Source organism: Anaeromicrobium sediminis, from assembly GCF_002270055.1.
Taxonomy (GTDB): Bacteria; Bacillota; Clostridia; order Peptostreptococcales; family Thermotaleaceae; genus Anaeromicrobium; species Anaeromicrobium sediminis.
This window is the reverse complement of sequence record NZ_NIBG01000007.1, coordinates 1-204558: the sequence shown is the minus strand read 5'-3', so window position 1 is coordinate 204558 and position 204558 is coordinate 1. Positions and strand designations below refer to the sequence as shown.

The 204558-nt window shown below is 31.0% G+C and carries 181 protein-coding genes, 2 tRNA genes, 1 other RNA gene, 2 pseudogenes, 3 riboswitches and 6 other annotated features; of the genes and pseudogenes, 145 read left to right on the top strand and 41 right to left on the bottom strand.

Annotation, left to right across the window (positions count from 1 at the left end; genetic code table 11):
• On the bottom strand, window positions 1-1095 hold a 1095-nt coding region (locus CCE28_RS10275), incomplete at its 3' end, for an ABC transporter substrate-binding protein (protein WP_278277548.1).
• A gap of 254 nt (window positions 1096-1349) precedes the next feature.
• Here CCE28_RS10275 and CCE28_RS10270 point away from each other — a divergent pair.
• From CCE28_RS10270 to CCE28_RS10220, 11 genes are all read left to right on the top strand, one after another.
• The gene (locus tag CCE28_RS10270) at window positions 1350-2648 is read left to right on the top strand and encodes a hypothetical protein (protein WP_095133597.1); all 1299 of its coding nucleotides are present in this window, start codon (window positions 1350-1352) and stop codon (window positions 2646-2648) included.
• 373 nt (window positions 2649-3021) lie between these two features.
• Window positions 3022-4221 (top strand): M20 metallopeptidase family protein, encoded by a 1200-nt coding sequence (locus CCE28_RS10265; RefSeq protein ID WP_176461764.1) that lies wholly within the window; start codon window positions 3022-3024, stop codon window positions 4219-4221.
• The gene (locus tag CCE28_RS10260; RefSeq protein ID WP_095133594.1) at window positions 4211-5515 is read left to right on the top strand and encodes an amidohydrolase; all 1305 of its coding nucleotides are present in this window, start codon (window positions 4211-4213) and stop codon (window positions 5513-5515) included. Before CCE28_RS10265 ends, CCE28_RS10260 begins: the two co-directional genes overlap by 11 nt.
• A 51-nt stretch (window positions 5516-5566) precedes the next feature.
• Complete coding sequence (locus tag CCE28_RS10255) at window positions 5567-6832, top strand: M20 family metallo-hydrolase (RefSeq protein WP_095133592.1); 1266 nt, start codon at window positions 5567-5569, stop codon at window positions 6830-6832.
• Window positions 6833-6933: 101 nt separating this feature from the next.
• Window positions 6934-8523, top strand: a complete 1590-nt coding sequence (locus CCE28_RS10250; protein WP_242972956.1) for an AbgT family transporter — start codon at window positions 6934-6936, stop codon at window positions 8521-8523.
• A gap of 283 nt (window positions 8524-8806) precedes the next feature.
• On the top strand, window positions 8807-11557 hold the full coding sequence (locus CCE28_RS10245; protein WP_141228347.1) for an EAL domain-containing protein: 2751 nt from the start codon (window positions 8807-8809) through the stop codon (window positions 11555-11557).
• 275 nt (window positions 11558-11832) lie between these two features.
• Window positions 11833-12651 (top strand): flavodoxin family protein, encoded by an 819-nt coding sequence (locus CCE28_RS10240; RefSeq protein WP_095133590.1) that lies wholly within the window; start codon window positions 11833-11835, stop codon window positions 12649-12651.
• Window positions 12652-13212: 561 nt separating this feature from the next.
• Window positions 13213-14073: a MetQ/NlpA family ABC transporter substrate-binding protein gene (locus tag CCE28_RS10235; RefSeq protein ID WP_095133588.1), complete on the top strand. Its 861-nt coding sequence runs from the start codon at window positions 13213-13215 to the stop codon at window positions 14071-14073.
• Window positions 14074-14165: 92 nt separating this feature from the next.
• Window positions 14166-15176, top strand: coding sequence for a methionine ABC transporter ATP-binding protein (locus CCE28_RS10230; RefSeq protein ID WP_095133587.1), 1011 nt, complete (start codon window positions 14166-14168; stop codon window positions 15174-15176).
• Window positions 15169-15840 (top strand): methionine ABC transporter permease, encoded by a 672-nt coding sequence (locus CCE28_RS10225; RefSeq protein ID WP_095133585.1) that lies wholly within the window; start codon window positions 15169-15171, stop codon window positions 15838-15840. Before CCE28_RS10230 ends, CCE28_RS10225 begins: the two co-directional genes overlap by 8 nt.
• A 30-nt stretch (window positions 15841-15870) precedes the next feature.
• Window positions 15871-16650 carry a DUF169 domain-containing protein gene (locus CCE28_RS10220; RefSeq protein WP_095133583.1) on the top strand — a complete coding sequence of 260 codons (780 nt, stop codon included), beginning with the start codon at window positions 15871-15873 and terminating at the stop codon, window positions 16648-16650.
• Window positions 16651-16778: 128 nt separating this feature from the next.
• On the opposite strand, the gene CCE28_RS10215 is transcribed toward CCE28_RS10220, so the two are convergent.
• From CCE28_RS10215 to CCE28_RS10200, 4 genes are all read right to left on the bottom strand, one after another.
• Complete coding sequence (locus CCE28_RS10215) at window positions 16779-18242, bottom strand: hypothetical protein (protein ID WP_095133581.1); 1464 nt, start codon at window positions 18240-18242, stop codon at window positions 16779-16781.
• A 46-nt stretch (window positions 18243-18288) separates the two neighbouring features.
• The gene (locus CCE28_RS10210) at window positions 18289-20118 is read right to left on the bottom strand and encodes a glycosyltransferase family protein (protein WP_242972955.1); all 1830 of its coding nucleotides are present in this window, start codon (window positions 20116-20118) and stop codon (window positions 18289-18291) included.
• A 280-nt stretch (window positions 20119-20398) separates the two neighbouring features.
• Window positions 20399-21097: an acyltransferase gene (locus CCE28_RS10205; protein ID WP_176461763.1), complete on the bottom strand. Its 699-nt coding sequence runs from the start codon at window positions 21095-21097 to the stop codon at window positions 20399-20401.
• Between the two features lie 42 nt (window positions 21098-21139).
• Window positions 21140-21937: a polysaccharide deacetylase WbmS family protein gene (locus CCE28_RS10200; RefSeq protein ID WP_095133577.1), complete on the bottom strand. Its 798-nt coding sequence runs from the start codon at window positions 21935-21937 to the stop codon at window positions 21140-21142.
• Between the two features lie 324 nt (window positions 21938-22261).
• Here CCE28_RS10200 and CCE28_RS10195 point away from each other — a divergent pair, with 324 nt between their 5' ends.
• A complete protein-coding gene (locus CCE28_RS10195; protein ID WP_095133575.1) occupies window positions 22262-23518 on the top strand; it encodes a nucleotide sugar dehydrogenase in 1257 nt (418 codons plus the stop codon).
• Window positions 23519-23559: 41 nt separating this feature from the next.
• Window positions 23560-25227: a glycosyltransferase family protein gene (locus CCE28_RS10190; RefSeq protein WP_095133573.1), complete on the top strand. Its 1668-nt coding sequence runs from the start codon at window positions 23560-23562 to the stop codon at window positions 25225-25227.
• Between the two features lie 89 nt (window positions 25228-25316).
• Here the strand turns inward: CCE28_RS10190 and cuyB (CCE28_RS10185) are convergent, their stop codons facing one another.
• The 7 genes from cuyB (CCE28_RS10185) to CCE28_RS10155 all read right to left on the bottom strand — a co-directional run bounded on the left by cuyB (CCE28_RS10185) (window position 25317) and on the right by CCE28_RS10155 (window position 31730).
• The gene (gene cuyB, locus CCE28_RS10185; RefSeq protein WP_095133572.1) at window positions 25317-26045 is read right to left on the bottom strand and encodes a cysteate racemase; all 729 of its coding nucleotides are present in this window, start codon (window positions 26043-26045) and stop codon (window positions 25317-25319) included.
• Window positions 26046-26055: 10 nt separating this feature from the next.
• On the bottom strand, window positions 26056-27288 hold the full coding sequence (locus CCE28_RS10180) for a dicarboxylate/amino acid:cation symporter (RefSeq protein ID WP_095133570.1): 1233 nt from the start codon (window positions 27286-27288) through the stop codon (window positions 26056-26058).
• A gap of 129 nt (window positions 27289-27417) precedes the next feature.
• The gene (locus tag CCE28_RS10175; protein WP_207652882.1) at window positions 27418-28284 is read right to left on the bottom strand and encodes a response regulator; all 867 of its coding nucleotides are present in this window, start codon (window positions 28282-28284) and stop codon (window positions 27418-27420) included.
• Complete coding sequence (locus tag CCE28_RS10170; protein ID WP_176461762.1) at window positions 28256-29563, bottom strand: ATP-binding protein; 1308 nt, start codon at window positions 29561-29563, stop codon at window positions 28256-28258. The genes CCE28_RS10175 and CCE28_RS10170 overlap by 29 nt, the downstream gene beginning before the upstream one ends.
• Window positions 29564-29777: 214 nt before the next feature.
• Complete coding sequence (locus CCE28_RS10165) at window positions 29778-30344, bottom strand: CBO0543 family protein (RefSeq protein WP_095133566.1); 567 nt, start codon at window positions 30342-30344, stop codon at window positions 29778-29780.
• A 47-nt stretch (window positions 30345-30391) separates the two neighbouring features.
• Window positions 30392-30868, bottom strand: coding sequence for a CBO0543 family protein (locus CCE28_RS23020; protein ID WP_408607027.1), 477 nt, complete (start codon window positions 30866-30868; stop codon window positions 30392-30394).
• A 241-nt stretch (window positions 30869-31109) separates the two neighbouring features.
• Window positions 31110-31730: a hypothetical protein gene (locus CCE28_RS10155; protein ID WP_095133562.1), complete on the bottom strand. Its 621-nt coding sequence runs from the start codon at window positions 31728-31730 to the stop codon at window positions 31110-31112.
• A 198-nt stretch (window positions 31731-31928) separates the two neighbouring features.
• Here CCE28_RS10155 and CCE28_RS10150 point away from each other — a divergent pair, with 198 nt between their 5' ends.
• From CCE28_RS10150 to CCE28_RS10135, 4 genes are all read left to right on the top strand, one after another.
• Complete coding sequence (locus tag CCE28_RS10150; protein WP_095133560.1) at window positions 31929-32432, top strand: GNAT family N-acetyltransferase; 504 nt, start codon at window positions 31929-31931, stop codon at window positions 32430-32432.
• Window positions 32433-32458: 26 nt separating this feature from the next.
• Window positions 32459-33016, top strand: coding sequence for a hypothetical protein (locus tag CCE28_RS10145; protein WP_141228346.1), 558 nt, complete (start codon window positions 32459-32461; stop codon window positions 33014-33016).
• Window positions 33017-33096: 80 nt separating this feature from the next.
• Complete coding sequence (locus tag CCE28_RS10140; protein WP_095133556.1) at window positions 33097-34293, top strand: class I SAM-dependent rRNA methyltransferase; 1197 nt, start codon at window positions 33097-33099, stop codon at window positions 34291-34293.
• A gap of 124 nt (window positions 34294-34417) precedes the next feature.
• A complete protein-coding gene (locus CCE28_RS10135) occupies window positions 34418-35161 on the top strand; it encodes a gamma-glutamyl-gamma-aminobutyrate hydrolase family protein (RefSeq protein WP_095133554.1) in 744 nt (247 codons plus the stop codon).
• A gap of 87 nt (window positions 35162-35248) precedes the next feature.
• On the opposite strand, the gene CCE28_RS10130 is transcribed toward CCE28_RS10135, so the two are convergent.
• Window positions 35249-36862 (bottom strand): putative manganese-dependent inorganic diphosphatase, encoded by a 1614-nt coding sequence (locus tag CCE28_RS10130; RefSeq protein WP_095133552.1) that lies wholly within the window; start codon window positions 36860-36862, stop codon window positions 35249-35251.
• Window positions 36863-36995: 133 nt separating this feature from the next.
• On the opposite strand from CCE28_RS10130, the gene ltaE reads away from it, so the two are divergent.
• The 19 genes from ltaE to CCE28_RS10035 all read left to right on the top strand — a co-directional run bounded on the left by ltaE (window position 36996) and on the right by CCE28_RS10035 (window position 59736).
• Window positions 36996-38027, top strand: a complete 1032-nt coding sequence (ltaE, locus tag CCE28_RS10125) for a low-specificity L-threonine aldolase (protein WP_095133550.1) — start codon at window positions 36996-36998, stop codon at window positions 38025-38027.
• Window positions 38028-38054: 27 nt separating this feature from the next.
• Window positions 38055-40058 carry an ATP-binding protein gene (locus CCE28_RS10120; RefSeq protein ID WP_095133548.1) on the top strand — a complete coding sequence of 668 codons (2004 nt, stop codon included), beginning with the start codon at window positions 38055-38057 and terminating at the stop codon, window positions 40056-40058.
• Window positions 40051-41364, top strand: a complete 1314-nt coding sequence (locus CCE28_RS10115) for a sigma-54-dependent transcriptional regulator (protein ID WP_242972954.1) — start codon at window positions 40051-40053, stop codon at window positions 41362-41364. Before CCE28_RS10120 ends, CCE28_RS10115 begins: the two co-directional genes overlap by 8 nt.
• Before the next feature lie 157 nt (window positions 41365-41521).
• Entirely contained in the window at window positions 41522-42940 is a 1419-nt protein-coding gene (locus CCE28_RS10110; RefSeq protein ID WP_095133546.1) for a Na+/H+ antiporter NhaC family protein, read from the top strand.
• 22 nt (window positions 42941-42962) lie between these two features.
• Window positions 42963-44012 carry a DmpA family aminopeptidase gene (locus tag CCE28_RS10105; RefSeq protein WP_095133544.1) on the top strand — a complete coding sequence of 350 codons (1050 nt, stop codon included), beginning with the start codon at window positions 42963-42965 and terminating at the stop codon, window positions 44010-44012.
• A gap of 12 nt (window positions 44013-44024) precedes the next feature.
• Window positions 44025-44729 (top strand): cysteate racemase, encoded by a 705-nt coding sequence (gene cuyB / locus CCE28_RS10100; protein WP_095133542.1) that lies wholly within the window; start codon window positions 44025-44027, stop codon window positions 44727-44729.
• 348 nt (window positions 44730-45077) lie between these two features.
• Window positions 45078-45998 (top strand): cation diffusion facilitator family transporter, encoded by a 921-nt coding sequence (locus CCE28_RS10095; protein ID WP_095133540.1) that lies wholly within the window; start codon window positions 45078-45080, stop codon window positions 45996-45998.
• A 164-nt stretch (window positions 45999-46162) separates the two neighbouring features.
• Window positions 46163-48022 carry a glycerophosphodiester phosphodiesterase gene (locus CCE28_RS10090; RefSeq protein WP_176461761.1) on the top strand — a complete coding sequence of 620 codons (1860 nt, stop codon included), beginning with the start codon at window positions 46163-46165 and terminating at the stop codon, window positions 48020-48022.
• Between the two features lie 260 nt (window positions 48023-48282).
• The gene (locus tag CCE28_RS10085; protein ID WP_095133536.1) at window positions 48283-50286 is read left to right on the top strand and encodes a methyl-accepting chemotaxis protein; all 2004 of its coding nucleotides are present in this window, start codon (window positions 48283-48285) and stop codon (window positions 50284-50286) included.
• A gap of 411 nt (window positions 50287-50697) precedes the next feature.
• A complete protein-coding gene (locus tag CCE28_RS10080; protein WP_095133534.1) occupies window positions 50698-51516 on the top strand; it encodes a transporter substrate-binding domain-containing protein in 819 nt (272 codons plus the stop codon).
• 68 nt (window positions 51517-51584) lie between these two features.
• Window positions 51585-52262, top strand: coding sequence for an amino acid ABC transporter permease (locus tag CCE28_RS10075; RefSeq protein ID WP_095133532.1), 678 nt, complete (start codon window positions 51585-51587; stop codon window positions 52260-52262).
• On the top strand, window positions 52246-52968 hold the full coding sequence (locus CCE28_RS10070) for an amino acid ABC transporter ATP-binding protein (protein WP_095133530.1): 723 nt from the start codon (window positions 52246-52248) through the stop codon (window positions 52966-52968). The genes CCE28_RS10075 and CCE28_RS10070 overlap by 17 nt, the downstream gene beginning before the upstream one ends.
• A 68-nt stretch (window positions 52969-53036) precedes the next feature.
• Window positions 53037-54167, top strand: a complete 1131-nt coding sequence (locus CCE28_RS10065; protein WP_095133528.1) for an aminotransferase class I/II-fold pyridoxal phosphate-dependent enzyme — start codon at window positions 53037-53039, stop codon at window positions 54165-54167.
• A gap of 383 nt (window positions 54168-54550) precedes the next feature.
• Window positions 54551-55738, top strand: coding sequence for an FprA family A-type flavoprotein (locus tag CCE28_RS10060; protein WP_095133526.1), 1188 nt, complete (start codon window positions 54551-54553; stop codon window positions 55736-55738).
• Between the two features lie 144 nt (window positions 55739-55882).
• The gene (gene sleB / locus CCE28_RS10055) at window positions 55883-56779 is read left to right on the top strand and encodes a spore cortex-lytic enzyme (protein ID WP_095133524.1); all 897 of its coding nucleotides are present in this window, start codon (window positions 55883-55885) and stop codon (window positions 56777-56779) included.
• A gap of 14 nt (window positions 56780-56793) precedes the next feature.
• Window positions 56794-58131, top strand: a complete 1338-nt coding sequence (gene ypeB, locus CCE28_RS10050; RefSeq protein WP_095133522.1) for a germination protein YpeB — start codon at window positions 56794-56796, stop codon at window positions 58129-58131.
• 113 nt (window positions 58132-58244) lie between these two features.
• A complete protein-coding gene (locus CCE28_RS10045) occupies window positions 58245-58661 on the top strand; it encodes a hypothetical protein (RefSeq protein WP_095133520.1) in 417 nt (138 codons plus the stop codon).
• A gap of 16 nt (window positions 58662-58677) precedes the next feature.
• A complete protein-coding gene (locus CCE28_RS10040) occupies window positions 58678-58956 on the top strand; it encodes a hypothetical protein (RefSeq protein WP_095133518.1) in 279 nt (92 codons plus the stop codon).
• Between the two features lie 144 nt (window positions 58957-59100).
• A complete protein-coding gene (locus tag CCE28_RS10035) occupies window positions 59101-59736 on the top strand; it encodes an MBL fold metallo-hydrolase (protein ID WP_095133517.1) in 636 nt (211 codons plus the stop codon).
• Window positions 59737-59818: 82 nt separating this feature from the next.
• Here CCE28_RS10035 and CCE28_RS10030 read toward each other — a convergent pair whose 3' ends face one another.
• Window positions 59819-59971 carry a polynucleotide phosphorylase gene (locus CCE28_RS10030; RefSeq protein WP_095133515.1) on the bottom strand — a complete coding sequence of 51 codons (153 nt, stop codon included), beginning with the start codon at window positions 59969-59971 and terminating at the stop codon, window positions 59819-59821.
• Window positions 59972-60155: 184 nt separating this feature from the next.
• Between CCE28_RS10030 and pepT the strand changes: the two genes are divergently transcribed.
• From pepT to CCE28_RS10010, 4 genes are all read left to right on the top strand, one after another.
• Window positions 60156-61388, top strand: coding sequence for a peptidase T (gene pepT, locus CCE28_RS10025; protein ID WP_095133513.1), 1233 nt, complete (start codon window positions 60156-60158; stop codon window positions 61386-61388).
• Between the two features lie 249 nt (window positions 61389-61637).
• A complete protein-coding gene (locus CCE28_RS10020; RefSeq protein WP_095133511.1) occupies window positions 61638-61841 on the top strand; it encodes a hypothetical protein in 204 nt (67 codons plus the stop codon).
• A 95-nt stretch (window positions 61842-61936) separates the two neighbouring features.
• Entirely contained in the window at window positions 61937-62932 is a 996-nt protein-coding gene (locus CCE28_RS10015; RefSeq protein ID WP_242972953.1) for a CapA family protein, read from the top strand.
• 101 nt (window positions 62933-63033) lie between these two features.
• Complete coding sequence (locus CCE28_RS10010) at window positions 63034-63912, top strand: YitT family protein (protein WP_095133507.1); 879 nt, start codon at window positions 63034-63036, stop codon at window positions 63910-63912.
• Window positions 63913-64126: 214 nt separating this feature from the next.
• Here the strand turns inward: CCE28_RS10010 and CCE28_RS10005 are convergent, their stop codons facing one another.
• Both CCE28_RS10005 and CCE28_RS10000 read right to left on the bottom strand, forming a co-directional pair.
• Entirely contained in the window at window positions 64127-65131 is a 1005-nt protein-coding gene (locus CCE28_RS10005; protein WP_330396842.1) for a PTS transporter subunit IIC, read from the bottom strand.
• 70 nt (window positions 65132-65201) lie between these two features.
• Window positions 65202-65714, bottom strand: a complete 513-nt coding sequence (locus CCE28_RS10000; RefSeq protein ID WP_095133505.1) for a transcription repressor NadR — start codon at window positions 65712-65714, stop codon at window positions 65202-65204.
• A 292-nt stretch (window positions 65715-66006) separates the two neighbouring features.
• Here CCE28_RS10000 and CCE28_RS09995 point away from each other — a divergent pair, with 292 nt between their 5' ends.
• Window positions 66007-67689: an NHL repeat-containing protein gene (locus CCE28_RS09995; RefSeq protein ID WP_207652881.1), complete on the top strand. Its 1683-nt coding sequence runs from the start codon at window positions 66007-66009 to the stop codon at window positions 67687-67689.
• Window positions 67690-67734: 45 nt separating this feature from the next.
• Here the strand turns inward: CCE28_RS09995 and CCE28_RS09990 are convergent.
• Window positions 67735-68493 (bottom strand): annotated as a pseudogene (locus tag CCE28_RS09990) (ABC transporter substrate-binding protein); the annotation flags it as partial.
• Between the two features lie 108 nt (window positions 68494-68601).
• Here CCE28_RS09990 and CCE28_RS22220 point away from each other — a divergent pair.
• Entirely contained in the window at window positions 68602-68778 is a 177-nt protein-coding gene (locus tag CCE28_RS22220; RefSeq protein ID WP_176461760.1) for a hypothetical protein, read from the top strand.
• Between the two features lie 24 nt (window positions 68779-68802).
• On the opposite strand, the gene CCE28_RS09985 is transcribed toward CCE28_RS22220, so the two are convergent.
• Complete coding sequence (locus CCE28_RS09985) at window positions 68803-70287, bottom strand: recombinase family protein (RefSeq protein WP_176461759.1); 1485 nt, start codon at window positions 70285-70287, stop codon at window positions 68803-68805.
• A gap of 218 nt (window positions 70288-70505) precedes the next feature.
• On the opposite strand from CCE28_RS09985, the gene CCE28_RS09980 reads away from it, so the two are divergent.
• From CCE28_RS09980 to CCE28_RS09960, 5 genes are all read left to right on the top strand, one after another.
• Window positions 70506-71936 (top strand): SpoIIE family protein phosphatase, encoded by a 1431-nt coding sequence (locus tag CCE28_RS09980; protein WP_095133497.1) that lies wholly within the window; start codon window positions 70506-70508, stop codon window positions 71934-71936.
• 18 nt (window positions 71937-71954) lie between these two features.
• On the top strand, window positions 71955-72338 hold the full coding sequence (locus tag CCE28_RS09975) for an ATP-binding protein (RefSeq protein ID WP_095133495.1): 384 nt from the start codon (window positions 71955-71957) through the stop codon (window positions 72336-72338).
• A gap of 19 nt (window positions 72339-72357) precedes the next feature.
• Complete coding sequence (locus tag CCE28_RS09970) at window positions 72358-74361, top strand: methyl-accepting chemotaxis protein (RefSeq protein WP_095133493.1); 2004 nt, start codon at window positions 72358-72360, stop codon at window positions 74359-74361.
• Between the two features lie 2 nt (window positions 74362-74363).
• Window positions 74364-74642, top strand: coding sequence for an STAS domain-containing protein (locus CCE28_RS09965; RefSeq protein ID WP_095133491.1), 279 nt, complete (start codon window positions 74364-74366; stop codon window positions 74640-74642).
• A 596-nt stretch (window positions 74643-75238) separates the two neighbouring features.
• Window positions 75239-75868 (top strand): GNAT family N-acetyltransferase, encoded by a 630-nt coding sequence (locus tag CCE28_RS09960; RefSeq protein WP_095133489.1) that lies wholly within the window; start codon window positions 75239-75241, stop codon window positions 75866-75868.
• Between the two features lie 157 nt (window positions 75869-76025).
• Here CCE28_RS09960 and CCE28_RS09955 read toward each other — a convergent pair whose 3' ends face one another.
• Entirely contained in the window at window positions 76026-76277 is a 252-nt protein-coding gene (locus tag CCE28_RS09955) for an ABC transporter substrate-binding protein (protein ID WP_095133487.1), read from the bottom strand.
• A 153-nt stretch (window positions 76278-76430) separates the two neighbouring features.
• Between CCE28_RS09955 and CCE28_RS09950 the strand changes: the two genes are divergently transcribed.
• From CCE28_RS09950 to ssrS, 5 genes are all read left to right on the top strand, one after another.
• Window positions 76431-77234 carry a M55 family metallopeptidase gene (locus CCE28_RS09950; RefSeq protein ID WP_095133485.1) on the top strand — a complete coding sequence of 268 codons (804 nt, stop codon included), beginning with the start codon at window positions 76431-76433 and terminating at the stop codon, window positions 77232-77234.
• Window positions 77235-77533: 299 nt separating this feature from the next.
• The gene (locus CCE28_RS09945) at window positions 77534-78361 is read left to right on the top strand and encodes a CPBP family intramembrane glutamic endopeptidase (RefSeq protein ID WP_095133483.1); all 828 of its coding nucleotides are present in this window, start codon (window positions 77534-77536) and stop codon (window positions 78359-78361) included.
• 277 nt (window positions 78362-78638) lie between these two features.
• The gene (locus CCE28_RS09940; RefSeq protein ID WP_095133481.1) at window positions 78639-79751 is read left to right on the top strand and encodes a metallophosphoesterase; all 1113 of its coding nucleotides are present in this window, start codon (window positions 78639-78641) and stop codon (window positions 79749-79751) included.
• Window positions 79752-79763: 12 nt separating this feature from the next.
• Window positions 79764-80183 carry a VanZ family protein gene (locus tag CCE28_RS09935; protein WP_095133479.1) on the top strand — a complete coding sequence of 140 codons (420 nt, stop codon included), beginning with the start codon at window positions 79764-79766 and terminating at the stop codon, window positions 80181-80183.
• Window positions 80184-80321: 138 nt separating this feature from the next.
• A non-coding RNA gene (gene ssrS / locus CCE28_RS09930) (6S RNA) lies at window positions 80322-80504 on the top strand.
• A gap of 51 nt (window positions 80505-80555) precedes the next feature.
• Here ssrS and cobT read toward each other — a convergent pair.
• Window positions 80556-81611: a nicotinate-nucleotide--dimethylbenzimidazole phosphoribosyltransferase gene (gene cobT / locus CCE28_RS09925; protein WP_095133477.1), complete on the bottom strand. Its 1056-nt coding sequence runs from the start codon at window positions 81609-81611 to the stop codon at window positions 80556-80558.
• Window positions 81612-81703: 92 nt separating this feature from the next.
• A riboswitch (cobalamin riboswitch) is annotated at window positions 81704-81879 on the bottom strand.
• 113 nt (window positions 81880-81992) lie between these two features.
• Between cobT and CCE28_RS09920 the strand changes: the two genes are divergently transcribed.
• The gene (locus CCE28_RS09920) at window positions 81993-83114 is read left to right on the top strand and encodes an AI-2E family transporter (RefSeq protein ID WP_095133475.1); all 1122 of its coding nucleotides are present in this window, start codon (window positions 81993-81995) and stop codon (window positions 83112-83114) included.
• A gap of 54 nt (window positions 83115-83168) precedes the next feature.
• On the opposite strand, the gene CCE28_RS09915 is transcribed toward CCE28_RS09920, so the two are convergent.
• On the bottom strand, window positions 83169-84125 hold the full coding sequence (locus CCE28_RS09915) for an ROK family protein (RefSeq protein ID WP_095133473.1): 957 nt from the start codon (window positions 84123-84125) through the stop codon (window positions 83169-83171).
• A 335-nt stretch (window positions 84126-84460) separates the two neighbouring features.
• Between CCE28_RS09915 and xylF the strand changes: the two genes are divergently transcribed.
• The 13 genes from xylF (at window position 84461) to CCE28_RS09850 (ending at window position 97761) form a co-directional block, all read left to right on the top strand.
• Complete coding sequence (gene xylF / locus CCE28_RS09910) at window positions 84461-85531, top strand: D-xylose ABC transporter substrate-binding protein (RefSeq protein WP_242972952.1); 1071 nt, start codon at window positions 84461-84463, stop codon at window positions 85529-85531.
• 177 nt (window positions 85532-85708) lie between these two features.
• The gene (locus tag CCE28_RS09905) at window positions 85709-87250 is read left to right on the top strand and encodes a xylose ABC transporter ATP-binding protein (RefSeq protein ID WP_095133469.1); all 1542 of its coding nucleotides are present in this window, start codon (window positions 85709-85711) and stop codon (window positions 87248-87250) included.
• Window positions 87231-88376, top strand: coding sequence for a sugar ABC transporter permease (locus CCE28_RS09900; protein ID WP_095133467.1), 1146 nt, complete (start codon window positions 87231-87233; stop codon window positions 88374-88376). The genes CCE28_RS09905 and CCE28_RS09900 overlap by 20 nt, the downstream gene beginning before the upstream one ends.
• Window positions 88377-88620: 244 nt before the next feature.
• Complete coding sequence (locus CCE28_RS09895) at window positions 88621-89559, top strand: sugar ABC transporter substrate-binding protein (RefSeq protein WP_095133465.1); 939 nt, start codon at window positions 88621-88623, stop codon at window positions 89557-89559.
• Window positions 89549-90931 carry a sensor histidine kinase gene (locus CCE28_RS09890; protein ID WP_176461758.1) on the top strand — a complete coding sequence of 461 codons (1383 nt, stop codon included), beginning with the start codon at window positions 89549-89551 and terminating at the stop codon, window positions 90929-90931. The genes CCE28_RS09895 and CCE28_RS09890 overlap by 11 nt, the downstream gene beginning before the upstream one ends.
• A 3-nt stretch (window positions 90932-90934) precedes the next feature.
• Window positions 90935-92392, top strand: coding sequence for a response regulator transcription factor (locus tag CCE28_RS09885; RefSeq protein ID WP_095133461.1), 1458 nt, complete (start codon window positions 90935-90937; stop codon window positions 92390-92392).
• A 306-nt stretch (window positions 92393-92698) separates the two neighbouring features.
• Window positions 92699-92797: riboswitch (TPP riboswitch) on the top strand.
• Between the two features lie 40 nt (window positions 92798-92837).
• A riboswitch (TPP riboswitch) is annotated at window positions 92838-92947 on the top strand.
• A 152-nt stretch (window positions 92948-93099) separates the two neighbouring features.
• The gene (gene thiS, locus CCE28_RS09880; protein WP_095133459.1) at window positions 93100-93291 is read left to right on the top strand and encodes a sulfur carrier protein ThiS; all 192 of its coding nucleotides are present in this window, start codon (window positions 93100-93102) and stop codon (window positions 93289-93291) included.
• The gene (gene thiF / locus CCE28_RS09875; protein WP_334293518.1) at window positions 93284-94099 is read left to right on the top strand and encodes a sulfur carrier protein ThiS adenylyltransferase ThiF; all 816 of its coding nucleotides are present in this window, start codon (window positions 93284-93286) and stop codon (window positions 94097-94099) included. The genes thiS and thiF overlap by 8 nt, the downstream gene beginning before the upstream one ends.
• Window positions 94100-94111: 12 nt before the next feature.
• Window positions 94112-94888 carry a thiazole synthase gene (locus tag CCE28_RS09870; protein WP_095133455.1) on the top strand — a complete coding sequence of 259 codons (777 nt, stop codon included), beginning with the start codon at window positions 94112-94114 and terminating at the stop codon, window positions 94886-94888.
• Window positions 94888-95991 carry a 2-iminoacetate synthase ThiH gene (gene thiH / locus CCE28_RS09865; protein ID WP_095133453.1) on the top strand — a complete coding sequence of 368 codons (1104 nt, stop codon included), beginning with the start codon at window positions 94888-94890 and terminating at the stop codon, window positions 95989-95991. The genes CCE28_RS09870 and thiH overlap by 1 nt, the downstream gene beginning before the upstream one ends.
• Window positions 95976-96611 carry a thiamine phosphate synthase gene (locus tag CCE28_RS09860; RefSeq protein WP_141228344.1) on the top strand — a complete coding sequence of 212 codons (636 nt, stop codon included), beginning with the start codon at window positions 95976-95978 and terminating at the stop codon, window positions 96609-96611. Before thiH ends, CCE28_RS09860 begins: the two co-directional genes overlap by 16 nt.
• 124 nt (window positions 96612-96735) lie before the next feature.
• The gene (locus CCE28_RS09855) at window positions 96736-96927 is read left to right on the top strand and encodes a prepilin-type N-terminal cleavage/methylation domain-containing protein (protein WP_176461757.1); all 192 of its coding nucleotides are present in this window, start codon (window positions 96736-96738) and stop codon (window positions 96925-96927) included.
• A gap of 42 nt (window positions 96928-96969) precedes the next feature.
• Entirely contained in the window at window positions 96970-97761 is a 792-nt protein-coding gene (locus CCE28_RS09850; RefSeq protein WP_095133447.1) for a prepilin peptidase, read from the top strand.
• Between the two features lie 57 nt (window positions 97762-97818).
• Here the strand turns inward: CCE28_RS09850 and CCE28_RS09845 are convergent, their stop codons facing one another.
• Entirely contained in the window at window positions 97819-98739 is a 921-nt protein-coding gene (locus tag CCE28_RS09845) for a DUF6612 family protein (protein ID WP_095133445.1), read from the bottom strand.
• 387 nt (window positions 98740-99126) lie between these two features.
• Here CCE28_RS09845 and CCE28_RS09840 point away from each other — a divergent pair, with 387 nt between their 5' ends.
• The 5 genes from CCE28_RS09840 to CCE28_RS09820 all read left to right on the top strand — a co-directional run bounded on the left by CCE28_RS09840 (window position 99127) and on the right by CCE28_RS09820 (window position 104817).
• Window positions 99127-100377, top strand: a complete 1251-nt coding sequence (locus CCE28_RS09840) for a DUF1576 domain-containing protein (protein WP_242972951.1) — start codon at window positions 99127-99129, stop codon at window positions 100375-100377.
• On the top strand, window positions 100377-100718 hold the full coding sequence (locus tag CCE28_RS09835) for a hypothetical protein (protein WP_095133443.1): 342 nt from the start codon (window positions 100377-100379) through the stop codon (window positions 100716-100718). The genes CCE28_RS09840 and CCE28_RS09835 overlap by 1 nt, the downstream gene beginning before the upstream one ends.
• A gap of 160 nt (window positions 100719-100878) precedes the next feature.
• Complete coding sequence (locus CCE28_RS09830) at window positions 100879-102567, top strand: sensor histidine kinase (protein ID WP_095133442.1); 1689 nt, start codon at window positions 100879-100881, stop codon at window positions 102565-102567.
• Window positions 102568-103278 (top strand): LytR/AlgR family response regulator transcription factor, encoded by a 711-nt coding sequence (locus tag CCE28_RS09825; RefSeq protein ID WP_095133440.1) that lies wholly within the window; start codon window positions 102568-102570, stop codon window positions 103276-103278. It abuts the gene before it with no gap.
• A 132-nt stretch (window positions 103279-103410) separates the two neighbouring features.
• A complete protein-coding gene (locus CCE28_RS09820) occupies window positions 103411-104817 on the top strand; it encodes a carbon starvation CstA family protein (RefSeq protein ID WP_095133438.1) in 1407 nt (468 codons plus the stop codon).
• Window positions 104818-104970: 153 nt separating this feature from the next.
• Here the strand turns inward: CCE28_RS09820 and CCE28_RS09815 are convergent, their stop codons facing one another.
• Window positions 104971-106077, bottom strand: a complete 1107-nt coding sequence (locus tag CCE28_RS09815) for a right-handed parallel beta-helix repeat-containing protein (RefSeq protein WP_095133436.1) — start codon at window positions 106075-106077, stop codon at window positions 104971-104973.
• Window positions 106078-106306: 229 nt separating this feature from the next.
• Window positions 106307-106569 (top strand) — a binding site (T-box leader).
• Window positions 106570-106730: 161 nt separating this feature from the next.
• Here CCE28_RS09815 and trpE point away from each other — a divergent pair.
• The 8 genes from trpE to trpA are packed head-to-tail and all read left to right on the top strand — an operon-like array spanning window position 106731 to window position 113161.
• Window positions 106731-108203 carry an anthranilate synthase component I gene (trpE, locus tag CCE28_RS09810; protein ID WP_095133434.1) on the top strand — a complete coding sequence of 491 codons (1473 nt, stop codon included), beginning with the start codon at window positions 106731-106733 and terminating at the stop codon, window positions 108201-108203.
• Between the two features lie 2 nt (window positions 108204-108205).
• Entirely contained in the window at window positions 108206-108763 is a 558-nt protein-coding gene (locus CCE28_RS09805; protein WP_330396843.1) for an aminodeoxychorismate/anthranilate synthase component II, read from the top strand.
• An 18-nt stretch (window positions 108764-108781) separates the two neighbouring features.
• On the top strand, window positions 108782-109801 hold the full coding sequence (trpD, locus tag CCE28_RS09800) for an anthranilate phosphoribosyltransferase (protein ID WP_095133429.1): 1020 nt from the start codon (window positions 108782-108784) through the stop codon (window positions 109799-109801).
• Complete coding sequence (gene trpC, locus CCE28_RS09795; protein ID WP_095133427.1) at window positions 109798-110574, top strand: indole-3-glycerol phosphate synthase TrpC; 777 nt, start codon at window positions 109798-109800, stop codon at window positions 110572-110574. The genes trpD and trpC overlap by 4 nt, the downstream gene beginning before the upstream one ends.
• 2 nt (window positions 110575-110576) lie before the next feature.
• Complete coding sequence (locus CCE28_RS09790; protein WP_095133425.1) at window positions 110577-111179, top strand: phosphoribosylanthranilate isomerase; 603 nt, start codon at window positions 110577-110579, stop codon at window positions 111177-111179.
• Between the two features lies 1 nt (window position 111180).
• Window positions 111181-112062: a tryptophan synthase subunit beta gene (trpB, locus tag CCE28_RS09785; protein ID WP_330396840.1), complete on the top strand. Its 882-nt coding sequence runs from the start codon at window positions 111181-111183 to the stop codon at window positions 112060-112062.
• 6 nt (window positions 112063-112068) lie between these two features.
• A complete protein-coding gene (locus tag CCE28_RS23105) occupies window positions 112069-112380 on the top strand; it encodes a hypothetical protein (protein WP_330396839.1) in 312 nt (103 codons plus the stop codon).
• Entirely contained in the window at window positions 112370-113161 is a 792-nt protein-coding gene (trpA, locus tag CCE28_RS09780; RefSeq protein WP_095133423.1) for a tryptophan synthase subunit alpha, read from the top strand. Before CCE28_RS23105 ends, trpA begins: the two co-directional genes overlap by 11 nt.
• 426 nt (window positions 113162-113587) lie before the next feature.
• Here the strand turns inward: trpA and rarD are convergent, their stop codons facing one another.
• Window positions 113588-114514 carry an EamA family transporter RarD gene (gene rarD / locus CCE28_RS09775; protein ID WP_176461756.1) on the bottom strand — a complete coding sequence of 309 codons (927 nt, stop codon included), beginning with the start codon at window positions 114512-114514 and terminating at the stop codon, window positions 113588-113590.
• Between the two features lie 222 nt (window positions 114515-114736).
• On the opposite strand from rarD, the gene CCE28_RS09770 reads away from it, so the two are divergent.
• Together CCE28_RS09770 and CCE28_RS09765 are read left to right on the top strand one after the other, a co-directional pair.
• Entirely contained in the window at window positions 114737-115000 is a 264-nt protein-coding gene (locus CCE28_RS09770) for a hypothetical protein (protein ID WP_095133419.1), read from the top strand.
• 228 nt (window positions 115001-115228) lie between these two features.
• A complete protein-coding gene (locus CCE28_RS09765; RefSeq protein ID WP_095133417.1) occupies window positions 115229-115945 on the top strand; it encodes a CBS domain-containing protein in 717 nt (238 codons plus the stop codon).
• Between the two features lie 130 nt (window positions 115946-116075).
• On the opposite strand, the gene CCE28_RS09760 is transcribed toward CCE28_RS09765, so the two are convergent.
• Window positions 116076-117350 carry an FAD-binding oxidoreductase gene (locus CCE28_RS09760; protein ID WP_242972949.1) on the bottom strand — a complete coding sequence of 425 codons (1275 nt, stop codon included), beginning with the start codon at window positions 117348-117350 and terminating at the stop codon, window positions 116076-116078.
• Window positions 117351-117754: 404 nt separating this feature from the next.
• On the opposite strand from CCE28_RS09760, the gene CCE28_RS09755 reads away from it, so the two are divergent.
• The 6 genes and pseudogenes from CCE28_RS09755 to CCE28_RS09725 all read left to right on the top strand — a co-directional run bounded on the left by CCE28_RS09755 (window position 117755) and on the right by CCE28_RS09725 (window position 127106).
• A complete protein-coding gene (locus CCE28_RS09755) occupies window positions 117755-118516 on the top strand; it encodes a DUF429 domain-containing protein (RefSeq protein WP_095133413.1) in 762 nt (253 codons plus the stop codon).
• Window positions 118517-118821: 305 nt separating this feature from the next.
• Complete coding sequence (locus tag CCE28_RS09750; RefSeq protein WP_095133411.1) at window positions 118822-121083, top strand: EAL domain-containing protein; 2262 nt, start codon at window positions 118822-118824, stop codon at window positions 121081-121083.
• A 34-nt stretch (window positions 121084-121117) separates the two neighbouring features.
• Window positions 121118-122743 (top strand): thiamine pyrophosphate-binding protein, encoded by a 1626-nt coding sequence (locus tag CCE28_RS09745; RefSeq protein ID WP_095133409.1) that lies wholly within the window; start codon window positions 121118-121120, stop codon window positions 122741-122743.
• 4 nt (window positions 122744-122747) lie between these two features.
• Window positions 122748-123119 (top strand): carboxymuconolactone decarboxylase family protein, encoded by a 372-nt coding sequence (locus CCE28_RS09740; protein WP_095133408.1) that lies wholly within the window; start codon window positions 122748-122750, stop codon window positions 123117-123119.
• Window positions 123120-123303: 184 nt separating this feature from the next.
• Window positions 123304-125844: pseudogene (locus tag CCE28_RS09730) on the top strand (DUF2339 domain-containing protein).
• Window positions 125841-127106 (top strand): hypothetical protein, encoded by a 1266-nt coding sequence (locus tag CCE28_RS09725; protein ID WP_095133402.1) that lies wholly within the window; start codon window positions 125841-125843, stop codon window positions 127104-127106. The pseudogene CCE28_RS09730 and the gene CCE28_RS09725 overlap by 4 nt, the downstream one beginning before the upstream one ends.
• Window positions 127107-127348: 242 nt before the next feature.
• Here the strand turns inward: CCE28_RS09725 and CCE28_RS09720 are convergent, their stop codons facing one another.
• Window positions 127349-127765: a hypothetical protein gene (locus tag CCE28_RS09720; RefSeq protein WP_095133400.1), complete on the bottom strand. Its 417-nt coding sequence runs from the start codon at window positions 127763-127765 to the stop codon at window positions 127349-127351.
• Between the two features lie 130 nt (window positions 127766-127895).
• Window positions 127896-128123, top strand: a binding site (T-box leader).
• Between the two features lie 34 nt (window positions 128124-128157).
• Here CCE28_RS09720 and CCE28_RS09715 point away from each other — a divergent pair.
• The 9 genes from CCE28_RS09715 to CCE28_RS09675 all read left to right on the top strand — a co-directional run bounded on the left by CCE28_RS09715 (window position 128158) and on the right by CCE28_RS09675 (window position 138534).
• Complete coding sequence (locus tag CCE28_RS09715) at window positions 128158-128352, top strand: hypothetical protein (RefSeq protein ID WP_095133398.1); 195 nt, start codon at window positions 128158-128160, stop codon at window positions 128350-128352.
• Between the two features lie 22 nt (window positions 128353-128374).
• The gene (locus CCE28_RS09710; RefSeq protein ID WP_095133397.1) at window positions 128375-131026 is read left to right on the top strand and encodes a valine--tRNA ligase; all 2652 of its coding nucleotides are present in this window, start codon (window positions 128375-128377) and stop codon (window positions 131024-131026) included.
• A 125-nt stretch (window positions 131027-131151) separates the two neighbouring features.
• A complete protein-coding gene (locus CCE28_RS09705) occupies window positions 131152-131973 on the top strand; it encodes a helix-turn-helix domain-containing protein (RefSeq protein WP_095133396.1) in 822 nt (273 codons plus the stop codon).
• Between the two features lie 84 nt (window positions 131974-132057).
• A complete protein-coding gene (locus tag CCE28_RS09700; protein ID WP_095133395.1) occupies window positions 132058-132372 on the top strand; it encodes an antibiotic biosynthesis monooxygenase family protein in 315 nt (104 codons plus the stop codon).
• 382 nt (window positions 132373-132754) lie between these two features.
• The gene (locus CCE28_RS09695) at window positions 132755-134032 is read left to right on the top strand and encodes a bifunctional folylpolyglutamate synthase/dihydrofolate synthase (RefSeq protein WP_095133394.1); all 1278 of its coding nucleotides are present in this window, start codon (window positions 132755-132757) and stop codon (window positions 134030-134032) included.
• 13 nt (window positions 134033-134045) lie between these two features.
• Window positions 134046-135887 carry a sigma-54 interaction domain-containing protein gene (locus CCE28_RS09690; RefSeq protein ID WP_207652880.1) on the top strand — a complete coding sequence of 614 codons (1842 nt, stop codon included), beginning with the start codon at window positions 134046-134048 and terminating at the stop codon, window positions 135885-135887.
• 189 nt (window positions 135888-136076) lie between these two features.
• Complete coding sequence (gene lysA / locus CCE28_RS09685; RefSeq protein WP_330396838.1) at window positions 136077-137354, top strand: diaminopimelate decarboxylase; 1278 nt, start codon at window positions 136077-136079, stop codon at window positions 137352-137354.
• Between the two features lie 77 nt (window positions 137355-137431).
• A complete protein-coding gene (gene dapF / locus CCE28_RS09680; protein ID WP_095133392.1) occupies window positions 137432-138262 on the top strand; it encodes a diaminopimelate epimerase in 831 nt (276 codons plus the stop codon).
• A 56-nt stretch (window positions 138263-138318) separates the two neighbouring features.
• Entirely contained in the window at window positions 138319-138534 is a 216-nt protein-coding gene (locus CCE28_RS09675) for a hypothetical protein (RefSeq protein WP_095133391.1), read from the top strand.
• 27 nt (window positions 138535-138561) lie between these two features.
• Here CCE28_RS09675 and CCE28_RS09670 read toward each other — a convergent pair whose 3' ends face one another.
• Window positions 138562-138813 (bottom strand): TIGR03905 family TSCPD domain-containing protein, encoded by a 252-nt coding sequence (locus tag CCE28_RS09670; protein ID WP_095133389.1) that lies wholly within the window; start codon window positions 138811-138813, stop codon window positions 138562-138564.
• Between the two features lie 151 nt (window positions 138814-138964).
• Here CCE28_RS09670 and CCE28_RS09665 point away from each other — a divergent pair, with 151 nt between their 5' ends.
• Complete coding sequence (locus CCE28_RS09665) at window positions 138965-139915, top strand: YncE family protein (protein WP_095133386.1); 951 nt, start codon at window positions 138965-138967, stop codon at window positions 139913-139915.
• A 37-nt stretch (window positions 139916-139952) separates the two neighbouring features.
• On the opposite strand, the gene CCE28_RS09660 is transcribed toward CCE28_RS09665, so the two are convergent.
• Together CCE28_RS09660 and CCE28_RS09655 are read right to left on the bottom strand one after the other, a co-directional pair.
• On the bottom strand, window positions 139953-140477 hold the full coding sequence (locus CCE28_RS09660; protein ID WP_095133384.1) for a DUF4364 family protein: 525 nt from the start codon (window positions 140475-140477) through the stop codon (window positions 139953-139955).
• Between the two features lie 235 nt (window positions 140478-140712).
• The gene (locus CCE28_RS09655; RefSeq protein WP_095133382.1) at window positions 140713-140919 is read right to left on the bottom strand and encodes an alpha/beta-type small acid-soluble spore protein; all 207 of its coding nucleotides are present in this window, start codon (window positions 140917-140919) and stop codon (window positions 140713-140715) included.
• 174 nt (window positions 140920-141093) lie between these two features.
• Between CCE28_RS09655 and CCE28_RS09650 the strand changes: the two genes are divergently transcribed.
• Window positions 141094-142206 carry a polysaccharide deacetylase family protein gene (locus CCE28_RS09650; protein WP_095133380.1) on the top strand — a complete coding sequence of 371 codons (1113 nt, stop codon included), beginning with the start codon at window positions 141094-141096 and terminating at the stop codon, window positions 142204-142206.
• Between the two features lie 25 nt (window positions 142207-142231).
• Here the strand turns inward: CCE28_RS09650 and CCE28_RS09645 are convergent, their stop codons facing one another.
• On the bottom strand, window positions 142232-143158 hold the full coding sequence (locus CCE28_RS09645; protein ID WP_095133377.1) for a Na/Pi cotransporter family protein: 927 nt from the start codon (window positions 143156-143158) through the stop codon (window positions 142232-142234).
• 136 nt (window positions 143159-143294) lie between these two features.
• Between CCE28_RS09645 and CCE28_RS09640 the strand changes: the two genes are divergently transcribed.
• The 9 genes from CCE28_RS09640 to hpt all read left to right on the top strand — a co-directional run bounded on the left by CCE28_RS09640 (window position 143295) and on the right by hpt (window position 153138).
• The gene (locus CCE28_RS09640; protein WP_095133375.1) at window positions 143295-144059 is read left to right on the top strand and encodes a polysaccharide deacetylase family protein; all 765 of its coding nucleotides are present in this window, start codon (window positions 143295-143297) and stop codon (window positions 144057-144059) included.
• A gap of 58 nt (window positions 144060-144117) precedes the next feature.
• Window positions 144118-144327, top strand: a binding site (T-box leader).
• Between the two features lie 419 nt (window positions 144328-144746).
• A complete protein-coding gene (locus CCE28_RS09635) occupies window positions 144747-146240 on the top strand; it encodes a sodium-dependent transporter (protein WP_095133373.1) in 1494 nt (497 codons plus the stop codon).
• A gap of 220 nt (window positions 146241-146460) precedes the next feature.
• Window positions 146461-147081 (top strand): UDP-N-acetylmuramoyl-tripeptide--D-alanyl-D-alanine ligase, encoded by a 621-nt coding sequence (locus CCE28_RS09630; protein ID WP_095133371.1) that lies wholly within the window; start codon window positions 146461-146463, stop codon window positions 147079-147081.
• Between the two features lie 215 nt (window positions 147082-147296).
• Complete coding sequence (locus tag CCE28_RS09625; RefSeq protein ID WP_095133369.1) at window positions 147297-147941, top strand: single-stranded DNA-binding protein; 645 nt, start codon at window positions 147297-147299, stop codon at window positions 147939-147941.
• Window positions 147942-148060: 119 nt separating this feature from the next.
• Entirely contained in the window at window positions 148061-148192 is a 132-nt protein-coding gene (locus CCE28_RS22755) for a hypothetical protein (RefSeq protein WP_278277539.1), read from the top strand.
• Between the two features lie 93 nt (window positions 148193-148285).
• Window positions 148286-149221 carry a 1-phosphofructokinase family hexose kinase gene (locus tag CCE28_RS09620; protein ID WP_095133367.1) on the top strand — a complete coding sequence of 312 codons (936 nt, stop codon included), beginning with the start codon at window positions 148286-148288 and terminating at the stop codon, window positions 149219-149221.
• 42 nt (window positions 149222-149263) lie between these two features.
• Window positions 149264-151039: a sigma-54-dependent Fis family transcriptional regulator gene (locus CCE28_RS09615; protein WP_095133365.1), complete on the top strand. Its 1776-nt coding sequence runs from the start codon at window positions 149264-149266 to the stop codon at window positions 151037-151039.
• Between the two features lie 151 nt (window positions 151040-151190).
• Window positions 151191-152483, top strand: coding sequence for an L-cysteine desulfidase family protein (locus CCE28_RS09610; protein ID WP_095133363.1), 1293 nt, complete (start codon window positions 151191-151193; stop codon window positions 152481-152483).
• A gap of 118 nt (window positions 152484-152601) precedes the next feature.
• Entirely contained in the window at window positions 152602-153138 is a 537-nt protein-coding gene (gene hpt, locus CCE28_RS09605) for a hypoxanthine phosphoribosyltransferase (RefSeq protein ID WP_095133361.1), read from the top strand.
• A 91-nt stretch (window positions 153139-153229) separates the two neighbouring features.
• Here hpt and dapD read toward each other — a convergent pair whose 3' ends face one another.
• From dapD to CCE28_RS09580, 5 genes are read right to left on the bottom strand one after another with little or no spacing between them, the layout of a single operon-like run.
• A complete protein-coding gene (dapD, locus tag CCE28_RS09600) occupies window positions 153230-153952 on the bottom strand; it encodes a 2,3,4,5-tetrahydropyridine-2,6-dicarboxylate N-acetyltransferase (RefSeq protein WP_095133359.1) in 723 nt (240 codons plus the stop codon).
• A 29-nt stretch (window positions 153953-153981) separates the two neighbouring features.
• Window positions 153982-154734 carry a 4-hydroxy-tetrahydrodipicolinate reductase gene (dapB, locus tag CCE28_RS09595; protein WP_095133357.1) on the bottom strand — a complete coding sequence of 251 codons (753 nt, stop codon included), beginning with the start codon at window positions 154732-154734 and terminating at the stop codon, window positions 153982-153984.
• A gap of 11 nt (window positions 154735-154745) precedes the next feature.
• Window positions 154746-155624, bottom strand: a complete 879-nt coding sequence (gene dapA / locus CCE28_RS09590; RefSeq protein WP_095133355.1) for a 4-hydroxy-tetrahydrodipicolinate synthase — start codon at window positions 155622-155624, stop codon at window positions 154746-154748.
• Window positions 155625-155644: 20 nt separating this feature from the next.
• Complete coding sequence (locus CCE28_RS09585) at window positions 155645-156643, bottom strand: aspartate-semialdehyde dehydrogenase (protein WP_095133353.1); 999 nt, start codon at window positions 156641-156643, stop codon at window positions 155645-155647.
• Window positions 156644-156671: 28 nt separating this feature from the next.
• Window positions 156672-157436, bottom strand: coding sequence for a DeoR/GlpR family DNA-binding transcription regulator (locus CCE28_RS09580; protein WP_176461753.1), 765 nt, complete (start codon window positions 157434-157436; stop codon window positions 156672-156674).
• 243 nt (window positions 157437-157679) lie between these two features.
• Between CCE28_RS09580 and CCE28_RS09575 the strand changes: the two genes are divergently transcribed.
• The 3 genes from CCE28_RS09575 (at window position 157680) to CCE28_RS09565 (ending at window position 160062) form a co-directional block, all read left to right on the top strand.
• On the top strand, window positions 157680-158852 hold the full coding sequence (locus CCE28_RS09575) for a M20 metallopeptidase family protein (RefSeq protein WP_095133350.1): 1173 nt from the start codon (window positions 157680-157682) through the stop codon (window positions 158850-158852).
• 2 nt (window positions 158853-158854) lie between these two features.
• Window positions 158855-159766 carry a type II CAAX endopeptidase family protein gene (locus tag CCE28_RS09570; protein WP_095133349.1) on the top strand — a complete coding sequence of 304 codons (912 nt, stop codon included), beginning with the start codon at window positions 158855-158857 and terminating at the stop codon, window positions 159764-159766.
• A gap of 71 nt (window positions 159767-159837) precedes the next feature.
• Window positions 159838-160062 carry a small, acid-soluble spore protein, alpha/beta type gene (locus CCE28_RS09565; protein WP_095133346.1) on the top strand — a complete coding sequence of 75 codons (225 nt, stop codon included), beginning with the start codon at window positions 159838-159840 and terminating at the stop codon, window positions 160060-160062.
• A 136-nt stretch (window positions 160063-160198) separates the two neighbouring features.
• Here CCE28_RS09565 and CCE28_RS09560 read toward each other — a convergent pair whose 3' ends face one another.
• The 3 genes from CCE28_RS09560 to CCE28_RS09550 form a co-directional block, all read right to left on the bottom strand.
• Window positions 160199-160627 carry a CBS domain-containing protein gene (locus tag CCE28_RS09560; RefSeq protein ID WP_095133345.1) on the bottom strand — a complete coding sequence of 143 codons (429 nt, stop codon included), beginning with the start codon at window positions 160625-160627 and terminating at the stop codon, window positions 160199-160201.
• A gap of 270 nt (window positions 160628-160897) precedes the next feature.
• On the bottom strand, window positions 160898-161107 hold the full coding sequence (locus tag CCE28_RS09555) for a DM9 repeat-containing protein (protein WP_095133343.1): 210 nt from the start codon (window positions 161105-161107) through the stop codon (window positions 160898-160900).
• Between the two features lie 98 nt (window positions 161108-161205).
• Window positions 161206-161559, bottom strand: coding sequence for a DM9 repeat-containing protein (locus CCE28_RS09550; protein ID WP_176461752.1), 354 nt, complete (start codon window positions 161557-161559; stop codon window positions 161206-161208).
• A 217-nt stretch (window positions 161560-161776) separates the two neighbouring features.
• On the opposite strand from CCE28_RS09550, the gene CCE28_RS09545 reads away from it, so the two are divergent.
• The 16 genes from CCE28_RS09545 (at window position 161777) to thrS (ending at window position 177556) form a co-directional block, all read left to right on the top strand.
• Window positions 161777-162508, top strand: coding sequence for an SIR2 family NAD-dependent protein deacylase (locus tag CCE28_RS09545; protein WP_095133340.1), 732 nt, complete (start codon window positions 161777-161779; stop codon window positions 162506-162508).
• A 12-nt stretch (window positions 162509-162520) separates the two neighbouring features.
• The gene (locus CCE28_RS09540) at window positions 162521-163258 is read left to right on the top strand and encodes a class I SAM-dependent DNA methyltransferase (RefSeq protein WP_095133339.1); all 738 of its coding nucleotides are present in this window, start codon (window positions 162521-162523) and stop codon (window positions 163256-163258) included.
• A gap of 37 nt (window positions 163259-163295) precedes the next feature.
• Complete coding sequence (gene hslO / locus CCE28_RS09535) at window positions 163296-164180, top strand: Hsp33 family molecular chaperone HslO (protein WP_095133336.1); 885 nt, start codon at window positions 163296-163298, stop codon at window positions 164178-164180.
• 116 nt (window positions 164181-164296) lie between these two features.
• A tRNA-Phe gene (locus CCE28_RS09530) sits at window positions 164297-164372 on the top strand.
• An 11-nt stretch (window positions 164373-164383) separates the two neighbouring features.
• A tRNA-Cys gene (locus tag CCE28_RS09525) sits at window positions 164384-164458 on the top strand.
• Window positions 164459-164681: 223 nt separating this feature from the next.
• Window positions 164682-166409, top strand: coding sequence for a sigma-54-dependent Fis family transcriptional regulator (locus CCE28_RS09520; protein WP_176461751.1), 1728 nt, complete (start codon window positions 164682-164684; stop codon window positions 166407-166409).
• Between the two features lie 338 nt (window positions 166410-166747).
• Window positions 166748-168244 carry a 4-hydroxyphenylacetate 3-hydroxylase family protein gene (locus CCE28_RS09515; protein ID WP_095133331.1) on the top strand — a complete coding sequence of 499 codons (1497 nt, stop codon included), beginning with the start codon at window positions 166748-166750 and terminating at the stop codon, window positions 168242-168244.
• Between the two features lie 67 nt (window positions 168245-168311).
• Complete coding sequence (locus tag CCE28_RS09510; RefSeq protein ID WP_095133330.1) at window positions 168312-169688, top strand: hypothetical protein; 1377 nt, start codon at window positions 168312-168314, stop codon at window positions 169686-169688.
• 39 nt (window positions 169689-169727) lie between these two features.
• Window positions 169728-171026, top strand: coding sequence for an acetyl-CoA hydrolase/transferase family protein (locus tag CCE28_RS09505; RefSeq protein WP_330396837.1), 1299 nt, complete (start codon window positions 169728-169730; stop codon window positions 171024-171026).
• A 105-nt stretch (window positions 171027-171131) separates the two neighbouring features.
• A complete protein-coding gene (locus CCE28_RS09500) occupies window positions 171132-171410 on the top strand; it encodes a NifU family protein (RefSeq protein ID WP_095133327.1) in 279 nt (92 codons plus the stop codon).
• Window positions 171411-171412: 2 nt separating this feature from the next.
• Entirely contained in the window at window positions 171413-171670 is a 258-nt protein-coding gene (locus tag CCE28_RS09495) for a hypothetical protein (RefSeq protein ID WP_095133325.1), read from the top strand.
• Between the two features lie 340 nt (window positions 171671-172010).
• A complete protein-coding gene (locus tag CCE28_RS09490) occupies window positions 172011-172547 on the top strand; it encodes a helix-turn-helix domain-containing protein (protein WP_095133323.1) in 537 nt (178 codons plus the stop codon).
• A gap of 61 nt (window positions 172548-172608) precedes the next feature.
• Complete coding sequence (locus CCE28_RS09485; protein ID WP_242972948.1) at window positions 172609-173316, top strand: DUF6873 family GME fold protein; 708 nt, start codon at window positions 172609-172611, stop codon at window positions 173314-173316.
• 64 nt (window positions 173317-173380) lie between these two features.
• The gene (ytxC, locus tag CCE28_RS09480; protein ID WP_095133320.1) at window positions 173381-174277 is read left to right on the top strand and encodes a putative sporulation protein YtxC; all 897 of its coding nucleotides are present in this window, start codon (window positions 173381-173383) and stop codon (window positions 174275-174277) included.
• Window positions 174278-174509: 232 nt separating this feature from the next.
• Window positions 174510-175115: a DUF445 domain-containing protein gene (locus tag CCE28_RS09475; protein ID WP_278277538.1), complete on the top strand. Its 606-nt coding sequence runs from the start codon at window positions 174510-174512 to the stop codon at window positions 175113-175115.
• 69 nt (window positions 175116-175184) lie between these two features.
• Window positions 175185-175401: a binding site (T-box leader), on the top strand.
• A gap of 241 nt (window positions 175402-175642) precedes the next feature.
• Complete coding sequence (gene thrS, locus CCE28_RS09470) at window positions 175643-177556, top strand: threonine--tRNA ligase (RefSeq protein ID WP_095133317.1); 1914 nt, start codon at window positions 175643-175645, stop codon at window positions 177554-177556.
• 232 nt (window positions 177557-177788) lie between these two features.
• Here the strand turns inward: thrS and ftsH are convergent, their stop codons facing one another.
• Window positions 177789-179342, bottom strand: a complete 1554-nt coding sequence (ftsH, locus tag CCE28_RS09465) for an ATP-dependent zinc metalloprotease FtsH (protein ID WP_095133315.1) — start codon at window positions 179340-179342, stop codon at window positions 177789-177791.
• 350 nt (window positions 179343-179692) lie between these two features.
• Here ftsH and infC point away from each other — a divergent pair, with 350 nt between their 5' ends.
• The 16 genes from infC (at window position 179693) to CCE28_RS09380 (ending at window position 199337) form a co-directional block, all read left to right on the top strand.
• Window positions 179693-180238 carry a translation initiation factor IF-3 gene (gene infC / locus CCE28_RS09460; RefSeq protein WP_095133313.1) on the top strand — a complete coding sequence of 182 codons (546 nt, stop codon included), beginning with the start codon at window positions 179693-179695 and terminating at the stop codon, window positions 180236-180238.
• A 23-nt stretch (window positions 180239-180261) separates the two neighbouring features.
• Window positions 180262-180459 (top strand): 50S ribosomal protein L35, encoded by a 198-nt coding sequence (gene rpmI / locus CCE28_RS09455; protein ID WP_095133312.1) that lies wholly within the window; start codon window positions 180262-180264, stop codon window positions 180457-180459.
• Window positions 180460-180489: 30 nt separating this feature from the next.
• Window positions 180490-180849 (top strand): 50S ribosomal protein L20, encoded by a 360-nt coding sequence (gene rplT / locus CCE28_RS09450; RefSeq protein ID WP_095133311.1) that lies wholly within the window; start codon window positions 180490-180492, stop codon window positions 180847-180849.
• A gap of 175 nt (window positions 180850-181024) precedes the next feature.
• Window positions 181025-182389 (top strand): TrkH family potassium uptake protein, encoded by a 1365-nt coding sequence (locus CCE28_RS09445; protein ID WP_330396836.1) that lies wholly within the window; start codon window positions 181025-181027, stop codon window positions 182387-182389.
• Window positions 182390-182411: 22 nt separating this feature from the next.
• Complete coding sequence (locus tag CCE28_RS09440) at window positions 182412-183059, top strand: potassium channel family protein (protein WP_095133310.1); 648 nt, start codon at window positions 182412-182414, stop codon at window positions 183057-183059.
• A gap of 21 nt (window positions 183060-183080) precedes the next feature.
• Window positions 183081-183890: a TrmH family RNA methyltransferase gene (locus tag CCE28_RS09435; protein WP_176461750.1), complete on the top strand. Its 810-nt coding sequence runs from the start codon at window positions 183081-183083 to the stop codon at window positions 183888-183890.
• A gap of 43 nt (window positions 183891-183933) precedes the next feature.
• Window positions 183934-184144 (top strand) — a binding site (T-box leader).
• A 237-nt stretch (window positions 184145-184381) separates the two neighbouring features.
• Window positions 184382-185401, top strand: a complete 1020-nt coding sequence (gene pheS, locus CCE28_RS09425; protein WP_095133307.1) for a phenylalanine--tRNA ligase subunit alpha — start codon at window positions 184382-184384, stop codon at window positions 185399-185401.
• 13 nt (window positions 185402-185414) lie between these two features.
• The gene (gene pheT / locus CCE28_RS09420; protein ID WP_095133306.1) at window positions 185415-187805 is read left to right on the top strand and encodes a phenylalanine--tRNA ligase subunit beta; all 2391 of its coding nucleotides are present in this window, start codon (window positions 185415-185417) and stop codon (window positions 187803-187805) included.
• A 180-nt stretch (window positions 187806-187985) separates the two neighbouring features.
• A complete protein-coding gene (locus CCE28_RS09415; protein ID WP_176461749.1) occupies window positions 187986-189482 on the top strand; it encodes a DUF4489 domain-containing protein in 1497 nt (498 codons plus the stop codon).
• Window positions 189483-189812: 330 nt separating this feature from the next.
• Entirely contained in the window at window positions 189813-190379 is a 567-nt protein-coding gene (zapA, locus tag CCE28_RS09410; protein ID WP_095133302.1) for a cell division protein ZapA, read from the top strand.
• A 91-nt stretch (window positions 190380-190470) separates the two neighbouring features.
• Entirely contained in the window at window positions 190471-192897 is a 2427-nt protein-coding gene (locus tag CCE28_RS09405; protein WP_095133300.1) for a U32 family peptidase, read from the top strand.
• 11 nt (window positions 192898-192908) lie between these two features.
• Window positions 192909-195278 carry an endonuclease MutS2 gene (locus CCE28_RS09400; RefSeq protein WP_095133298.1) on the top strand — a complete coding sequence of 790 codons (2370 nt, stop codon included), beginning with the start codon at window positions 192909-192911 and terminating at the stop codon, window positions 195276-195278.
• Window positions 195279-195288: 10 nt separating this feature from the next.
• Window positions 195289-195798 carry a DUF523 domain-containing protein gene (locus tag CCE28_RS09395; protein ID WP_095133296.1) on the top strand — a complete coding sequence of 170 codons (510 nt, stop codon included), beginning with the start codon at window positions 195289-195291 and terminating at the stop codon, window positions 195796-195798.
• On the top strand, window positions 195749-196318 hold the full coding sequence (locus CCE28_RS09390) for a GerMN domain-containing protein (RefSeq protein ID WP_176461748.1): 570 nt from the start codon (window positions 195749-195751) through the stop codon (window positions 196316-196318). Before CCE28_RS09395 ends, CCE28_RS09390 begins: the two co-directional genes overlap by 50 nt.
• Before the next feature lie 124 nt (window positions 196319-196442).
• Window positions 196443-196652: a binding site (T-box leader), on the top strand.
• Between the two features lie 85 nt (window positions 196653-196737).
• Window positions 196738-198435, top strand: coding sequence for an arginine--tRNA ligase (argS, locus tag CCE28_RS09385; protein WP_095133292.1), 1698 nt, complete (start codon window positions 196738-196740; stop codon window positions 198433-198435).
• 29 nt (window positions 198436-198464) lie between these two features.
• A complete protein-coding gene (locus CCE28_RS09380; RefSeq protein ID WP_095133290.1) occupies window positions 198465-199337 on the top strand; it encodes a radical SAM protein in 873 nt (290 codons plus the stop codon).
• A 45-nt stretch (window positions 199338-199382) separates the two neighbouring features.
• On the opposite strand, the gene CCE28_RS09375 is transcribed toward CCE28_RS09380, so the two are convergent.
• Window positions 199383-199589, bottom strand: coding sequence for a hypothetical protein (locus tag CCE28_RS09375; RefSeq protein WP_242972947.1), 207 nt, complete (start codon window positions 199587-199589; stop codon window positions 199383-199385).
• A gap of 133 nt (window positions 199590-199722) precedes the next feature.
• Window positions 199723-200211: a hypothetical protein gene (locus tag CCE28_RS09370; RefSeq protein ID WP_095133286.1), complete on the bottom strand. Its 489-nt coding sequence runs from the start codon at window positions 200209-200211 to the stop codon at window positions 199723-199725.
• Window positions 200212-200405: 194 nt separating this feature from the next.
• Here CCE28_RS09370 and CCE28_RS09365 point away from each other — a divergent pair, with 194 nt between their 5' ends.
• Genes CCE28_RS09365 through CCE28_RS09355 form a run of 3 tightly spaced genes read left to right on the top strand, consistent with a single transcriptional unit; the run spans window position 200406 to window position 204054 of the window.
• Window positions 200406-202160 (top strand): B12-binding domain-containing radical SAM protein, encoded by a 1755-nt coding sequence (locus CCE28_RS09365; protein WP_095133284.1) that lies wholly within the window; start codon window positions 200406-200408, stop codon window positions 202158-202160.
• Between the two features lie 20 nt (window positions 202161-202180).
• Complete coding sequence (locus CCE28_RS09360) at window positions 202181-202918, top strand: hypothetical protein (RefSeq protein ID WP_095133282.1); 738 nt, start codon at window positions 202181-202183, stop codon at window positions 202916-202918.
• Window positions 202919-202935: 17 nt separating this feature from the next.
• Window positions 202936-204054: a tetratricopeptide repeat protein gene (locus CCE28_RS09355; RefSeq protein WP_095133280.1), complete on the top strand. Its 1119-nt coding sequence runs from the start codon at window positions 202936-202938 to the stop codon at window positions 204052-204054.
• Window positions 204055-204558: the final 504 nt, after the last annotated feature.

Sequence of the window (204558 nt, the reverse complement as noted above, 5' to 3'; positions counted from 1 at the left end):
TTTATAGAGAATAAAATTAAAAAATATAAGAACAGCAACTATTAACATAATAACCAAGTACATTAAACTCTTTTTTATTTTTAAAAAAGGAGAGGGGTTATTTATAAATATACTATCTTTTGGTAAGTCCGATAGTTTTATAGGATATTTGCCTATTAAAGCATAATCAAAAACGTATTTGTTTATACTCTTTTGAATAAAGGGTAGTTCTTTTATACTCTGTCCTTCTAATATTTTTAAAGCCATTTTGGCAGCTGTTTCTCCTTGGGAATAACCACTAACTACCTTTCCACCTATAACACCATGGCCTAAATTCATTTCCCAACAGCTATATAAGGGTACATTCACTGTCTTTGAGATCATTTTAGTTCCTTCTTCTATGGATATGGGCTCTCCCACCTTGTCTTTATAAAGTCCAGACTTAAAGATCATACTATCCCTAGGGATTTTTTTGATATTTTCTAGAATATCTTCTATGGAATCAGTTTGAATAAAATGAAACTTTAGTCTATCTTTATAAAGAGGAGCAATCTCCCTTGCAGTTTCTATACTCATATTACCAAATAAAGATTCATCGGCAATAATAACAACATTATTAATATTTGGATGTAATTTATAGGCTATATCTATGGTGTCTTTAATATCTACTGTTTCTGCAACTCCTGTAAACATATTGTTTCCATTTGTTATGAAATCATCAAAAACATTGAGTCCGCAAGTTATTACAGGTGTATCTTTAAATAAGGTCTTATGATATTTTTTCAAAAAATTATAAGCATCGTTATCACTAGCTATAATAACATCGAATTTATGATCACTAAATTTATATTTATACAATTCATATAAATTATTTAGATGTATCTCATCTGTTATTATCTTTGTATCCATATATTCTATACGAATCACATTATTTTCATCCTCTAAAACACTTTCTATCCCTTGTACAACATGATCTGTCCATGCATATCCCTGATGATAGGAATTAAGAACAAGTATATGATTTTTTTCAGTTTCTTGAGAAAATGAAACGATTCCATTTAACAATAATACATTTACAATAATTAATAATAAAACAATTAGCTTTCTTATGCTCATCATGTATACTCCTCTTTTGTCATAATTGCCAAACTTATAAATAATTCTACATTTTTATACAAATCCCTCTTTTTGGGGATTATTTCAATAGGAGAAAGTACTTTTAACTCTCTTAAAATTCCACAAATCCATTATATGTAAAATAAATAGTAGACACACACTAAATGAAAATATAAAATAAATTTAGAACAAAGGTGGAGAAACCAGAAGAGCTTGAAACTAATGTTAAAAAGTAATGGTAAGGTGGTATAGCTATGAAGATAAAATTGGGGATAATTGGACCAGAGGATTCAGTTGAAAAAATATGCAATGTAGCTAGGGAATTTACAGATAAAATAGAAATTTTTAGATTTGTATATGAACGCAAAAATGAGACTGTTCATATAATTACCAGATGTCAAAAGGAAGTTGATGTTGTACTATTTTCTGGACATATACCATATTATATTGCCAAGTATGCAAATGTTATAAAAAAGCCAACTTTTTATATACCTAAAGTTGGAACCAGTATACTTAAAGTTTTTTTTGAAATGCATAGACTGGGTATAGATTATACTAAGTTAAGTATTGATTCAATTAATGAAGAAGCTTTAGAAGAAGTTATAGATGAAATGGATATTAAGCTCAAAAAATATTATGTTATTCCCTATGAAGAAAACATTGAGTATGAAAAATTAGCAGATAAACACTATAAGCTTTGGAAAGAAGGGAAAGTTAATCTTGCAGTAACGGGCTTATCTAAGACTTGTGAAGCCCTTAAAGAGAAAGGGGTTCCCGTATTTAAATTAGGGTCTACCACGTTCCTAATTAGAGAATATATTTCCAAAGCAATATATGAAGCTGATGTGAAAAAAATAAAAGATACTCAAGTTGCTATTCAAATAGTTAAGATAAAAAATAAGAATAAACATATGTCTTCTGAATATAAATTTTTAAAATTGAAAAATAACTTTGAAAAGGCATTAATTGAGTATACAAAAAGTGTACTGGGGTCTATATTTCCTTTCGGTAGAGATGAGTATATGCTTTTTTCAACTAGAGGTGTTATGGAAGCCAGCTGTAAGAGTTTAGATTTTCATCGGTATGTTAAAGTAGATTCTAATGAGGGAATATCGTATGCTTCTGGAATTGGGTATGGAAATACAGTATATAATGCAGAATGTAATGCGAGAATTGCTCTTGATTATGCTATTAAGAAAGACGAATCATGCATATACATAGTTGAAGAAGATGGCGGGATAAGTGGACCTATATATGATAAAAATCAATGTGCACTTGAATATAAATTAGTTGTTGATGATAAAGAAATTCAAGAAATAGCTCAAAAGGTAAAAGTCAGTTCAGCATATATTTCAAAGATTATTTCAATTAAAGATAAGACTAATAAAGATACTTTTGATGCTAGAGAAATTGCTAACCATTTAGAGATAAGTACTAGAAGTGCTAGAAGGATATTAACTAATTTTTTAAATGCGGGATTTGCTGCAATAGTTGCAAAGGAAAGCAATGCAAAAACAGGTAGACCAAGACAAATATATAAAATAATGATTTAAAATTGTACTGTATAAATAACTGAGATATAAAATCTTAGTTATTTTTTTTACTTAAAAGGAAATCATAAATTTTCCAATCTGTGGATAAGTAAAAAATAAGGGGTTGTAGGGGAAGAATTCCCCTGCCTCTTTAAAGGAAGGTGCTCAGGTTGTGATAGCAATCGTCGAAGGAAACCATAGGCTTTCCTAGCGAAGCATACGAAGTAAGCCTTTTTTATTTATAAAAACAGAAATATAAGAAAATTAAAAATATTATTAGACAAAATAGTAATATAAAAATAAATATAGAATATATTAACACTATAAAGGACGTGTCTGATATATGTCCGAAACATAGATGCCTTTGTTAGATACATATAAGGGGGTATTAATGATGGTACAAAAAATTAATGAGATGGTAGATAGTATAGAAGACTGGATTATAGAGCAAAGAAGATATTTACATATGCATCCGGAAGGAAGTAAATATGAATATGAAACTTCAAATAAAATAGTGAAAGAGCTAACTAAATTAGGAATAGAAGTAAGAACTGGATATTACAATACAGGCGTGGTTGGAATTATTAGAGGGGAAAAAGAAGGTCCTATAGTGGGACTTAGGTTTGACATGGATGCATTAGAAATGGAAGAACTTACAGATGTTCCATATAAGTCGGTGAACAAAGGATTTATGCATTCTTGTGGACACGACGGACATACTGCAATGGGATTAGGAGTTGCAAAGGCATTAACGAAAATGAAAGAAGAAATACATGGGACGATTAAGTTGATATTTCAACCAGCAGAAGAGGATGCGCCAAATGGTGGTGGCGCTCAACATATGATAAAAGATGGAGTCCTAGAAAATCCAAAAGTTCATTGTATGGTTGGAATGCATATATGGCCACAAGTAGAGCTAGGAGTATTAGGAAGTAGACCTGGCGTTATGATGGCAGCATCAGATCCATTTGTCATAAAAATTACAGGAAAAGGGGTTCATGCATCTTTACCAAATTTAGGAGTAGATCCTATAGTAATTGGATCACAAATAGTGAATAATATTCAAACTATTGTAAGTAGAAATATAGATCCATTCGAACAGGCAGTTATCTCAATTGGAGTTTTTAAGGGAGGTACTAGATATAATGTAATACCTGAATCTGTAAGGTTAGAAGGGACAGTTAGGTCATTTGATGACAAAGTCAGAGAAGAAGTGTATAAGAGATTAAAGAAGATTGTAGAAGATACTGCATCAGCTTTAGGAGGGAAAGGGGAGTTAGATTATAAATTTACATATCCCCCTCTTATAAATGATGAAAAGATAGTTAAAATTGCAAAGGAATCAATTATAGATATGTTTGGAAAGGAAAAGTATTTGGATGTTCCTAGACCTGCACCAGGAGGTGAAGACTTTGCTTACTTTGCAAAATCTGTTCCCTCCGTATTTATGTTCTTAGGATCAGGGGAGGAAGGAAAAGAAAATCATCCACCACATAGTCCATATTTTAATTTTAATGAGAAAGTATTAGCTATTGGAACAAAGGCATTTATTAAGACAGCAATTAATTTAGGGAGGTCCTTTTATGCAGAATAAAATTCAACTTATGGTTGATACCATAGAAGAAAAAATAATAAATGCTAGACGTGATTTTCATAAATATGCAGAAAGTGGTTGGACGGAATTTAGAACAGCATCAATAGTTGCCAGAAAGTTAAAAGACTTAGGCTATGATTTGTTAATAGGAAGAGAAGTAATACGGGCAGAAGATCGTATGGGTGTTCCAAGTGAAGAGGTTCTTCATATGTCATATGAAAGGGCTAAGATACAAGGGGCTGAGTTAGAATTTCTAGAACAAATGAAAGGCGGATATACTGGTGTTGTTGGTGTTTTAGATAATGGTGATGGACCAGTAATAGGAATTCGGTTTGATATGGATGCAGTTGAGGTAGAGGAGAGTATTGATGAAAATCACTATCCATATTTGAATGGATTTAGTTCCGTAAATGAGGGGAGTATGCATGCATGTGGGCACGATGGGCATACTGCCATTGGCCTTGGCGTAGCAGAAGTTCTTATGAATATAAAGGATTCTATAAAGGGAAAGGTGAAGCTTGTTTTCCAACCGGCAGAAGAAGGTGTTAGAGGTGCAAAGTCTATTGCTAACTCTGGAGTTTTAGATGATGTAGATTACATGTTTGGTGGACATATTGGAATAGCCCAAAACAGTAGTGGCAAATTGTTCTGTGGCATGGGTAATTTTTTAGCTACTACAAAGCTTAATGCGTATTTTAAGGGAGTGGCTGCCCATGCAGGAATAAGTCCTGAAGGTGGAAAGAATACTCTTTTAGCAGCAGCAACTGGGACTTTAAACTTGCAAGGGATTCCTAGACATGGTGATGGTATTACTAGGATAAATGTTGGAAAATTAGTATCTGGTAGTGGAAGAAATGTAATACCATCTGAAGCATATATGGAAATAGAAACTAGAGGTAGTTCATCTAAGTTAAATAAATACATGGAAGAAAAAACTATTAAAATACTGAAATCCTGTGCTCATATGTATGATGTTGAACTGACCATTAAAGAGATGGGAAGTGCAGAAAATGAATATAGTGATGAAGAAGCAATAGAAAGAGTAAAATTTGCAGCACAAAAAATAAAATCTTTAAGAGAAATTATTGATAGACCTGTTGGATTTGGAGGAAGTGAAGATTTTTCATATATGATGAAAAAGGTCCATAAAAATGGTGGTAAAGCCACATATATATTATTTGGAAGTGACATAAAAGGGCCACATCATAATGGAAAATTTGATTTTGACGAAAAAGATATGATAAATGCTGTTAAAGTATTTTCAGTATTAGCTTATGACATATTAAAAAAGTAAATGGAATTATAAAAAAACAACATTGAAAATACAATTATATGGGGGTGTGTTATGAATAGAGAGTCTTTTATGAGTTCGTTTAATGAAATATTTAATCATGTAAACAGCATTGGCAAGGATGACAATGGAGGAATTACACGCTTAGCATATTCAGAAGAAGAAGCACAGGCAAAAGAATATCTTAAGAATTATGCACTTGAATTAGGACTTCATGCAAGTATTGATGGAGTAGGAAATCTCTGGATTAGAAAAGAAGGAACGAAACCAAATCTTCCAAGTATTCTTGTGGGATCTCATCTGGACACAGTCCCCAATGGTGGAAGGTTCGATGGGTCGTTGGGAGTCATTTTAGGAATTGAAATTTTAAAGGATTTTGCTGAGGGAGGTTTCATAAACACACATCCCATTGAAATTATCGCTTTCGCTGCTGAAGAGTCCAGCCGATTCAACGTGTCAACCATAGGTAGTAAAATACTGAGTAATAAGTTGTATATGGATGATCTAAAAAAAATCAAGGACATAAATAATGTAAGTATCTATGACGCAATTATTGAAAATGGTTATACACCAGAAAATTGTAAGTTGATTGACCCTAATGAATATAAAGCTTTTTTAGAAGTTCATATTGAGCAAAACAATATATTAGAAGAAGAAGGCCAAAAGATTGGCATTGTTGAAGCTATTGCTGCTCCTTCAAGATTTAAAATCTCTTTAATTGGTGAGTCAGCTCATTCAGGAGCTTGTCCTATGGGTGCACGAAAAGATGCTTTGGCTGCAGCAGCAGAAATTATTTTAGCTATAGAGCATATTGGAATTAAGGAATCTATTCACAAAACCGTAACCACCGTTGGAGCATGTAAAGCATTTCCTGGTTCAATGAATGTTGTTCCTGGGAAAACTGAATTTTTGTTAGACATACGTGGTATTGAAAAGGAAAGTATAAAACGAACCATTGATCAAGTCTTGACAACTGTAAAAACTATTTCTATTAAAAGAGATATACAGTTTCTATTTGAATTTTTAGGTAATGAAATACCTTCCCATATGAATTCGGACATAAACTATCTAATTGAAACTGTATGTGTAGATGAAAAAATTCCATACAGAAGAATGATTAGCGGAGCAGGCCACGACTCTATGAATATGGCAACCATAATCCCAACGAGTTTAATCTTTATTCCTTGTTTTAAGGGCATAAGTCATAATAAGGAAGAATTTGCATCAGATGAAGATATTTATACGAGTGCAAAAGTTTTGTCATCGTGCTTAAAAAAATTATCAGGAGAGCCTAATAATACTGCTGAAATAAATGCTTAATAGATGATCTGAAAGGTCAGTGAATTCTTAATAATTAAGCTGGGAGGAGGTTATGACAAGGTAAGTATGGCGACTCCTGTGTATAAAAAAGGGGGATTGAAATGAGAGCATCAATGAAGGATGTAAAAAGTGAAGGGAATAGTAATTCAAGATTTTCAAATTTTATTAGGAGAATTGAGATTATTGGCAATAGACTACCTCATCCGTTTACTCTGTTTGTGGGGTTAACAGTAATTGTACTTTTACTTTCTTACTTGTTAAATAAAGCTGGCATGTCAGTTACATACTTAGCTGCTTCAAGAAATGCTGGTGAGGCGCCGAAGGAAATAACTGTAGAAGTTATGAACCTTTTAAGTTATGCTGGGATGAGACCGTTTATAGAAAAATTTGTTAAAACCTATGTTGGATTTGCCCCACTTGGTCTAATAATGACTATGATGATTGGCATCGGAATGGTTGAGCAAACAGGACTTATTAATGCCTTTATGAGAAAGACAATATTAGGTGCTCCATCTTACATGGTTACAGGCGTATTAGCAATTGTAGGAATTAATGCAAATCTAGCATCTGATGCAGGTATGATTTTTACTGCTGCTATCGGTGGTGCAATTTTTAAAGCCTTGGGACGTAATCCTAAAGTAGGTATTGTTACTGGATTTGCTGCAGCATCTGGAGGGTTTACAGCTAACTTTATGATTGCAGGTACAGATGCACTTTTATCAGGAATCACTGAATCAGCTGCTGGTGGTATGGGAATTCAGGCCCCTACACATCCGCTTATAAACTGGTACTTCATGATTGCAGCAACATTTGTTGTTACTTTCTTGACCGTGTTAGTAACTGAGAAATTCACAGTAAAGTTTTTAGGTGATACGAATAATAATGTAGATAAGTCATCCCTTGAAGAACACAAAGTAACGGAAAAAGAGAATAAAGGCTTAAGAAATGCTGGACTTACTGCATTAATATATATTGGATTAATTTTAATATTAACAGTACCAGAGGGATCTTTCTTTAGAAATGCAGATGGTGGTATTTTACCTAAATCTACTTTGACTAAGGGCATTGTTCCAATACTTTTCTTCTTCTTTGCTTCCGTAGGTATTGTATATGGTAAAACAATTGGAGTTATTAAATCTGAAAAAGACATTCCTAAGATTATGCAAGATGGTTTAAGTGGTTCCCTAAGCTTTTTAATTGTGGCACTGCCTGCATCCATGTTTATATATTTCTTTAAATTAAGTAATTTAACTACTATACTAGCAGTTAATGGTGCAGAATTTTTAAAAGCTTTGAATATAGGTGGTATACCTCTTATAATCATGTTTATTTTACTTTCAACAGTCATCAACCTATTTGTTACAAGTGGTTCAGCTAAATGGTTAATCTTAGCCCCTGTATTTGTACCAATGTTTTCAATGATGGGATTATCTCCAGCTTTAACCCAGGTAGCATATAGAATTGGTGATTCGTCAACAAACATTATATCTCCTCTATCTTATTACATTCCAGTTATTATAGGTATAATGAATCAATATAAAACAGATGAAAGTGAAACTAATGGAATAGGTACTGTAATATCTCTAATGCTGCCTTATTCAATTGCGTACTTAATTGGATTCACATTATTATTGATTGCTTGGTATTTCTTAAACATATCATTAGGACCTGGAGTATCGATTTTTATGTAGTATGTTAGTGAATATATTTTTCAGTTTCATAATAAGAGAAATTTTTAAAATAGTAGTTGTGCAAGCTTCGCATAAACTCCTTAATAAAAATAATAATCTCATTCCTTTGGGGAGTGAGATTATTATTTTTATTAAGGTATTTTATATCCATTAAGAAAAAGAATAACGGAAACATATATGCGAAAGAAGAAATTTGTAGAAAAAAGGAGAAAAATGGTATAAAATATTAGTGTAATTATGTAATTTTAGTGAAACTCAATCAATGAGATAGGAGATAATTATTATGAAGAATAAAAAAATTCCATTCTTATTAATCTTCCTTAGTTTGATAATTGCACAGTTCAGTTTATTCTATTCCTATGGGAATACTAAAAAAACAAATGCAGATTTATCAATAAATGGAACAGGTGAAAATCAATTTAAAGAGACAATTATTATTGGAGATGATATAAATTATCCCCCCTATAGTTTTGTGGATAAAAATGGTGATCCTACTGGTTTTAATATTGAACTAACAAAAGCTGCATTAGAGGAAATGGGATTAAATGTGGAATTTAGATTAGATAATTGGAATACAGTAAAAAAGCGTTTAGAAGAAGGGGAAATCCATGTGATTTCAGGAATGATGTACTCGTTAGATAGGAAAGAAATTTATGATTTTTCAACAAGACTTACAGTGGCGAGTGGAGATATTTTCACTAGAAAGCGAAGTAAAATCAATGATATAAGAGAATTAGAAGGATTAACTGTAGTAGTACAGGAAAATGACATGGTTTATGAATATTTGGCTAAGCAAAATCTTAATATAGAATTCATTAGAGTACCAACAGTAGAGGAAGCTTTGAGACTAGTTTCTAGGGGCAAATATGAATATGCTGCTGTACTAAAAGTCCCAGGCCATTTTATAGCGGATAAACTTAAACTTTCAAATTTGCAGGCAAATGGAATAGATATTGCTAAAAGTGATTATGCTATGGCTGTACAAAAGGATAATGAAGATTTGCTGTTTACATTAAATGCTGGACTAAAGATTTTAAAGGCTACAGGGGAATATGAAAAAATATATGATAAATGGTTAGGAGTATATGAAGAGAAAAGGTTATGGGATGAAGTTAAAGAATATACTTGGTTAATAGGGTTAATAATGGTGGTCTTGATTTTATTGGTTTTTGGTATATTTACTTTGCGAAGGATTGTGGCATTACGAACAAAAGAGCTTGTATCAGCCAATAAATTCCTCAGAGAGAATCAAGAAAAATTAAATGCATCTAACGAAGAAATAGCAGCAGCCTATCAACAATTAACAGCTTCGGAAGAAGAGCTAAGAGCCCAATATGATGAGATACAAAGCTATACTGAAAAGCTAGAAAATCTAAAGCAAAAATACCAGATTGCTATTCAGGGCACAGATAGTGTAGTGTGGGAGTACAATCTAGAGGATAGAAGCATTTACTTATCAGAAGAATTTAAAGACGCCTATGGAATAAGCCTAAAGGAAAAAGAAAATATTCATGAAGTTTTAAATAGACTTTTAAGAAAAGAGGAAAAAGAAAAATTAATAGGGGAGTTTATAGCTTATATACAAGGGGAGAAAGAAGAAATATATAGCCAAGTAAGAATTAAAGGTAAAAATAATAATTTACAATGGATATTAATTCGTGGCAAGGGAGTTTTTAACGAAAATAAGAATTTAAAGGTTATCAATGGTATCATCCTTGACATAACAAAACTAAAGGAGAAAGAAAAATACATTGAGCATCTTGCTTATCATGACACTTTAACTGATTTACCCAATAGATTAAAGTTTATGGAAAAACTTGAAAGGGAGATAAATGAAAATAAGGTAGGAGCTATAATGCTACTGGATATTGATAATTTTAAAGAAATTAACGATACATTAGGTCATGTATATGGAGACAAAGTACTGAAAAAAGTTGCAGAAGAACTTTTAGATATGAAAGATGAAAAACTATTTATATCAAGATTTGGTGGAGATGAATTTCTTTTTTTGATAGAAGGAGAAAAGGATGTTATTGAAATTGAAAATTATGCTAAAAGAATACTTGATATATTAAAAAAGAACATAATAATTGGAGAAAATCAAATACATATAAGCTGTAGTATAGGAATTACCTTGTATCCATTTGATAGCAATGATGTTAATCAAATAATTATGAATGCTGATGTTGCCATGTATATGGTAAAGGATTTTGGAAAAAGTAGCTATATGTTTTTTAACCGACATATGGTAGATAGGGTAAAGAGAAAAATAGAGATAGAGAAGATGCTAAGAGAAGCCATCAAAGAAGATGGATTCAAGGTCTTATATCAACCTCAGGTTTCTGTCTTTACAGGGGAAATTGTAGGTTTTGAAGCTCTTTTACGGATGAAAAAAAATCCTATATCACCAGCTGTCTTTATACCTATAGCTGAAGAAACTAGTATGATTATGGATATTGGAAGATGGGTAGCAAAAGAAGTAATTAAACAAATAGGTATATGGAAAAAGAAGGGTTTAAACATAAAACCCATAGCAATTAACTTTTCTGCAAAACAATTAAACGACTTAAGTTATATTGATTTTTTACAGGATATATTAAGAAAAGAAGATGTAGAAACTAAATATATAGACATAGAAATCACTGAAAGCATATTTTTAGAGAAAAAAGATGAGACCATAGAATTTCTAGATCAATTAAAGTCATTAGGAATAGGAATTGCTTTAGACGATTTTGGCACAGGTTATTCTTCTCTTAGTTATTTAACCTTTTTACCAGTGGATAAAATAAAGTTAGACAAATCTTTAAACGATAAGTTCTTGGAATTAAAAAGCATTTCCGTTATGGACAGTATTATTTCTCTTGCCCATAGTTTAAATCTAAAAGTAGTAGCAGAGGGGATTGAAGATATGGAGCAGTATAAACGACTTAAAGTAGGAAAGTGTAACTATATTCAAGGATATCTATTTAGTAAACCGTTAGAAGTAGAAGAAGTAGAAGAAATACATAATTATAATTTCTTACAGAATAAATAAAGAAGTACAAATTTAATAGATATATTTTATGTTTCCTCAGACAAGTTTCTGGGGAATTTTTTTGTATGCATAGATATTATAACTGAGATGTGGCCATATAGTTACATGACTGTGTAGAGAAATTAACAAAAGGGCATAAAACCCCATAAGGATTTATTGTGAGGTTAGACATTATAGAATAATAGTTTTAAGAGTAGTATAATAAAAGTTGGTAACTAACGTAACAAGGGTATTTAGATCAGCAATATAATAAACGTATCACAGGGGGGATTATTGTGAATAAAAAAATTAATACAATGTATTTTAGTGCAACAGATACAACTAAAAAAGTAGTATGGTCAGTAGGGAAGAAAATTTCAGAGAATATGAATGGGGAAATAACTATAAATAATATTGATTTTACATTACCATTAGTTAGAAAAGAACCAGTGTCTTTTACAGAAGAAGATGTTGTAGTTGTAGGAGTTCCAGTCTATGCAGGAAGAGTTCCTAATGTATTATTAAAATATCTAAATGCTATTATTGGTAATGGTGCATTAGCAATTCCTGTAGTTGTTTATGGAAACAGAAATTATGACGATGCTTTAATAGAATTAAAAGATATTCTTGAATTAAACGGTTTTAAAGTTATTGCAGGGGGTGCATTTGTAGGAGAACATTCATTTTCTAAAACTCTTGCCAAAAATAGGCCTGATGAAAAAGATATGGTTATAGCAAGTGATTTTGCCAATGAAATATATAGAAAAATAACAACTGAAGATGAAATTCAACCTATAGTTGTAAAGGGAAATAAACCTTATAGGAAATATTATATGCCTAAAAACGAAAATGGTAGATCTGTTGACATTAGGAAGGTTACTCCAAAAACAAATGACAATTGTATTGATTGCAAACTTTGTGCAAATGTATGTCCTATGGGTTCCATTGATTCCAATGATGTATCTAAATTAAATGGAATTTGTATTAAATGTGGTGCCTGTATTAAAAAATGTCCTACCTATGGAAAGTATTATGATGATCAAGATTATTTAAGACATAAATATGAATTAGAGATTGGTTGTACTTATCGAAGAGAACCAGAATTATTTATATAAAAAATATGATTTTATGGGACCGTTAATCATGGACCATTAATAGAAAAATTGCAAATTATATAAAATATCCTCATAAATAAAATATTATGAGAATATTTTATGCCAAGACTTGCAGGAGTGAAATATGAATTTTAAAGCTTGAGACCGTATATAAAAAAATCCAATACATATGATATATCAAGTGAAAATTTCTTGGGAAATGTAATTAACTTATGTTATCCAATACAAAAAAGAATATGTACCAAAATTAAGTAACTGTAAAAAAATTAAACTAGAGTTAAAGACATGGAAAAACTACTCCTAACCCAGTGAAGGAGTAGTTTTTCTATGTCCAAATGTAATAGAAGGCAATTTGAAATCCCAAAATATGATTAATATAGAAAAAGTCTATATTTATTAAATAAACTATAGGAAAAATTAATTGGTCTTATTATGAAAGGTCCCCTATAATAATAAGTGGCACGTCATTAGAAAAAAATGGAATATATGTATTATTAAACCTTATTGCTGTGCTGTAGTATTGCGAGAAAAATAATTTATAGAAATGGAGAGAATAGTAGAATGAAATCTGTAAACTTTAAAGTTTTATGCTTGTTATTAGTCTTAGTTATGTGTCTTTCTGCTGTAGGTTGTGCAAAACAAGAGGAAACAGTACCGTCAGAAAACACAGCCCAAGCTTCTTCTGAAGCCACTGAAAAAAAAGAAACTATTAAATTAGGGGCCTTATCCACCATCGAACCCTTCACTTCTTTAGTGAAAGATGCACTTGTTGAAAAAGGTTACGATGCTGAAGTAGTATTGTTTGATGCAAACAATATGCCTGCAACTGCTACAAAAGATGGGGATATAAATGGCTTTATTCACAACCACCTACCATGGATTCAAACATTCAACAAAGAAAATAATAGTAATCTTCAAATGGTAGAGCCTTACCTTTGTTATTACCGCACGGCTCTATATTCTTCTAAGCACAAGAGTATTGAGGAAATTCCAAACAACGGAACTATTGCAGTTCCCGGAGATCCTTCAAATATAGAAAAAAGTTTAGAAATGTTACAAGAAGTTGGCCTTTTAACATTAGGGGAAAAGACAGAAAACTTCTACACAATTCTTGATATTAAAGATAATCCTAAAAATATTAAGCTATTAGAGACAGAGATTAGTACAACTGCAAGAAGCATTAATGATGCTGATGCGGTTATCTGCCCATCCACAAGAATTAAAGCTGCCGGTATTGATCCAAATTCCTTCCTTGCCGAAGATATGAGTACAGTAAATTTCCCTGTTGGACTTACTGTTAGACCTGACTCAGTAGAGGAAGAATGGGTGAAAGATGCTATGGAGATTCTTAAATCAGACGAGATGAGAGCAAAATTCAACGAAATTTTTGAGGGTACATTGGTTCTCTACGAAAAGAAATAGTTTTTATCTTAATTGTTACATTAAGTGTAAAAAGTGGCAGCATAGCTTGCCACTTTTTACATATTTTCTTTAGGATTAATGAGGTGTGAGTTATGATTGAAATTAAAAACTTAAAAAAATCCTTTGGTGAAGTACAAGTATTAAAGGATATAAATCTTACTATTGATATAGGCAAGATTTATGGCTTGGTAGGGCGCAGTGGTGCTGGTAAATCCACATTGCTTAGGTGTATCAATGGGTTGGAAAGCTACGATGAGGGCACTATTATTGTAGACGGTATAGAGGTTAAAAGCCTAAACAATCAAGCTGCAAGAGAGTTTAAAAAAGAAATTGGTATGATTTTTCAGCAATTCTCTCTTTTAAATCGAATGACAGTATATGAAAATATTGCTTTGCCTATGAAATGCTGGAAATATAGCAAAATACAGATTGACAAAAAGGTAAAGGAATTAGTGGAATTAGTTGGTATTCCAGACAAACTTTATTCTAAACCGAGTGAGCTATCAGGAGGTCAAAAGCAACGTGTTGCTATTGCTAGGGCACTTTCGATGGATCCGAAGATTCTCTTGTGTGATGAGGCTACCTCGGCACTTGATCCTCAAACCGCAAAGGCTATAATCTCACTTATAAATAAAATTAACAATGAACTTGGAATTACAATTGTTATTGTTACCCATCAAATGTCCGTTTTGCGAAGCTCATGTGAAAATATTTCTATCCTTGAAAACGGAAGAATAGAAGAGAGTGGATTTGTTGAAGATATCTTTTTAAAACAACCTCAGTCCCTTCGAAACCTTATTGGTGATAAGGATATTATTTTACCACAAAGTGGGATTAATCTGCATATACTCTTATCTAAAGAAATATCAGATCAGCCTGTTATCACACAAATGGCAAGAGAACTTCAAACTGACTTTATGATTTTGGGTGGAGAGATGGAAAACTACCGGAATAGTGTTTTAGGATCGGTAATTATAAATATATCCCATGAAAATCTTCCGGTTATAACAAAATACCTTAATGAAAACAATGTTATTTGGAAGTTTATGAACTCATCTGAAATTATTAGGGATAATGTACAAGGAGGGGGATACAATGTTTAACGAAGCAATTTTGAATATGTGGTGGAAATATTTCAAAGGAATTATTTTTCCGTCTATATCCGGTACCTTAAGAATGTTAGTTTTTACAATGGTATTTGCATTTGTTTTAGGATTTGCTTTAGCAATCGCCCTAATTATTACCCGTCCTGACGGATTAAAACCAAACAACAAGGTTTATAAGGTTTTAGATTTTATAGTTAATACTATTCGTTCTTTTCCAATTATTATATTGATTGTTGCAATTTCTCCAATTACAAGAATGGTTGTTGGAACTACAATAGGTGAAAAAGCGGCAATATTGCCCCTAACCCTTACGGCAACACCATTTTTGGCTAGAATTTTAGAAAATGCATTGGCTCAAGTGGATAAACAGTTGATTGAGGCTGCACGATCATTTGGTGCTTCAAATATGCAAATTATCTTTAAAGTAATGTTAAAAGAGGCTATTCCATCTATTGTTTCTGGGACAACACTTGCTACCATTACCTATCTTTCCTGTACAACTATGGCAGGTGCAGTAGGTGCGGGTGGGTTAGGAGCAGTAGCCTTAAACTATGGGTATCAAAGTTTTAATAATACAGTGCTCTACACTTCTGTGTTCCTACTTTTCGTTATGGTGCAACTAATTCAATATATAGGGAACAGCTTGTATAGAAAATTATAAAATATAGTAAAGTAATGTGAGGTGAAATCCTTGAATAGAGAAAAAATAGTACAAGCAGTAGCAAAAATGAACTGTGCATTACAATTAGAAAGAAAAATTGTTGGCGTAAAATTTTTGTTTAATAAAGAAGATTTTCAAGCTGCTGATGCAAAACATATCACTAATAAAATGAATTATTGTGTTATGGTTAAAGTGGCAATGAATGGAACAGGCCTTAAAGCTTGTGGAGACGATCTTGTGTGCATTGCAGGAGGACGTACTCTTGGACTTATTGAAATAGATGACTTTCACCGTTCGGGACAAAATGGTAAGAACCTTGGAATCTATCGTCATATGACCACCGCAAAAAATATCCGAGATCGTATGTGCTATTGTACCCATAAAGCCTATGGAGTTATGGTAAAGCCTCTTGAAGATTACGCCCATGAGCCTGATGTTGTGCTCATGGTAACAAATCCTTATAACATAATGAGAATTTTGCAGGGATATTCGTATTTTTACGGCATGCATTCCACCTATCAAATGGTAGGCAACCAAGGAATATGTTCTGAATCCACTGCGCTACCATATATGAGTAATAATATTAATGTTTCAATGCTATGTATTGGAACAAGACATAAAGCTGGTTGGAAGGACAACGAGCTTGCTATAGGCATTCCATTTAACCGCTTTCAAACCTTAAGCCAAGGAGTAATGGACACTATTAATATAATGGACAACAATGAAAAAAAAGCAGTAATCGAAAAAAAGCTTAAAGAAAATAATATTGATGAGTTGGAAATTAAATATAATTGCAATTATTATTACTAAACAAAGATATTAAAATAAGTCTAGGTCTTTCCAAATAGCAGCACTGAACTTTAATATATTTTAAATTGTATAAAATATCCTTCTAATAAAATATTAGGAGGATATTTTTATACCAAGACTTGCAAGAACTATCGAGGTAGTTTTTTTTCATGATTCACATTAAAAATTTTAGGCACATGACAATTTAAATTATAATCAATTGTAACCTTAATGCCTTCTAATAGAAAATATTCTGGGAGTTTCTCAATTTCTGGACAATGGGTAGTAATAATTTTTCGAATTTCTTTAGAAAAAGGAAGTGATAATTTTTTAAATGCTGGTTCAATAAAACTGTCATAAACAGGAAATTTCTTATTACCATATCGGTTCTTAAGAATCATAAAATTACGATAACCCTTTTGAGAAGTTCTCTTTTTAACATCTTCAGGGTTAATTGATGCCATCATATGATAGAAGGTTTCAAAGTAACCTATAGAAGGATGAAATGGATAGTTGCCATTTTCCGTAGGTTGTAGATTTTTTGTACTTTCTAATACATCTTTTATATATGAACTTTTTGAAAAGAAGTAGTCAATGTCAATGTCATGTTGTTCATGACCAGTATATAGACTATAAAAGACATATTTAGCACATTTAAAACAATTTTTACACCACTTTATATTTGGATTTTCAATAGTTTCACACATCATAATATGTTTAAGTATGTGAGGGTATCTTTGTGCTAAAATTTTGAATGATGCTAAATCTGAAAGAGAATAACTTATATTTTTAATTGAAACATCAGTTTTAAAAAATGAATTAATACGTGCTGACAAGTAATTATCATACTCTGGACGAGACAGTCTAAAATTAAATCTAGTAATATTAGAATTATAAATTCCAGTTGAATAGTTAACAAACTCATTACTGTGAGTTAAAAGAGAAATATTATACTTAATAATCACTGGTAAAACTGTACCTGTGAATAGAGCTGTATGAGGACTATAAAAAGCAGATTGATCTTTCAAAGTTGATTGAAAATCAGAAACTATCTTTTGTATCTTAACATTTAAATCTTTTTTTAGAGGATTTAGAATCATATTTTCTCTTCTTTTGTCAATTTTATTTGTAGCATATTTATCATAACCAAATACATAGGAAATAAGCAATATATTTTCAATTCCATGTACTTCCGAAAGAATAGAGAAAGTACAACTGGAATCTTTTCCTCCTCCAAAGAGAACACCTACTTTAGAATTAACATTTGTAGAGTTGTCATGATTTGTACTCAATTCTATAGAGGATTTATCTGATAAAGGGGATATTGTAATGTTACTAGCGCTATGAAAATTTATCCAAGTTTCAGCCATAAAAGATGGGATACTATGAGGAAAAATAAATAAAACATCTTCTTTACAAATATTAAACACTGGAATCATCAGAGCAAGAAAAGCATTCCAGTAAACTTCAATAGGCATTTTTTCAATATTTAACCCTTCATATTTAAAATAGAAATTATTTTTTCTAAATAAGGGGACAGTTTTATTTGTATGCCAGAAAAATCTTACAGTATCTTTTTTTATTTCGGGCCATTGTACTCTAACAGTTATCATTTCTTATACCTCCTATTGTGCTAATAATATCTTTTACAAAGTATGTCTATATAGTAATAATTTCTTTATAATTATCTGTATGGGCAATGATTTTACATTTTTTTAATAATTCATCATCACTTATTTTCCAACTATGTTTTTCTAGAGAAGATTTTCTACAAAATACATGATTAAACCTATCGATTGTATATATATTAAAACCATTAGCTGTACAGTCTTTTAAAAACTGTGTATCTTCACTTTTGGATTTATTAATAAATTTCACTTTATTAAATACTTCTTTCTTGAAAGTTAATGTTGAACCAGTTACAAATTCCATATATCTATTTTCTGTATTAGGATGCATTAAGGCTAAAATTTTTTTGTTTTCAAAGTATACATAAGCTGAATATTTGCCAACTACTGATGCATTGGTATAAGTAAAAGCATTAATTATATCAATTAAATAGTTAGGGGCATAGTAGTCATCATCATCAAACTTTGAGATGATTTCAAATTTTGATTGTTCTACTCCGTAGTTTAAGCATTTTCCTAGAGACGTTTTTTCATCTAATTGAAATACTCGTACATTTTTATGTTCTTTAGCCTTTTCTTTATATTTACCAATATCAATAGTATTACTGTTTATAATAATAATAAATTCTTTCTTATTATAGTTTTGTATCTGATAATTTTGGAATATATTATCAATATTATTAGGACGATTAGTACATGTAATTATTGATACCCCTGGGTGATCTTCTTTTTTATAATTTATGTTAATCTTATCAGCTATTGTTTCGAGCCTATGCTTATAAGTGTGATTGCCGAGTATTTCTCGTTGCCCTAATATTGATAATTTATCTCTTAAAACCTTATTTTCTAATAGGATTTTCAAATATTTTTCTGTATCTTGTTGTGTTTCACATATTTTAACCATATCTGAAAATAAATTTTTTACTCCTATTGAATAACCGCTAAGAATATTAGTTCCGCATGCTAATAATTCAAAGACTCTTCTTGAAAACATGGTTGGACTATTACGTGAGGAATTAACATTTAGAAAAATATCATACTTTTTATAAGTATTAATCATCTGTTCATAGGGAAGATACCCCTTAATATAAGGTCGGTATATATATGGAAATTTATAATCATTGGATTTTGTGTAATTATAGAATCTATCATAAATATGTAGTCCATATTTAAATGAGGGTTTTAATAAATTTTCTAAGTCCTTTTGTCTCTGAGCTAACTTTTTAGCATACCAACTACCAGCATAAGCTACTTTTCCTAATTTATCTTTGTCTTTGTTGATTGGATTATGGATTTTAGGTTGAGCTGCAAATGGTAAGGGATAGATATTATCATGACTAATTACTTTTTTGTATTTAGATATACAATTAGAGTCAGTAGTGAAAATATAATCAAAAAGTTTAGCTGCTGCTATGAACTCTTCAAAGTGCCCAGGGTCTTCTTTATTCCAGAAGACTGTAGGTATGTTATTTTTATTACACCAATTAACCAAATCTTTCAATTTGTTATTTTGATTATTTTTCAAGTTTATTATTTTACCCCTCCATTGTCCTTTGAAACCCGTCCAAGCTGATTCAACTAATAGGAAATGTGGTTTTTCTTTAATTAAGGTTTGCTTCCAGTTATAAGTACCTAAAGGGATTAGATTGCATTCATACTTAAAACATTCATAACTAAATTCATCTAAAATGCAGGCTACCTTCAATTGGTTAACAGTATCTTTTTTTAGTGTATTTTTTGTATAAGCATCTTTCCTTTTTTCTCTAGACATATATGTTGGTATCAATTTTGCGTAAGAGTTATTAACTGGTTCAGAATATGCTTTTGTAGTAGTAGTAAGTATTTTCACATATTTAGTCATTTCTTCACCTCATTATTAATTGATATTAAGGACTATTTTCAAAATTACTAGTAATTTAGCTAAACCAAAGATATTTCCATATTTTATTTCTATGATTATATATGCACTTTGTTGCAGAAAAACTATATACTTTCTTCAATTCACCAGTTGTTCAATTAATGCCAAAATCATAAATTGAGTATGCATACCTTAAAAGATATACATACCCGAAATTAAAATCTATAGACTAGGAATAGTTATATGTTTGAGAGTTAGAAAGTAAAGTAGTCAATGTGCCTTTTTATTCTAAGGAATTAGATTTCTTAATTCTTGCAGGTATTCCCATTGCTACAGTTCCACTGGGTATATCTTTTGTTACAACAGACCCAGCTCCAATTACTGAATTCTCTCCAACTATCACTCCAGGTAAAAAAATAGAATTTCCTCCTATTCTACATCCCTTCTTAATACAAGGTCCTGATGTTTTGTCTAATTGCTTTCCACTCAAACGCATTTCATTATCATTAGTAAAAATTACACCTGCACTAATAAACACATCATCCTCCACAATTAAGTAAGATCCTAAACATGCATTATCGATAATTTTTGTTCTTTTTCCAATAGTAACACTATGATTTACTGCTACATGTCTTCCTAATGTGGTATAGTCATCTATTTTACATTCTTCACGTATACTACAATAGTCACATAGTAAAACATTATTACCTATCACAGTCCCCACATATACTACAGCTCCTACACCTATGGAACAATTTTTTCCTATTACTAGATTTGAATAATCATCTTTTAATTTATGAACCAAGTTACCAGCAGATCTAGGTGGTCTTCCAAGTACGGCATTATCAAATATTTCTGTATTGTCACCTATTATAGTATTATCATATATAGTAACATTGTTATGAATAACAACATTTTCACCTATAATACAGTTTTTTCCTATATTGAAATTATTTCCTACTTTTGCAGTTTTACTTATCATTTTCCCACCTCTTATATTACCCTTAAGTAACATTAAATTTAGTTACTCTAGATAATTATGAATCTTAATAATTTCGTATAATTCCTTCAAAGTGTAAATTTTATAATTATTCTTATTAACAAATTTAAATAAATTGATTAAAAAATCTCTAATACCTAATCCTGCATATTTCAATTTTTTAAAATCTTCATAAGTTAATGAATTCCATTCTTTAGAAGATAAAAGATTTTTTACTTTTTGAGCGTATGAAAAATTGGGAGAATTTAAGACCATATGCATTGGGTGAATATTTATCACCATTAACCCGGCAGAACTAAATAATTTTTTTTCAACGGAATTAAAGTTTAAACTTTTCTCATGTAGTAAATATGCTCCATCTTCAAAATAGACTGGAAATCTTATTAGTCCCGACCTGTGTATAAAGGGATTAACTTTTTGAAAACGTGTACATAGATTAGAATCATAACGAAGTCCAAGTCCATAAAAAGCGTCAGTTATGTCATTAACATCATAATATCGATGTGATCTGAAACACTCTGCATTTGGTAACAGATGCATACAGTAATTAATTACTTCAGTATATGAATTACCATGGCTACTGCCGCTAATAAAGTTAGGATGAATACCTGCATTAATACTACCGCCTTCTAGTAGACTATATAAAAACTTACTTGGATGTGTTAAGAAATAAGTAGGTCTTATTTTATGTTGTTCCAATATACTGTGACAATACTTTATGGCATCCTCTGAAGCCCAGTCTACGTCAACAGTAAAAGAAAATATTGGTTCACTTCCCCATATATCACATATATTATTATTTGATTTTTTATCTACAGCCACAATTACTCCACCTACTTTGTAATTAATTTACTTATACTAAGTAGTAACACTATATATTATGAAATTATGCATTTAGTGGTTACTTTTATAGACATATCCCACCCAATATGATAAAAGTAGTATCTTTTCACCAATATATCAGCAAATATCATAGTACATAGTACAATATTTAGTCATAAATCATATATATATATAATACTGTTAGGCTTAGAAAAATGTATCACCATAAGTATTATAAGGATCCTAATCTTTCTTAAAAAAGCAAGAAATTCTAAAAAATTGAGTATTTTAAAAAGACCATTAATTTATGGAGGAAGATATAGAATGAATAAAATATGCGTAATAGGTCTTGGTTATATTGGATTACCTACTTGTGCAGTTCTTGCATTAAGTGGATACCAAGTCGTTGGTGTAGATATAAATAAAGAAGTTATTAAAACAATAAATAGAGGAGAAATTCATATTGGAGAACCAAACTTAAATCAAATTATAAAAGATATGGTAAGTAAAAAACGCATAATTGCAAAAATGAATCCGGAAAAAGCTGATGCCTTTATGATAGATGTACCAACTCCCCTAAGAGAAGATAAAACTTGTGACCTAAGTTATGTCATATCAGCAGTAAATTCGATTATCCCATATTTAAACAAAGGTAATTTAGTAATTATTGAATCTACAATTCCTCCAAATACAACAGAGGAAGTTATTCGACCAATTATAGAAAAAGCTGGTTTTAATGTGGGAATAGATGTTTACTTAGCCCATTGTCCAGAAAGAGTATTGCCTACGAAAATTATGGAAGAAATAATTTTTAATAATAGAATAATTGGTGGATATACTTCAACTTGTGCCGAAAAAGCAGAAGAAATTTATATCAATTTTGTAAAAGGTAAAATACTAAAAACAGATATAAAGACTGCTGAAATGTCAAAGGTAGTTGAAAATGTATTTAGAGATGTAAATATAGCTTTATCCAATGAGTTAGCAAAAATATGTGATAGACTTAATGTTGATGTCCATAAAGTAATAGAATTGGCAAATAACCATCCTCGAGTTAACGTACATCATCCTGGTCCCGGAGTAGGGGGACATTGTATAGCTGTAGACCCACATTTTATCATTAAGAAATGTCCTGATTTAGCAAAGATAATTTCTTTAGCAAGAGATATAAATAATAGTATGCCTAGTTATGTAGTATCAAAAGTAAATCAATTACTTGATGGAATAAAGAGTCCTAAAATAGCAGTTTGGGGAATTACTTATAAAGGAAACATTGACGATGTAAGAGAAAGTCCTGCACTAGATATTATTAATCTTCTTAAAGAAAATCATTATATAGTAACTATTTATGACCCCTATGTGAACAATAAAAATATTGAAATTCTATCAATTAATGATTCTGTAAAAGATGCTGATATGATTTTAATATTAACCGATCATGATATCTTTAGAGAATTAAATTATTATAAATTTATAAAAAATATGAGAACTCCCATAGTATTTGATACAAAAAATATTATAAATACAGATGATTATGATTCCCAATATATTAAAGTAGTTAACTTTGGCAATTTACATTAGGCCCATAGTTATTTCTAGAAAGAAAGTGAGGGAATGATTCGTTGAATAACATAAATAAATTAAAAGTAGTCTCAATTTTAGATGAATTTAGTTATGAATGCTTAAAATATGAATGTAATCTTATTCAATTAGATATAGAAAAATGGAAATATCAATTGATTAATGAAGATCCAGATTTCCTCTTTGTTGAATCTGCATGGTTAGGAAAAGAAGGTAGATGGAGACATACAGTTACTGGAGAAAACAATAGAATGGAAGATCTGATAAATGCATGCAATGACATGAATATTCCTACTGTTTTTTGGAATAAGGAAGATCCTATATTTTTTGAAAATTTCATTAAAACGGCAAAACATTTTGATTATGTATTTACAACGGATGAAGGATGTATAGAAAGATATAAAAAAATATTAGGACATAATAATGTATATGTATTGCTCTTTGCTGCACAGCCCAAATTGCATAATCCAATAGATAAAGGTAAAAATCCACTTGGAAAAGTTGCTTTTGCAGGAACTTGGCATAAAAAACATTCTCAAAGAGAAAAGAATATGGAAATGTTATTAAAACCAGCCTTGCAGTATGGGTTGCATATCTATGACCGAATGTATTATAGTAGGTTTAAATATCGTTATGGATTCCCAGATTTGTATCAGCCATATATTAAGAAACCTATTCCTTATTTGAAAATAGCTTCAATATATAAAAAATATTATATATTTTTAAATGTTAATTTTATCAAAAGTAGCATTACTATGTTTTCAAGGAGAGTATTTGAATTACTAGCATGTGGAACGAATGTTATTAGTAGTTATTCAATAGGAATAGAAAAAATGTTTTCAAATATTGTTACGCTATGTAAGACAGAGGAAGATGTAAAAAAATATTTAAAATTTTTACTTTATCATAAAGAATTAAGAGATCGATTATCAATACGAGGGCAAAGAGAAGTATTTAAAAAACATACTTATAGACATAGAATGGAAACTATTTTGGAAAAAATGGGTTTAGGCTATAAAAAGAGAGAAATACCAGGTGTATCTATTATTGCTTGTATCAATAGTCCAAACAAAATAGAAAATGTATTTTCAAATTTTGAAAGACAAAATTATAAAAAGAAAGAATTAATTATTATTTTAAACAATAATTCTATGAAGGTGGAAGAATGGAAGAAACCCTATGATCATGTAAAAGTATTCATAATGAATGAACGAAAATCATTAGGTGAATGTTTTAATTTTGCCATAAACAAGGCAAGGTATCCTTATATATCTAAGTTTGAAGATGATGACTACTATGCTCCAGAATTTTTAGGTGACTTAATGGATGCTTTTGAGTATACAGATGCACATATTGTTGGTAAACAAACATACTACTCTTATGTGGAAGGAAGTAAGACCTTAGCAATTAGATTTCCTAATTTGGAAAATCAATACGTCAATTCACTATGTGAGTCAGCTTTTATTATGAAGAAAGAAATATGGAAACAAATAAAATTTACGGATATGACTGTTAGGACTGTTAAAATATTTTTTGAAGATTGTATTAAAAGTGGGAAAAAACTATACTCAGTAGATAGATTTAACTATGTATATATGAAATCTCCCCTAATAAATGAATATATTTCTAAAATAGAAGATGAAGAATTTTTAAGGAAATGTAAAATTATTAGAAATATAGATAACTATATAAAACATATAACAGTATAAAATTAAAAATCCATAATATTTTAAAGGTATTAGATCATAGATAAAGCCCATGATTAATTTCATGGGCTTCTAATTGATTTTTATTTCTTTTATATAGTCTCTAATGCCACTGTATTAGCTTTTTCAATAGCTGCCTTAGCTAGTATTTCAGTAGGGTCTATAGTATCTTCAACTAAATTAAACTTTTGAAAGATAAGAGGTAATTCTGTACAACCAAGAATTATCTTCTTTGCCCCTCTAGATAAAGCATCATTTTTAAAATCATACAAATCATCACGAGTATAGTCAAATGTTCCATTTTTATAATCGTAAATCATATCCATAACCTTTTGCTTAAGAGTAACTGTAGGCTCTATAAGTTCAATATTACGAGCTTTGAAAGCTTCTTTGTAGATCATGGATTTATAAGTACCTTTAGTAGCTAAAAGATAGACCTTTCCATTCTCTTCCATATTATTAGAAACATGGTTTGCCGTTTCTTCTATCATATGGATAAAGATAACATCCTTATCCATAATTAAATCCTCAATAGTTTCATAAACATCATCATAAAAATAATGGGCTGTATTACACGGCATTATAATAATATTTGCCCCAATTGATATTAAATTTCTAGCAGACGATGAAATTTCACTGGTTGGATTTTCACCACCACTTAAAATATAAGTGGATCGATCTGGTATGGATGTATTATTATCTATAACTATATGAAGGTGACTTTGATCTGAATCGGCAGGGGTATTATGAACAATTTTTTTGAATAAATCAATGGTGGCCATTGGCCCCATACCACCTACAATGCCTACTGTCTTTTTCATAGGATCACCATTACTTACTAGATATTTCAGAACTAGTAGGTTCTAAGTTGTTTTCTGTAGATGCAACAACTACTGCACATGATGCGTCACCTATTACATTAACAGATGTTCTTGCCATATCTAGTATTCTATCAATACCTGCAATTAGAACAAGACCTTCAAGAGGTAATCCTACTGACTGTAATACAAGAGTTAACATTATGAATCCACCACCAGGTACGCCAGCTGTTCCGATAGAACCTAATGTGGCAGTTAATATGATAGTTGCCATTTGAGCAAGGGTTAATTCTACTCCATATACTTGTGCTATAAATAGTGCACATACACCTTGATATAACGCTGTACCATCCATATTTATAGTGGCGCCTAAAGGAAGAACGAAACTTGTGATTTTTTCTGAAACTCCTAAATTTTCACGAGTTGATTTAATTGTTACAGGTAGTGTTCCTGATGAACTTGTTGTACTAAAGGCTGTAATTGCAGCTGGGGCAATTCCCTTAAAGAATTTTATTGGGCTTATATTGGCAAAGATTTTTACAGCTGTTGAATATACTAAAACTGCATGTAATACACAACCAATATAAACTGCTAAAATTACCATACTAAGTGGTTTTAATACATCTATTCCATATTGAGATACTACAGGAACAATTAATGCAAAGATTCCATAAGGAGCAAGTTCCATAATAAAGGCTGTAATCTTATACATGATTTCTGCAAGACTATCAAAGAAGTTAACAAAAGGTTTAGATTTATCCTCCGAAACGGCAGTACATCCCACACCTAAGAATAAAGCAAAAGTAATAACTTGAAGTATATTTCCATCAACTAATCCCTTTAGAGGATTTTTAGGAATAATATTAAGTAATGTAGAAACAACGGAAGGAGCTTCTTTAGCAGCCTGTTCTGCGCCTACAGGAATAGTGAGTCCAGCACCTGGGTTCATTACTTTACCTAAAAATAATCCAATAGAAACGGCAACAGCTGTTGTTACTAAATAATAAATAACCGTTTTTCCACCAATTCTACCAAGAGATTTTACGTCTCCAATACTTGCAGCACCTACAATTAGTGATGAAAATACTAATGGTACAATAATCATTTTAATCATGTTAATGAATAACGTACCAAATGGCTTTATGTATGTCTGAGCCACATCTGGTGTACCTTGCATTAATAAACCAACAAGAATACCAATAATAAGTCCAAGAAAGATTTTCGTAGTTAATTTCATTTTTTTCATATCTTCATTCCCTTCTAAATATTTTTTGTCTATTATATTTTGTTAATATAAAAATACATTCTTTCAGACGGAAAAAGACAGAAAAAGACTACTACAGACTTATTATTTTCTGACTATTTTAAATTTTGTTTATTCACACACATTATTTAAGATTACAATACTGCTTTCAATGAATTTTCTTATATTAATTTTTCCTTGTTCCTGGGATCGACCTTTTAAATAATTCATCTGTTTACGTAATTCATTAAAATCAAATATTTGAGCACTGTAATTTTCAAAGACGGGATTTAGATAATCTTCCACACCAAGGGAAGCCATAGTGTTAAATGCCTTTGTAATAGTACGCCGTATCCGTTGCTCAATTGCATATAACTGACTTTTATCCTCAGGATTTTCCACAAGGGATTTGTACATATCTGAAAGCCTATATTTATTACCATTTAACTCAAGAACCCACATAAGAGCATTAATAAGATCTTCACAACCACTTTCTCCTATAATACCTAACTTACTATAAAGCCTTTTGATTTTTTCATGCCTACTAATAGGTCTTTTTCTAGATTCAAAGGTTGATAAATAATTAAGGTTTGTAAATGCTTCCCTAAAGTAATCTATAGTATTTTCCATCATTAAATATTTTTTAGCCTTGTTTATTACGGCCATGACTTCTATAACATTTATAGGCTTATTAATAAAAAATTCAATATGATTATTATATGCCTTTGCAATCATATTTTTATCAGAAACCTCTGAAATCATAATAATTACAGGTAAATATACACTTTGAATTTCTCTAATGACTTCAAGACCATCCTTATCGGGAAGTAGGTAATCAAGCAAAACAATATCTGGTTTAAGTTTAATTATTTCTTCTATTGCTTTATTACCTGTAGTGGCCATGCCAGTAAAGGAGCCTGGGTAATGTTCATCTATTAAGTTATTTAAAACATTTACTATACTTATATCATCATCTACAACGTAAATTGAATGTATCATTTGATAGACCTCCACCAACTTTTACATAAGGTATTTCCACAATAAATTCTGTAAAATTACCTAACTCAGACCTTACACTAATATGACCTTCAAAATGTTTTTTTACAATTTGTTCCACATGTGTTAAACCAATACCACTAGACATTTCTCCTGTGACTTTATCATATTTAGTTGAGTATCCAGCTCCAAATATGGCATCTAATTTATCTTCTCTTATACCTACTCCATTATCTTTAACCCTAAATCTAATTAAATCATCTGTGTAAAGACAATCAATATAAACATGTCCATAGTTATGAATTGCATCTATGCTATTAATGGTTAAATTATTTAAGATAGATATAATTGGATAATATTCCTTTAAGGTAAATAAAGTATTATAGTCAACTGTTACAATTATTTTCTTATGTTGCTTTTGTGCAATTTTAACCATGTTATCTTTAATGATAAAGAGTATATCCCTATTACTCATATAGTTAATTGGACTTTTCATAGTAAAAGCCGATTCCATACCAGCTATAACTCGAAGATAATCCTTTTTTACCTCATGTATATCCTTTGCAATTTTAAGAAGTGGTCCCTTTAAATCTGGGTCATTGACCTTCTGATAATATTCATGGAGGAAGGATACTGTGCTTTCTATTTCGCTTCTTGATTTCTTTAAGAAAAAAAGTTCTGTTTTTAATCGTGATGTAAATAGGACTAGTTCTTTATAATACTTTTCTTTTTGATCTATTTTAAATCGACTCACATAGTAATTACTCAACCAATAAACCATATAAGTCACAATGGTTCTTAACCCTCCCATTATGATGATGGCCATAACAATCTTATCAAAGGGGCCTGATGTCCAAACCTTACGAAAGCAGGCTTCAATTAAGTTTGAAAAGGAATCACAAACCCATAGACTCAGCATGAAATTAAGGGGTCTATTAGACATGGCTCGTACTTCTAATAGACGAAAGAGTAATCCAAAGGGGATATAGAAGGCAATTACAGGTATATATATCATGGCCACATCGCTTAAAGTTAAGTTGCCGCTACTTAGATATGTAATCATACCCCTAAAGGCAAACATTAAAAATCCTACCAATGTGCAAATAAGAAGTTCGTTATAATCCTTAAAATATAATAGAAATAAAGACAATACAACAACAGCTAAAGATAACCTAAAACCGTAAGTATAAGGGCTTATATAGATTTGCCCCATGAAAACTGTTAAAATGCACATGGCAAATATATTTTCAATTTTCCGTCGATTTGCTTTAATAACATCCAAAGTATCACTCCTCAATTCAGTTTTATTATTATCTTTTTTCATTATTATACTATAATAGTACCAAAACACTTCAATAAATTTCTAGTTACACAAAATAAAAACATATTTGTGTAAAACTTCTTGGGAAAACCAACTAGACCTAAGACAAAAAATACGTTAGAAATGGAATCTGATTCCTAATTTCTAACGTATTTTTCTTGGAATGTTTAAATATTTATTTCTTAATTTGTTCAATTCTCTGTCTTGATATGATTCTTTCAATTATGTATTTAAAGAATAGTGCAATTATTATATAAATAGGAAAAGAATATATAGATTTCCAATTATTATTCTCATATATATTTAACCATGCCAAAACAGGTTCTCCAATAAAAGAAAAGATAAAAGACATGCCTGTAGCAGCAATTAAAAATTTTATCCATTTGGGGAAATATTGATATAATAACATATAACCTACAGGGAAAACTGACAAATTAGCAGGAACCATAGGCGGTACTCCTGGCTCTAACATAGTAGGATATCCCCAAAGAACAAAAGTAGCACCAAGTACATCTAAGACTGTTGTTAATATTGATATAAAAGATCCATATAACAATATTTCTGTTAGTCGTGATTTATTCACAAGCTTCCACCATATTATCCAAGGAGCTATAGTTAAAAACACAATTATCCACCAGCCGAATGAAAACAAATCATGATGAAACCAATATGATAAATTGGCATCTCTTAACTTTATGCGAAGTTCTACTATATGCTCCCAAGAAGGATATTGACTGTTCATTATTAACCTCCATACAATTATTTATTATATCCTGTTGTCTAAAAGCTCTACTTTAAGATTTTTAAAGGTATATCAAATAATAATAAAGTACCAAGAGCTAATACAATGGATATAGGCCAAACCAAAAGGGGTTTTTTATAGTGAAGAATCAATAGGGGGAAAGCAATACAATAAAGTATAGCTGACCACCAAATACTCCATCCATTGTGATAAGAAAAGTAACCTAGAGAATAGGAAATATACTCTAATATTGAACAAATAAACACACAGATTCCTATATAAATTATTTGATTCATAAATCCATCCGGATAATGTGGTAAAAAAACTAAAACAAAAGAAGGAAAAGCTATAGATAGTACTAGTAAATCACTAAATGTGTGTGTAAAAATTGGAGACTCATATATCCAAAGGGGATTATTACATGTTAAAAAGTTATAGGCCAAATCACCAATAGCAAAATATAAGATTGTAGGATAATATAATTTCCAATTTTTCAAATCTCCCCACTTGAAAGCAACTATCATAAATAAAAGAGAAACGATTATATGCATTATTATACCGCCCTTGTTTGTTCTAAAATGTCATTTTTATTTTACCAATTTTGTTACTTATATATACTTTATAAATGTATGACAAAGGTCAGTTAAATCATTAGGTTTTTTATCCAATAAAAAAATCTTTTATCTAATAGATAAAAGATTATGATTACTTTACTTTTCAATGGGCCTATCCTCATTTTATTAATGTAGAATAGTATTTTTTATATTATATTCCAAAGTTTATAGCATAAGAAAAATAAACTATAATAAATAATCCTATAAGTGATAATATTAATTCTGATGGATTAATATTATTATCTTCAGGTGATAGTTCATTTTCTAAGTCATATTTTAAATTATCCCAAAAGCTATGGAAATCTAATATTTCCTTATATCCATTTAGTCGAAGAACTAAACCATCTCCAACAAGCATACTATCATCTAATTTAAAATTAATATTAGTGTCATCTACTTTATAGGATGAATAAGTATCATTATCCCTAACTAAATTTAATTTATGCTTTTTAAAATTTTCATTTAATATATCTATGACTATATCTTTAGGTATATTATATATGCGAAGTGTTTTTACCCTAAGGCGATTAGATATAGTGACTAATGCCATAATAACTACAAATCCTAGTAAAAATCTGTAGTCTACAGAACTGAAATCACTAGGGTCAGTAATGAGCTTCTCGAATTGAAACAATGTTACAATTAGTGCAAATAAAGCTGTAACAAGGGGAGAATCCTCTATTAAGTAGTATCCCATATATCGTTGTAAACTTCTAGAAAGACCTTGTATTGAATAAATAATTACAGATATAAATAATGGAATTAAGCCCAAGTTAAATACCTCCTATAAAATCACTTTATCCAAATTATACCGAAAAACCTGGTGTGTGTAAAAAATCCTAATTTATTATATACTAAAATTTCAATGGAACATTTTCCAAAAAATCTTTATAATAAAGACTTTTTTATAATATAATTTATTTGGGGTTAAATATGAAAGATTATTAAGGGGAAAGTAGGTGGCCTATTGATGGAATTGAATTCACATAGATTAAGATTAGTACCACTAACTTTAAAGGAATTAGAGAATAGTCTTGTAGATAAGGAATTGGTAGAAAGAAAAGCTGGACTGAAATCTAATGGACAACTAAGCAATCTCATGAGAATTGTATATAAAATAAAAATAAATAATATAAAAAAAGATCCTAAAAACTATCTGTTCTACACCTACTGGCAAATAATATTGAAAGAAGAAAATCGTGTCGTAGGAAGGGTAGGATTTAAGCATATACCAGATAAGGATGGTAAGATAGAAGTTGGGTATGGCATGGAAGAAGAATATAGAGGGAAATCCTATATGACAGAGGCACTAAATACTATTATTAAATGGGCATTTGAACAGGAAGAGACAAAATCCGTATTTGCAGTTACACAAAAACATAATGTGCCTTCTCAAAGGGTACTTTTAAAGGTAGGAATGGACTTGTATGAGGAAGATGAAAAGTTTTATAAATGGATATTAGAAAAAAATTAATATGGTCATATGGGAGTGAATGTTATTTGAAAGGAACAGTGAAAAAAATAGTTTTATTATTTTGTATGGTAGTATTATTTACATCTTGTGGAGTCAGTTCTGAAAATACTTTTAAAGATAATAGGGATATTGAAACACAGATATATGATTATTTAGATGAAAATAAAATGACTAGTATAAGTGAAGTAGAATTAGTACATAGTAGAATTACTCTTTTTAAAAGAAAAAAAGAACGAGGAGTAGCAAGATTCATATTAAATAAGGAAAATAAAGAAATTAAATATATAAACGTGGACACGGTTGTACCAGAAGATAAAGAAGATAAATTAATATATTTTCAATTCAAGGATATGGACCGTACCCATTTTGTTGTATTCATATTAGATGAAGAATTATTAAAAAGAGCTACAGATGTGAGGATTGATTTTCATGAAAAGGGAGAAAATGATCCCATAGGAATTCAAATATCCCTTAATGGAGAAGGGGTTTTAATAGATAATATATCTAGGAGAGGAACTAATAGAATTATTAAAAAAATTAGTTTGTTAGAAGATGGAAAAGAAATTTATTCTGAAGAAAATTAAATTATAAAATAACATATAGGCAATTTGGGATAAAATAGATATAATAGTAGGTATTGAAAAAGAATAGATAGGATGGAATTATGAGCAGAGAAATTATATTAAAAGTTAAATCAAAATTTGCAGACAAATTTAAAAATGGATATCCATTAATTTTTAAGGAAGCATTAATAAATGGAAATGATTTGAAAAATGAAGGTGAAATAATAAAGCTTGTGACAGAAAAAAACAAGTTTATAGGAAGAGGATATTACGGAAAACAAAACAAAGGGCTAGGTTGGGTTTTAACTACTAAGGAAAATGAAAAGATAGATATTAAATTCTTTGAAAAGAAACTAGTATCAGCTTTAAATAAAAGGGTATCCTTTTATAGTAGTAAAAATACTACGGCATTTAGGGTATTCAATGGAGAAGGAGATGGAATTGGAGGCTTTACTGTTGAATATTTTGATGGGTACTATCTTATAAATTGGTATAGTAAAGGAATATATAAGTTTAGAGATGAAGTAATAAATTCTTTAAAGAAATTAGTTGAATTTAAAGGAATATATGAAAAGAAGAGATTTGATACATCAGGTAAATACATAGAAGATAATGATTTTGTAATGGGTGAAAAGGCAGAAAATCCTATTATAGTTAAGGAAAATGGTGTAAATTTTGCTATATACCTTAATGAGGGAGCCATGGTAGGAGTGTTTTTAGACCAAAGGGATGTGAGAAGGACTATTAGGGATAAATATGCAAAGGGAAAGACTGTTCTTAATACTTTTTCTTATACGGGGGCATTTTCCATATTTGCAGCCCTAGGGGGAGCTAAAAAAACTACTAGTGTGGATTTGGCTAATAGGAGTTTAAGTAAGACCATAGAGCATTTTTCCATAAATAATATAGATTATGAAGCTGAAGACATAGTAGTAGAAGATGTATTTAACTATTTTAAATATGCTGTTAAAAAGGAATTGAAATTTGATATGGTAATCCTAGATCCACCAAGCTTTGCAAAATCTAAAAAGTTTAAATTTAGTGCGTCAAAGGATTACAAGGATTTATTAAAGGAAGCCATAGCCATAACAGAGAATAATGGAGTAATAGTGGCATCTACCAATTGTAGTACCTTTGATATGAAAAAGTTTAAAGGATTTATAGAAACTGCATTTAAAGAAATGAAGGGAAAATATAAAATATTAGAACAATTCTCCCTACCTTCAGATTTCAGAGTAAATAAAAACTTTAAAGAGGGTAATTATTTAAAGGTAGCTTTTATTAAAAAGTTAAAATAAGCTAAAAACATGGATTAATTTGTCCATGTTTTTTTGTTTTATTAGGGAATCATAAATAAAAAGGGCATATTATTTTTGATAGTCTAATATAGCATAATAAAAGGATAAAGAGGTGGGATTGTATATGAAGCCTACTATAGGATTGACTACATATCATGTTAATGCTCATGAACATTTAAATGGAAGGGTAAGGGGAATGGTTGATCAAAATATGCTAATGAGTACTATGGATTATTCAGAATGTGTTAAGAGGGCTGGAGGAATTCCTGTAGCTATTCCACTTATTATGGATGATGATTACATAGAAGCCATAGTAGATAAGATGGATGGATTTTTATTTACAGGAGGATCTGATATACATCCAAAACATTATGATGAAGAACTCCATAAAAATATAGATCATATCAATACCAAAAGGGATATGTTTGAACTGAAATTATTAAAAGCCGTATTAAAAAGAGATAAACCTATATTAGGAATTTGTAGAGGTTGTCAATTGATTAATGTACACTTTGGAGGAAATCTATATCAAGACATATATAGTCAATTGGATACAGATTTGAAACATATGTCTAACATATTACCTAGATATGAAGTAAGTCACAAGATAAAAATAGTAGAAGATAGCAGTTTATATGAGGCATTTGGTCAAAAAGAAATATGGGTTAACAGTGTTCATCATCAATCATTAAAGAAGTTAGGAAAAGGCATAAAAAAGATTGCTTGGGCCAGTGACAATATAATAGAAGCAATAGAGCATAAGGGTTATAAGTTTGTGCTAGGAGTACAATGGCATCCTGAAATGATGTCAAAGGTTCATAGGAAGCAATTAGAAGTATTTAAATTATTAATAAATAAATCAATCTAATAACTTTTATTGTTAAATCATATTATTATTAAATTATTTTTTGTCCATAAAGAAAGTCCCTATAAACTAGGGACTTTCTTTATGGTTTTATTTTAATGTATTTATTGCATCTGTAATTCTAGGAATTACTTGTTTCTTTCTAGAAACTACTCCTGAAGAGAATACTCCCTGTATATTATCCACATTAAAGGCTATAGGAATAATTTGCTTATTGTTAGATTCAAACAATAAATAAGATCCTTCATTAATAATATCCGTAGCTAGCAATAGGGTAAGGTGATAATCCTTAGCATGGTGTATGGAGTTTATAAATTCTAAAAATTCTTCTTTTTTATTTAATATGTCTTCAACGGCTAGAGTAAATACTTGTCCTACTCCCACTTTAAATCCTTCAATATCAAATTCTTTAAAGTCTTTAAAGAATATTTCCTCAATAGTTTGGCCCTCTAAAGAAGTACCTGCCTTAAACATGTTAGTGGAGAATTCCTCTAAATTTAAATTTAATATTTTATTTAATGCGTCTACTGCTTCTTTATCAAAGAAGGTAGTAGTAGGAGATTTAAAGAAAAGAGTATCAGATATGATACCTGATAACAATACGCCTGCAATAGTCTTAGGAATTTCTATATTGTTTTCCTTAAATAAACTATATACAACAGTACATGTACTACCTACCGGAATATTTCTAAAGTTAATTGGAGTAGTTGTAGCTATATCTCCTAATTTGTGATGGTCTACTATTTCAAGAATATTAGCTTCCTTTAAACCTTCAGCACTTTGTCCATATTCGTTATGATCTACAAGGATCACATTTTTACCTACAGGGCTTAATAAGTGTTTTCTACTTATGAAACCTTTGAATATATGGTTTTCATCTACTACAGGATAATTACTAAAATTAGTATTAACCATCTCATCTTTTATTTCTTCTGTATAATCTGTAAGCTTAAATTTTACAAGGTCTTTTCTTTTCATAATTGATGATACAAAATTACACTGATTTATTATTTTTGATGTAATATATGTATCCGTAGGCACTGAAATTATAGGAATATTTCTTTTCTTTCCATCTTCTATGTATTCTGCTGGAATCTCTTGATTGCCAGTAATGATTAACAGTTGTACATTAGATTCTAATGAATATTCTATAATGTCATATCTATCTCCAACTATAACTATAGTATTTGAAGATAATCTTCCCTTTAAACTTTCATAGTAGAAGGCCGCAACTAATATGTTTCCATCTAAAATTCTCTCATCTCCCGTAATAATAGTTCCATCTAATCCCTTTGCCACATTAGACAAGGTTGTATTTAAATGATAAAAGTTTCCCTTTATGGAAGATACGGCTATATCATACATGGTAGTTATACCTAGTAACTTTCCATCTTCATTTATAATAGGTAGAGTTTTTAATTTATTATCTTGCATACTCTTATAAGCTGTTAAGATTGATGCCTCTGGATAAAGGCCTGTCACTTTTTTTAAATTTAAATCTTCTAATTGGGTTTTTACATTGTCTATATAAATTGGTTCATCCACATTAAAATAGTCTAATACATATTTTGATTCCTTATTAATAGACCCTAATACACAAGGGATAGAGTTAAGACCTAATTGATTTTTTAAATGGGAAAAGGCAATGGCCGAAGTTATTGAATCTGTATCAGGGTTTTTGTGACCAAACACTAATGCTGACATTTGAATCCCTCCTTTTAGTGATTAAATTATTATACCAAAAGTGTAAACACTATTTAAAGGATAAAATTTAAATTTATAGAATAATTCTATGAAGAAGAATTTATTTTAAGATCTAACTTAGGAGGAGATAAGCATGAAGATAATAGATTTGAGAAGTGATACGGTAACAAAACCAACTAGCAAAATGAGAGAAGCCATGTTTAAGGCCATAGTTGGGGATGATGTATATGAAGATGATCCTACGGTGAAAGAGCTAGAAAAATATGCAGCAAAATTAGTGGGCAAAGAGGCAGCTTTGTTTGTACCAAGTGGAACCTTTGGAAATCAATTATCTTTATTTACCCATTGTAAAAGGGGAGATGAGGTAATATTAGGAGATGATTGTCATATAGTTGCCCATGAAGTAGGAGCTGCATCTGTAATAGCAGGGGTTCAATTGAGAACTGTAGATACGGATGGTGGTATAATGGATCCTCTTAGAATTGAAAGAAAGATAAGAAAAGAGGATGATATACATTTCCCTCATACAGGATTAATATGTATGGAAAATGCCCATTCCGTAGGAAAGGTTGTACCAATAGATAATATGAAAGAAATCTATGAAATTGCTAAGAAATATGAGATACCTGTACACTTAGATGGAGCTAGAGTTTTTAATGCGGCAGCTAGTTTAGGAGTAGAGGTAATAGACATTACAAAATATTGTGATTCTGTAATGTTTTGTCTATCAAAGGGATTATGTGCTCCTGTAGGATCCATATTAGCTGGAAGTAAAGACTTTATATTAAAGGCAAGGAAAAATAGGAAATTAATGGGTGGAGGATTAAGGCAAGTAGGCTTTTTAGCATCTGCAGGCCTTGTGGCATTAAAGGAAATGGTTAAAAGAATTGATGAAGACCATGAAAATGCCAAATATTTAGGAAAAAAACTAAAGGAGATAACAGGTATAGAAGTTAATTTAGAGGAGATACATATAAACATGGTATTTTGTAATATGGAGAAAATTCACCATGATGTGGACGAATTTGTACAATATATGAGAGATAAAAATATATTAATAAATCCACCAGAAGATGGAATGTATAGATTTGTTACTAATTATTGGGTGAATAGGGAAGAACTAGATCATGTAATAGAGTCCATAAAAACATTTTTTCCTCAATAGAAGATAGTGTGATTCTAGGTGATAATTATGAAAAGAAAAATAATATACTCTTTTTTCTTAGGAGTTATAATCATATTATTAGGAATAAATATATATCTACAGAAAGAATTGGGTAGCAGCATATGGAAGGAAATATTTTCTTTAAATGAATTTACCCTAGAGGAAAAGAATTGGCTAAAGGAAAATAAGGTTATTATTTATGGGGGAGATAAGAATGCTCCCCCTCTTAGATTCTTAGATGAAGAAGACAATCAATATAAAGGAATTGTTATAGATTATATGAGAGCTTTATCTATAGAAATTGAAAAGGATATTAAGATAAAACCCTACGTATGGGATAAGGCCCTAGTAGCATTAAAAAATAAAGAAACTCAAATATGTGATATGTTTGAATCTAAAGAGAGAAGTAAACACTACTTATTTTCAGATCCCATATACAATATGAGGGGAGTAATATTAACTAGGGGAAATGAGAGAAACATTAAATCCTATTTAAATTTACCTAATAAAAGGGTGGCTGTTCCTCGGGGTGATTATGCCATAGAGTTCTTGAAAAAAAATACTAGGGGTATAACCTTTATATATACTAAGGATATAAATGAAGCTATTGAGCTTATACTTAATAATAAAGCAGATGCTGTTGTTGGGGATGAGCCTGTAATAAGCTATTTCGTGGAAAAATCCAGTAGAAAGAACATGTTAAAAATATTAGACAATCATATGTATGAAAATGAAACTGTATTAGCAGTAAATAAGAAAGATAAAATTCTACTCAATATAATAAATAAATCCATATATGCTTTAAGAAAAAAGGGTGTAATGGTAAAAATTCAGCAAAAATGGTTTGGTATATCAACTCCCATAGTTAAGGATGGTGTATTTAATAAAATAAAGTTGTTTTTATTCATATTTTCCATAATATTTTTAATGGCCATATATATATTGTGTATATGGAATAAAAATTTAAAGAGGGAAGTAAGGAAGCAAACTATAGAAATTTATAATAGTAAAAAGAATTTACAAACAATTTTTGATGGACTAACTAATTTTATGATAGTTATAGATGAGGAATTAATAATAAGGGACGTAAACAAGAGTTTATGCCAATTTGTCCATAAGGATAAGGACGAAATAATAAATAATGAGCTCATTTTATTTAAAGACAAATTATTTCCATATGATGAAGAATATTTAAAGGAAATTATAAATAAAAATGAAAATGTGGTTATGGAATATGAGTGGAAAAATAGAATATATGAGTTAAATACCTTTTTCCTAGAGGACAATGAAATTAGAATACTCATAATGATAAAGGATATAACAAAGGGGAAATTAAGTGAAAAAAAGATGCTACAGTCTAATAAGATGATGGCAGTAGGCCAGTTAGCTGCAGGGGTGGCCCATGAAATAAGAAACCCCTTAGGAGTCATTGTGAACTATCTTTATATATTAAAGAAGAATATAAAATATGAAGAAAAGATAGAAAGGGCCATAAACGTCATAGATGAGTCTGTTAATAGAGCAAGTAATATAATAGATAATTTACTCAATTTTTCTAGGATGACAAATATGGAAATAAGAAAGATAGAAATTAAAAAAATTATAGAGAATATAATCCAATTAGAAGAACTTATAATGAAAAAAAATAATATAAAAGGAAAGATAATAGGAAAGAGAAGTTATATATACATAAACGAAGAATCTATTAAGCACATATTGATAAATTTAATATCTAATAGTATTTATGCTATGAAAGATGGAGGAACCATAATTATAGATATTAAAACAACAAATGAAGATTTAATAATTAAATGTATAGACACGGGAAGTGGAATAAAGAAAGAGGATTTGGAGAACATATTTAATCCATTTTTTACAACAAAAGGACCCAATGAGGGTACTGGATTGGGACTTTATATAGTATATAATGAAGTGAAAAAAAATGGAGGAGACATACGCGTTAAAAGCAAAGTTGGAGAAGGAACTACTTTTAAAGTAAGGCTACCTTTAAGAGGTGATTGTAATGGATAAAGGTATGAACATATTAGTTGTAGATGATGAAAAAAATTATAGGGAAACTTTAAAAATAATACTAGAAGACGAGGGTTACAATGTTCATGAAGCTAAAGATGGGGAAGAGGCCCTATTTAAGGTTAAAAATAATGAGTATCATATAGTATTTAGTGATTTGAAAATGCCTAAGATGGATGGTATGGAACTACTAAGAGGAATAAAGTCAGTAAATGAAAGTACTAAGGTCATAATTATAACAGGATATGGAACTATAGAAAATGCCGTTTGTGCCATGAAAAGAGGGGCGGAAACCTATTTCATAAAGGGATGTAGTCCAAAAAAAATAATAGAAGAAATTAAATCAATAGAAAAGAACTTGAGAAATGAGAATATAGATAATAATCATATCCTTAAAAGTAAAAATAAGACATTTAATGATGTTCTAAGGATTTGTAAGAAAACTGCCGATAGGAATGTGAATATTTTACTACTAGGAGAATCAGGGGTAGGTAAGGATGTATTAGTAAATTATATTCACAATAATAGTAATAGAAAAGAAGGAAAACTTAGGGCTGTAAACTGCAATTCTTTTTCTGAAAATTTAATCGAATCTGAATTGTTTGGGTACCATAAGGGGGCCTTCACAGGTGCATTAAAGGATAGAATAGGGAAATTTGAGGCAGCTCATGGAAGCACTTTGTTTTTAGATGAAATAGGAGACCTGGGATTAAATACCCAAGTTAAAATTTTAAGAACTTTGGAAAATAAAGAAATAGAGAGAATTGGCAGTAATGAAACTATAAAAGTAGATTTTAGGTTAATATGTGCTACAAATAGAAATATTTACAGACTTATAGAAGAAAATAAATTTAGAAAGGACTTATTTTATAGGATAAGTACCATTGTTGTAGACATACCATCCTTAAGGGATAGAAGGGAAGATATAGAAGATTTTATTGAATTTTTCATTGGAAAAAGTGAGAAAAATATGGATAAAACCATACATAAGGTTGAAGATAGTCTCATGGAATTTTTATTAAATTATAATTACCCAGGAAATATAAGGGAACTTAAGAATATTATAGAGAGATTAGTAGTTTTGTCAGAAGATGGAATAATGAGAAAAAGAGATATATCCATAAGGGAAAGGTCAATAGAAGAATACAAAAGCTTAAAGGAATATAGAAAAAATTTAGAACAAGAATATATAACAGGAGTATTAAAGGCCCATGATTATAATGTGGCATATGCTGCAGAAAAATTGAACATAAGCAAAAGACAACTATTTAATAAAATAAAAGAATATAATATTGTGAGAAAGTGAAATCTATTTCATTAGGAGTGAAATAAATTTCAAATTTTCGGAATTTACAAAATGATGACACGACTTAACTTCTGTAAAATCATATGGTGCAGTAGGTCATACATATGGCATGATAATTGCTTTTTAGAATAATTAAAATGAAAAAGGAGGATATGTAATGAGTAAAGAAAAGCAATTATCATTTTATGGAGGTCCCTGGACTTCTTTCTTACCATTTTTCATCTTTTTATTTGTGGCCATCTATATTTCTGTATTAAAAGCACCTGATGTAAAGGGAATGTGGGTTGGTTCCATGGCTGGAATAATGATTACATTCTTTTTAGCTAAGGATAAGATTAAGTATTCAGAAACTGTCATAGAAGGTATGGCTGATAAGATTGCCATCATACCAATAGCCTGTTGGATCTTTGCTGGAGTATTTGCATCCGTATTAAGATCATCAGGACTAGTACAAGGTGTAATTTGGGGAGCTTATCATGTGGGAGCTAAAGGCATGGTATTTGTAATTATTACATTTTTATCTTCTGCACTATTTGCTACTGCTGCAGGAACTGGTTTTGGAACAATAGTGGCAGGTATGTCCGTATTATATCCAGCTGGAGTATTATTAGGAGCAAATCCAGTTATACTTGCAGGGGCTATTGTAGGAGGAGGAGCATTTGGGGATAATCTAGCTCCTGTATCGGATACAACCATATGTTCTGCAGCTAGCCAAGGAGCTGATGTGGGTGGCGTTGTAAAGTCCAGATTAAGATATTCCATTACGGCATCCATAATGACTTTAATAATAATAGTTATGTTTGGTGGTGGAGGAAGTGTATCTAATGTACCATATGAGACATTAGCTAGGTACATGAATCCAAAAGGACTCATAATGTTAATTCCAGCAGCTATTACCATTTATATTGCCATTAAAAAGGGAGATATTATATATGCTACAACTATAGGTACTATAGTATCTATTTGTATAGCCATACCTTTTGGGTTAAATAGTTTTTCAAATCTGTTCTATATAAAGGATGGAGCTGTAGGTGGAGTTTTAGTAAATGGCGTGGCTGGAATGATAGAAATATGTATATTGGCTTTACTCATATTATCCTGTGTACACATTATGAAAGCTGGTGGAGGAGATAAGAAATTATTAGAATTGGCAGAAAAGTTCGTAAAAACTGTAGCTGCAGTGGAAGCATCAATAGCATTACTAGTAAGTATAATGTCAGCTATTATGGGACTTAATGCACCTCCGATTTTAGCCATAGGAACATCCTATGCTAAGCCCTTAGGTGAAAAATACAAAATTCATCCCTATAGAAGGGCTAATCTATTAGATGCAACGGCTTGTACCCTAGCCTATTCCTTACCTTGGACTCCAGCTTTATTATTGGCCCAGTCCTTGGCAAAGGAGGCTAGTGGACAATTTGGAGATTTAGTACCAGCTTTAACTCCTACACAAATGGCACCATGGATTATATATTGTTGGGCTTTACTAGTAGTAATTGGTTTTTCCATAGTAACAGGATGGGGACGTACATTTGTTGGTGAAAACAATGAACCTGTAAAGGCATTATCTAAATAAAAAGACAGAAAAGAGGGGGAGCATGACAGTTAACAAAAGAATTAGAGATTATGAAATTAATATTGGCAGATTAAAGCCAGGTAAGAATAATTTAATAACAGATGTTTTAGGAGTAAAAGTAGGGAATTATACATTAAATGATGATCACATTCAAACAGGGGTCACGGCCATAGTTCCCCATGAAGGAAATCTTTTTAAAGAAAAATTAGTGGCAGCCACATATGTTATAAATGGATTTGGAAAAAGTACAGGACTTATGCAAATAAATGAACTAGGAACTTTAGAAACACCCATAATACTAACCAATACCCTTAGTGTGGGAATTGGATTTGACTCCTTAGTAAAATACATGTTAAGGGAGAATGAAGATATAGGAGTTTCAACAGGAACTATAAATCCTATTGTATGTGAATGTAATGATGGATATTTAAATGATATAAGAGGTGGATATATAACTGAAAAACATGTAATAGGTGCTTTAGAAAAGGCAGATGAATTATTTGAAGAAGGATCAGTAGGAGCTGGTAGAGGCATGTCTGCCTATAAGCTAAAGGGAGGAATAGGTTCATCTTCTAGAGTGTTTATGTTAGGACATATGGAATATACAATAGGAGCTTTGGTTTTATCCAATATGGGTGAAAAAAGGGATTTAACAATAGAGGGTTATAATGTTGGAGAAAAAATATATGAACTGGAAAAATCTCAGGAGGATGGAGATAAGGGATCTATAATTATGATAATTGCCACAGATGTGCCCCTATCTTCTAGGCAATTAAGGAGAATCTGTAAAAGGGCAGGCGTTGGACTTAGTAAAACAGGATCTCTATTTGGAAATGGTAGTGGAGATATAGTAATAGGTTTTAGTACAGCCAATAAAATACATCATTATGAAAAAGATCATATAGTGGATATTAAAGTAATAAATGAAGATAAAATAGACATATTATTTAGAGCCTGTGCTGAAAGTGTAGAAGAAGCTATCATAAACTCCATGATATGTGCTGAAACTGTAAAAGGAAGAGATGGGAATTACAGAGAAGGCCTTAGAAACTATATGGATTTCATGAAATAGGGGGATAAGAGAATGAGAAAAAATATTGGTATACTAGGTGGAATGGGACCTATGGCTACGGCAAGTTTATTTAAAAAAATAATAAGTTTTACAGATGCAGATTGTGATCAAGATCATGTTAGAATATTTATAGATAATAATACTTATATTCCAGATAGGACTGATTATATAACGGGACATGGAGAAGATCCACGACCATATTTAATAGAATCGGCTGAAAAATTAGAACAGATGGGGGCAGATTGTATAATAATGCCTTGTAATACGGCCCACTATTTTTATTCGGACATAGTAAAGGCCATAGATATTGAGTTTATACACATGATAGAAGAGACTATTAAAAATATAGTAGAAACTTATCCTGGAGAAAAGAACATAGGGTTACTTTCTACTGAGGGCACGTCTAAATCGGGCATATATGATGAAATAGCCATAGCTTACGAACTTAATTTAGTTAAACCCCATGGTATATATCAGGAATATGTTACAGACTTGATTTATGGAATTAAAGCTGGAGAAGAGGATTACCATGTTAAAAAAATTTATGAAACTATAAATCATATGAAAACTGAAGGTGTTAATGTATTTATACTAGGATGCACAGAATTGTCCATTGCACAGGAAATGTATAATTTAGAAGGTGTTTATGTGGATCCTATGGACGTATTAGCTAAAAGTGCCATAAAGTTTGCTTTTTCAGAAATGGAATTAGCTTAAGTTTAAGACAGTCTTCCTAAAATGGGAAGACTGTCTTTTATTTTGAAATGTGTTTTTAAATATATTATTAATTGATAGGGAAATGATTCCAGAGTTAAATTGGGGAAATTTCCTATAATATGATACGGAATAAATGGAATTATAATATTAGATATTATTTTGAATTATGGGTATTAATGAATGGAATGTAAAATACCTTTAATAGGGAGAAAGGTTTTAATCTTCAAATTGTTATCAATTGAGAATGGAAGTTAATAGATCAAATGGAAAAAAATAGTATACAAAAGACTTGTAAGAGTATATAATATAATAATGTTATGTCATTTGAGAATGGGAGAGAATTAAAAAATGTTAAATGATGGGGAAAGAATAAAATTAGGAAATAAGGTACTTGCCATTACAATTGCCTTAAACGTATTGTTGACAATTATAAAAGTTATAGGAGGACTTTGGGGAAATAGTAGCGCTATGGTAGCCGATGGTTTACACTCATTGAGTGATGTAATAACTTCTATGGGTATTATAATTAGTTTATTTATTTCGTCTAAACCTAGGGATGAAGAACATCCATATGGCCATGAAAAGGCAGAATCCATAGCATCTTTTTTATTGGCTTTAGTATTAGCTACAACAGGAGCACAAATAGGTTATCACAGTATTAATACCATAATACATAAAACTTATGCTCAGCCTGAGTTCTATACTATAATAGTTGCAATAATATCCGTATTAATAAAGGAATATCAATATAGAATTACTATAAGTGCTGCTAAAAAGATAAATAGTAATGCCATGATGTCAGATGCTTGGCATCATAGGTCCGATGCCTTCTCATCCATAGCCGCCTTAATTGGTATAATAGGATCAAGATTAGGGTATAGTTATTTAGATCCTTTGGCCGGAATAATAGTATCTGTAATAGTTGTAAAGGTAGGAATTGAACTTTTATTACAGGCAGTACATGAACTAATGGACGGAAGTATAGGTGAAGAAGAAATAGAACAAATAAAAGATAAGGTTAAGGAAATTAAAGGTGTAAGAGATATAAATCAGCTTAGGGGAAGAAAGCATGGGTCTAAGGCTAATCTAGACATAAATATATGTGTTGATCCGAATATTACCGTGTATGAAGGCCATAGGATAGGAGATATTGCCCAGAAAGATATAAAGGATAATTTTGCTAATATAAATGAAATAATAGTTCATATTGATCCATGTATCCATAAGGGATCCTATGAATGTAAACAATGCAAAAGAAGAAAGGTTTAAGAAGGCATATGGTATTATAAAAATATAACAGAAAAAGAGATGCTTTTATGGCATCTCTTTTTCTGTTATATTATAGAATGAAGAATAACATTAATATTATAGATAAGACAATACTAAAAAAATTACATAATACATAAACAATGGAGATTAGGAGTAATGGGTATATGAAAGATAAGATTGTATTTTCAAAAGATACATTTAAAGACTTTAAAGATAACTATAAAGTATATATAACTTATGAAGCTATTAATAAAGCCATAATAGCTGGGGTACTGATTCCTCTTATGACAATAATGATGAATTATTTTATGAACAAAGGGGGAATAAGTGTACTAGTAAATAGTGAAATAATTAAATTCATATATAGTCCTTATGGAGTTATATGTGTATTATTAATGTTTTTAATATCTAGCATAGGATTATTATCTGAAATTGGAGGCTTAATAGTCATATCTAAGAAACAGTATTTTAAAAAACATATTAACCCCATTGGAGCCAGTGTAAATGCATTAAAGAGGTTTCCAAAGATATTTAGTTTAGGAGGTGTATGTTTACTAATTTATTTTCTCTTGCTAACGCCCTTTTTAGGTATAGGAATTAGTACAAGTTTTATAAATGATTTGAGTATTCCATCCTTTATAGAGGACTATCTATTAGACAGTACCCTATTAACTATATGTCTTACAATACTAGTCGTGGTTGGGCTTATTATAAGTATTAAATCTATGTTTGTTCTTCATATAACCATTATTGAAAATATGAAAGTTTGGGATAGTATAAAGATCAGTTTCAAATTAGTGAAAAAGAACTTTAGGAATATAGTAAGCACAGTTATAGTATTTGAGATATTTGTAGGTATGGTTATAGGTTCAATAATTGCTTCATACGCTTTAATTTATTTTCTAATAATATATCTATTTGGAATAAAGTCCATATTTGGAGCCATAATAATAGGTTTATACACCTTTTGGGGAGCCTTTTTATTATTTTTATCCACATTTGTATTTACACCTATTCATGTATGTATGTTAACAAGGCTTTATTTTGATTTAGCATATATTAATGAAAATAATATTCCTGTAGAGGTTGATAGTTTCAACTATAATATATTATCTAAGTTTTTCAAGTTTAATAAACCAAAGCTTATTATATTTACTACATTTCTTATATTTAGTCTAGTTATTGTATATGGAGTAGTATCTATTTTAATGGAAAATATGAATAATTTGTTTAGTGTACATGTAACAGCCCATAGGGGGAGTTCTAAAATTGCTCCAGAAAATACCTTGTCAGCAATAAGGGCAGCTATAGATGAAGGCGCTAGCTTTGCGGAAATAGATGTACAAGAAACTAAGGATGGAGAAATAATACTTAGTCATGACACTAACTTAAGTAGAACAGTAGGAATAAATAAAAATATATGGGATTTATCCTATGAAGAGATGAAAAATTATGATGTGGGAAGTTGGTTTTCTAAAGAATATGAGAATGAGAGAATTCCACTTCTAAGAGATGTAATAAGGGCTAGTAAAGACAAAATAAAATTAAATATAGAAGTAAAGAGAAATGGTCATGAAAAAAAATTAATAAAATCACTTGTAAAGTTAATTGAAGAAGAAGAGTTTGTAAATGAATGTGTTATAACCTCCTTTGACTATGAAATGTTACAAGGAGTAAAAAAAAATAATCCTAATATAAAGACCGGATATGTAATGTATTTTGTTTTAGGGAATTTGGAAAAATTAAATGTGGATTTGTATAGCATGGAGGCTTCTGTAGTAACAAAAAAGGTAGTTAAAAGAATTCACATGGCTGGAAAAGAAATTCATGTGTGGACAGTGAATGATGAGACAGTGGCAGAGGAGTTAATTAATATGGGAGTGGATAATATTATTACAGATATGCCTAAGGTAATAAAAAAGGTAGTAGATAGAAAAAAAGAAGATAATTTATCTTTAAAAAGAATTATAGAAAGTATAACTCAGGGATTAATTTTAGTTCCTGAGTTTTTTTACTTACTATGAAATTATAAATTTTCAAAACTATGGATAGGTAAAAAATTAAGGGGGTGGGGGAACATCCCCTGCTCGCTTTAAAGGAAGGTGTTCAGACTGCAGTAGCATACGCCTGTGGGAACCATAGGTCGTATACCTTTTCGTTTATAGGGAATTATAGGATATAATGTTGTATAATTACATATGAAGAATTATAATGAATATATAATGTCTATAGGCCTTATGGCCCATAGAAATATTTGAAGTTTTAAGAGGAGGGGACATTTATAATGAGTAAGCTATCAAAGAATACTTCAATCAAATTTAAAATGCTTACAATTCCATTGATACTACTATTTATAGTAATGCTATCAATATCCATTGTAACTATTCAAATTACAAAAAATAAACTAATGGATCAAATGAAGTCTGATGGAATTGATTTAGCAAAACAAATATCTTATGAAATGGAAAGAAGCAGTGTTACTGTGGATATGATTAACGAAAATGTAGAAAATAGAATAAGAAATATGGGGAATTTTCTATCCAATGAAGCTAGTGAAATTAATAATGAATATTTAGTAGAAATGGCAAAATCTTTTCAAGTAGATGAAATCAATGTTACAGATGCAGATGGAAATATTATATATGCCAATCTTTCAACAAGTGTAGGAGCTGTTTTTGGCCCTGATCATATATCTTATGTTGTTTTGAGTGGTAAACAGAATGAATTAATGGAAAAAATAAGGAAAAGTAGAGAAACAAATGATTACTATAAATATGGATATGTGGAAAAGAAAAATGGGGGAATGATTCAAGTCGGAATTCTTGCAAATAATATTAATGAATTAAGAGAAAAGGCCAGTCCCCAAACATTAGTGGAGGATTTATCAAAAAAAGAAGGAATCGCCTACGCAGGACTTATTGATAAAAATTTAAAAATTATAGCCCATAGCCAAGAAGATAAAGTGAATACAACAATAGAAGATGAAGGAAGTAAAGCAGCTAACACAGGAGAAAATATTTATGTAAAGGAACTAGGAAATAACTATGATATTTCCGTACCTGTATATAAGAATAATGTACATATAGGGGCTTTAAATATTGGATTATCCATGGAAGATTTACATAAAACCATTCAAAAGATGATGATAAATATATTTATGATTGCATTGATTGCTTTTCTTATTATGGCTTTCATATTCTATAGAATTTCAAATAGTATAGTAAAAAGGGTCATGACCCTTGTAGATCAAGCGAAAATGATAGGACAGGGGCAATTAGATATAGAAATTCCTATAGAATCTAATGATGAGCTGGGAATACTTGCTTCTACCTTTAATCATATGGTAGGGAATTTAAAAAATACAATAGGTAGTATGAAAGAACAAGCATATAAAACAGAGGAAATATCATCTCAATTAACCTCTAATGCAGAAGAAATAACAGCATCATCTGAGAATATTGCAAGTTCAATTCAAGGGATCACCCAAGGAACAACTTCACAGGAAGAGAGCTTAACAGAGATTAATAACACATTATATGTATTCAGTAAAGAATTAAATGATATTATACAAGCTATAAAAGATGTGGATGGTAATTCAAAAGAGATCAATACCATGGCTGTAAAAAATAATGGGCACATGGAAAGAATGATAGACTCTGTAAGTGAAATGAGGAACTCTTTCAATGATTTTGCTCAAAAGATTTCAAAACTAGGAGAAAATATTTATCAAATAAATGAAATCACAAATATTATTAATGATATTGCAGAACAGACAAACCTATTGGCACTCAATGCTGCTATTGAAGCAGCAAGGGCTGGAGAAGAAGGAAAAGGATTTGCTGTTGTTGCTGAAGAAATTAGAAAACTAGCAGAACAAACCAAAAATTCATCTCAAAATATTAATGTATTGGTTGAAAATATTTCAAATGATACTCATGTGATTGTAGAGACTACTAATATTATGAATGGTGAGTTAGAAAATCAAGGAACTGTAATGGATGTTGTTATTGGATCCTTTAAAAACATTATAGGTGCTATAAATGAAATTATTCCTAAAATAGAAGGTGTAAATATTTCTACTAGTAATATAGAGGATGAAAAAAATACTATACTAGAAAAGGTCAAAGAATCTACTTCTATTGCAGAAGAAATTTCTGCAGCATCAGAAGAAATTGCAGCTTCTTCACAACAAATGAATGCTTCTATGGAAGAAGTATCAGCAACAGCACAAACCTTAAGTGACATGACCCTTGAAATGAAGGAACAAGTAAATGAATTTAAATTATAAAAAACTAGCTTTTAAAAGCTAGTTTTTTTACTTACTCTACAATTCTAAATTTTCACAACTGTGGGTAAGTAAAAAAACAAGGGGGTGTGGGGGAAGTATTCCCCTGCCTATTTGAAGGAAGGTGTTCAGATTGCGATAGCAATCGTCGAAGGGAACCATAGGGTTCCATAACGAAGCATACGACGTATGCATTTTTTATGCATAAAATCCTGTATAAAATGAATAAATATGCACGATATACATGAGTTTGTGCATAAAAAGTGAGTATTATACATAAAAAAAGAATTTTTATAAAAAAATAGGAAAAATTTTAAAAAAGGTATTGCATAATTATTAAATATTACGTATAATAATCCACATCAGAGAAAATAATATTTACTTTAATCATAAATAAATGGGGAGGAATAAAAAATGAAAAAGTATATAAAAATTTTAATGGCTTCATTATTAGTATTCACAATGATCTTTAGTTTAGCAGGATGCGGACAAAATAAGGAAGCGAGTAAGGAAGTAAGTAAGGTAGATCTAATAAAGGAAAAAGGAAAAATAGTACTTGGGACTAGTGCTGATTATCCACCTTATGAATTCCATAAAGAAATAAATGGAGAAGACACTATTGTAGGATTTGACATTGAAATTGCAAAGGCAATGGCAGAAGAATTAGGTGTAGAACTTGAGATTAAAGACATGAAATTTGATGGATTATTAGCAGGTCTAAAGGCTGGAAAAATAGATTTCATAGTAGCAGGTATGTCTCCAACAGAAGAGAGAAAGAAAAGTGTAGATTTTACACAAATTTACTATAAGGGTGTAAACAAGGTATTAGTAAGAGTAGAAGATAAAGATAAGTATAATACGGTAGACGATTTTAAAGGAACAAAGGTAGGAGCACAAAAGTCTTCTATCCAAGAAGACTTAGCTAAAAATGAATTGAAAGATATTGAGCTTAAATCTTTAGGAAAATTAACTAATTTAGTATTAGAACTTGAAAATAAAAAAATAGATTCCATAGTAGTATCAGAATTTGTGGCAGAAGCATATGCCAAGCAAAATCCTAAATTAGCTTTAGCTGGTATGGAATTTGGAAATGGTGAAGATGGATCAGCTATTGCCATAGATAAGGGGAATGAAGAATTAGTAAAAATAATGGATAAAGCAATTGATAAATTAAAGGAAAGTGGAAAGCTAAAAGAATTTATTATAGAAGCTATTGAATTATCAGGAGAATAGGCAATAAGGCATTTTGGCAGGATATAGCCTGACAAAATGCTTCAATTTTTCATTTGGAGGTGACCGTTTTGGAACTAGAATTTTTAGCAAAATATTATAAGTTTTATCTTTCAGGAACTAGTATAACATTATTTTTATCTTTCTTTGGAGTTATATTAGGTACTATATTAGGAGTTATATTAGCTTTACTGAAATTATCTAAATTCAAAATTTTTAACATAGAAATACTTAGTAAAATAGCATCAATTTATATTGAGGTAGTAAGGGGTACACCTTTATTTGTGCAATTATTAATGGTTTATTATGGATTACCTATAGTATTAGGAGTAGAATTGCCAGATGTATTTGCTGGTATTGTGGCAGTATCTTTAAACAGTGCAGCCTATGTGGCTGAAATAATTAGAGCTGGTATATTGTCTATAGATAAGGGTCAAATGGAAGCAGCTAGATCATTAGGAATGTCCCATTCTACGGCTATGAAATATATTATAATTCCTCAGGCGTTTAAAAATATATTACCAGCCTTAGGTAATGAGTTTGTAGTTTTAATTAAAGAATCAGCAATCGTATCTGTTGTTGGAATTCATGACTTAATGTATAATACAGAGACTATAAGAGGTATATCTTATCAGCCTTTTGCTCCACTTATTCCAGCGGCAATCATATATTTTATAATTACATTTAGCATATCTAAATTATTAGGAAAAATTGAAAGGGGGTTAAGAGCCGGTGATTCACATATCTAACCTTCACAAAAAATTTGGCAAATTACATGTATTAAAGGGAATTAATGAACATATTAAAAAGGGAGAAGTTGTGGTTGTTATAGGTCCATCAGGATCTGGAAAAAGTACTTTTTTAAGATGTTTGAACTTATTAGAACAGCCTACAGATGGAACTATCATATTTGAAGGGGATTCTATTACAGATAGTAAAAATGATATAAATAAGACTAGACAAAAAATGGGAATGGTATTTCAGCAATTTAATTTATTTCCACATATGACCGTATTAAAAAATATTACCTTAGCTCCTATGCAGCTAAAGGGAATAGATGAAAAGGAAGCTACAAAAATTGCCATGGATTTATTAGAGAGAGTTGGTCTTTCTGATAAAGCAAATGCATATCCAAATCAATTGTCTGGAGGCCAAAAGCAACGTATAGCCATAGCAAGAGCCTTAGCTATGCAACCGGATGTAATGTTATTTGATGAACCTACTTCAGCATTAGACCCAGAAATGGTAGGGGAAGTTTTAGATGTAATGAAGGAGTTGGCATCAGAGGGAATGACCATGGTAGTAGTTACTCATGAAATGGGATTTGCAAAGGAAGTTGGAGATAGGGTAATATTTATGGATGAAGGAAATATAATAGAAGAGGGAACTCCTGTAGAGTTATTTAATGATCCCAAACATGGAAGAACACAAGATTTTTTAAGAAAAGTATTGTAGATATTAAGTGCTAGTTTGGCTATAGACTAGTACTTTTTTTCAAATCCATTATTATAAGGAGGAGTATTATGTTTTTGTCTAAAAGATATTTAAATAAAAAAGGAGTAGTAATAGCTGAAATAGATGGACTGAATGAAACCTATGATGATTTAATAGATTTGAGTGTAGGAGAGCATGATATTATAACGGATGAACATGTGATGGATAGGGCCTTTTTAGATGGCAGAATAGGTCATACTAAATACACGGATCCTTTAGGCGACAAGGCCCTTATTAAGGAAGTCGTAAAATTGTATGAAAACACAAAGGAAGAAAATGTAATGGTTACGGCAGGGGCTAGCCATGGACTTTATTTAGCTCTAGAAGCTATTATAGATAAGGGAGATGAAGTAATTATATTTGAACCTGCCTTTACTGCATACAAGGATCAAATAGAATTAGTAGGTGGTAAATGTGTTTCGGTTTCCACTTATGAGGAAAATAATTTTAATATAGATACAAATGAATTATTAGAAAATATTACCCAAAAGACGAAGGCCATATTATTAAATAGTCCTAATAATCCTACAGGTGCCATATATGACAGGCACATATTAGAAAGCATTTTACAAGTTGCTAGACTACACAACATATTAGTAATATCAGATGAAGTTTATTCTGCCTTTGACTATAATAATACTTTCTCTTCATTACTAGATATAAAGGGTTATGAGGACATGAGTATGGTAGTAAATAGCTTCTCTAAAAATTACGCCATGACTGGATGGAGAGTAGGGTATGCCATAGGACCTGAATATATAATTAATTGTATGAAAAATATAAATGAAGGAGTTTGTTATACTCCGTCAAGTATATCGCAAAGGGCTGGTATATACGCCCTCAGGAATAAAGCCAGAATAGAGAATAATATAAAAGAACTATATGAAGATAGAATTGATTATGTTATAAAGAGAATAGGAGATATTAAAAATATCCACGGAGAAAAACCAGAAGGAAGTTTTTATATATTTTTAAATATTAAAAAAACAGGTTTCACATCATTTGAATTTTGTAGAAAAATTTTAAAGGAATGTCATATTAGAATGATACCAGGGAACGTATTTGGAAACTGTGGAGAAGGTTTTGTAAGGATGTGTGTAAGCAATAATCTAGATACTTTAAAGGAGTGTTTTGATAGAATAGAGAAAAAATTCTTCTAGGAAGAAAAAATGGCGAAAAAGTCATTAATTTGTAATACGATTTTCGTTGATTGTTATGGATAATATATGGTATATATACTATAGAGAGAAAAAACCATGTGCGATGGTGAATAAAATTAATCAATAAAGCTAAAAATATAAGTGTTATTATCAATATTATTCGAAAGGAAAAAAGCATTATGATTATGAGCGATGTAAAAAAATTAATTGTAGGATCAATTTTCTTTGTCCTATTATCAGGAGTAACTGTAGGGATAACAAATTTAACAAATTTATTATTCAGGTAAATAGTGGCTGTATGGCCATTATTTTTTTGTCTAGGGGCAGGGTGTTAGAAAATGTGTTAAAATTGTTTTAATATGTGTAACGGAAGGAGTTTTAATATGTCAATAAAGGAAATAAAAAAAGGTATATATTGGGTTGGTGCAGTAGATTGGAATATTAGAAATTTCCATGGACCATCCTTTCATACCCATAAGGGGACAAGCTATAACTCTTACTTAATAATGGATGAAAAAATTACGTTAGTAGACATAGTTGACAATCACTTTTCAGATAGGTTAATAGAAAATATAAAGAAAATAGTAGATCCCTCCAAAATTGATTATGTGGTAATAAATCATGTGGAGCCGGATCATTCTGGAAGTTTCCCAGAAATAATGGAGTACATACCTAATGCAAAGGTATTTTGTTCAGCAAAGGGAAAAGATGCTATGATGCATCATTATTTTGGAGAATATGAGTATGAAATAGTTAAAACTGGAGATGTAATTTCACTAGGAGAAAAGAGTATAAAATTTATTGAGGCACCACTACTTCATTGGCCTGATAGTATGTTCTCTTACATAGAAGAAGAAAAATTACTTTTACCAAATGATGCTTTTGGCCAACATATAGCCAGCACTAAACTATTTGATGATGAGCATGATTTGCCAGAATTAATGGCTGAGGCAAAGAAATATTATGCTAATATATTAATGCCTATGGGTCAAAATGTGGTAAGAAAGATAAAAGAAATAATGGATATGGGATTAGAAATAGATATGATAGCCCCAAGTCATGGGATCATATGGAGAACTAATCCAGAGAAGATAGTAGAAGAATACTTAAAATGGGGTAATTTCCAGTCAGAGAAAAAAGCTGTTATAGTATATGAAACTATGTGGAACAGTACAGAAAAAATGGCCAAGGCCTTACTAGATGGTTTAGTAAGTGAAGGTGTAGAAGTAAAACTTTATAAGGCATCCATTAGCGATGCAAATGACATAATGACAGATATATTAGATGCTAGTGCCCTATTAATAGGTTCATCTACTATAAATAATACTATGATTCCAGATATGGCCTATGTGTTAGAGGAATTAGTAGGGCTTAGACCAAAGAAAAAAGTAGGACTAGCCTTTGGTTCTTATGGTTGGGGAAAAGGTGCAGTTAGAAACATAGAAGAAAAAATGACTAAAATACAAGTAGAGTTAATAAGGGAAGGTATTGAAGTTAAATACGTACCTACAGATGAAGATTTAAAAATGTGCTATGATGCAGGGGTAGAACTAGGAAAGGAATTAGTATAAAACAGTACCATAATTAAAAGAATTATTAAAAAGAGAAATTAGGAGAAAATCCTAGTTTCTCTTTTTTTTCGAAAAATTTTCCGCCTTTGAGAATAAAGGGAAAAAGCTTAAGAGAAAATATAATTATGTTAGGAGGTAAGAATTATGAAAAATAGAAGGCTTTTTTTATTAGTTGCCCTACTGGTTTTAATTAGCTTTGTAGGATTGGATTCCCATGCTAGAACCCTTTATTGGGGAAATTCAGGAGATGATGTAAAAAGGGTACAAGAAAGACTCATAGAGTGGGGGTATTTAAGGGGAAAAGCTGATGGTGTATTTGGAAATGCTACGTATAATGCAGTAGTATATTTTCAAAAGAAAAATGGACTAAAGGCTGATGGTGTAGTAGGTACATATACCTTAAAGCAATTAGGCCTTTATAATGAATTAAGTAGGGACACGGGAATTAGTAATAAAGGTGTAAATACTATTGTTAAAAAGGCACAAGAAATATTAAAAACTAAGGGATATTACGCAGGAACTGCTGATGGTATTTATGGAGATGGTACTTATGAAGCTGTAACAAAGTTTCAAAGGGACAATGGATTGGTTGTAGATGGGTATATAGGCCCTGCCACTAGGAAAGCGTTAGGTATGGATTCCGTTCCAGCAGATAAAAACTATAAAGCATCTAATGGGGGGATTACCAATGATAATGATGTGAAACTTTTAGCTATGGTTATAAATGGAGAAGCAAGGGGAGAAATATATACGGGTAAGGTTGCTGTAGGAGCAGTAGTATTAAACAGAGTAAAACATCCATCCTTTCCAAATTCCATAGCTGGAGTAGTATATGAACCAGGAGCTTTTACTGCAGTAGATGATGGACAAATATATTTAGATCCTCAAAATGATTCTTATAAGGCTGCTAAGGATGCACTAAATGGATGGGACCCTACAGGAGGATGCATATATTATTGGAATCCTAAAACAGCTCAGAATAAGTGGATGTTATCAAAAACTCCTCTAATTACAATTGGGAATCATTCGTTTGCAAAATAGAAAGGAGGTACATAATGAAAAATAAAAATGTTGTTCCGTATGTAGTACTAAGTGGATTGTTAATAATATCTTTTTTATGGGGATATGGTCAATATAATAAAAATAGGCAATATAATATATACTTAGAAAATCAATATCAAAGAATGTTTGCAGACATGGTGGTGAATTTAGAAGATATACAGTCTAACTTGGCTAAAACTATTGTATCATCCACTTCAAATGAAAAGGTCATGTTACTGTCAGATATAAGTAATTTATCCTATGATGCTCAGGAAAAATTATGTCAATTACCAGTGGCCGGATCTCAACTATTGAAAACTCAGAAATTTTTAAGTCAAATAGGAGATTTAAGTAAAGCATTAGCTCAAAAAAATTTAAATGGAAGAATACTAAGTACGGAAGAATTAAATGTATTAGAGGAATTGCATAATTACTCTAATGAAATAACTAAAGAATTAATTGTAGCTCAAAGGTATATGGAAGATAATGGTGTAAGCTTATATGGTATGAATAGAGAGATTAATAAAGAATTAGGAGCTACTAAGGTTAATACAGATAATTTCGCTTATATGGATGAAAGAATTCAACAATATCCTACCTTAATATATGATGGACCCTTCTCAGAACATATTGGAGATAGAAACTTTCAAGTTACAGGAAAAGAAATATCTAAGGATATGGCCATAGAGAAAGCTAAATCTTTCTTTAACTACAGGAAAGCTAAAGTAGAAAGGGTAGAGGATATTAAATATATGAATGAAAAAAGTTATTTAGTAGTACTAAATAATAATGGAAATAGAATATCATCTGCTATAACAAAAAAGGGTGGACACGTAATCTGGATGCTATCTAATGAAGAAGGCTTAAAGAAAAAATTCAGCAGAGAGGAAGCTATAAAAAAAGCTAAAGATTTTTTAGATACAAAGGGAATAAAGAATATGGCCACAACTTATTATATGGAATATGATAATCAAGTCGTAGTAAACTTTGCATATGAGCAAGATAAGGTCATAATATATCCAGATTTAATAAAAGTAAAGATTTCTTTAGAAAATGGAAATGTACTAGGATATGAGAGTCAAGGATATTTGTTTAATCACAAGAATAGAGATTTAAATAAAGAAGGTTTAATAGGTGAAAAGCAGGCCATAAGTAGATTGAGTTCTAGAGGTGTGGTAGAAAGTTCTAGATTAACTGTAATTCCAACTGATGCCTATGGAGAAAAATTATGTTATGAACTTAAAGTAACTTATAAAAAAGATACCTTCTTAATATATATAAATGCATTAACAGGTATGGAAGAAAAAATATTACAAGTTATAGTAAAGGATGATGGTGTATTAGTATTATAGGATCACACTAAAAGCTCCCAGTAGGGAGCTTTTTTTAGTGCTATAAGACAACCTTGTCACCTATAAAAAGGTAAGTACATAGTATGTATTAGCAGAGTATAAGGAAGTGAGGGATGAATGTGGAAGATATGAATTTTATGGAAATGCTAGGGGAACAGATAAAGGATGACCCTCAGTTAAAAGGATTGAATAGTTTTTTGAGTTACTATGTATATGAAAGTGATGAGAATATAGAAGAAGAATTAGATTATATGATTAAAGGAATGGATAGGGTAGCTCTTAATATGTATGATAGAGATTTGACTTTAGTAAGAAGAATGAGAAATGAATATGTAACAGATGAAGTTAAAATTAGGGCTGCATATTTACAACGGAGCATAAGATCTCACATGAGAGGTTCCTTTAGAGGAAGAAGAAGAAGACCTTATAGAAATGAAGAAGAGTTAAATGAAGAAATAGATACAAGTATGTTCTCAAAATTGGCTTTTTTCTATATGTTCAGAAGTAAAACTTATTTTTTACCTCAATAAGTAAAGGAGGATATTTATGAAAGATTTAAGAAAAATGAAAAAGAAATTAGAAAAGGTGGCAAAACAATACAACGCATCTAGTAGTGATATGGCAAGCTTTAATGAAATAGCAGATAAATATAAAGATAAAAGTGAAGATGAAATAGAAAGAGAAATGATGAAAATGATAAATAAATTTTCTGCTTCAGAAAAAAACGCATTAATTAAAAAAATGAAGTTATTAAAAAGAATGGGATTATTAGACAGAGAGCAAGAAAAAAAATTAGATCATTTCATAAGGCTTATGAAAAGATAAAAGTCAATTTTAAAATTGGCTTTTATTTAAATAGTAGACAAAAGAAGGACTAAAAAATAGTTAGGATATTTTTCCTGACTATTTTTTTAGATTATTATTAAACTATGGTAAGATATAGATGTATATTAGGATAGGAGGGGTATTATGAAATTAAAGAGGTTTGTTGTAGGTAGTTTAGACACTAATGCTTATGTAATATATGATGAGGATAGTCTTAAAGGATGTATAATCGATCCAGGGGATAATGGAAAAGTAATAAGTAATTTTATAGATCAAAAAAATATTCTTTTGGAGAGTATAATATTAACCCATTGTCATTATGATCACATAGGAGCAGTAGAGTATTTACGAAATAAATATAAATCAAAAGTATATATCCATGAACTAGATGAAGATGGATTAATTTCTAGTGAAATAAATAGGTCTAAATATCATAATAAGGGAATTGAATTTAAAGGTCATATTAGGTTGAAAGAAAAAGACATTATAAACGTTGGATCTATAAATATGGAAGTAATCCATACACCAGGTCATACACCAGGGAGCATATGCCTATATATTAAAAAAGAAAAAATAATATTTACAGGAGATACCATATTTGATACGGATATAGGTAGAATGGACTTACCAGGGGGGAGTGTAAGAGACATGGCCTATTCTTTAGATAAACTGGATAAAAGATTAAATAATGATGTTACTATTTACCCAGGTCATGACATTTCAGCCACTATGGAATATGTGAGAAAGCATAATAGAGAGTTTCTAGAGTACAAAAAATAATAAAGAGGCGGTTATTTTTAGAACATTCCTTAGTGGAACTATGTAGAAGTAACCGCCCTTAATTAAATAGTACATGGATTTTTTATTGCTGCATAATCATAAAAAATGTAGCGTTGTTTTCGGTTTTAAATTTTGAGTTAAATTCTTTTTCGAAATTTTGGATTACAGATAATTGTTCCTCAGTTAAATCTGCATAGTTTAATACAGAAAGTGAATTTAAATATTCTTTATTCATGAAAAATTCCTCCTTATATATTATTTAGTGTTTCCAAGTGAGTTTAAAAATAATATATAGACTGATGGGTAAATAATAAATAAATATTAAAACTTTTCTTTTAATTATAAAAAGTAGCAAAGCAGGTAAAAATATTAAAATAGTTTAATTATAAAAGCTATGAGAAAAAAGGACGTGTTTAGTAATGGAAAATATTATAGACAGATTTTTAAAATATGTGGAATATGAAACTACATCAGATGAAAATTCAGACACTTGCCCAAGTACTAAAAGTCAGTTTGGGTTTGGTAAACTATTAAAGGGTGAATTAGAATACATAGGTCTTACAGATGTATATATGGATGAATTTGGTTATGTATATGGAACTATAGAGGCAAATACTCAAAGGGAAGTTCCTACCATTGGATTTATTGCCCATATGGATACGAGCCCTGATATGAGTGGAAAAGATGTAAAACCTCAAATTGTTAAGGATTATGATGGTGGACAAATCATATTAAATGAACAAAAAAATATTGTATTATGTCCAAAAGAATTTCCAGAACTTAAAAATTATGTGGGACAAGATATTATAACTACAGATGGAACTACTCTTTTAGGTGCAGATGATAAGGCTGGAATAGCTGAGATAGTCACTGCTATGGAATACATAATAAATACTCCTAATATAAAACATGGAAAAATAAAAGTTGCTTTTACTCCTGACGAAGAAATTGGAAGAGGAGCAGATAAATTCAATGTGGAAAAGTTTAATGCCAAATATGCATATACAATAGATGGCGGGGAAATTGGTGAATTAGAACATGAGAATTTCAACGCTGCATCTGCAAAGATTAAGATAAATGGAGTAAATGTTCATCCTGGCACTGCAAAAAATAAAATGAAGAACGCCATCCTCATAGGTATGGAATTAAATTCCATGATACCTTTAAATGAAATACCTGCTACCACAGAAAAGTATGAAGGTTTTTATCATTTAAATGATATAAAGGGAAGCGTTGAAAATGCGGAAATGTATTATATTATAAGAGATCATAGTATGGAAAAATTCAAAGAAAGAAAGAATAGAATTGAGAAAATTGTAAACTATATTAATGACAAGTATGGTGAAAATACAATTAGTTTAGAAATGAAAGATCAATATTATAACATGAGGGAAAAAATTGAACCAGTAATGGAAGTAGTGGAGATGGCTAAAATTGCTATGGACAATGTTGGTATAAAGCCTAATATAAAACCAATAAGAGGTGGCACAGACGGAGCAAGATTATCATTTATGGGATTACCTTGCCCTAATATATTCACTGGAGGTCACAATTTTCATGGAAAGTTTGAATATATTCCCGTACAGTCCATGTTAAAAGCAGTTGAGACAATAGTAAAAATTGTCCAGCTATATGAAGAGAATGTTAGATAAATAACATAAATTGTTAATTATCTATGTGATGTCTAACTTTATATTGTCTTTCTCTTTCCATACGATTTAAAGCCGAAAGGTACCTAACAGTAAGAACAATTAATATTAAGCCAATTAAACGTACTAACATTAAACATCACCTCATAGAATAAAATTTTTGTTAAAAAAATAACTAAAACTATATGTATATAATACCATACATTGGCAATTAATACAAAGGATTTTATATATTTTCTAGGAGGTATAAGCATGGATAGAGACTATGTAATTTATGCACAGAATGACATATCTAGTCCCATGAGTAGAGAAGAGGCTATAGCAAAGGTAAAGGAATATGCACATAAAGGAGTAGATGCATATATAATGTCTCGGGAAGAGGGAGAAAGAGTAAAATTTTCAAATGAATTCAACACACCTGAGTGGACTAACGAAGGTGGTTATAAAAAAGATTAGCCAATGGCTAATCTTTTTTTGACTAAAATAAATTATAATATTTAATAAAAACCTTTCATATATATATGAGTGATTATATTTTGGGAGGTTTATTTGTGTTTAAACGAATACTTGGCATAATTCTATTAATAATATTCATTACCCCTAACTTTTCATATGGAGAAGAAAAATTTGTTATTAATTTTATGGGAGATTGTACCTTAGGTTATGATACAAATTTTTCATACTATAACTCTTTTCCCCACATGTTAGATAGGGTAAATAATGATTATGGTTATTTTTTCAAGAATGTAGAGGACATATTAGATAAGGACAACTTATCTATAGTAAACCTAGAAGGAACCTTTACAGAGAGTAAAAAGAGAGCACAAAAGAAGTTTTGTTTTAAAGGAAAGGATGAATATGTGGACATATTAAAACGGGCAAGTATTGAGGTTGTTAATTTATCGAATAATCATACCTATGATTTTGGAAGGGTAGGATTTGAAGATACGGTAAAAGTATTAAATGATAATGGAATAACTTATTATGGGAATGATTATATAGCTAGTTGTTACAAAGATGAAGTAAGTATAGGAATTTTAGGATATAAGGGTTGGTCTTTAAATATAAAAAATCAGATGATAGAAGATGTAAAATCTTTAAAGAGGGAAAATGACATTGTAATAGTGACTTTTCACTGGGGAAATGAGGGGACTAATTACCCAAATAAAATACAAAAAGAACTGGGAAGGTTAGCAATAGATAATGGAGCTGACATTGTGGTGGGACATCACCCCCATGTTATTCAAGGTATAGAAAGGTACAAGGATCGATATATTGTATATAGCCTAGGAAACTTTGTATTTGGAGGAAATAGAAATCCAAGGGATAAGGATACTTTTATATTTCAAAGTATTTTTACCATAAAAGATAAGAAATTATATTGTGATGGAAAGATAATTCCTTGTAGAATATCATCTACAGATGAATATAATGATTATTGTCCAGTGATAGCTAAAGGACATGAAAAGGATAGGATATTAAATAGGATATTTAAATATAGTGAATCTCTAGAGTATGGTATAAAGAGGGATTTCATTGGAAATTAAAAAATATGTTAAGGGAATATTAAAAAATTAAAAAAGTATTTTACTAGTATAAAAAATATGATATAGTTTACGAGAATATTCTTTTAAAAGGGGTGATAGATATGGAAAAAACAGTAAGAGAGAGAGTACTTGATTATGTTTTTATTTTCATTGGATGTGCCTTAATGGCTTTTGCCATAACGTCCATATTAAAACCTAACAATTTAGTTACAGGTGGTATTACGGGAATATCAATTATAGCAGATCGAATAATTCACGTTAAGTATACCTATATTTATTATGTGCTATCCCTAGGAGTATTAGTCAGTGCATTTATATTTTTGGGAAAGAAAGATGGCAAGAGAATAATTGTTTTATCTTTGTTATATCCAATAATATTAATGGTATTTGAAGAATTTAATGTTATGTTTATAGAAAATGATTTAATACTAGCATCAATATACTATGGTGTCATATCTGGAGTAGGATGTGGGCTCGTTTTAAAGAGAGGATTCTCATTAGGAGGAACAGATACTATAGCTAAAATCTTCCATAGGAGAATACTACCCTTTGTTAGTATGAGTCAAATACTATTAGTAATAGATACTATGGTTATAGCCATATCAGCCATAGTGTATGATATGAATATTGCCCTTTATGCCATAGTAACTCAGTTCATATTTGTAAAGGCAATGGATGCTGTATTATTTGGTTTAAAGTCGAAAAAAATTAAGCTTGAAATAGTAAGTAAAGAATATGAGGAAATAATAGAATATATTTTAAATACAATGCGAAGGGGCGTAAGCACATATGATATAAAGGGTGCTTATACGGACGAAAGTAGAGTAAAGATAATATGTATATGTAGCCCACGTGATGTAATATTGATAAAGAATTTTATAGCTAAAGTTGACCCACACGCCTTTTTATACGGGGTTTCAGTAAATTCTGTATGGGGCGAAGGTGCGGATTTTGAGTCTTTAGTAGAAGAAAATATATAAAAAAGGCATACGACCTATGCTTCGCTAGGAAACCCTATGGTTTCCTTCGACGATTGCTACCGCAATCTGAGCACCTTCTTTTAAAGCGGGCAGGGGAACTCTTCCCCTACAACCCCTTATTTTTTTACCTATCCACAGTTTCTAAAAATTTATAATTTCCTAGTAAGTAAAAAAAGGGATGGCTATTAAATAATAGCCGTCCCTTTTCTCTATTCTATAGTTTCATATCTCCAAATTTTATTAAACCTGTTTTTCTCATATACTCAGATATAAAAAAGCATATTAGGGCAGGTAATATAAAATGAAGGATTCCGATTCCATATAAACTACCTTCTCCCATTGTGTCTAGTGTGGCAAACTGGCCAACTAATCCACTTGTTCCCATACCAGCTCCTATCTTATTGTTAGTCATTTTAAATACCATGGTAGATAAGGGTCCTAAAATAGCTGATGCAATTATTTGAGGAAGCCATATCCAAGGATTTTTAATTATATTAGGAACTTGTAACATGGAAGTGCCTAGTCCTTGGGAGATTAAACCTCCAACCTTATTTTCTCTGTAACTAGAAATGGCGAAACCTACCATTTGACATGCACAACCAACGGTGGCTGCTCCAGCTGCTAGGCCACTTAAACCAAGTGAAATAGACAAAGCAGCACTACTTATAGGTAAGGTGAGTATTATGCCCATAAAAACTGCTACTAATAGGCCCATTGGTAATGGATGAAGCTCTGTTAAGGTGTTTATAAAATATCCTAGATATGTCATGGATCTAGAAATAACAGGAGCTATTGTGGTAGCTATAATAGTGCCCGATATAATGGTAGTAAGTGGAATAACAATTATATCTAGCTTAGTTTTCCCACTTACTAATTTAGAAATCTCAGCACTTACTAAAGATGCTATTAAAGCACCTACTGGTTCACCTATGTGTAAAACAGGTACCGAATCAGTAAAGGTAACTGTATTAGCTCCTATGGCCCCAGTTATTATACAAGAAAAAATGCCTAAGGGGGACGCATTTAAACTATAGGCTACTCCTGCTCCTATGGCAGGTCCCATCATATACTGGCTAATTTTACCGCCTAAAACTAAAGGATATAAATTTGTAAAGGTACCTATTTGTTTTAATATAAGGCCAATTATGAGGGAGGAGAATAAACCTAAAGCCATTCCGTTTAAAACTTTTGTTATGTAATCTCTTAATTTCATTTTCATTTCTATACCTCCAAAGTATATACATGTGTCTTGTCACATGGGATTAAAAAATATTATGAATATGTACAAATTATTTACTTATTAAGTAATGTTTATTCTTTAAAGAATCCACTATTTTATTATATATGTTTATATTAGGTATTTCTATAGTATGGAAATGAATTCCATCCGTTAAAGTAAACAATGGCTGAGCTTTTTTTTCTTCTACCGATTTAATGAATTCATTTAATTCAAATTTAGAACCTATACAAAGGGGTGTTTTAATTTCACCATAAATAGGATGGTTAACGATTACATCTAATATCTTACCACCTAATTCTATGATTGTATTAAGTTCATCTTCCAGCTCATGAATACCGTTGTGTTTACATTTTATAACCTTTAGGATTTTATTATCACTTAATATAACATAGCCATTTGAGGTTGCAAGGATATCTATTCCACGAGCTCGTAAAAGGGCTATGTCTTGTACAATAACTTGTCTACTTACTTTGAATTCTTTGGCAAGTTCAGATCCTGTAACGGGTGCCTTAGATTGTATAAGCAAGTTTAGTAATGATTCTCTTCTTTCTTGGGATTTCATGCGTAATACTCCCTTCTAATGACTAAGATTATTTTACCCATTAAAATACCACATTTTTATTAAGTATTATTACGTCCTATAAGTATACCATATGGAATTTTTTATCGCAATATTGAGAAAATTGGACATGGTAATTAGAAAGGTGTTACATAAATGGATATAATTACCTTTTTATTGCAATTCATAAAAGTTACATTTTGTTAAAAACTTGAGTTTTTTGTTAAAAAAACCTTTTTAAATTTGGAAAAATGATATAATTTCATTAAAGGGGAAGGGGATAAATATGAGGAGAATGTTGCTGATAATTAGTTTCATTTTGTGCGTAACTACAACTGTTCATAGCCAGGATAGGTTTGTTCAAATATTTCCACAAAAGATAAGGGAATCTATGAAATTAGAGCATATGAATAAAATAGTGGCAGATGGTAAAGGTAATATTTATGTGGCTACAACGGAGGATACTATATATAAGATATATGAAGATAGAAGAATAGAAGTCCTAGGGAAAAGGGGTACAAAAATTGGTGAATTTATTGATATAGGAGATATGGCAATTGATAAAAATAATAATTTGTACATAGCAGATTCCAAAAACTATAGGATACAGGTAATGAACCAATACGGAAATTTTAAAGTGCATAAGAAGTTTGATACGGAGAAGGAAGGATATATATTTGCAAAGGGAATGACTATAGATGATGAAGGAAATATCTATATGGCAGATACTCAAAATCATAGGATTAGAAAAATAGATATGGATAAAAGGGTACATACCTACGGTAAATATGGATCTAAATCAGGCAATTTAAAAGACCCTAATGATGTGGTCTATACGAATGAAAAAGTATACATAAGTGATATGAATAATAATAGGATTCAAGAGATGAACTTAAATGGATCTATATATGATATAAAAGGCAATAAGAAAATAGAGAAGGACTTACATATGCCCATATCAGTAGAAGCAGATAATAAAGGTAATATATATGTATTAGATAATTTTATAAATAATATTATAAAGTTAACCAATAAGGGTGAGATTGAGAGAATTCCAACTAATATGGATTTCCCAACGGATATGTATATTGATAGGAAGGACAACATATATATTGTCTCAGATAAAACTATAACAATAATATATGAAAATGGAGAGAGGGAAATAATAGGGGAGAAACAGGATACTCATAATAAAATAAGTAAGCCTAAAGGAATTACAGTAGACAAATTTGGTAGTTTATATATATCAGAGACTTGGACAAATAATTTATATAAGGTAAAGAGAAATGGAGAAGTACAAGTTTTCGACGGTGATTCTATTAAAATAGGAAAAATATCAGGTGTAGAATTAGATGAAAAGGGAAACTTATATTTCATAGATAAGGATAATTGCCAGATAAGAAAGGTTAGTGTAAAGGGAAGAAGCAGAGTAATAGGAGGTCTTGGAACGGAAAAGGGCAAATTTATATTTCCAGAGGGAATTCATATAGACAAGGATGGAAATATATACGTGGCAGACACTCAAAATAATAGAATTCAAAAGATTGACATTAAAGGTAAGGTCACCGTGTGGGGGGAAGAAGGCATAGAAAAAGGTCAATTTAGACTTCCATCTGATGTGGCAGTAGATGAAAATGGGAATATATATGTGGCGGATACTTTAAATAATAGAATCCAAAAGATAAATACAGATGGTACCATAGATGTAATTGGAGAATATGGTCAAGAACTAGGACAATTTAGTGGACCTAAAGCCGTTGAAGTAGATAAATATGGAAACATATATGTGGCAGATACCTTAAATAATAGAATTCAAAGGATAGATCCCTATGGAAATGTAGGATCCTGGGGAGAGTATGGAGAATTAGAGGGACAGTTCAATTATCCATCTTCAATAGGAATTGATGTGGATGGAAATATATACGTTTGTGATTTGGAAAATGACAGAATTCAGTACTTATATTTGAATGGAGAGTAAATAGAGGAACAGAGAAAAAGCAGGGAGAAATCCCTGCTATATTATTTATTTAATACTATCCATAGCCTTTTTAGCAAACTCAGTAGTAACTATTTTATCATAAGGAGCTCTCTTGTCTAGTTCTCCAGCCATTTCAACTATATCCATCATATGATTTAATCCTTCTTCTGTAAGAATCAAATCAGGTTTCCAAGTATCTTGTGCCTTGTATCTATTAACAACCTCTGTTAATATTTCTAGATCTGCATCAGGGAACTGTGGAGATATGGCAGCTGCTACTTCTTCTGCTGAATGGGCCTCTACCCATTGCATTCCCTTATAGATAGCGTTAGTAAACTTTTGAATAATCTCAGGATTATTTTCTATAAAACTCTTCTTAGCAGAATAACAAGTATATGGTATATAGCCACCTTCCTTACCGATTGAAGCCACTATATGTCCTGCACCTTCCTTTTCCATTAAAGAAGCAACGGGTTCAAACAGAGTTACAAAATCTCCTTCTCCACCTTTAAAGGCTCCAGCCATTACGGAGAATTGTATATCTGTTCTAACATTTACATCTTTACCTGGCATTACCTTGTTAGATTTTAAAACATATTCTAGAGTCATTTCTGGCATACCGCCTTTTCGACCACCTATAATAGTTTTTCCCTTAACCATATCGAAAGTAAAGTTTGGCATAGGCTCCCTGGCCACTAAAAATGATCCGTCCCTTTGGGTCAATTGAGCAAAGTTAACTGCATAGTCATCCTTACCCTTGTTATATACATAAACAGAGGCTTCAGGACCCATAAATCCAATATCTACTTGATTAGATGAAAAAGATACCTAAGGATAGGATTTTTATTGAGGGAATATGGACAAAGGCAGTATTCATATGTATTAGTAGTAAATGAGAAGGGGAGAGTCCATATGGATAATTGGGTAGACACACCCTATGGGAAGAGGTATAAAGAGGATTATGGCACATCCATAGCTTTTTTTATGACAGCTCCAGATGAGAAGGGAAAAAGAGGTATACCAGATGATGTGGTGAATATTATTTTGGAAGAGTATATGAGTTCAGATAAAAAGACATTTAGTGAATAATACTAAGCACTAAATGTCTCCAAGTTAAATCTTATAATAGATATGAATTTTTTTTCTTCCATAGGGCCTATCATTATGAAATATTTCTATACGCTCAATGATAATATTTAAGATTTTCTTCTTTGAGTTAAAAGAGAGGGTATGAAAATCTTTAGTAAAGGATTTTATATAGGGAATAAAATCCTTATTTTCCTGATAATTTTGTATATTATCTAGTTTGGATTGTAATTCCTTTAAGAGTTTATTTTTTTCTTCATTTTTCTTAGATAGCTTTTTCTTTCTTTCTATAAAATCCTTTTCTGTAATTATTTCTTTTTCAATGAGTTCAAATAGTTTATCCTTTCTCTTGGAAATACTATGAATACTTTCCTGTATTGTAGAAATTTCATTTTCGATAATATATAATTTATGATCTTTTTTCTTAATCAACTTTTTATTCATTTCATAAACTGTGCTTTCAGATTCTTCTAGGTTTTGAATACTTCTTTGTATTTCTTTCATAATTATATTTTCTGATATGTAATGGTGAGTACACTTTCCATAGTGCTTATAACTTTTACAGGTGAAAAATACTTCCCCATCTTTTCTGGTGTTTCTAAGCATATATTCCTTACAATCTCCACAAAAGATAAGACCAGATAATAAATTTGGAATTTTAGAAGAGGTTCCACGATTTAGTTTTCTTCTATTTATATTGATTTCAGATTTTAGAAATATTTCTTTAGAGATTATAGGCTCATATAGTCCTTTATAGGTAGTATAGTTATCTGAATAGACTACTTTTTTCTTGCCATCTTTTTTTATATATTGTTGTCTTTTATGGACCATCTCACCATAATAAGTGGGGTTTTTTAATATGCGAACAATAGAAGAACTGCTAAAAGCTTTCTTATTTCTAGTCAAATATCCTAAATTATTAAGGTGGATAGCTATACTTCTAGTACCAATATTTTTATTTGCACTAAGATCAAATATTTTTCTTATAATTTGAGCTTCATTTTTATTGATTTTTAGGGTCTTATCTTGGGTTAGTTCATATCCTAAAGGAGGTCTTCCACCTCTCCATTTTCCTTCATTTAATATTTTTTTATGAGCCAGTTGAATTCTTTCACTTATGGAAGCTCTTTCAAATTCAGCAAAGGAACCTAGCATGTTTAGCATTAATTTACCAGAGGCAGTGGAGGTATCGAAGCTTTCTGTTTTAGATTTAAATATTATATTATAGGTTGTAAATATTTCTATTATTTTCATTAGATCTGCCATATCTCTAGAAAGCCTGTCTAATCTCCATACTAGGGCTATATCATATTTTTTACAATCTCCTAATAACTTTTTTAATGCGGGCCTATTCATAGTACTTGCAGAATATCCAGCATCAATATAAAAATTATAAATATCATAATCAAAGGCACTACAATATTTGATTAATTCTTGTTGCTGGGCCTGGATAGAGTGGCCACCAGAAGCTTGCTCCTCAGTACTTACACGGAGATACAGGGCTGCTTTCAAAAAAATCACCTCTTAGGTAGATATATTAAGACATATGCAAATAGCCATAATATTTATTACTAAATTTATAAATGGGTGAAAGACATTAATGGAAAAGACTACTTATGATAATGATTTAATAAGTTTATTACCATATAATAGAAATCAATTGGATTATATGGTAATATTAAAAAGACTTATGTCTTTATAATTGTTTAACAAAATAGGAGTGACATAGTATGGAAGAAATATTTATACAAGATGAAGAAGTAGATTTTAATGACTTAGAATTGTTAGAAATCATAGCTAGAAGCATTTCGGATGTCGTAGGAGTATATAGTCTCAATAAAACAATTATGTTCTATAACCAAGCTGGTTATAAATTTTACAATACAACTAAAAGTAAAATTAAGGGTAAAAAATGTTATGAAATGTTAAATAGAAATGAAAAATGCTTAAATTGTTTTTTTGAAAAGGCTATCAAAACTAAAAAAGTAATAGAAACAGAAAAAGTTATTCCAGAAGTAAATAAATATATGAAATATAAATATACTCCCGTATTAAATAAATTAGGAGAAGCACGATTTGTTATTGTCCAATCACAAGATATTACTAAAAAGAAAGCATTAGAAAAGATAGTAGAAGAAAATGAAATAAGGTATAAGGAAATAGTGAATGTTTTACCCGATCCAATAATTATTACAGTAGATGGTAAAATTGTTTTAGCAAATAAAGTAGCATTAAAATATTTTGATGAAATTATTGGAAAGGACGTATGGGAATTAATACCTGATCATTCAGAAACTGCTAAAAAGAGGATTAATCAGATAATTGAAACTAAAAAGGAAAAAGCTACCTTAGATTATAAGATTACTCTCAAAAATAAGAGTGTAATAGATGGGGAAGTATGTTCAAACTATTTAATTTATCAAGGAAAGCCTGCAGTTCTCTCAATAATTAGGGATGTTACTGAAAGGAAAAAAGAGTTAAATGCAGCTGCAAAAATTCAAAAAGGAAATTTTCAGACAATAGTTCCTTTATCAACTAGAATTAATGTAGAAACTCTTTATGTACCAGCAAAAACAGTTAGTGGAGATTTTTTTTATATTAACAAAATAAACGAAGATTTAATTGTTGGAATAATTGGTGATGTAAGTGGAAAAGGAATGTCAGCTGCTCTTAGTATATCTGCATTTAATGTTTTATTTCATGAAGCAATTTTAAAAGATCAAAACCCACACACTATAATCAATCATTTGAATAAGAAAGTCATTGATTATTTAGGAGAAAGATACGTTGCCGTATGTTGCTTTAGTCTTGACTTTAAAAAAAATGAAGCAAAAATAGCAGCAGCAGGTATTAATGAATTCGTATTTCAACATAAAAATAATCTAATTGAAAAACGAATTATCAAAGGACCTTTTCTAGGAATGTTTGAAGATAGCATATTTGATGAACAGGTAATTCACTTTGATAGAGGCGATAAATTTTATTTCTTTACTGATGGACTAGAATCTATATTTAACAATACAAAAATTACTGAAAAATATATTGAAAAAGCTACACCAATTAATGTAATAAATTATTTAAATAAACACTTGAAAAATATATCGGAGAATGTAGACGGAATAAAAGATGATTGCACTTTGTTATCAGTAGAAATTAAATAAAATAAGGAGCACGTAAAAATGAAAAAAAGAGAATTTGTTTTGTACGATTTAACTCAATACAAAAAAATTATTGAAGAAGTTATTAGGGACTTAAATGCTTCTGAGTATTATTTTGATATAAAATTAATTCTTACAGAAGCTTTAACCAATGCCTATAAACATGGAAATAAAAGTAACAATAAAAAGTCTATTTATTTGAGATATTTTTACAACAATAATGAATTAAAGTTTGAAATAGAAGATTCAGGATCTAATCAAAAAAATATAACTATCCCTAATGAAATATCAGACGAAAATTTATTAGATGGTTCAGGAAGAGGATTATTTCTTATTAAAAGTATGGCTGATAACGTTGAGTACAAAGGGAATATGTTGATTATACAAAAATATTTATGTTATTAATTGGGGAGGGAGAATACACATGAAAATGAGCTTAAAGACCAAGTTAATATCAATGTTTTTTATATTTATTTCAGTTCCACTTATTATTTTAGGCATTATATCTAGCAGTATGGCTTCAAATTCAATGGAACATTTGACGGAGGAAGAGTTAAGACAAATTACTGAAGAAACATCTAAAGCTATTAATCAAACTGTAAACTCAGTAGATAAATATGTACAAGTTTTAAGTCATAACAAGGACTTTGCTAAAATTGCCACAGGAAACATTGAAGATCACTCTGAAATTTTTAAATATTTAAAAACTCTTCAAGACGAAAATCATGAGGAAATAGAAAAGATAATTATTACAAATCAATCAGGTAAAGGAGTTATTAGTAGTGATGATAAGGAATACAATATAGATTTAAGTAATCGATTATATGTGCAAAGTGCTTTAAAAGGCTCTAAACATATAAGTGAAGTAATTATATCTAAAGTTTCAAAAAAACCTATAATAGCAATCGCTTATCCCTTAAAGCTTAATAATGAAATTGTGGGAACAATAACTGGAACAATTAAGTTTGAAAATATAAACAAACATGCTTCTGAGATAAAAATAGGAGAAAATGGATATGCATATATGATCGATAAAAATGGATTATTTGTATATCATCCTAAAAAAGAAAAAATATTGAAAGAAAATATAAAAGATATAGATAATGAACAATTACATAAATTAGTAGAAAAAATGATATCAGGAAAAACAGATGAAGGGTATTATGAATACGAAGGAGTTCGTAAATTCGTAAGATTTACTCCCTCAAACAATTGGATTATAGCAGTAACAGCCGATTATGACGAGTACATGGCTGTGGCAACAGCTATTAAAAAGGATACGATTATTATAACTGTTGCAGCATTGATTATTGCAATGTTTTTAGCTTATATGATTACAACAAGAAATATAATAAATCCTATTAAAAATTTAGAAGAGTTAATGATAAAAGCAGGGGATGGGGATTTAACAGTTGAATCAAAAATAACTACAAAAGATGAAATACAAACATTAGGTGAATATTTCAATCAAATGATAGAACATCAATCAAATATAATAAGTCATGTTAGAAAAGGGGCAGAGGATTTAGCGGCTGCCTCAGAAGAGGTGTCTGCTTCTACAGAAGAAGTAAGTGCATCAACTGAGCAGATTACAGCCAATATACAAGAAGTTGCGGCAAATGCAGAACATCAAAATAATACTATAATTGAAACTTCTGAAGTGTTAGTTCAGCTTTCGAGTTTAATTCAAATAGCACAAAGTAAAGCTATTAAAGCCAAAGATAATTCAGGAGGTACTAAAATAGCTGCTGAGGAAGGACGAAATAATGTTGAAAAAACAGTTGAAGCTATTGAAAATATTAATAAAGTATCAACTGAAACAGCAGATATACTAAAAGAATTAAATGAACTTTCTAATAAAGTTAGTGGAATTATTGAAACAATCAATAAAATTTCAAATCAAACAAATTTATTAGCATTAAATGCGGCTATTGAAGCTGCAAGAGCTGGCGAACATGGCAGAGGATTTACAGTGGTAGCAGATGAAGTGAAAAAACTTTCAGAACAAACAAGTGTTGAAGCAAATGAAATAGCTTCATTAGTAAATCAAATGGTAACTCAAATAAATGCTGCTGTTAAATCCATGAACTTAGGCAAGCAAGTAGTAGAAAATGGTGTAATCGTAGCAAATGAAACAGACAAATCATTTGTTAGTATTATAAATGCAGTAGAACAAATAGTGAAAGACGTTGAACAAATAGTAGATGTGACGAAAGATGAAGTTGCAAGTTCAGATCAAATCATAAATCTTATTGATTCTGTTGCAACCATTACTGAAACTACAGCAACAAATAGCGAAGAAGTGGCTAAATCAACGGAAGAACAATCTTCAGTAGTAGAGAATTTAGCTGCTAGCGCAGAAGAAACTAGTGCTATGGCTAATAGCCTAAATGATCTTGTAGTAAAATTTAAGATTCGAGGTGAATAAAAGTGAATACATCAAACATTATAATACCTAAAAATTTTGCAGTAGATGAGGCTTCTGATTTTAGAGAAGAAATAATTCTATTAATTAACAAAGGTGAAAGAGATTTTACACTTAATTTTAGTGAATGTACATTTATTGATAGTACAGGGCTTGGCGTATTAGTATCAATATATAAAAAATGTGAAGAAATAAATGCTAATCTTAAACTTCATTCAATTAATTCACAAGTTATGAGGATCTTTGAATTAACAAGATTAGATAAAGTATTTAATATTAAATAATAAAGAAAGCAAAGATTAAATTCTTTGCTTTTTTACTTACTAGGAAATTATAAATTTTCAAAGCTGTGAATAAGTAAAAAAATAAGGGGGTGTGGGGGAAGAATTCCCCTGCCTCTTTAAAGGAGCATGCTCAGATTACGGAGTATGTCTTTTTTATTTAAATGTCCTTTAATTCTATGGATAATATTTGAAATATTCTGAAATTTATGCTATACTATGAATATTAGTAAACTTATCCTAATATACTCCAATCTGCAAAACAGATTCATTTCTTTAGGATATCATTTCTTAAACAAGAATAAATTCTCATTGTTTTTCTTATATTTTATTCTTTTCATTGAGTATCAAAACCATATATGAAAGTTTTATATTTTGCTGTTTTTTTTCAAAACAGTTTATATTGGTGTATCTAATTACTGAATTCTTTCGTGAGAGAAATGAAGGAGGTAATCTTTTGGATGGATTCCTTTTGAGGGGAGACATTCTCTTTCGAGTACAATCCGTTATTAACCGCGTAAGCGTTAAAATATGAAAATGGGATAAAAGTATTTTTATCCGGTATTTAGCTTGTAAAATAAAAAGGGGGACAAAGTTATATGGATTTAGTAAACTTGTATGAAACTTGTAGTACAAAAAACAGTATTAAGAAATTAAATATACTTAATACAAGAAAAGCTTCAAAAAAGGACTTATCTCAAATATATGGTGTGGCTTGTTCTGTGGGCAAGAAAACGAAGATATCCCAAGCAGGTTTTTTGATGGATGATTATACATCAAATCCCAAACACTATAAAAATTTTTTCATGGAGAAAATTCTTCAATTAGATCATTTTTATATTGCAGAAAACAGCGGGGTTGTTGGATTTTTAATGGCATATACAAAAGAACAATGGTTAGAAAGTAATCCTAATTGGATTGAAGATATATGTTGGAGACCAGATTTTGATAAAACTAAGTTAGATGACTTTGTGGTCATAGATAAGACAGCCATATTGTCAAATTTAACAGGACATGGGATTGGCAGCATTCTTTATAAAAGATTGATGAAGGATTTAAAATTAAAAAATATTAAGAACATATTTGCAGAAACAATAATCAGTCCTACCCCTAATTTTGCTTCCCTTGCTTTTAGAGAAAAGCAAAATTATACCCTTTCAGGTTTAAGATATGAATCCTATAAAAGCACACTCTACACAGATTTAATTTATAATAAATCCGTAAGTTAATCTTTTCTTTATCCTATACTCATTAACATCATACATTATGAAAGTACATTCCCATCATGAAATTTGAAATTATAGCATTAAATCACATTGTTAGAATAAGAATTAATCTAAAACTAGGATCAAATCATGACTTGGTTTTTTTGAAAAAATCCTATCCTTAGGTATCATTATCAGATAATAGAGCAGTCATAGTTTTATCTGCACCTTGGCCATTAATCACTTCTAATTCTATTCCTTCTTCTTCAAAGAAACCATTGGTTATGGCCACATATTGAGGTGCGTAGAATACTGAGTGAGTAACTTCTGCTAACCGAACTGTAGTCATGGCTTTGTCACCGCAACCAACAAATGCCATTGACATGATTAGTACCAAGGTGAGAAAAAGAGCCGTCTTTCTAAACTTTTTCACAAAAATCCCCCCTAATAAAAATTTTCCTATAATATCAATATATTCATATGGATATTATAGGTTACTAAAACTTAATTATTATGAAAAGGGTTTTAAACTAGAAATAAAGAAATATAATTTAGAGAAATAAAGTTTTTATGTGGGGGTATGAAGATGAAAATATATATTAGTGCTGATATTGAGGGGATTACAGGTGTAACTAGTTGGAGTGAAACGTCAAAGGGAGACTCTGATTATGAAAATGGAAGAATTCAAATGGAAAGGGAAGTTAATGGAGCAATTACAGGAGCAAAGAATAAAGGAGCAAAAGATATATGGGTAAAGGACGCTCATGAAACAGGTAGAAATATAGATCCTGATAGTTTACCAAAAGATGCTAAACTACTAAGGGGTTGGAGTGGCCATCCATTTGCCATGGTAGAAGGGATAGATGATACATTTCATGCCTGTGCTTTTATTGGATACCATGCAGCATCTGGAAACGATGGAAGTCCCCTTAGTCATACGATGAATACTACCAAGATTGCTAGTATGAAAATAAATGGTATAGAAACTAGTGAATTTTTAATTCATGCTTATGCAGCTGCAAGTGTGGGAGTACCTACGGTTTTAGTAAGTGGAGATGAACGTTTATGTGCCCATGTAAAAGATATTAATAAAAATATAGAGGTAGTTCCCGTTAAAAAGGGCATAGGAGAGGCTACTATAAATATGCACCCAGAACTGGCAGTGGAGTTAATAGAGGAAAAAATGGAAAAAGCATTAGATGGAGATATTAGTAAGTGTATGATAGAACTACCAAAGTCATTTGAAGTAGAACTAGAATTTACTAAGCATAAGGATGCTTATACGGGGTCATTTTATCCAGGTATGGAACAAACAGGTCCTACTAAACTTTTATATAAAACAGATAAGTACTTTGATGTATTAAGGATGATTTCCTTTGTAGTCCTATAATTGGATGAATAATATATTAAAAATGGGTTGCCTATAAAATATGGGTGACCTTTTTTAATTACAGGGAAATTATAAATTTTTAAAAATGTGGATAAGTAAAAAATGAAGGGGGGTGGGGGAAGCATTCCCCTGCCTATTTAAAGGAGGATGCTCAGATTACGCTAGTAATCGTCGAAAGGAACCATAGGGTTCCTTAAAGTCCCATAGGTCGTATGCCTTTTTTACTGTGAGAATATATAGTATAATCAATTGTATGGCAATTAATGTAAAGGTCAGATGAGATAGGAAGGAGTAGTTTGGTGGAAAATAAAAAGACTTATATAGAAATAAAGGATTCAATAAGAGTTTTGATTATGTATATATTTGTGTTTAACATTATGGTAGTAATGGGATTGGGCATGTTATATGAAATAATGGGCAAAACATTAGAAGTAACCTTAGAAAATATGATAATAAGTATAGTGTCTTGTATTTTTATAATAAAGTGGTGTGAAAAGAGATATATAGTTGAACTAAAAAAACTATTTAATACAAAAAAGGTTACCATACTTAAATTGTTTTTTATGCTAATATCCATAACAGGTCTAATAATATTATTATCTGAAATAGATAATTTAGTAAAGGTTGTATTTCCCATAAGGGGCATGTGGAAAGAACTATTTGTAGATATGTTTGGTCAGGAGCACAATTTGTGGCAGAAAATTATTGCAATAGTCATAGTAGGGCCAATTGTGGAAGAACTATTATTTAGAGGTATAATTTTAAAGGGATTCATGAAACACTATTCTCCTAAGAAAGCCGTAATAGTATCAGCATTTTTATTTGCCCTAGTTCATATGAATATTTGGCAGTTTGTAGTGGCCTTTCCCTTGGGTCTTATATTAGGATGGTGGTTTGTAAAAACAAACTCCATTATACCTTGTATTTTAGGTCATATGTTTAACAATAGCATTCCCTTTATAATTACCTATATTATAAATGTGGAAATACCAGGCTTTAATACAAGCGGTGAAATAGTACAATTTCAACCCATGTGGTTTAATTTACTGGGATTAGGTCTATTTAGTATGGGAGTTATATTACTTGTAACTATATTTAAAAATGATAAAAATCAGATTATAGAATAGTTAAAAAAGTAATGTTGAAAATATCTTTCATAAAGTTCATAAAAATAGTTATTCAATTTACTATCCTCTAACTAAAAATTGTTAGAGGATTTTTTAGGATATAGTAGTATTAATAACTTTACTATGAAATTAAATAATTTGTGAGAAATTAGGAGATAAAGTATTGGGGGAAGTAGCCTATGGATGGAATCTAAGGGAAAGTTCTATTTTATAGAGGGTTATTAGTGTGAATTATAGAAATAATACATAAGAGAAAATGACTAAGGGAGATAGCTAGATGGATGTTAGGAGTAGAATAATTGAACTTCCCACTTATGAAAAGTATAGATTAATAGTCATGAGTGATATTCATGGTGGGCTAAATTCATATAAAAAATTAACTGAGAAAGTTAAATTAGCAGAAAATGATTATTTAATCATATTAGGAGACTTCATAGAGAAGGGTCCCTATAGTAAAAAATTATTAGAAGAGCTGAAGAAAATATCAAAACATAAAAATAGAATAATAATATCAGGCAATTGTGAGGCATTTATATCTTATCTCATGAAAGATATAAACCACTGTGAAAAAATGTACAAATATATGGGAAATAAGCCTTATAGAAGTATATTTGATGATTGGATAGGTGAATTGAATGTTAATTTGGATGAAACTACACCAGAGGAACTTCATATAAGAATTAATAAAGTATATAAAGAGGATATAGATTTCATAAGCACATTGCCAATAGGACTGGAATTTGATAAGTTCATATTTGTACATGGTGGTATAGATTATATTAATGACTGGAAGGACAGTTCCTTTAGAACTTTGTTAGCCTGTGATGAATTTTATAAAAAGGGTCACAAAAGTGATAAAATTGTAGTGGTAGGCCACTGGCCCACTTCAAATTATAAGGGTTTTAGTGGTAGCGGAGATGTAATTATAGATAAAGAGAAAAGGATAATATGTATAGATGGTGGCTACGCAGTAAAAATAAAGGGCCAAATGAATGCTCTTATTATTGAAAAAGACGGGGGAAATTACAATATATCTAGTGAAAAGATAGATGATTTTACTAAATATAAGGTTATTGAAGAAAACAAAGGCAGTGAAAAAATTCCTGAAAAATTAGGGTGGCCATGTAATAAAATTAGAATAATTGAAAAGAAAGAAGAATTTTCATTGTGTGAAAGAATTCATAATGGAGAATATATAAATGTTAAAAATGAATTGATAGAATTTGATGGAAAAGAATATTATTGTAATCAAGACTATCAGGAATATTTTTTAACGGTAAATAAGGGAGATGAAATAAGGGTGGCAGGTATATATGGAAAATATGCTTTAGCCAGGTTTAAGGATGAATATGGATGGATTGAAACTAGAAAGATTTCTGTTGGTGAGTAATGGAGAAATATTATGAAGAAAAAACATATAAATGTGATGAGCAAATTATTACTAGGAGTATACTTGATATATTTGTTTTATCTAGTGTTTCTTAGTCCCTATTATGGGAGAACTACCTATCATGTCAGTTATAATGTTATACCATTTAGTACTATTTCTGAGTATGCGTTTTTAAAATATGGTATAAGAAATACAATAATTAATATTGGGGGCAATATTGTAGCTTTTATGCCTTTAGGATTTTTATTACCACTAGCCTATAATAAGACTAATAATTATATAAAAATATTTATGTTAGCCCTAATAACTACTTGCAGTATTGAACTACTTCAATATATTTATAGGGTAGGCACTTGTGATATAGATGATATTATATTAAATCTGGTAGGAGCCATGTTAGGATATATATTAGTGAAAAAGATTAAAATATAGGGAGATAAGAATTGAATTTTTTAAAAAAGATATCGTAAGTGTTAAAAAAATCTCAAATAGAAAAATCAATCTAAATTTCCATTAAATAAGTATTTGCGAATTACAAAAAATTTGTTATAATGAATACAAGAAAAAGAAATATATCTGGGGTATTCGTGTAGCTCTTATTTTGAACCTACAGTTAAGAAACGGGAGTTCAAAATTTAGATGTGAAATTGACTTATGAGACCGAATCGGCAAGGACAAAGAAGTATCTGTGAGGGCACCCACCTATCGTTGAGATAGGTATCAAAATTAGAGTAGCGGTATTTTGGAATATTAAGAGAGGCATATGCCTCTCTTTTTTTACTTGTTAGGAAATTAAGTTTTACTTTATGGGTGAGTATTTTCCATATTAGATTCATCGAAGGTAAGCATATTTTTGTATGTAAAGTTAGCTGCTTCTATTATGTTAAAGGCCAATGCTGCACCAGAACCTTCTCCCAACTTCATATCTAAATTTAAAAGGGGCGATAAGGATAACTTATCTAAAACCAATTTAGATGCGGGTTCTGCAGACATATGGGATGGAATGGCATAATCTTTACAAAGGTTATTTAAACCATAGGCAATAATAAATGCCGCATAAGATATGAAACCATCTAATACAACAGGCATTCTTAAGCTAGCAGCTCCTAATATGGCTCCAGCCATGGCCCCTATCTCAAATCCTCCAACCTTAGCTAATATATCTATAGGATCATTTTTATCTGGCTTGTTAATTTTAATAGAATCCTTTATAACATTCATCTTTCTAAGGATACCTTCATTATCAAGGCCACAGCCCATACCCGTAATATTTTCAGGTAATAGATCAAAGAATACACTCATAATTGCTGTTGATGGAGTAGTATTACATATACCCATTTCTCCGATACCAATTACTTTGTATCCCTTTTCCTTAGCTAAAGTAGCATATTTAATTCCTATCTCTAAAGACTTTATGGCTTCATCATAGGCCATGGCAGGTCCTATTCTCATATTATCAGTAGACTTTCTGATTTTTTCATTAAAAACTCCAGTAATTTCTTCATCGCAATTTATGCCCACATCTATGGCCCAAACATGGGAATTTGTAAAATTACATAGGGTAGATACTCCATTACCTCCACCTACAAAGTTGGCAAATTGTTGCTGTGTAACCACCTGTTTACAAGGAGATACATTTTCCTCATAAACTCCATGATCAGCTCCAAAACCTAAAATTAATTTATTGGAAGTATCATAGTAATTATTTTCATAAATTCCAGATAACTGAATAGCTATAGTTTCTAATTTACCCAAACTATCTAAAGGCTTAATAAGAAGGTCTAGTCTTTCCTTAGCTAAATCCATATGGTTTTTACTAAGTGGTGTAATTGATTTAATAGTTTCTTGTAATTTTTTCATCTTTCAAAATTCCCCTTTAAGATTATATTTGTGTTTTTAGGCAATTAAAAAAGCCCATACTCCCAGTGGGAATATGAACTTTGCCGTCATTCACATTTTAAAATTTTAAGGCAGGTCTCCTGACTAAGAATCATAGAAATATTAAGCCTTCCCAGTAGTCTAGTGGCATATTTAACATTTCTCATCATTACAGTGGTGGGTCCGTGAAGGAATTTAACCTTCTTCCCTATTCTCCTAAAAATTAGGCACCTTAAAATTTTAGCTTATTAATTTCTCATATTTATGATAATATATTTTTAGAGATTTATCAACAATATAATTTTTTTTGGAATATTGAGCTTAAATGAAAGGCATTTAAACAAGGACTAGGAGAATCAATAGATGAACAAAAAAATCATAAGGTTTAGTTATAGTAGTTTAGTATTTGCAGTAATAATGATAATTTTAATAGGAAGCCTATGTGTAAATAAAAGTATGAGAATTAGCTATTATAGAGTCATATTTCCTATTGTGAATGGATTCTTTTTAGCATATATATTAGACCCATTTGTAGTTTTTTTCGAAAGAAAATTTAATATGAAAAGAAATATGAGTGTGTTTATAGCCGTTTTTATTGTCACATTAATTGTTATCTTGCTAGGAACTTTGGTAGTACACAATGTAATAAATAGTATAATAAACTTTTTAGAAACATTGCCACATTCTAGCAATCTAACTACTGGGATGATTACAGATAGAATAATAAATAAAATAGGTATTAACCGTATAGATGATTTAGATAAAAATACTATAGCTATTATAAGAAATAGTATTAATAAGGGAATATCGAGTATTAAATATGTACCAAAGAGCTTTGGCAATTTTCAAGGAACTATTTTTGGTATTTGTAAAAAAATAATAAGTTGTCTATTAGGAGTGTATATATTATTAGACAAAAAATTACTAATTGCCAGGGCAAAACGTATGCTATATGCCTTTACTAGTAATGAAAGAGCGGATTATATAGTTTATATAATTAATAAGGGCAATGATATATTTTCTAATTTTGTAGTTGGAAAAGTAATTGATTCAGCAATTATTGGATTAATTTGCTTTGTTATATTAATAATGGTAAAGTGTCCATACGCCTTATTAATATCCTTAGTTGTGGGAACTACTAATGTACTTCCATTTGTGGGACCTATAATAGGAGGTGTTGTGGCTGTGATTATAACTTTGATTGCAAGTCCTAAAATGACTCTAGTAGTAGGTCTAATAATTGCACTACTTCAGCAGTTTGATGGAGCCATATTAGGTCCTAAGATATTAGGAGATAAGATTGGGGTAGGAGCATTTTGGATAATAGTGGCTATAACCCTGTCAGGTGCCGTAGGAGGAGTTGTAGGCATGTTCTTTGGAGTTCCTATGGTAGTTCTAATCAAAAATTTAGTGGAAGAACATGTAAACAGAAGACTAAAGAGAAAGAAAATGACTCTATTAGAGTTGGAAAATTTAAATGAATGAAATTAAAAGGGATGGTCATAGAATTATGACCATCCTTATTATAGGTGTTATTTTTTAGTATTCATAGAAGCTTAAAGCAGCAGCTCCCACAAGTCCGCAATCTGATCTCTCAGCTTTTTTAATCTGGCATGCTTCAATATTTGCCTTTAAAGACATACCTTTTATAGTTTCCATCATTTTATCATAGAACATATTAAGGGCATTAGATAATCCTCCGCCAATTGCAATTACTTCAGGATTATAATTGGCAATCACATTATAAAGGCTTAGGCCTAAATAATATCCTTCGTCTTCAATAAGTTTTAAAGCTAGAGGATCCTTTTCCTTTGCTGCCCCAACAATGTGTTCACCTTTAATTTTACCTTCTCCAGCCAATTCTTTTATTAAGGATTCTTCACCAGAATCAATGGCCTCCTTAGCAAATCTTTCTAAGGCAGTACCTGAGGCATAGGCTTCAATACATCCATAGTTTCCACAATTACACTTAGGTCCATTGAAGTTTAGGATAGTATGTCCAATTTCAAAGGCATTAGAATTTGCTCCCGATTGGAAATGTCCATTTACTATGGCACCACCACCTACTCCTGTACTTACTGTAATATACACAAAATCTTTATGATTCTTACCACTTCCAAATAAATATTCTCCTATGGTAGCAGCATTAGCGTCATTTTCTAATCTTATGGGAATATTCTTAAAGTCCTCTTTTAACATATCTACTATTCTAGTATTTTCCCATCCTGTCAGGTTAGAAGTCTTAAGAATAACACCTTCCTTAGTATCAAGTGGACCAGGAGAACCTATTCCTATTCCACCTAAATCTTCTATAGATAAATCTAACTTATTAAGAAGGACATTGATAGTTTCTTTCATTCTTTTAATTGCATTTTCAGGACCATTTTCTACTTCTGTAGGAATTTTTATATTATGAATAACTTTACCTTCTCTAGTAACGATTCCAATATCAATTTTTGTGCCGCCTAAATCAATACCACAAAAAAATTCTTTCATAATGATTATTCACCTCAGTTTTTTTATTAGTTATTTCAATATTAGTTTAATAGAAACTTAAGAAAAACACAACTAGTATATACAAGTTGTGAATAAGGAAACTTAATTAGATACATTATACGATAAACTTTTCAAAATATACAAGAGGATATTTTCATAAGATTTCGTAAAAATAGAATCTTACTTTTTTTGCGAAGACTATGACAATATATTTAAGGTCAATTTAATTACCATAAGAAAATGGACAAAGAAAACCTTTTCACGACAACAAATTTAAGAAATATGAAGTTATAATGTACTTAAGTTAAAAATATTTACCTACAAGGGGGATGAATATGAAAAAAAGAATAATATCGCTAGTATGTATAGCGGCGCTTTCTCTAGGCCTATTTGCAGGATGTGGAAAGAAACAGGAAGCTACAACAGAGGCACCAGCAGATGGTAAAAAAGAAATTGTAATTGGTTTTTCAATGGATACGTTAAAGGAAGAAAGATGGCAAAAGGATAGAGATATCCTTATGGCTAGAGCACAAGAAAAGGGTGTTAAAATCCTAATTCAAGCGGCAAATGGTGATGATAACAAGCAAATTGCTCAAGCTGAGAACATGATATCTCAAGGCGTAGATGTACTTATGGTAGCACCTCACAATGCAGAGGTTGCAGCTACAATTGTTGAATCAGCTCATGCAGAAGGTATTCCTGTTTTATCTTATGATAGATTAATCAAGAATGCAGATGTAGACTTATATGTTTCTTTTGATAATGAAAAAGTTGGTAACTTACAAGGTGAATACGTAACTAAGATGAATCCAAAAGGAAACTATGTATACATTGGTGGAGCCCCAACAGATAACAATGCACACCTATTCAAAAAAGGTGCTATGGATGTATTAAAGCCATTCATCGACAATGGAGATATTAATTTAGTATATGAGCAAATGTCAAAGGACTGGCAACCAAGTGAAGCTCAAAAGCATATGGAAAACGCTTTAACAGCTAACAAAAACAAGGTAGATGTAGTAATTTGTGCAAATGATGGAACTGCAGGTGGAGCTATATCTGCATTAGCAGAGCAACAATTATCTGGAAAAGTACCTGTAACTGGACAAGATGCAGAGTTAGCTGCTTGTCAAAGAATTGTTGAAGGACAACAAGTTATGACAGTATACAAGCCTATACCAAAGCTTGCAGAAACTGCTCTTGATTTAGCTATAAAGATGGCTAAAAAGGAAGAAGTTAAAACTAACTCTACTGTAGCAAATGGAAAGATTGATGTATTGTCATACTTATTAGAGCCTGTAGTAGTTGACAAGGACAACATGATGGACACTATTATAAAGGATGGATACCACCCATTTGAAGAAGTTTATAAGAATATTCCAGAAGATGAAAGACCAGCAAAATAATAATATAACAATTAAAGAGGTTAGGCTGTCTAGCCTCTTTAATTTAACCACCTTGTGGTTAGGATAAAGTTTTTTATGATTTTATGTTCAATATAAAGGTATGTGAACTTACTTCAGTTCAATAAATCAAAAAAATTTTATCCTAACCATAAGCACAATCAGATGGAGGTGACATAATTGAGTAAAAATATCTTGGAAATGAGAAATATAACAAAGGAATTTCCAGGGGTTAAAGCACTTGATAAGGTAAACTTTCAAGTAGAAAAGGGAGAAGTACATGCACTATGTGGTGAAAATGGAGCAGGAAAATCTACCTTGATGAAAATATTAAGTGGTGTTTATCCTTATGGAACTTATACAGGAGATATAGTATTAAAAGGTGAAGTACAAAAGTTTTCAAACATAGCAGATTCAGAAAAGAAAAAAATTGCCATAGTTTATCAAGAACTAGCATTAGTTCCTCAAATGACTGTTGCAGAGAATATTTATCTTTCTAATGAGCCTATGATTCATAAGGGACTTACTATAGATGATGAAAAATTAAATTATATGGCCAAGGAACTTTTAGATAAGCTAGGTTTAGATATACCAACAAATACATTAGTAAGGGATTTAGGTGTGGGAGTTCAACAATTAGTAGAAATTGCTAAGGCCCTTTCTAAGGATGTGGAAATATTAATATTAGATGAACCAACAGCAGCTTTAACAGATAGTGAAGTAGAGGCATTTTTTAGAATTATAAAGGATCTACAAAAAAAGGGAATAACTTTCATTATAATAACTCATAAATTAGAAGAAATATTTGAAATAGCTAACACAGTAACAGTAATAAGGGATGGTCTTACTATAAGTAGTGACCCTATTGAAGATTTAGATGAAGATAAGATTATAAAGCTTATGGTAGGAAGAGAATTGGATGATAGATACCCTAAGGAAGTTCATCAAGGTGAAGAAGTAATCATGGAAGTAAAAGATTTTTCCGTATATGATGTGATGAACAACAAAGAACTTGTAAAAAATGTATCATTCCAGGTAAGAAAGGGAGAAATCCTTGGTGTAGCAGGTCTTATGGGAGCTGGAAGAACAGAATTAGTTATGGGGTTATTTGGAGCCTATGGAAAAAATACTTCAGGAACCATAAGTATTGATGGAAAAGAAGTTAATATAAACTCTCCTAAGGATGCCATTAAAAATGGTTTAGCCTTAGTTACGGAAGACAGAAAGGGAAATGGATTAGTTCTTGGCCAAAGTGTCATGGTAAATACTACCCTAGCATCCCTTAAAAAGGTATTATCAGGTGGAGTATTAGATGAAAATAAGGAAATATTCCATTCTAATAAATATGTGGATGATTTACTTATAAAAACTCCTAGTATAGAACAATTAGTAAAAAATCTATCAGGAGGAAATCAACAAAAGGTTGTAATAGGAAAATGGCTAATGACAGACCCTAAAATATTAATATTAGATGAACCTACAAGGGGTATTGACGTAGGTGCTAAATATGAAATATACAACTTAATGAATAAACTTGCAAAAAAAGGCGTTGCAGTTGTTATGATCTCGTCAGAACTCCCAGAAATAATAGGTATGTCAGATAGAATACTTGTAATGCATGAAGGAAGTATAAAGGGCGAATTGCCAAGGGGAGCTTCACAAGAAGAAATAATGTATTTTGCTACAGGAAGGAGAGGCAACAATGGAACAAGTAAAGCTTAAGAAAAAACGACAGTTAAATATTAGAAAATATACTATGATAATAGCTTTAATCGGTATATGGTTTCTATTTTATAATCTAGATGATACAGGTACTTTCCTAACGGCAAGAAACTTATCAAACCTATTTAAACAAATGTCTGTAACGGCAGTATTAGCAATGGGAATGTTTATGATATTAGTTAATCTTCATATAGATTTATCCCTAGGTTCATTAGTTGGTTTATCTGGTGGAGTATGTGCCCTACTCATGTACAAGTTTGGTATGAACCCATTTATGGCAATAATACTTACTATACTATTAGGTGCTGTATGTGGAATCTTTACAGGATCTTGGGTAAATGCTGGAGTACCAGCATTCATTGCATCACTAGGTGGTATGCTTGCTTATAGGGGAGCTATCATGGGACTTTCAAAGGGAGCGTCTGTTCCTACTAGTGAACCTGCATTTAGGTTCTTAGGAACGGCTTATGTGCCTCCTACTGTGGGATGGATAATAGGAGCTATAGCAATACTCGGTCTTAGCTACATGACAATTAAAAAGAGACAAAGTAGGATTAAATTTGGATTTGAAGTAAAATCCATGGCTTTAGAATTATTATACTTAGGTATTTATATAGGAATAATAATGACATTTATATATACTATGAATTCATATAAGGGAATACCAATGCCTATAGCCATCGTATTAGGAATTGCACTTATTTTAACTTTTGTTGCAACTAAAACTAGATTTGGTAGACAAGTATTTGCCATAGGTGGTAATAAGGAAGCTGCCAGATTATCTGGTATTGATATAAAGGCAAGAACAATGCAAATATTTATTATATCAGGAGTAATGGCATCAATAGCTGGAATCCTATTAACAGCAAGACTAGGAACTGCAACTACAGATGCAGGAAATGGATTTGAACTGGATGCAGTTGCATCTTGTGTTATTGGTGGAACATCACTACTTGGTGGAGAAGGAACTATTATTGGAGCTGTATTAGGTGCATTGGTTATGGCATCTATAGACAATGGAATGTCCATATTAAATACAGAGGCTTATTGGCAACTTATAGTTAAGGGACTTATATTAGTTATAGCAGTATTTATAGACATATACAATAAGAAAAAGGGTAAGTAAATAGTTGTTGGCAAAGGATAATAAACTTTAATCCTTGCCAACTCTATGACTTCATATATTCAAAAGGTCCTCTGCTATTATATAAGTAGGGGATTTTTTGAATACATGATGTTTATAATAAAATGAAAAAATAAGTTATAATAGAAAATAGATTGCTAACAAGACGGAGGTAGTTAGATAAAAGCTAAGCAAATACCCCTTAAAGATCTAACTGTCTCCATATTAAATTCAGGAGGGATATCTTTTGAAAAAATATATATTACTTCTTATTATTACTATAACTTTAATAACCATATCTTTAAATGCCAATAGAATGGAAGAAGATACCTCTCATAATGTCAAATTAAGGGACGAGGATTATCATTTTATATTTGTTCCAAAGGAAAAAAATGAATACTGGGAAGAAATAGAAAAGGGCATATTAGAGGAAGCTGAAAAACGTAATGTGAGTATAAGCATTTTGAGTGATAAGTATTATGATAAAAAGAATCACATAAGTAAAATAGATAGGGCCATAGAATCTGGTTGTGATGGAATAATAGCCTTTACTTTAAATGACAGTGAATACTCTAGAATAATAGATAGGAGTACAAGTATGGATATTCCATTTATTGCCGTTGAAAATGATGTGCTAAATAGTACGAGAAACTCCTACGTGGGCATTAACAACTATTATGCAGGAGTAAAAATGGCAGATAAGCTCTTTAACACCATAGATAAAAGTGGAGAAGTGGGAGTCATAATGAATAATGAGGAGAACAATTTAAGATTAATAGGTATTTATGATGAGAAAAAGAAATTTCCACTAATTAATATAACAAAGGTAGCTTATATGGATGCTAAGAAAATAAATACTTACAAGATTATAGAAGAAATGGTATTAGAGAATAAACATATAAAGGGAATCATATGTAATGATGAGTACTCTACCTATATAGCAGGACAAGTATTAGTTAGATTAAATAAAGTTGGAAAAATTAAGATAATAGGAATGGGAGACTTAACAGGAATACAAAGATTTGTGAAAAAAGGTGTCATTGAAGGCGTCTATATTAAAAATCCAGAAAATATTGGTATGGAAACATTAGATATTTTAATGAAAGTTAAGACGGGAGAATTTGTGGAAAATGCTATCTTTAGTGATTTAATTTACTTTGATAAGGACGATGTGTATGAAGAATAATTTTATATCTATAAAAGAAAAACTTATAGTTAGTTATATATTAATATTGATCATATTAATATGGATAGGTGGATATAGTTTATATACTATAAACAGAATATCGAGTCAATACAATGAGTTTGTGGAAAAGTTAGATACTCTATCTAATGTGAAAAACTCAATAAAGGAAAGTAAGAATTCTCTAGACAATCTACTACTTACAAGGTCTACTAATTATATAGATGATATATATTCTTCTATTGATACGTCCTATGGAGAATTAAATAAGTTAAGTAGAAGGAATATGACTAAAGAAGAGTATAATCTAATGGTTGACTTAAGAAAGCTTATAGGAAGTTACAGGGCCTATAGTGAAGAGACCTTTAGGGTAGCCCTAGGAACGGCAGATGAAAGATATATAATAAATTATAATAATAGTACTAAGGTATATAATTATATAATGGAGTCTGTAGATGAGATAAATAATAAAATATATGAGGAAAATTTTAGAAAATATAAGATAATAAAAGAGCATAATTTGAAATTTACTAGGGCTATCATAGTAATTTTCATAATTAGTATATCCATAAGCATAATGTTCATTTTCTTTTTTTCTAGGAAGTTAATACAGAATGTAAATGCTTTAACTAATCAGGCAGAGGAAGTTTCTAAAGGGAATTTTGAAGTAGACAATCTTAAAATAGATTCTCAGGATGAAATAGGAATACTGTTTAATTCCTTTAACATTATGGTAAAGGAAATTAAATATTTATTAAGTGAGGTAGAAAATAAAACTCGATTGGAAAAGGAAGCACAATTTTTAGCTTTACAATCCCAAATAAATCCTCATTTTTTATTTAACACTTTAAATGTTATTGCTAAAACTGCTTTAATTGAAGGATCAGATAATACTTGTGATTTAATAGAATCCCTATCAGACATTCTAAGGTATACCCTTAGAAATGTGAATTCTACAGTTACCTTAGAAGAAGAAGTATATAGCTTAAGACAATACATATATATACAAAAGACTAGATTTGGAGATAGGATAAAATATATAGAGAATATTGATGATGATTTATTAAACTATAAAATACCCCTATTATCGTTACAGCCCATAGTTGAAAATGCTTTTAAACATGGACTAGAAGGAAAAGAACAGGGGGGAGAAATAGAAGTAAGGATCAATAGTATAAAAAATTATATAAAAATAGAAATAAGGGATAATGGAAAGGGTTTTTATCCATATATGTATTCTAAAGAGAATGCTGGAATAGGTGTGAAAAATGTAAGGGAAAGATTAGGAATTTATTTTAAAAATAAAAGTTTGTTGTTTTTTTATAATACTAAAGAGGGCGCATTAGTAAAAATTATAATACCAAAGGTGGAATAATATATGTATAAAATGCTAATTGCAGATGATGAACCAATAGAAATTGAAGGTATAAAAAAAATAATAGAGAAAAATTTTGAGGATATAACCATAGTCAAGGAAGCAAAGAATGGACGAGAAGTTATAGAGTATTTCCAAGGAAATTCTCCAGATATAGCTTTTTTGGACATTAAAATGCCAGGAATAGATGGTATTAGCGCCCTAAAAGAAATTAGAAAGATGAATAGGAAAACCAAAATAGTCATATTATCAGCCTATGATGATTTTCAATATGCAAAGGAAAGTATATCATTAGATGCCTATGAGTATTTACTAAAGCCTGTTAGAAGAAAAAAGATAATAGAAGTATTAGAAAATATTATAAAAAATATTAAATCGGAAAGAAAAGAAGCTAACAAAAAGGTAAGGCTGCAGGAGGAAATAATAAATATTAAAAGTATAGTGGAGGAAAAATTAATATCATTTATATTAGAAGGTGGCAGTGAGAAAATAAAGGAAATATGCACTAATGAAAATATATTTAAGATTAATATAGATACGGCCCATTTAATAGGAATTAGAACTGATGAGAAAAATAGGGAGTTTGTGGAATCTAAAATAAAAAAGAGCTTCAAGTCAAAGGTAAACTCCATAATGTCTACTTACAATGACAATATATATATATTAATTGAGGAAGAAGAAGCAGATGAGTATTGGATAAAAAAAAGTTTAGAAAAAATAGAAAGGGAATTGAAAAATAATATTAATGAGGAATTAATCTATTGGTATGAGAAAAATAATTACTTTGAGGACATCAAAAAAAATGTAATTAAGATTATAGGAAAGCTAAACACTATAAATACTAACATGGACTTTAATGATGAAAATCGTTTAAGAATATGTAAGGAAGTTTTAAACTTTGATTTGAATTATTATAATGAATTTGAAAAAATGCTAGGATATATAATGAAAAAAACTAATTCCCGTGATTTAAATTTTTATGAAGAAATAAATGAAATAGTAAGCTTTCTTCAATATGGAGCTTTCATGGAAAAAAATGAGATTTATTTTAAAAATAGTAAAGAGATGATTAAAAATAAGAGAAGTAAATCCTCTATTAAAAATGCCATATTAGTAGATTTAGATACTTATGTGAAATTGTGTAGAAGTAATGATCTAATAGAAAATGTAAAGGATTACATTGTAAAGAACTATGATTCAAAAATAAAGTTAGAAGATCTATCATATAAATTTGCCATTAGCACCTTTTATTTAAGTAAATTATTTAAGCAAGAAACGGGACAAAACTTTATAGAGTTTTTAACCCATATAAGAATTGAGAAGGCAAAGAAGATGCTAAAGGAAGGAATACAAGTAAAGGATGTATATAGAAGGGTAGGATATAGTGACCCTAACTATTTTAGTAGGATGTTTAAAAAAATCACAGGAATTTCACCTAGTAAATATGTAAGTAAGAATTAGAGTATGATGAAGATTAGACGGATGCTCAGGGAGTGTGAACTTACGGCAGTCATATAAACAAAAACGTTTATAAGGTAAGTCACTATCAGACTATAGAGTGCGAATATTATATTCACGATAGAAGGTTCACAATTGTTTACAACATAGGATGTTCTGATGTTCCACCTTATAAAAATTTTTCATTCATATTCCCTTGTAAGTAGCCAGGCTTTATTGAATTTGGATATAGTTGGTATATGCAAATATAAAACATTATTTTTAAACTTTACAAACTTAAGATGTTGGATTATACTGGTAGTAGTTAAATAAGTTTGCTAGGGGTGCCTTAGGGCTGAGAAGAAGAAATTCTAACTCTTAAAACCTGATACAATTAATATTGTCGTAGGGAAGCAAGGAATGAATAAGGTTCATTATAAGCTTGCCTAGGTGCAAGCTTTTTTTAATTTAATATGATTTGGGGAGCTCATAGGGATGGGCTGAGAAAGGGATGTTATCTCTGACCCTTATAACCTGATTTGGATAATGCCAACGTAGGGACTAGTATACTGTATTAATATATACATAACTATAGAGACTCTTAATTCATGAAGAATTATAGTTTTAGTATATGGATTTTATACAAGCCTATGAAGGATTTTATCCTATAGGCTTTTTTTAGTTTATATAAAATTTTAGCATTTAAAATGTTAAATAAAAGGGGGAAGAATATGATCATAAATGGCAAAGAGATGGACTTTGGAAAGGTTACAATTACACAATTATTAAAGGGTTTAGATTTAAAAGAAGAAAAAGTAGTTGTAGAAGTGAATTTTCAAATAGTACCTAAAGAAATGTATGAAGAACATATACTTAATAAGGCTGACAAAGTGGAGATAGTAAGCTTTGTGGGAGGTGGTTGATTTGAAAATATATGTAAATGAAAAGGAAATGAGTGTAAATGAGGGAATTACTAGCTTTTCTCTTAGGGATTTAATTAAAAAGGAAGCAGATGTAGTAGTTTTAAATGGATTTATTATTAAGGAAGATGTACCTTTAAAAGAAAATGATAGGGTTGTGTTTATAACTAAAGGAGCAGTTCCAGATAGGGAGGAACTTGAATCACTACTTGTTTCAAGACATACACCAAGGGTGCACGAAAGGGTAGAAAAGGCATGTATAGGAATTGCAGGTCTAGGAGGCCTAGGATCAAATGTGGCCGTAGCTCTAGCTAGAATTGGAATAGGAAAATTAGTTTTAGTAGATTATGATTTGGTTGAACCAAGTAATTTAAATAGACAGCATTATTTTTTAAAGCACATAGGGATGAAAAAGACTAGGGCATTAAAAGAAATAATAAGTGAAATTAATCCCTTTGTAGAAGTTGAAATCAGAGATATTTATTTGGATAAGACCAATATGGAAGAGTCTTTTAAAGATGTGGATATAATAGTGGAGGCCTTCGATAATCCCATTTGTAAGGCAGAATTAGTAAATATTGCATTATCAAAGCTAACTAGTAAATATATTGTGGCTGCATCTGGCATGGCTGGACATTTTTCAAATAATACTATAAAGACAAAAAAGATAAGAGATAAATTTTATTTGATTGGTGATGATATTTCAGAGGCAAAACCAGGATGTGGTCTTATGGCACCACGGGTATCTATTGCAGCAAGCCATCAGGCCAATACTGTACTGAGAATAATTTTAGACGAATATGAGACTTAGGAGTTGACAAATATGGATTTATTAGATATTAGGGGAAATAAACTAAAGAGTAGATTACTTATAGGAACAGGAAAGTTTCCAAGTAAACATATTATTCCTCAAGTAATAGAAAACTGTGAAACACAAGTGGTAACCATGGCAGTGAGACGAGTTGATATTGGATCTAAGGAGGAAAATCTTCTTGATTACATTCCAAAGGATACTATCTTATTACCAAATACATCCGGGGCAAGAAATGCAGAGGAAGCTGTTAGAATCGCAAGGCTAGCAAGGGCCATGGGTTGTGGTAATTGGGTAAAAATAGAGGTTATATCAGATAATAAATATTTACTTCCAGATAATCAAGAGACTATAAAGGCTACAGAAATCTTAGCTAAAGAAGGGTTTATTGTACTTCCTTACATGAATCCAGATTTAATGACAGCAAGAAGATTAGTTGATGCAGGTGCAGCAGCAGTTATGCCTTTAGGGGCTCCTATAGGGACAAATAAGGGTATTAGAACAAAAGAACTTGTACAGATATTAATCGATGAAATTGATTTACCAATAATTGTGGATGCGGGAATTGGAAAGCCTTCTCAGGCAGCTGAGGCTATGGAAATGGGAGCAGCTGCAGTTTTAGTAAATACAGCTATAGCCACCTCAAAGGACCCTGTTCAAATGGGAAAGGCTTTTTCATTGGCAGTAAAGGCTGGAAGAACTGCATATCTTTCAAAAATGGCTCCTATAAAGGAACATGCTCATGCCTCTTCACCTCTTACAGGATTTTTACATAAAGGGGAATTATAATGGCTTTTTATGATGAATATTCAAAATTTAAGGAATTTAATTATGAAGAATTTTTTAATAATCTTACTGAGGAACATATACATAGTATTCTAAATAAGGACAAAATCAATGTTTATGACTACTTAGCATTGTTATCACCTTTAGGGGAGAAGTTCTTAGAAGAGATGGCAAAGAAGGCCCATTCATTGTCAGTAGGGCATTTTGGTAAAACCATATTACTGTTCACACCCATGTATATATCAAATACATGTATAAACCAATGTGCCTATTGTGGATTTAATGTAGACAACCATATAAAAAGAAAAAGATTATCTTTAGAAGAAATAGAAATGGAAGCAAAGGCTATAGCAGCGGAGGGGCTTAAACATGTACTTTTATTAACAGGAGAATCTCCAAAGGCTACACCAGTATCCTACATAGTAGATGCTGTTAATGTTTTGAAAAAATATTTTGATTCCATAGGTATTGAAATATATCCTTTGAATGAAGATGAATATAAACAGGTAGTAAATGCTGGGGTAGATAGTCTTACTGTCTATCAGGAAGTATATGATGAGGATATATATGACAATGTACATATTTCAGGACCAAAAAAAGATTACATATACAGATTAGATGCGCCAGAACGAGGTTGTAAGGCCAATATGAGAACTGTAAACATTGGTGCTCTTCTAGGACTTAATGAGTGGAGAATGGAAGGGTTTATTACGGGAGTCCATGCAAATTATCTTCAGAATAAATATCCCCATGTATCTATTAATGTATCTCCTCCTCGCATACGTCCTCATGCAGGTGTGTTTGAGAATGTATATGAGGTAAGTGACAAAAATCTAGTTCAGAATATTCTTGCCTTAAAGATTTTTTTACCTTACGTAGGAATTACCATTTCCACAAGGGAAGAGGCAATTCTTAGGGATAATTTAATACCCCTAGGAGTTACAAAAATGTCGGCAGGAGTAAGTACAGAAGTGGGAGGTCATAGTGCTAGTAATAAGGGAGAAGCACAATTTGAAATAGCAGACCTAAGAAGTGTAGAAGAAATGAGTCAGAGTATTCTAGAAAAGGGATATCAACCTGTATTTAAGGATTGGATGCATATATGACAAATATTAATAGGCTTATAAAAGATCATAAGATGCTTTTTCTCATTACTAACCGTAATATGATTAAAAGACCTACCTTGAGCCATGTAATAGAAGAGGCAATAGATGGCGGGGTTAATGCTATAGTATTGAGAGAAAAGGATTTATCCTATGATGAATTAATTATAATTGCTAAAGACATAAAAGACAAAATTCAGCATAAGGACGTATTATTTATTATTAATAGAAATTTAAAAGTAGCAAAGGAAATTAATTTAGACGGATACCACATGGGATTTCATGACTTAGTGAAGGAAAAGCCTAAATGGCATAAGCTCTTAGGCGTTTCTGTACATAGTTTAGAAGAAGCCATAATAGCAGAAGAAAAGGGAGCTAGTTACTTGCTAGCTAGTCATGTATATGAAACTGATTGTAAAAAAGGATTAAAGGGTAGAGGGATAGATTTTATAAAAGAAATAAGAGAAAATGTAAATATTCCTGTTATTGCCCTGGGGGGGATTAATCATGAAAATGTGGAGGAAGTCATGTCAACAGGGGTAGAGGGGGTGGCTGTTATGTCATATATTATGACAGACGAACATCCCTTTATGGCAGCAAAAAGGATTAAAGATAATATGTAAGGAAGAATAAAGAGCTATGTAAAAAAGCATGGCTCTTTATATTATATATATGTTTCGTGTAACCGTTTCCAAAAAAAGTAAAGTGTGATAAAATATGTATAGCATACAGAAAAAAGGTGGTAAAATGAAGGATAGGAAGAATGGGTTTACTTTAATAGAGTTAATAATAGCTTTACTAATTTTTAAGATTATTATTTTGTTTTTTTTCCCTTACAACAAAATGAAGTGGGAAAAGGCGACTCAAAGAATAGCTCTTAAGAAAGCTAAATGTGAATTAATTAAGGAAAATGGTAGGACAAGGAGTGGTGAATTTTAGAAAGTAGGCTATGATAGTATTTTTAAAAGGGTGTGAAGTAATATGGATATACAAGTATTTATACTAGGACTTTTAATAGGATCATTTTTAAATGTATGCATATACAGGATACCTAGGGAGGAATCAATTGTAGTGCCAGGATCCCACTGTCCTGTGTGTATGAATAAATTGAGAGCAATTGATTTGATTCCAGTATTAAGTTATTTATTTCTAGGAAGAAAATGTAGGTTTTGTAAGACTAAAATAGGACCAAGATATATGATGGTAGAACTTCTAACTGGGTTAGTATTTCTACTATTGTTTAATAAGTATGGAGATAGTATAGATTTTATAGTATACACTATCTTAATGAGTATATTAATTGTAATATGTTTTATTGATTATGATCATATGATTATACCAGATCAATTGGTATTTATGGCCACAATGGTAGGTATATTAGTAATCTTATATAACAGAAAGTTTCCCATGTACATATATGGTAATGATCCTTGGTATAGTCCTTTTATAGGGGTCATAATAGGATCTGGAAGTTTATTAATCATATCACTAATAGGTATGACCATCTATAAAGGTCAAGAAGTTATGGGAATGGGAGATGTGAAAATATTCATACCAATAGGATTATTTTTAGGTTTTAAAATGACAGCTGTAACATTATTCCTGTCCATATTATTAGGTGCAATAATAAGTATACTCTTAATAGTATCTGGATATAAATCTGTTAAAAGTTATATTCCCTTTGGTCCCTTTATTGTACTTGGAACTTTTATAAGCCTCATATGGGGATGGGATTTGTTTGACCTATGGTATGAATTTGTATTTGGAATGTAAAATAGAAGTTATATAATAAAAAAATACCAGTGAAAACACTGGTATTTTTATTGGCATCTATTCTTGTTCTAATGTAATAGTAGGAAATTCTACAGGACCATTAAGATCATAGTAGTTAAATACACCTTCTGATGAAGTTGTAACAGTAGTCTCTTGTACAGCCATATTTAAGTCTTGTTTTACTTCAAATTTTTCATACATTTTAGTCTCTGGATTTATATAAAACTTATAAGATATACTGATATCCATATTATTTAGCATGGTAATCATGGCAGTTTCAAACTCAGCCTTTTCTTTAGCTCTTTCTTCTTCACTCTTTTCGCTATTAGGATCGTTCATAATCATGTCACCAAAAGTTTTAGAGAAGTTTTCCATGAATTTACCCATAATTTCTTTATAAGTTTCTTTAGATACATTCATACTAATTACATAATATTTTTTCCCGTCTATATCTTCGTCAGCGTCAAATATTGCTGTATCTGAGAAAGCTTCTAACTGCTCATTAGATACTATCCCATTAGATGAATTGTTAGTTCCCATGGCAGATTGTAATTTTTTCATCATAGGATTCATGTCTATACTAGTCCATTTGTCACTAAAATTAGTTTTCATATACATTACATTGTCTTTCATGTACACTTCTGACCCAGCATTAGGCATTGTTTCGTCAGGAGAAACCATTGATGTCTTAACATATACCTCTTGAGGGTTTTTTACAAAACCTTCTTGAATCATGTTAAACTTCATGGCAATGTCTTCACCTTCAGCTTGTGTGTGTGTAGTCATTTTGTTAGTTCCCTTAAATTTGTATGTAGATAGCTTTAGTAAATTATCATTTGATAGCTTTAGCATTTCTTGTGCTGTCATATTTTCTCTTGTAAGCATTTTGATAAATTCAGCTTCCGTATCAGCAAAAGCCATAGTTGTAGATAGTATAAAAATTAAACCTACAACAAAGAAGAATTTCATTTTTCTCATACTCTAAACCTCTTTTCTTTAAATGATGTAAAAATTATATCATACCCCATATACATTTTAAATAAGATGGTGGAAAAAATATGTAAAATTACAGAAAACACCAAAAACACAGTGGTATACAAATTTGTAAATATATAGGCACAAATTATGATATAATTAATTTTAATATATATGATAAAAATTCTAAAATAATATATAAAATGAGAAAAATAGTGAAAGTATTTTATAGATAAGAAATTAACTAATCTTTAATTTCTTATCTAAGATATATTTTAAATTTAAAGTTATAGTAATTAAGTACTTTTGCTAATAATATACTATTAAAATGAAAGAATTTTAAAAGGAGGATGATTCGCTATAAAAAGAATAATAAAAGGGAAGAATATTGTGGATAATAATGACATTGTTAATGAAAAAAAATATTTAATACTATTATGTTATGCTTTCTCTTTAGTTATATTTGCTTTTCTAGTAGATAGTCCTATGAATATCTTTAAGGGATTATATTTGATTCTAATTGAACCAGACATATTAATTACAGATTATATTGGTGTGGGTGGAATAGGTGCAACTTTCCTCAATTCAGGAATATTAATGATATTATCAATTTTTATGTTGTACAAATGTAAAATTAATATTAATGGAGTTTCAATTGCATGTTTATTTTTAATTGCTGGATTTTCAATGTTTGGGAAAAATATTTTTAATGTATGGTTTATCATTATTGGAGTTTATTTATATGCTAAAGTCCAAAAAGACAAGTTTTCAAAATACATTTATATAGCTCTTTTTGGTACATGTTTATCACCAATGGTGACACAAATTATGTTCGGTATAGGCAAGCCATTAATGATTAGAATTCCAGTGGGAATTTTGGTCGGGTTAAGCATAGGTTTTATTCTGCCACCCTTATCAGCCTATTTAATAAGAGTTCATCAGGGCTTTAATTTGTATAATATAGGTTTTGTAGCGGGAATTATTGGGACCATATTTGTTTCTATATTTAAATCCTATGGCTTTTTACCAGAAAGTAGATTAATTTGGACTACTGAGAATAACATGATTTTAGGTGTATACCTATTTACAATTTTCATTTTAATGATTTTTATTGGATTTTATTTAAATGATAAATCTTTTAAGAACTTAAAGAACATCTTTTCATATCCTGGAAGAGCAGTTACTGATTTTGTAATGTTAGAAGGCTTTGCACCTACTTTGATAAACATGGGTATAAATGGCTTAATAGGAGTAATCTATATATTGATGGTAAATGGAGATTTGAATGGACCTATTATAGGTGGTATATTTACACTTGTAGGATTTGGAGCATTCGGTAAGCATTGGAAAAATATGTTACCAATCTTTTTAGGTGTTTATTTGGGTAGTTTAACGAAGATATGGAGTATAAATGACCCTGCAATATTATTGGCAGCCCTGTTTGGAACTACGTTAGCCCCTATAGCAGGAGAATTTGGTTGGAAATATGGCGTATTAGCAGGTTTCATACATTCTTCTGTAGTATTGAATGTGGGAGTTTTACACGGCGGCCTAAATTTATATAATAATGGTTTTGCAGGTGGTATTGTAGCCGCTACCTTAGTACCAGTCATTGAAGCTTTTAGGAAGGAAGAGGTATAATGAAGCATAATAATAAAAGAATTTCTAAAATAGTAGATGAATTAATTAATTATTTTTTTTCAATTGGAGGAACAGATATTAGTATTAACGTACAGAATTTAGAAAAGCATCATAAAATATTTTTTCAAAGTAATTATAAAAATGAACAGGATGAAAAAATAAATAAATTGATTAAATATTTGAGTTATCCAAAACAGGAGGAAATAGAAGAGTATTATTGGGAGTTAATGGGTGATTGTGATGTGGATACAGAACTTTCTCTTATAGGTATGATGATAGATGAAGCCGAAGTAAATTTCGTTGATGACAAAATACAAATAACTCTATATAGAAATAAGTAATATTATATAATAATTAAAATGGGAATCATCCAAGTGTGGGTTGTTCCCATTTTTTTAGATAGGACAATAATAATATATGCAAATAGACCTTTGTTCTTTTGGTGTATAATAACTGTGAGGGATAAAAAAACACTTGAGGGAAGGATGGGGAATTTTCAGTATGATATTTTTGTTTAAACATTTTCTAAACAATCTAGGATATATAATCGTAGTAGCCTTTTTAATATCTAGGCTTCCTGTGTTTGCTCAAATTATAAGGAAAGAAAAGCTCAGCTATTTAAGTATTATTACCCTAGGGGTTCTATTTGGAGGATTGGGAATAATAGGGACTTATGTAGGTGTAAATGTGAAAGGAGCCATAGCCAATACGAGGAATATTGGAGTTATGGTAGGTGGTATTTTATGTGGTCCCTATGTGGGAATAATAGCAGGGATAATAGCAGGTCTTCATAGACTTTTAATTGATATTGGTGGAATAACATCCCTACCTTGTGCTATAGCCACAATTATAGGGGGAATAATATCAGGTTTTGCTTATAAAAAATCCACATGGAAAAACAAATGGTTATATGGATTTATAGCTGGAGTAATAATAGAAAATATAAGTGCATTGTTAATATTAATCTTTGCTAGACCATTTCATTTAGCAATAGATATTTTAAAGTATATATATTTGCCTATGATGTTTGCTAATGGAGCCGGTATATCAATTATAATACTTCTTACAGAAAATATATTTGATACAGAAGAATTAATAGCAGCTAAACAGTCTAAGCAGGCCTTAGAAATAGCCAATAGAACATTACCCCATTTTAGGAGGGTAAATAAAAAATCATTAAATGAAGCTTGTCAAATAATAAAAGAATCTATAGGAGCCATGGCCGTATCAATTACAGATACTACTAGGATATTGGCCCATGTGGGAGCTGGAGCTGATCATCATACGGTGGGTATAGATCTAGTAACAGAAGCTACAAAGCGTGCCATAAGAGAAAATAAAATAGAAATAGTAAATACTAAAAGTGAGATAGAATGTAAGGATAAGAATTGTCCCTTAATGTCAGCTGTCATAGTGCCCCTTAAGGAAAAGGACAAAGTAATAGGAGTACTTAAGATATACTATGACAAGGAAAATAGTATAGGCCATAGGGATATAATGCTGGTAAAAGGCCTATCCCAACTAATATCTACTCAAATAGAACTTAGCAAAATAGAGCATATGAAGAATATGGCAAACAAATCGGAAATAAAGGCTCTACAAGCACAGATAAATCCTCACTTCTTATTTAATGCCCTAAATACTATAGTATCCTTTACGAGAATAAATCCAGATAAGGCCAGGGAATTAATAATAAACCTGTCTACCTACTTGAGATATAATATTGAGAATGAAAATATATTTGTAGACTTAAATAAAGAATTAGAACAAGTAAAGGCTTATGTACAAATTGAACAGGCACGATATAAGGATAAGATAGAAATAATATATGATATAAAGACTATTAAAGAAGAAGTGAAAATCCCAAGTCTTACTATTCAGCCCTTAGTGGAGAATGCCATAAAACATGGGATACTTAAAAAAGAAGGTAGGGGAAAAATCTATATTAGAGTTAAAGAACGTGATGATGATAAAATTCTAATAGAGATTAAGGACGAGGGAATTGGTATAGATGAAGAAGTTATTGAGAAAATATATAAGGGGAAAAATAAAGCTGGAAGTGTGGGTCTTTCAAATGTACACAATAGATTGAAGCTAATTTATGGACAAGGACTCACTATTGAAAAATGTGAAGATGGTACGAGAATATGGTTTTATATTAATAGGGATGCAAAGGAGGGAACCAATTAAATGAGAGGAATTATAGTAGAAGATGAGTATCCAGCTAGAGAAGAATTAAAATATTTTATAGATAAATATAGTTCTATAGATATAATAGAGGAATTCGAGTCTTCTGTTAAAGCCCTAGAGTTTATAGAAAAAAAAGAAGTGGATATTATATTTTTAGATATAAATATGCCTAATCTAAATGGTATGTCCTTTGCAAAAATAATAAATAAATTTCAAAAAAAGCCTAAAATAGTTTTTATAACTGCCTATAAGGATTATGCCATAGATGCCTTTGAGGTGGGGGCCTTTGATTATATATTAAAACCCTATTCAGAAGAGAGGATAATCCATACTCTAAAGAAGTTAGAGAGAACTAATGGAACTGTAAAGAAGGCAAATAAATGTTGTAAGATTGTATTAAATAAGGGAGAAAAACTAGTTGCAGTAAATCCAGAGGATATTTACTATTGTGAAGCTAGTGAAAGGGAAACTAAAGTATACACTAAAGATAATGTATATATGGCTAAGGATAAGATTTCTACTTTCATAGGAAAGCTTCCAAAGGAAAATTTTTTTAGAAGTCATAGGTCATATATTATAAACTTAGATAAAATAGAAGAGATAATCCCTTGGTTTAACAATACTTATAATGTGAGACTTCAACACATGAATGTGGATATACCAGTGAGCAGGAATAATATGAAGAATTTTAAAAGAATTTTAAACTTATAGGAAAACGTTTATGTAGAGACTAATGCATTTCATGTAAAGATTGTGTTATTTAATGTAGCCAACCATCCTTTTCTTATTTTAATAGAATATAATTAAGCTATCATCAGGACTAATAGAAAAGGAGTGATACTTATGGCTACATTTTTCATATCAATATTATTGTTAGTGGCAGGTTATTTTGTTTATGGTAAGGTTGTGGAAAAGGTTTTTGGTATTGACGATACTAATCCTACTCCAGCCATGTCAATGGAAGATGGTGTTGACTATATTCCTATGAGTTGGCCAAGAATCTTCTTAATTCAGTTTTTAAATATTGCAGGACTAGGACCTATATTTGGTGCAGTAGCAGGGGCACTTTGGGGACCAGTAGCATTTTTATGGATTGTATTTGGATGTATATTTGCAGGTGCAGTTCACGATTATTTAACAGGTATGTTATCAATTAGACATAAAGGTACAAGTGTATCTGAAATAGTAGGTATATATTTAGGAGACACGGCTAAAAAAGTAATGAGAGTCTTTTCTGTAGTATTACTAATATTAGTTGGTGTAGTATTCGTAATGGGTCCAGCAGGACTACTTAGCAACTTAACTCCAATGAGCAAAGGTTTATGGATCGGAATCATAATTGTTTACTATATACTAGCAACAGTATTACCAGTAGATAAGTTAATTGGTAAGATATATCCCATATTCGGAGCATCATTATTAATAATGGCAGTGGGAATTGCCTTTGGTATAGTAACAAAAGGATATAATATTCCAGAGATTACTTTAGCTAATCTACATCCTAAATCTACTTCCGTATTCCCGTTCTTATTTATCACAATTGCCTGTGGAGCCATATCAGGATTCCATGCAACACAATCACCACTTATGGCTAGATGTGTGAGAAAGGAAAGTGAAGGAAGAAGAATATTCTACGGTTCAATGATTGCAGAAGGTATTATAGCTATAATCTGGGCAGCAGCTTCTATGGCATTCTTTGGATCAACGGAAGGTTTAGCAGCTTCATTAGCAAATGGTGGTCCAGCAGTAGTAGTAAATGAAATATCTACAACACTACTAGGACCTGTAGGTGGAGTATTAGCACTATTAGGGGTTGTAGCTTGTCCTATAACTTCTGGAGATACGGCATTTAGAAGTGCTAGATTAGTAATTGCAGATGCTATTAACTTAAAGCAAGAAGATATTAAAAACAGATTTATGATAGCAATACCATTATTCGCAGTAGGTATAGCTTTAACTCAAATAAACTTTAGTATCATTTGGAGATACTTCTCTTGGTCAAACCAAACACTAGCTATGATAGTACTTTGGGCAGCGGCTATGTATCTTCTAAAGAACAAGAAAAACCACTGGATATGCACAATACCAGCAACTTTCATGAGTGCCGTAACTACAGCCTATATCCTACAAGCTAAAGAAGGTCTAAAATTAGCAGCAGGATTCTCAAACATAACAGGTGTCGTAGTAGCAATAGTATTCTTTGGTTTATTCATGAAAAAAGCAAAGGAATATGAAAAAACAACTGTATAGAAATAGATAAATTCCTCTTGAGCTAATGGTCTTAAAACTATTAGCTCTTTTTAGGTATAAAATATTAATATTTAGAAGATATAGTAAAAAATGAATGGGCACATAAAAAAATAGCAAGGAAACAAATCCCTTGCTATTTTTAAAATTAAATATTTAATGATCATCACAACATTTATTATAGGAAGATTTATAGGGGCAATCTTTACAATAACGACCTTTAAAGGGGCAATTTGCACAAGGGCTACATTTACAAGGAGGACATTTACAATCGAAAAATTCACAAATGCAGGGGTTACAATTAATACTTGTACAGATGCTTGGTGGGTCGCTGTTTTTGCATTCATTATCAAAAAAATCGTTATTGGTACCATTATTATCAATATCTAACATGGTATTGCTACATACCTTATTTTGGACAAGGTTATTGTTATTTCCATCAATGTTGATTCCATCTTCTCCGTTGAAATTTATACAGTTCCTAATGATGTCGTTTCTAATTGCACCACTTACAATAGCTATTCCATTTTCTGTGTTCTTTTCGATTATATTTTCTTGAATAAGGTTGTCGTCAGAACCAGTACCAGTATCAATTCCGTTTCCATCATTTCTTTTAATTTTGTTTCTCGAAACAATGCAGTTGTCAGGGAATAATTCTAATCCATCACCATCATTATCCTTGATTTCATTATTGAGTAATGCGCACTCGCTGCTACTGCTATCCATTGTGATCCCTACAATGTTGTTGTCAAAGATTTTGTTACCTAATATGAGTATGCCGTCTGCACCGTCCAAATCCATACCTGTATCATTTCCATGGACTATATTCTCTATTATCCAGTTATCATTACTGTCTATGAATATACCGGTTGTAGCATCTTTGACTGTGTTTTTCCATATCAAGTTACGGTCCCCTCCATCAATCATAATTCCAACATCTACGTTTGTGATTTTGTTACAGATGATACGGTTAGCATCACTAGATAATTCGATTCCAACAGCATAATTTTGAATCTTAAATCCTTTTATTTCAATTCTATTAGCACCACCTGCAATGTCAAAGGCGACACCAGAGCCAGGCACAGGCGCATCAAGTATTACATTCTTACCATTGGCTACGATACGTATATCATCTCTAACACTAGGTATGGTAACTTCTTCATTATAGGTATCATTTTCAACTATGATTATATCACCATCACTCACTGAATTAACTGCAGCTTGTATAGTAAGGAAATTACCAGGAACATTAAATATTGCCATAAAATTTCACCTCCTTTTTTGGTATATAATATGCAGACAAGCCTAGGTTGTGATAGGACTTGAGGTAGAGGCTATGTATCTTATAGAGAAAAAGAAAAATTGATGATTTAGTATATATAGTACGTCCTATAGGGTATAATGAACGGTTATACTTATGAAATTTTATGAAAAGTGAAAAAAAACTTGACAAAGGAGTGAAAGGGTGTTAAGATTTAAAAAAATAAATTTAGAAAATTCTGCGAATGGAAAGAGTAGGTAGGATATGAGGGTTCAGCGAGTCGGGGGTGGTGGAAGCTCGATACGATTATACTTATTGAATGGGTCCATGAGAAGCGGTGTGAAATCTTTATGAGAGTACCACTTGCCGTAGGTCTTACGTTATAAAGACAGGGTATCGAAATAGATAGATCTATTTCCGTACTTGAAAGAGTGAGATAGTTAATACTATCTAAAATGGGTGGCAACACGGAATATAAACATTTCGTCCTATGTATATAGGATGAAGTGTTTTTTTATTTTGTATATGGATTTTGCTACGTGTTATAAGATAGTACTAATATTTAACCAGGGTGGCAACGCGGAATTTAAAGCATTTCGTCCCTATTTTATAGGGATGGAGTGCTTTTTTTTATTTACAGATAAGGAGTGAGTATATGATTTGTACAGATTTTAAAAAGTTTAAAGAATATAGTAAGGGTTTTAAAATGGCCCCTGTATCATTGGAAATGGAAGGAGATATGGATACACCAATTACTTTGTTTAAGAAACTTTCCAAGAATAAGAAGGGCTATCTTCTAGAAAGTGTTGAGGGAGGAGATAAATGGAGTCGCTATTCTTACATTGGAATAGATCCCTTTATGACAATAAGAGGTCATGGCAATAAGGTTATTGTAAAAAGGGGTAATGAGGTGACCAAGAAAGTAGGAAATGTGTTAGAGATAGTGAAAACATTGATGGATGATTACAGTATGGTTCCAATTAATAATATGCCTGATTTTACTGGAGGTGCAGTGGGATACATAGGCTATGACCTCATAAGAAACTATGAAAATTTAAAAAATGTGAACATGGATGATATAAAAATGCCTAATATACATCTTATGCTAACAAAGGAAGTAATCGTATATGACCATGTGAGACAGAAGATAAGAATCATTGTAAATGTTCCAATAGATAATCACATGGAGAAACTATATAAAAGAGCAGTAAATAGATTAAAAGAAATTAAGGAGGAAATATTAGAAAATGATATTTCTATAGAAAACAATGAAATGGAGTGTGAGGAAGAAATAAAATATGTGAGTAATGAAACTAAGGAAGAGTTCATGAAGAAGGTTTTACGAGCAAAGGAATATATAAGAAATGGAGATATATTTCAGGTGGTCTTATCCCAACGATTAGAAGTGGAAACAGATTTAAGCCCATTTAAGGCTTATAGAACTTTAAGAAGTATCAATCCCTCACCCTATATGTTTTATATAGATTTTGGAGAGTATCATCTAGTAGGGTCATCACCAGAATTATTAGTTAAAGTAAAGGGAGATATTGTAGAAACATGTCCCATAGCAGGAACAAGACCTAGAGGAAAATCATTAGAAGAAGATGATAAATATGCTGAAGAATTATTGAAAGATGAAAAGGAATTAGCAGAACATTTGATGTTGGTAGATTTGGGAAGAAACGATATAGGAAAGATATCAAAGTTTGGAACGGTAGAAGTAAATCAGTTTATGGATATACAAAAATATTCCCATGTTATGCATATTGTATCAAATGTCATTGGAGAAAAAAGAGAAGATTGCCATATGTATGATGGGTTAATAGCCTGCTTACCTGCTGGAACCGTATCTGGAGCACCAAAGGTAAGGGCAATGGAGATAATAGACGAATTGGAAAATAGAAAAAGGGGAGTATATGCAGGCGCTGTTGGATACTTAGGCTTTAATGGAAATATGGATATGTGCATTGCCATAAGAACTATGGTATTTAAGGAGCGTAAGGTGTATATGCAGGCAGGTGCAGGGATTGTTGCCGACTCTAATCCAGAAAGTGAATATTATGAGACCCTTAGAAAGTTAGAGGTACTCATGGAGACAATAAAGAAATCAAAGGGGGATTTATTTTGATTGTGATAATAGATAATTATGATTCTTTTACCTATAACTTATATCAATATGTAGGTGAGGTTAATCAAAATGTGAAGGTATATAGAAATGATGAAATAACAATAGAGGAATTAGAAAAAATGAATATTACTCATATTATTATATCCCCAGGACCTGGCTTTCCAAAGGACTCAGGCATATCCATGGAGGTTATAAAAAGATTTGGCAAACATATTCCAATTTTAGGTGTATGTCTTGGCCACCAAGGAATTGGAGAAGTATTTGGAGGTCGCATTGTACACGGAAAGAATATAATCCATGGAAAGACATCTATAATCGATCATAATGAAAAGGATTTATTTAAGGGCCTTGAAAATCCATTAAAAGTAACAAGATATCATTCTTTAGTTGTGGATAGTGGTTTTGTTCCTGATGAATTAGTGATTACAGCTAGAAGTTGTGATGGAGAAATTATGGCATTAAAACATAGAAAATATCCCATATACGGAGTACAGTTTCACCCAGAGTCTATTGCTACCCATGGGGGGAAAGACATATTGAATAATTTTCTAAAATTATAAGAAAGGGAGGTATGGAATATGTTAAAGTTTGCCATAAACAAAGTAATAAGTTATGAGAATTTGACAGAGTCTGAGATGATAAGGGCCATGAATGGAATTATGGATGGGCAGGCAACAGAATCACAAATAGGAAGTTTTTTAACAGGTCTTAGAATGAAGGGGGAAACATTAGAAGAGATTACTGGAAGTGCCAAGGTCATAAGAAACAAGGCACTGAGTATAAACATTAAGGATGATTATGCAATTGATACCTGTGGTACAGGGGGAGATGGGGCAAATACATTTAACATTTCCACAATATCAGCATTTATAGGGGCAGCTGCTGGAGTTAAAGTTATAAAGCATGGAAACCGTTCCGTTTCTAGTCAATGTGGAAGTGCAGATGTATTAGAAAGTTTAGGTGTGAATATTCATTTGAATCCTATAGAAGTACAGAAATGTGTAGAGGAATTGAAGATAGGGTTTATGTTTGCCCCTAATTTTCATAGGGCAATGAAGTATGCAATAGGGCCAAGACGTGAATTGGGAATAAGAACAATATTTAATGTACTTGGACCATTAACAAATCCTGCAAAGGTGAAGGGACAGGTACTTGGAGTATTTAATGAGGAGCTTACAGAACTTATGTCACAGGTTTTAAGGGAGTTAGGTACTGAGAGGGCAATGGTTGTTCATGGGTTAGATGGATTAGATGAGATTACCATTACTAACAGGACAAAGGTAAGTGAGCTAAAGGATAACAAGATAGTTAACTATTACATTGACCCTAGAGAGTATGGCTTACCACTGGCTAAAACTAAGGAGTTAATAGGAGGTGAACCTAAACAAAATGCAGAGATTATACTAAATATATTAAAAGGAGAAAAGGGACCAAGGAGAAATATGGTTTTGTTAAATGCAGGTGCAGCCATATATGTTGGAAAGAAAGTAGAATCCTTAGAAGAGGGAATAGATAAGGCTATGGAAGTAATAGATAGGGGCATTGCACTAAAAAAGTTAAATCAATTGGTGAAATTAAGTCAGGAGATGAGGAAATGATTTTAGATAAAATAGTAGCTTATAAAAAGAAGAAGGTAGATATGGAGAAGAAAATCTTTTCTCTTCACAAGATTATTTCTAAAATTGAGAGATGTAACGAAACAAGGGATTTTAAAAAGTCCATAAAAAGAAAAAAAGAATTAAGTATTATAGCTGAGATAAAAAAGGCATCTCCATCTAAGGGAATTATAAGAGAGGACTTTGATCCAATATCCATAGGTAAGTCTTATGAAAAAAATAAGGTGGAGGCAATATCCGTATTGACAGAGGATAAATTTTTTCAGGGGCAAGACTACTATTTATCAGAAATAAAAAAGACAACAACTATTCCTCTTTTAAGAAAGGATTTTATAATTGATCCATATGAAATTTATCAATCAAAGGCATTGGGGGCTGATGCTATTCTATTGATTGTAGGAATTTTATCTAAAAAAGAATTAATCCATTTTCAAAAGATTGCAAAGGACATAGGATTACAATGTCTAGTGGAGGTCCATGATAAATTTCAATTAGACATGGCATTAGATACACAAGGAGAGATTATTGGTATAAACAACAGAAACTTAAAAACATTTAAAACAAATTTAGAAACAACAGAGAAGCTAATAGAGTTTATTCCAAAGGATAAGGTAATAGTTAGTGAAAGTGGCATAAATACAAGAGATGATATGAAATTCCTCAAAGAACTAGGTGTGGATGGAGTACTAATAGGAGAAAGTCTAATGAGGGCCAAATCAATAGGGGAGAAGTTAATAAGTCTTAGGGGGGAATGAGGTTGACTAAAGTTAAAATATGTGGACTAAAAAATGAAGAAGATATTATATATGCAAATAAGTTAAAGCCAGATTATGTGGGATTTGTATTTGTAAATAGCACTAGACAAGTTAATAAGTACAGATCAAAAGAATTAATTGATGGATTAGATGAAAGTATAAAAAAGGTAGGGGTATTTTTAAATACACCATCCAATGAGGTAAATGAAATAGCTAAATATTGTAATTTAGATATACTTCAATTTCATGGTGACGAGTCCTCTGATTATTGTGATTCCTTTCATTATGAAGTATGGAAGTCATTTAGAGTAAAAGATATAAATAGTCTAAATGAAGTAGACAAATACCAGGTGAAAGGTATTCTATTAGATACTTTCACAAAGGGACAATATGGAGGGTCAGGTAAGACTTTTGATTGGAATCTGGCCACTAATATGAGAAAAAGTCAATTTGTAATTTTAGCTGGAGGACTTACAACTGAAAATGTAAAGAAGGCAATTGAGAGGGTGAAACCTATGGTTGTGGATGTGAGTAGTGGAGTTGAAGTAAATGGAGTTAAGGACTTTGAAAAAATGAAAAAGTTTATAGAGAATGTGAGGGGATAATATGAGCATTAAAGAAATACCAAAAGGATTTGGAAAATTTGGAGGTCAATTTGTACCAGAGACTTTAATGAATCCATTAATAGGACTAGAAAGGGAATTTTTAAGGACAAAGGAAGATGAAGATTTTCAAAATGAATATAAGTATTATGTTAAAGAATATTCAGGAAGACCAACACCCCTATATTATGCAGAAAATTTGACTAAGAAACTTGGGGGAGGCAAGATTTATCTAAAACGTGAAGATTTAAATCATACAGGAGCCCATAAGATTAACAATGTGATTGGCCAAGTTTTGTTAGCAAGGAAAATGGGAAAAAAGCGCATCATTGCAGAGACAGGAGCAGGACAGCATGGTGTGGCCACGGCTACCATATGTGCCATGTTTGGATTAGAATGTGAAGTTTATATGGGAGAAGAAGACATAATACGGCAACGGCTAAATGTATTTAAGATGAAATTATTAGGAGCTAAAGTCAATCCTGTATGTTCAGGGACAGGAACTTTAAAGGATGCCACCAATGAGGCCATAAGGGACTGGGTCACAAATGTGGATAATACCTTTTATGTGATTGGTTCTGTTGTAGGTCCACATCCTTATCCTACAATGGTAAGGGATTTTCAGCGGATCATAGGTGATGAAGTTAAAGAGCAGATTATTGAAAAGGAAGGAAGAATACCAGATTATTTAGTGGCCTGTGTGGGAGGTGGAAGTAATGCAATGGGATTATTTTACCCGTTCCATGAAGAAAAAAACATAAAAATATATGGTGTTGAGGCAGGTGGATTTGGAGTCCATACGAATAAACATGCAGCAACTATTACTAAGGGTTCTGTTGGTGTAATACATGGTATGATGACCTATTTACTTCAAGACGAATATTGACAGATTATGCCAGTACACTCCATATCAGCTGGATTGGATTATCCAGGAATAGGTCCAGAACATGCCTATTTCCATTATCTAGGTAGAGTAAATTATGTAGCCATAAATGATGATGAGGCAGTGAATGGTTTTGAGTATTTATCTAAAGTAGAGGGAATTATTCCTGCATTAGAAAGTGCCCATGCTATTGCATATCTAATGAAGCTGGCACCTAATACTCATAAAGATCAAATTATTGTAGTTAATTTATCTGGCAGGGGAGATAAAGATATCCATACTGTGTTAGAGGTCTTGGGAGGTATAAGTGATGAAGAGTAGAATTACAAAAAAATTTAATAGATTAAGGGAAAAGGATGAAAAAGCACTAATCGCATATATAACTAGTGGGGATCCAAACTTAGATAGGACTTTAAATTTAGTACTTCAAATGGAGAAGGCAGGAGCTGATATTATAGAGCTAGGTATCCCCTATTCTGATCCTTTAGCTGATGGCCCTGTTATACAGAGGGCAGCCCAACGTGCTTTAAAAGTGGGAACAAATATTGATTCTATTTTTCCTATGGTTTTTAAAGTAAGAGAAAAGACGGAAATACCTCTTGTATTTTTAGTGTATTTTAATAGTATTTACAGATATGGAATAAAGAGATTTTTAGATAAGTGCAAAGACAGTGGCGTAGATGGATTGATTATTCCAGATTTACCTTTAGAAGAGAGAAGAGAATTAAATGAGGTTATGAAAGATTACCCCATTGACTTAATTCCTTTAGTGGCACCTACATCTGAAGATAGAATAAGAAAAATTGTATCAGGGGCTGAAGGATTTGTTTATTGTATTTCATCAAAAGGAGTAACCGGAACAAGGGACAGTTTTGAAGTAGATTTATCCAATTTTATAAATAAAGTAAAGAAACATACTAGCATACCTTTAGCCATTGGATTTGGCATATCTAATGAAGAAACCATAAAAAAATTAAAGGGGTTATGTGATGGACTTATTGTTGGAAGTGCCATTATTGAGAAAGTTGAAGAAGGAATAAAAGATGACTCAGTAGAAGATAAAGTTTTTAATTTTGTAAGTGAATTGCATGAAGCACTTTAGAGATTGGAGGCTCTATAGTTAGACTTGAACAATGAAATTTTAAATTATGAAGTAAGAAATCTCATATTTTTTAATATGGGATTTTTTCATGGTTGAATGATGAAATTGTTAGACGAAGAGATGAAGGAAGTTATTTTGAAAAAATTTCCATAGTATTGTAATATGTAAGCATCTTGTATTTATATAAAAAGTGAAATAAGAGGTGAGAAATATAGCTATTAGGGATAAAATGTTTAGTACATATCCATATAAAAAAGAGAGGAAACAACTAAAAATAAAGAAATGGTGGAGGAGTTTTGAATTATACAAAAATAAGTAAATTTAATTATTTTAATTTCTGCCATGTGTTTTACATTGGTCCATAGTATTTATAACATCTACTATGGTATGATTTCTATTATATTAGCTGTTGTATTAATAATTGCATCATATATTCTTTTCTTTCTGAAATGTTCTTTTTAATTTTTTAAAAAATGGATACAACAAAACAATTAGTACGGCAACCCAAATAAAACTAAAACTAATCAAATGAATTCTAGTAAAAGATTCCTTAAATATAAATATGCCAATTATTAAGCTTAAAGTGGGTGCATAATATTGAATGAATCCAATTTTAGAGAGATTCACATGTTTTACTCCATAGGTAAACAATACTAAAGGAATAGCTGTAAATATTCCAGTAGAAATTAGGAGTAAAATATCTTGAAAACTTGATTTGAAAAGCACACCTTCCCCAATAAATTCCATATAAGTTAAATATATAAGTGCAAAAGGAGATAAAATTATTGTTTCGGCAGTAATTCCAATAATAGAGTCTATATCCATAATTTTCTTAAGGAAAGTATATATTGCAAAAGTTAAAACCAATAGAATTGCAATCAATGGGAGTCTACCAAAGCTGATTGTAATAATAGCAACGCCTATTAAAGCTGTCACTAACCCTAATATTTCATATAACTTGATATTTTCTTTAAGTATGAATACACCTAAACAAATTACCATAATTGGGGTTATATAATGACCTAAGCTCGCTTCGATTACTTGATTGGAGTATGGGGCGTATATGTTTAAAAGCCAATTAGAACCTATTAATATGGAACACATAATTATATAATAAATTCTTTGTTTTATCATAAATACATTAATCAATTCCTTTAGTTTTCTTGTGTATATTATTAATGCAATAAGCAATACTACTGACCAGATTATTCTGTGGGCCAGTAACTGAATCAGTGGTATTCCTTGAAATATTCTCCAGTATAATGATTGAATACCCCAAATTGTGTATACAAATATAACACTAATTAATCCATGATTTTTTTCTTTAACTTTACAATTTTTATTGTTATCCATAAATAACACTCCTATAAGGACTGGATTGTTTAAATGTCCTACAATTTCACTATACAGTAATTCATTAATATATTCAAGTAGAGACATGGTGACTGTACTGAAGCATAGTCAAAAATATTAAATAGCAGGGGGCAGTTTCCTTTGGCACATTTATTTTTGAAACCACTACTATACTAGTTACGTGAACCGTAGCTTAAGTATTAATGAAAGAGGAGGTGGATTATGAATAGTAATATAAAGAATAATATTTTACAAATCATTCTAGGTATAGTACTAACAATAGGAACTTATCGTGTAATCGACTTATTTAAAGAAAAATATTTAGACTTTGAGATCTTTGTAATACTACTTATAGGTCTTTCCATTTGGGGAGTCGTTAAAAGTAAGTGGAAAGTAATGTTTGGAACTTTCCTTGCAATAAATCTATTATTAGCAGGGGGCGCTTTTTATTTGTACCTAGCTATTAAATCATCAGGCTTAAAATAAGTTATACATATTAAATATGTGATTATATGATTGAAATGGGTATATATAAGTATACCTACTTTAGCTTAAAGAAAATAAATGAATCTAATATGGATTGATCTAGATTGGACATATATAAATAAAATAGGTGTATGTATTTTAGATAATAATATATAAGTAGTATATATATTAATTAGGTTAACAACTACTAAATAAAATTACTTTATTTATTGCAGAGGAGAGATTTGCATGAACAGAGTGGATGAATTCATTCGTATATATAATGATTTAGATAGAGAGATAAAAAAGAAACTAAAATTAGATAGTCACACATCTCATACGAAAGCCTTGCATATATTATCTAAGAAAAGTGACATCATAGCTAGAAATTTAGATGTTTTAACACAATATGCTAGATTAAGAAATTGTATAGTACATGATACGGTTTCTGGAGCAGGAGAACCAATAGCTGTTCCATTACCAGAAGTAGTAGAAAGATACAAAAGTATATTTAATAGATTTAAGAATCCTTTAACTGTATACGATATATGTACACATAGGTCCAAAATGTTAGTGGCATCACCAAATAGTTTAGTTATAGATGTTATGCAAGCTATGGAAAACTTACTTATATCTAGAGTTCCTATTATAAAAAATGAAAATGTCATGGGAATATTTAATGGAAATGTACTTATATATTATTTAGCGAGCACAAAGAATGGTTTCATATCAAATAATACAGTAATGGATGAGTTAATAGAATTTACAAACTTAGATTATAATAGAAAAGAACAATTTGATTTTGTTGACAAAAATTTGAATGTATATGATGCAGAAAAATATTTCAAGAAAAGAAATAAAAATAATCACAAGCTAGTAGCATTATTTATAACTTCAGATGGGACTAAACAGGGTAAACTTCTAGGATTATTAACAGAATGGGATTTGTTTAATAAGATAGATTGATTATAGAAATTGGGATGATATCTTCACAAGAAGGAAAGGAACTATTCTTGTGTTTTTTGATCGCTGCAATTTGTCCAAAATAAAAGGGCTAACCCTTAAGGAAGCCCTATTTTAGTATTAACATCTGTAATTAGCAGGTAGAAGCAGGGGGAATACTCTGTACAAACTTAAAAACATTGTCTGGATCGTATGTTGCTTTGACTCGTCGAAGTCGGGCAAAATTATCACCATAGTACTCTTGACCGTAATTTTTAATACCTAAATCGGGGACGTTCACATATGACCCGATTATAAAGGGTTGTAGTTCTATACGCGTCTGTTCAACTAATTGGATATTCCTTTGAGTTTGAGATTCATCAGTCCATTTAGAATTCCATTCCATATAATACTTTGTATTGCGCCAAAAGAAGGCTGTCTCATCAGAAGGTATACTATTCATAGTACCCCCTGAGTTAAGGAAAAAGAAATTAGAGGTTCCAGTTGTCTTTTCTAGAAAACTTCGAATAGATTGAAGTCCTTCTTCTGGTAATGGTTGCTCTACCCATGTAGATGACCACGTAGTATTCTGATCGCTAAATAGAGGCTGATTCGGTGCCCAAAACTCTATAGCTTCCAGTAGTGAAACCTCCTTAATAAATACCTTTATAGGAGTTCCAGTACCAGTTAAAGGTGTTAACAATTTTTCCAACTCTGCTTTAGGACCCAGGAAAATTCCTTGAGAACGAAGTGTACCATTCATTCTCGAATAGGCCTCTATTATGGAACCTAATCTTGTATCAACAGATGGAGACCAATTTTGCCATGTATCAATAACTTGTTCCAATTGTTCCCATGGCCAAAGGATTTCATATATTCCCACTTGAAAAGGTGCGGGGCGTACGTTAAATGTATAGGAAGTTATAACACCGAAATTTCCTCCTCCCCCTCCGCGAATAGCCCACAGGAGATCTGGGTGGTTATTTTCATCCACGTAGAGAACATCCCCATTTGCATCCACTATAGTAGCAGCTAAAATATTATCTGAGATTAGTCCAGTTGTACGTTGAACAACTGAAATTCCTCCACCTGTACTGATTCCACCTATACCAACGCTGGAACTATCTCCAAAGGGAGCTAAAACACCTTCCTGAGCAAGCATTTTTACAAGGGGGCCTACACGTATTCCAGTTTCAACCTTAGCGGTTCCATTTGCTTTATCTAACGTAACATTTCTCATTGAACTAACATCTATAACTATTCCGCCATTTACTTGTGAAAAATCTTTTGCTAATGCATGTCTTCCGCTACGCATCCTTATAGGGACATTATTTTTACGTGCCCACTTAATGGCATTTGACACATCTTTTTCTTCATGTGCAAAAACAAAAACGATGGGGAATGCATTGGTGAACGGATTCCAATTCATGCGTGCTTGTTTATATGCAGGATCATTTGGATAAATTACTGTACCCGTTAATTTTATTTTCTCTTTCATTTAATACACCTCTCATATATTGTTAAGTTGCATAAAAGTAATATAAATTTTTTATGAACATATTTTAAATACACTTTTGATTTTTAAAATTATTTATAAAAATCACGAGTAGCAATCTTTGTTTTGGTATATTATATGAGACAAGGTTAGATGAGTGTTATACTGTTTGAAAAATAATGTATAATCTAAGTACACCTAGCAATACTATTAATCTTTTTTTAGTTAGCATGAATTATAACGAATGAAAGGGGAGATAAATTATACATATTAATTATGTGGATGTATTCTCCTAATGGATATATATATACGTATTTTAACTGAAGGGAAGAAACTAAATGAATCATATAGGAATTGATCTAGCTTGGACATATAAAAATGAGACAGGTATATGTGTTTTAGATAATAATGGAGAGGTATTACACTTAGAATCAAAGGTGTATACTGATGATGAGATTGTGCATATTGTAGATAGGTTTTCAAAAGAAGGTGCTATTGTTTCTATTGATGCTCCTATTGTAGTAAAGAATATGACTGGTTCTAGGGATGCTGAACGGTTGCTTATGAGAGAAAGAATTCATGGACGGAGAATTTCTTTATTTGTTGCAAGTAGGGGATACTTAATTAGGAACTATGGAAGTATACGAGGTGAAGTTTTAGCCAATAAAATAATAGATAGAAATGATAGGTTTAAAATTACTTATGAAATTGAAAAAGAAATGTTTGGAATAATAGAGACTTTTCCAAGTGGTATCTGTTTATCGGCATTTCCAGAAATATGCCCCATTAAGTATAAAATAAATAGGAAGATTCCATTTGAAGAAACAAAGTTAGAAATGGAAAGAATAATAGATTGTTTTAAAAAGCTTGAGAATGAAGAGAATAAGGTTAGTTCTCTAGTGAAACATTTTAATATTAATATACGTGAATTAAACAAAAAAGAATTTAAACATATTGAAGACAAAATAGATGCTTTTTTATGTGCCTATTCTTCATATAGCATTATTACTGGAAAGACAGAGAACAGAGTATATGGTAATCATGAGGATGGCTTTATAGTTTTGCCATTTGTAAGGGATATGGAAGAAAATATAAATTAGATACGTGAGCTAGAGTTAATACTAACTCTAGTTTTTTGTTTATATAACAAAATTTGTTTTGAATTTCAAAGAAAATTATAAATATAACTTAATATATGCGCTTGGATAAACGATTCCTTGAACTTTGAGATAAGAAAACAGTATTATTGTATGCTAATGAAAGATGTGTTAGAATTTTAGTTATTAAGAGTAATACAAAAACTGACAAAAATAGAGAGAAATAAACTAATAGGTAAAAGACACTAGGTTAATGTAAGTTTCTAACAAACATGTATTTTTTTAATATTCCAGGAGGAATGTAGCTTATGAAGCAATTAGATCATGAAAAAGAAGCAGGTTATATTATAGAATCAAAAAAAAGATGTATTGAATTAGGTATGAAACCCGATGAACTTAGGGTGCCTAAAAATATTATGTCAGAGTTAACTTTGGCAGAAAAGAAAGAAGCTTATAAAGAAATATTAGAGGTTGTAAGATTTTTTAGTAAGAAAATAATGAAATCATTAGAGGGGACTCCCATATTAATAGTTATTTCAGATGAAAATGGATATTTATTAGATATGCTTGGAGATGAAACAATAAAATCTACTATGGCTCAAGCAGGAATTAAGACCGGTATTCAATTTAACCAAGATCACATGGGTACAAATGTAGTTAGTTTAACCCTAAAACAAAATCACCCTGTACAGTTAATAGGAAAGAACCATTTTCATGAATTTTTACATAACAGTGCTTGCTATGGAGTACCATTTCATTATACGGATGATAATAATCTATTGGGAAGTATATGTATAATGACTGCCCAAATACTTCACAATCCATTTTTCTTAATGACATTAACTACAGTAGTTGATGCAATAGAACGTGAATTATTACTTAGGAAACAAAACCATAAGCTTAATGTAATGAATCAAATAATGTTAAGTAAAACTAGAAATGCAATTATTGTTACAGATATAAACGGAAAAGTAGTAGATTTCAATGAAGTTGCAGAAAAAATATCTGGATTTAAAAAAGAGGAGATTATAGGAAGTGTTATTTATGACTCTCCAATAACAGGTCACTTTTTTAAAGATGTTTTATGTAATGAAAAAAGTTATGAAGATGTTGAGATAAGATTAAAAAATAATAATAAGGAAGAATATGTTTGCCTCGTGGATATCCAACCTATTCATGATGAAAATTTAAACATGATAGGTGCTTTTGGACAATTTAGAGACATTACAGAAAGATATTTGGCTGAAGAAAAATATAATTATTTGGCATATCATGATGAGTTAACAGGATTACCAAATAGAAGATATTCTAAAGAGATACTAAATAAATATATCAATAACTATACTAGTCAATCAGCCCACATGGCACTTATATATTTAGATCTAGATAAATTAAAAATGATTAATGATACATTTGGTCACTCGAAGGGTGATTTACTCATAAAAGAGGCTGCGATTATATTAAAAGAATGCCTAAACGAGGATGACTATGTTTTTCGTGTAGGTGGAGATGAATTTATATTATTATGTTTCAATATTGAAACTAGGCAACAAGCAGCTGAACTTGCAGAAAAAATTATAAATGCATTTAATAAAACAATTATAATTGATAATTATCACCTGAATATAACATCGAGTTTGGGAATTTATTTATATAATGAAAACCCAACAGATTTTGAAAACTGCTTAATTTATGCTGATAATGCCATGTATAAAGCAAAGTCTAATGGAAGAAATGGTTATGTTATTTATGACCCCATATTAAAAGAATCCTATAAAGATAAATTAACTTTAAAGATGGATATTGAAAAAGCATTAGAAAATGATGAATTCATGCTTTACTATCAACCCCAAGTGGACATAAAAAACGGTAATATAATAGGTGTTGAAGCACTAATTAGGTGGATGCATAGGGAAAAAGGAATGATTTATCCTGATAAATTTATTCCTATTGCAGAGGAGACTGGGTTAATTTCTAAGATAGGTGAATGGGTACTAAGGGAAGCTTGTTCACAGGTGAAAAAATGGCAAAATAGTAATTTACCTTTAATAAAAGTAAGCGTAAATCTATCAGTCCAACAATTTCTAAAAAGTGACTTAACGGAAGTTATTAAGGATATCTTATCCAAAACTGAAATTGATCCTAAATATTTGGAATTAGAGATTACTGAAAGCATGGCCATGGAGGTGGATTATGCAATAAAAATACTAAAGGAATTAAGGAACTTAGGGGTTAGAGTTAGTATTGATGATTTTGGAACTGGGTATAGCTCATTGAGCTATTTGAAAAAATTCTCTATTAACTATCTAAAAATAGATAAATCTTTTGTCTGGGATATTATGAATGATGAAAGTGATGCAAATATAGTTGGTACTATTATCTCTATGGCTCACAACTTAGGTTTAGAGGTTATAGCCGAAGGGGTTGAAGATAAGGATCAATTAAAGTTTTTACAACAGGGTAATTGTAATTTTGTACAAGGTTACTTTTTTAGTAGACCAATATGTGCAGAAGATTTTCAAAGGGAATTTTATAATTTACAAAGGGAATTTAAGAAAAAAATTAAATAAAAATTAAATAAATATCAGGGGGAGGAAGATAAAATTGAAAAGCGTAGCATCAATTTTAGTATCACATTTTAAGAAATGGGAAATTAATCATGTTTTTGGTATACCTGGAAGCCCTCTTGTTCCATTGTTTTTGGAATTAGATGAACAGAATATGAATTACATGTTAACTAGACATGAGGGTGGAAGTGGTTATGCCGCAGCAGGGTATGCAATGATGAACAGAAGATTAGGTGTAGCCATTGGAACAGCAGGTCCCGGTGGGACAAATTTATTAACCGCAGCAGGTCAAGCCAAGGCTTCTCATTTACCGGTGTTATTTATTACTGGTCAACAACCTATAAAAAGTATAGGAAAGGCTTTGGGACAGGATTCTACAGTGTTTGGTACTGATTTGGTTAAAATGTTTGAGCCAGTTACAAAGTTTAGTGCTAGAGTTGAAAGGGCTGACCAATTCCAATTGTATTTAAAACATGCACTGGAAAGAGCTCATTCTGGAGTTAAAGGGCCAGTTCATCTATCTTTACCATATGATGTGTTAAATGAACAAATAGAAGAATTTGAGCTTGATTTACCTGTTAACATGTGTGGCGTGATTTCTTCTGAATTAGATGAATTTATTAACAAGCTTCATAATGCTAAGAGACCTGTAATTTTAGCTGGTAAAGGTGTCCATTCAAGCTTAGCTTATGAAGAAGTCAGAAAACTAGCAGAACTATGGAATATACCAGTTATGACTACACCAGGGGGAAAAGGCACATTTATAGAAAATCATCCATTATGCCTTGGTGCATTAGGCCTAGGTGGTACAGAAAAATCAAGTGAATATATTAAAGAAGATATAGATTTGCTGATTGTTATTGGAAGTAAATTATCAAACATGTCACTAGTAGGTATATGTCCTGAGAACTATCCTAGAGAAGTTGTTCATTTAGATTATGATCCCACTTTTATAGGAAAATCACTAAGGGTTCCAACATTACCCATAATTGGTGATATTAAAGTAAATCTTCAAGCATTGTTGGATAAAGTTTCTAACAAACCAGAAAATGAATTTTATCTGTTAAATGAAGAGTATGAGATTATGGAGAATAAAAGTGATTTTTATATTTCAGCCATCAAAGCGATAGAAACCATAAGACAAGAGCTACCAGATGATTCGATTATTTTTGGTGATGATGGAAGTCATACATTTTATGCAATAAAATATTTTAACATAAGAAAACCTGGTACATTCTTTTTTGATGATGTATTTGGAGCAATGGGACATGCTATAGGTTACTCCATAGGAGCACAGTTAGCAGAAGATAAATCTAGAATTATTTGCTTAACTGGTGATGGGTGTACCTTCATGCATGGGACTGAAATGTCTACAGCAGCAAATTATAATATTCCTGTTACTTTTATTATATTTAATAACGGAAAATTAGATATGGTAGACAAAGGTATGAAGTGTATTATGGGAAAGGCTATAGGAAGCACATATAATATACCATTAGATGGTAAAAAGTTTGGAGAATCTATGGGAATAAGATCCTTCAAGTGTTGTAATGAATTTGAATTGAAAGAGGCTCTAGAAGTTTCAAACTTACATAATGAAACAATTATTATAGAAGTTATGGTTGATCCAGAGGAGATGCCACCAACAATGAAAAGGGGATAGGAATATGAACAGCGATTATGAAAAAGGAATTAAGATCTTAAAAGAAATGACAGATAATGAGGGAATGGAAGGAATAGAACATGTAAAAAGTATATTTCCTGACTTTGAGGATAAAATTGTTGCCTTTGGATATGGACAGATATATTCAAGACCAAATTTAGACTTGAAAATGAGAGAAGTTGTAACTCTAACTACTCTTATAACCCAAGGTGCATTTGAACAGTTAAATTTTCATATGAAGGCAGCTCTGAAGGTTGGTCTCACACGCGAAGAAATATTAGAAATTATTCTACAGTGTGCAGCCTATGCAGGATTTCCTAAAGCTTGTAGTGCTTTAGCTATTGCAGGTGACATTTTTAAGAATAGTGAAATTTAATTTTTTAAATAGAAATAGATAATCTTACCTGGAGCTAATGGTTTTATTACCATTAGCTCTTTTTAAGTATATAATATACAATTTGTAAATTTTACCATATTGTTATAATATTAAATTATGAAATTTAGCAGGGAAAAAGAAAGATGAGGCTTACACCCATATTTCTGCTAAAGAATTTATAGGTATGAAAGACCTCACAGTATTGGGAGTGGGTATTGTGGAAATTAAAAATAAGATTGATAGTCTTTTAATTAACCAAAAAAACATATTAAAGGAATATGAAGATCTTGTAGAAAAATTAAATGTAGACCATGGAATAAATGAAAATATTGAACTAAAAAAAGAAATTGATAATTATAAAAAATCTTTGAATGAACTAAAAAAAAGGCAGGCTCAATTAATAGGAGAGAATATGAGTCTAAATGCTTCATTAAAAGAACAAATGATTAATGAAAAAATAGGTATTTTGAATGGATCTAAAAGGAAGATGGAGATTTATTTTAAAGATGAAACCAATAAAAATATAAATAAATTAAGGGCATTAGAAAGATCTGTTAAAGGCAAACTTGATAAACTTAAAAATATTGCTAAAAGGGAGCTAGGAGACGAAAAGGAAGAAATTTTTTCTCAAATTGATAAAATTAAAATAGAACTTGAGAAGAAAATTGCAATAAGAAAGGAAAAGATTGAGAAAGAAAGGGACAGTATTCTTGAAGAAATTAAAAGAGAATATGATGAACTTAAAAACGAAGGAGTTAGCAATGAGGTTCTAAAGAAAAAGAAAAAATACAATGACATAGAAGTTAAGATAGGACTTAATTGGATAAATAAAGCAGGTGTTATTTTGGTACTTTTAGGTGTTTCTACTGCAATGAAATACACATACTCAACCTGGTTTAATGAATATATGAAGGGGATTTCAGGCTTTTTATTAGGAGCGTTACTATTGGGAGTGGGAGAATGGTTTAATAAAAAAGATAAGAATTTATTTGCCCTAGGGTTAAGTGGTGGAGGAATTGGTGTATTATATCTTTCTGTATTTAGTAGTTACTTTATTTTAAATATACTAACCATGTCAATAAGTATATTTTTATCCATTCTTATAACTATGGTTTCCCTAGTGCTATCTAAAAGGTATACCTCTAGAACCATATGTGGAATATCACTTATAGGGGGATATTTGCCATTTTTTAGTTATGTATTTACCCAAGGAATATCAGGTGTTGCTGTTTAGATAGTTATGGGATATTTGTTTATTTTGAATTTATTAGTCTTAGGCCTTTCGTTAGAAAGAAGATGGATTTATATAAACTATCTAAGCTTTGCACTAAATATTCCTTGCCTTGTATATTTAGCATTTAAATCTCCAAACAAAATTATTAGTATATGTTACGGAGTAGTGACCTTTATAATGTATTTGGCAATAACCCTTGTGTATCCTATCAGAGAGAAAATAAAACTAAAAAAAGTAGATGTGGCCTTATTAGGATTAAATACTGTGATTAACTGTTTAGTTGTATATGGATTATTTGAAATAGGAGGATATTATTCATATAAAGGGCTACTGGCATTAATATATGCATTAATATATTTAGCCTTAGGCCAATTTATCCATAAAAGTGTTTCACAGGAGAAATCCATTGAGGGACTGTTTTATATAACTGCAATGACCTTTAGTATTTTAATGATACCTTTTCAATTTGGCGTTGAGTGGGCATCCTTAGGATGGTTAATAGAAGGAATTTTAATGATTTATTATGCTAATAAATATTATGGGAATAAAAGTGATACTGAAAAAATGGAATTAGGTGGATGGATTATACTTGGTTTATGCGTCTTAGGATTTATAATGGTAGACTTCCTACAGATGTGGAATATTAAGTATTTAACCTTAAGGTATACTCTAATAAGTTTAGGTCTTATATATGTCCTTTCTTTATATGTTGGAAAACTAAATAAGAGTGAACTATTTAAATATACTAGGAAAGGTAAGTTACTGACCTATTATAAATACTTTACCATTATGAATACATGGATATATTTTATGAGAATTACATGGATAATCTATGATGAGTATATTCAATCATATGAGAATTTCTATTTTTTAATAAGTATAGCCTTAGTTACAGGTTTATTTGCTTATCTCATATCTAGGATAAAAGTTATACAGGATGAAGTAGTTAGTAAAATATCTATAGGTCTTTATGTGTTTGTAGATTTACTAGGCTTTACCATGAACTTTTATAAAGTCGGATATGGAGTAGGAAATTCTAATCATAGAGTCTTAGGAATAATAATTCTTATACTTTATAATACATTTGTACTTTTCAGTATAAAAGATTTAACATGGAGATTTATTAAGAAAAGGGGAATGAGTGTAGAGATTTATCCAATGTCTGTGGCCATATACATTCTAGGTGCAACTATGATAGTTCTTACTAATCAATTTAATTTAAAGAACATAAACCTTATAATAAGCATTTTCTTCTTAGTCATGTCATTTGTGTATGTAATCTACGGATTTAAGAAAAAATTTGTCATTTTAAGAAGGTTTGGATTAGGATTATCCATTTTTTCAACGGCAAAATTGTTTATATTTGATCTTGCATTTTTAAATACAACAGGAAAAATTGTTGCATACTTTTGTTTTGGATTAGTATTGATTGGAATATCCTATATATATCATAAGCTAAAAAATAGTATGGGAGGGCTCAGGGAAGAATGAAAAAAATATCAGCAGGACTAATACTTATATTAATTTTTTCTATGAACGTAATAGGTTTTGCACAAGAGAGTCTAGATGGGTGGATGTATTTTAAAAAAATTAATCACAATACTAGTGATGAATACAAATCATTTTTTTTAGATGAGGAAGTTTATAGATATGCTAAAAGGGATTTATCAGATATTAGGATTATAAATGATAAAGATGAGTTTATACCCTATTATATTTTTAATAAATATTTGATGAGTGAAAGAGAAGTAAATGTTGAATATGATTTAAAAGAAATACTATCTTATATGAAGAAAAATGATCAATATGTAGATTTTCAAATTGTATCAAAAGAAGATAATGTGGACGTGCTAGGAAATAAGTTGGAATTTGAAATTGAAAAAGATTATTTTTTGAAAGATATAAAGATCTATGGAAGTTATGACAATGAAAAATGGGATTTCATAAAAAGGGATAACATATATAGAACAAATGAAGCGGAAAAATTGAATGTATCATTAGATGATGTTTATAAGTTTACTTATTATAGAATTGTACTTATAAATGATGTAGAAAAGACTTTTATAAAAAATTCTAAACTCCTATTTAATAAAAGAGAAGTAGCATATAAGGATTATGAAAGAACAAAAAAGGCGAACTATAGTATTGAAAATAAGGGGAAAGACACGATCATACTTTTAAATAACGAAGATCATCTTATGATAAAAGATATAAAGATTATTAGTGATGATAATTTTAAAAGAAATTATTCTCTTTATTATAAAAATCATAATGAAGAAGCCTATAATCTGTTTAATACTGGAGAAATATATCAAATAAAACTTGAAAATTTTAAAGCTGAGGAAAATAAAATAAGATTAAATGAGTTTTCAAACTCGTTTCTTTCCTCAGATGAAATTAAAATACTTATAGACAATAAAGATAATAAACCTATAAACATAAAGGAAATAGAGGTAAGTTACTATATAGATAAAGTAGTATTTAAAGATGATGGTAGTAATGATTATAAAGTCATGTTTCACAATAAAGGTGGGAAAAGGCCAGATTATGATATAGAAACCTATAAAAGTTATATAGAAAAAGAGAAACAAGAAATTTGTAGCTTATCTTATTTGGAAAAAAGAGACGTAAAAAATATTCAAAAGGAAGATAAAGATATAAACTATAAACCCATATTAAATACAATAATTATTCTAATTTCTATATTTCTTTTAGTAGTAATAATTAAAAAATCAGGGTTTAAAGATATTTAGTTAAAAAAAGATGATGAATTCAAATAGATAATACACTAGGGCTAATGATTATGATCATTAGCTCTTTAATGAATATATGGAGTTAAATAAAGAATTTAAAACTGATCACATATAAGGAAATACAATAAATAGAGCTAAAAATTAGCTCTATTTATGACTGGTTTAAGATTCAAGAAAATATGGTCTTTTATTTTTAATAGTTAGAATTAGTAAAGCTTATAATGATGATTACTTAATATATTCTAACTATTAAAATATCCTACTATTAAATAGATGGAAAATGTAGTTATGGAGAACATGAATATATATCCTAATATTTGGTGTAGAAGTATGGTATTAGATAAAACTGTAAATACTAATAAGAATATCCATACTATAACAAAATATCTAATATGACTATTGATATATGACCAATGATTTTGTAACTCTTTTGCAATCATAAAAATACAATAAAATAAAGTTATAAAGCCTATAAATGCTAATAATATACCAACGATAGTATGGTTAGCTAGGCGTTGAAGTAATAATAAATGATAAGTTGTAGATGATACGGCAACAGACCATAGGTTATGGCTTTTATCAAGTAGTATGCTACCAAATAGACAACAGGTTAATCCTATTAATGATAAAGAAAAATATTTAAATAATTTTATTTTCATATAAAACCCCTCATAAATAAGAATATTACTATATTCATAATATGATAAGAATTGGAAAAATATTAATGATTTGAGAGTTAAAATGTTGACTTTTAAATAAAATAAGATATAATTAATTGAAAATGCTTTGTTAAATACGTTGAAAAAGAGGAGTAGGTAAAAAATCCTTTTAGAGATGGAAATTCATAGGCTGAAAGATTTCCTAAGGCAAGTTTTACTGAAGGTAGCTTTTGAGTAGTTAGGCTGAGAAATATATATGTAGGCTTAACCGGGTGATTCCGTTAAAGATATTTAAGTGTTAGCTTGAAATTGAGCTGAAATTAAGGTGGTACCGCGAATAATACCCTTCGTCCTTATTATGAGGATGAAGGTTTTTTTTATTGGAGGTAAAGATGTTTTATTTTGGAATTATAACTTTTATCCTAGGAGCACTTTTAGGATATACACCTAAGTTTGTTATAAATTTCTTTGGCCAGGAAAAAATACATATGGTAAAGATTTTAGGATTCATTATATGTATTTTAAGTTTTCTTACTATTACTAGAAATGAATATCCAGCTAGCTTGGAGTTTATAAGAATATTTTAGATAAAATTAAGGAGGAAGAAGCATGGAAAGAAAGAACTTAGAAAAAACGTATAGTCCTCAAGACTTTGAGCAAAGAATATACGATTTTTGGATGGAAAATGATTATTTTAAGGCAGAAGCAAACGATGAAAAGGAACCTTTTACTATAGTATTGCCTCCACCTAATATTACGGGACAACTTCACATGGGTCATGCCCTTGACCACACACTACAAGATATCTTAATTCGTTTTAAGAGAATGCAAGGTTTTGAAGCTTTGTGGTTACCAGGAACTGACCATGCATCTATTGCTACAGAGGTTAAGGTTGTAGAAAAGGTTTTAAAAGAAGAAGGTAAAACTAAAGAAGAACTAGGAAGAGATGAATTCTTAAGAAGAGCATGGGATTGGAAAGAAGAATTTGGAACTAGAATAGTAAAGCAAATGAAAAAATTAGGTAACTCTTGTGACTGGTCTAAAGAGCGTTTCACTATGGATGAGGGATGTAATAAGGCCGTTACAGAAGTATTTATAAAGCTTTATGAAGAAGGTTATATCTATAGAGGAAATAGACTTATAAACTGGTGTCCAGATTGTAAGACTTCTCTTTCTGATGCAGAAGTTGAGCATGAGGAAAAAGCAGGAAGTTTTTGGCACATTAAATATCCAGTAAAGGATTCGGATGAGTTTGTAGAAATCGCTACAACTAGACCAGAAACTATGCTTGGAGATACGGCTGTGGCAGTAGATCCAGAGGATGAAAGATATGCTCACTTAGTAGGAAAGACTTTAATTTTACCAATAGTGAATAGAGAAATTCCTGTTATTGCAGATGATTATGTAGATAAGGATTTTGGAACGGGATGCGTTAAGATTACTCCTGCCCATGACCCTAATGACTTTGAAGTTGGACTTAGACATAATTTAGAGCAAATCACAGTTATGACTGACGAAGCTAAGATGAACGAAAAAGCTGGAAAATACGAAGGTATGGACAGATATGAGTGTAGACGTGAGATCATTAAAGACTTAGATGAAATGGGTTTACTTGTTAAGATAAAAGAACATGATCACAATGTAGGTGTATGTTATAGATGTTCTACAGTAGTAGAGCCAAGATTATCAGATCAATGGTTCGTTAAGATGGAAGAACTAGCTAAGCCTGCTATAGAAGCAGTTAAAAAGGGAGATACAGAGTTTGTTCCTGAGAGATTTGATAAGACTTATTATCACTGGTTAGAAAACATAAGAGACTGGTGTATTTCAAGACAATTATGGTGGGGACACAGAATTCCTGCATACTATTGTGCTGATTGTAACGAAGTTGTTGTATCTAAGGAAAAGCCAGAAGCTTGTAAGTGTGGATGCAATGATTTAAAACAAGATGAGGACGTATTAGATACTTGGTTCAGTTCTGCCTTATGGCCTTTCTCTACTCTAGGATGGCCAGAAAACACTAAGGAACTTGAATATTTCTATCCAACTAATGTATTAGTAACTGGATATGACATAATATTCTTCTGGGTAGTTAGAATGATGTTCTCTGGACTTAAGCAAATGGGAGATGTGCCATTTAAGCATGTATTTGTACATGGACTTGTTCGTGACTCTCAAGGTAGAAAGATGAGTAAGTCATTAGGAAATGGAATTGACCCACTAGAAATCATTGAACAATATGGTGCAGATGCATTAAGAATGACTTTAACTACTGGAAACAGCCCAGGAAATGATATGCGTTTCTATATGGAAAGAGTAGAAGCTAATAGAAACTTTGCTAATAAATTATGGAATGCAACTAGATTCGTATTAATGAACTTAGACAAGGACGAGTTTAATAAGGAAGAAGTTAAAGAAAACCTAAACTTAGCAGATAAGTGGATTTTATCTAGAATGAATACTGTAGTTAAGGAAGTTACAGACAATCTAGAGAAATTTGAATTAGGTATGGCAGTACAAAAGGTATATGACTTTATTTGGAGTGAATACTGTGACTGGTATATTGAATTAGTTAAGCCTAGATTATATGGAGAAGATAGACCTAGCAAAGATGCAGCATTATGTACTCTAGTTACAGTCCTAAAGAATATATTAAAGCTTCTTCACCCATTCATGCCATTTATCACTGAAGAAATTTGGCAAGTAATGCCTGCGACAACAGGTAGTGTAATAGTAGCTGAGTGGCCAACATATGAAGAAGGATATGAATTTACAGAAGAAGAAAAAATGATGGATACAGTAATGAATGCCATAAGAAGTATTAGAAATGTACGCGCTGAAATGAATGTAGTGCCATCTAGAAAGGCTAGAGTAATTGTAGTTGCTGATAAGGCATATGATGCAATTGATGCAGGACGTGAATATTTTATGACTTTAGCTAGTGCTTCTGATGTGGTAGTGTTAAAGGAAAAGAAAGATATTCCTGAAGATGCTATGAGTGCAGTTATAGAAGGTGCTGAAATCTTCTTACCTCTTGCTGATTTAGTAGATTTTGAAAAGGAAATTGAAAGATTAGAAAGTGAAAAGAAGAAATTAGAGGGTGAACTTAAGAGAGTTAATGGAAAGTTATCTAACGAAAAGTTCGTAGGAAAGGCACCAGCTCACGTAGTAGAAGAAGAAAAGGCTAAGAAAGAAAAGTATGAGTCTATGATGGAAAAAGTTTTAGATAGATTAGAAAGCATGAAGAAGAAAATTAAGTAAATATAAAGAAGCCATCTCAAATAGAAGATAATTTCTAATTTGAGATGGCTTTTCTTATTGTAAATCAAATGAAAGATGATATGATTTAGATAAGTATATGTAATGAATCTTTAGGAGGTGGTAATATGGCTCTTGTGAATCTAGAGAAATATCCAGTTAAAAATCATGTTTTAAAAAGTTTAATTAAATACTTTTGGGTTATGGATAGTCATGGACTTATAAACATAAGTCATAAACTACTACCTGTAAATAATATAGATATGATTTTAAATCTGTCATCTTCTATTAAATATATAGATCTTAATGGTAAAGAAATCATATGTAATAATAGTCATTTTAGTGGACTAAGGAAAAAACACTACACTATAGTTCAGAGAGGAAAGGGAGAGGTTATAGGTATATCATTTTTTCCTCAAGGTATATATCCATTTTTAAAAGTGCCTATAAATGAATTTAAGAATAAGATTATTGATATTGACCTAGTTATAAAAGAATTTACTAATAGATTAAAAGAAAAATTGTATAATAAAAAAACTTTAAGTGACAGGCTTAGTGTGTTAGAAGAAGAATTAATAAATATATTAGATTTTAATTTATTATTAGGAAAAGAGAAAAATAGTATATTAAATGAATTTAATAGATCAATGGATAAATTAAATATAAAAGAGTTTTGTAACTTATATGGAGTAAATGAAAGAAGATTAGAGAGATTGTTTAATAAGCATGTAGGTGTAAGCCCTAAGGAATATCACAAAATTAGTAGATTTCAATATATTTTAAAGATGCTGTTAGAACAGGATTATGAGGATTTAACTTCATTAGCTTATGAAGGTAGATATTATGACCAAACCCACTTTGTAAAGGAATTTAAATCTTATACAGGAACATCACCATCTAATTTTATAAAAGAGAAAAAATCAGTTAAGGAAATATTAGAATATAGTTAAGGTGTCGGTTTTTTACTATTGATAAAAATAGATTTAGTGCAAAATTAAATTGTAATTAAATTTATTTTTATGGAGGTAGAGAAAATGAACAAAGGAACTATAACGGAGATTGTAGAGTTTAATATTATGCCTGGTATAAGTGATGAGGAGTTTATTGAAATTGTAAATTCCTTAGAAGAGGGGTTTCATAAGAAGCAAAAAGGATTTATTGATACGGAGCTAGTAAAGGGAAAAGACAGACAGTGGATTATGATACAACATTGGGAATCAAGAGATTCTGTTAAAGAATCATCACGACTTTTAATGAGAGAAGAGATAACCAATGACTTTAGGGATATGATAGACCCTAAAAGTGTTAGAATGTTGATTTTAGATAAAATAAAAACATGGAACAAATAAAGACAGAGCTAATGGTATTTAAATATCATTAGCTCTGTCTTTATTTAAAATTAGTGATGATTATTTTATGTGTAAGAAAATGTTTTAAAATTAGCAAATTTAAAGATAATAAATGAAAAGGCGTATTTACTATAAAGTAGAGTATTGCTACGCTAAATTCAGTTATGGAACCTGCCTATATTATGGATGATGGAGCGGTGAGGCTTAGGTAAAAAAAATAGAAATATATGTAGGGAAAGTTCTAAAAAGAAGATTTTATGACTTTAGATAGTCCATTTTATGGTATTATTATAGAAGAAAAAGAATATTCTACAAAATTCGAAAAAGATAAATATGAGCGGTTGTATAACCGTCCTTTATATAAGTTGAGGAGGATTTTTTTATGAAGCATAGTGAAGCATTAGAGTATATACATTCAACGTACAAGTTTGGAAGTAAGTTAGGTCTTGATAATATAAATTATTTATTAGGTTTAATGGGAAATCCTCATGAAAAATTAAAGGTAATTCATGTGGCAGGAACTAATGGAAAAGGTTCTACATCTAATTACATAGCTACAGTTTTAAAAGAGAGTGGCTATAAGGTGGGGTTATTTACATCCCCTTATTTAGAAGAATTTGAAGAGAGAATAAGAATTAATGGAGAGAATATTCCAAAGGATAGGCTTGGACAAGTTACTAGTAAGGTTAAAGAGTGTGTAGATAAAATGTTAGAAGCGGGAGAAAGTCATCCTACTGAATTTGAAGTAGTGACGGCTATAGGTTTTCAGTATTTCAAAGAAGAAGAGGCTGATTTTGTAGTCCTTGAAGTAGGTATGGGAGGTAGGCTTGATTCTACTAATGTGGTGAAACAACCACTTGTGTCTGTTATAACTCCAATAGCTCTAGATCATACTAATTTCCTAGGAAATACTATAGAAAAAATTGCCTTTGAAAAGGCTGGAATTATAAAGGCAGAATGTCCAGTTGTTTGCTATCCTCAAGAAGCAGGTGCTATCCAAGTTATAAAAGATATTTGCACAGAGAAAAATTCAAAGTTATATGAAGTAGATATAGATAAAGTGAATATTAAAGAAACCAATGAATATGGACAAACTTTTGATTTCTTAGAGTATGAAGATGTAAATATAAAAATGTTAGGAGCACACCAATGTAATAATGCAGCAGTGGCTATAAAGGTGTTAGAAATACTTAGTAAGGATTATGAAGTTAATATAGATAAAAAGCATATATACGAAGGACTTAAAAAATCTGTTTGGCCAGGTAGAATTGAAATATTGAGAAATGATCCAACTATAATTATAGACGGAGCTCATAACTATCATGGAATAAAAAGTCTTAGCAATTTAATAAAGAATAATTTTAAAGATAAAAATATAATACTAGGATTAGGAATACTAGGAGATAAAGATGTGGAGCCTATGGTTTCTGAAATTGCTCCACTTGCTTCTAAGATAGTTTTAACAGAGCCTAATAATCCAAGAAAGATGAAGGCTGAAGATTTAAGTGAAATAGTAAAGAAATATTGTAGTCATATATATATTGAAAAAGAGATAAAAGATGCGGCTAATAAGGTAATAGAGATAAGTGATAAGGAAGATATAATTTTATTTGCAGGTTCTTTATACATGATAGGGGAAGTACGAAGCCTATTAAAGTAAGCGAGGAATACATATGTTAAATAGAGATTTTATTAGACAATTTGCAGATGTTATATCTGAGGGATTTATATTTATAGATTCTACAGGATCAATAGAACTTTATAATGACAAAGCTAAAAGCATATTTGGAATACTTAATAACTATGGCATTAGTCATGATTCTGGAAGAATAGAAAAGGGAGATATAGTAATAATTGCAGATAATTCTCTTGGAAAAGATGATGGCTATTTATCGAAAAAAGATTTAGAAAAGATAGGTATTAAAGATAAAAAAATAACTAATGGAAGTGCTTTTATAGGTGTTGGAAAATATGAAGAAAGTGACTCTCTATATGTTTATGAAAAAAATGCGGAAAATTTAGAAGTATTAAACTTGATAGAAAAATTTCATGGCTTAGATATAGAGTGTGAGATTGATTTTTTAGATAAGTATGTAAATATAATGGTGGATAAGATAGAATTTAAACTATCTTATATCTACGCCATAGGCCATATGGTAGTCATAGATCCTAAAAGCCGCAAAGTAAAGTTCTGCCAAAGTAGAGGTTATACGGCAAAGGGAGAAAGTATAAAGGCTCTTTTAAATGGAAAAAAATTTCTAGGGAAAGGAAAGAGCCAAGAATCCTTTTCTGTGGTAGGTAAAAATATTTATGATGTACATGAATCTCCATTGATAGATAAATTCTATAAAGCAGCTCAAGGAGAAAAAATAAGCTATAAAAATAAATCTATTGAGATAAACGGAATTCCTACTAGATGTAGCATATATCCAATAGACTATGAGAATAAACGATTAGGGGCAGCCCTTAAGGTTGAGGATACATCTCTTATTAAAAAGATAATGAAGGAAAGAGATGAAGCCATAGACAATCTGGAACGAATGGAAAAGGTATTATATAAGACAAAGGATATAGATGATAGTTTTTCAGATATTATTGGCGATAGTAAGGGAATGAAGGATGTAAAGAAATTAGTCCATAAGGGCTCACAAACTAATTCCACAGTTCTTTTACTAGGAGAAAGTGGAACGGGAAAGAGTTTGGTGGCAAAACTGATTCATAAAAATGGAAATAGAAAAAATAATCCCTTTATCCATGTTAACTGTGCTTCTATTCCAGAGAAGTTACTAGAAAGTGAACTCTTTGGATATGAGGCAGGAGCCTTTACTGGAGCTAAGAGGGAAGGGAAAAAGGGATATTTTCAGCTTGCTGAAGATGGAACTATATTTTTAGATGAAATAGGTGAAATGCCAAAGGTTATGCAATCTAAACTATTAAAGGCCCTACAGGAAAGGACCTTTTATAGGGTTGGTGGAGCTGCTGAATTAGAAATCAAGGCTCGTATAATATGTGCTACGAATAAAGATTTAGAAGATGAAATAAAAAAGGGGACCTTTAGGGAGGATCTATATTATAGAATAAATGTGTTTCCCATATATATTCCTCCTCTTAGAGAGAGAAAAGATGATATATATGAGTTAGTTAGAAAAATGTTACCGAATATATGTGATAGATTAAATTTTAATGTTAAAAAGGTATCTTCTAAAGCCATGTATGATCTAGCTGAGTATGATTGGCCAGGTAATATAAGGGAACTTGAAAATGTGTTGGAAAGGGCTGTTAATGTAACAGAGGGAAGTATAATACATGAACATAATCTATTTCTAAGAAATGATAAAAATAATAACGAGAAAGAGTTTGTTGTAAAGACTTTAAAGGACCATATGAATGAAGTAGAAAAGCATATTATAATGGAAACTTTAAAGGTTTATAAGGGTGATAAAAGAAAGGCCATGGAAGCTTTAAATATTAAAAAAACAAGTTTTTATGATAAATTAAAGAAATATAATATCTAGCAGTTCGTAAAAACGGAATGATTCCGTTTTTACGAACTGTTTTTTGCATATTAAAATAAAAATTCCACAAAAACGGAAAATGAAAAAATGTAGGACAACAAACCCTGTAAAAAGGCCAATTATAATGTGGCATGGATTTTGCGTATTAGCTATGTTATGAAAAGGGACTTAAAGGGGAGGTTGTTTACAGTGATTAATAGAGAAAATAATTTTATATTTAACGGAAGTGATACGGTTGAACTAGTTAATAAATATGGTACTCCTTTATATGTAGTGTCAGAGGACCATATAATAGATAGATGTATAGAAATTAAAAGAAGCTTTTTAGAAAAATATGAAAATACTAGGGCGGTATATGCGTCAAAGGCCTTTTTAACAAAGGAAATGTGCAAGATAGTATCTAGAGAAGGTCTTGGAATAGACGTAGTATCTGGTGGAGAAATGTATACGGCTATTAAGGCAGGGTTTCCTATGGAAAATGTAATATTTCATGGAAACAACAAGACTATAGATGAAATAGAATTGGCCATAAAGAGTAATGTTGGACGAGTGGTAGTTGATAATTTATATGAATTAGAATTATTAAACGCATTGGCTGCTGAAGAAAATAAAGTTATGGATATTTTATTTAGAATAACTCCTGGAGTAGACAGTTATACCCATGAGTATATATCTACAGGGCAAATTGATTCTAAATTTGGAATACCTCTTAAAGAAGAAATACTATTTGAAGCTATTTACATGGCTATGGATATGGAATATATAAATCTTTTAGGATTCCACTTCCATGTAGGCTCTCAACTCTTTGAAAATACATCTCATCTTATGGCAGTAGATATTTTATTAGAATTAATAAAGGATGTAAAAGAAAAGATAGGATTTGAAACGGAAGAGTTAAATGTGGGAGGCGGTTTTGGAATAGCCTATACAAAGGAAGATAATCCTAGAGGCCTTAGCTATTTTGTAGATCCAATTATGGAAGAAATCCAAAATAAATGTAATGAGTTTGATTTAAAAAGACCAAAGGTAATAATTGAACCAGGTAGATGGATTATAGGAGAAGCAGGAATTACACTATATACAATAGGAGCTATAAAAGAAATTCCTAACGTAAGAACATATATAGGAATAGATGGAGGCCTTCCAGATAATCCAAGACCTGCTTTATATAAAGCTCATTATGAAGCAGTTATAGCTAATAAGATGAATGAGGAAATAGTTAATAAGGTGACTATTGCAGGAAAATGTTGTGAATCAGGAGATATACTAATCAAAGACTTAGAAGTACCAGAGATAGAACCAGGAGATATAATAGCAGTAAAAAGTACAGGAGCCTACAATTATTCTATGGCCAGTAATTATAATATGATCCCTAGACCACCAGTAGTTATGATTAAGGATGGAGTAGATAGATTAGTAGTTAGAAGAGAAACATATGATGATATTCTTTCTAGGGAAGTAATATAGGGTCTTATGTTATAATCTATATAGGGTTAGCAGTTAGCTGCTAACCCCTAACTTGGAAATGAAATAGGGGTGTTTTAATGAAATTTACAAAGATGCAAGCTGCAGGTAATGATTTTATATTAATAAATGGATTTGAATATGAAATAGAAGATTATAATGGGTTAGCTAAAAAAGTATGTGATCGTCACTTTGGTATAGGTGCAGATGGCCTTATGGTATGTAAAGATAGTAATGTGGCAGACATAGAAATGAGATATTACAATTCAGATGGATCTAGGGGAGAAATGTGTGGTAATGGTATAAGATGTTTCTCTAAATTTATATATGACAATAATATACTAAAAAAAGAATATTTTAAAGTAGAGACTCTAGGTGGAATAAAGACCATATGGATAGATGAGACTGATGGTGTGGCCAGGACCATAAAGGTAGATATGGAAAAGGCCATATTTGAAGCAGAAAAAGTTCCTGTACATATGGGAATGGACAGGGTAATAGATGAAAAAATTTCTGTAGACGGAAAAGATATGATCATATCTTCTATTTTAGTGGGGGTACCACATACGGTTATTATAGTAGATGATTTAAAGAATACTTTAGTAAATGAATTGGGAAGAAAAATAGAAAAATTAGATATATTCCCTAGAAAAACTAACGTAAACTTTATAGAAATATTAGATAGAAATACTATTAATATATCTACTTGGGAAAGGGGAGCTGGAAGGACACTAGGTTGTGGAACTGGTTCTTGTGCATCTGTAGTAATAGGTCACCTGTTAGGAAATTTAGAAAATAAAGTATTGGTTAATACAGAAGGCGGCAAACTCACGGTAGAACTTGGTCCTGATTATGAAATATACATGACAGGAGATGCTAATACTATCTGCGAGGGAGAACTTAAAATATAAGGTTATAATTAGGAATCTTCATTCATATAATGGAATATGAGTGGAGGTTTTTCTATATGAAATTAATTAGATTTAGGCCTTATAAAAAATATACAGATGAAAAATTAATTTCAGATATACAAATTGTATTTCGGAAGATAAGGTGTTATGAAAATTTAGAAGAAAATATGCGTATTTGTGATGAGATGATATATGAAGCAAAGGTAAGAAATTTAAATTGCGGAAAAGAGACATTGTATAAAAATATATTAATGGGAGATGGCTTTTACTAAAAGCCATCTCTCTTATTTACATGAATTTTATAATAAAGAGGCCTTATATGATTCTAATGCTTTTGATAATTGATCTGGGCAAGATGTAGTTTTGCTTCCACATGTGATTCCTCTCAATCTTTCTATGGCCACATCCACATCTGTTCCTATAAGTAGACTCATTATCCCAGTTAAGCTTCCAGGACATCCTCCCTGAAACTTTACATCCTTTATAGTATTATCTTCTACATGAAATTCAATTTCCTTTGCACAGGTTCCTACTGTTTTATATATATTCATTATGACCCTCCTAATATAGTTATGTATCCCATAATTTGCATCTAAAGGTGATTTTAATATATTTACAGGAAAAAATCAATATGAATTCACATAAGAGAAAGTTATGCATAAAATGATATAAAGTAAAGCCATTGATCTTAGGGGTGAAGGAATGGGGGAGAATTTTAAAAACTTAGCATTTGTAGCTAATATGGGCGAGGACAGCATATCTGTAGTAAATTTAGACATGTTTCATGAGAGAGAAAAGATAAACTTATATAGTCATTATCTGACCGCTATAGGGAAAAAACCATTCCTAGGACCGCATGATGCTGTACTAGACTATAATAATAAGTATCTGTATACAACAAATTCTCATGATTCTAGTGTAAGAGTTGTGGACTTAATTCAAAATAAGGTTGTGAAAGATTTTGCCGTAGGAAGTTGCCCCAGTCATATAGCCATTTGTAAGAAAAAGAAAGCCATCTATGTGTCTAATACAGATTCAAACTCCATATCCATATTAGATATGGATACGGGAGAATTACTTACTCAAATACCTACAGGAAATATGCCACACCATATAAAATTAAGTAATGATAGGGAGAAGTTGTATGTATTAAACCTAGGATCAGATAACATGACGATTATAGATACTAATGTGAATGACATGGAAAAGACTATACCTGTGAATGGGAACCCCTATCATATGGTTCTGAACAAGGCGGGAAATATTTTATTTATAGTAAATACTAGTTTTTCAAATATGGAAGGTGGTAGTATTACGTTATTAGATACTAAGGAATATAGAATAATAGACAAAATTAGAGTGGGAAAAATGCCGGTAGAAGCCATACTAGATAAACATGAAGAAAATCTGTATATAACAGATTCGGAATTAAATGCCGTTAACGTATTTAGTATAAAAGAAAAAAGATTAGTAGATAGAATATATGTGGGAAGGATGCCTGGCAGTATAAGCTTTACACCAAATTATAAATATTTATTAGTTAGTAATGTACAGGATAATACCCTATCTATAATAGAAGTAGATAAATATAGAAGAAAAATGGTTCAGACCATAAAAGTAGGTAAAGAACCAAATTGTATAGTGGTTATATAATTTAAAAAAACAGTTTCTTGAAACTGTTTTTTCTAATTTAAATTATTAAATTTATTATGGAAGCATATAGATTAGATGCATCATTTTTCCATTTTTCGCAGATTTGCTTTGCTTGTTTGTTAGATGCTACGCTTAATTTTAAATCAATTAAGGTAATATCATTTTCTACAACTTTCAAATCAACTATATATTCTTTTTCATGTTTTTTTACATAGTCTGCAGAAATTTGTGTTTCCTTTAGCCAAAGATGTCTTCTTTTGGAAATGTCTTTGTCTAATTTATTTATAAGAGATTCTCCTAATCTTTCTTTAAAATAAGCTAGAGTTTTCTTACCCTTCTCTGTAATTAAGTAAAAAAAGGTATTTTCACTTTGGGTATGTTCTATCATTCCTATTTTAACTAAATCTGATAAAAACTGCTGGAACATGAAATAATTCATATAATCATTCTCCATTACAAACTCAGTGAGTTGCGTATTAGTCAAAGGTACTGAGAATGAATCAAGAACGTATAATAAAACAAGTTTGTGATTTGCCAATTCTTTAGTATTATTACATAACATATAAACACCTACTCTTTAGAAGTTTAGAATACCCATAAAAAATATAGATTATAGATATTCTAAAATGAAACTTTAGTATATATATAATTATACAAAAAAAAAAGCAAATTAAAAAGTAGTCTTCTATTTAAAATTTCATAATAAGCAAGTGAATCTTTAAATAATTATATGTAAATACTAAAAATTAAAAGGAATATGGAAAGCCATATTCCTTTTTCACACTAAATTTAATGTATTATATCTTTCCTGATAAATTTCTTTCTGCAGTTTCAACTAATTTTTTAGTCATATATCCGCCAACATAACCATTTTGTCTTGAAGTTAAATTACCCTTGTCAATTGATTCATAGTTTGCTAATCCAAGTTCACTTGCTATTTCAGCCTTCATTTGATTTAAAGCCATTCTTGCTTCTGGAACTACAGCTCTATTTCCTCTTGACATAATTTTCCCTCCTGATTTTTTAGTGTGTTTTTTTCAACATATTATTATGTTGTATTAATAATTTAACCATTTTGTAAATCAAATATGATAGTATATTATGTTATCATGTATAATATATGGTGGAATATATAAAAACAGAAAAAATTGTATAACTTTTAAAGGGGAGGACAAAAAATGAAGCCAATGAAAAAAATGATTTTTTTAATTTTACTACCCATATTAATATTTGCAGCTTGTGGTACAAATGATATGAAGGCGGAAGTAAAAGATGAAAAAATAGATAATAGTGCTGTGGAAGAAAAAATGGAAGTAGAAAATACAGAAGAAAAAGTTGTGGAGAAAAAAGAAATAGATTTACAAAAGATTAAACCAAATGAATTAGGACAAGTTATGGTTTTAATGTATCATAGTGTGTCGGAGCCAGAGGCAGAGTTTACTAGAACGCCAGATGGTCTAAGAAAAGACTTAGAGTATATGTATGAAAATGGATATAGACCAGTAAGTCTAAAGGATTATGCTACAGGGAATATAAGTGTAGAAGCTGGATTTACCCCTATTGTATTAACTTTTGATGATGGATGGGAAAATAATTTTAGTATTATAGAAAAGGAAAATGGAGAATTTGAAATAGACCCTAATTGTGCCGTTGCTATATTAGAAGAGTTTAACAAGGAACATCCGGATTTTCCATTGGAAGTTACGTTTTTTGTTAATGACAATATTCCATTTGGGCAAGATAAGTACTTAGAATATAAGTTGAACTACATTGTTGAGAAGGGAATGGATATTGGAAATCATACTGCGACTCATGTAAACTTTACTAAGGCAGATCCTGAAAGAATTCAAAAGGAAATTGTTGGAATTGTAAAGCTGGTTAAGAAGTATGTGCCAGATTATGAAGTAAATACAATGGCATTGCCTTTTGGATCAAGACCTAAAAATAAGGAGTTATATAAGTACTTAGAAAAGGGAGAATATGATGGAGTTAAATATGAAAATATTGCCATATTAAATGTGGGATGGGATCCATATAAGTCTCCTTATCATTCAAAGTTTAACTCTCTGGCAATTCACAGAGTTAGAGCTAGTGATTTACAAAAGTATGTAGACGGTGTTGGAATGTATGATTGGTTTAAACATTTTGAAAAGGGAAATAGGACAAGATATATTTCTGATGGAGATAAAGATATAATTACGATACCAAAGAATTATGAAGATGTATTAGATAAAAGTAAAATTACAGATAAAGAAATAAGGACTTATGAATTAAATAAAGAAAATAAATAATAAAATAGCTCGTCAATTTGACGAGCTATTTTATTATTTTTTTAGACAAGGATACAATAGGTTTTATGAATGGAAAAAATAATATTACAAAGAAAATATTAAAAAGGGTATGAGCATGGGCTATTTGCCTAACCACATTATCTGGAGAAAGTTTTATGGATACAGTGGCCAAGGTATTTATAAATGGGTATATGGTCAGTGTACCAAGAATATTTAATAAAATATGTATAAAAGCAGTACGTTTACCATCAATGTTTGTAACTATACTTGAAAAAAGGGTAGTAACGCAAGTTCCAATATTTTGACCAATAATAATGGGAATAGCTTGGGAAATGTTTACAAAACCTGTTACGCTGAGACTTTGGAGCATAGCTATGGATGTGGAACTACTCTGTATTATGGCTGTTGTTAAAGCTCCTATTAAAATTCCTTTATTTGGGCTTTGGGCTACTGATTTTAGTAAATCTGAAAAGGCCATTAGATTTTTTAAAGGAAGAAGGGAATAGCACATTAAATGCATGCCCATAAACAATAAACATAGGCCAATGAAAAATTTAGAGATCTTTTCAAATAGAGAACCAAGTTTTAAGTAATATATTAAAATAGAACAAAATATTATATAGGGAATATAAGTATATATATTAAAACTAACTAATTGGGAGGTAAAGGTAGTTCCTATATTAGCTCCCATTATTATGGCCGTTGCTTCATATAGACCTAAAATATTTCCGTTTACAAAACTTACTACAAGAACAGACGTGGCACTACTACTTTGGGTGAACATGGTAACTATAAGACCTAAAAGTACTCCTAAGGATGGGTGTTTCTTTATTATTTTTAAGGGTTTCTGAAAAAATTTTTCCCGGTCTAATATTATTGACTTTGTCATTAAAATCATACCAAAGAAAAAAACAAAGATAGATATTATAAAGTTAATAAAAATATACGTCATAATGATCTTTCTCCTTTTATTTAATTGAGAAACTTAATCTATAATATTTCTAGTAAAAAAATCATAAATATATGACAAAATGAATAAATTTAATTATATGATGTAAAATAAAGATTTTTGTTAAGGGGGGGAGAATATGAAAATATTTGTAATAGATAGGAAAAAAATTTTATTATTCACAATGGTTGTAGTAATAGTAGTAATGTCATATGCTAATATGAGTACCCTAGGGGATAAAATAGTAGGTGTAATGAATCGTAATAAGGTTTTGCCTATATATTGTGTTGATAAAGAAGAAAAGAAGGTAGCAATAAGTTTTGATGCAGCTTGGGGAGCGCAGTATACAGATGGTATACTGGAAATTTTAGAAAAATATAACGTAAAGAGTACCTTTTTTCTAGTGGGATTTTGGGTTGATAAATATCCAGATATGGTGAAAAAAATCTCTGATCAGGGCCATGAGGTACAAAACCATTCTACAACCCATCCTCACATGTCAAAGCTTAGTAGGGAACAGATTTCTAAAGAGTTAAATACCACAGGAAAAAAGATAGAAGATTTAACAGGGGCTAAGCCCTCATTATTTAGACCACCCTTTGGGGACTATAATAATCTTCTTATAGAGACTGCTAAGGAAGAGGGATATTATACTATACAATGGGATGTGGACTCGTTAGATTGGAAAGAATTAGGTGCAAAGCCCGTTGTAGATAGGGTGACTAGGAATGTTAAAAAAGGGTCAATAGTTTTATTTCATAATAATGCCAAATACGTATTGGAATATTTACCTTTAGTAATAGAAAAACTACAAAAGGATGGCTATGAAATAGTACCTATATCTGACTTGATTCTAAAAGATAATTACTATATTGACAATACGGGAATGCAAAAAAGTGAGTAGTTTGACACCGTGAAAGTTTAATGATATAATGTATACAAGTTATAGATAGTAAAATATGTAAAATGCTATGAAGGAAAATAGTAAAAGCATGATGTTTTACAGAGAGTAAGCCGGTGGTGAGAGGTTTATGAACTAGTGTTTTGAACCTGTTCCCGAGCAGATGGTGATGAGCTATTACGTTTTAATCACGTTACGATTAACTAAGTGAACTACAATAGGCAAGTGTAGTTAATTAGGGTGGTACCGCGAGCATACTCTCGTCCCTTTTTTAGGGATGAGAGTTTTTTTATAATCTATGAAGAATTATGAGTTTTCCTAAGTTTACACAAGGATAGTTTCTGTGTTTCCATTTCGTAAAAATCTGCAGGAATGTTTTAGTCGTAAGACCTTTTATAATGTATCTAGTCAAAGGTACTTATAATTTCTTAATTTTAAATACTAAAAGCCAATCTATTAATAACATTTCGGAAAAAACATTTCATCTTTTATTAAATTTATAAAACCTACTCACTAATAATACATGGGAGAGTGTTTAATATTTAACTAACACTTCTTTTTGCCATTGTATAGTTCAACAGTGTGCAGTTTAGCAGTTTACTAGATAAAAGTCTTAAAATACTATTTTAGGACAAGTATTTCATGTGATTTTAATTAATTTTAAATAAAAAATAATTTAGGAGGAGATTTATGAGTCAAAAGAAAGAACAATGGGGCAGTAGATGGGGATTTATAGCCGCATCTATGGGAATGGCAATTGGAACAGGAAATATATGGAGATTTCCTAGGGTTGTAGCTTCAAATGGTGGAGGACCTTTTTTAATAGCATGGACAATCGCGCTATTTGTTTGGGCTATACCATTACTAATGGGAGAAATGGTAATGGGAAGAAAAACTGGTCTTGGAACTATCGGGGCTTTTAGAGATTTTGTAGGAAAAAAGTTCACGTGGATGGGAACGTGGATTGCTGCAGTTTGTCTTTTAATTATGGCATATTATGCTGTAGTTATGGGATGGTGCTTTAAGTATTTTACACTGGCTTTATCTGGGGCATTTAAAGCTGGTATGACTACTGCAGATACGCAGGTCATATGGGATACATTTACTACAAGTCCGTGGCAAACTATACCACTGCACTTTATGTCAATTGCGATTGCAGGAATTATAATATACAAGGGTGTTAACGACGGAATAGAAAAAGCTTGTAAAGTTATGATACCTACATTATTTGTATTATTAATTGGGGCAGCAATAAGATCATTAACATTACCAGGTGCATTAAAGGGATTAGAATATTTATTTAATCCAGATTTTAGTCTCTTATCAAATCCAAAGATTTGGTTAGAAGCATTTACTCAAGCAGCATGGTCCACAGGAGCTGGATGGGGCTTTATTATAACTTATGCCGTATACACTAAAAAGAAAGAAGACGTGGCAGGAAACTGTATGATAATGGGATTTGGAAATAATGTGGGATCACTTCTAGCAGGAATTACAATACTTCCAGCTATATTTGCACTATCTCCATCACAAGAGTTTACTAGTCAAGTTTTATCTTCTGGAAATACTGGTTTAACTTTTATTTACTTAGCTCAATTATTCCCTACTATGCCAGCAGGAAATATTATAGCAGCTGTATTTTTCTTATGTATGACTATAGCAGCTTTATCATCTCTATTACCAATGATAGAAGTTGGTGTTAGAAATCTTATGGACGCAGGATTTACTAGAAAAAAAGCTACTGTAGCAATTGTGGCTTTTGGAATGATAGTAGGAGTACCATCTGCTTATAGTGTAAGCTTTTTAGATAACCAAGATTGGGTATTAGGGATAGGATTACTAGTAAGTGGATTGTTCATAGCATTTGCACTTATCAAGTATGGAGTAGAGAACATTAGAACAAAATACATCAATACTCCTTGGTCTGATTTCAAAATTGGAAAGTGGTGGAGTGTTTGTGTAAAGCTATTCCCTGTAATGTTTACCATATTAACAGGATGGTGGATGCTTAAAGCTATTGGTTGGTCTCCGGATAGTTGGTGGAAACCTTTTGAAACCTTTAGTGTAGGAACAATAATATTCCAATTTGTATTATACGTAGTATTTGCAATGGCTACTAATAATTTATTCTCTAGTGGTATTGGCAAAGGATTTGATATTACGGCTACAAAGGGGGACGAATAATATGGCATTTAAATCGTTAATAATGATGATTTGTGTATTAGGATTTTACTTAGGTGGTTTTTTGTTTTTAGTTAATAAAGCATTTAATTCTGAGAATGAATAAGAATAAGAGGTTTGAAAGTTTTGAGACTTTCAAGCCTTTTTATTTTTTAAAGTGAATTTTTTAGTAAAACTAAGAGAAAAATAACCATATAATCGCTACCAAAAGGAGTATGAAAGCATGAGCAAACTTTCGAATCATGTTCAAATTATAGGAGTATTAGGAGATGAAAATAAAATATCATCTAAGATAATAAAACACGTTTTAAGTAAAAAGGGTTATAAAATTAGAGATATGGAATATAAGGAGTATATTTTAGATTATGAAGGAATAGATATTCTTTTATTAAACTTAGATACCTGTAATTTAGAAAAACACATAAATTTAGATATTTTATTACACATAGATACTAGAAAAGAAGACATTGGATTTCAAAGGAAAGTTTTAAATTATGTTAAAAACAATGGTGTGGTAATTATGAACGAAGATGATAACAACACTCCTTTTGTGTTGGGTCATAATGATGAAAGATTGGTAGTATCCTATGGTATGAGTAAAAGAGCTACTTTGACAGCTTCTAGTTTGATGGTTTCTGACAAAATAAAGTTAAATTGCTTTTTACAAAGGTCCATTAGTGCTAGAGGTGACCTGGAAGTAGAACCAGTAGAATTTCCAGTCATAATAAATAGTGAAGATGAAAAAGCCGTATATAATTCATTAGGAGCCATAGGTGTATTATTATTATATGGTATAGATCCGTATAAATTATTAAAATTTTTAGAAGATATGTATATTCAATAGAATCTTATGGAAAAAAGCCTTAGGATAAAAGTGTAATAATACATAGCTTTGGATAAAGGTGAAATTTTTGCCGATTATAAAAATATTTTTACCCCAATAAAACTCCTTTCAGAGAAAAAAGTTAATTTTCTTATCATATTATATTAAAAAAATGAATAGATATAATTGTAGATAAGCCCTAAAAGTACACAAGAAATAGGAAGGAGCGTGGGGGGATGACTGACAAGGTTATTGATACGAATCTGGTGAGTGTAATAGGTGAAGTATGTTCTCCTTTGAGTTTTAGTCATGAAATGTATGGAGAAGGTTTTTATTCACTAGATATTAAAGTTCCAAGACTCAGTGAATATAATGATGTGTTACCCATTACTATATCAGAGAGAATATTAATGGGAGAAAACATTAAATGTGGTACTAAACTGAAAATAGAAGGACAGTTGCGTTCATATAATAAGTATGTGAATGGCAGGAACAAATTAGTTATTACAGTTTTTGCTCGTGATATGGAAATTTTTGAAGAAGAAGAAATAAAAAATCCTAACCAAGTATTTTTAGATGGATATATATGCAAAGAACCCGTATATCGATCTACTCCATTTGGTAGAGAAATAACTGATATGTTAATAGCAGTAAATAGGCCTTATAATAAATCTGATTATATTCCCTGTATTGCATGGGGAAGAAATGCTAGATTTTCTGAAAAGTTAAAAGTTGGAGATCATATAAAGATATGGGGAAGAGCTCAAAGTAGAGAATATCAAAAGAAATTAAATGAAGAAGATGTAATAACTAAGGTGGCTTATGAAGTTTCTGTATCCAAAATGGAAATAAGTGACAATAATAATAAATTAAAGGAATAAGATTTTAAGGGGAAGTGACAAGTTGCGTTACTTCTCTATTTTGTTGTTATTTAATAACTTAATCGTTGATTAAAATATTTAAAATAGATTATAATAGGTAAAATAGGGAGGGCGATAAGATGGATTACAAAATTATGGTTATTATGGTTTTTTTTATAATATTAGTCAGTATTCAATATACTCTTAATAAAATTGTAGTACTTTTAAAAGAAATAAAGGAAATATTGTATAAAATAAACATTAGGCAATAAAAATAATAAGTAGTATATTTTAAAAAATCTTTGCAAATATTACATTTTAATTATATAATAAGTTTGTATTATTTTGCTTAAGAAGGGGATCATATGATTACTACAGTTACCTTAAACCCTGCAGTAGATAGGGCGTATATAATAAATGATTTTAAACCGAATAAGAGATATCATGTGGATGATGTGAAAATTACTGCTGGAGGAAAAGGGCTAAATGTTGCCCGTGTAGCATCTATTTTAGGTGAAAGAATGAATGCTACAGGTTTTCTAGGTGGCTACACAGGTGAGTTTATTAAATCTGAACTATATAAGTTAGGAATAGACACTTCCTTTGTAGAAATTAAGGAACCATCCAGAATATTTACTGCAATTGTTGATCCTGTAAACAATACGGAAACTATATTAGGGGAATATGGACCTGTAGTAAGTAAAAGTGAATTAAATGAATTTGTAAAAGAGTTTGTAAAGGTACTAAAATACAGTAGAATAATAATTGCTGCTGGAACTGTACCAAGGGGACTACCTAAAACCATATATGGAGATATGGTTAAGATCGCTAAAGATAATAATGTTAAGATGATAATAGATGCAAGTGGAGAATATTTGAAAGAAGCTATAAAGGCAAAGCCTTTTATGATAAAGCCAAACCTACCTGAATTAGAAGAGTTGGTAGGTTATGAGTTAAATAGTGAGAGAGAAATAATATTTGAATGTAAACATATTTGTAGACAAGGGGTGGAAGTGGTATCTATATCTTTAGGAAAAGATGGGGCCATATTTGTTACTAAGGATGAAGCTTATAGGGTGAAAGTTGGGGGACCAGTTGAGGCTATAAACTCTATAGGATGTGGTGATGCTTTTGTAGCGGGATTTGCAGTGACTCTTTTAAAGGAAAATGACATACAAGAGGCCTTTAAGTATGCCGTAGCCACAGGAACAGCCAACGTAATAGAAAAGAAAATTGGATTTGTAGATATTAATAATGTGGAAAATTTTTATAATCAAGTTAAACTAGAGAGGGTAGAATAAATAGTTCTACTCTATTTTATTATATAGAAAAGGAGGATATTAATGGAACTTAAAAAGATTGTATCTAGTGTGCAGAGTATTGCTCAAGCTATTGCCAGTGTCATGAAAGTGGAAGTTACCATAGTGGATAAGAACCTGGATCGGATAGCTGTAACAGGTGAAAAAAAAGCCTCTTTTAATAATCGAATAGATGTGGATTCTATATTTGCGTATTCCTTGAAAACTGGAGAGGGCCTTGTTGTGGAAAATCCAAAGGAGCATGCAGTTTGTAAACGGTGTAAGGATAAGGAAAACTGCAAAGAATATGCGGAAGTATGTTGTCCTATAAAGGTAAAGGATGAGCCTGTAGGAGTTATAGGGTTAATAGCATTAAATGAAGAGCAGAGGAAGGAAATAATAAAGAATAGGGAAGATCTATTGGACTTTTTAAATAAAATGGCAGATTTAATAGGAACTAAACTAATAGAACTAGAGAAGACAGAAAAAATAAAATTATTATTAAAGGAATTAGAGACCGTATTAAATTCAGTGGATAAAAGTATAGTTGCTGTTGATGAAGAAGGAAAGATAATTCAATTTAATTTTAAAGCCACTGAATTATTTAATATGGATGGAAATAAATTAAAGGGAATTAATATAATAGATTTAATAGAGAATATAAATGTAAATGAAATTTTAACGGGCAATGAAGAAGTTAAAAATATTCCCTTTGAATATAATCATGCAGATTGTTCCATAAGAGGTTTTTATAGTGGAAAATTGATAGAAGTAGAAGGAAGTAAGATAGGGATGGTGTTTACTTTTTCTAACGTATGTGAAATGTTAGAAGTGGTAAATTACATATCTAATACAAATATAATTACAACCTTTGATGATATTATAGGAAATAGTTTTGTCATGGAGCAGGTTAAAAAAGATGCTAAGAAAGCTTCCTTTTCAAATTCTACCGTATTAATTCATGGAGAGAGTGGAACGGGAAAGGAATTGTTTGCAAGGGCAATTCATTTTAATAGTAATAGGGGAAAAGGACCGTTTATTCCCATAAACTGTGCAGCCATACCTGAGAGCTTGCTTGAAAGTGAATTGTTTGGATATGAGGAAGGCTCATTTACGGGTGGAAAAAAGGGTGGAAGAGCAGGTAAATTTGAATTAGCAAATAAGGGGACTATATTTTTAGATGAAATAGGAGATATGCCAATACACCTTCAAACTAAATTGTTAAGGGTATTGCAAGAATATACTATAGAAAAGATAGGAGCTAATGATAATATATCTGTAGATGTTAGGATAATTGCTGCCACAAACAGGGATTTAGAAAAGAAAGTTTTGGAAGGGGAATTTAGAGAAGATCTATTTTATAGATTAAATGTAATACCAATCCATATACCTCCTTTAAGGGAAAGGAAGGAAGATGTGGAAAATATAATATATGAACTTTTGAGGAAGTGTAATAAAAAGTTAAACAAAAACATATTAGGTTTTAATAAAGATGCAATAGATATATTTAAAAAGTATAGTTGGCCTGGTAATGTGAGGGAATTGGAAAACTCCATAGAGTATGCAGTTAATATGTGTAATCTCAATTTCATAGGAATGGAAGATCTACCGGTAAGGTTGAAAAAGAAGAAGGAGTGCTGCAAAAATATAGAGGAAAGAATAATCCCTATAAAGGATTTAGAGAGAAGAGAAATAGAAAAGGCATTAGAGTATTATAAGGGTGATAAACAGGCTGTAGAAAAGGCTGCTAGAGCCTTAGGATTAGGAAGAGCTACCATGTATAGGAAAATTAAAAGTTATAATATCACAGTCTCATTATGAGAAAAAATCTCATAATGAGACTGTTTTTTTACGTTTTTTTCTCAAAATGAGACTGGGGATTTGGAACAATAGGTAAAAACCCTCTTTGAGCCATTGGCATGATAATTGCAAAATAAATAATCAGATATAATGAATGGAGAGGGGATTTATAATGAATTTAAAGGATGGAATCATAAAATTACTACAAGGAGAAGTTGTCCCTGCCATGGGGTGTACAGAACCAATAGCTGTGGCTTTAGGTTGTGCAAAGGCAAAGGAATTATTAGATGGAGAAATTCAGAGTGCGGAGGTTTTACTTTCTCCTAATGTATATAAGAATGGATTGTGCGTAGGAATTCCTAATACAAAGGAAGTTGGATTAGAAATTGCAGCGGCACTAGGATTAGTGGGAGGAAAGAGTGAGAAAGTATTAAATGTATTAGCGGATATCCAGTCTCATCACATAGAAGAAGCTAAAGAATTATTAAAAAGTGGAAAAGTTAAAATAGGAATTAAGGATACGGATGAGAAGGTATATATTGAAGTAAAATTAAAAAAACATAATGGCACGGTGGAAACTGTAATTAGTAATAAGCATACAAATTTTACTTTTATTAAGAAAAATGAAGAAATAATATTAGAAGAATCTAATAAAAGTGAAGTGAAAAAAGAGCCATACACTTTTATATATGATATGAAAATATATGACATAGTTAAGGAAATAGAAAAAATGGATTTTGAAGATGTAAAATTCATGTTAGATGGTCTTAAAATGAATGAAGCTGTGGCGGAGAAAGGTTTAGAAAGTGAGCTTGGTATGAAAGTTGGAAGCTCCCTTGAGGGAAACATTAAAAAGGGAATTTTATCGGATGATTTATTAAACACAGCAATGATGTTTACAGCAGCTGCATCAGATGCTAGAATGTCAGGAATAAATATGTCTGTTATGAGTAGTAATGGAAGTGGAAATAATGGACTTACAGCCATATTACCTATTGTTGCTTACATGAGAAAATATAATGTGGAGGATGAAAAATTAGCTAAAGCAGTGGCTATAAGTCATGTTATAAACAGTTATGTGAAGCACTATATAGGTAGATTATCTGCCCTTTGTGGTTGTGCTGTTGCAGCATCTACAGGAGCTGGTGTGGCCATTGGATGGTTAATGGGTGCAAATCATGCTCAGATAGATGGAATAGTGAAAAATATGATAGCTAATTTAAGTGGAATGATTTGTGATGGAGCTAAAGTGGGTTGTGCACTTAAATTATCCACATCCGCATCTGCAGCTATTCAAGCTGTATTATTATCTTTAAATGATGCCATTGTGCCAACTAGAAACGGAATAGTGGGAGAGACTGCGGAAGAAACTATTAAAAATTTAGGGGTATTATCTGAAAAGGGAATGAAAATTACTGATGCGGTAATATTAAATATTATGAATCATATGCAAGAGTGTCATTAGAAGTGTAAAATTCTTCATTTTATGCATGATAATTGACAAAGATGACTTTTTCAATTACAATATTACCTAATCATTTAATGTTACAATTTATTACCATAAGATGGAGGGAATCGGACTAATGAACTTAGAAAATAAAGAAAGAAAAGTACTATTTTCTAGAGAAGACATTCAAAAGAGAGTTGACGAACTAGGACTAGAGATTGCAAAGGACTACGAGGGTAAAAAATTAGTAGCTGTTTCTTTACTAAAGGGAAGTTTCATTTTTACAGCAGATTTAGTAAGAGCTATTGATGCTCCTGTTAGGGTAGAGTTTATGACTACTTCTAGTTATGGACATGGAGAAGAGAGTTCTGGAAAAGTAAAAATATTACAAGATTTAGAATTTGATTTAAGTGGATATGATATATTAGTAGTAGATGACATAGCAGATACAGGTCTTACTATGGAATATGTATTAAAGCATTTAAAAGCTAAGAACCCAAATAGTATTAAAAGTTGTGTATTATTAGACAAACCATCAAGAAGGAAAACTGATCTTGAAGCTGATTATGTAGGATTTACTATTCCAGATACATTCATAGTTGGATATGGATTAAACTATGGAGATTATTTCAGAAATGTACCAAATGTATTCACATTTGTAGATAAAGAATAATATAAACCAGAGTGAGATAATCGCTCTGGTTTTTTAATTTCCGCTAAATAGAAAAACTATGGGTTTATATAAACCCATAGTTTTTTATTCGTTATCCTCTTAAATCATCTAAAATTTCAGTTTTATCAGCAGTCTTTTGGTCTTTAGCTTTAATTACCTTAGCAGGAGAACCAGCGACTACTGTGTTTTCTGGTACGTCCGTAGTAACTACTGAACCTGCTGCAACTACGGCACCCTTTCCTATTCTAACGCCTTCTAGGATTACTGCGTTAGCACCAATCATAACGTCATCTTCCACTATAACAGGAGTTGCACTAGGTGGCTCTAAAACTCCAGCAATAACGGCTCCAGCTCCTACGTGAGCATTTTTACCTATAGTAGCACGAGCACCTAATACGGCATTCATGTCTATCATAGTTCCTTCTCCTACTTCAGAACCGATGTTTATAACAGCGCCCATCATGATAACGGCATTTTTGCCAATGCTAACCCTATCTCTTATAATAGCACCAGGCTCAATTCTAGCTTCTACCTGTTTAATATCAAGCATTGGGATAGCTGAGTTTCTTCTGTCGTTTTCAATGTGGAATTCTTTAATATTTCCTTTGTTTTCTTCAATAAAGTTTTCCACAGTATCATTTTCTCCAACTAGAATCCAAAAATCATTACTACCAAATAGTTTTATATTGTCAGTAATGCTTTGAGATAAATCTCCTTGAATATAAGCTTTAACAGGAGTAGACTTCGTTGCATCCTTAATGAATTTTGCTATTTCGTATGGATTAGTTAAATCTAAGTTCTTATCTTTCGTCATCTATTATTCAATCCTCTCTTAAGTAAATATTATTTAAGCAAATCATCCATGTTGTATAATCCAGGTTCCTTATTTGCTATATATAGGGCAGCTTTTATGGATCCCTGGGCAAATACTTTTTTAGATGAAGCTGCATGTTTGATTTCTATAATTTCATCTTCTCCAGCATAAATTGCCGTATGTTCACCTACTATAGTACCACCACGTACAGCATGAATACCTATTTCTTTACTTTCTCTTTTAGTATTATTGCCATATCTTCCGTATATTAATTCCTTTTCATCCTTATGACTATCCTTAATGGCATTAGCTATCATGAAAGCCGTTCCGCTAGGCGAATCTACTTTTTTATTATGGTGTTTTTCTATTATCTCCACATCAAAGTCACTTAAAATTGCAGTAGCTTTTTTTACTAAATCTATTAAAAGATTTATTCCTAAGGACATGTTACCACTTTTAAATATGGCTACTTCTTTAGAGGCTGCTACCATTTCTTTCTCTAAGTCTTGGCTAAGGCCTGTAGTACATAATACTAAGGGGAGCTTAGAACTCTTGCAAAAGTCCAGTAAAGGTGAAACTAAACTATAATGGGAAAAATCTATTACCACTTGTGCATCTACATTACAATCACTAGCTTTTTCAAATACGGGAAAATCATACTTGTGATTGCTACAAAACTTATCTATACCGGCTACTACTTGGGTATTTGGATTAGATTCTAGCATATTTACTAAGACCTGCCCCATCTTTCCACAGCAACCGTGAACGATTACCTTAATCAAAATTATCCCTCCTATAGGTTAAAGCCATACTTTTTAAGTTCTTCCTTTAAAACTTTTAAGTTATCTTCTAACATATCAGTAAGAGGAAGTCTCAAATGTCCTACGTCGTGACCAAGCAGGTTCATTGCTGTTTTTACTGGTATAGGATTTACTTCTATGAAAAGAGCATCTATTAAACACTTCATCTGTAATTGTAATTCTAAAGATTTTTCAATATCTCCATCTAAGAAATATTGAACTAAATTATGAGTATCCTTTGGCAAGATATTAGCTACAACAGAAATAACTCCCTTACCACCTAAAGACATTAGGGGAACAATCATATCGTCATTACCAGAGTATAATGCAAAATCCTTTGGTACTACTCTAGCCATTTCTACTAATTGCGAAATATTTCCACTAGCTTCCTTAATGGCTACAATGTTTTTGTGTTGACTAAGTTTTTCTAGGGTAGATGGATTTATATTTACGCCTGTTCTGCCAGGTACGTTATATAAAATTATAGGAATATTTACAGAATCAGCAATTTTGGTAAAATGCTCTATTAAACCCTTTTGAGTACACTTATTATAGTAAGGAGTAATTAAAAGCAGTCCGTCAGCTCCAACACTTTGGGCATATTTACTCATTTCTACTGCATGGTGGGTGTTGTTGCTACCAGTACCGGCGATTACAGGAATTCTTTTATTTATTTTTTCTACTGTAAACTTAATAACACTCTTTTGTTCTTCATCATTCATAGTAGAAGCTTCACCTGTAGTACCACAAACAATTATACTGTCTGTTCCTTCGTTTACATGCCAATTTAATAATTCTTCTAATTTTTTATAATCTACGCCATTTTCCTTATAAGGAGTAACTATTGCTACACCTGAACCTGTAAATAACATATAATCACCTCGTCATAATATTATAGATACTTATTTGCTAAGACTTCAGCAATTTGAACGGCATTTGTAGCGGCACCTTTTCTAATATTATCTGCCACAACCCATAGGTTTAGTCCGTTGTCTAAACTAAAGTCACGTCTTATTCTTCCTATATAAACTTCATCATGACCAGCAGCTTCGCGAGCCAGTGGGTAAACATTATTTTCAACATCATCCTTAAGAATTACACCTTCTGCATTTCTAAAGATTTCTTTAATATCTTCAACTTCAAAACTCTTGTTAAACTCAATGTTTATAGATTCACTATGACAATTTTTTATAGGAACTCTTATTGCTGTAGCTGTTATTTTTAGATCATAGTCGTTTAGTATTTTCTTAGTTTCATTAACCATTTTCATTTCTTCTTTTGTATATCCATTGTCCATAAACACATCTATGTGAGGTAAGCAGTTTCCGTATATAGGATGATCGTAGGCTAGTTTAATGTCATTGCCCTTTTCTCCTTCTTCTAGGTCTTTAATACCCTTAACACCAGAACCTGAAACAGCTTGGTAAGTGGAATATACAACTCTTTTAATAGAGTATTTATCATGAAGTGGCTTTAAAGCTACTACGGCTTGAATAGTTGAGCAATTAGGGTTTGCAATTATTCCTTTATGCCATGCAATGTCTTCTGGGTTAACTTCTGGAACTACTAGAGGTACTTCCTTATCCATTCTCCAAGCACTAGAGTTATCTACTACAATTACTCCCTTTTTAGCAGCTATAGGAGCGAATTTTTCACTTATACTTCCTCCTGCTGAAAATAGAGCTATATGAATGTCTTTATCGAAGGATTCTTCAGTTAACTCTTCAACTATATATTCTTTACCTTTGCAAGTTAGTTTTTCACCAGCTGATCTTTTAGATGCTAGTAAATACAAGTTATCAAATGGAAAATCTCTTTCCTCTAATACTTTTAAAAATGTTCTTCCTACCATTCCTGTAGCACCAACTACAGCTACGTTTAGTTTTTTCACTTTAATTCCCCCTTAATCACTAATCTTTTCATAGTTTTACTGTATCTATGTGTATTTTGTGTTTAGAGATAAGCTCAAGCTCATCTGAGTTAGCTTCTTCATCAGTTATAATTGTGTGTATTGATTCAAAATCACAGACTTTAGAAAAGGTAATTCTACCAATTTTTCTGTAGTCACAGATTATTATATTTTGTCTACTGCAATTTATGGCTGCTTTTAAAAAATCACTAGTATCAATTGTTGAAGTAGTTATACCTACCCGGTGATGAACACCAGCACAAGGTAAGAAGGCCTTATCAAAATTAAAATTGTAAACTTCTTTCATAGCCCTTGAACCTAAGATGTTACCCTTCATATTTTTAACTCTTCCTCCTATTAATATAATATCTATGCTAGAGGAAGAAGAAAGTTCCTTGGCCACATCTAAAGAATTTGTAACTACAGTAATATATAAATCTTTTATATGGGGAATCATAAAAAGACTTATCATACTACCCATAAGTAGGATGGTGTCTCCATCTTCCACATATTCAGCAGCTTTCTTTGCAATCTTTTTTTTGTGGGCAACAGCTTCTTCATTACCCTCTTCTAGGGTAGATATCCATTTTGTCTTTTCTATTTTCTCAGCGCCCCCATGGATCTTTTTTAATTTCCCCTTATTTTCAAGGTCTGTTAAATCTCTGCGTATGGTATATATGGATACGTTGAAAAATTCAGCAAGATTTTGAACATTTACTACGCCTTCTTTTTCTACCATTTCAACAATTTGCTTTCTTCTTGCTTCCGTTATCAAAATAAATCCTCCTCTTTTAAGAAACGGAAATTCAAGGATTTTCGCTTCAATCATAAAAGTTGGTTTAATAAAATTACAAATGATTTGCTAACAAATTGCTAACTTTATGCTAATATTATTATATTAAAGTTATCAGATTTTGATAATGATTTCAATAAAAAATTTTGAAAATTAATAAAAAACTTTTAAGTTTTTGTAAAAACATATAAAATAAAAGGTAAGTTTACTTAGGAGGAAAAATTAATGATAAGAGTAGATAATCATATATTAGAATTGAGAAAAGAAATTATTAACATAAGAAGAAAGTTACATGAGATGCCAGAAATAGGTTTTGAAGAATACGAAACTAGTGAGTTTATAAAAAATAAATTAAAGGAAAATGGCATAGAAGTACATGAAAATGTGGCTAAAACTGGATTAGTGGGAGTAATAAGGGTAAATGATTTAAATGATTCTATTGGATTTAGAGCAGATATGGACGCCCTTAATATAGAAGAAGAAACTAACTTGGATTTTAAGTCTAAAAATGAAAATATGATGCATGCATGTGGTCATGATGCTCACATGAGTATTTCTTTAGGATTTGCCATATATTTATCAAAGAATAGAGATAAACTAAATAAAAATGTAGTATTTATATACCAACCGGCAGAGGAAGGCCCTGGTGGAGCAGAGGTTATGATAGAAGAAGGTATAATGGAAAAGTTTCATATAAGCGAAGTGATTGGACTTCATGTATTTCCTAATATAGAAGAAGGTTATGTGGCTTGTAAAGAGGGAGCTTTAATGGCTAGATGCGGAGAATTTGACATAGATATATATGGTTTAGGTTCCCATGGTGCATATCCACATAAGGGTATAGATTCCATAGTTATAATGGCAAATTTAATAAATACCATACAAAGCATAACCAGTAGAAATATTAACTCTAATGAAAGTGCAGTAGTTACCATAGGAAGGGCAGAGGCAGGAGAGAGAAGAAACATTATTGCTCAGGATGCCAGGCTAGAAGGAACTATAAGAGTATCTAGTGAAGAAGTATATGAAACTATAAAAAAGAGATTAAAGGAAATTATAAGGGGTTTTGAGATAACTTATGATTGTAAAATAGAATTAGAGTTAAGAGATATGTACCCGGCTGTTATGAATGACAAAGATTTAGTTAATGACTTGGTATTAGCTGTTGGAAAAGAAAACTATATACCTATAGAGTTTCAAATGATATCAGAAGATTTTTCTTTTTTTCAAAGAAAATGTAGAGGGGTGTTCTTTTTCTTGGGAATAAAAAATGAAGAAAAAGGATGTGTATATCCACTACACAGTAGCAAATTCTGTTTTAACGAAGAAATTTTATTAATGGGAGTTCAAGTATATAAAAATATATTAAAGGCAAAAAAATACTTTAAAGGGGAATAAATATGGAAAACATAAAAAGACCTAGTATATTTGGAGTCAATGTACTTTATTTAATAGTAGGAATTGTACTTTTAACCTTTGGGGGGTATTTTCAAAGTAAAAATATTAAAAGTGGATTGGTTATAACAGAGTACTTAATCATATTGACTCCTCCCATATTGTTCAGTTTAGTATTTGATCTAAAATTAAAAGAAACTTTTAGACTTAGGAAAATATCTATAAAGAATATGATCTTGAGTGTGGGGTGTACCATATTAATATATCCCATAGCCATGTTCTTTAATTTAATAGTACTCAATATAATAAGTATTTTTACAAAGGTGAAAAAGCCACCCATTCCAGTGGCTAATAACATGGGGGAGTATATAATACTTATGATCATAATAGCCTTCTCAGCAGGTCTCTGTGAGGAAATGTTCTTTAGGGGATTAGTATTTAAAGCCTATGAAAAAATGGGGAAAACAAAGGCCATAATCATATCGGCCACCCTATTTGGAGTATTTCACTTTAATATACAAAATTTATTAGGTCCTTTAGTTTTAGGTTTATTATTTGCTTATCTAGTAGAATATACAGGATCCATATGGGCAGGGGTCATAGGTCATTTTACTAATAATGGGTTGTCTGTAACTATGGCGTATATGGCAAATATGGCCAGCAAAGGAGCTGCAGTTACTGAGAACTCTCCTGACATATTAAATAACAATATGTTATTATTGGTAGGAACCATACAAATTGGAGTGATAGGTCTTATTTGTGGAATCATATTATACAAAATAATAAAGTCTTTAAAAAAGGATTCCTTAGAAGAAGAGTATGAAGAAAAATATAATATGACGTTTAAAGACTCTATACCTCTTTTGATAAGTTTAGTCATATTTATATATTTTGCTTATATACAATTAATGTTTTAATAACTATATTTTAAACTTATAGTATAAAAGATGAAACCCTTACCCATAATATAGATGAGGGGAGGGGTACTATGTCAAAGAAAAATAGTATGAAAAACAAAAAGAAAAAAATTGAAACTATAGAAGACAAATGGAAATATGAAATAGCAGATCAACTAGGCCTTCTAGATAAGGTAGAACAGTTTGGATGGGGTGGCCTTACTGCTAAGGAAACGGGAAGAATTGGTGGTCTTATAACCGTTAGAAAGAAAAAGTTAAAAAAGGAAGTACCTAAGGAAGAAGAAGTTAAAGGATAGAGTAAAGCTATCTTTTGGGCCACGATCATAGTCGTGGCCTTTTTATATTGAAAAAAATCAAATGAAATGGGTGACGTGAATATTTTGTTATCACGCCACCTATTATGAAGAATTTAGATGAGATTATTTAATCATATTATTGTATCTCTGGTTTAGATGGTTGAGAAATATGATTTAAAGCTTCTTCAGCTTCATGTTGTAGTTCGGATTTAACAGCCACATCTCCAAGGGCAACAATTCCTACAATACTTTCATTGTCAACAATAGGAAGTCTTCTTATCTGGTTAGTACTCATTAGTTGGCTGGCTCTATCCACATCCATTTCAGGAGTACCAATGATAACTGATTTTGACATGACGTCTTCAAGCTTTGTAGAATTATCTTTTCCGCCTGCAACGGCTCTTATGGCAATGTCTCTATCTGTTACAACGCCAACTGGTTTGCCATTTTCACATACGGGAATAGAACCAATTCTATGTTGTCTCATTAATTTTGCTGCCTCTGCTACCGTATCTGTTTTACATAAAGTTACTACATTGGTAGTCATTATATCTTGTATATTCATAGTCGATCACCTCTTAATTATTTTGTAATGTTTTTCTCTATAAAGAACATCAATAATAGTATTTGTAATAAAATTTTATTAATTCTTAAAAAATAATACAATTAATGAGATTATTAAGCACATGAATTAAAAAATGTAATTCATAAAAAATTATATATAAACTAAAAATATTATTAAAAAAATTCATTTTTTAAAAATCTATTAAAATATAAAGGAGTATTCACTTATATAAAAGTATGAATACTCCTTAAATTTATATTTTTAAATTAATTAAATGCAAAGTACTTCATAAAATTTAACTACTACTTCTGTTCCAGCATAAGGTATTAATGCACCTTCAAATCCTGGTCTAACTTTTCCAAGGTGAAGACCTCCAGCATAATAGGCCCTTGCCACGTATAAAGGTGTTCCATCAGCTTCATATCCAAATTTAAGTGCACCATCAGGTATGGTTCCATCAGACATAGCTACCCATTTCATCGTTCATGCCTCCTTTTGTAGTTAATGAAAAAGGATTAAACCCTTCCCCATTAACAATATATACATGTACAAGAAAAATGTTACAAAAAATTATTTTTTTAAGTAAGTACAAGGACTTCATAGAAACTAGTTAGCACTTCAACTCCCTCAATAGGAATAGTTGCACCATTAGAGACAGGTTTGATTTTTCCTATATGGAGTCCTTTAGAATGATGTGCTCTTGCTACATATAAAGGTGTTCCATCAGCTTCATATCCTGCTGTAATGGCACCTAGAGGAATAGAACCTTTACTTGCAGCTACCCATTGTACTCCCGTTCCCCTTTGTGAAATTGGAATTTCAACTATACTTTTTTGTTTTAAAGGATCTTGTTCCTGCCCTTGAAAGGTCTTATTAGGATTAGAACAATACCAAGGGCTAAGTCCACTACCCCTATAATTATATTTGTTCACGATTATCACACTCCTTCATAATATGGTTTGTATTTAGAACTTATGAATTATTGGAATGTCAAAGTTTTTGTCATTTTTCCAGTCATATAATTTAAGCTATTATTAGTATATGATTCTAAAGTTCAAATGGTGATGACTATGAATTGCCCCTAAAAACGGCTTGTATATTTAAAACATGTTGATATATAATATATAATAAGGTTTTGGAGGCGGTTTTATGGATAAGATAGATAAGTTAGTCCATTTAATGAAAAACAGTAAGAAGACTATTGTTTTAACAGGGGCTGGAATATCTACGGAAAGTGGCATACCTGATTTTAGAAGTTCTACTGGATTGTGGGCTCATATTGATCCTATGGAGGCTTTATCTACTGATGTATTATATAATAATCCAAATAAGTTTTATAAAGAAGGCTTTGAACTTTTAACTGGTATGACAAATGCTGAACCTAATATAGGCCATTTTATGCTAGCTAAATTGGAGAATGAGGGATTTGTAGATTTACTCATAACTCAAAACATAGATAATCTTCACCAAAGAGCAGGGTCTAAAAATATATACGAAGTCCATGGAAATACAAGGGAAGGCTATTGTACTGACTGTGGTGAAAAAGTAGTTATAGAACATATAAAAGATAAGGTGAAAAGTGGTCAAGTGCCCCCTGTGTGTCATAGATGTGGAGGGATACTAAGACCTAGTGTAGTTATGTTTGGTGATGGATTGCCTGAGTGTTTTGACAAGGGTTGGAGAGAAGTTGAAAAAAGTGAGCTATTAATAGTTATAGGTTCATCCTTATCTGTTTCTCCTGTTAACTATTTGGCTAATATATGTGAAAATTTAGCAATAATAAACTTAGGTGAAACCATGTATGACTACAAGGCTAAGATTATAATAAATGAAAAAATAGGGGAAACCCTAAAGACGGTTTATGATAGATTAAATAAGTAAGGAGAGATTTAGGTGAGAGCATACTCAGCATTTTCTCTGGTATATGATACTTTAATGGAAGATGTAGATTATATTGGATGGGCAGATTACATAGAAAAGGTTTTTGAAAAAGAACAAATTAAACCAGTGAATATGGCAGAACTTGCTTGTGGAACAGGGAATTTAACTAATATATTGGCAAATAGAGGATATCATTTATTGGGAACAGATATATCCAGTGATATGCTTTTTATAGCTAGGGAAAAAAGTATAGAGGGTAGTGGTAGCATTACCTATCTTCAACAAGACATGAAGGAAATGAGTTTGCCAACTGAACTAGATGCTATTTTGTGTGTTTGTGATGGATTTAATTATATATTGGACCATGAAGACTTAGAAGGTGTATTTGCTAATGTGAAAAATCATATAAAAAAGGATGGTCTATTCATGTTTGATATTAGCTCCCATTACAAACTTAAAAATATCTTAGGAAATAATACTTATGCAGAGAATTATGATGAAGTATCTTATATATGGGAAAACTATTATGATGAAGAAGAGTCCATCTGCGATTTTGATTTAACCATATTTGTGAAAGAAGATGAATTATACAGAAAGTTTGAAGAAAAACATAGCCAAAGGGCCTATAGAATAGATGAAATAACAGAAATCCTTAAAAATGCAGGTTTTTCATCTATAAACACATATGATGGATATAGTTTTAATAATCCAAGGGAAGAAAGTGAAAGAATTAGTTTTATATGTAGATAAATAAATGGTAAGTGTGAACAAAATAGGAGGACGTAAAATGAGTAATTATGTTGTAAGGGCTGTGGCAGCTAATAAGAGTATAAGAGTATTTGCTGCAGTTACTACAGATTTAGTAGAAAAAGCTAGAGGATTTCATAATACAACACCTGTAGCTACGGCAGCTTTAGGAAGAACTTTAACAGCCACATCCATAATGGGCCTTATGTTAAAGGGAGACAATAACAAATTGAGTGTTCAAATAAAAGGCAATGGACCTATTAAACAAATATTAACCACATCAGATTCTAAAGGAATAGTTAAGGGATATGTGAGTAATCCATATGTGGATATTCCCCTAAAGGCCAATGGAAAGTTAGATGTGGGTGGAGCTGTTGGATCACAAGGAAGAATGACAGTTATAAAAGATTTAGGACTAAAAGATCCTTATGTGGGACAGTCAGATCTGGTATCTGGTGAGATTGCAGAAGACTTTACTTATTACTTTGCAAATTCAGAACAACAACCATCAGCTGTAGCCCTAGGGGTTTTAGTAGATAGAGACTATACAGTTAAAGTAGCTGGGGGAGTAATTATACAATTATTACCTAATACTGATGATGAAACTATAACTAAAATAGAGGAAGCTTTAAAAAATGCACCTCAAATAACTAAGGTTTTATCAGAAGAAGATACTCCTGAAAAAGTATTAACTACTTATTTAAAAGGGTTAGATATAGAAATATTAGAAAAAGTTCAAGTGGATTTTGAGTGTGATTGTAGTTTTGAAAAGTTAGAGAGAGCTTTAATTAGTATTGGAGAAAAGGACTTAAAGTCCATAATAGAAGAGGATGAAAAGGCAGAACTTACATGTCATTTTTGTAATACTAAATACAATTTTGATAAGGTTCATTTAACAAGATTGTATGAAGAAATAAAAAAATAGGATAATTAGGTTATTCGTTAGTCTAATATAGAAGGTTAACGAATAACCATCTTATTCCTTGACTTTTTACGTTAGTATAGGTATAATAACATTTGTCAGAGGAAAAGGTAAAAAATGCCCAGATAGCTCAGTCGGTAGAGCAGGGGACTGAAAATCCCCGTGTCGGTGGTTCGATTCCGCCTCTGGGCACCAATTTAATATAGGGCGGCATAGCCAAGTGGTAAGGCAGAGGTCTGCAAAACCTTTATTCCCCAGTTCAAATCTGGGTGCCGCCTCCAATGAATATTAATCCTAGTTATAACTAGGTTTTTTTTGTATATTATAAAATTGTAAATTTTATAATATACAAAAAATGAAGGGGGTGTGGGGGAAGAATTCCCCTGCCTCTTTAAGGAGGGTGTTCAGATTGCGTTAGCAGACGCCTCCGGGAACCATAGGGTTCCATAACGAATCATAGGTCCTATGACTTTTGTATATATACGTATGAAAAGGGTGGAGAATATGAAAGTTTGCCAATGTATAAAAACTAATATTCCAATTTTAACTAAAGAAGATAGTGTGGGTACAGCGATAGATTACTTTTTAAAAGAAGACATAGACTTAATACCAGTAATAAATCAGGACAAAAAATTAATAGGTGTTTTAACAAAGAATCATATGCTTAGATATATAAAAAGCCAAATTTCTATGAATATGAGCATTGATAAAATAGTAAGTAAGGAATCAGAATTAATAATAAAGCAAAGAGAGATTACTAATGTAAATGAGATTTCAACAAACTTAATAGTAATAGATGACAATAATGAGGTTTTAGGATTATTAAATCCTAAAGAGACTATAAGTAAAATTCAACAATTAACTAAGAAGTTAGATGCAGTAATAGAATCTTCCTATGATGGTATATACATAACAGATGGGGAGGCTAACACCCTTCGAATAAATAAATCTTACGAAAGAATAACTGGAGTAAGAAGGGAAGAAATGTTAGATAACAATATGGTGGATTTAGTTGAGGATGGATATATATCTGAATCTGCAACTATGGAAGTTTTAAAAACAGGAAAAACTACCACATTGGAACAAAAGTTTAAAACGGGTAAGAAGGCCCTTGTAACTAGTACACCCATATATGATGATAACAACAATATTATTATGGTTGTTACAAATGTACGGGATGTGACGGAGTTAGTTAAGTTAAATGAACAATTACTCAAAAATAAAGAATTGGCTCAAAAATATTTTTCCGAAATAGAGGAAATGAGATTACAGCTAATAGATGATTTTGATTTAATTGCAAAGGATGAAAAGATGCTAGATACTTTAAAAATCTGTAAAAGGGTTGCTAAAGTAGATACTACTGTTTTATTACTTGGAGAAACGGGAGTAGGAAAGGAAGAAGTAGCTAAGTATATACATAAAAATAGTAATAGGTGTGAAAATCAATTTATAAAAGTAAATTGTGGGGCCATTCCAGATAATTTAATAGAATCAGAATTGTTTGGATATGAAAAAGGAGCTTTTACGGGAGCTGTTAAAGAAGGCAAAATGGGTATGTTTGAAATTGCTGATGGGGGAACTATATTTTTAGATGAAGTAGGGGAGCTTCCTTTAAAAATGCAAGTGAAACTATTACGGGTTCTACAGGAACAAGAATTTACTAGGGTTGGAGGAACTATTCCTATAAAGATAAATGTACGTATATTAGCTGCTACTAATAGAAATTTAGAAGAAATGGTAAAAGATGGAGTGTTTAGGGAAGATCTATATTATAGATTAAGTGTAATTCCCATAACCATATTACCCCTTAGGGAAAGGAAAAAGGATATATTTACATTAGGAGAATATTTTTTAAAGGGATTAAACGAAAAATATAATTCGAATAAGTTCTTAGACAATGATGCCATAAAATGTTTATTTGAGTATAATTGGCCAGGGAATGTTAGAGAACTTAAGAATATAGTAGAAAGAGTTTTTGTAATGAGCTATAAAGATAAAATAGGCGAGAATGATTTGCCTAATAATATTAGAAATATTAAGGAAGTTGATATTCTTAATTCAGATAGAATAATACATTTAAAGGATGCTGTGGCTAAAGTGGAGATAGATTTAATTAAAAAATCCTTTGATAAATATAAAAATGTAAGAGATGCATCAAAGGCTTTGGGTGTAGATGCATCCACTTTCGTAAGAAAAAGAAAAAAATATATTGAAATGGGAAAATATGAATGATGTAAAAATGCAACGTGATGCAAAAACGCAAAAACTTTATTTGGATAGAAGGTATGTTAAAAATAAAACACTTATACATCAAAGAATAGAAAGAATAAAAACTAGGTCGTTGTAAAAATGCAACGACCTAGTTTTATTTATAGGCACTAAAAATTAGTAAAAAATCCTTATGAAAATAATTTTATGCATAAAACTGGCTGAAATACAAGCTTTTAAAAAAGTGAAAAATATATTAAACTATTGTTAAAGTTTTGGCATACCCTTTGCATTTATGATAGGATGTAAAGGTATCAGAAAAAAATTAAAAAATTTAAATATATACAAGGGGGCTGTTTTTTATGGCATTAATGACTAAAGAGCAATATTTACAAAGTTTAAGAGAACTTAAACCAAAGGTATACTTATTCGGAGAATTAGTAGAGAATCCAGTGGATCATCCAATTATTAGACCATCAATCAATTCAGTAGCTATGACTTATGAATTAGCACAAGACCCAGAGTATGTGGACTTAATGACTGCTACATCAAATTTAACTGGTAAGAAAGTAAACAGATTTACACACTTACACCAAAGTACTGATGACTTAAGAAAGAAAGTTAAAATGTTAAGACTATTAGGTCAAAAGACTGGATCTTGTTTCCAACGCTGTGTTGGTATGGATGCTTTCAATGCAACATACAGTACTACATTTGAAGTAGACGAAGCACATGGAACTAACTACCATGAAAACTTTAAGAAGTATTTAGAGTTTGTTCAAGAAAACGACTTAGTAATAGATGGAGCTATGACTGACCCTAAGGGAAATAGAGGATTAGCACCTTCTAAGCAAGAAGACCCAGATCTTTTCTTAAGAGTAGTAGAAAGAAGAGAAGATGGAATCGTAGTAAGAGGGGCTAAGGCTCATCAAACAGGATCTATTAACTCTCATGAGCATTTAATCATGCCAACTATAGCAATGAGAGAGGGAGATGAAGACTACGCTGTAGCATTTGCTATCCCAACTAATGCAGAAGGACTTTACATGATCTATGGACGTCAATCTTGTGATTTAAGAAAATTAGAAGATGGAGCAGATGTAGATTTAGGAAATAAAGAGTTTGGTGGACAGGAAGCATTAGTAGTATTTGACGATGTATTCGTACCAAACGATAGAATTTTCTTAAATGGAGAAGTTGAATTTGCTGGAATGTTAGTAGAGAGATTTGCTGGATATCACCGTCAAAGTTATGGTGGATGTAAAGTAGGTGTGGGTGATGTATTAATCGGAGCTGCTGCATTAGCTGCTGAGATGAACGGAGCACAAAAGGCATCTCACATTAAGGATAAGTTAATAGAAATGACTCACTTAAATGAAACATTATACTGCTGTGGTATAGCATGTTCTGCAGAAGGACACGAAACTAAAGCAGGTAACTACCAAATAGATTTATTATTAGCAAATATTTGTAAGCAAAATGTAACAAGATTCCCATATGAAATAACTAGATTAGCAGAAGATATTGCTGGTGGTTTAATGGTAACTATGCCATCTGAAAAAGACTTTAAACATCCAGAAATAGGACCTATCTGTGAAAAGTACTTCAAGGGAGTAGATTCAGTTCCAACTGAGCACAGAATGAGAGTGTTAAGATTAATCGAAAACATGACTTTAGGTTCTGCTGCTGTTGGATACAGAACAGAGTCTATGCATGGTGCAGGTTCACCGCAAGCACAAAGAATTATGATTGCTAGACAAGGAAACTTAGAACATAAGAAGAACTTAGCAAGAAAACTTGCTAGAGTAGACGAAGAATCAATTGCAAAAAGAGAAGCTGCTTCATCTGTAGAGAAGTAAACTAAATAGGGGTGTGTCCAAAATGGGGGTTTTGGCACACCCTTACAATATAAGGGGGATTGGGAATATGTCTATTAAACGAGAGTTTGGCAAAGAACAACCTTTTATTAAAGCAGGACCTTTTAAGGTAAGGGTACCTTTTATTCACTACAGGTTTGAATGGGCAGATTATATTCAAGGACTTTTAATGTGTGCAGTATGTTTAGGAGCTATTCCTATGCTTCAAGAGTATATGGGGATGCCCTTTGAAGTGGCTATGGCAATAGTATTACTAAATGGACTATTATATTGTGCACATGTATTTTTAGGAGATCCTGTAGTACCAGGATGGGTAACTCCAGCAATACCTCTTTTAATACTCCATGTAAGTCAATTTGAAATGGGTGTTGAAAGAATTCATGCGCTTATAGCTTTTGAAATGAGTCTAGGCATACTTGCCATTGTACTTGGTATAACAGGACTTGGCAAAAAGATTATATCTATAGTACCAAATGCAATGCAATCTGGAATTATATTAGGAGCTGGTTTTGCGGCTACCATGATTATATTTAAAAAGGGAGCTAGATTTGATAGTTATCCCCTATCTATAATCATATGTATTGGTTTAGGATTTTACTTGCTTTTCTCTAACCACTTTAAAAGTAAAAGAGATAATAATAGTTTCTTAAAGTTAGTTTCTAATGTGGGGATATTACCGGTAGTTCTATTAGCTATTGTGGTAGGGCCTTTAGTTGGAGAAGTTCCTTGGCCAAATGTAGAATGGGGAATAACAAAGCCTGCTTTCTCTACACTGTTTAAAGAATGGACTATATTTGGTATTGGTTTCCCTCCTATATCCATGTATATAGAGAGTATTCCAATGGTTTTATCAGCTTATATAGTATTGTTTGGGGATATGATACAAGCACAGGCTTTGATTGAAGATGCTCAAAAGGTAAGAAAAGATGAACTTATAGATTATAATCCTAATAGATCTCATTTAATATTTGGTATTAGAAACTCAATAATGTCTATATTCGGACCTGATATAACCATGTGTGGACCACTTTGGGCTGCAATGCAAGTTGTAATATGTGAAAGATATAAGCAAGGTAGAAAAGCTATGGACTCTATAAATGGAGGGGCTGGATCCTTTAGATTTGGAACTTTGACAGGTTACTTAATATTACCTATAGTTACCTTATGTAAACCTATACTTGGAATAGCGTTAGCTTCTACCATGCTTATCCAAGGATATGTATCTGTTAGGGTAGGTGTTATGAAGGCTAAAACATTTAATGATTTAGGAATAGCTGGAGTTATGGGAGCTATTCTAGCAACTAGGGGAGCAGCTTGGGGGCTAGTTTCAGGAATAATACTATGCTTACTTATAAACTTAGGTAATGATTCAAAATACGATGTGTACATATTTGATAATAAAGAAGAAGGCAAAGAGGTTAATTAATTTAAAATAGGATTTAATTTATTAATGAGGTGATTAATAATGTGGAAAGAACTTTATGAGAGCAAACTTACTACGGCAGAGGAAGCTGTAGGATATATAAAATCTAATGACAGAGTAATTTTAGGTCATGCTATAGCAGAGCCAGTAACTTTAGTTAAAGCTATGGTAGAAAATAAAGATGCCTATGAAAATGTAGAAATTTCACATATGTTTTCTTTAGGAAAAAGTGAATATGCTGCAGAAGGTATGGAAAAACACTTTATACATAATGCCCTATTCGTAGGTGGAGGAGCTAGAAAAGCTGTTCAAGCTCATCGTGCTGATTATACACCTTGTTTCTTCCATGAGATACCAAGATTATTTAGAGAAGGACAAATGCCTGTAGATGTGGCTTTAATTCAAGTAAGTAAGCCAGATGAACATGGATATTGTAGTTTTGGATTATCTGTAGATTATACTAAGCCAGCTGCGGAAGAAGCTAAAATAGTAATTGCTGAAATCAATGATAAAATGCCAAGAACTATGGGTGATTCTTTTATCCATATTTCAGAAATAGATCATATTGTAGAAGTTTCTTATGATTTACCAGAACTTCCAGCACCAAAAATAGGAGATGTAGAGAAGGCTATCGGAGAGAATTGTGCTTCATTAATAAATGATGGAGATACACTTCAATTAGGAATAGGAGCTATTCCTGATGCGGTACTTCTTTTCTTAAAGGATAAAAAGGACTTAGGTATACACTCTGAAATGTTCTCAGACGGTGTTGTTGAGTTAATAGAAGCAGGAGTTATAACTAACAAGAAAAAGTCTATAAACAAAGATAAAATGGTAGTTACATTCTTAATGGGTTCTAAGAGATTATATGACTTTGTTGACAATAACCCATCTGTGGCAATGCATCCAGTTGATTATGTTAATCATCCACGCACAGTAATGGAAAATGATAACATTATATCTATAAACTCTTGCCTACAAGTAGACTTTATGGGTCAGGTAGCGTCAGAATCTATAGGTCTTAACCAGTTTAGTGGTGTAGGTGGTCAAGTAGATTATGTACGTGGAGCAGCTATGGCTAAGGGCGGTAAGTCTATAATAGCTATGCCTTCTACTGCCGCTAGAGGAAAATTATCTCGTATAGTACCTCTATTAGATGAAGGTTCTGCCATAACTACATCTCGTAATGATGTACATTATGTGGTAACTGAATATGGTGTGGCTGATTTAAGAGGGAAGACACTAAAGGCTAGAGCTAAGGCTTTAATAGAAATAGCTCATCCAGACTTTAGAGGAGAGCTTATAAAAGTATATGAAGATAGATTTAATTGTAAATTTTAGTTAGAATATAGAGGGCGGTTAGTTGTATGATATTATATAACTAACCGTCTTTAAAAATGTTTCCTTGGAAAAATGTCTTTTAAATTAAAAGTGGAGTTGATAATTATGAAAGAAAAAGTATTAAAAGTTATGGAAGAAATCATAAGACCACAATTGGCTAAGCATTATGGAGATATAAGCTTGGTTGATGTGAAGGACAATGTGGTATATGTGAAGCTACTAGGTGCATGTAGTGGATGTCCTTCAGCTAGATTTACTATTGAAGATGTGGTTTTAGCTAGTCTTCAAAATGAAATTCCTTCTATTGAAAAGGTAGAACTAGTTCAGGAAGTAAGTAGTGAGCTGTTAGACATGGCAAAGAAAATATTGAGAAAAGGTGAATAATATTGAACATAGGGATAAAGTTTTGTGGTGGATGTAATCCTAGATACGAAAGAAAAAATGTCTTTAACAGGATGAAGATTGACTTAGAAGGGGCTAATATAGAGTTGGCTACGGAAGAAACTAGGTATGATTATATAGTCGTATTAGGTGGGTGTACTAATTGTTGCGCTGAGTATAAAAACTTAAAATATAAGAGAGAAATCATACTATTTGTAGACATTAAACAGTACGATGAAATGATAAAAAAGCTAAAAAATTAATTATAAAAATAATGGAAAAAAATACAAAAAAACTATAGACAGAGAACGGGTAAAGTATTATAATTTAGATAGTTCATGAAAGTGAACAAAATTCATCCTAATAAACTTTGTGAAAAGAGTAATTATTTGAGCCTTATTATGTCTCCCCGACATGAAGGTAATATTTCTTTCACAAAGTCTTTTTTTTTTTAGAAAAAACTTTAAAGCCTACTTAATTTACACCAATATTTCAATAGGGACTTTCTTATAGGATAGATATACATTATAATTAAAGAGAATTATTGGAATTTTGAATGAATAAAACTCTAATAATTCAAGACGGAGTTGTTGAGGTGAGTAAATGAAAATTGGTGAGAAAATAAACTGCTTTAGAAATGAAAGAAAACTCACAATAAGGGAGTTAGCAAATCTTACAAGCTTATCTATAGGTTACATTTCTAACTTAGAAAGGGACTTGACTAGTCCTTCGTTAGCAAATCTACATACCATATGTCAAGCATTAGAGATTAGTCTAGTAGAGTTAATAATGGAATCTCAGGAAGAAGAAAAGATCATCATAACTAGAAAAGACGAAAGAAAGAAAATGTATTATGATGAAAAGGAAAAAATAAAATATGAGGCCTTAATAAGGGACAAGGATAAATTTGATGCTTATGCTGTTACCCTTGAGGCAAAAACAGAATTCAGTAATAAAGCTTGGGAACATAATATGGATGAATTTGGAGTAGTTATAAAAGGGCAATTAGAAGTTATGGTGGGGGAAGAAACTTATTTGCTCAATGAAGGTGATACTGTATTAGTAAATAAACTTGTAGAACATAAACATAGAAATCCAATAAATGAAAAATCCATAAGTCATTGGTATTTTGTAAAATAAGTAGACTATTTTTAGTCTACTTTAATTTTTAGGAAATAAAAAAATAAAAGATGGTGATATGATGAAAAAAGCTTTAATTGATGGACGAGCATCTGTAGAAATAATTAAAAATCTAGAAAAATTAAACATAAAAGCTATAAAAACTCCAAAGTGTAAAGAATTATATGAAGCAATATCTTTTCATGTGGATATATTAAGTTACAAAGTTGATAATACTAATATTATAGTAGCACCAAATATTTATGATTTCATAAAGGAGGAACTTTGTAAAAATCAAATTAACCCTATAAAAGGAAGCGCATTTTTAAAAAGTAACTATCCCTATGACATTGCATATAATGTAGCAAGAGTTGGAAGATATGCTATACATAACTTTGAATATACAGATAAATTAATATTAGATCACTTAAAAAAAGAAAATGTAGAGCTTATAAATGTTAAACAGGGATATTCAAAATGTTCAATATGTATTGTAAATGAAAAGGCTATAATAACTTCTGACCAAGGTATTGCAAATAGCCTAAAAGGCCATGATATTGACGTATTGTTAATAAATGCTGGGCATATAAGTTTAAAAGGGTTAGATTATGGATTTATAGGAGGATGTACAGCTAATATGAACAATAAACAGTTGCTTTTTACAGGAACTTTGTCAAATCATCCTGATGAAATTAAGATATTAGACTTTTTAAAAAAGTATGAAATAGAGCCTTTGTTTTTAAGTAAAGAAAACTTAATTGATTTGGGCACTATATTTATCTTTGATTAAACAAACATTTTGAATATCACTTCTTGTTACAAATTACAGTTATGCTGTAGGAAGGAGTGAATCTATGGTTATATTAACTATATTATTATACGAATACACTAAAGATATAAGAGAAAGATTAAAAAAAGAGCTGAACCTACTTGGGAGGGAAGGTATAAATATAGATGAGGATATATCAGCAAATAATGGGAAAGTAGTTATTGATTATAAGTTGAGTGACAATATAACTGATAAGGATTATATAGAGTACGCAGAAAATAGATTGAAGTGTGAAATAACTAATGGGTTATCTGATATGATATTGGATAAATATGAAATTTCAATGGCGAAGAAAATTTTAGAAAAAGAATACTTTTATTTTAGTCCCTATGAGCTAAATTCCATATTAAGTCATTATGTAAACTTAGGTGAGCAAGATGTAAGTGAAACAAATAAAAGAAAACTGAAAAGTGTCATATTTAAACCTATAATGAGATATTTAAAAAGTTCATCTTTCATTGATATTGAAGGATTTATAAGATTTAGATTAAGAGAATTTACAAATGAGGTAGAATACAAGATAGATAAGGCCATAGGCGATTATTTAATGGAGAAGGAATACAATGAGTTTATAAAATTGTTAAAATATTTTGTTGAAATACAAGATGCAAAGATAGATTTGGTAAATGTATTCATGAATGTCCATGGGAAATATTATATATATGACCATAATAATAGGCTAATAAATGATGAGTACTTAGAAGAGTTGGCAAATGAAATGACAGATAAGGAAATAGGATATGATGACTTATTGATTAGTTCATTGATAACTTTAGCTCCTAATAAGATTATAATACATCCATCTCACAATATAACTAAAAAGGAAATAATAAATACTATTAAGAAAGTATTTTCAGGAAAGGTGCAAATCTGTTCGGGATGTAAAATGTGTATGAATATAAAGAATGCTATTAAAGAGTAGTTAATATTGAGAATAACCTACAACTATGGTATACTAAATAACAGTTTGAAAGTAAGGCACGTTCAAAAAAATAAAAAGTCGATCTACTCGTTCTTTTGATTTCTAACTTCGTTACTGAATCAATCATTTACTTCAGTAAACTCATGATTCAGCGTCTTGTTAGAAATCAAAATTACTTCGCATCTTGACTTATTATTTTCTTTCACGAGCCTAAATAGACAAGAGGTGAAAGTTGTTGTTTTGGATTAAGCTGTTAATTTTAACTACCATAGGAGCTATGATAGGTTGGGTTACTAATATTTTAGCAATAAAGTTAATATTCAGGCCACTAGAGCCTGTTAAAATTCCACTAACTAATAGTTATTTTCAAGGTGTAATTCCTAAAAGGCAAAGTGAAATAGCTAAAAGTGTAGGGGAAATGATAGAAAAAGAATTGTTATCTATGGAAGAACTTATAGATAAAATACTATCACAAGCTAATAAAGAGGAAATAATAAATACTATAAAAGTAAAGATCAATGGCATAATAGAAAAGAAGATGCCTCCTTTCATACCAACTCCTTTTAAAGGTATGGTACAAGAATATATAGAAGATGTAATTGAAAAAGAAGGAAATGCAGCTTTAGAGGATATAATGAATGAACTTGTGGAAAAGGCCATAGATAATGTTAAAATCAATGAAATAATAGAAGAAAAGATAAATGATTTTCCACTGCCTAAGCTAGAAGAAATAGTAATGACTATAGCTAAAAAGGAATTAAAACACATAGAAATATTAGGCGGAATATTAGGTGGAATGATTGGTATAGTACAAGGTTTAATAATACTCGCTTTTTAATTAGAAAAAAATGTATAATCTTATTGACAAAAGATAAAAATATTCATATAATAAGTAAAAACTAAAAATATTAAAGCTATGATCAGAAAAATTACCATAAACCCAGTTATCAGAGATAGAGTGTCATGGGCTGAAAGCATTCTTTAATTATGGATATGGGAAAACTAGCTGTGAGCTATCTTTTAGTAGTGTAATATGAAAAAAGATTCGTAGAGGCTGCGTTAAAGCCTCCAAAGTGGAGAAATCAAATTGGGTGGAACCGCGAGATCAATCTCTCGTCCCTTTATATTTAAATATAAGGGACGGGAGTTTTTTATTTATCAGGAAATTATAAATTTTTATAATAGCAGATAAGTAAAAAACGAAGGGGTTGTAGGGGAAGAATTCCCCTGCCTCTTTAAAGGAGGGTGTTCAGATTGCGAAAGCAATCGTCGAAGGGAACCATAGGGTTCCATAACGAATCATACGAAGTATGAGTTTTTTATTTGGATAAAAAAATTACATATAAATTTTGAGGAGGGTTAAAGATGATAAAGTTACATCTTAAAGATGGTTCCGTAAAGGAGTATGAAAAGGGAACTAGTGTATATGAAATAGCTAAATCTATAAGTGGTAGATTAGCTAAGGAGGCAATGGGTGCTGAAGTAAATAATAAGGTTGTGGGACTTGACTATAAAATAGAAGAGGACTGTGAACTAAACATATTAAAGTTTGAGAATAGAGCAGGACAAGATATATTTAGACATACAAGTTCACACATATTAGCACAAGCTGTTAAGAGATTATACCCAGAAGCAAAGTTAGCTATAGGACCAGCCATAGAAAATGGATTCTATTATGACATTGATTGTGAACACAGATTTACAGAAGAAGATCTTGAAAAAATCGAAAAGGAAATGAAAAAGATTGTATCAGAAAATCTTCAAATAGAAAGATTTGAACTTCCAAGGGAAGAAGCTATAGCCCTTATGAAGGAACATAAGGAAGATTACAAAGTAGAGTTAATTGAAGACCTACCAGAAGATAGTGTTATTTCATTCTATAAGCAAGGAGAGTTTGTAGACCTTTGTGCAGGGCCTCACATTCAAACTACTAAGCCTGTAAAGGGAATTAAATTACTAAGCTTAGCTGGTGCTTACTGGAGAGGTGATGAGAAAAACAAGATGCTTCAAAGAATCTATGGAACATCATTCCCTAAGCAAAAGCTATTAGATGAATATATACACAGATTAGAAGAAGCTAAGAAGAGAGATCATAGAAAATTAGGTAAAGAATTAGATTTATTTAGCATTCAACCTGAAGGTCCAGGATTCCCGTTCTTCCATCCAAAGGGAATGGTTCTTAGAAATATACTAGAGAATTTCTGGAGAAGTGAACATACAAAAGAGGGGTATGTGGAGATTAAGACTCCTATCATATTAAATGAACAATTATGGCATACTTCTGGTCACTGGGATCACTATAAGGAAAATATGTATACAACTAAGATCGATGGTCAAGATTTTGCTGTAAAGCCTATGAATTGTCCAGGTGGAATGTTAGTTTACAAAACTAAGATGCGTAGTTATAGAGATTTCCCAATCAGAATGGGAGAATTAGGATTAGTACACAGACACGAATTATCAGGAGCACTTCATGGCCTTATGAGAGTTAGAAACTTTACACAAGATGATGCTCATATATTCATGTTACCAGAACAAATAGAATCAGAAATTAAAAACTTAATTAGATTTATTGATTCTGTATATGAAGTATTTGGATTTAAGTATCATGTGGAGTTATCTACTAGACCAGAAGATTCAATGGGTAGTGATGAAGAATGGGACTTAGCTACTACTTCACTTAAAAAAGCCTTAGATTCTATGGATATTGATTATATTGTAAATGAAGGTGATGGAGCATTCTACGGACCTAAGATAGACTTCCACTTAGAAGATTGCATCGGAAGAACATGGCAATGTGGAACTATCCAATTAGACTTCCAAATGCCACAAAGATTTGACTTAACTTACGTAGGTAAGGATGGAGAAAAGCACAGACCAGTTATGGTACACAGAGTAATCTTTGGAAGTATTGAAAGATTCATTGGTATCTTAATCGAGCACTTTGCAGGAAAGTTCCCAGCATGGTTAGCGCCAGTACAAGTTAAGGTACTTCCTATAGCAGATAAGTTTAGTGATTATGCTAAGGAAGTAGTTGCTAAAATGGCTGAAGAAGGAATTAGAGTTGAGATAGATGAAAGAAACGAAAAGATTGGATACAAAATCAGAGAAGCTCAATTAGAGAAGGTTCCGTACATGATTATTATAGGAGAGAAGGAAGTAGAAGGAAATACTATTTCTGTTCGTTCTAGAGATAAGGGTGAATTAGGAGCTCAAGGTGTGGATTCTTTCGTTAAAGAATTGAAGAATGAAGTTAAAGAAAAGAGAATAAATTTATAATATGAATAGAAGGGCCTAGTGCTCTTCTATTTTTTTAGCAAACTAAAAGGAAGGGCTTAAAGCCCTTCTCTTAGGCTGTTGACAAACCTGAATTTCTTCGTTGTTGCTTCAACTAAGAACCCTTACGTACGTGTATATACGCTGCGCTCTCTCGGTTTCAGCACGCCTCGAACTTCAAATTTGTCAAAAGTCTATCAGATTGTAGACTTTGTCTACAATCTGATAGGAGGGCTTAAAGCCCTCCTTTGTTCAATATAAGATTATTTTTTATTAATAAAGTATCTAGTTCTTCTCCAGTTAGGGTTTCTTGTTCGTAAAGGTGATCAGCGACTGTCTGAAGGAGATTTAGGTTTCCAGTTAATAGGGAAACACTATCCTTGTAACATTCATCTATTATTAATTTTATTTCATTGTCTATTAATGGATAGCAGTTTTTTATAAAATTAGGTTCAAAAACTCTATTTTGAAGGTTGCTCATGCCATATTCACATACCATTTGGTAGGCTAGGGCATTTGCCTTTTTCAAATCATCCTTAGCTCCTGTAGATACTTCACCATAAATAAGTTGTTCTGCACTTCTACCTCCTAATAAGACTTTTATTTTATTCTTTAGTTCATTATAAGTTAACAAGTATCTGTCTTCTTCAGGAGTATACATTACATAACCTAATGCTTCGCCACGGGGAACTATTGATATTTTTGATATTAAATCTAATTCCAATATTTTTCCCATTAAAGCATGGCCTGCTTCATGATAGGATACTTTCTTTTTTTCTTTTTCAACTATATGGGGATTTTTCTTTTCAACTCCGCCTATTACCTTTTCTATGGCCGCATCAAATTCTTCAATGCCTATATTTTTCTTATTATTTCTAACGGCTAATATGGCAGCTTCATTGGCAATGTTAGATAAATGAGCTCCAGACATACCATGGGTTTTTTGAGCTAATTTTTTTATGTCTACACTCTTATCTACTGGTTTGTTTCTTATGTGAACGCCAAATATTTCTTGTCGAGCTTTTAAGTCTGGATTCCCTATATGCATATGCCTATCAAACCTTCCAGGTCTTAAAAGGGCTTCATCTAAAAGATCTAATCTATTAGTAGCTCCTATGACTACTACGTTCTGATCCGAGTGAAATCCATCCATTTCTATTAAAAGTTGATTTAGAGTTTGATCTTTTTCATTGTTGCTTTCTGTAGTTCTCTTAGCACCTATGGCATCCACTTCATCTATGAATATTACACTAGGGCTATTTTTTTTTGCCTTTTCAAACAGGGTTCTAACTCTTTTTGCTCCTACTCCCACATATTTTTCCACAAATTCAGAACCACTAGCAGGAAAGAAGGTTGAATTAGTTTCTCCAGCTAATGCCTGAGCAAGTAGGGTTTTTCCAGTACCAGGCGGACCATAAAATAATATTCCCTTAGGTATTTTTGCACCCATCTTTTTGTACTTTTCTGGGGATTTTATAAAATCTATTACTTCAACTAATTCTTCTTTTACTTCATCAAGACCAGCCACGTCCTTAAAATTAACATGGGGTTTATTAGTTTGTTTTAATTCTTTGTCTTTTTTTTCTGTTTTAACTTGAGCTAGTTCGTATTCTGGAGAAGAATCTAATTTTTTATAATATATAAAGAGCACGAAACAGGTGAGGAGCAAAATAACTCTTCCCTTGCTCATGTATGTAAAGTATGAATTATTAACATTTATAAATGTACCTAAAAATAATATTAATAGGTTTATATACAATAAAGAAATAATAAACTTCCTTTTATTCATGATACACCTCTTTTCTAATAATTTTATTCCTTCGATAAAATTAGTTTACCCAATGTATAACAAAAAATAGGAGAACATATAAAATAAAAGAAGTATATTTTAAATAAATAAGAGAAAAACTAAAAAAATTATTATTTATAAAAAAACACAATAAAAGTGTTGACAATTTTAAAACATAATGCTAAACTTATTGAAGTGATATGAATTGAAGAAATAAAGTAGAAGTTTCCGCTTCTCACCTTACGAAAGGGATCGTTAAGGTTAATAAGCTTTTACCTAAATGGTAGGTGTAATGTAGCTTGTGAAGCGGATGCGTAGTGCATTCGCTTTTTTATTTTATAGTGAAGTAAGTGCATAAATTTTTTAGGAGGTGTCAAGTCATTAGAGAGAAGGATTTAGAAATTAATGAGCAGATTAGGGATCGTGAGGTAAGGTTAATAGACTCAGACGGTCAGCAACTAGGAGTTGTTCCAGGTAGAAAAGCTCAAGAAATGGCTATTGAAAAAAAATTAGACCTAGTTAAAATTGCGCCACAAGCAAAACCACCTGTTTGTAAGATCATGGACTATGGAAAATATAAATTTGAACAGTCCAAAAAGGAAAAAGAAGCTAAAAAGAAGCAGAAGGTTATTAACGTTAAAGAAGTTAGATTAAGCCCAAATATAGAACAACATGATCTAGAAGTAAAGTCTAACAGAGCTCACAAGTTCTTATCTAAAGGAGACAAAGTCAAGGTTAGTATAAGATTTAAAGGTAGAGAGATGGGATATACTAAGTTAGGTTATGATGTGATGAATAAATTTGCTGACCTTGTATCTGAAGTTGGTCAGATTGAAAAGAAACCAAGCTTAGAAGGTAGAAATATGACAATGTTTTTATCTCCTAAAAATGCTTAAAATTTAGAGGGGAGGATTTTATTATGCCAAAAATGAAAACACACCGTGGAGCTGCAAAGAGATTTAAGTTAACTAAAAAAGGTAAGGTTAAGAGAGCTAAGGCCTTTACTAGCCATATATTAACTAAAAAGAGCCAAAAGAGAAAGAGAAACTTAAGAAAAGCTGCTATCATGGCTAAAGGTGATGCAGCAAACATGAAGAAATTATTACCATACTTATAGAAGAGAGATTTGTAAAGGAGGTCGAAAAACATGGCAAGAGTAAAAAAAGCTATGAACGCAAAGAAGAAGCATAAAAAAATATTAAAACTTGCAAAAGGTTTTTATGGAGCTAAAAGTAAGATATTTAAAGCTGCTAACCCTGCAGTATTAAGATCTTTAAGATCAGCATATATAGGACGTAAATTAAAGAAGAGAGATTTCAGAAAGCTTTGGATCGCAAGAATCAATGCTGCTGCTAGAATGAATGGAATTTCTTACAGTAGATTAATTAACGGATTAAAATTAGCTGGAATTGAAGTTAACAGAAAGATGTTAGCTGAAATGGCTATCCATGATGAGCAAGGTTTCGCTCAATTAGCAGAAGTTGCAAAAGCAAAATTAAATGCATAAAAATAGACTCTTATACAGAGTCTATTTTTAGTTACAAAACTTTTGTTAAGGACGGTTATACACTAGACAAAACCGTAAATGAATATCTTTTGAACCTTAGATAAAAGGGGCATTGAATGATGGTTCACAAATAATGGTTATAGTGCTATAATTAAGTAAACTACATAGGACAGGGGTGATTATCATAGACGTAAATAAAAGGATAGATAAATTTAACTTGGACCCTGCACAAATAATAGTTTTAGGTTTTGCCAGTGTAATTGCAATGGGCGCTATACTTCTTATGTTACCCATAGCATCAAAGGATGGGCACAGCGTAGGTATTTTAAATGCTTTTTTTACAGCCACATCGGCAGTATGCGTAACGGGATTAGTAGTAGTGGATACGGGAACTCACTGGACTGTATTTGGAAAAACTGTAATTATACTATTGATTCAAATAGGTGGATTAGGATTTATGACCATGGCAACTTTTTTTGCTCTATTATTTGGAAAGCGTATTACTTTAAGGGAAAGACTTATAATGCAGGAAGCTTTAAATCAATTTAACATATCTGGAATTGTACGACTGACAAAATATGTCTTAATAGCAACCTTTGCTATTGAGGGTATGGGAGCCATACTGTTAGCTTTTAGATTTGTACCTAGGTATGGTTGGGCAACTGGAATTGGATTTAGTATATTTCATGCTGTATCTGCATTTTGTAATGCAGGATTTGATTTAATAGGAAATTTCAGGAGTTTAACACTTTTTGTAGATGATATATTAATAAATGTAGTTATTTGTGGATTAATTATAATGGGTGGTTTAGGATTTACCGTAATAGTGGAAGTAATGAACAAAAGAAAGTTTTCAAGATATACTCTACATACTAAGTTAGTATTATGTATTACGGCAGTGTTACTAGTGGTAGGATTCTTAGTTGTTCTAGTACTTGAGTTTAACAACCCAGATACATTAGGAAACCTCACATTTAAGGGGAAAATACTGGGAGCCATGTTCCATTCAGTGACTCCAAGAACGGCAGGATTTAATAGTTTACCTACAGATAAGCTAAGTATGGCCACTATATTTTTTACCATAATATTAATGTTTATAGGTGGATCTTCTGGCTCTACTGCTGGTGGTGTTAAAATTACAACGGCAGGGGTTATGGTATTACATATTTCAAGCATAATTAAAGGTAAAGATGATACGGAAGCCTTTGGAAGAAGAATACCAAGGGATATTATAAGTAGATCTTTGGCAGTTATAGGTATAGCCATGTGCCTAATTATATTAGTCACTATGATTTTGTCTATAACAGAACCGAGTCAAGACTTCTTGAGTATATTCTTTGAGGCCACATCTGCATTTGCCACTGTAGGTTTATCTGTTGGAATAACACCAACATTGAGTGGGGTGGGAAAGGTAATCATATCTTTAACTATGTTTGCAGGAAGGGTAGGTCCTTTTACTATAGCCTTGGCACTTGCTAAGCAACAACAAAAGAAGAAGGGATTAGTAAAGTACCCTCAAGAAAGAGTGATAGTAGGATAAAATATAATAAAGGGGTGTTAACATGAAGCAATTTGCAGTAATTGGTTGCGGAAGGTTTGGATCAAGTGTAGCTAGAACACTATATGGACTTGGATTTGATGTGTTAGCCATAGATAGTAATGAAGATACTATACAAAATATAGCAGACTCTGTAACCCATGCAGTACAAGCAGATGCTACTGAAGAAAATTCTATAAAATCATTAGGTATGGGAAACTTCGACGTGGCTATTATAACAATAGGATCTAATATACAATCGTCTATTATGGCCACTTTAATAGCAAAGGAATTAGGTGTAAAATATGTAGTAGCTAAGGCACAAAACGAATTGCATGCAAAGGTTTTATATAAAATAGGTGCAGATAGAATAGTATTCCCAGAGAGGGATATGGGAGTTAGACTGGCTCATAACCTAGTGTCTTCCAATATACTAGATTATATAGAATTAGCACCAGACTATAGTATAGTTGAAATTGCATCATTAACAGAATGGGAAGGGTCAAGTTTAAGAGATTTAAATATGAGAGCTAAGTATGGAATAAATGTAATGGCAATAAAGCGTGGTACAGAGATAAACATATCACCAAGTGCCCTGGATTCCGTTAAAAAGGGAGATGTCCTAGTTGTTATAGGCCATAACGATGATATTCAAAAGATAGAGAAAAAATGATAATAACAAGAGGTGGATTTTTTGGCAATTAAAATAACATCCTCAGATAATAAGATAATAAAACACATAAGACAATTAAGCAAAAGAAAGTTTAGGGAAAAAAATAAAGAATACATAATTGAAGGGATTAGAAGTATAAAAGATGCCATAAAATACGAAGAAGAAATAAAGCATATACTGTATTCTAATAAAATTAATAATGTACAATATGGAGAAGAGTTATTAAATGATATTTTATCTGGAAAATTAAATGCCTATGAAGTGGATGAAAAGATATTTAAATCCCTATCGGATACGGAAAATACCCAAGGTATTATGGCTGTTATGGCCATGAAGAACCATGATATAAACTCCTTTATAAAAGGCGATGGTTTATACGTAATATTAGACAGGATTCAAGACCCGGGAAACTTAGGAACTATAATTAGAACTGCTGACTCAGCAGGATTTAATGGAGTGATTTTAACAAAAGGGTGTGTAGATGTATATAATCCAAAAGTAATAAGATCTACTATGGGTTCCATATTTAATATACCAATAATCCAAGGTACTTACGAAAAAGATTTAATAGAAGTATTACATAAGGAAAAAATAAATATAGTATGTACTAGCTTAGATACGGATAAATATTATTATGATGTGGATTTTTCTAAAAATTTGGCAATCGTAATAGGTAATGAAGGAAATGGAGTTTCTGATTATATATTAAATAAATCTAATTTGTTAATTAAGATACCAATACTAGGGAAAGCGGAATCATTAAATGCATCTACCGCATCATCTATTATCATATATGAATCTGTAAGACAAAGGATGACAAAATTATTGTAAATAAAAATTCCTTATGCTATAATATTTAAAAGTTAAAAAATTTTTAATAGTTGTGATAGAGAGAGTAAGTTGAACCTAAGTTTACAGAGAAAAAGTGCCATGGGCTGGAAGCGCTTTAAACATTAATCAACTGAAGTTCACTCTTGAACTGCAGAGCTGAAAAAAGTAAGCCTTGCCGGTGACTCCGTTATAGTCCCATGAGTGGTCATTTTTTGACTAATAGGGTGGTACCGCGGATAAACTTCGTCCCTAATGGGGACGGAGTTTTTTTATTGTCTAAAAACATATAAACTGAGGGTGTTTAATATGGAAATAGGAATTAGAGTAGGAATTTTCATCATATGCTATTTCATTTTAAGTATATTTTTCAATAATATGGCTAATAAAAGAAAAAGAAGTAAAATTAATGAAATCTTCAGAAGAACTATAACATCTGGGATTGTGTATATGTTAATTATAATAATTTTTAATAAGTTGAAAGGAGTTTAGGTATGAAAGAACAATTAAGTAGAATACAAGAAGATGCAATAAGTTCAATAAATAATGCACAAAGTATGGATGAACTTCAGCAAATAAGAGTAAAGTACTTAGGAAAAAAAGGTGAATTAACAGCTGTGTTGAGGGGGATGAAGGATCTTTCAAATGAAGAGAGGCCATTAATCGGAAAGATAGCTAACGAAGTTAGAGAAGCTATTGGTAGTGAACTTGAAAATGCTATTAATAGTGTTAAGGAAAAAGAAAAGAATAAAAAATTAGAAAAAGAGACTATAGATGTTACAATGCCAGGTAGTGAAGTTTTAAGAGGTCATAGACATCCGCTGACTGCAGTTTTAGATGAAATAAAGGATGTATTCATAGGTATGGGATTCTCCATAGGAGAAGGACCAGAAGTTGAAACTGTATATAATAACTTTGATGCACTAAACGCACCTAAAAATCACCCTTCAAGGGGAATGGCAGATACTTTTTATATTAATGATGACATAATACTTAGAACTCAAACTTCACCTGTACAAGTTCGTACTATGAAGAGCTCAGAGCCTCCTATAAAGGTCATTTCTCCAGGCAGATGTTTTAGACGTGATACGCCAGATGCTACTCACTCTCCAATGTTCCATCAAATAGAAGGATTAGTAGTAGGTAAGGGTGTAACTATGGCAGATTTAAAGGGAACCCTAGATATGTTTGCAAAAAAATTATTTGGTGAAGAGACTAAAACTAAGTTTAGACCACATAACTTCCCATTCACAGAGCCAAGTGCAGAAGTTGATTTGACTTGCTTTAAGTGTGGTGGAGAAGGTTGTAAAGTATGTAAGGGAAGTGGCTGGATTGAAATCCTAGGATGTGGAATGGTTCATCCTAACGTATTAGAAGAATGTGGAATAGATTCAGAAGTCTATAGTGGATTTGCCTTTGGTATGGGTCTTGATAGAATCACTATGCTAAAGTACAACGTGGATGATATAAGATTATTCTTTGAAAATGATATGCGTTTCATAGAACAGTTCTAAGGAGGGAAATAATATGCTAGTATCGTTAAATTGGTTAAATGATTATGTAGATTTAAGCAACCTAAGTGTTGAAGAGATAAGAGATGGATTCATCATGTCAGGATCTAACATAGAAACTGTGGAAAATCCAGCAGGAAAAATGAACAAAATTGTAGTGGGTAAAATATTAGAAATAAAAAAACATCCAGATGCGGATTCTTTAATAGTTACTCAAGTAGATGTGGGAGAAGAAGTAATTCAAATAGTAACTGGTGCTGACAATGTGAAAGAAGGAGACTATGTGCCAATTATCTTAAGTGGCGGAAGATTACCTGATGGAACAAAGATTAAAAAGGGAAAACTTCGTGGAATAGTTTCTAATGGTATGATGTGTTCAGGTACAGAACTTGGAATAGGTGACAATATATTACCAACAAGTCAAAACAAAGAGGGAATATACATCTTTAACAAAGAATATCCATTAGGAGCAGAAGTAAAGGAAATAATGGGTCTTGATGATTCTGTAATGGAATTTGAAATTACATTTAATAGACCAGATTGTTTAAGTGTAATTGGAATGGCTAGGGAAGCTAGAGCTACTTTTGGTGTTCCTATGAAATACCCTGAAATAAAGATTAATAATGAAGTTGAAGATGCTAATGACTACATGACAGTAGAAGTTAAGAATAATGAACTTTGTGATAGATTCGTAGGAAGAGTTATAAAGAATGTAAAGATAGAAGAATCACCACAATGGTTACAAACTAAGCTTATGAGAGCAGGAATTAGACCTATAAGTAACATAGTTGATATAACAAACTTCGTAATGTTAGAGTATGGTCAACCAATGCATGCATATGATATAGAAGATGTGGAAGATAGAAAAATCATAGTTAGAAATGCAGAAGCTGGAGAAACTATAAAAACATTAGATGGTCAAGTAAGAAATTTAAATGAAGATATACTTTTAATATGTGATGGTAAAAAGCCAGTAGGTATAGCAGGAGTAATGGGTGGAGAAAATTCTGAGATAAAGGATACTACAAAGACCATATTCTTAGAGGCAGCTCATTTTAATAAGGATAACATAAGAAAGACATCTAAAGATTTAGGATTAAGAACAGAGGCTTCTTCGAGATTTGAAAAGGGAGTAGATCCGAACACTACTTTAACTGCTGCTAATAGATTCTGTCAATTAGTAGAACAATTAGGAGCGGGAGAAGTTGTAGGATCTCATATAGATATATATGAAAACAAGACAGAAGAAAAAACTATAAATGTAAGAAGTTCTAGAATAAATGGATTACTTGGAACTAAACTTTCTACTGATGAAATGGTAGAAATCTTCGAAAGCTTAGAGTTTAAAGTAAAGGTAGTAGGAGAAGACTTTGAAGTAACTGTGCCTACTTACAGAGGAGATATGGTAAAGGAAATAGATTTTGTAGAGGAAATTGCTAGAATCTATGGATATGATAAATTAGAAACTACATTATACAAAGACAGTATTCAAGGTGGAAAAACACCAGTACAATCTAGTGTTGATATACTTAAGGACACTTTAAATGGAGCAGGTTTAAATGAAATTTTAACTTACTCTTTTGTAAGTCCAAGTGTACTAGATAACTTATGTGTAAATGAAGATAGCCCTTTAAGAAATGTAGTAAAAGTAATAAATCCTCTAGGTGAAGAAACTAGTGTAATGAGAACTACATTAATGGGTAATATGTTAGAAGTATTAGCTAGAAACTACAACAGAAATGTGGAATCAGCTCGTGCCTTTGAGTGTGGAAACACATTCATACCAGGAAATGACATACTACCTTCTGAGAAGAGAGCTGTTACTATAGGTATGTATGGTAAAGAAGTGGATTTCTTCTCTTTAAAGGGAGTAGTAGAAAGAATATTTAGTAGATTTGGTATAGATGGAGTAGAATTTGTACCAGAAAAGTCTAATACTACATTCCATCCAGGAAGATGTGCTAATGTGTTAGTAAAGGGTGTAGTTGTGGGTACATTAGGAGAACTTCATCCAAATGTATGTGAAAACTATAAGATAGGCACAAGAGTATATCTATCAGAACTAGATTTTGAGACTATAATAGGTCATATAAACTTAGATAAGGGTTATACGCCACTTCCAAAGTATCCAGCCATGACTAGAGACTTTGCCATAGTTGTTAAAGAAGAGGTTTATGTTAAGGATATACAAGATGTGGTAACTGCCAATGGTGGTGGAATATTAGAAAGTATTACATTGTTTGATGTATATAGAGGAAAGCAAGTAGATGAAGGTCATAAGAGTATAGCCTATTCTCTAGTTTATAGAGCTAAGGATAGAACTTTAACAGACGAAGAGGTTACTAAAGTTCACAATAATATAATAAAAGAATTAGAAGAAAAAATTGGTGGAAGTTTAAGAGTTTAACTAAGAAGGTCGAAAGACCTTCTTTTGTTTTTTCATTCAAATAATACCTAACACAAATAGATACAATACTTTTTCCTGATATTTAAGAGGGTCATCACAACAAGTCCATTTATATCATAAAATATATTAAACTTCTAGTATGCTTAGATGTTAATAAAAATAAAGGAGAAAGATATATGTATGTTAACATACTGTAATTATAAAAATAAAGAAAAAGATTGCAAATTAACTTTAGAATGTGGAAAAATATTTAATCCAATTTTACCACCTAGACTTAATGATGATCTCAATAATCCAATGATGCCGCCAGTGAAACTTGCTTCTGTCACTGTAGACACAAGAACTTTATGTTACCCGTGTGTAAATATTAAATATTCGTCTATTATTAATCTTTTAGGCGTTAGTTCCGGTAAGAGCACTATAACTCTAAAATTTAGATTGGTTAAAGAATGTAAAAATGAAATAAAAGAAATATTACAAGAATGGGAATATGAGAAGTCTGGTATTGATGATGATGAGAATGAGAGAGAATTTAAAGACTCCTTCTCTATAGATTTCTGCCAATGTATAGATTGTTTTCATGATGGATGCTGCACCTATACAATTGAGCTAGTTAAAGCTGCTCCTTCTCTTGACAATGAGGATCCTGAAGTTAGATATAGCATTACTAATAAAAACATTTCAGCATGTGTATCTTGTGAAGATCACTTGAAATGTGGAAAAATATTTAATCCAAGTTTACCACCTCGACTCAATGATGATCCAAACAACCCAATGATGGCACCTGTAAAATTGGCTTCCGTTACTGTGGACACTCGATCTTTATACAAACCATGTATAAAGATTCAATATTCTTCTATTATTAATCTTTTAGCTATTGGAGGTAATAGCGAAACTATAACACTAGGATTTAGATTGATTAAAGAGTGCAAAGGAAGAAGGGAAGAAATATTAAAAGAATGGGAATATACGAAATCTGATATTGATAGTGGTACTAATGAGGGAATGTTTAAAGATTCTTCTAACGTTACTTTCTGTGAATGTATAGATTGTTTTCATGATGAATGTTGTACCTATACAATTGAGCTAGTTAAGGCTGCTCCCTCCCTTGATCTTAGTGACAATCCTGAAATTGCATATAACATTACCAATAAAAATATTTCAGCACTTATAGCTTGTGACTCTCATTTTAGGGAAAAAGAAAAAAGTTGTAGACCAATTTTAGAATGTGGAAAGATATTTAATCCAAGTCTTCCGAATATGCTAGAAGTAACTGATCCGCCAGTAAAGCTAGCTTCTGTTACTATAAATACAAAAGGTTTATGTAAACCATGTGTTAATATTCAATATTCAACTATTATTAATCTTTTAGCTATTGGAGGTAATAGCGAAACTATAACACTAGGATTTAGATTGACTAAAGAGTGCAAAAAAGGCAGAAAAGAAACCTTACAAGAATGGAAATATCAGAAATCTGATATTGATGATGATGACAATGAGAGACTTTTTAAAGATTCTTTCAATGTTAATTTCTGTGAATGTGTAGATTGTTTTGATGATGAATGTTGCACTTATACAATAGAGCTAATTGAAGTTGTAGTTTCTCAGGTTGATACTATTATATATAAATTCACTAATACTACTATTTTAGCAATAGGAGCTTGTGAATCTCACTAATTATAATTTAAGCTGATGGCTTTGCCATCAGTTTTTTTATATAACTTATAGTAATCTTAAGTTATAGGCAGAAAGTTTCAAATAAAAAAAGGGAAAGATGAATTTAAAAGGAACTATAGTAATTATACCGTTCCTAAGGTATAATATAGTTAAATTATATATGATGGATATGGAAATATAAGGTAAAAATATTTTCCGTTAAATATGTTTCATAGAAATACACTAAGGATGAAATAATGAACATAGTTAAAATTTTACTAATGAAAGAAATAAATCCTTACAAATGGAACTTATAAATTTAGAAGACTCCATATTAAAAGGAGAGGTGTTATGAGCAATAAACGAAAAGTAGTAGTTAAAATATATGGACAAGAATATACCATGGTTGGTTCTGAATCTAGGGAATATATCCAAAAGATTGCCAATTATGTAGATGATAAAATGGTAGATGTGGCTAGGAAGAGCAATCAACTAAGTACATCCATGATAGCTGTACTTACGTCCCTAAATATAGCTGATGAATATATGAAGTGTAGGGAAGAAGCGCAAGTATGGAAAGCTAAGTTGGAGGAACCCTTAGAAGCTTTAAATGAAGCTAAAGCAGAAATTGCTGCTACTAAAAGTGAAATAGAAGAAAGTAAAGTACAATATGAAGAAAATATACGTCTTTTAGAAGAAGAGAAAAAATCACTTATAATGGTTCTTAATGAAAAGGAAGAACAATTAAGAGAAATAGAAAATTTAAAAACAACCCTTGCACTTAAGGAACAGGAACTAGATAAGTTAGCTAAAGAAAATGAAGAACTTCAAAATAAGGTTTTTGATAGTCAAATAAAATATGTACAAGCTAAAAAAGAATTAGACTCTTTTATTGATACTTTTGATGAAAAGGGTTAAAAATGATTATTTGACCTATAAGTAGTGATATAATAATATTACTACTTTTTTGTTGTGTAGAATTAAGTATAATGTATTAGGAGTGAAACTAATGAATAAAGTAGAACTACTGGCTCCTGTGGGGAGTATGGAAAGTCTGAAAGCAGCAGTAGAAAATGGAGCAGATGCGGTCTATTTAGGTGGGAAATTATTCAATGCTAGACAGAGTGCAAATAATTTTGATGAAGAAGAATTAAAAGAAGCTGTTGAATATTGTCACGTTAGAAATGCAAAGGTATTTGTAACTATAAACACTTTAATATTAGATAAAGAAATGAAGGACTTAGGAAGGTATGTATTCTTTTTATATAATATAGGTATAGATGCTGTAATAGTCCAAGATTTAGGTGTGGCAAAAATGATTAAGGATTTGCTACCTGACTTTGAAATACATGCTAGTACTCAGATGACAGCCCATAATCTAGAGGATGTGAAATTCTTAAAGGATATAGGTTTTAAAAGAGTGGTTTTGGCTCGGGAAATGGATATAAAAGAAATTAAATACATATATGATAATACAGATTTAGATATTGAAATTTTCGTACACGGAGCCCTATGTGTAAGTTATTCAGGTCAATGTTTAATGAGTAGTATGATAGGTGGAAGAAGTGGTAACAGGGGTAGATGCGCCCAACCATGTAGAAAAGAATACGATTTATTAAGTTCTAATGGGAAAATAAAGAGTAAAGTAGGTAATTATTTATTAAGTCCTAGAGATTTAAATGTTCTAAGAAATATAGATGAAATATTAAAGGTTGGTAACTTTTCTTTAAAAATCGAAGGTAGAATGAAAAGACCTGAATATGTAGCTACTATAATAAGAACCTATAGGGAATATATAGATTATTATGAGGAGTATAAAGAGGTTAAGAATAACAAAGAGGCACTAAATAATGTTAAACAAATGTTCAACAGGAAATTTACCAAGGGATATGTCCTAGGTGAAAGTGGTAAAAGATTAATGAGTTTTGAGAAACCTAGTAATCGTGGAACTTATTTAGGAAAAGTAGTGTCTTATGATAGTAAGAAGAATAAAATAAAAATCAAATTGGAAAAAAATTTAAATAAAAAAGATAAGATAGAAATATGGGCCACAAATAAGGATAATCCTCAATTACATATAAACAATATGAAGGTAAATAATAAATTAGTAGGTAAGGCCACAAGTAAACAAGTGGTTGAATTGGATTTTAATAAAAAAGCTCAAGTGGGTAATGAAGTATATAAAATATTAGATGAAAAATTACTTGGGGAAGCTAGATCCACTTATGAAAGACATAATAAAAAGATAAATATATATGGGAAATTTATTGGTAAAATTGGAGAAAAACTAGAGTTATGCCTATGGGATGATGATGGGAACTATGTAAATGAATCTAGTGATAAAATAGGAGAGAAGGCTATTAACAGGCCTATAGGTGAAGATAGGGTATATAAACAAATAAATAAATTAAAAAGTACTGCCTACGAACTTGTGGATTTAAACATGGAGTTAGATCCTAATGTGAGTTTTCCCGTATCCCTATTAAATGAACTAAGAAGAATCACTATAGATAAATTGACGGATCTAAGAAAAGTCATAAAAGACAGAGTTTATGTAAGGGAAGATGACTTTAACAAGAAATTAAAGGATTATTTAAATAGATATGAAAAGGTCCATGTTGATGAAATTAGTATTAGTGCTAAATGTTCTAGTATAGATCAACTAAAAGAAATTTTAAAATATGATGTGGATAGAATATATTATGACCATATGAATTCCTTAAAAGATGCCATAAAATTGGGAAAAGAAAAAATCATACCTGCCTTTTTTAGGATTACATCAGATAAAGAATTAGAAAACATAGAAGATGTAATAAAAAATAATTCCTGTGCCATGGCAGGTAATATGGGCACTTTAAATATGATAAAGAAAAATAAAAAGAATATATTTTGTGATTATTCTATAAACGTATTTAATAAAAATACTGCTCAGTTTTTAAAGGAAGAGGATGTGAAAATATTTACCCTATCCTTAGAACTTAATTTAAAACAGATAAAAGATATAGTACAATATTATAATGGGTGTGAAATTATTGTATATGGAAGAGCACCACTTATGATTAGCAAATACTGTCCTATACATGCCTTAACTAAAAAGGAAGATATACAAAGGGTATGTGGTGAATGTAGGAAAGATAGTTTTTACTTAAAAGATAAATTAAAAGCTGAATTCCCTATTAGAATCCACGAGGAATGCAAGGTAGAAATACTAAATGGAATTCCTTTGTTTGTGGCAGAAGACTTAAATAAGATAATTAAATCTGGAGGAAGAAATTTAAGGTTAGACTTTACTACAGAATCAAGGGAAGAAGTGAAAGACATAATGGATATATACACTGGGGTTATAAATGGCAAAATAGACCAATGTAGAGATAAAATATATGCAGTAAAAAATAAAGGAATAACAAAAGGTCATTTCTTTAGAGGCGTAGAGTAAGGAGAGGGAACATGAATAAAAAGACTTTAAATGTACTAGAATTTCCAAAAATTAAAGAAATGTTAAAGTCAAAGGCCACATCTAGTTTAGGTAAAGACTTAGTAGACAAGCTTGAGCCGTCTACTCACATAGATGAGGTAAAAAACATGCAAGAGGAAACGGCAGAGGCCACTAGTTTGATTATAAGAAGAGGAAATCCTAATTTAGGTGGAATACATGATCTATTAATGTATCTTAAAAGGGCTGAAATTGGATCTGCCCTATATACAGGTCAGCTATTAGAAGTATGCGATACCCTAAGGGCTGCTAGAAGGATGAGAAGTTTTATAAAGGAAGCTAGTGAGGATAATGCCTATGAACGTTTAAGTGGTTACACTGGTGCTCTTAATACTTTTAAGTATATAGAAGATAAGATTGATATGTGTATAATTGGTGAAAATCAAATTTCTGATAATGCATCATCAACACTTAAACATATAAGACGAGAAATTGAAAATAAAAATGGTGCTATTAGAAGTAGATTAAACTCCATGATATCTTCCACATCAAAGCAAAAGTACCTTCAAGATAGTATAATAACCATGAGGGACGATAGATATGTTATACCTGTAAAGCAAGAATATAGAGCCAATGTGCCAGGCTTAATCCATGACCAATCTTCATCAGGAGCTACTTTGTTTATAGAGCCTATGGCCATAGTAGAACTTAATAACAAACTAAAGGAATTAAAGCTTCAAGAAAAATCAGAAATAGAAAGAATATTATTAGAACTTACGGTCATGGTGGCAGATAAAAAGGACGAAATATTAGCTAATCAAGAAATATTAAAGAAGTTAGATTTCATATTTGCAAAGGGAAAATTAGCAGTACATATGAATGCCATAGAGCCAGAAGTAAATGATTATGGTTTTATAAGAATCAAAAATGGTCGTCATCCATTACTTGATAAGGAGACCGTTGTACCAAGTAATATATGGATTGGAGACGAATTTAATACTTTAGTTATTACAGGTCCTAATACGGGTGGTAAGACTGTAACACTAAAGACTGTAGGACTTTTAACCATAATGACCCAATGTGGACTACATGTACCTGCCCAGTATGGAACAAGAATGTCTGTGTTTAAACAGGTCTTTGCAGATATTGGTGATGAACAAAGTATCGAACAGAGCTTAAGTACTTTCTCAGGTCATATGAGCAATATTGTAGATATACTAGACCACGTGGAGGAAAATGCCCTGGTTTTATTAGATGAATTAGGTGCAGGTACAGATCCGACAGAAGGGGCAGCACTGGCCATTTCCATATTAGACTATTTAGCCTCTTTTAAGAGTAAGACTATAGCTACTACCCATTATACGGAGATTAAGGAATATGCCTTAACTACAGATTTAGTAGAAAATGCTTCCGTGGAATTTGACGTACAGACTTTAAGTCCCACATACAAGCTTTTAATTGGAGTTCCAGGAAAATCTAATGCCTTTGAAATATCAAAGAGATTAGGTTTGAGTGATTACATTGTAAACAGGGCTAGAACCTTACTTACAAGAGAAAATATTGAATTTGAAGAAATACTTCAGACTATTGAGAAGGATAAAAGGGTTGCTCAGGAAGAAAGGGACGAGGCTGCTAGATTAAAGATTCAAATAGAGAAGGAAAAGGAACAATTCGAAACTAAAAAGGACAAATTAAAGCATCAAAGGGAAAGTGTCTTAAGGGAAGCAAGGGAAGAAGCAAGAAAGTTATTAAGAGAAGCAAAGGAAGAAGCCGATAGCATAATAAAAGAATTAAGAGATCTTCACAATGCTCAAAGCGAGAAAGATAAGAATAGAAAAATAGAAGAGATGAGAAAGAAGTTAAGAACTAGTTTAAATGGACTTGAAGATGGTCTTGATTTAAATACGGAACTTAGCAATTTAACTCCAAGGGATGTAAAGGTTGGAGATGATGTTATAATCCTTTCGTTAAATCAGCAAGGAACTGTTTTAACGAAACCAGATGCCAATGGAGATTTAACTGTACAAGCAGGAATAATGAAAATAAATGTTAATGTGAAGAATCTACAAAAGGATAAGAACAAGAAAAAGTCTGTTAAGAAAAGCGGAATAGGTAAAATCTATAAATCTAAACAATCAAATGTAAAGACTAGTTTGGATTTAAGGGGACAAAACCTAGAAGATGCTTTAGTAGAAACGGATAAATATTTAGATGATGCTTATATTGCCAATTTATCAGAAGTGACTATTATCCATGGTAAGGGAACGGGGATACTAAGAGCAGGTATTACCCAGTTGTTAAAGAAGCACAAGCACGTGGATAAGTTTAGAATTGGTGGTTTTAGTGAAGGTGGAACTGGAGCTACTATAGTAACTTTAAAATAGGAGAATAAAAATGATTTTAATAAGTGCATGTCTTTTGGGTGTAAATTGTAAATATAATGGAAAAAACAACCTAAAATATGATATATTAGAATTAGCAAAGGGAAAAAATATAATACCAGTATGTCCTGAACAGTTAGGAGGTCTTCCTACTCCCAGAATACCCTGTGAAATAATTCATAGTACAGGGGAGGTTATAGATGGATGTGGGAAGGTTTTAAATAAAAGGGGAGAAGATAAAACAGAGGAGTTTTTAAAGGGTGCTTATGAAACTCTTCATATTGCAAAATTATATAATGTTAAAGAGGTCATATTAAAAGAAAACTCTCCGTCCTGTGGTTCAAATTTTGTATATGATGGAACCTTTTCTGGAAAAAAGAAAAGGGGTGATGGAGTTACTTCGGCTCTTTTGAAAAAGCATGGCATAATTGTGCATAATGAGGACAACTATCACATTAAAGGGGGAACTAAAGATGAAGAAAAAAATAATTCTAGGAATTTGCATGCTAACAATGGCGACTAGCCTATTTATAGGGTGTGGAAAAAAGGAAGAACAAAAACAAGAAGTAAACACTGAAGTACCGGCACAAGAGGAAGTTGTAAAAGAAGAAGCTAAGGATGTAAATTATGTTCTTTATTTAAAAAATAGAAATATGCCTTATCTATTTGATGAGAGATATACTATAAAAGAAGATGATGCAAAACTAGAAGGAAAGACTATGGAAGAGTTTGTTATGAATGAATTAATAAACTTTAAAGAATTTGGAGAATATGAAAATCCAATTCCAAAGGGAACTAATGTATTGTCTATTGAAAAGGAAGGACCTTTAGTAACTGTAAATTTATCAGAGGAATTTAATAATTTTAAAGGAACTAAAGATGATGTTGAATTATTAATTGCATCCATAGTAAATTCTCTGACTATTTTACCTGGAAATGAAAAGGTACAAATTTTAGTTGAAGGTAAAGTAGTTGAAAATATTGGGGGAGTAAAAATAAAAGCTCCCTTAGAGTATTTTGATAACTTATATCCAGATAAGTAAACACTTAATAAAAGGCTTTAGTCAATTGGCTAAAGCTTTTTATTAAAAAAATCATAACAAAAGTCTTGATTTACATAAAAAATTGTGATAATTTAATAAACGATACAGAATAATAATAAGTGAAATTATGTCTAGGAAAAGGAAAGTAAGTTTTAGATAATGCTAAAGCGAATCAGGGATGGTGAGAGCCTGATGCTATGCTAAGACCCAAGCGCACCTTTGAGATTTTTACTGAAAATTAGTAGGTGAAACGGAAGCCCTCCGTTAACGGGGCGTAGAGTGGGTACATAAGTACCAATAAGAGTGGTAACACGGGATAACTCTCGTCTCTTTGTATTATAAGAGGTGGGGGTTTTTTGTAATTTTTAGATGTTTTTAATATAGACTGAGGTCTTTATAAAATATAAGGAGGATATGAAATGTTAGATTTTAAAAAGCAAGTGGCAGAAATTTTAGCAGGGAAAATAGAAGATTTAAATGAAAATGAAATATTAGAAATGATAGAGATACCACCTAATAGTGATATGGGGGATTATGCTTTTCCGTGTTTTAGACTGGCAAAAATATTTAGAAAAGCCCCTAATATGATAGCTCAGGATATGGTGAATGAAATTGGAAAAGTAGAAGGTTTTTCTAAAGTGGAAAATGCTGGCGGATACGTAAACTTCTTTGTGGATAATACTATGTTCGCTAAGAGTATAATAACAGAAGTGTTTAATAAAAAAGAATCTTACGGTTCATCAGATATGGGATCAGATAAAACTGTTATAGTAGAATACTCATCTCCTAATATAGCTAAGCCATTTCACATAGGTCATATTAGAACTACAGTTATAGGTCATGCCCTTAAGAACATATATGATTTCTTAGGATATGATACAGTTAGTATAAACCATTTAGGAGACTATGGAACTCAATTTGGTAAATTAATAGTTGCTTTTAAGGCTTGGGGTGTGGAGAAAGAAGTAGAGGAAAATCCTATTCCAACATTACTTAAGTTATATATTAAGTTCCACGAGGTAGCAGAAGAAAAACCAGAATTAGAAGATGAGGCTAGACTTTGGTTTAAAAAGTTAGAAGAAGGTGACCAAGAAGCTAAGAGATTGTGGCAATGGTTTAGAGATGTGAGTTTGAAAGAATTTAAAAAGGTTTATGATATGTTTGGTATTGAGTTTGATTCTTATGCAGGAGAAAGTTTCTACTCAGATAAAATGCCTGCTGTTATAGATGAAATGAATGAAAAGAATTTATTAGAAGAATCAAAGGGGGCAGATATAGTAAACTTAGAAGAGTTTAATATGCCACCAGCATTAATTAGAAAAAGTGATGGCTCTACTTTATATATAACAAGAGATATAGCTGCAGCTATTTATAGAAAAAATCATTATGACTTCTACAAGAACATTTATGTGGTAGGTTCTCAACAAAATCTACATTTCCAACAATGGTTTAAGGTGATTGAACTTATGGGTCATGAGTGGGCTCATGATTGTATCCATGTACCTTTTGGAATGGTAGCATTAGAAGAAGGAACTATGTCTACTAGAAAGGGTAGAGTAGTTTTCTTAGAAGACGTACTTAAAAAGGCAGTAGAAAAGACTACAGAAATAATGAAAGAAAAGAATGCTAATTTAGAAAACTTAGAAGAAGTGGCTAAAGCTGTAGGGATTGGAGCTGTCATGTTCCAAGAATTATCTAACAATAGAATTAAAGATTATACCTTCTCATGGGATAGAACATTAAACTTTGAGGGAGAGACAGGTCCTTATGTACAATATAGCCATGCAAGGGCGTGTAGCGTGCTTAGAAAAGCAGATATGGAAGTAACTTCTAATATAGATTTCTCTTTACTTGATGGTGCAGCTATAAGCTTATTAAAGACTATAGAGTTATTCCCACAAGTAGTTAAGGAAGCAGCTAGAAAAAATGAGCCGTCAATAGTAACTAGATATATTGTGGATGTGGCTCAAGACTTTAATAGTTTCTATCATGCAACACCAATACTAGTAGATGATGAAGAAACTAAGAAGGCTAGACTTGCTGTTGTATATGCGGCAAAAGAAACTATTAAAAATGGTTTAGCCCTATTAGGAATAAAAGCACCTATTAAGATGTAATTAAAGAAAATACAATTGGGGGATTAAATATGAGATACGTTGGAAGTGTTTATAGACCTCCTAGTGAGGCATACAGTTATATATTACAAGTTAGTATAGGTTGTTCCCATAACAAATGTACATTTTGTAGTATGTATAAGGAGAAACAGTTTAGAAAAAGAAATTTAGATGAAATATTTGAAGATCTACAAATGGCTAGAAGTCATTATTCTCAGATAAAGAGAATATTTTTAGCTGATGGGAATGCCTTGGCATTAAAGACAGAAGACTTAAAAGCAATTCTTGAAAAAATAAAAGAACTTTTTCCTGAGTGTGAAAGAATAGGAATATATTCTGCACCAAAGGATATTATAAGAAAAAGTGTAGAAGAATTAAAGTTATTAAAGTCCTTAGGCCTTGGTATTGCATACTTAGGTATAGAATCGGGTAGTGACAAAATTCTAAAGTATATTAAAAAGGGCGTTACTAGTGATGAAATCATTGAGGCTGGAAAGAAAATGATTGAAGCTGGAATAAAATTATCGGCCACTTTAATTTCAGGAATTGGTAGTGATGAAAACCTTGAGGAACATGCCATAGAGTCTGCAAGGGTTATAAATGAAATTCAACCGGATTATGTAGGGTTACTTACCCTATTGATACAACAGGGAACAGAATTATATGATCAAGTTCAAAGGGGAGAGTTTAAGCTATTATCACCACAAGAGGTCATGAGAGAAACTAAAATATTAATAGAAAATTTACACATAGATGAAAAATGTGTATTTAGAAGTAATCATGCATCTAATTATGTGTCTTTAGCAGGAACTTTACCTGAAGATAAACAAAATCTAATAAACATATTAGATGAAAATTTAAAAAGACCATATGATGTGAAGGAAGAGTTGTTTAGAAGGTTATAATATATAAATAAAAGGGACAGAGAGTAAAACTCCATGTCCCTTTGATTATTTTTGTAATAAACTTAGAAAATCTTCCTCGTTAGTTTCTGCTAACGAACATAATTGACCTAACATACTATCTTTTAAATCTATAAATTCCTGATTATTTGTGTTTTTTCCTGTATAATCAAGAGCTTCGATTATCATAAGAAGATCTTTTTTGTTAATCTCTTCAATTGTAATTTTATTAAATGTTTCCACCCAAGTCACCATCCTAACATATTTTCTAAGAGTTTTTTAATAAAACTTATATATACTCCAATTATATACGATAATTTGACAAAATAATGCAGAAAATTTTGGAGTATAACAAAATTTTACCATGAATAGTGACAAAATCAAAAGATTATTTGAAACTTTTAGGTTCTGTTTTGTAATATACTCTTTTACTCCTATTTTTTATGTCTAAAATTAAATCAACTACTTTTTTTATCTCTTCCTTCATTAAAGTTAAATCTTCTTTATCAATGTTATAATAAAGGTATAAATCCTCAAAGTATCTAACTAGCTTTGTGAAATCCTGATCTATACTTAAAAAATCTGGGAAATTTTTACTGTTGGCTGCATTTCTAAACTGATCAATGTCGTTAGTAATGGCAGTTACTACTTCTTCTTCCTGTCTATATTGATTTATTAACATGGAATAGGGTTTGACTCTCTCAAGAAGGTATGTATTATCAGTGCCACGATGATATAAGTAAACAATGCCTATTTTTCCTATCCTATACTTTACAAAAAACATTACTCCTTCAAAATCTATTATCTCAGCCCCGGTTTTTTTTAGTTGTTCAATACAAATTTCATGTCTCAATAATCTACTAGAAGCTAGGGTCATATAAATCACCTCACACTTATTTAGTTATATTATACCACAAAAGAAGTTTTCCACTCAGAATATTTAGAAAATGGCCTAGGTGGGAAAAAGCATCTTTGTGAACAAGGCCACATGTGTTATAATTTGAAGTTGTGATTAAAAAAGGTATAAAATGTTGAGAATAATATTATTAGATAGAAGAAAGGAAAGAATATATGAAGGTTTTACTTACTACACTCAGTGCAAAGTATGTTCATACTACTTTAGCACTTAGATATCTTAAGACTTATGTTGAGAATGAATTTGAGGATGTGTTTATAGAAGAATATACTATAAACAATAATATGGATTATATATTAGGAGAGATTTACAAGAAAAAATATGACATTGTGTGTTTTTCCTGTTACATATGGAATATAGAGAAAACTTTGATTCTATGTAAAAATCTAAAAAAGGTAAATCCTAACCTGATAATAGCCCTAGGAGGCCCTGAGGTAAGTTTTGATCCTGAGAGAGTTATGAGTCAGAATCCATCTGTAGATTATGTTATGTTTGGAGAAGGAGAAGAAACATTTAAAGAGTTCTTAGAAAAACAAAATAAAGGTGAAGTCTTTAAACATGTGGCTGGTATTGCATATAAAGAAGACGGTAAAATATATGTAAATGAGGAAAGGCCCCTAATAGGAAACCTAGACTCGATTCCATCCCCTTATGATGATGATCTAAGTGAATATGAGAATAAAATAATATATTATGAAAGTTCTAGGGGATGTCCGTATAACTGTTCTTATTGTCTTTCATCTACCATAAGAGGTGTAAGATTTTTTTCTATGGACAGAGTAAAGAGGGACCTAGGAATATTTCTAAAGAATAGGGTAAGGCAAGTGAAATTTGTAGATAGAACTTTTAATGCAAATAAAAAGCATAGTTTACATATTATGAAATTCTTAAAAGAGAATGATAATGGACATACTAATTTTCATTTTGAAATAACGGCAGATCTAATAGATGAAGAAACTATGGAATTCCTAAAAGATGTAAGGGAAGGATTATTTCAATTTGAAATAGGGGTTCAATCTACTAATGATGCTACTATAAAAGAAATAGATAGAAATGTGAATTTTGAAAAATTGAGTAAGGTTGTAAAAAGAGTATCCGAATTTAAAAATACCCATTTACATTTAGACTTAATAGCAGGACTTCCCTTTGAGACCTATGATATATTTAAGAAATCCTTTGACGATGTATATAATTTAAGACCAGAACAACTTCAATTAGGATTTTTAAAATTATTAAAGGGATCAAGCATAAGGGTAAATGAAGAAAAGCATGGGTATGTATATAAGGATGAGGCTCCTTATGAAATACTTAAAAATGATTATATGTCCTATGAGGATATTTTAAAGTTAAAGGATTTAGAAGAAATGGTAGAAATCTATTATAATTCTGGTGGGCTTAGGCATAGTGTAGAATATATAGTTAAGAATTTTTATACTAGTCCATTTAAATTATATGAAGATTTAGCCCAGTATTGGCAGGAAAATGGCTTATTTCATGTATCTCATAATAAGCAAAAGATATACAAAATATTATTGGATTTCTACAATGAAAAAATAAAGGAAAAGGCCGATTTGTTTGAAGATCTATTGAAATTTGACTATATGAGCCAACACAAAGGCAGTCTACCAAACTTTTTTAAGAGAATAACTATAGATAATATGAATGTAAGAATACATGATTTCTTACATGATGAAGAAAATATAAGAAAATATCTGAGTCAATATGAAAATGTACTTGCTAAGAATATATTGAAAAAGATTGAAATTGTAAACTTTAATTACGATATTTTATTATTTATAAATAAAGGATATGACAAGGACATTGAAGAAAGTATAACAACAATATTATTTGACTATGACAAGAAAACAAAAGTATTTCACAAGTCCATATATTATAAAATTCAATTATAAAACACAAGGGAGCGATTAATATGATTGAAGATATGATAAATATCAATAAAAAAATAATTCCCGAAGGTCTAAAGAAATTTAAAGATAATTGGCCTGTATTATTTGTTGGATTAGTTTATTCTATTATTTTAATATTTATGTTTAGAATAGCTATGATATTTAGCATACTAGGGGGAATAATTATAGCTTTAGGTCAAAGTGCCATATTTTCAAATTACTTATACTTAATAGAAAGTGTAGTTATTTACAATAGGGCCACATTAAATGAGTTTAAATATGGATTTAAAGTATACCTTTTTAAAGTATATGGAGTAGTATTTTTATTTTGGTTTGTAGGATACACTATAGAATTGTTTTTAAGCCCCTTACTTAGAATAGGTATAGGTGATTTGAGTCTAAAACTTATATTGGATTTAATAATACTTATTGTTTTAAACCCATTACCAGAAGTTATTTATCAAAAGCAATATGATATTTTAGGAAGTATACAATACTCTTTTGAGTTTATAAAGGCAAATGCGGTAGAGTGGTTTGTACCTAATATTATTTTGGGAGTACTATTATATTTGACCATGGGAAAGTTTATAAGTATAAATAGTTTATTGTCTGGTGGTATTTACATGAAGGCAGGTAATGTTGTAGGATATATTTTAGGTCAAGTAATTTTATTTTTTACTATGGTGTATAGGGGCCTATTGTTTAAATTATTGAACAATTCTTCTAGAAGAAAGAGAAAGTTTATGAGAAATATGTATTAAGGTTGTAGGAGGGAATTATGCAAAAAAGGTTAGAAGCATATTTGAAAGACAGATTAAATGATGTGGTATTTATAGAATTAAGAAAAGATATAGAAATGAAAAATGAAAAGCTTAAAGGTTTAGAAAAAATACAAATTCCTATGATGGTAGAGGAAATGGGAAAAAGTATAAAAGAAGGTAGTGCATCTAATGAAATTAGGGTAGCTAGTATGGCAAGGGGCATGATCTATGTAATAGGGATTGATCCTAATTTCATGTATGGCAAGGAATATAGAGAGTTTTTATATAAATTTGATGAAAAAATTGAGGACTACATAATATATGAAGGTTTGAAATATGCAGAGGATAAAAAATTTCAAGAGGCTTTAATAACTTTCAGAGCCTTAGTTATGCTAAATGATGAAAATATTAATGGATTATATAATTATGCTAGAGTATGCCAAGATTTATCAGAGGTCATTGAAGATAAAAAATATAAGGGTGCACTAAAGGATGAGTGTATTGAAGCACTAGAAATAATTATTGAAAAATATCCAGACTTTGCACCGGCTTACTATCATTTAGGATTTAGATATGCAAATAAACAATTATTTAAAAAGGCTCAAATAACTTGGGAAGAATGTATGGAACTAGGAATAGATGATGAGAAGAAAGGTGAAATACTATTTAAATTAAAAGAGTTAAAAGAGCAAATACAATATGAAGAAGGTTACAGCTACATATTGAACAATAGACCAGAAGACGGGCTAGAAAAGTTATTGCCACTAGAAGAAAAATACTCGGATTGGTGGAATTTATTATTCTTCATAGGTCTTGCCTATAGACAATTAAATAAATCGGATGAGGCTATTAAATACTTTGAAAAGATACTTAGCTTCAAACCACAACAGGTTGATACATTAAATGAGCTAGGCCTTTGCTATGGATCAACAGGCGATTTTAATAATGCAGAAAAAATGTTTAAAAAAGCTTTAAGTATCAAGGTAGAGGATAGTGAAATACTTTGTAATTTAGGTGTTTTATATATGAATTTCGGTGAAATAGATTTAGCCAAAGAATACATTAAAAAAGCCTATGAGAGAAATGTGGAAGACCCTATTATTATAGAATGTATGAAAAGATTAGAATTAATTTAATTGAAATAATAAAGAAGCCATTAGGGGTAAACCTAATGGCTTCTTTTTAGTAAGTATAGATAAATTATGTGTAAGCTATAGTTATGTGAACTTACTTCGGTCATATAAATAAAAAATATTTTATAAGGTAAGTCACTATCAGACTATAGAGTATATATCTTATAGTTAGTATAGAAAGTTCATAAATGTTTGCAGCAAAGTGAATACTCATGTTCCACCTTATAAAAATGTTTCATCCATAATCCCTTGTAAGTAGCTATAGTTTATTTTAATTCATGGGTAAAGGGATTAGTATGTGTAACTTAGAATTATTATATCTATATATTTTTTATGTATATAAAAGAAAGAAGACAGACATAATAAGTATTGATGATTTTTTTATGGAAAAGTGTTGACAAGGTAAACTAAAAATGATAAGATATATCATGTTGTTGCGAAAGACAAGAGGTGGTAAGAAAAAAGTTCTTGACTTTCAAAAACAAAAATGATATGATTTAATAGTCG

Excerpts from the sequence above, each read along its gene's own strand:
- CCE28_RS09635 (WP_095133373.1), top strand. The coding sequence starts at position 144,747 with ATGAGTCAAAAGAAAGAACAATGGGGCAGTAGATGGGGATTTATAGCC.
- CCE28_RS09505 (WP_330396837.1), top strand. The coding sequence starts at position 169,728 with ATGTGGAAAGAACTTTATGAGAGCAAACTTACTACGGCAGAGGAAGCT.
- CCE28_RS10000 (WP_095133505.1), bottom strand. The coding sequence starts at position 65,714 with ATGAAATCCCAAGAAAGAAGAGAATCATTACTAAACTTGCTTATACAA.
- CCE28_RS09980 (WP_095133497.1), top strand. The coding sequence starts at position 70,506 with ATGGAAGAAATATTTATACAAGATGAAGAAGTAGATTTTAATGACTTA.
- CCE28_RS09870 (WP_095133455.1), top strand. The coding sequence starts at position 94,112 with ATGGATTTATTAGATATTAGGGGAAATAAACTAAAGAGTAGATTACTT.
- trpD (WP_095133429.1), top strand. The coding sequence starts at position 108,782 with ATGTTAAAGTTTGCCATAAACAAAGTAATAAGTTATGAGAATTTGACA.
- CCE28_RS09395 (WP_095133296.1), top strand. The coding sequence starts at position 195,289 with ATGATTTTAATAAGTGCATGTCTTTTGGGTGTAAATTGTAAATATAAT.
- CCE28_RS09760 (WP_242972949.1), bottom strand. The coding sequence starts at position 117,350 with ATGAATTGGAATCCGTTCACCAATGCATTCCCCATCGTTTTTGTTTTT.
- CCE28_RS09380 (WP_095133290.1), top strand. The coding sequence starts at position 198,465 with ATGAGATACGTTGGAAGTGTTTATAGACCTCCTAGTGAGGCATACAGT.
- CCE28_RS10005 (WP_330396842.1), bottom strand. The coding sequence starts at position 65,131 with ATGAAAATGAAATTAAGAGATTACATAACAAAAGTTTTAAACGGAATG.
- zapA (WP_095133302.1), top strand. The coding sequence starts at position 189,813 with ATGAGCAATAAACGAAAAGTAGTAGTTAAAATATATGGACAAGAATAT.
- CCE28_RS09710 (WP_095133397.1), top strand. The coding sequence starts at position 128,375 with ATGGAAAGAAAGAACTTAGAAAAAACGTATAGTCCTCAAGACTTTGAG.
- thiH (WP_095133453.1), top strand. The coding sequence starts at position 94,888 with ATGGCTTTTTATGATGAATATTCAAAATTTAAGGAATTTAATTATGAA.
- CCE28_RS10130 (WP_095133552.1), bottom strand. The coding sequence starts at position 36,862 with ATGTCAGCATTAGTGTTTGGTCACAAAAACCCTGATACAGATTCAATA.
- cuyB (WP_095133542.1), top strand. The coding sequence starts at position 44,025 with ATGAGAAAAAATATTGGTATACTAGGTGGAATGGGACCTATGGCTACG.
- xylF (WP_242972952.1), top strand. The coding sequence starts at position 84,461 with ATGAAAAAAAGAATAATATCGCTAGTATGTATAGCGGCGCTTTCTCTA.
- thrS (WP_095133317.1), top strand. The coding sequence starts at position 175,643 with ATGATAAAGTTACATCTTAAAGATGGTTCCGTAAAGGAGTATGAAAAG.
- CCE28_RS09665 (WP_095133386.1), top strand. The coding sequence starts at position 138,965 with ATGGGGGAGAATTTTAAAAACTTAGCATTTGTAGCTAATATGGGCGAG.
- CCE28_RS09940 (WP_095133481.1), top strand. The coding sequence starts at position 78,639 with ATGGATGTTAGGAGTAGAATAATTGAACTTCCCACTTATGAAAAGTAT.
- CCE28_RS10045 (WP_095133520.1), top strand. The coding sequence starts at position 58,245 with ATGAATGTGGAAGATATGAATTTTATGGAAATGCTAGGGGAACAGATA.
- dapD (WP_095133359.1), bottom strand. The coding sequence starts at position 153,952 with ATGACGAAAGATAAGAACTTAGATTTAACTAATCCATACGAAATAGCA.
- CCE28_RS09490 (WP_095133323.1), top strand. The coding sequence starts at position 172,011 with ATGAAAATTGGTGAGAAAATAAACTGCTTTAGAAATGAAAGAAAACTC.
- CCE28_RS10225 (WP_095133585.1), top strand. The coding sequence starts at position 15,169 with ATGTTTAACGAAGCAATTTTGAATATGTGGTGGAAATATTTCAAAGGA.
- CCE28_RS10120 (WP_095133548.1), top strand. The coding sequence starts at position 38,055 with ATGAAAAGAAAAATAATATACTCTTTTTTCTTAGGAGTTATAATCATA.
- CCE28_RS10270 (WP_095133597.1), top strand. The coding sequence starts at position 1,350 with ATGAAGATAAAATTGGGGATAATTGGACCAGAGGATTCAGTTGAAAAA.
- hslO (WP_095133336.1), top strand. The coding sequence starts at position 163,296 with ATGAGTAATTATGTTGTAAGGGCTGTGGCAGCTAATAAGAGTATAAGA.
- CCE28_RS09845 (WP_095133445.1), bottom strand. The coding sequence starts at position 98,739 with ATGAGAAAAATGAAATTCTTCTTTGTTGTAGGTTTAATTTTTATACTA.
- CCE28_RS10180 (WP_095133570.1), bottom strand. The coding sequence starts at position 27,288 with ATGAAAAAAATGAAATTAACTACGAAAATCTTTCTTGGACTTATTATT.
- CCE28_RS09645 (WP_095133377.1), bottom strand. The coding sequence starts at position 143,158 with ATGACGTATATTTTTATTAACTTTATAATATCTATCTTTGTTTTTTTC.
- CCE28_RS10195 (WP_095133575.1), top strand. The coding sequence starts at position 22,262 with ATGAATAAAATATGCGTAATAGGTCTTGGTTATATTGGATTACCTACT.
- CCE28_RS09695 (WP_095133394.1), top strand. The coding sequence starts at position 132,755 with ATGAAGCATAGTGAAGCATTAGAGTATATACATTCAACGTACAAGTTT.
- CCE28_RS09740 (WP_095133408.1), top strand. The coding sequence starts at position 122,748 with ATGAACAGCGATTATGAAAAAGGAATTAAGATCTTAAAAGAAATGACA.
- CCE28_RS10245 (WP_141228347.1), top strand. The coding sequence starts at position 8,807 with ATGAAGAATAAAAAAATTCCATTCTTATTAATCTTCCTTAGTTTGATA.
- CCE28_RS09825 (WP_095133440.1), top strand. The coding sequence starts at position 102,568 with ATGAGAGGAATTATAGTAGAAGATGAGTATCCAGCTAGAGAAGAATTA.
- CCE28_RS10020 (WP_095133511.1), top strand. The coding sequence starts at position 61,638 with ATGGATAGAGACTATGTAATTTATGCACAGAATGACATATCTAGTCCC.
- CCE28_RS09850 (WP_095133447.1), top strand. The coding sequence starts at position 96,970 with ATGGATATACAAGTATTTATACTAGGACTTTTAATAGGATCATTTTTA.
- CCE28_RS10110 (WP_095133546.1), top strand. The coding sequence starts at position 41,522 with ATGAGTAAAGAAAAGCAATTATCATTTTATGGAGGTCCCTGGACTTCT.
- CCE28_RS09575 (WP_095133350.1), top strand. The coding sequence starts at position 157,680 with ATGATAAGAGTAGATAATCATATATTAGAATTGAGAAAAGAAATTATT.
- CCE28_RS09650 (WP_095133380.1), top strand. The coding sequence starts at position 141,094 with ATGAAGCCAATGAAAAAAATGATTTTTTTAATTTTACTACCCATATTA.
- CCE28_RS09615 (WP_095133365.1), top strand. The coding sequence starts at position 149,264 with ATGGAACTTAAAAAGATTGTATCTAGTGTGCAGAGTATTGCTCAAGCT.
- CCE28_RS09405 (WP_095133300.1), top strand. The coding sequence starts at position 190,471 with ATGAATAAAGTAGAACTACTGGCTCCTGTGGGGAGTATGGAAAGTCTG.
- CCE28_RS09620 (WP_095133367.1), top strand. The coding sequence starts at position 148,286 with ATGATTACTACAGTTACCTTAAACCCTGCAGTAGATAGGGCGTATATA.
- CCE28_RS10085 (WP_095133536.1), top strand. The coding sequence starts at position 48,283 with ATGAGTAAGCTATCAAAGAATACTTCAATCAAATTTAAAATGCTTACA.
- CCE28_RS10165 (WP_095133566.1), bottom strand. The coding sequence starts at position 30,344 with ATGAACAGTCAATATCCTTCTTGGGAGCATATAGTAGAACTTCGCATA.
- CCE28_RS09675 (WP_095133391.1), top strand. The coding sequence starts at position 138,319 with ATGAAATTAATTAGATTTAGGCCTTATAAAAAATATACAGATGAAAAA.
- sleB (WP_095133524.1), top strand. The coding sequence starts at position 55,883 with ATGAAAAATAGAAGGCTTTTTTTATTAGTTGCCCTACTGGTTTTAATT.
- CCE28_RS09935 (WP_095133479.1), top strand. The coding sequence starts at position 79,764 with ATGAAGAAAAAACATATAAATGTGATGAGCAAATTATTACTAGGAGTA.
- CCE28_RS09995 (WP_207652881.1), top strand. The coding sequence starts at position 66,007 with ATGTTGCTGATAATTAGTTTCATTTTGTGCGTAACTACAACTGTTCAT.
- ypeB (WP_095133522.1), top strand. The coding sequence starts at position 56,794 with ATGAAAAATAAAAATGTTGTTCCGTATGTAGTACTAAGTGGATTGTTA.
- CCE28_RS10150 (WP_095133560.1), top strand. The coding sequence starts at position 31,929 with ATGGAATTGAATTCACATAGATTAAGATTAGTACCACTAACTTTAAAG.
- CCE28_RS23105 (WP_330396839.1), top strand. The coding sequence starts at position 112,069 with ATGCCAGTACACTCCATATCAGCTGGATTGGATTATCCAGGAATAGGT.
- CCE28_RS10105 (WP_095133544.1), top strand. The coding sequence starts at position 42,963 with ATGACAGTTAACAAAAGAATTAGAGATTATGAAATTAATATTGGCAGA.
- argS (WP_095133292.1), top strand. The coding sequence starts at position 196,738 with ATGTTAGATTTTAAAAAGCAAGTGGCAGAAATTTTAGCAGGGAAAATA.
- CCE28_RS09630 (WP_095133371.1), top strand. The coding sequence starts at position 146,461 with ATGAGCAAACTTTCGAATCATGTTCAAATTATAGGAGTATTAGGAGAT.
- rpmI (WP_095133312.1), top strand. The coding sequence starts at position 180,262 with ATGCCAAAAATGAAAACACACCGTGGAGCTGCAAAGAGATTTAAGTTA.
- CCE28_RS10090 (WP_176461761.1), top strand. The coding sequence starts at position 46,163 with ATGAAAGATAAGATTGTATTTTCAAAAGATACATTTAAAGACTTTAAA.
- CCE28_RS09660 (WP_095133384.1), bottom strand. The coding sequence starts at position 140,477 with ATGTTATGTAATAATACTAAAGAATTGGCAAATCACAAACTTGTTTTA.
- CCE28_RS09885 (WP_095133461.1), top strand. The coding sequence starts at position 90,935 with ATGTATAAAATGCTAATTGCAGATGATGAACCAATAGAAATTGAAGGT.
- pepT (WP_095133513.1), top strand. The coding sequence starts at position 60,156 with ATGGAAAATATTATAGACAGATTTTTAAAATATGTGGAATATGAAACT.
- CCE28_RS10135 (WP_095133554.1), top strand. The coding sequence starts at position 34,418 with ATGAAGCCTACTATAGGATTGACTACATATCATGTTAATGCTCATGAA.
- cobT (WP_095133477.1), bottom strand. The coding sequence starts at position 81,611 with ATGAAAAAATTACAAGAAACTATTAAATCAATTACACCACTTAGTAAA.
- CCE28_RS09960 (WP_095133489.1), top strand. The coding sequence starts at position 75,239 with ATGGATTTAGTAAACTTGTATGAAACTTGTAGTACAAAAAACAGTATT.
- CCE28_RS09560 (WP_095133345.1), bottom strand. The coding sequence starts at position 160,627 with ATGAATATACAAGATATAATGACTACCAATGTAGTAACTTTATGTAAA.
- dapF (WP_095133392.1), top strand. The coding sequence starts at position 137,432 with ATGAAATTTACAAAGATGCAAGCTGCAGGTAATGATTTTATATTAATA.
- CCE28_RS09855 (WP_176461757.1), top strand. The coding sequence starts at position 96,736 with ATGAAGGATAGGAAGAATGGGTTTACTTTAATAGAGTTAATAATAGCT.
- trpE (WP_095133434.1), top strand. The coding sequence starts at position 106,731 with ATGATTTGTACAGATTTTAAAAAGTTTAAAGAATATAGTAAGGGTTTT.
- rarD (WP_176461756.1), bottom strand. The coding sequence starts at position 114,514 with ATGGATAACAATAAAAATTGTAAAGTTAAAGAAAAAAATCATGGATTA.
- trpA (WP_095133423.1), top strand. The coding sequence starts at position 112,370 with ATGAAGAGTAGAATTACAAAAAAATTTAATAGATTAAGGGAAAAGGAT.
- CCE28_RS09485 (WP_242972948.1), top strand. The coding sequence starts at position 172,609 with ATGAAAAAAGCTTTAATTGATGGACGAGCATCTGTAGAAATAATTAAA.
- CCE28_RS10215 (WP_095133581.1), bottom strand. The coding sequence starts at position 18,242 with ATGATAACTGTTAGAGTACAATGGCCCGAAATAAAAAAAGATACTGTA.
- CCE28_RS09765 (WP_095133417.1), top strand. The coding sequence starts at position 115,229 with ATGAACAGAGTGGATGAATTCATTCGTATATATAATGATTTAGATAGA.
- CCE28_RS09750 (WP_095133411.1), top strand. The coding sequence starts at position 118,822 with ATGAAGCAATTAGATCATGAAAAAGAAGCAGGTTATATTATAGAATCA.
- CCE28_RS09500 (WP_095133327.1), top strand. The coding sequence starts at position 171,132 with ATGAAAGAAAAAGTATTAAAAGTTATGGAAGAAATCATAAGACCACAA.
- CCE28_RS09690 (WP_207652880.1), top strand. The coding sequence starts at position 134,046 with ATGTTAAATAGAGATTTTATTAGACAATTTGCAGATGTTATATCTGAG.
- CCE28_RS09770 (WP_095133419.1), top strand. The coding sequence starts at position 114,737 with ATGAATAGTAATATAAAGAATAATATTTTACAAATCATTCTAGGTATA.
- CCE28_RS10080 (WP_095133534.1), top strand. The coding sequence starts at position 50,698 with ATGAAAAAGTATATAAAAATTTTAATGGCTTCATTATTAGTATTCACA.
- CCE28_RS09920 (WP_095133475.1), top strand. The coding sequence starts at position 81,993 with ATGAACAAAAAAATCATAAGGTTTAGTTATAGTAGTTTAGTATTTGCA.
- CCE28_RS09755 (WP_095133413.1), top strand. The coding sequence starts at position 117,755 with ATGAATCATATAGGAATTGATCTAGCTTGGACATATAAAAATGAGACA.
- CCE28_RS09700 (WP_095133395.1), top strand. The coding sequence starts at position 132,058 with ATGAACAAAGGAACTATAACGGAGATTGTAGAGTTTAATATTATGCCT.
- CCE28_RS09515 (WP_095133331.1), top strand. The coding sequence starts at position 166,748 with ATGGCATTAATGACTAAAGAGCAATATTTACAAAGTTTAAGAGAACTT.
- CCE28_RS10040 (WP_095133518.1), top strand. The coding sequence starts at position 58,678 with ATGAAAGATTTAAGAAAAATGAAAAAGAAATTAGAAAAGGTGGCAAAA.
- CCE28_RS10235 (WP_095133588.1), top strand. The coding sequence starts at position 13,213 with ATGAAATCTGTAAACTTTAAAGTTTTATGCTTGTTATTAGTCTTAGTT.
- CCE28_RS09400 (WP_095133298.1), top strand. The coding sequence starts at position 192,909 with ATGAATAAAAAGACTTTAAATGTACTAGAATTTCCAAAAATTAAAGAA.
- CCE28_RS09365 (WP_095133284.1), top strand. The coding sequence starts at position 200,406 with ATGAAGGTTTTACTTACTACACTCAGTGCAAAGTATGTTCATACTACT.
- CCE28_RS09720 (WP_095133400.1), bottom strand. The coding sequence starts at position 127,765 with ATGAAAATAAAATTATTTAAATATTTTTCTTTATCATTAATAGGATTA.
- dapA (WP_095133355.1), bottom strand. The coding sequence starts at position 155,624 with ATGTTATTTACAGGTTCAGGTGTAGCAATAGTTACTCCTTATAAGGAA.
- CCE28_RS09725 (WP_095133402.1), top strand. The coding sequence starts at position 125,841 with ATGAAAAAAATATCAGCAGGACTAATACTTATATTAATTTTTTCTATG.
- CCE28_RS09355 (WP_095133280.1), top strand. The coding sequence starts at position 202,936 with ATGCAAAAAAGGTTAGAAGCATATTTGAAAGACAGATTAAATGATGTG.
- pheT (WP_095133306.1), top strand. The coding sequence starts at position 185,415 with ATGCTAGTATCGTTAAATTGGTTAAATGATTATGTAGATTTAAGCAAC.
- CCE28_RS09440 (WP_095133310.1), top strand. The coding sequence starts at position 182,412 with ATGAAGCAATTTGCAGTAATTGGTTGCGGAAGGTTTGGATCAAGTGTA.
- CCE28_RS09835 (WP_095133443.1), top strand. The coding sequence starts at position 100,377 with ATGAAGCATAATAATAAAAGAATTTCTAAAATAGTAGATGAATTAATT.
- CCE28_RS09830 (WP_095133442.1), top strand. The coding sequence starts at position 100,879 with ATGATATTTTTGTTTAAACATTTTCTAAACAATCTAGGATATATAATC.
- CCE28_RS09670 (WP_095133389.1), bottom strand. The coding sequence starts at position 138,813 with ATGAATATATATAAAACAGTAGGAACCTGTGCAAAGGAAATTGAATTT.
- ytxC (WP_095133320.1), top strand. The coding sequence starts at position 173,381 with ATGGTTATATTAACTATATTATTATACGAATACACTAAAGATATAAGA.
- CCE28_RS09545 (WP_095133340.1), top strand. The coding sequence starts at position 161,777 with ATGGATAAGATAGATAAGTTAGTCCATTTAATGAAAAACAGTAAGAAG.
- CCE28_RS09625 (WP_095133369.1), top strand. The coding sequence starts at position 147,297 with ATGACTGACAAGGTTATTGATACGAATCTGGTGAGTGTAATAGGTGAA.
- CCE28_RS09655 (WP_095133382.1), bottom strand. The coding sequence starts at position 140,919 with ATGTCAAGAGGAAATAGAGCTGTAGTTCCAGAAGCAAGAATGGCTTTA.
- CCE28_RS10030 (WP_095133515.1), bottom strand. The coding sequence starts at position 59,971 with ATGAATAAAGAATATTTAAATTCACTTTCTGTATTAAACTATGCAGAT.
- CCE28_RS10250 (WP_242972956.1), top strand. The coding sequence starts at position 6,934 with ATGAGAGCATCAATGAAGGATGTAAAAAGTGAAGGGAATAGTAATTCA.
- pheS (WP_095133307.1), top strand. The coding sequence starts at position 184,382 with ATGAAAGAACAATTAAGTAGAATACAAGAAGATGCAATAAGTTCAATA.
- CCE28_RS09570 (WP_095133349.1), top strand. The coding sequence starts at position 158,855 with ATGGAAAACATAAAAAGACCTAGTATATTTGGAGTCAATGTACTTTAT.
- CCE28_RS09565 (WP_095133346.1), top strand. The coding sequence starts at position 159,838 with ATGTCAAAGAAAAATAGTATGAAAAACAAAAAGAAAAAAATTGAAACT.
- CCE28_RS10230 (WP_095133587.1), top strand. The coding sequence starts at position 14,166 with ATGATTGAAATTAAAAACTTAAAAAAATCCTTTGGTGAAGTACAAGTA.
- CCE28_RS09900 (WP_095133467.1), top strand. The coding sequence starts at position 87,231 with ATGGAACAAGTAAAGCTTAAGAAAAAACGACAGTTAAATATTAGAAAA.
- CCE28_RS10095 (WP_095133540.1), top strand. The coding sequence starts at position 45,078 with ATGTTAAATGATGGGGAAAGAATAAAATTAGGAAATAAGGTACTTGCC.
- CCE28_RS10115 (WP_242972954.1), top strand. The coding sequence starts at position 40,051 with ATGGATAAAGGTATGAACATATTAGTTGTAGATGATGAAAAAAATTAT.
- rplT (WP_095133311.1), top strand. The coding sequence starts at position 180,490 with ATGGCAAGAGTAAAAAAAGCTATGAACGCAAAGAAGAAGCATAAAAAA.
- CCE28_RS10210 (WP_242972955.1), bottom strand. The coding sequence starts at position 20,118 with ATGACTAAATATGTGAAAATACTTACTACTACTACAAAAGCATATTCT.
- ftsH (WP_095133315.1), bottom strand. The coding sequence starts at position 179,342 with ATGAATAAAAGGAAGTTTATTATTTCTTTATTGTATATAAACCTATTA.
- CCE28_RS09715 (WP_095133398.1), top strand. The coding sequence starts at position 128,158 with ATGTTTTATTTTGGAATTATAACTTTTATCCTAGGAGCACTTTTAGGA.
- CCE28_RS09705 (WP_095133396.1), top strand. The coding sequence starts at position 131,152 with ATGGCTCTTGTGAATCTAGAGAAATATCCAGTTAAAAATCATGTTTTA.
- CCE28_RS10140 (WP_095133556.1), top strand. The coding sequence starts at position 33,097 with ATGAGCAGAGAAATTATATTAAAAGTTAAATCAAAATTTGCAGACAAA.
- CCE28_RS09915 (WP_095133473.1), bottom strand. The coding sequence starts at position 84,125 with ATGAAAGAATTTTTTTGTGGTATTGATTTAGGCGGCACAAAAATTGAT.
- CCE28_RS09970 (WP_095133493.1), top strand. The coding sequence starts at position 72,358 with ATGAAAATGAGCTTAAAGACCAAGTTAATATCAATGTTTTTTATATTT.
- trpC (WP_095133427.1), top strand. The coding sequence starts at position 109,798 with ATGATTTTAGATAAAATAGTAGCTTATAAAAAGAAGAAGGTAGATATG.
- CCE28_RS22220 (WP_176461760.1), top strand. The coding sequence starts at position 68,602 with ATGGATAATTGGGTAGACACACCCTATGGGAAGAGGTATAAAGAGGAT.
- ltaE (WP_095133550.1), top strand. The coding sequence starts at position 36,996 with ATGAAGATAATAGATTTGAGAAGTGATACGGTAACAAAACCAACTAGC.
- CCE28_RS09390 (WP_176461748.1), top strand. The coding sequence starts at position 195,749 with ATGAAGAAAAAAATAATTCTAGGAATTTGCATGCTAACAATGGCGACT.
- CCE28_RS10010 (WP_095133507.1), top strand. The coding sequence starts at position 63,034 with ATGGAAAAAACAGTAAGAGAGAGAGTACTTGATTATGTTTTTATTTTC.
- CCE28_RS09820 (WP_095133438.1), top strand. The coding sequence starts at position 103,411 with ATGGCTACATTTTTCATATCAATATTATTGTTAGTGGCAGGTTATTTT.
- trpB (WP_330396840.1), top strand. The coding sequence starts at position 111,181 with ATGAGCATTAAAGAAATACCAAAAGGATTTGGAAAATTTGGAGGTCAA.
- CCE28_RS09520 (WP_176461751.1), top strand. The coding sequence starts at position 164,682 with ATGAAAGTTTGCCAATGTATAAAAACTAATATTCCAATTTTAACTAAA.
- CCE28_RS10255 (WP_095133592.1), top strand. The coding sequence starts at position 5,567 with ATGAATAGAGAGTCTTTTATGAGTTCGTTTAATGAAATATTTAATCAT.
- CCE28_RS09640 (WP_095133375.1), top strand. The coding sequence starts at position 143,295 with ATGAAAATATTTGTAATAGATAGGAAAAAAATTTTATTATTCACAATG.
- CCE28_RS09375 (WP_242972947.1), bottom strand. The coding sequence starts at position 199,589 with ATGGTGACTTGGGTGGAAACATTTAATAAAATTACAATTGAAGAGATT.
- CCE28_RS09510 (WP_095133330.1), top strand. The coding sequence starts at position 168,312 with ATGTCTATTAAACGAGAGTTTGGCAAAGAACAACCTTTTATTAAAGCA.
- CCE28_RS09815 (WP_095133436.1), bottom strand. The coding sequence starts at position 106,077 with ATGGCAATATTTAATGTTCCTGGTAATTTCCTTACTATACAAGCTGCA.
- CCE28_RS23020 (WP_408607027.1), bottom strand. The coding sequence starts at position 30,868 with ATGATAGTTGCTTTCAAGTGGGGAGATTTGAAAAATTGGAAATTATAT.
- CCE28_RS09370 (WP_095133286.1), bottom strand. The coding sequence starts at position 200,211 with ATGACCCTAGCTTCTAGTAGATTATTGAGACATGAAATTTGTATTGAA.
- CCE28_RS10205 (WP_176461763.1), bottom strand. The coding sequence starts at position 21,097 with ATGATAAGTAAAACTGCAAAAGTAGGAAATAATTTCAATATAGGAAAA.
- thiS (WP_095133459.1), top strand. The coding sequence starts at position 93,100 with ATGATCATAAATGGCAAAGAGATGGACTTTGGAAAGGTTACAATTACA.
- CCE28_RS10265 (WP_176461764.1), top strand. The coding sequence starts at position 3,022 with ATGGTACAAAAAATTAATGAGATGGTAGATAGTATAGAAGACTGGATT.
- CCE28_RS09890 (WP_176461758.1), top strand. The coding sequence starts at position 89,549 with ATGAAGAATAATTTTATATCTATAAAAGAAAAACTTATAGTTAGTTAT.
- CCE28_RS10065 (WP_095133528.1), top strand. The coding sequence starts at position 53,037 with ATGTTTTTGTCTAAAAGATATTTAAATAAAAAAGGAGTAGTAATAGCT.
- hpt (WP_095133361.1), top strand. The coding sequence starts at position 152,602 with ATGAACTTAGAAAATAAAGAAAGAAAAGTACTATTTTCTAGAGAAGAC.
- CCE28_RS09555 (WP_095133343.1), bottom strand. The coding sequence starts at position 161,107 with ATGAAATGGGTAGCTATGTCTGATGGAACCATACCTGATGGTGCACTT.
- CCE28_RS22755 (WP_278277539.1), top strand. The coding sequence starts at position 148,061 with ATGGATTACAAAATTATGGTTATTATGGTTTTTTTTATAATATTAGTC.
- CCE28_RS09415 (WP_176461749.1), top strand. The coding sequence starts at position 187,986 with ATGTTAACATACTGTAATTATAAAAATAAAGAAAAAGATTGCAAATTA.
- CCE28_RS09950 (WP_095133485.1), top strand. The coding sequence starts at position 76,431 with ATGAAAATATATATTAGTGCTGATATTGAGGGGATTACAGGTGTAACT.
- CCE28_RS09610 (WP_095133363.1), top strand. The coding sequence starts at position 151,191 with ATGAATTTAAAGGATGGAATCATAAAATTACTACAAGGAGAAGTTGTC.
- CCE28_RS10035 (WP_095133517.1), top strand. The coding sequence starts at position 59,101 with ATGAAATTAAAGAGGTTTGTTGTAGGTAGTTTAGACACTAATGCTTAT.
- CCE28_RS09975 (WP_095133495.1), top strand. The coding sequence starts at position 71,955 with ATGAAAAAAAGAGAATTTGTTTTGTACGATTTAACTCAATACAAAAAA.
- CCE28_RS09360 (WP_095133282.1), top strand. The coding sequence starts at position 202,181 with ATGATTGAAGATATGATAAATATCAATAAAAAAATAATTCCCGAAGGT.
- CCE28_RS10060 (WP_095133526.1), top strand. The coding sequence starts at position 54,551 with ATGTCAATAAAGGAAATAAAAAAAGGTATATATTGGGTTGGTGCAGTA.
- CCE28_RS10260 (WP_095133594.1), top strand. The coding sequence starts at position 4,211 with ATGCAGAATAAAATTCAACTTATGGTTGATACCATAGAAGAAAAAATA.
- cuyB (WP_095133572.1), bottom strand. The coding sequence starts at position 26,045 with ATGAAAAAGACAGTAGGCATTGTAGGTGGTATGGGGCCAATGGCCACC.
- CCE28_RS10175 (WP_207652882.1), bottom strand. The coding sequence starts at position 28,284 with ATGATACATTCAATTTACGTTGTAGATGATGATATAAGTATAGTAAAT.